At 72.3% G+C, this 227,153-nt stretch carries 216 protein-coding genes, 2 tRNA genes, 2 pseudogenes and 1 riboswitch (2 of these 221 only partly in view); of the genes and pseudogenes, 96 read left to right on the top strand and 124 right to left on the bottom strand.

The annotated features are described in order from the left end of the window. Positions 1–35 carry the end of a hypothetical protein gene (locus L3X23_RS34065; protein ID WP_237197776.1) on the top strand. Its footprint begins 1,447 nt before the window's first position, so 35 of the gene's 1,482 nt are visible here — the last part of the coding sequence; its start codon lies beyond the left edge, outside the window; the stop codon is at positions 33–35. 9 nt (positions 36–44) lie between these two features. Here L3X23_RS34065 and L3X23_RS34060 read toward each other — a convergent pair whose 3' ends face one another. Continuing rightward, positions 45–824, bottom strand: coding sequence for an HAD family hydrolase (locus tag L3X23_RS34060; protein ID WP_237197774.1), 780 nt, complete (start codon positions 822–824; stop codon positions 45–47). A 35-nt stretch (positions 825–859) separates the two neighbouring features. On the opposite strand from L3X23_RS34060, the gene L3X23_RS34055 reads away from it, so the two are divergent. Together L3X23_RS34055 and L3X23_RS34050 are read left to right on the top strand one after the other, a co-directional pair. Next, a complete protein-coding gene (locus L3X23_RS34055; RefSeq protein WP_237197772.1) occupies positions 860–1,351 on the top strand; it encodes a PH domain-containing protein in 492 nt (163 codons plus the stop codon). A 7-nt stretch (positions 1,352–1,358) separates the two neighbouring features. After that, positions 1,359–2,798 (top strand): PH domain-containing protein, encoded by a 1,440-nt coding sequence (locus L3X23_RS34050; protein WP_237197769.1) that lies wholly within the window; start codon positions 1,359–1,361, stop codon positions 2,796–2,798. On the opposite strand, the gene L3X23_RS34045 is transcribed toward L3X23_RS34050, so the two are convergent. Then, positions 2,761–4,329 carry a helicase HerA-like domain-containing protein gene (locus L3X23_RS34045; protein ID WP_237197767.1) on the bottom strand — a complete coding sequence of 523 codons (1,569 nt, stop codon included), beginning with the start codon at positions 4,327–4,329 and terminating at the stop codon, positions 2,761–2,763. The two genes, L3X23_RS34050 and L3X23_RS34045, sit on opposite strands and share 38 nt — an antisense overlap. A gap of 38 nt (positions 4,330–4,367) precedes the next feature. On the opposite strand from L3X23_RS34045, the gene orn reads away from it, so the two are divergent. From orn to L3X23_RS34025, 4 genes are all read left to right on the top strand, one after another. Next, the gene (gene orn / locus L3X23_RS34040; RefSeq protein WP_237197765.1) at positions 4,368–4,970 is read left to right on the top strand and encodes an oligoribonuclease; all 603 of its coding nucleotides are present in this window, start codon (positions 4,368–4,370) and stop codon (positions 4,968–4,970) included. A 61-nt stretch (positions 4,971–5,031) separates the two neighbouring features. Beyond that, positions 5,032–5,104: transfer RNA gene (locus L3X23_RS34035), tRNA-His, on the top strand. A gap of 96 nt (positions 5,105–5,200) precedes the next feature. Next, positions 5,201–5,273, top strand: a tRNA-Lys gene (locus tag L3X23_RS34030). A 104-nt stretch (positions 5,274–5,377) separates the two neighbouring features. Then, positions 5,378–6,610 (top strand): tyrosine-type recombinase/integrase, encoded by a 1,233-nt coding sequence (locus tag L3X23_RS34025; RefSeq protein WP_237197763.1) that lies wholly within the window; start codon positions 5,378–5,380, stop codon positions 6,608–6,610. A gap of 48 nt (positions 6,611–6,658) precedes the next feature. On the opposite strand, the gene L3X23_RS34020 is transcribed toward L3X23_RS34025, so the two are convergent. Together L3X23_RS34020 and L3X23_RS34015 are read right to left on the bottom strand one after the other, a co-directional pair. After that, positions 6,659–7,798 (bottom strand): hypothetical protein, encoded by a 1,140-nt coding sequence (locus tag L3X23_RS34020; protein ID WP_237197761.1) that lies wholly within the window; start codon positions 7,796–7,798, stop codon positions 6,659–6,661. An 886-nt stretch (positions 7,799–8,684) separates the two neighbouring features. Continuing rightward, the gene (locus tag L3X23_RS34015; RefSeq protein WP_237198195.1) at positions 8,685–9,791 is read right to left on the bottom strand and encodes a Swt1 family HEPN domain-containing protein; all 1,107 of its coding nucleotides are present in this window, start codon (positions 9,789–9,791) and stop codon (positions 8,685–8,687) included. Positions 9,792–9,873: 82 nt separating this feature from the next. Here L3X23_RS34015 and L3X23_RS34010 point away from each other — a divergent pair, with 82 nt between their 5' ends. After that, positions 9,874–10,437: a hypothetical protein gene (locus L3X23_RS34010; RefSeq protein WP_237197759.1), complete on the top strand. Its 564-nt coding sequence runs from the start codon at positions 9,874–9,876 to the stop codon at positions 10,435–10,437. Between the two features lie 82 nt (positions 10,438–10,519). On the opposite strand, the gene L3X23_RS34005 is transcribed toward L3X23_RS34010, so the two are convergent. Both L3X23_RS34005 and L3X23_RS34000 read right to left on the bottom strand, forming a co-directional pair. After that, a complete protein-coding gene (locus L3X23_RS34005) occupies positions 10,520–12,112 on the bottom strand; it encodes a YfjI family protein (protein ID WP_237197757.1) in 1,593 nt (530 codons plus the stop codon). Next, positions 12,109–12,993, bottom strand: coding sequence for a bifunctional DNA primase/polymerase (locus tag L3X23_RS34000; protein WP_237197755.1), 885 nt, complete (start codon positions 12,991–12,993; stop codon positions 12,109–12,111). The genes L3X23_RS34005 and L3X23_RS34000 overlap by 4 nt, the downstream gene beginning before the upstream one ends. Before the next feature lie 58 nt (positions 12,994–13,051). On the opposite strand from L3X23_RS34000, the gene L3X23_RS33995 reads away from it, so the two are divergent. Beyond that, positions 13,052–13,465 carry a hypothetical protein gene (locus L3X23_RS33995; protein ID WP_237197753.1) on the top strand — a complete coding sequence of 138 codons (414 nt, stop codon included), beginning with the start codon at positions 13,052–13,054 and terminating at the stop codon, positions 13,463–13,465. 2 nt (positions 13,466–13,467) lie between these two features. On the opposite strand, the gene mobF is transcribed toward L3X23_RS33995, so the two are convergent. The 9 genes from mobF to L3X23_RS33945 form a co-directional block, all read right to left on the bottom strand. Continuing rightward, positions 13,468–17,700 carry a MobF family relaxase gene (mobF, locus tag L3X23_RS33990; protein ID WP_237197750.1) on the bottom strand — a complete coding sequence of 1,411 codons (4,233 nt, stop codon included), beginning with the start codon at positions 17,698–17,700 and terminating at the stop codon, positions 13,468–13,470. A gap of 76 nt (positions 17,701–17,776) precedes the next feature. Next, a complete protein-coding gene (locus L3X23_RS33985) occupies positions 17,777–18,487 on the bottom strand; it encodes a hypothetical protein (RefSeq protein ID WP_237197749.1) in 711 nt (236 codons plus the stop codon). Next, positions 18,484–19,128 carry a hypothetical protein gene (locus L3X23_RS33980; RefSeq protein ID WP_237197747.1) on the bottom strand — a complete coding sequence of 215 codons (645 nt, stop codon included), beginning with the start codon at positions 19,126–19,128 and terminating at the stop codon, positions 18,484–18,486. The genes L3X23_RS33985 and L3X23_RS33980 overlap by 4 nt, the downstream gene beginning before the upstream one ends. Continuing rightward, the gene (locus tag L3X23_RS33975; protein WP_237197745.1) at positions 19,125–19,532 is read right to left on the bottom strand and encodes a hypothetical protein; all 408 of its coding nucleotides are present in this window, start codon (positions 19,530–19,532) and stop codon (positions 19,125–19,127) included. The genes L3X23_RS33980 and L3X23_RS33975 overlap by 4 nt, the downstream gene beginning before the upstream one ends. Positions 19,533–19,534: 2 nt before the next feature. Further along, positions 19,535–21,379 (bottom strand): type IV secretory system conjugative DNA transfer family protein, encoded by a 1,845-nt coding sequence (locus tag L3X23_RS33970; RefSeq protein WP_237197742.1) that lies wholly within the window; start codon positions 21,377–21,379, stop codon positions 19,535–19,537. Continuing rightward, entirely contained in the window at positions 21,379–21,885 is a 507-nt protein-coding gene (locus tag L3X23_RS33965; protein WP_237197741.1) for a hypothetical protein, read from the bottom strand. The genes L3X23_RS33970 and L3X23_RS33965 overlap by 1 nt, the downstream gene beginning before the upstream one ends. Further along, positions 21,882–22,331, bottom strand: a complete 450-nt coding sequence (locus L3X23_RS36465; RefSeq protein WP_308116977.1) for a WhiB family transcriptional regulator — start codon at positions 22,329–22,331, stop codon at positions 21,882–21,884. The genes L3X23_RS33965 and L3X23_RS36465 overlap by 4 nt, the downstream gene beginning before the upstream one ends. Positions 22,332–22,447: 116 nt before the next feature. Beyond that, positions 22,448–22,675 carry a hypothetical protein gene (locus L3X23_RS33950; protein ID WP_237197739.1) on the bottom strand — a complete coding sequence of 76 codons (228 nt, stop codon included), beginning with the start codon at positions 22,673–22,675 and terminating at the stop codon, positions 22,448–22,450. Beyond that, a complete protein-coding gene (locus L3X23_RS33945; protein ID WP_237197737.1) occupies positions 22,675–22,953 on the bottom strand; it encodes a hypothetical protein in 279 nt (92 codons plus the stop codon). Before L3X23_RS33945 ends, L3X23_RS33950 begins: the two co-directional genes overlap by 1 nt. 128 nt (positions 22,954–23,081) lie before the next feature. Here L3X23_RS33945 and L3X23_RS33940 point away from each other — a divergent pair, with 128 nt between their 5' ends. After that, positions 23,082–23,450 carry an XRE family transcriptional regulator gene (locus L3X23_RS33940; RefSeq protein ID WP_237197735.1) on the top strand — a complete coding sequence of 123 codons (369 nt, stop codon included), beginning with the start codon at positions 23,082–23,084 and terminating at the stop codon, positions 23,448–23,450. Between the two features lie 162 nt (positions 23,451–23,612). On the opposite strand, the gene L3X23_RS33935 is transcribed toward L3X23_RS33940, so the two are convergent. Next, positions 23,613–24,554 carry an NAD-dependent epimerase/dehydratase family protein gene (locus L3X23_RS33935; RefSeq protein ID WP_237197733.1) on the bottom strand — a complete coding sequence of 314 codons (942 nt, stop codon included), beginning with the start codon at positions 24,552–24,554 and terminating at the stop codon, positions 23,613–23,615. Positions 24,555–24,663: 109 nt separating this feature from the next. Here L3X23_RS33935 and L3X23_RS33930 point away from each other — a divergent pair, with 109 nt between their 5' ends. After that, positions 24,664–25,269 carry a dihydrofolate reductase family protein gene (locus L3X23_RS33930; RefSeq protein WP_237197731.1) on the top strand — a complete coding sequence of 202 codons (606 nt, stop codon included), beginning with the start codon at positions 24,664–24,666 and terminating at the stop codon, positions 25,267–25,269. Positions 25,270–25,318: 49 nt separating this feature from the next. Here L3X23_RS33930 and L3X23_RS33925 read toward each other — a convergent pair whose 3' ends face one another. Next, positions 25,319–26,755 carry a helix-turn-helix transcriptional regulator gene (locus tag L3X23_RS33925; RefSeq protein ID WP_237197729.1) on the bottom strand — a complete coding sequence of 479 codons (1,437 nt, stop codon included), beginning with the start codon at positions 26,753–26,755 and terminating at the stop codon, positions 25,319–25,321. Positions 26,756–26,896: 141 nt separating this feature from the next. Between L3X23_RS33925 and L3X23_RS33920 the strand changes: the two genes are divergently transcribed. Then, entirely contained in the window at positions 26,897–27,268 is a 372-nt protein-coding gene (locus tag L3X23_RS33920) for an NUDIX hydrolase (protein ID WP_237197727.1), read from the top strand. A 53-nt stretch (positions 27,269–27,321) separates the two neighbouring features. Here the strand turns inward: L3X23_RS33920 and L3X23_RS33915 are convergent, their stop codons facing one another. After that, positions 27,322–27,810, bottom strand: coding sequence for an Rv3235 family protein (locus tag L3X23_RS33915; protein WP_237197725.1), 489 nt, complete (start codon positions 27,808–27,810; stop codon positions 27,322–27,324). 476 nt (positions 27,811–28,286) lie between these two features. On the opposite strand from L3X23_RS33915, the gene L3X23_RS33910 reads away from it, so the two are divergent. The 4 genes from L3X23_RS33910 (at position 28,287) to L3X23_RS33895 (ending at position 31,757) form a co-directional block, all read left to right on the top strand. Further along, positions 28,287–28,577: a hypothetical protein gene (locus tag L3X23_RS33910; protein ID WP_237197723.1), complete on the top strand. Its 291-nt coding sequence runs from the start codon at positions 28,287–28,289 to the stop codon at positions 28,575–28,577. Between the two features lie 240 nt (positions 28,578–28,817). Then, positions 28,818–29,630 (top strand): hypothetical protein, encoded by an 813-nt coding sequence (locus L3X23_RS33905; RefSeq protein WP_237197720.1) that lies wholly within the window; start codon positions 28,818–28,820, stop codon positions 29,628–29,630. 154 nt (positions 29,631–29,784) lie between these two features. Continuing rightward, a complete protein-coding gene (locus L3X23_RS33900; protein ID WP_374204968.1) occupies positions 29,785–30,738 on the top strand; it encodes a cation diffusion facilitator family transporter in 954 nt (317 codons plus the stop codon). After that, the gene (locus L3X23_RS33895; protein ID WP_237197717.1) at positions 30,735–31,757 is read left to right on the top strand and encodes an NAD(P)-binding domain-containing protein; all 1,023 of its coding nucleotides are present in this window, start codon (positions 30,735–30,737) and stop codon (positions 31,755–31,757) included. The genes L3X23_RS33900 and L3X23_RS33895 overlap by 4 nt, the downstream gene beginning before the upstream one ends. 80 nt (positions 31,758–31,837) lie before the next feature. Here the strand turns inward: L3X23_RS33895 and L3X23_RS33890 are convergent, their stop codons facing one another. The 11 genes from L3X23_RS33890 to L3X23_RS33840 all read right to left on the bottom strand — a co-directional run bounded on the left by L3X23_RS33890 (position 31,838) and on the right by L3X23_RS33840 (position 42,438). Further along, positions 31,838–33,925 (bottom strand): cation-translocating P-type ATPase, encoded by a 2,088-nt coding sequence (locus tag L3X23_RS33890; RefSeq protein ID WP_237197714.1) that lies wholly within the window; start codon positions 33,923–33,925, stop codon positions 31,838–31,840. Continuing rightward, positions 33,918–34,274, bottom strand: coding sequence for a metalloregulator ArsR/SmtB family transcription factor (locus L3X23_RS33885; RefSeq protein WP_237197712.1), 357 nt, complete (start codon positions 34,272–34,274; stop codon positions 33,918–33,920). Before L3X23_RS33885 ends, L3X23_RS33890 begins: the two co-directional genes overlap by 8 nt. A 32-nt stretch (positions 34,275–34,306) precedes the next feature. Next, positions 34,307–35,017, bottom strand: a complete 711-nt coding sequence (locus tag L3X23_RS33880) for a M23 family metallopeptidase (RefSeq protein ID WP_237197710.1) — start codon at positions 35,015–35,017, stop codon at positions 34,307–34,309. Between the two features lie 143 nt (positions 35,018–35,160). Beyond that, positions 35,161–35,700: a heme-copper oxidase subunit III gene (locus L3X23_RS33875; RefSeq protein ID WP_237195897.1), complete on the bottom strand. Its 540-nt coding sequence runs from the start codon at positions 35,698–35,700 to the stop codon at positions 35,161–35,163. A gap of 62 nt (positions 35,701–35,762) precedes the next feature. Further along, positions 35,763–37,511 carry a cytochrome c oxidase assembly protein gene (locus L3X23_RS36460; RefSeq protein ID WP_237195895.1) on the bottom strand — a complete coding sequence of 583 codons (1,749 nt, stop codon included), beginning with the start codon at positions 37,509–37,511 and terminating at the stop codon, positions 35,763–35,765. Then, positions 37,508–39,655: a cation-translocating P-type ATPase gene (locus tag L3X23_RS33865; RefSeq protein ID WP_237197708.1), complete on the bottom strand. Its 2,148-nt coding sequence runs from the start codon at positions 39,653–39,655 to the stop codon at positions 37,508–37,510. The genes L3X23_RS36460 and L3X23_RS33865 overlap by 4 nt, the downstream gene beginning before the upstream one ends. Beyond that, entirely contained in the window at positions 39,652–40,227 is a 576-nt protein-coding gene (locus tag L3X23_RS33860; protein ID WP_237197706.1) for a TlpA disulfide reductase family protein, read from the bottom strand. The genes L3X23_RS33865 and L3X23_RS33860 overlap by 4 nt, the downstream gene beginning before the upstream one ends. Further along, positions 40,224–40,829, bottom strand: coding sequence for a vitamin K epoxide reductase family protein (locus L3X23_RS33855; protein WP_237195889.1), 606 nt, complete (start codon positions 40,827–40,829; stop codon positions 40,224–40,226). The genes L3X23_RS33860 and L3X23_RS33855 overlap by 4 nt, the downstream gene beginning before the upstream one ends. Next, a complete protein-coding gene (locus L3X23_RS33850) occupies positions 40,826–41,482 on the bottom strand; it encodes a DsbA family protein (RefSeq protein ID WP_237195887.1) in 657 nt (218 codons plus the stop codon). Before L3X23_RS33850 ends, L3X23_RS33855 begins: the two co-directional genes overlap by 4 nt. Beyond that, entirely contained in the window at positions 41,479–41,967 is a 489-nt protein-coding gene (locus L3X23_RS36455) for a L,D-transpeptidase (protein WP_237195885.1), read from the bottom strand. Before L3X23_RS36455 ends, L3X23_RS33850 begins: the two co-directional genes overlap by 4 nt. 87 nt (positions 41,968–42,054) lie before the next feature. Continuing rightward, positions 42,055–42,438 carry a hypothetical protein gene (locus L3X23_RS33840; RefSeq protein ID WP_237195884.1) on the bottom strand — a complete coding sequence of 128 codons (384 nt, stop codon included), beginning with the start codon at positions 42,436–42,438 and terminating at the stop codon, positions 42,055–42,057. Between the two features lie 146 nt (positions 42,439–42,584). Between L3X23_RS33840 and L3X23_RS33835 the strand changes: the two genes are divergently transcribed. The 10 genes from L3X23_RS33835 (at position 42,585) to L3X23_RS33790 (ending at position 49,784) form a co-directional block, all read left to right on the top strand. Next, a complete protein-coding gene (locus L3X23_RS33835; RefSeq protein WP_237195882.1) occupies positions 42,585–42,923 on the top strand; it encodes a hypothetical protein in 339 nt (112 codons plus the stop codon). Positions 42,924–43,023: 100 nt separating this feature from the next. Then, positions 43,024–43,317, top strand: coding sequence for a hypothetical protein (locus tag L3X23_RS33830; protein WP_237197704.1), 294 nt, complete (start codon positions 43,024–43,026; stop codon positions 43,315–43,317). Then, entirely contained in the window at positions 43,314–44,273 is a 960-nt protein-coding gene (locus L3X23_RS33825) for a cytochrome c oxidase assembly protein (protein WP_237195878.1), read from the top strand. The genes L3X23_RS33830 and L3X23_RS33825 overlap by 4 nt, the downstream gene beginning before the upstream one ends. Beyond that, positions 44,270–44,746, top strand: coding sequence for a hypothetical protein (locus L3X23_RS33820; protein WP_237195877.1), 477 nt, complete (start codon positions 44,270–44,272; stop codon positions 44,744–44,746). The genes L3X23_RS33825 and L3X23_RS33820 overlap by 4 nt, the downstream gene beginning before the upstream one ends. Positions 44,747–44,789: 43 nt before the next feature. Next, a complete protein-coding gene (locus L3X23_RS33815) occupies positions 44,790–46,028 on the top strand; it encodes an Nramp family divalent metal transporter (protein ID WP_237195875.1) in 1,239 nt (412 codons plus the stop codon). 101 nt (positions 46,029–46,129) lie between these two features. Continuing rightward, positions 46,130–46,510, top strand: coding sequence for a hypothetical protein (locus tag L3X23_RS33810; protein ID WP_237195874.1), 381 nt, complete (start codon positions 46,130–46,132; stop codon positions 46,508–46,510). A gap of 97 nt (positions 46,511–46,607) precedes the next feature. After that, entirely contained in the window at positions 46,608–47,048 is a 441-nt protein-coding gene (locus L3X23_RS33805) for a hypothetical protein (protein ID WP_237197703.1), read from the top strand. Positions 47,049–47,050: 2 nt separating this feature from the next. Next, positions 47,051–47,707: a carbonic anhydrase gene (locus tag L3X23_RS33800; RefSeq protein ID WP_237195869.1), complete on the top strand. Its 657-nt coding sequence runs from the start codon at positions 47,051–47,053 to the stop codon at positions 47,705–47,707. Then, complete coding sequence (gene lnt / locus L3X23_RS33795; RefSeq protein WP_237197700.1) at positions 47,704–49,239, top strand: apolipoprotein N-acyltransferase; 1,536 nt, start codon at positions 47,704–47,706, stop codon at positions 49,237–49,239. Before L3X23_RS33800 ends, lnt begins: the two co-directional genes overlap by 4 nt. Next, positions 49,236–49,784 (top strand): copper resistance CopC family protein, encoded by a 549-nt coding sequence (locus L3X23_RS33790; RefSeq protein WP_237197698.1) that lies wholly within the window; start codon positions 49,236–49,238, stop codon positions 49,782–49,784. Before lnt ends, L3X23_RS33790 begins: the two co-directional genes overlap by 4 nt. Positions 49,785–49,788: 4 nt before the next feature. Here the strand turns inward: L3X23_RS33790 and L3X23_RS33785 are convergent, their stop codons facing one another. The 4 genes from L3X23_RS33785 to L3X23_RS33770 form a co-directional block, all read right to left on the bottom strand. Then, positions 49,789–50,913 (bottom strand): bifunctional 2-polyprenyl-6-hydroxyphenol methylase/3-demethylubiquinol 3-O-methyltransferase UbiG, encoded by a 1,125-nt coding sequence (locus L3X23_RS33785; RefSeq protein WP_237197697.1) that lies wholly within the window; start codon positions 50,911–50,913, stop codon positions 49,789–49,791. A 511-nt stretch (positions 50,914–51,424) separates the two neighbouring features. After that, entirely contained in the window at positions 51,425–53,173 is a 1,749-nt protein-coding gene (locus tag L3X23_RS33780) for an ABC transporter ATP-binding protein (RefSeq protein ID WP_237197695.1), read from the bottom strand. Continuing rightward, positions 53,170–54,840, bottom strand: coding sequence for an ABC transporter ATP-binding protein (locus L3X23_RS33775; protein WP_237197693.1), 1,671 nt, complete (start codon positions 54,838–54,840; stop codon positions 53,170–53,172). The genes L3X23_RS33780 and L3X23_RS33775 overlap by 4 nt, the downstream gene beginning before the upstream one ends. A gap of 53 nt (positions 54,841–54,893) precedes the next feature. Then, positions 54,894–55,880 carry an ABC transporter substrate-binding protein gene (locus tag L3X23_RS33770; protein WP_237197691.1) on the bottom strand — a complete coding sequence of 329 codons (987 nt, stop codon included), beginning with the start codon at positions 55,878–55,880 and terminating at the stop codon, positions 54,894–54,896. A 114-nt stretch (positions 55,881–55,994) separates the two neighbouring features. Here L3X23_RS33770 and L3X23_RS33765 point away from each other — a divergent pair, with 114 nt between their 5' ends. After that, entirely contained in the window at positions 55,995–56,723 is a 729-nt protein-coding gene (locus tag L3X23_RS33765; RefSeq protein WP_237197689.1) for a TetR/AcrR family transcriptional regulator, read from the top strand. Positions 56,724–57,426: 703 nt separating this feature from the next. Here L3X23_RS33765 and L3X23_RS33760 read toward each other — a convergent pair. Further along, a complete protein-coding gene (locus tag L3X23_RS33760; RefSeq protein ID WP_237197687.1) occupies positions 57,427–58,734 on the bottom strand; it encodes an MFS transporter in 1,308 nt (435 codons plus the stop codon). Between the two features lie 117 nt (positions 58,735–58,851). Here L3X23_RS33760 and L3X23_RS33755 point away from each other — a divergent pair, with 117 nt between their 5' ends. Further along, the gene (locus tag L3X23_RS33755; protein ID WP_237197685.1) at positions 58,852–59,283 is read left to right on the top strand and encodes a MarR family winged helix-turn-helix transcriptional regulator; all 432 of its coding nucleotides are present in this window, start codon (positions 58,852–58,854) and stop codon (positions 59,281–59,283) included. A gap of 76 nt (positions 59,284–59,359) precedes the next feature. On the opposite strand, the gene L3X23_RS33750 is transcribed toward L3X23_RS33755, so the two are convergent. From L3X23_RS33750 to L3X23_RS33730, 5 genes are all read right to left on the bottom strand, one after another. Continuing rightward, positions 59,360–59,854, bottom strand: a complete 495-nt coding sequence (locus tag L3X23_RS33750) for a hypothetical protein (RefSeq protein WP_237197683.1) — start codon at positions 59,852–59,854, stop codon at positions 59,360–59,362. A gap of 517 nt (positions 59,855–60,371) precedes the next feature. Further along, a complete protein-coding gene (locus tag L3X23_RS33745) occupies positions 60,372–60,680 on the bottom strand; it encodes a thiamine pyrophosphate-binding protein (RefSeq protein ID WP_305080945.1) in 309 nt (102 codons plus the stop codon). Between the two features lie 96 nt (positions 60,681–60,776). After that, on the bottom strand, positions 60,777–61,157 hold the full coding sequence (locus L3X23_RS33740) for a nuclear transport factor 2 family protein (protein ID WP_237197682.1): 381 nt from the start codon (positions 61,155–61,157) through the stop codon (positions 60,777–60,779). A 74-nt stretch (positions 61,158–61,231) separates the two neighbouring features. Continuing rightward, positions 61,232–61,804, bottom strand: coding sequence for an IS110 family transposase (locus L3X23_RS33735; RefSeq protein WP_255735908.1), 573 nt, complete (start codon positions 61,802–61,804; stop codon positions 61,232–61,234). Between the two features lie 54 nt (positions 61,805–61,858). Further along, positions 61,859–62,530: a transposase gene (locus L3X23_RS33730; RefSeq protein WP_237197677.1), complete on the bottom strand. Its 672-nt coding sequence runs from the start codon at positions 62,528–62,530 to the stop codon at positions 61,859–61,861. A 109-nt stretch (positions 62,531–62,639) separates the two neighbouring features. Here L3X23_RS33730 and L3X23_RS33725 point away from each other — a divergent pair, with 109 nt between their 5' ends. Then, entirely contained in the window at positions 62,640–65,354 is a 2,715-nt protein-coding gene (locus L3X23_RS33725; RefSeq protein ID WP_237197675.1) for a BTAD domain-containing putative transcriptional regulator, read from the top strand. Here the strand turns inward: L3X23_RS33725 and L3X23_RS33720 are convergent. Next, complete coding sequence (locus L3X23_RS33720) at positions 65,341–66,627, bottom strand: FAD-binding oxidoreductase (protein ID WP_237197673.1); 1,287 nt, start codon at positions 66,625–66,627, stop codon at positions 65,341–65,343. The two genes, L3X23_RS33725 and L3X23_RS33720, sit on opposite strands and share 14 nt — an antisense overlap. A 104-nt stretch (positions 66,628–66,731) precedes the next feature. Between L3X23_RS33720 and L3X23_RS33715 the strand changes: the two genes are divergently transcribed. Both L3X23_RS33715 and L3X23_RS33710 read left to right on the top strand, forming a co-directional pair. Continuing rightward, positions 66,732–66,920 carry a hypothetical protein gene (locus L3X23_RS33715; RefSeq protein ID WP_237197671.1) on the top strand — a complete coding sequence of 63 codons (189 nt, stop codon included), beginning with the start codon at positions 66,732–66,734 and terminating at the stop codon, positions 66,918–66,920. Continuing rightward, positions 66,917–67,774 (top strand): alpha/beta fold hydrolase, encoded by an 858-nt coding sequence (locus L3X23_RS33710; protein WP_237197669.1) that lies wholly within the window; start codon positions 66,917–66,919, stop codon positions 67,772–67,774. The genes L3X23_RS33715 and L3X23_RS33710 overlap by 4 nt, the downstream gene beginning before the upstream one ends. Before the next feature lie 140 nt (positions 67,775–67,914). Here L3X23_RS33710 and L3X23_RS33705 read toward each other — a convergent pair whose 3' ends face one another. The 3 genes from L3X23_RS33705 to L3X23_RS35755 all read right to left on the bottom strand — a co-directional run bounded on the left by L3X23_RS33705 (position 67,915) and on the right by L3X23_RS35755 (position 70,775). Next, positions 67,915–68,280 (bottom strand): DsrE family protein, encoded by a 366-nt coding sequence (locus tag L3X23_RS33705; RefSeq protein ID WP_237197667.1) that lies wholly within the window; start codon positions 68,278–68,280, stop codon positions 67,915–67,917. A 96-nt stretch (positions 68,281–68,376) separates the two neighbouring features. Next, positions 68,377–70,662 (bottom strand): LuxR C-terminal-related transcriptional regulator, encoded by a 2,286-nt coding sequence (locus L3X23_RS33700; protein ID WP_237197665.1) that lies wholly within the window; start codon positions 70,660–70,662, stop codon positions 68,377–68,379. After that, positions 70,644–70,775, bottom strand: a complete 132-nt coding sequence (locus L3X23_RS35755) for a hypothetical protein (RefSeq protein WP_255734045.1) — start codon at positions 70,773–70,775, stop codon at positions 70,644–70,646. The genes L3X23_RS33700 and L3X23_RS35755 overlap by 19 nt, the downstream gene beginning before the upstream one ends. Positions 70,776–71,073: 298 nt before the next feature. On the opposite strand from L3X23_RS35755, the gene L3X23_RS33695 reads away from it, so the two are divergent. After that, positions 71,074–71,676 carry a carboxymuconolactone decarboxylase family protein gene (locus L3X23_RS33695; protein ID WP_237197664.1) on the top strand — a complete coding sequence of 201 codons (603 nt, stop codon included), beginning with the start codon at positions 71,074–71,076 and terminating at the stop codon, positions 71,674–71,676. A gap of 174 nt (positions 71,677–71,850) precedes the next feature. On the opposite strand, the gene L3X23_RS33690 is transcribed toward L3X23_RS33695, so the two are convergent. From L3X23_RS33690 to L3X23_RS33645, 10 genes are all read right to left on the bottom strand, one after another. Then, positions 71,851–72,450: a hypothetical protein gene (locus tag L3X23_RS33690; RefSeq protein WP_237197662.1), complete on the bottom strand. Its 600-nt coding sequence runs from the start codon at positions 72,448–72,450 to the stop codon at positions 71,851–71,853. Between the two features lie 132 nt (positions 72,451–72,582). Further along, complete coding sequence (locus tag L3X23_RS33685) at positions 72,583–73,599, bottom strand: NAD(P)-dependent alcohol dehydrogenase (RefSeq protein ID WP_237195117.1); 1,017 nt, start codon at positions 73,597–73,599, stop codon at positions 72,583–72,585. Next, positions 73,596–74,288 carry an iron-sulfur cluster assembly protein gene (locus L3X23_RS33680; RefSeq protein ID WP_237197660.1) on the bottom strand — a complete coding sequence of 231 codons (693 nt, stop codon included), beginning with the start codon at positions 74,286–74,288 and terminating at the stop codon, positions 73,596–73,598. Before L3X23_RS33680 ends, L3X23_RS33685 begins: the two co-directional genes overlap by 4 nt. After that, positions 74,288–75,301: an amidohydrolase family protein gene (locus L3X23_RS33675; protein WP_237197657.1), complete on the bottom strand. Its 1,014-nt coding sequence runs from the start codon at positions 75,299–75,301 to the stop codon at positions 74,288–74,290. Before L3X23_RS33675 ends, L3X23_RS33680 begins: the two co-directional genes overlap by 1 nt. Before the next feature lie 192 nt (positions 75,302–75,493). Further along, complete coding sequence (gene groL, locus L3X23_RS33670) at positions 75,494–77,140, bottom strand: chaperonin GroEL (protein ID WP_237197655.1); 1,647 nt, start codon at positions 77,138–77,140, stop codon at positions 75,494–75,496. A gap of 57 nt (positions 77,141–77,197) precedes the next feature. Continuing rightward, positions 77,198–77,974, bottom strand: a complete 777-nt coding sequence (locus tag L3X23_RS33665) for an iron-sulfur cluster assembly protein (RefSeq protein ID WP_237197653.1) — start codon at positions 77,972–77,974, stop codon at positions 77,198–77,200. Between the two features lie 105 nt (positions 77,975–78,079). Then, positions 78,080–78,436 carry a propane 2-monooxygenase effector subunit MimD gene (mimD, locus tag L3X23_RS33660; protein WP_237197651.1) on the bottom strand — a complete coding sequence of 119 codons (357 nt, stop codon included), beginning with the start codon at positions 78,434–78,436 and terminating at the stop codon, positions 78,080–78,082. After that, positions 78,433–79,533, bottom strand: a complete 1,101-nt coding sequence (locus L3X23_RS33655) for an aromatic/alkene monooxygenase hydroxylase subunit beta (RefSeq protein ID WP_237197649.1) — start codon at positions 79,531–79,533, stop codon at positions 78,433–78,435. The genes mimD and L3X23_RS33655 overlap by 4 nt, the downstream gene beginning before the upstream one ends. 51 nt (positions 79,534–79,584) lie before the next feature. Next, complete coding sequence (locus L3X23_RS33650) at positions 79,585–80,634, bottom strand: FAD-binding oxidoreductase (protein WP_237197646.1); 1,050 nt, start codon at positions 80,632–80,634, stop codon at positions 79,585–79,587. Positions 80,635–80,745: 111 nt separating this feature from the next. Next, a complete protein-coding gene (locus L3X23_RS33645) occupies positions 80,746–82,374 on the bottom strand; it encodes a methane monooxygenase (RefSeq protein WP_218129962.1) in 1,629 nt (542 codons plus the stop codon). Positions 82,375–82,658: 284 nt separating this feature from the next. On the opposite strand from L3X23_RS33645, the gene L3X23_RS33640 reads away from it, so the two are divergent. Then, positions 82,659–84,440 carry a sigma-54-dependent Fis family transcriptional regulator gene (locus tag L3X23_RS33640; protein ID WP_237197645.1) on the top strand — a complete coding sequence of 594 codons (1,782 nt, stop codon included), beginning with the start codon at positions 82,659–82,661 and terminating at the stop codon, positions 84,438–84,440. 39 nt (positions 84,441–84,479) lie between these two features. Here L3X23_RS33640 and L3X23_RS33635 read toward each other — a convergent pair whose 3' ends face one another. Genes L3X23_RS33635 through L3X23_RS33620 form a run of 4 tightly spaced genes read right to left on the bottom strand, consistent with a single transcriptional unit; the run spans position 84,480 to position 87,271 of the window. Continuing rightward, positions 84,480–84,758 carry a non-oxidative hydroxyarylic acid decarboxylases subunit D gene (locus L3X23_RS33635; protein ID WP_237197644.1) on the bottom strand — a complete coding sequence of 93 codons (279 nt, stop codon included), beginning with the start codon at positions 84,756–84,758 and terminating at the stop codon, positions 84,480–84,482. Next, a complete protein-coding gene (locus L3X23_RS33630; protein ID WP_237197642.1) occupies positions 84,755–86,182 on the bottom strand; it encodes a non-oxidative hydroxyarylic acid decarboxylases subunit C in 1,428 nt (475 codons plus the stop codon). Before L3X23_RS33630 ends, L3X23_RS33635 begins: the two co-directional genes overlap by 4 nt. A gap of 4 nt (positions 86,183–86,186) precedes the next feature. Next, entirely contained in the window at positions 86,187–86,681 is a 495-nt protein-coding gene (locus L3X23_RS33625; RefSeq protein ID WP_237197639.1) for a pyridoxamine 5'-phosphate oxidase family protein, read from the bottom strand. Further along, complete coding sequence (locus tag L3X23_RS33620; RefSeq protein WP_237197637.1) at positions 86,678–87,271, bottom strand: UbiX family flavin prenyltransferase; 594 nt, start codon at positions 87,269–87,271, stop codon at positions 86,678–86,680. The genes L3X23_RS33625 and L3X23_RS33620 overlap by 4 nt, the downstream gene beginning before the upstream one ends. 261 nt (positions 87,272–87,532) lie before the next feature. On the opposite strand from L3X23_RS33620, the gene L3X23_RS33615 reads away from it, so the two are divergent. Next, on the top strand, positions 87,533–89,362 hold the full coding sequence (locus L3X23_RS33615; protein WP_237197635.1) for a SpoIIE family protein phosphatase: 1,830 nt from the start codon (positions 87,533–87,535) through the stop codon (positions 89,360–89,362). Positions 89,363–89,431: 69 nt separating this feature from the next. Here L3X23_RS33615 and L3X23_RS36450 read toward each other — a convergent pair. Both L3X23_RS36450 and L3X23_RS33605 read right to left on the bottom strand, forming a co-directional pair. Beyond that, positions 89,432–89,845: pseudogene (locus L3X23_RS36450) on the bottom strand (M1 family aminopeptidase); the annotation flags it as partial. Then, on the bottom strand, positions 89,842–90,768 hold the full coding sequence (locus L3X23_RS33605; RefSeq protein WP_237197633.1) for a LysR family transcriptional regulator: 927 nt from the start codon (positions 90,766–90,768) through the stop codon (positions 89,842–89,844). The gene L3X23_RS33605 and the pseudogene L3X23_RS36450, both read right to left, overlap by 4 nt. Positions 90,769–90,897: 129 nt before the next feature. Here L3X23_RS33605 and L3X23_RS33600 point away from each other — a divergent pair, with 129 nt between their 5' ends. From L3X23_RS33600 to L3X23_RS33590, 3 genes are read left to right on the top strand one after another with little or no spacing between them, the layout of a single operon-like run. Beyond that, positions 90,898–91,782 carry a hypothetical protein gene (locus L3X23_RS33600; protein ID WP_237197631.1) on the top strand — a complete coding sequence of 295 codons (885 nt, stop codon included), beginning with the start codon at positions 90,898–90,900 and terminating at the stop codon, positions 91,780–91,782. Positions 91,783–91,790: 8 nt separating this feature from the next. Further along, a complete protein-coding gene (locus L3X23_RS33595; RefSeq protein ID WP_237197617.1) occupies positions 91,791–92,807 on the top strand; it encodes an LLM class flavin-dependent oxidoreductase in 1,017 nt (338 codons plus the stop codon). A gap of 57 nt (positions 92,808–92,864) precedes the next feature. Then, the gene (locus tag L3X23_RS33590) at positions 92,865–93,515 is read left to right on the top strand and encodes a VOC family protein (RefSeq protein WP_237197615.1); all 651 of its coding nucleotides are present in this window, start codon (positions 92,865–92,867) and stop codon (positions 93,513–93,515) included. Positions 93,516–93,666: 151 nt separating this feature from the next. Here L3X23_RS33590 and L3X23_RS33585 read toward each other — a convergent pair whose 3' ends face one another. From L3X23_RS33585 to L3X23_RS33545, 9 genes are read right to left on the bottom strand one after another with little or no spacing between them, the layout of a single operon-like run. Then, positions 93,667–95,025: an L-serine ammonia-lyase gene (locus L3X23_RS33585; RefSeq protein WP_237197613.1), complete on the bottom strand. Its 1,359-nt coding sequence runs from the start codon at positions 95,023–95,025 to the stop codon at positions 93,667–93,669. After that, complete coding sequence (locus tag L3X23_RS33580; protein WP_237197611.1) at positions 95,022–96,062, bottom strand: aldo/keto reductase; 1,041 nt, start codon at positions 96,060–96,062, stop codon at positions 95,022–95,024. The genes L3X23_RS33585 and L3X23_RS33580 overlap by 4 nt, the downstream gene beginning before the upstream one ends. Beyond that, positions 96,059–98,008, bottom strand: coding sequence for an ABC transporter permease (locus L3X23_RS33575; protein ID WP_237197609.1), 1,950 nt, complete (start codon positions 98,006–98,008; stop codon positions 96,059–96,061). The genes L3X23_RS33580 and L3X23_RS33575 overlap by 4 nt, the downstream gene beginning before the upstream one ends. A 28-nt stretch (positions 98,009–98,036) precedes the next feature. Beyond that, the gene (locus tag L3X23_RS33570; RefSeq protein ID WP_237197607.1) at positions 98,037–99,221 is read right to left on the bottom strand and encodes an ABC transporter substrate-binding protein; all 1,185 of its coding nucleotides are present in this window, start codon (positions 99,219–99,221) and stop codon (positions 98,037–98,039) included. Positions 99,222–99,231: 10 nt separating this feature from the next. Beyond that, entirely contained in the window at positions 99,232–99,987 is a 756-nt protein-coding gene (locus tag L3X23_RS33565) for an ABC transporter ATP-binding protein (RefSeq protein WP_237197605.1), read from the bottom strand. Next, positions 99,984–100,685, bottom strand: a complete 702-nt coding sequence (locus tag L3X23_RS33560) for an ABC transporter ATP-binding protein (RefSeq protein ID WP_237197603.1) — start codon at positions 100,683–100,685, stop codon at positions 99,984–99,986. Before L3X23_RS33560 ends, L3X23_RS33565 begins: the two co-directional genes overlap by 4 nt. Positions 100,686–100,697: 12 nt before the next feature. Next, on the bottom strand, positions 100,698–101,879 hold the full coding sequence (locus L3X23_RS33555; protein WP_237197601.1) for a M20 family metallopeptidase: 1,182 nt from the start codon (positions 101,877–101,879) through the stop codon (positions 100,698–100,700). Beyond that, on the bottom strand, positions 101,876–103,084 hold the full coding sequence (locus tag L3X23_RS33550) for a dipeptidase (protein ID WP_237197600.1): 1,209 nt from the start codon (positions 103,082–103,084) through the stop codon (positions 101,876–101,878). Before L3X23_RS33550 ends, L3X23_RS33555 begins: the two co-directional genes overlap by 4 nt. 58 nt (positions 103,085–103,142) lie before the next feature. Further along, a complete protein-coding gene (locus L3X23_RS33545; protein WP_237197597.1) occupies positions 103,143–104,303 on the bottom strand; it encodes a CapA family protein in 1,161 nt (386 codons plus the stop codon). A 71-nt stretch (positions 104,304–104,374) separates the two neighbouring features. Here L3X23_RS33545 and L3X23_RS33540 point away from each other — a divergent pair, with 71 nt between their 5' ends. Further along, a complete protein-coding gene (locus tag L3X23_RS33540) occupies positions 104,375–105,181 on the top strand; it encodes an IclR family transcriptional regulator (protein WP_237197595.1) in 807 nt (268 codons plus the stop codon). A gap of 8 nt (positions 105,182–105,189) precedes the next feature. Here L3X23_RS33540 and L3X23_RS33535 read toward each other — a convergent pair whose 3' ends face one another. After that, positions 105,190–105,993, bottom strand: a complete 804-nt coding sequence (locus tag L3X23_RS33535; protein WP_237197593.1) for an alpha/beta fold hydrolase — start codon at positions 105,991–105,993, stop codon at positions 105,190–105,192. 154 nt (positions 105,994–106,147) lie between these two features. Between L3X23_RS33535 and L3X23_RS33530 the strand changes: the two genes are divergently transcribed. Further along, positions 106,148–107,302, top strand: a complete 1,155-nt coding sequence (locus tag L3X23_RS33530) for an NADH:flavin oxidoreductase/NADH oxidase (protein WP_237197592.1) — start codon at positions 106,148–106,150, stop codon at positions 107,300–107,302. Then, complete coding sequence (locus tag L3X23_RS33525) at positions 107,302–108,297, top strand: NADPH:quinone reductase (RefSeq protein WP_237197591.1); 996 nt, start codon at positions 107,302–107,304, stop codon at positions 108,295–108,297. Before L3X23_RS33530 ends, L3X23_RS33525 begins: the two co-directional genes overlap by 1 nt. Before the next feature lie 24 nt (positions 108,298–108,321). On the opposite strand, the gene L3X23_RS33520 is transcribed toward L3X23_RS33525, so the two are convergent. The 8 genes from L3X23_RS33520 to L3X23_RS33485 all read right to left on the bottom strand — a co-directional run bounded on the left by L3X23_RS33520 (position 108,322) and on the right by L3X23_RS33485 (position 119,012). After that, entirely contained in the window at positions 108,322–110,067 is a 1,746-nt protein-coding gene (locus tag L3X23_RS33520; protein WP_237197590.1) for a CocE/NonD family hydrolase, read from the bottom strand. Between the two features lie 219 nt (positions 110,068–110,286). Further along, positions 110,287–110,931 carry a TetR family transcriptional regulator gene (locus tag L3X23_RS33515; protein ID WP_237197589.1) on the bottom strand — a complete coding sequence of 215 codons (645 nt, stop codon included), beginning with the start codon at positions 110,929–110,931 and terminating at the stop codon, positions 110,287–110,289. A gap of 134 nt (positions 110,932–111,065) precedes the next feature. Then, on the bottom strand, positions 111,066–111,383 hold the full coding sequence (locus L3X23_RS33510; protein ID WP_237197588.1) for a Rieske (2Fe-2S) protein: 318 nt from the start codon (positions 111,381–111,383) through the stop codon (positions 111,066–111,068). After that, entirely contained in the window at positions 111,380–113,908 is a 2,529-nt protein-coding gene (gene nirB, locus L3X23_RS33505) for a nitrite reductase large subunit NirB (protein ID WP_237197587.1), read from the bottom strand. Before nirB ends, L3X23_RS33510 begins: the two co-directional genes overlap by 4 nt. A gap of 1 nt (position 113,909) precedes the next feature. Further along, on the bottom strand, positions 113,910–114,257 hold the full coding sequence (locus L3X23_RS33500) for a molybdopterin oxidoreductase (RefSeq protein WP_237197586.1): 348 nt from the start codon (positions 114,255–114,257) through the stop codon (positions 113,910–113,912). 26 nt (positions 114,258–114,283) lie between these two features. Continuing rightward, a complete protein-coding gene (locus tag L3X23_RS33495) occupies positions 114,284–116,404 on the bottom strand; it encodes a molybdopterin oxidoreductase family protein (RefSeq protein ID WP_237197585.1) in 2,121 nt (706 codons plus the stop codon). Then, positions 116,401–117,576, bottom strand: a complete 1,176-nt coding sequence (locus L3X23_RS33490; RefSeq protein WP_237197584.1) for a uroporphyrinogen-III synthase — start codon at positions 117,574–117,576, stop codon at positions 116,401–116,403. The genes L3X23_RS33495 and L3X23_RS33490 overlap by 4 nt, the downstream gene beginning before the upstream one ends. Positions 117,577–117,665: 89 nt before the next feature. Beyond that, the gene (locus L3X23_RS33485) at positions 117,666–119,012 is read right to left on the bottom strand and encodes an MFS transporter (RefSeq protein WP_237198193.1); all 1,347 of its coding nucleotides are present in this window, start codon (positions 119,010–119,012) and stop codon (positions 117,666–117,668) included. Positions 119,013–119,678: 666 nt separating this feature from the next. Here L3X23_RS33485 and L3X23_RS33480 point away from each other — a divergent pair. From L3X23_RS33480 to L3X23_RS33425, 12 genes and pseudogenes are all read left to right on the top strand, one after another. Beyond that, positions 119,679–121,034: an MFS transporter gene (locus tag L3X23_RS33480; RefSeq protein WP_237197583.1), complete on the top strand. Its 1,356-nt coding sequence runs from the start codon at positions 119,679–119,681 to the stop codon at positions 121,032–121,034. Between the two features lie 29 nt (positions 121,035–121,063). Beyond that, positions 121,064–122,143 (top strand): Rieske 2Fe-2S domain-containing protein, encoded by a 1,080-nt coding sequence (locus L3X23_RS33475; protein WP_237197582.1) that lies wholly within the window; start codon positions 121,064–121,066, stop codon positions 122,141–122,143. 26 nt (positions 122,144–122,169) lie between these two features. Continuing rightward, a pseudogene (locus L3X23_RS33470) lies at positions 122,170–123,135 on the top strand (Rieske 2Fe-2S domain-containing protein); the annotation flags it as partial. A gap of 280 nt (positions 123,136–123,415) precedes the next feature. After that, positions 123,416–124,357 (top strand): PDR/VanB family oxidoreductase, encoded by a 942-nt coding sequence (locus L3X23_RS33465; RefSeq protein WP_237197581.1) that lies wholly within the window; start codon positions 123,416–123,418, stop codon positions 124,355–124,357. 15 nt (positions 124,358–124,372) lie between these two features. Next, entirely contained in the window at positions 124,373–125,584 is a 1,212-nt protein-coding gene (locus L3X23_RS33460) for a cytochrome P450 (RefSeq protein WP_237197580.1), read from the top strand. Positions 125,585–125,672: 88 nt separating this feature from the next. Beyond that, the gene (locus L3X23_RS33455; protein ID WP_237197578.1) at positions 125,673–127,550 is read left to right on the top strand and encodes an FAD-dependent monooxygenase; all 1,878 of its coding nucleotides are present in this window, start codon (positions 125,673–125,675) and stop codon (positions 127,548–127,550) included. A 42-nt stretch (positions 127,551–127,592) separates the two neighbouring features. Further along, positions 127,593–128,573 carry a hypothetical protein gene (locus tag L3X23_RS33450; protein WP_237197577.1) on the top strand — a complete coding sequence of 327 codons (981 nt, stop codon included), beginning with the start codon at positions 127,593–127,595 and terminating at the stop codon, positions 128,571–128,573. A gap of 14 nt (positions 128,574–128,587) precedes the next feature. Next, complete coding sequence (locus tag L3X23_RS33445; protein WP_237197575.1) at positions 128,588–128,977, top strand: RidA family protein; 390 nt, start codon at positions 128,588–128,590, stop codon at positions 128,975–128,977. A 4-nt stretch (positions 128,978–128,981) separates the two neighbouring features. Then, the gene (locus tag L3X23_RS33440; protein ID WP_237197572.1) at positions 128,982–129,983 is read left to right on the top strand and encodes an amidohydrolase family protein; all 1,002 of its coding nucleotides are present in this window, start codon (positions 128,982–128,984) and stop codon (positions 129,981–129,983) included. Further along, complete coding sequence (locus tag L3X23_RS33435; RefSeq protein ID WP_237197570.1) at positions 129,980–130,639, top strand: RraA family protein; 660 nt, start codon at positions 129,980–129,982, stop codon at positions 130,637–130,639. The genes L3X23_RS33440 and L3X23_RS33435 overlap by 4 nt, the downstream gene beginning before the upstream one ends. Beyond that, positions 130,626–131,291 (top strand): RraA family protein, encoded by a 666-nt coding sequence (locus tag L3X23_RS33430; protein WP_237197568.1) that lies wholly within the window; start codon positions 130,626–130,628, stop codon positions 131,289–131,291. Before L3X23_RS33435 ends, L3X23_RS33430 begins: the two co-directional genes overlap by 14 nt. Next, entirely contained in the window at positions 131,288–131,890 is a 603-nt protein-coding gene (locus tag L3X23_RS33425; protein ID WP_237197566.1) for an RraA family protein, read from the top strand. The genes L3X23_RS33430 and L3X23_RS33425 overlap by 4 nt, the downstream gene beginning before the upstream one ends. A gap of 46 nt (positions 131,891–131,936) precedes the next feature. Here L3X23_RS33425 and L3X23_RS33420 read toward each other — a convergent pair whose 3' ends face one another. Beyond that, entirely contained in the window at positions 131,937–132,203 is a 267-nt protein-coding gene (locus tag L3X23_RS33420) for a hypothetical protein (protein WP_237197564.1), read from the bottom strand. 43 nt (positions 132,204–132,246) lie between these two features. Continuing rightward, positions 132,247–132,452: riboswitch (cobalamin riboswitch) on the top strand. A gap of 114 nt (positions 132,453–132,566) precedes the next feature. Between L3X23_RS33420 and L3X23_RS33415 the strand changes: the two genes are divergently transcribed. Together L3X23_RS33415 and L3X23_RS33410 are read left to right on the top strand one after the other, a co-directional pair. Continuing rightward, on the top strand, positions 132,567–135,389 hold the full coding sequence (locus L3X23_RS33415) for a ribonucleoside-diphosphate reductase subunit alpha (RefSeq protein ID WP_237197562.1): 2,823 nt from the start codon (positions 132,567–132,569) through the stop codon (positions 135,387–135,389). Beyond that, positions 135,386–136,471: a ribonucleotide-diphosphate reductase subunit beta gene (locus L3X23_RS33410; RefSeq protein WP_237197559.1), complete on the top strand. Its 1,086-nt coding sequence runs from the start codon at positions 135,386–135,388 to the stop codon at positions 136,469–136,471. Before L3X23_RS33415 ends, L3X23_RS33410 begins: the two co-directional genes overlap by 4 nt. Here L3X23_RS33410 and L3X23_RS33405 read toward each other — a convergent pair. From L3X23_RS33405 to L3X23_RS33390, 4 genes are read right to left on the bottom strand one after another with little or no spacing between them, the layout of a single operon-like run. Beyond that, complete coding sequence (locus tag L3X23_RS33405) at positions 136,431–137,837, bottom strand: ATP-binding cassette domain-containing protein (protein WP_237197557.1); 1,407 nt, start codon at positions 137,835–137,837, stop codon at positions 136,431–136,433. The genes L3X23_RS33410 and L3X23_RS33405 overlap by 41 nt on opposite strands. Beyond that, positions 137,834–138,652 (bottom strand): ABC transporter permease subunit, encoded by an 819-nt coding sequence (locus L3X23_RS33400; protein WP_237197555.1) that lies wholly within the window; start codon positions 138,650–138,652, stop codon positions 137,834–137,836. Before L3X23_RS33400 ends, L3X23_RS33405 begins: the two co-directional genes overlap by 4 nt. Then, the gene (locus L3X23_RS33395; RefSeq protein ID WP_237197552.1) at positions 138,649–139,578 is read right to left on the bottom strand and encodes an ABC transporter permease; all 930 of its coding nucleotides are present in this window, start codon (positions 139,576–139,578) and stop codon (positions 138,649–138,651) included. The genes L3X23_RS33400 and L3X23_RS33395 overlap by 4 nt, the downstream gene beginning before the upstream one ends. Before the next feature lie 13 nt (positions 139,579–139,591). Beyond that, positions 139,592–141,118 (bottom strand): ABC transporter substrate-binding protein, encoded by a 1,527-nt coding sequence (locus L3X23_RS33390; RefSeq protein ID WP_308116976.1) that lies wholly within the window; start codon positions 141,116–141,118, stop codon positions 139,592–139,594. Between the two features lie 57 nt (positions 141,119–141,175). On the opposite strand from L3X23_RS33390, the gene L3X23_RS33385 reads away from it, so the two are divergent. Then, on the top strand, positions 141,176–141,925 hold the full coding sequence (locus L3X23_RS33385) for a trans-aconitate 2-methyltransferase (RefSeq protein WP_237197549.1): 750 nt from the start codon (positions 141,176–141,178) through the stop codon (positions 141,923–141,925). 106 nt (positions 141,926–142,031) lie between these two features. On the opposite strand, the gene L3X23_RS33380 is transcribed toward L3X23_RS33385, so the two are convergent. Beyond that, positions 142,032–143,255 carry a S9 family peptidase gene (locus tag L3X23_RS33380; protein WP_237197547.1) on the bottom strand — a complete coding sequence of 408 codons (1,224 nt, stop codon included), beginning with the start codon at positions 143,253–143,255 and terminating at the stop codon, positions 142,032–142,034. An 11-nt stretch (positions 143,256–143,266) separates the two neighbouring features. Next, positions 143,267–143,902: a hypothetical protein gene (locus tag L3X23_RS33375; protein ID WP_237197545.1), complete on the bottom strand. Its 636-nt coding sequence runs from the start codon at positions 143,900–143,902 to the stop codon at positions 143,267–143,269. Between the two features lie 127 nt (positions 143,903–144,029). Between L3X23_RS33375 and L3X23_RS36445 the strand changes: the two genes are divergently transcribed. From L3X23_RS36445 to L3X23_RS33355, 4 genes are all read left to right on the top strand, one after another. Next, positions 144,030–146,735: a LuxR family transcriptional regulator gene (locus tag L3X23_RS36445; protein WP_237197544.1), complete on the top strand. Its 2,706-nt coding sequence runs from the start codon at positions 144,030–144,032 to the stop codon at positions 146,733–146,735. Beyond that, positions 146,732–148,102, top strand: a complete 1,371-nt coding sequence (locus L3X23_RS33365) for an MFS transporter (protein WP_237197542.1) — start codon at positions 146,732–146,734, stop codon at positions 148,100–148,102. Before L3X23_RS36445 ends, L3X23_RS33365 begins: the two co-directional genes overlap by 4 nt. After that, complete coding sequence (locus L3X23_RS33360; protein WP_237197540.1) at positions 148,099–148,680, top strand: DUF6790 family protein; 582 nt, start codon at positions 148,099–148,101, stop codon at positions 148,678–148,680. The genes L3X23_RS33365 and L3X23_RS33360 overlap by 4 nt, the downstream gene beginning before the upstream one ends. Positions 148,681–148,820: 140 nt before the next feature. After that, positions 148,821–149,414 carry a TetR/AcrR family transcriptional regulator gene (locus L3X23_RS33355; RefSeq protein WP_237197538.1) on the top strand — a complete coding sequence of 198 codons (594 nt, stop codon included), beginning with the start codon at positions 148,821–148,823 and terminating at the stop codon, positions 149,412–149,414. Here the strand turns inward: L3X23_RS33355 and L3X23_RS33350 are convergent. Beyond that, entirely contained in the window at positions 149,404–150,144 is a 741-nt protein-coding gene (locus tag L3X23_RS33350) for an SDR family NAD(P)-dependent oxidoreductase (RefSeq protein ID WP_237197536.1), read from the bottom strand. The genes L3X23_RS33355 and L3X23_RS33350 overlap by 11 nt on opposite strands. A gap of 150 nt (positions 150,145–150,294) precedes the next feature. Here L3X23_RS33350 and L3X23_RS33345 point away from each other — a divergent pair, with 150 nt between their 5' ends. The 11 genes from L3X23_RS33345 (at position 150,295) to L3X23_RS33295 (ending at position 162,649) form a co-directional block, all read left to right on the top strand. Beyond that, positions 150,295–150,750 carry a DUF1269 domain-containing protein gene (locus L3X23_RS33345; protein ID WP_237197534.1) on the top strand — a complete coding sequence of 152 codons (456 nt, stop codon included), beginning with the start codon at positions 150,295–150,297 and terminating at the stop codon, positions 150,748–150,750. A gap of 15 nt (positions 150,751–150,765) precedes the next feature. Further along, the gene (locus L3X23_RS33340; protein ID WP_237197532.1) at positions 150,766–152,271 is read left to right on the top strand and encodes an FAD-dependent monooxygenase; all 1,506 of its coding nucleotides are present in this window, start codon (positions 150,766–150,768) and stop codon (positions 152,269–152,271) included. Between the two features lie 50 nt (positions 152,272–152,321). Beyond that, the gene (locus L3X23_RS33335; protein WP_237197530.1) at positions 152,322–155,120 is read left to right on the top strand and encodes a BTAD domain-containing putative transcriptional regulator; all 2,799 of its coding nucleotides are present in this window, start codon (positions 152,322–152,324) and stop codon (positions 155,118–155,120) included. After that, the gene (locus L3X23_RS33330) at positions 155,117–156,748 is read left to right on the top strand and encodes an FUSC family protein (RefSeq protein WP_237197528.1); all 1,632 of its coding nucleotides are present in this window, start codon (positions 155,117–155,119) and stop codon (positions 156,746–156,748) included. The genes L3X23_RS33335 and L3X23_RS33330 overlap by 4 nt, the downstream gene beginning before the upstream one ends. A gap of 80 nt (positions 156,749–156,828) precedes the next feature. Continuing rightward, the gene (locus L3X23_RS33325) at positions 156,829–157,191 is read left to right on the top strand and encodes a helix-turn-helix transcriptional regulator (protein WP_237197526.1); all 363 of its coding nucleotides are present in this window, start codon (positions 156,829–156,831) and stop codon (positions 157,189–157,191) included. Continuing rightward, positions 157,188–157,892: a cation transporter gene (locus L3X23_RS33320; protein WP_237197524.1), complete on the top strand. Its 705-nt coding sequence runs from the start codon at positions 157,188–157,190 to the stop codon at positions 157,890–157,892. The genes L3X23_RS33325 and L3X23_RS33320 overlap by 4 nt, the downstream gene beginning before the upstream one ends. A 104-nt stretch (positions 157,893–157,996) precedes the next feature. Continuing rightward, a complete protein-coding gene (locus L3X23_RS33315) occupies positions 157,997–159,208 on the top strand; it encodes an acyl-CoA dehydrogenase family protein (RefSeq protein WP_237197521.1) in 1,212 nt (403 codons plus the stop codon). Positions 159,209–159,399: 191 nt separating this feature from the next. Then, complete coding sequence (locus L3X23_RS33310) at positions 159,400–159,699, top strand: antibiotic biosynthesis monooxygenase (RefSeq protein ID WP_237197519.1); 300 nt, start codon at positions 159,400–159,402, stop codon at positions 159,697–159,699. 9 nt (positions 159,700–159,708) lie between these two features. After that, positions 159,709–160,572, top strand: coding sequence for a dioxygenase (locus L3X23_RS33305; RefSeq protein ID WP_237197517.1), 864 nt, complete (start codon positions 159,709–159,711; stop codon positions 160,570–160,572). Beyond that, complete coding sequence (locus tag L3X23_RS33300; protein WP_237197515.1) at positions 160,569–161,711, top strand: maleylacetate reductase; 1,143 nt, start codon at positions 160,569–160,571, stop codon at positions 161,709–161,711. The genes L3X23_RS33305 and L3X23_RS33300 overlap by 4 nt, the downstream gene beginning before the upstream one ends. Next, positions 161,711–162,649: an amidohydrolase family protein gene (locus L3X23_RS33295; protein WP_237197513.1), complete on the top strand. Its 939-nt coding sequence runs from the start codon at positions 161,711–161,713 to the stop codon at positions 162,647–162,649. Before L3X23_RS33300 ends, L3X23_RS33295 begins: the two co-directional genes overlap by 1 nt. 14 nt (positions 162,650–162,663) lie before the next feature. Here the strand turns inward: L3X23_RS33295 and L3X23_RS33290 are convergent, their stop codons facing one another. Beyond that, the gene (locus L3X23_RS33290; RefSeq protein WP_237197511.1) at positions 162,664–163,689 is read right to left on the bottom strand and encodes an AraC family transcriptional regulator; all 1,026 of its coding nucleotides are present in this window, start codon (positions 163,687–163,689) and stop codon (positions 162,664–162,666) included. 141 nt (positions 163,690–163,830) lie between these two features. After that, complete coding sequence (locus L3X23_RS33285) at positions 163,831–165,015, bottom strand: thiolase family protein (protein ID WP_237197508.1); 1,185 nt, start codon at positions 165,013–165,015, stop codon at positions 163,831–163,833. A gap of 69 nt (positions 165,016–165,084) precedes the next feature. On the opposite strand from L3X23_RS33285, the gene L3X23_RS33280 reads away from it, so the two are divergent. Beyond that, on the top strand, positions 165,085–165,966 hold the full coding sequence (locus L3X23_RS33280) for a LysR family transcriptional regulator (RefSeq protein WP_237197507.1): 882 nt from the start codon (positions 165,085–165,087) through the stop codon (positions 165,964–165,966). Positions 165,967–166,021: 55 nt separating this feature from the next. Here L3X23_RS33280 and catC read toward each other — a convergent pair whose 3' ends face one another. From catC to L3X23_RS33260, 4 genes are all read right to left on the bottom strand, one after another. After that, positions 166,022–166,312, bottom strand: a complete 291-nt coding sequence (gene catC / locus L3X23_RS33275; RefSeq protein WP_308116975.1) for a muconolactone Delta-isomerase — start codon at positions 166,310–166,312, stop codon at positions 166,022–166,024. Next, positions 166,309–167,160 (bottom strand): catechol 1,2-dioxygenase, encoded by an 852-nt coding sequence (gene catA / locus L3X23_RS33270; RefSeq protein ID WP_237197505.1) that lies wholly within the window; start codon positions 167,158–167,160, stop codon positions 166,309–166,311. Before catA ends, catC begins: the two co-directional genes overlap by 4 nt. A 66-nt stretch (positions 167,161–167,226) precedes the next feature. Beyond that, positions 167,227–168,327 carry a mandelate racemase/muconate lactonizing enzyme family protein gene (locus L3X23_RS33265; RefSeq protein ID WP_237197503.1) on the bottom strand — a complete coding sequence of 367 codons (1,101 nt, stop codon included), beginning with the start codon at positions 168,325–168,327 and terminating at the stop codon, positions 167,227–167,229. After that, positions 168,324–169,268: a LysR substrate-binding domain-containing protein gene (locus L3X23_RS33260; protein WP_237197502.1), complete on the bottom strand. Its 945-nt coding sequence runs from the start codon at positions 169,266–169,268 to the stop codon at positions 168,324–168,326. The genes L3X23_RS33265 and L3X23_RS33260 overlap by 4 nt, the downstream gene beginning before the upstream one ends. 415 nt (positions 169,269–169,683) lie before the next feature. On the opposite strand from L3X23_RS33260, the gene L3X23_RS33255 reads away from it, so the two are divergent. From L3X23_RS33255 to L3X23_RS33230, 6 genes are read left to right on the top strand one after another with little or no spacing between them, the layout of a single operon-like run. Continuing rightward, positions 169,684–171,210, top strand: a complete 1,527-nt coding sequence (locus tag L3X23_RS33255; RefSeq protein ID WP_237197501.1) for a bifunctional 3-(3-hydroxy-phenyl)propionate/3-hydroxycinnamic acid hydroxylase — start codon at positions 169,684–169,686, stop codon at positions 171,208–171,210. Between the two features lie 57 nt (positions 171,211–171,267). After that, a complete protein-coding gene (tsdA, locus tag L3X23_RS33250; protein WP_237197499.1) occupies positions 171,268–172,257 on the top strand; it encodes a gamma-resorcylate decarboxylase in 990 nt (329 codons plus the stop codon). Continuing rightward, positions 172,254–173,345: a maleylacetate reductase gene (locus tag L3X23_RS33245; RefSeq protein ID WP_237197496.1), complete on the top strand. Its 1,092-nt coding sequence runs from the start codon at positions 172,254–172,256 to the stop codon at positions 173,343–173,345. The genes tsdA and L3X23_RS33245 overlap by 4 nt, the downstream gene beginning before the upstream one ends. Continuing rightward, positions 173,342–174,220, top strand: coding sequence for an intradiol ring-cleavage dioxygenase (locus L3X23_RS33240; protein ID WP_237197494.1), 879 nt, complete (start codon positions 173,342–173,344; stop codon positions 174,218–174,220). Before L3X23_RS33245 ends, L3X23_RS33240 begins: the two co-directional genes overlap by 4 nt. 46 nt (positions 174,221–174,266) lie before the next feature. Next, positions 174,267–175,571, top strand: coding sequence for an MFS transporter (locus L3X23_RS33235; RefSeq protein WP_237197492.1), 1,305 nt, complete (start codon positions 174,267–174,269; stop codon positions 175,569–175,571). Continuing rightward, positions 175,555–176,421: an IclR family transcriptional regulator gene (locus L3X23_RS33230; RefSeq protein WP_237197490.1), complete on the top strand. Its 867-nt coding sequence runs from the start codon at positions 175,555–175,557 to the stop codon at positions 176,419–176,421. The genes L3X23_RS33235 and L3X23_RS33230 overlap by 17 nt, the downstream gene beginning before the upstream one ends. A gap of 18 nt (positions 176,422–176,439) precedes the next feature. Here the strand turns inward: L3X23_RS33230 and L3X23_RS33225 are convergent, their stop codons facing one another. Further along, positions 176,440–177,153 (bottom strand): helix-turn-helix transcriptional regulator, encoded by a 714-nt coding sequence (locus tag L3X23_RS33225; protein WP_237197487.1) that lies wholly within the window; start codon positions 177,151–177,153, stop codon positions 176,440–176,442. A gap of 214 nt (positions 177,154–177,367) precedes the next feature. Then, the gene (locus L3X23_RS33220) at positions 177,368–179,104 is read right to left on the bottom strand and encodes a CdaR family transcriptional regulator (protein ID WP_237197485.1); all 1,737 of its coding nucleotides are present in this window, start codon (positions 179,102–179,104) and stop codon (positions 177,368–177,370) included. A 341-nt stretch (positions 179,105–179,445) separates the two neighbouring features. Between L3X23_RS33220 and L3X23_RS33215 the strand changes: the two genes are divergently transcribed. Both L3X23_RS33215 and L3X23_RS33210 read left to right on the top strand, forming a co-directional pair. Continuing rightward, on the top strand, positions 179,446–179,859 hold the full coding sequence (locus L3X23_RS33215) for a hypothetical protein (RefSeq protein ID WP_237197483.1): 414 nt from the start codon (positions 179,446–179,448) through the stop codon (positions 179,857–179,859). A 383-nt stretch (positions 179,860–180,242) separates the two neighbouring features. Further along, complete coding sequence (locus tag L3X23_RS33210) at positions 180,243–180,629, top strand: STAS domain-containing protein (protein ID WP_237197481.1); 387 nt, start codon at positions 180,243–180,245, stop codon at positions 180,627–180,629. A 151-nt stretch (positions 180,630–180,780) separates the two neighbouring features. Here L3X23_RS33210 and L3X23_RS33205 read toward each other — a convergent pair whose 3' ends face one another. From L3X23_RS33205 to L3X23_RS33120, 18 genes are all read right to left on the bottom strand, one after another. Further along, a complete protein-coding gene (locus L3X23_RS33205) occupies positions 180,781–182,271 on the bottom strand; it encodes a class I adenylate-forming enzyme family protein (RefSeq protein ID WP_237197479.1) in 1,491 nt (496 codons plus the stop codon). Between the two features lie 10 nt (positions 182,272–182,281). Then, positions 182,282–182,602 (bottom strand): EthD family reductase, encoded by a 321-nt coding sequence (locus L3X23_RS33200; RefSeq protein WP_237197477.1) that lies wholly within the window; start codon positions 182,600–182,602, stop codon positions 182,282–182,284. A gap of 24 nt (positions 182,603–182,626) precedes the next feature. Continuing rightward, positions 182,627–182,992: a nuclear transport factor 2 family protein gene (locus L3X23_RS33195; protein ID WP_237197475.1), complete on the bottom strand. Its 366-nt coding sequence runs from the start codon at positions 182,990–182,992 to the stop codon at positions 182,627–182,629. Next, complete coding sequence (locus tag L3X23_RS33190; RefSeq protein ID WP_237197473.1) at positions 182,989–183,354, bottom strand: nuclear transport factor 2 family protein; 366 nt, start codon at positions 183,352–183,354, stop codon at positions 182,989–182,991. Before L3X23_RS33190 ends, L3X23_RS33195 begins: the two co-directional genes overlap by 4 nt. 96 nt (positions 183,355–183,450) lie before the next feature. Beyond that, positions 183,451–184,113 carry a TetR family transcriptional regulator gene (locus tag L3X23_RS33185; protein ID WP_237197471.1) on the bottom strand — a complete coding sequence of 221 codons (663 nt, stop codon included), beginning with the start codon at positions 184,111–184,113 and terminating at the stop codon, positions 183,451–183,453. 91 nt (positions 184,114–184,204) lie between these two features. Next, the gene (locus L3X23_RS33180; protein WP_237197469.1) at positions 184,205–185,314 is read right to left on the bottom strand and encodes an acyl-CoA dehydrogenase family protein; all 1,110 of its coding nucleotides are present in this window, start codon (positions 185,312–185,314) and stop codon (positions 184,205–184,207) included. Continuing rightward, entirely contained in the window at positions 185,311–186,633 is a 1,323-nt protein-coding gene (locus L3X23_RS33175) for an acyl-CoA dehydrogenase family protein (protein WP_237197466.1), read from the bottom strand. The genes L3X23_RS33180 and L3X23_RS33175 overlap by 4 nt, the downstream gene beginning before the upstream one ends. Before the next feature lie 10 nt (positions 186,634–186,643). Continuing rightward, positions 186,644–187,789 (bottom strand): thiolase family protein, encoded by a 1,146-nt coding sequence (locus tag L3X23_RS33170; RefSeq protein WP_237197464.1) that lies wholly within the window; start codon positions 187,787–187,789, stop codon positions 186,644–186,646. After that, a complete protein-coding gene (locus L3X23_RS33165) occupies positions 187,786–188,208 on the bottom strand; it encodes a Zn-ribbon domain-containing OB-fold protein (RefSeq protein WP_237197462.1) in 423 nt (140 codons plus the stop codon). Before L3X23_RS33165 ends, L3X23_RS33170 begins: the two co-directional genes overlap by 4 nt. Then, complete coding sequence (locus tag L3X23_RS33160; protein WP_255734041.1) at positions 188,205–188,996, bottom strand: SDR family NAD(P)-dependent oxidoreductase; 792 nt, start codon at positions 188,994–188,996, stop codon at positions 188,205–188,207. The genes L3X23_RS33165 and L3X23_RS33160 overlap by 4 nt, the downstream gene beginning before the upstream one ends. After that, positions 188,993–190,252 (bottom strand): acyl-CoA dehydrogenase family protein, encoded by a 1,260-nt coding sequence (locus L3X23_RS33155; RefSeq protein ID WP_237197460.1) that lies wholly within the window; start codon positions 190,250–190,252, stop codon positions 188,993–188,995. The genes L3X23_RS33160 and L3X23_RS33155 overlap by 4 nt, the downstream gene beginning before the upstream one ends. Then, the gene (locus tag L3X23_RS33150; protein WP_237197457.1) at positions 190,249–191,106 is read right to left on the bottom strand and encodes an SDR family NAD(P)-dependent oxidoreductase; all 858 of its coding nucleotides are present in this window, start codon (positions 191,104–191,106) and stop codon (positions 190,249–190,251) included. The genes L3X23_RS33155 and L3X23_RS33150 overlap by 4 nt, the downstream gene beginning before the upstream one ends. Continuing rightward, on the bottom strand, positions 191,103–192,149 hold the full coding sequence (locus L3X23_RS33145; protein WP_237197454.1) for a phosphotransferase family protein: 1,047 nt from the start codon (positions 192,147–192,149) through the stop codon (positions 191,103–191,105). The genes L3X23_RS33150 and L3X23_RS33145 overlap by 4 nt, the downstream gene beginning before the upstream one ends. An 86-nt stretch (positions 192,150–192,235) precedes the next feature. Then, entirely contained in the window at positions 192,236–193,024 is a 789-nt protein-coding gene (locus tag L3X23_RS33140) for an enoyl-CoA hydratase/isomerase family protein (protein WP_237197452.1), read from the bottom strand. A 58-nt stretch (positions 193,025–193,082) separates the two neighbouring features. Further along, on the bottom strand, positions 193,083–195,575 hold the full coding sequence (locus tag L3X23_RS33135) for an ATP-binding cassette domain-containing protein (protein WP_237197450.1): 2,493 nt from the start codon (positions 195,573–195,575) through the stop codon (positions 193,083–193,085). Beyond that, positions 195,572–196,441 (bottom strand): branched-chain amino acid ABC transporter permease, encoded by an 870-nt coding sequence (locus tag L3X23_RS33130; protein WP_237197447.1) that lies wholly within the window; start codon positions 196,439–196,441, stop codon positions 195,572–195,574. Before L3X23_RS33130 ends, L3X23_RS33135 begins: the two co-directional genes overlap by 4 nt. A gap of 30 nt (positions 196,442–196,471) precedes the next feature. Next, positions 196,472–197,140, bottom strand: coding sequence for a nitroreductase family protein (locus L3X23_RS33125; protein WP_237197445.1), 669 nt, complete (start codon positions 197,138–197,140; stop codon positions 196,472–196,474). Positions 197,141–197,145: 5 nt separating this feature from the next. Continuing rightward, complete coding sequence (locus L3X23_RS33120; RefSeq protein WP_237197443.1) at positions 197,146–198,342, bottom strand: ABC transporter substrate-binding protein; 1,197 nt, start codon at positions 198,340–198,342, stop codon at positions 197,146–197,148. 235 nt (positions 198,343–198,577) lie between these two features. On the opposite strand from L3X23_RS33120, the gene L3X23_RS33115 reads away from it, so the two are divergent. From L3X23_RS33115 to L3X23_RS33090, 6 genes are all read left to right on the top strand, one after another. Beyond that, the gene (locus L3X23_RS33115) at positions 198,578–199,327 is read left to right on the top strand and encodes an SDR family NAD(P)-dependent oxidoreductase (RefSeq protein ID WP_237197439.1); all 750 of its coding nucleotides are present in this window, start codon (positions 198,578–198,580) and stop codon (positions 199,325–199,327) included. 20 nt (positions 199,328–199,347) lie between these two features. After that, positions 199,348–200,373 (top strand): alcohol dehydrogenase catalytic domain-containing protein, encoded by a 1,026-nt coding sequence (locus tag L3X23_RS33110; protein WP_237197437.1) that lies wholly within the window; start codon positions 199,348–199,350, stop codon positions 200,371–200,373. An 82-nt stretch (positions 200,374–200,455) separates the two neighbouring features. Further along, positions 200,456–201,775 (top strand): MFS transporter, encoded by a 1,320-nt coding sequence (locus tag L3X23_RS33105; protein ID WP_237197435.1) that lies wholly within the window; start codon positions 200,456–200,458, stop codon positions 201,773–201,775. Positions 201,776–201,933: 158 nt separating this feature from the next. Next, entirely contained in the window at positions 201,934–203,385 is a 1,452-nt protein-coding gene (locus tag L3X23_RS33100; RefSeq protein ID WP_237197432.1) for an MFS transporter, read from the top strand. 29 nt (positions 203,386–203,414) lie between these two features. Continuing rightward, positions 203,415–204,251: an oxidoreductase gene (locus L3X23_RS33095; RefSeq protein ID WP_237197430.1), complete on the top strand. Its 837-nt coding sequence runs from the start codon at positions 203,415–203,417 to the stop codon at positions 204,249–204,251. 71 nt (positions 204,252–204,322) lie between these two features. Next, the gene (locus tag L3X23_RS33090) at positions 204,323–205,204 is read left to right on the top strand and encodes a helix-turn-helix domain-containing protein (protein WP_237197429.1); all 882 of its coding nucleotides are present in this window, start codon (positions 204,323–204,325) and stop codon (positions 205,202–205,204) included. Here the strand turns inward: L3X23_RS33090 and L3X23_RS33085 are convergent. Further along, a complete protein-coding gene (locus tag L3X23_RS33085; RefSeq protein WP_237197427.1) occupies positions 205,170–206,387 on the bottom strand; it encodes an MFS transporter in 1,218 nt (405 codons plus the stop codon). The two genes, L3X23_RS33090 and L3X23_RS33085, sit on opposite strands and share 35 nt — an antisense overlap. 92 nt (positions 206,388–206,479) lie before the next feature. On the opposite strand from L3X23_RS33085, the gene L3X23_RS33080 reads away from it, so the two are divergent. Together L3X23_RS33080 and L3X23_RS33075 are read left to right on the top strand one after the other, a co-directional pair. Further along, the gene (locus L3X23_RS33080) at positions 206,480–206,932 is read left to right on the top strand and encodes a DUF1931 family protein (RefSeq protein ID WP_093088619.1); all 453 of its coding nucleotides are present in this window, start codon (positions 206,480–206,482) and stop codon (positions 206,930–206,932) included. Then, positions 206,932–207,891 carry an AraC family transcriptional regulator gene (locus tag L3X23_RS33075; protein WP_237197425.1) on the top strand — a complete coding sequence of 320 codons (960 nt, stop codon included), beginning with the start codon at positions 206,932–206,934 and terminating at the stop codon, positions 207,889–207,891. Before L3X23_RS33080 ends, L3X23_RS33075 begins: the two co-directional genes overlap by 1 nt. Positions 207,892–207,898: 7 nt before the next feature. Here L3X23_RS33075 and L3X23_RS33070 read toward each other — a convergent pair whose 3' ends face one another. Continuing rightward, entirely contained in the window at positions 207,899–208,039 is a 141-nt protein-coding gene (locus L3X23_RS33070) for a hypothetical protein (protein ID WP_237197423.1), read from the bottom strand. A gap of 175 nt (positions 208,040–208,214) precedes the next feature. Here L3X23_RS33070 and L3X23_RS33065 point away from each other — a divergent pair, with 175 nt between their 5' ends. Then, a complete protein-coding gene (locus L3X23_RS33065; protein ID WP_237198205.1) occupies positions 208,215–208,718 on the top strand; it encodes a hypothetical protein in 504 nt (167 codons plus the stop codon). A gap of 19 nt (positions 208,719–208,737) precedes the next feature. Here L3X23_RS33065 and L3X23_RS33060 read toward each other — a convergent pair whose 3' ends face one another. From L3X23_RS33060 to L3X23_RS33015, 10 genes are all read right to left on the bottom strand, one after another. Further along, the gene (locus L3X23_RS33060) at positions 208,738–209,151 is read right to left on the bottom strand and encodes a heme-binding protein (protein WP_093088617.1); all 414 of its coding nucleotides are present in this window, start codon (positions 209,149–209,151) and stop codon (positions 208,738–208,740) included. 194 nt (positions 209,152–209,345) lie between these two features. After that, positions 209,346–210,107, bottom strand: coding sequence for a response regulator (locus tag L3X23_RS33055; RefSeq protein ID WP_308116974.1), 762 nt, complete (start codon positions 210,105–210,107; stop codon positions 209,346–209,348). Then, positions 210,104–212,683 carry a DUF4118 domain-containing protein gene (locus L3X23_RS33050; RefSeq protein WP_237197421.1) on the bottom strand — a complete coding sequence of 860 codons (2,580 nt, stop codon included), beginning with the start codon at positions 212,681–212,683 and terminating at the stop codon, positions 210,104–210,106. The genes L3X23_RS33055 and L3X23_RS33050 overlap by 4 nt, the downstream gene beginning before the upstream one ends. A gap of 3 nt (positions 212,684–212,686) precedes the next feature. Further along, positions 212,687–213,304 (bottom strand): potassium-transporting ATPase subunit C, encoded by a 618-nt coding sequence (locus L3X23_RS33045; protein WP_237197419.1) that lies wholly within the window; start codon positions 213,302–213,304, stop codon positions 212,687–212,689. A gap of 1 nt (position 213,305) precedes the next feature. Continuing rightward, complete coding sequence (kdpB, locus tag L3X23_RS33040) at positions 213,306–215,339, bottom strand: potassium-transporting ATPase subunit KdpB (protein WP_237197417.1); 2,034 nt, start codon at positions 215,337–215,339, stop codon at positions 213,306–213,308. Continuing rightward, the gene (kdpA, locus tag L3X23_RS33035) at positions 215,336–216,994 is read right to left on the bottom strand and encodes a potassium-transporting ATPase subunit KdpA (RefSeq protein ID WP_237197415.1); all 1,659 of its coding nucleotides are present in this window, start codon (positions 216,992–216,994) and stop codon (positions 215,336–215,338) included. Before kdpA ends, kdpB begins: the two co-directional genes overlap by 4 nt. A gap of 2 nt (positions 216,995–216,996) precedes the next feature. Continuing rightward, positions 216,997–217,098, bottom strand: coding sequence for a K(+)-transporting ATPase subunit F (kdpF, locus tag L3X23_RS33030; protein WP_143030175.1), 102 nt, complete (start codon positions 217,096–217,098; stop codon positions 216,997–216,999). A 188-nt stretch (positions 217,099–217,286) separates the two neighbouring features. Further along, positions 217,287–218,033, bottom strand: coding sequence for a DUF4118 domain-containing protein (locus tag L3X23_RS33025; protein ID WP_237197413.1), 747 nt, complete (start codon positions 218,031–218,033; stop codon positions 217,287–217,289). 99 nt (positions 218,034–218,132) lie between these two features. Next, positions 218,133–219,416 carry a diaminopimelate decarboxylase gene (gene lysA / locus L3X23_RS33020; protein ID WP_237197411.1) on the bottom strand — a complete coding sequence of 428 codons (1,284 nt, stop codon included), beginning with the start codon at positions 219,414–219,416 and terminating at the stop codon, positions 218,133–218,135. A gap of 157 nt (positions 219,417–219,573) precedes the next feature. After that, complete coding sequence (locus tag L3X23_RS33015) at positions 219,574–220,590, bottom strand: ABC transporter substrate-binding protein (protein ID WP_237197409.1); 1,017 nt, start codon at positions 220,588–220,590, stop codon at positions 219,574–219,576. A 144-nt stretch (positions 220,591–220,734) separates the two neighbouring features. On the opposite strand from L3X23_RS33015, the gene L3X23_RS33010 reads away from it, so the two are divergent. After that, positions 220,735–221,478, top strand: coding sequence for an ABC transporter permease (locus L3X23_RS33010; protein ID WP_237197407.1), 744 nt, complete (start codon positions 220,735–220,737; stop codon positions 221,476–221,478). 302 nt (positions 221,479–221,780) lie between these two features. Beyond that, positions 221,781–222,395: a superoxide dismutase gene (locus L3X23_RS33005; protein WP_237197405.1), complete on the top strand. Its 615-nt coding sequence runs from the start codon at positions 221,781–221,783 to the stop codon at positions 222,393–222,395. Here the strand turns inward: L3X23_RS33005 and L3X23_RS33000 are convergent. Then, entirely contained in the window at positions 222,392–223,072 is a 681-nt protein-coding gene (locus L3X23_RS33000; RefSeq protein ID WP_237197402.1) for a hypothetical protein, read from the bottom strand. The genes L3X23_RS33005 and L3X23_RS33000 overlap by 4 nt on opposite strands. A 94-nt stretch (positions 223,073–223,166) precedes the next feature. Between L3X23_RS33000 and L3X23_RS35735 the strand changes: the two genes are divergently transcribed. The 6 genes in view from L3X23_RS35735 to L3X23_RS32975 are tightly spaced (at most 1 nt apart) and all read left to right on the top strand, a layout consistent with a single transcriptional unit that may run on beyond the window. Further along, a complete protein-coding gene (locus L3X23_RS35735; protein WP_308116973.1) occupies positions 223,167–223,943 on the top strand; it encodes an ABC transporter substrate-binding protein in 777 nt (258 codons plus the stop codon). Further along, complete coding sequence (locus L3X23_RS35730) at positions 223,940–224,731, top strand: ABC transporter substrate-binding protein (protein ID WP_255735879.1); 792 nt, start codon at positions 223,940–223,942, stop codon at positions 224,729–224,731. Before L3X23_RS35735 ends, L3X23_RS35730 begins: the two co-directional genes overlap by 4 nt. Position 224,732: 1 nt before the next feature. Next, on the top strand, positions 224,733–225,041 hold the full coding sequence (locus tag L3X23_RS32990; protein WP_237197400.1) for a hypothetical protein: 309 nt from the start codon (positions 224,733–224,735) through the stop codon (positions 225,039–225,041). Next, on the top strand, positions 224,996–225,655 hold the full coding sequence (locus tag L3X23_RS32985) for an ABC transporter permease (protein ID WP_237197397.1): 660 nt from the start codon (positions 224,996–224,998) through the stop codon (positions 225,653–225,655). Before L3X23_RS32990 ends, L3X23_RS32985 begins: the two co-directional genes overlap by 46 nt. Next, positions 225,652–226,512, top strand: a complete 861-nt coding sequence (locus L3X23_RS32980) for an ABC transporter permease (protein WP_237197394.1) — start codon at positions 225,652–225,654, stop codon at positions 226,510–226,512. The genes L3X23_RS32985 and L3X23_RS32980 overlap by 4 nt, the downstream gene beginning before the upstream one ends. Then, positions 226,509–227,153: the 5' end (the start) of an ABC transporter ATP-binding protein gene (locus L3X23_RS32975; protein WP_237197392.1), read on the top strand. 771 nt of this gene lie beyond the right edge of the window; 645 of the gene's 1,416 nt are visible here — the first part of the coding sequence; the start codon lies at positions 226,509–226,511; its stop codon lies off the right edge, out of view. The genes L3X23_RS32980 and L3X23_RS32975 overlap by 4 nt, the downstream gene beginning before the upstream one ends.

The raw sequence follows: 227,153 nt of genomic DNA, 5'->3' as shown, positions 1-227,153 counted from the left end.
GCGGCGGCACGGGCACCGGCCCCGTCGTCCCCTGATCCAGCCCCCTACAGGAACCGCTCCAACACCTGCGCCAGCCCGTCTTCCCACACCGGCGCGGTGACCTCGTCCGCGTCGGCCTTGACGGCGCCCGGGGCCTGTCCCATGGCGACGCCCGTGCCCGCCCAGCGGAGCATGGCGCGGTCGTTGTCGCCGTCCCCGACGGCGAGGACGTCCTCCTGCGCCACGCCGTGTTCCGCCGCGACCGCGGCCAGCGCCGACGCCTTGCTCACCCCGGTCGGCACCATCGTCACCCAGGGCATCTCGTGGTCCAGGGTGTACTCCGCCCCGGGCACCACGACTCCCCGCATGCCCGCCGCGACGTCGTCGGGCGTGTGGCCGGGCCAGTAGGCGATCACCTTCGGCGTGGGGGTGCCCAGGAGCTCCGCCTCGGGCACGACGCGCACCCGGCCCGCGAGGATCCCGTCCGGGAAGGGGGCGCTGATCCGTTGTCCCACACCGGTCTCCTCGCAGCCGAAGACGGCGCCGGGCAGCGCCGACCCGACCGCGGCGACCATCGGCGCCGGATCCATCGCGGCGCTGCGCAGCACCGCCCGCGAGGCCGTGTCCAGCACGACCGCCCCGTTCGAGCAGACCGTGAACCCGCTCGTCAGGCCGAGACTCTCCAGGACGTGGTCCACACCGAGCACCGTCCGCCCGGTGCACAACATGACCCGCGCCCGCGCGGAGACCCCACGGACGGCGGCCAGGACGCGGGCGCTCGGGGGCCGGTGGGCGTGGACGGTGGTGCCGTCGATGTCGAGGGCGATCAGACGCGGGGGGCGCACGTCCACCGACCCTACTGCTCGGGCAGCATGAGCCCATGCAGAGCACGCTCCCCCTCCGCCCGCCCGCGCACCGCGTGGACCCGCGGGCCCGGCAGTGGTGGCGGCTGCGCGGACTGGGTGTGGCGGCCGTCGTCGCCCTGCCCCAGCTGGTGGTGGCGCTCGTGCTGGGCGGGCCGGTGTGGTTGTGGGCCACGCTGATCGCGACGGTCGTGGTCGGGCTGGGGTACGCGGCCGTCGTGCCGGAGATCCTGTTCCGGATCCACCGCTGGGAGGTCACCGACGAGGCCGTCTACACGCTGTCGGGCTGGCTGGTGCGGGAGTGGCGGATCGCGCCGATCTCCCGCGTGCAGACCGTCGACACCGAGCACGGCCCGCTGCAGCAGCTGCTGGGGTTGGCCAGCGTGACCGTGACGACGGCGTCGGCGCGGGGCCCCGTCGCCATCCGCGGCCTGGCCACGGCGGAGGCCCGCGAGCTCGCACGCCAGCTCACCGAGACGACGCAGGCCACCCCCGGCGATGCGACGTGAAGGCCCGGTGACCGACTGGCGTCGGCTCGACCCGCGCATGATCGTGGTCGCGCCGGTGCACGCGTTGATCCGGCTCGTCCCGCTCCTGCTGATCGTGCTGGTCACCGGCCGCTCGGGTGATCCGACGCGAGTGTGGATCTCGCTCGGCATCGCGGGGCTCGTCGTGGTCGGCGGCCTGATCCGCTGGCGCACCACGAGGTACCGCATCACCCCGGAGCGGGTGGAGCTGCACAGCGGCTGGATCCGACGGCAGCGCCGTTCCGTGCCGCGCGACCGCATCCGCACCGTCGACCTGACGGCGACGTTGCTGCACCGGGCCTTCCGGCTCAACGTCGTCGTGGTCCGGGCCGCCGAGCACGGCGGCGAGCACTCCGGCCTCAACCTGGACGCGGTCAGCGGTGCGGAGGCCGAGCTGCTGCGTCGCGAGCTCCTGCGCCACGGCGCCGCGCCGTCGGAGGACCCGGCCGAGCCGCATCCCGAACCCGGACCCACCGAGCTCGCCCGGCTCGACTGGCGTTGGCTGCGCTTCGCCCCGCTCACCTTCTCCTCGCTGGCCGGGTTCGGGGCCATCGCCGCGGCGGCCTTCAACCTGCTCCTCGAGCTGGGCGTGACGCCCCGCGAGCTCGGCGGCGCGGCGTTCCGGCTGCTCAACGGCACCGGCTGGACCCTGCTGGTGGTGTCCGCGCTCCTGCTCGCGGTCATCGGCTCGAGCGCGCTGTTCGTGGCGCGCTGGTGGGGCTACCGACTGACCCGCGAGCCGGACGGCACGCTGCGGGTCCGGCGCGGGCTGTTCACGTCCCGGTCGCTGTCGGTCGCCGAGGACCGGATCCGCGGGGTAGGGGTGCACGAGCCGCTGCTGCTGCGTGCGGGTCGCGGGGCGCAGACCAGGGCGTTGGCCGCGGGTCTGGGCCGCGAGCGGCAGGGCGGGGTGCTGCAGCCGCCCGTGCCGCGGGCCGAGGCGCACCGGGTCGCGGGCGTCGCGCTGCAGGCTCCCGATCCCACCCGCACCGCACTGACGGCGCATCCGCACGCGGCACTGCGCCGCCGGTTCACCCGCGCGCTCGGGCCCGCGGCGGCTGTCGTGGCGGCCGCGATCCTGCTCGGCGTCCAGGATCCGGCCCGGGCCTGGATCTGGCCGTGGACCCTGGTCCTGCTCCCGCTCGCCGCCCTGCTGGCCCTGGACCGCTACCGCGCACTCGGCCACACGCTCACCGAGCACCATCTGGTGAGCAGGCTCGGCGGATTCTCCCGCCGCACCACGGCGTTGCAGCGCAACGGGATCGTCGGCTGGCGGGTCCGGCAGAGCCTGTTCCAGCGGCGCGCGGGCGTGGTGACCCTGGAGGCGGTGACGGCGGCGGGCGAGGGAGGCTACGAGATCCTCGACATCGCGCCCGCCACCGCCGCCGGGCTCATCGACGCCGTCGGGTCCCGAAGAGGCTCCGGCTGATCTCCCGGCCCAGTCCGGCCGCCATCGACCGCATGAACTGCTTGGCCGCGGGCGAGCCGAGGATGTTCTCGATCAGCCCGGGCTCCTCCTTCTCCCGACGCGGGGGCGGCGGCGTGTCCTGCGGGACAGGCGGCGGCGGGGCCTGCTCGGCCTCCTGCTGCGCCTGCTGCTGGGCCATGCGCGCGGTCAGCATCTCGTAGGCCGACTCCCCGTCGACCGTGGTCCCGTACTTGGCGTACAGGGGCGAGGCCTTGGCCGCCTCCGTGATCGCCGGACCACCGATCGCGGCCATCAACGACCGCGGCGCCCGCATCCGGGCCCACGCGACGGGTGTGGGCGCGCCCCGCTCCGACAGGACGGTGACGATCGCCTCGCCGGTCCCCAGCGACGTGAGGGCCTCCTCGAGGTCGTACACCGTGGACGTCGGGTAGGTCTTGACCGTCTTGGTGAGCGCCTTCTGGTCCTCGGGGGTGAAGGCGCGCAACGCGTGCTGCACCCGCGCGCCCAGCTGCGACAGCACCGCGTTCGGGACGTCCGTCGGCAGCTGCGTGCAGAAGAACACCCCGATCCCCTTGGAGCGGATGAGCTTCACGGTCTGCTCGATGCGCTCCAGGAAGGCCTTCGAGGCGTCGTTGAACAGCAGGTGGGCCTCGTCGAAGAAGAAGACGAGCTTCGGCTTGTCGAGGTCGCCCGCCTCGGGCATCTCCTCGTAGAGCTCCGCGAGCAGCCACATCAGGAAGGTGGAGAACAGCTTCGGGTTGGCCGCCTGCTCGGCCAGCTCGACGAGCGTGACCACACCCTTGCCGTCGACCTGGCGGATCAGGTCGGCGGGCTCGAACTCCGGCTCGCCGAAGAACTCCGTGCCGCCCTGGGCCTCCAGGTTGACCAGGGCCCGCAGGATGACGCCCGCGGTGGCCGCCGAGACCCCGCCGATGCCCTTCAGGTCCGCCTTGCCCTCGTCGGACGTCAGGTGCTGGATGACCGCCCGCAGGTCCTTCGTGTCCAGCAGCGGGAGCCCGCGCTGGTCCGCGAAGTGGAAGATCAGCCCGAGCGTGGACTCCTGGGTGTCGTTGAGGTCCAGCACCTTCGACAGCAGGATGGGCCCGAACTGGGTGATCGTGGCGCGGATCGGGATCGCGCTCGAGCCGCCGCCCAGGCTCAGGAACTCGACGGGGAAGCCCGTCGCCACCCAGTCGTCGCCGGTGTCCGCGGCCCGGGACTGGATCTTCGGGCCGTCCTCGCCGGGCTTCGAGAGCCCGGAGAGGTCCCCCTTGACGTCCGCGAGCAGCACGGGGACGCCGGCGTTCGACAGCTGCTCGGCCAACCCCTGCAACGTCTTGGTCTTGCCGGTACCCGTGGCCCCGGCCACGAGGCCGTGCCGGTTCAACGTCGCGAACGGGATCCGGACCTTGGCGGTGGGATCGACCTTGCCGTCGACGAGGACGGTGCCGAGCTCCAGCGCCTCGCCCTCGGTCGCGTAGCCGGCGGCGATCTGCTGGGCGGCGCTGTTCACGGTGGTGTCTTCAGCCACACGGCGGAGCCTAGACCAGGAGGCTTACGCTGCGAGCCATGAACGACCGGTTGGTGTGGATCGACTGCGAGATGACAGGTCTCGATCTCCAGCGGGACGCGCTCGTCGAGATCGCGGTCCTGGTCACGGACGGCGACCTCAACGTGCTGGGTGACGGCGTCGACGTCGTCATCCACGCCGACGAGGCCGCGCTCGCCGCGATGCCCCCCGTCGTGGAGGAGATGCACCGCAAGTCCGGGCTCACCGAGGAGATCCGGGCGTCGCGGGTGACGGTGCGGGAGGCCGAGGCCCTCGTGCTGGAGTACGTGCGCGCGCACGTGCCGGAGGCGGGGACCGCGCCGCTCGCGGGGAACTCCATCGCGACCGACCGCGGGTTCATCGCCCGGGACATGCCCGAGCTCGACGCCCACCTGCACTACCGCATGATCGACGTCAGCTCCGTCAAGGAGCTCGCCCGCCGCTGGTTCCCCCGGGTCTTCTACGCCAAGCCCGAGAAGGGCCTCGCGCACCGCGCCCTCGCGGACATCGTCGAGTCCATCCGGGAGCTCGAGTACTACCGCCGCACCCTGTTCGTCCACCCCCCCGGCCCCACGTCCGAGGAGGCCAGGGCGGCCGCCGCCGCGGTGGCACCCCCGGCGTAGAGCCGGCCCGGGGCATCACGTACTCTCTACGAGGCCGCCGGGGAAACCCGGCGAACCGATGGTGGGTGTAGCTCAGCTGGTAGAGCACCTGGTTGTGGTCCAGGGGGCCGCGGGTTCAAGTCCCGTCACTCACCCGGGGTCCGCGGACCCCCCTCGCACGACCCCGCGGGAGCGCTGGTACAGTGAATCCCGGTGTCGCGCAAGGGACACCGCACAACAACTCAACACATGCACCGCTAGCTCAATTGGCAGAGCAGCTGACTCTTAATCAGCGGGTTCACGGTTCAAGTCCGTGGCGGTGTACGCAAACTAGCAGGTCAGACCGGTTGTCGGTCTGGCCTGTTAGCTTTTCCCGGAGATCCACTCAACGGAAACTCAACGAAAACCCCGTCCGGGAGGGGTACGCGATGGCTCGTCCTCCGCTTGAGCTCGGCTCGCATGGAGAGATCCAGGTCACCCGCGATGGCAGCCGCTGGCTCGCCCGCTGCCGATACCGCGACCTCGACGGCCGCACCCGCCAGCTCTCCCGCTGGGCGCCCACGAAAGCCACCGCGCAAAAGGCGATCCAGGACGCTCTCCGTGAGCGCAGCGGCGCGCCGCAGGCGATGGCGCTTGGCTCGCACTCCCGCTTCCGCGAAGCCTCCGAGGTCTGGTTCGCGAAGATCCAGGAGCGCCGAGCCGACTCCACCGCCGACACGTACGCCAACTGCCTCAAGAAGCAGGTCCTCCCCAAGCTGGGCGAGCTCCGCCTCATCGAGTGCACCGTCGCCCGCCTCGACACCTACTTCGCCGACCTCGAGTCGGCCCGCAAGATGGTGAAGCTCCGGGACGGTTCGTACGAGGAGCGGCCTGCCCACGCTGCGAACACCCGCCGCATGATTCGCGCGATCGTCTCCGGCGTGATGCAGCAGGCCGTCCTCAACCAGGTCATCCCGACCAACCCGGTCCGCGAGCTCGAACGCATCGAGACATCCCGTGGCCACAAGGCCACTCCTCCACACGGGCTCACGGTGGAGGAACGCCGCCAGCTCTTGGAGTTCACCGATACCGACCAGGTCGCCGTCCGCGCAGACATGCCCGACCTCATTCGCTTCGCCCTCGGCTCCGGCCTGCGCGTAGGCGAGATCTGCGCCGTCCGCTGGATGGACCTCGACCTCGACGGCCTCCGCATCGTCGGCCCCGGCGAGGCCCAGCGAGTCCCGGTAGTGGCAGTCCGCCAAAACGTCTACCCGATCAAGGGCAAAGGCCTCGTCGTCCACGACGGCAAGAGCGCCATGGCCCTCCGCGTCGTCCCACTCACCCAGTTCATCGTCACCCGCCTCCGCGCCCGCCACGACCCACTCTTCGACCCCACCTGGCCCCTCTTCGCCTCAGCAGGCCGCGACGGCATCCCGACCTACCGGTGGCCCGCCAACGTCCGCCGCAGCGTCCGCAGGATCCGCGACAAGGTCGACCTCGAGTGGATGACCCCCCACACCTGGCGCCGCACCTACGCCACCATCCTCGACGACGAGATCACCCTGACCGACCGCGCCAAGGCCGACCTCATGGGCCAAGCGAAGTTCCTCAAGGACACCTACGTAAGCCGCGGCGAACTCCACCCCGACGCCGCAGTCTTCCTCGACGCCGCACTGCGATAAATAGACATGCAGGCAGAGGCCAGCTGGTGGGTTGGCGGGTGACGCACTTCAGTCTGACTCACCGGCGCCTGCCGACGGCACAAATACATCGTCCTGAGCAGCTGGACCTCTCGCGAGTGTCGGTCCGCCATAGTCAAACTGCCTGTGGTCCCACGCGCGGTCAAGCCAGTCTTCGACCGCTGCTTCTCTCTGCTTGTCGAAGAGACCCACCTTCTCCGCCAACTCACGCATCACCACTCCCAGGCCTGGGGATAGCCCGTCGACTGCCTCGATGGCGGTGTGGCCAGCCAAGCTGACGATCGCCTCGAGAGTGGCTCCTCGACCACGGTACGGGGCAAGCTTCGGATCGGTACCGGGAGGCATCAAAGCGACCAGGAGATCGCGAGAGCCGCCCCAATGCGACGAAGGCTGTAGGTGCGAGAGGTCGCCGAGCGCGTAGTTCAGCGGCTGAAGCCGCTTCCAGCCTGCCAATTTCAACCAGTCGCGCGGACTTGTCGACGCACCGCGCGCCTCCAGCCGTACTGCAGCCTCCGGCTTACGCAAGTGGGCCCGGATCCGCGCTAGGGATTCGAGGACATCCCGCAGGACGCCCATCGCACGGTCATCATCTTCGAGCCAGAGCCACTGGGCTGAGCGGAGCCCGGAGCCAGCAACCACCGCAGCCGATCGGACTTCGGACGACGGATGCCACAGCCCAAGCAGGCCAAGAATCTCGGCTGAGAAGATCTGCCTCGTGGATCGTGCCTCAAGCATGCTGTAATCGAGCGGTCCGGTCATCTCTGCTTCAATTTCGAAGGCACGCTGCGCTAACATAGCTGACGCGTATCGTCTGTGCTGGAAGAACAACACGGCTATTTCGTCGTCATAGAAGAGGCGGCCCGCGGGCCGTCGACCTTGCCAGACTTGCTCAATCGCCTCAAAAGCATGACGAAGCATCTCGACCTTATCTGCCCGCAAGGCCGTCTCGGGCATGAACGGCCAGAGGGCATGTTGCGGGTATCCGTCGGTTCCGGCATTGGGCACGAAGCCGATCGACGTGCTGACACGTTGCGCGCTCTCGATGTCATCACGCTCGGCGAAGTAGGAGGCCACACAGACCGACAGGCGCTCACTACAAATCTCCGCCAGGTCGAGCACCTTCTGGCCACCGTAGATTCCGTACTCGCTGTACGCCGGATCGAGCAGCATGCTGGCTTCATAGAAGACCGAATCGACCCCGGCGCCGCGACCATGGAGCATTTCGGATGCCTCAGCGTATGCGTCGCCAGTACTAACTCGCCGACCACCAGCCGGAAGTAGTCTCTGTCGCAGTCCTCGGTCCCCAGACTTAAGTTTTTCTGGAGTGGCGAACCGCTTATCGTGCGCAGTCCAGATTCGGTCGAAATACGTCGCTGTTGTTTCTCCCTGCTCGCGCCGGGCCTGTACATTGTACTCGATGTTGAGCGCCCAGCGCTCCAACTGAGTACGGGCAACAAGAGCTCCACCGATGAACTGGCCACATAGCGTAAGACGTATCGCTGCGATAACGCTGTCCACACCCCAAGCAAGATGGTCTAGCCAGCTGCCACCTAGCGAGATCGGTGGCCTCTCGGGGTCGACTCCCGCTCTGTGCAGACCGTGGCCTACAAGGTACAGCTGGTTTACGATCTTGTACGCCCGCGTGCGCAGTTCCTCATCGACTTGACCGATTCGCATCATCCGTCGGTTGTGTCGCGAGATCAGCGCAGCAGCGAGGAAATCAACTCCGCGCTCCGCAGCAGCCTCGAAGGATTCGAGGTCCCCAGCGACGCCTTGTCCGTATCTCTCCGCACGATCGGCGTTGCGGCTCTGTCGGTAGTTGACTCCTCTTGCCTCATAGGCCTGCCTGCGCTCCTGCTTGCGACGGCTCGCTCGACCCAACTCCGCTACCTCTCTGAGACCGGACATCGAACGTTGGTCACGCGCCGGGCGATTCACCAACCGGCTGACGCCCACGTGTGTGCTTGAGACATCAGCTTCCGGCGATCCCGCCTGTCCAGCAACCGCGTTTCTCGTGACGAGCCGAAGCGCCCAAGTTCAGCACCCAGATTCGAGCTCATCTCCAACGAGGCATCGACTCCACGCCTCCACCAGATCCAAAATTGCTGATCGGCAGCGTCTGATCGTTGACGACGTTCCACGGACTCGATGCTTTCAAACGATAGTCAACGGACCGAGCACGGCGATCGAGCTCCTGGTACCTCTCGTCCGACAACTGGGTCCACCTCGAAGCCGAGAGCACCGCATCGAAGGTTTCGCCTATTGCGTCCGATATAAGTTCAGGATCGTCGGCGGCTGAAAAACTGAAGCCGACTTGGTGCGGCCCATCGGCAAGCATATGAATTAGATAGTACTTGGTAAGCAGCAGCTCATCGCTATTCCAAAATGCGCGGGCATCGATCCATCTCCTGCGCAGAAAGAAGTCGCAATGCCATATTATCCCTGGAGCATTTGAAAGGTCGTCGGGCCAGGTCGCCCAAGGCCTTTGACTGACCGTCAGTCTAATACTAACCTCATACTGGTCTTCGGCATGACGGATCAACCTCTTAGCTGTTGGATGCGCCTCACCTAGCCAGCCGAGCGTGACCGGATCACCATTCTTCGCCAAGTCTGGCTGCCGCCTCATGTTGTAGGTGGCCAGCGCGATATACGTTCCCCGCTCTAAGTCGCGCAGAGTCTGGTCCAAGCGACTCAAATCATCTGTGTGCGGTGTCCGAATGTGTCCGATCCTGTGGCGTATCCTAGCCAACTCCTCCTGTCGCCCTTTCCATACTGTCTGATTCATAAGAGAAGGCTCGAAGAGGTTCCACTCAGATTCGATAACCTGAATAAGCTGACTGTAGTCGAGGTAGGCTAAAGGGTTCTCGGTGTCCGCTGCCTCCATATGAGTGTAGGCAGCGTCCTGAGCCTGCCTCCCCACTCCTGCCCGGACGTGGCCGCCCCACTCCAAGCCGTACTTAGCGCGCAGTTCGACGTAGACGAGCTCTCTGAGCCAGTACTCGAGCTGCCACCATCGGGCATACGATGCCAATGCCGCGTGAGGCATGCTCATCGAGGTTGCCATGCGCACGGCGCGCTCTACCAGCAGATTATCGCCAAAGATGGGAGCCTCAGGCTCATATTCCTCATCAACGGACACGCTGAACTGTAGCATCAGGACCACGCTCAACTGAATATCACTGGCACAGAATTCCACAGCCTAGATAGCTAGATGCCTGCAACAATTTACCGGGGAGCCTGCCTAAATGGCCAACGATTGGACCGACGAGGTCGACCGTGATGACTCACTAAGTGATGAGTCATATCATCACCGCGAACTTTATGCCCAGTTCGGGTTGGCAATCTACATGGCTCAGGTTCTCGAGATGGGAGTGATCAATCTGCTCTCTGTCATGGACGCCCTGCCACAGGCAAAAAGTCAGGAAGAGTACGACACACTCGTATCCGAACTAATGACTCGAACGCTCGGAAAGACAATTAGGCGACTCCGCGTCTTACTGCCTGACGAGCCTGAGCTGTGCGCAAAACTTGAAGTTGCTCTGAACAAGAGGAACTACATGGCTCATCGCTTTTGGCGCGAGAAAGTTCAGCTTGTTGCCACAGCGAAAGGAAGAAATCGCCTAATATCCGAGCTGATAGAGGCCAGAGAACTCTTCGAAGGCGTGGATCGGCAGCTGGATGAAATACTGTTCGCGCATGCATCCAAGGGTGGACCAACACGAGAATCCGTCAGGGATGCGGTCGTGAGAGAACGAGAGTTGATGGTGGCACTTGATGGGCACCTCCCTGACGAACTGCCAACTCTCTAGGATCTGACCCAAGCCAAATACTGCGAGGCGCTGAGTCCGAGCCGCGTCATGCCGCGAAAGCCGCACAAGCCGCAGAAGGTGCTCAGCTCCCATCTTCTGCGGCTTTCGCGGCTTTCGCGGCACGGAGGTGGACCTCCCATCGCGGTGAGCTCGGGCGGCCGCCCGTCGGTGCTGACGGGGCGGCGAGGCGGATGAAGCCGTGGGCCTCCAGGAGCGCCAGGGCCGGGCTCAGGTCGGTGACCTTGCGGAAGCGGGCGCGGGAGAGGCCGGTGAAGGCGTCGCGGCGGCTGAAGTGCTCGGCGCCGGTGCGGGCAATCCAGTCCAGGACGGCGCGGGCGTCGTCGATGGTCGGGTCGGCGCCCATGCGATCGAAGACGGCCAGGGCGTGGGCGAGGAAGTACTGACCGAGCCTGGCCGCGGCCTCAATGTGGCGGGCTTCGACGGGCTGGGACCAGGCAGTCGGGAGGAGTTCGGCGAGGTGAAGCAGGCCCGCGATTCGGGCGGTCGCGCCGGTCAGTTTGGACGCCCAGTCGGTGACGTGGGCGAGATCGGCGTGCGCGTCGAGTCGGGGCTCGAGGCCGCGCTCCAGGTCGAGGACACGATGGTTGGCCTCGTCGTTCAGGCGTAGGTGGAGCTGCTCGTGCTCCGCGGCCAGGGTGACGACCAGACGGGCGAGGCGGGAGCTGTAGGCGCGGTCGACCGGGGCCGGGACCGCGGGCGCGCCGATGCGGCGGCGGCCGACGGTGTTCTCCGGCAGGGAGTACAGGATCCGGGCCAACAGGCCGCGGCCGCGGAAGCCGGGCATGCGGGCGATGTCGGTGAGCACCTCGGGCTGCAGGGCCAAGCCGAGCGTGAGGGCCGGGGCCGCGATGTGCTCAGCTGGGCGGCCCTTGCGATCGACCCGGAGGAGGTCGCCCGCGTGGCCCTTGAGGAAGACCTCGAGGTTCGCGACTCCGCCGGAGTACCTGCCCGCGAGCGTCGCGAAGATCCCGCCCTCCGCCGAGAGCACGGCGAGCCTTCCACATTGCTCGGCGAGCAGCGATGCCGCGGCCTCCGTGGTGACGTCGTCGGCGATCAAGCGCGGCACCGGCGGGACCACGAGCTGGTCGGCCTCGACGGATGCCTCGGCCGCTGACGCCAGGGCCTCCTCGCGGTCCAGTCGATCCCGAGCGCTCGTCGCTTGTTTCGCGCGCCGTTCTGCCTCGGCCTCCGCGATCTTGCGTGCGAGCTCCGCCTCGGCGATCCGCGGCCGGGCCTGCTCGATGAGCTGCCGCTCCGCCTCCAGCAGCGGCGCCGTTATCGCCGCGAACACTGCGCTCTTGCGCGAGCCTGGCGGCATCGCGACCACCGTGTACAGGTTCAGCGGCTCTCGCCAGCCCGGGCGGATCTCCACGTCCGCCCGGCCACCCGCCGCGGTCGAGAGCGCCGCGAGTGCCAGGCAGCCGGGGAGGTCGAGTGGGGTCTGGGTGAACTCCGCGACCGCCAGCACCATGTCGGCAACCCACGTCGGCAGCGCGTCGACTGGGAACGGCGGGACCAGGCGGCGCGGGGTGAGCGGAGTCGGGTCCGCGTCCCAGCCTTGCGGCTGCGCCGCGTCCTCGCCGTGCAGGACGGCGAGACGGCGGTCGGCGTCGAGGCCGGTCAGGATGTCGCGAGCGCTTCGGCGCTGCGTCACGGTCGATCACTCCCGATCGGTGCGGTGCGGGGTTGCTGGCTGCCAGCGGTCAGGCCGGAGCGGATGGTGCGGTCCGCCTCGCTCGCCGGGAGGCCGACGGCTGCGGAGGCTTCGGCCAGCGCAGATCGGGCCAGACCGTCCGGGAGCAGTCCAGCGGCGACCAGCTGACCGAGGGCGAAGGCGGCCTTGTTGAGCGAGGCGTTGCGGCTCCCCCTGCCTGCGGCAAGAACGTGCTCGATCTCCCCGCGCAGTGCCGCGGCGGCGTACTGCGAGCGGCGGCCGACGATGTCCAGCACCGGGCCCAGATCAGGACGCGGAACCGCAGGATCGTCCAGCAGCTCGGCGATCCAGGAAGGCAGCGGAGCGACCTCGTCGACGTCGTTGCTGCGGTACCTCCGCCCGCGCACCACGGATCCGGCCGCCACGACATAGCCGCCGGATGCGCGAACATCAATGAGCCAGCCAAGCCAACCGGCGCTGTTCCTGATCCGACGGCCCTCCGGCGCATTGAAGTACCAATGCTCGCCGCCTGACGGAGTCTGCGTGGACAGCGTCTCCCATGGCAGCGGCTCATCGTGGTCGGCCGCGAGCGCCGCCAGGACGTCCACGCCGTCGCGGATGCCGGGTCGATCCCATTCCGCGGGCCGAACGGACCCGTGGTCCGAGGTGTCCAGGTCGATCACGACGAGATTCGAAGGGCCACAAGCAATCCCGACATTTAGGCGAGGCTCCCGCAGCCACGCCCGGCGGATCCGCACCGGATCCGTCGTCGCCCGCGCTTCCCAGTCCTTGATAGCAGGCCGCTTGTCCCCGGCCCGCAGCGGAAAGACCCGCCAGCCGCGCGAGGCGTGTACCAACGCGGCCCGGAGCAGCTCAGACATCGTGCTCACCTCGAGCCGTGACGTCGTCGGCCGCGGATGGGATCCTCGGTGTGTGCGCGTGACCGAGCGCCATCTCGACCGCATCCCGCCGGGCAACCTGAGCGTGCCCCTCGGGGAGTTCGCCGCGCTCTGGAACGCTGCCGAGGAGCAGTCGCGGGCCCAGGGCGAGCGCGGGATCACCGACTGGACCGCGGGCGGCGTCGCACTCACCTGCCGCTGGATGGCCCGCGCGGTCACCGAGACCTCGAACGGCCACCGCATGCCGACGCCCGCGCCGGTCACGAAGGCGACGGCCCTGGCGTCCGAGGAGCTCATCGAGTCGGAGTTCCTGGCCGCGGAGATCATGGCCGCCCGCACCCCTCCCCCGCCGCTCGTCGCGACCCGGCCGGGTTTCGTGGAGGCGGTCGCCGCGACGCTGCGCTGGGCGTGGCGGTCGAGTGGTCCGGTACCGGACCTGACGCCGGTCAGCTGACCTCATGCTCGTTCCCACGCGTCCTCCTCGATGAACTCGGCCTCGTCGGTCTGGACGTACTGCTGCTGCTCCGCCTCGTGCGCGGCGTCGTAGACCTCGCGGGCCTGGATCTCCGCGAGCGCCCGGTGGGCGCGGTCGATCGCTGCGGAGGTCTCGTCCGCGTCCGGCACCCGCACGGCGTCCTCGCCCCGCACGGGCTCCTCGGCGGCGGCGATCTCGCGGATGTCCTGTGGCGCTTCGCGTTCGTCGACTCGGCCAGCGTCGAGCTCGTACTCCTCGGTGATCTCGCGGTGCCGGTCGTCGTCGACATCGGCGGCCCGGTGCGCGGCCAGCCACTCGTCGGCGGTGACCCGTGGTTCGGGCTCGACGTCGTCGACGTGCCGGAGGGCGAGCTCGGCCTGAGCGCGGTCCCCGGCCGCCCGAGTGGCGGCGGTGTGGACGAGCCAGCGCGAGCGCGCGTCGTCGAGCTCCTGGAGCTGGCCCTGGCGCTCGTCGAGCGTCGCAGCGAGGGCCTCGGCGTCCCGGCTCTCGCCGAGCAGCCGGTCCGGGTCGTCGCTCTGGCCTGCCTCGGTCGCCAGCAGGACCGACTTCTGCCGCTGCGCCTCGGCGGCCTGACGGGTGCCGGCCAGCTCGTTGGCGACGTACCGCGGTCCCCACGCCTCCTCCCGTTCGGCCGCGCGGACCCGCAGCCGGAGTTGGCCGTCGGACATCTCGATCTCCTCGCGGTCGATCTCCGGCCGCCCGAGGGCACGCCACGCCGCGCGGTACGCCGCGAATGCCTCGACCTGGCCGGGGCTTGGCGCGGGCCCGAGCGCGTCCTCGCCGGTGTGCTCGCGCAGCTCCCGGTAGGCGGCCACCGGTCCGGCTCGCGACACCCACGCCTCCCGCTCGATCGCCTCCGCTGGTGGCTCGCCGAACGCGTCGACCGCCCAACGCGGCGCCTCGCGCGCAGCCTCCTCCCCCAGCTCGACGGCCCGGCCGTCCGCCGCGGCCGCCAGCTGGTCGAGGTAGCGCTGCCACTCCGGGTCGTCGACGCGCGGGGTCCAATCCGCCCACGTCGTCCCTGCGGGGTCAAAGCGATGCCGGTCGGTGATGCGCGAGTAGAGGACGTTGGTGGCGTTGCGGGCGTCGTCGAGCGAGCGGCCCTCGACGGCCTCGGTCAGGACCTGGCGCGCGTCGTGGCCGGCCAACTCGGCGCTGCGCAGGACGCGAGTCAGCGACGCGGCGCCGTCCTCGGCCGCGATCCGCGCCCGGTCCCGGATGCTGAGGACGCCCTCGGCGGCGAGATCGTCGAGCCAGGTCGCGGTGCGTTGGGTGGCGGCGAGGTGGGCGGCGTCGGCGAGGAGCTCGGCCGCGGAGCGGACCGACCCACGCTCCTCCCCGGACTCCGTCGCTGTCGCCAGCGCCGAGCGAGGCGTGGTCAGCCCGTCCGGATCGAGGACGACGGCCAGCGCGGAGACGGGATCGCGCCGCAGGGTCTGGTCCGGCCGCCCGTCCGCCGGATCCGAGACGGCGAACTCCGTGGTCACGTGCGCCGTGTTCGACGCCCGCCCCCGCGACATCCCGACGTACAGCGCCGCCGGCCCGGTCCGCTGTGTAACGACGACGTGGCTGGTGTCGACCGTCGACCCCTGCGCAGAGTGCACCGTGGACGCGTAGGCCAGGGCCAGCCGATCACCCACGTACGACGCGGGGAGCGCGATCGGCTCGCCGTCGAGCGTCTCGACGTCCAGGCCGCCGTCCTCCCGCAGCGCGGTGACTCGGTAGGTCTCCCGGTTGATCGGACCTCGCCGGTTCCCGTGCTGCCCGGCCAGATCCCAGCCGTTCGCCCGCGCCTCGACGAGATCCCCGACGCCCGCGTACGTGCCCTGCAGCCCAAGCGGCACCCCTGCTTCCTGGACCCGGCCGAGGCGGACGAGCTCGGCGCGTAGGGAGGCGGAAAGCTGTGCGGCCTGCTCGTTGGTGTCGACCAGCAGGATCGAGCGACGCCCGGCGAGGGTGTCGGCCAACCACGCACGCGACGCCGACGCCTCGGCCTGCTCGGCGGAGCCGGAGTCGAGCAACCGACCCTGCCGGTGGTACTCGCGCAGCACGGACTCGTCCCCGGCGCGGAGCCGCAGCGATGCCGCGCGTTCCCAGTCCTCGGTGAACCGGCGGGCGTCGCTGAGCTCGTAGCGGGCGCCGGACCCGGCGAGCAGGTCCATCCCGCCGCCGGCGCCGACCGCGGCGAGCTGCTTGTGGTCGCCGACCAGCAGGAGCTTCGCGCCGGCCGCGTCGACCCGCTGATGGATGGCGGCGAGCGCCGGGGTGTCCGTCATCGCGGACTCGTCGACGACGACCAGGTCACCCGCACGCAGCCGCCACTCCGGCTCGTCGCGCTCCTGGGTGCCCAGCCACTGCGCGACGTTCCGCGCCCGCAGTCCCTCCCCCGCCAGGACCTCCGTCGCGACCTGCGAGGTGGCGAGGCCGAAGACCCGACGCTCGCTCTCGCCGTCGTGCAGCACCGGGTCCGTCCAGCCGCGGGCGATCGCACCGACCACGAACGACTTCCCCGTCCCCGCCGGCCCGACCAACGTCACGACCCGCGCCCCAGACGTCAGCACGCCCCGCACGGCCGCGGCCTGGTCTGCCCCGAGCTCGATCCCTGTGGTGCGCAGACCGTCGAGGAACCGCTGAGCCGCAGCGTCGGAGAGCGCGGTCGCGCCTCGCTCGGCGGTGGCCGCAAGCAGGATCCGCTCGGTGCGGACCTGGTCCGGAGTCGCGTAGAGCTGCCCGCCCGGTGCTTGGTAGACGGACTGGCCGTTCGCCACCCGGAGCGCAGCAGGCAGATCCGGCTCGCCGGGCCGGGCGGCGTCGAGAGGGACGGCGTACTTCACCGCCTCGTCGGCGAGATCGTCGAGCAGCTGGGCCACGTCGGTCCCGGCCGGAAGGGCGAGGTAGTCCGGCAGCGCGGCGTTGATCGCCCGGGTGAGATCGGAGCGCGTCCACCCGGCCCTTTTCGCCTGGACGTCGGCGAGCGCGGTCTCGATCACGGCCTGCGGTGACCAGGTCTGCGCGGCAGGTGCCGACGGCCGGGCCTCCAGCGCGGAGCGGGCGAGACCGGAGAGCCCGTCGGCGACCTCGGTGCGCAGTCGGCTGTCGATGCGGTCGAGCAGCTGCTCGCGGGTCTCGCCGCTGTTCGACTTGGCGCGGCGGGTCGCGAAGGTCGCCTGCCGGGAGAGCCGGTCTCGCTCGAGGCCGTTCGGCGTGCGGCCGAAGCGCTCCTCGAACGCGTCGATCAGCTCGGCCGCCTTGGCGCTGACGTCGCGGCGCCGGGAGGAGATCAGGCCCATGGCCTCCGGCGAGACGCCGAGGATCTCGCGGGCCTTGCCGTCGGGTCGGGTGGCGAACGTGGTGCCGAGCGTGTGGGTCAGCCGCTCCTCCGAGGTGCGTTCGGCGACGGCCGCCGCGGCGGCCCGCCAGCGGTGCATCGCGCGGGAGTCAAGGGTGCGCCAGTCCCCCTCGGGCGTCTCGACCCGGTTGAGGACGGCGTTGTGGATATGGAGCTGCGGATCGTGCTCGCGGGAGTCGTGCTGGAAGAACGAGGCGACGACCCAGTCGTGTGCGTCGACGTAGCGGCCCGCGGCTCCGCCGTGGTGCCCGAGCCGGGTGTAGCCGGCCTTGTCCGAGAGGTACGCCAGACCGGCGTTGTTGCCCTCCCAGATCGCGTCCTCGACCGCCCCGCGGAAGCGACTCCATGCTTCGGCCGCGACCTCGTCCCCCGCTGTACGAGCCTTGACCTCCTCGGCGTTGAACGCGGTGTGCAGCAGTGTCACGGACTTCTGAACGCTGAACGTGACGTCCAGAAAGGCCACGTTCCGGCGCGCGAGCTTGCCCGCCTCGACCCGGAGTTCAGCGCGCCGTTCAGGGCTCGCCTTCGGCTCCCGTTCAAGCGCGGCGGCGTACACCTCGTCCTCGGACCGGTAGTTCCGGCCGGTGTGGCCGAGCGTGAACACCTCGTCCCACCGGTCCTTGTCGCGGAAACCATCCTCGCGCGGGTCGAGGAAGCGCTCGTAGACACCGGTCATGTCCTGGGCGTCGACCAGGCCACGGAGGCCGAGCTTCTCGGCCCCGACGCCCCACCAGCGGCCCGGAGGTTCGCCCTCGGTGACGGCGCCGGTGTAGTAGCTCTCGCGGCCCGTCGCGACCTCCTTCAGGAGGTACTCGGGGCTGTAGCCGACCGCGATGCTCAGCATCCGGCCCACCGCCGGGAACCGGCCCTGTTGATCACGATGCCTAGGTGTGAAGCATCTTTTCTGGTCTGGCTCTTGATCATGAGGTGGTCCTGGAGTCGGTGTCGTCGTGGTTCTGGGGAGTCGGGACAAGCTGGAGTGGATGTGGAGTCGTCGGCTGGTCTCGGAGGGCTTTGAGGGCCTTGGCTGCGGTGCCGCGGGAGACGTCGGCGCGGTCCTGGAGTTCGGAGACGGTCGGCAGCCGACCGTGCTCGGCGCGGTGGGCGCGGGCCTCGCTCGCGGCACGGTCGCGCTGCGGTGACTCGGCCGGTCTGGCGGGGTCGATCTCGACCGCCGCAGGCCGTTCGGGCTCGGCCTGTACAGCGGGCTGTTCATCCCGCTGTACAGCTGGGCGTTCACTTCCGCCGCGGGCGGGCTGGTGTTCAGCGAGCAGGTACAACAGGTGTGCCACCACGGCCGCCGCCACCGCAGGCCACGCGCCGATCCCGAACCGCACCGCCGCCGACGCTTCGAGGGTCACGTCGGACGCGAGGAAGATCGCCTGCGCGAGCCCGGACAGCCCGGCCGCGATCACCACGACCGCCCACGCGTACCGCGCCGCCGAACCGGTGAGCCGCGCCGTCGCGGCGTAGGCGACCAGCGCCAGGCCGTCCGTGATGAGCGGGTAGAGCCAGGCGATCCCAGCCGGAACCCGCGACGCGACGGCGACCTCGTAGAGCCCATGCGCGGTGGCGGCCGCCGCGCCGATTGCGACGGCGAGACCGGGCAACCACACGACCATGCGGGTCATCGGCCGCCTCGCAGCGCATCCCCGATGACGCTGCCGCGCCCCGGCGGCTCGGGCGCCCGCTCATCACGACGCTCAGCCCACCACTCGGCAAGCTCAGCGAGCTGATCCTCGGCCGGCACCTCCGGCGCACCGGTGGAGACCTCGGGCCAGCCCGCACGGCTCTGGTGGTTCTCCGGCGAGCACACCCCGGCCGTCGCCTTGATCCGGCGCACGACCCCGGGCCGCCACCGGTCGTGCCACTCCCCCGCCAGCGCGACCGACGCCGACGGCCCCTGGTACGCCGCCGCCCACGCGTACATGAGCCAGAGCAGCTCCTCGACGACGTGCGGGTGCCAGCACCAGCAGTCCGGGAACGACTCGACGGCGTCCGGGTAGCGGAGGTAGATCGCGCGCAGCCAGGCGGCGAGCTCGTCGAGCAGGGTTCCGGTCGTCGTCGCGTCGGTGGGTGCCATGAGCCACGACGGCGCCGGGGTCGACGCCCGCGTGCGGAGCGCCGTGACGGTCTCGGCCAGGTCGGCCAGGATCCGCGACAGCTCGTCGACCCGGCTCGGAAGCAGGCGCAGCGGGGCGAGCTCGCGGCGCAGACCGTCGACCTCGCGTGCCAGCCCCGCGACGTCTGCGGGCGGCTCGGGCGGGATCATCGCGACCACCCCTCCGCGTCGGCCTCCTGCTCGACGACCGGGACCTCGGCCGGAGCCTCGAACCCGCGGGCCCGTTCGGTCCACAGCGCGGCCTGCCGATCGACGTGCCCGGAGTAGCCGGGGCTGTCGTCGGTCGCGGCGATCTCGGTCCAGCCCTGCGCGTATTCGGCCGCCCGCGTCCGGGCCTGCGCGGCGGTCTCGCCGCGCTCGTAGTCCACCCACTCGTAGCCGCGGCGGATCTCCTCGACGTCACCGGCGTCCAGGCCCCAGCGGTGGACGGAGAAGCCGAGCTGCTCGCTAGTGTCGTCGAGGTAGTCGCGGATCATCGCCGACGCGATCTCGGGCTCGCGCCCGGTCGCGGCGGCGAGCTGCTCGGCGGCCTCACCGCGGGTCAGCGGTCCCATGATCATGCCTCCTCTCGGACGTCGACGACCTGGCCCTCGACGACGAGTGCGTCCCCGGCCAGCCGCACGGCGGCGGGGCGGGTGAACGCCGGCCCGGGCCAGCCCGGAACCACGCGAGCCAGCGCCTTCGCCGCGCCGGGCAACCACCCCGCCAGCCCGACGAGCCGAGTGGCCGTGCGGGGGCGGCGCTCGCAGAACCGGGCCCACCGCAGGTCTCGTCGTCGCCACGCCATCTGGGCCCGCCCGACGACCGGGGGAATCCCGCGCCGGATCACCAGCACTTTCCCGGTCGGCAGGTTCGCGATCTGCGCAGGCGCGAGGACAGGCGTCTTGCGGGTCGTGCGCGCCGCGGTCCGGCCGCGCGGGTCGAGCGTGTCCGCAGGCTCGTCACGCTCACCGGTCAGCGTCGACCAGAACTGCAGGTCCTCACGGTCCCGGGTCCCGCCGAACACCATCACCGCACCGGCGTTGTTCAAGATCGTCGCCGCGCCGTGCTCGCCATAGCGGGCCAGCAACTGCGCCCGGGACTGGACGACGATCAGGATCGTCACCCCGCGCCCACCCATGTCCGCGGTCCACGCCTCCAACGGGACAGGGCAGATCAAGGCGGCCTCGTCGAGCGCCAGGCGCAGCCCCGGGTCCAGGCGACCACCCGGCTTCGTCGCCGCGATCCGACGGGCCTCGCGGGCGATGTAACCCGTCAGCGCTGTCACCAGCGGGGCGGCGTGCGACTCCTCCCCGCCAAGCAGGAACACCGTGCCGCGCGTCGCCAGGAGCTCCGCGACGTCGAATGGGCGCGCACCCTCGGGCCCCAACCCCGCCGCCTCGCGCGCAGCCGCAGAGGTCAACCAGCCGAGCGCGGGCATGATCGTCGAGGTGATCGACGTCCGGGTGCGGTCATTGGTGCCGACGAACTGCTCGAACGACACCCGGAACGCCGGCTCCGGTGAGCGCCGCAGGAGCCCCGTGACCTCCTTGTGCGCCGACTCCGGGCTGGCGGTCCAGTCCAGGACCTCGCGCATCGAGCGGTGCCCGAGCGCCGCTGCGTGCAGCAGGGCTTCCAGCACTCGTCGTCCCTGCAGGTCCCAGTACTCGCGGTCTCCCCCGGTGCCGCGCGAGGTCACCGCGGACAGCAGGTCCGCCGCCCGCTCGGCGGCCGCCACCGGGTCCTCGCAGCCGGTCAGCGGATCGAACGTGATCGAGGACGCCACCCCACCCAGCCCGGACGGGTTGAACGTGACGACCGGTCCCTTCCGCTCCCGGTACGGGGTGCACAGCTCGCGCAGATCCAACCGGGTGCTGGTGGCCAGGACGGCACCCGGTGCGTCGATGATCTGCCCGGCGAGCCACCCCGACTTCCCCGACCTCGGCCCGCCGACGGACACCACGACGTCCTCAACCGACGACCACACCCACTGCGACCCCGACCGGCACAGCCGCACCGCCACCTCGCTCACCGGCAGCGCCAGCAGCTCGCGCCGCGTCGCACCCTCCAGCGAGGGACGCACCGTCCCCGCCTTCCGGAGCATCGCGCCCGATCCCGCGAACCGGAACACGTCGGCAGTCGAGGCGACGCCGGACTTGCGCCGCGACCGCGCACCCCACCGCGACACGATCGACGACGACCGCGTCCACCGGTGCCGGACGACCAGCAGACCCAGCACGGCGACCGCGGCCAGGAACGGCCACGACAGTGCCTGCACGATCGTCATCAGCGGAAACGCGGCCATGACCAGGAGCCCGAGCGCGATCCCACGAGCCCGGCGGGTCCACGCGACCACCGCGGCGGTCACCAGTCCCAGCAGAATCAGCGGGGTCGGACTGAGCAGGACATCCATGGCAGCCATCAGTCGTCCCACCCTGTGTCGATGCGCCACTGCGCGAGCACCGCGCGATGCCGCGCGCAGGTGTCGGCGTGCCCGGACTCCTGGTCGTCCGGGTGCGAGCTGTCGGTGGGCCCGTAGTCGGTGACCAGCTGGCCGCAGGACCCACAGCGCCATGACGTCGACGGGCTGCGGAACGAACGCCGATGGGCGTTCGCGCGACGGCCCTCCACAATGTCGGCGAAGGCCGCCTCGGCGCGCGGCTCGTCGCTGTCCGTGAGGCCGAGCGCCTCCCCGATCTCGTCCCACGTCCGTCCGGCGGCGCGGGCGTCCCTCGCCTGCTCGACGAGCAGTCCTCGCGCAGCATTGGCGAGCGCCCGTCCCGCGCGTACCCCCGGCAGCGGATCCACCAGACGTCGACGGGTCAGGACCTGGTAGCCGGGAATCGGCTCGACGACGACCTCGCCGCCGAACTCCTCCACGGCAAGCCGCTCGGCGAGCTGACGGACCCGCTCTCGTGCCGCGGTCATCGCGCGCTCCCGACGCTCTGCGCCGCCGCCCAGCGATCCACCGTCCGGCGTGAGACGCCGAACTGCCGCGCCACCCGCTCCCGCGAGGTGCCTGCTGCCAGGGCCCGTCGACCTGCGGCGATCACCTCGCCTCGCTGTCGCGTCCATTCCTGCAGCGCCGTCCGGGGCAGCTCGTCGGGCCGTTGGAAGGCTGCCGCCCGCTCGGAAGCCTCGCGGCCGCGCCGGAGCTCGCTGCGCTCCTCCGCGTCCATCCCGCCCGCCACCCCGTACGGCAGCGCGTCGAGCGCCCAGTCCAAGCACCGTGCCCGCACCGGGCAACCGCCACAGATCTCCTTGGCGCGCTCCACCTGCTGCTCGCGACGCTGCCCCGACTCCGCGACCGGGAAGAACACCTCCGGGTCGACGTCGCGGCACACCGCGTCCGCCATCCAGTGCGGCCCTACCATCGTGATCTCACCTGCCGTCTGCTGATGTGCGGTGAGAGCGGCCCGGCGGCTGTGTCCCGCCAAGAACCCGTCGCCGGGCCGCCCCACCTGGTCTCGCCATCGCGTCCACTCGTCGGTCATCGACCCGCCTCCAGCGGCTCGCTGGTCAGCGCCGGCGTCGCGGCGCCGTCGACGGCGTTCATGAACGTGCTGATGGCCTCGGGCAAGCCCTGCCCGGCGGGCGTCGCAATGAACAGCACGAGCGCCAGGAGCGAGAACGCGACCGCGCCTCCCGAGGCCCGCACCTTGGCGCAGATGACCGCTCCGAGGATGGCCACGAAGATCAACACCCCGACCGCGGACATCAGGCGACCTCCCCGCTCCGCGCCGCCCGGGTGTCCGGGTGCGCCATGACCAGCGCGTCGTCGCCGCCTTCGGCCCACGCCTCGGCCGCAGCACGGCTGACGTACCAGCGGTTCCCGATCCGCCGGGCCGGAAGGTGCTCCGGGATGAGGCGGCGGATCCTCTGGCAGTTCGAGCTGGCCGAGCCGTGCTCCCCCACCTCCCCGAACCACAGGAGGGCAACCTCCTCGACGGTCATCAGCAAGCCGGATCGGTCCGGCACCTCAACGTGTTCACTCATGATCAGCTCCCCTCGACTACTCGATACTAGCATCAATTGTAGTCAATATTGACGCTGGCTGGACCGACCTGTGGGCAACACCGGCACCGATCGGTGCCAGCGAGATGGACGTGCCCTAGCCTTCGCGTGTGGTGAGCAACGAACGCGAGGACTGGTCCGCGGTGGCAACCGCGATCGGCTCACGCCTCGCCGAGACTCGCATGACGCAAATGGAGGTCGCGTCGGCCGCGAAGGTCTCGCTCACCACGCTGCGGGAGCTCCAACACAACCTGAACCCCCGCCGTCGCCGTCCCCAGACACTCACGGCGATCTCCGAGGCCCTCGGCTGGCCCCCGGCCTACCTGGAGCAGGTCCTTCGCGGCGAGACGGCCTCCGTCCACGCGGACGAAGCGTCGGACCCGGTCCTCAAGGCCCTCAAGGGGCTCGAGGAGGAGGTTGCCTCCCTCCGGGCCCGCCTCGACCGGCTCGAGCAGCAGCAAGCCGACGAAGGCGCATAGCCCGCAGCTCCGCGACCCCCTCGGCGACCTCGTCGAGCTGGCTCCGCAGCGCCGCCACCCGCTGCTGAAACTCCGCGATCTCTGTCATGCATCACAGAGAACCGCAGATCAGGGCTGCGCAAGAGGGAGTCGCGAGTCGGAACCCGGGTATTCCACAGCCGACTATTCGCCAGCGGAATCCCTGCTGGTCACAGCGTTGTAGGCGTCGCGGACGATCTGCCTCAGATCGGACCGCTGGGGCCGCCAGCCAAGCTCCTTCTCCGCGAGCGAGGGATCGGCGAGCAGCACCTTCGGCTCGTCCGCGGGCGGGTTGTGCTTCACCGGCAACGGCCGCCCGATGACCTCCTCGGCAGCAGCTATGACGTCCGCGATGGTCGAACGATTCCCACTCCCGACGTTGTAGGCCTTCCACGTCCCCGGCTCGCAAGCGTCGAGCGCCCGGACGAACGCGTCAGCCATGTCGAGGACGTGCAGGTAGTCCCGCACGACGGAGCCGTCACCGTTCACAGTCAGCTCGGGCGCCTCGCCCCGCGCAACGGCGACGATCTTCGGGATCAGACGACTGGTGTCCGGGTCGGCGTGGGTCCCAACGCCGCCCGCGATGTTGAAGGCGCGCAGGCTAATCGCCCCGATCGCACCGGAAGCGGCAACGTCCGCGATCGCCCGGTCCGCAGCGAGCTTCGTGCTGCCGTATGGGTTTGTAGGCATCGGGACCTGCGCCTCAGTGATCGGCTGGGGCACGTCCTCGCCGTACACAGCACACGTGGACGCGGCGACGAACCGTCCGGGCTCTGGTTGTGCCGCAATCGCTTCGAGCAGGGCCAGAGTCCCGCTCACGTTCGTCCGCCAGTAGCCAAGCGGGTCAGCCCGGGAGTCTCGAACGCGAGCGAGCGCGGCGAGATGGCAGACCGCCTCCGGTTGCTCTGCCCCGACGATCTCAGCCAACGCCCGCGCATCCCGCAGGTCACCGTCGGCCCGGCGCACCTCCGCTGGCAGCTCACGCTCCGACCTCGTCAGGGCCACCACATCATGGCCGGACGCCCCAAGCGCCTGAGCGACGGCGTATCCGACGAACCCGCTTGCACCGGTGACCATGACCTTCATCGATGGAGAAGGCTAGGCCATCCAGTCACCCGGCTGACCACTGCGGACCGATGAGTTCAGGTCCCCCTCCAGGTCCACTCTCGCGACGACCGAGGAAAGGACACCGCTCATGTCGGAGCTGCTCGTAGACTTCATCACCTCCCTCGACGGCTACGCGTCCGGCGAGGGATGGCCCGGGTTCTGGGGACTCGAAGGCCCGGAATACCTCGCCTGGCTGGGCGAGCAGCCCGAGGTCACCTACCTCATGGGAGCGAACACCTACCGCCTCATGTCGGGCTTCAGCGCCGGCGAGATCCCCGACGGCCAGGACGAGTTCCGGCCGGAAGAGGAGGCGTCCGTCGACGAGCTAACCCGAGCGCCCAAAGTGGTGTTCTCCTCCTCGCTCCGCGGTCCGCTGACCTGGGCCAACTCCACCCTCGTCAGCGACGATGCCGCCGAGACCGTGCGCGCGATGAAAGCGAGCGGATCAGTACTCCTCAGTACGATCGGCAGCCTCAGCCTCTGCCGGTCCTTGCTCCGCGCCGGACTCGTCGACCGGCTCCGAGTCGTCATGTTCCCGGTCATCACCGGAGCCACCGGCGCAGAACGCATCTACGACGGCTACCCGGACGTCGCGCTCGAGATGACCGAGCACCGCACCTTCGACGGCCGAATCCAGATGGTCGAGTACGCACCTCGGGTGCTTGAGCACCCGCCGCTCGGCGCCTCGAACTGACGCTCACACGCCTGCCGAGGGGTTGACTGAGTCGTCGCGAACTGCGGGTTCAGCGGCCGAGTAGCTCGCGCCGGTGCTGCCAGGCCAACTCGATGCAGGCCCTGGCGATCGGGGAGAGCGGCTCGTCGCGAAGCCGCTCCCGTGCGTCCGAGGTGAAGGGGATCCCGACAGCGGGCTTGTCCGCGTCCGTGCTGACCGCGGCGCCCTCCTCGTTCACCGCGACCATGTCCCGGAACAGCTCGTCGAAGACCGGCGCCTCGATCACGGCGACGGTCAGCAGCTCGACCCACAGCGTCAGGGGCTCCAGGACGAGCGCCAGAGCCGACACCCGGAAGTCGCCCGCAACCCGCGCCCGCTCGAAAGACGCGAACGGCTCCTCGGCGAGGTAGTCGATTGGGTCGACGCTGTTGCCGTCGTGCTCGGCGTTGCCGAGGAATTCCTCCGAATACTCGCGCTGGATGTTGCGCCAGAACGAGAAATCGTTGGCCTGGTGCGCGGGCGCGAGCGCGGCAGGCTGGAACGCACCCGCGGGAACGACATGGAACATCCCGCCCGCCGCAGCGACGGCGCCGGCGTTGCGGCGGTGCAGGTACATCCGGTGGCCGTCGATGGGATCGCGGCGGATCGTCAGCGTGTTGACGCTCGGCAGCATCGGCCGGGCCGTGAGGTCGAAGGGGTCCTCGATCAGGCGGCGGAGCGACAGGTCCGCAGGGCTCGGGCGCTTCCGACCTCGCCGCTGCCAGGCGTCGGCGAACTCGTGCCCGACCGCCTCGCACACGTCGAGCACGTCGAAGTAGCTGGTGTAGTTGAAGCCGAACCGGCCACGGCCTCCAGACCAGTCCGCAGACAGCAGCCGATAGCTCGCCCGGTTGTCCAGCAGCTTCGGCCGCGCGAGATCGCGCAGGGTCCGCGAGTATCGGTCATACGGCTCACCGGATGCACGGAGCGCCCGCGCAGCCGCGGCCTCGTCGACCTTGCCTGTGATCGTGGGCGTCGGGGACTCGGCCAGCCACGTCATCTCAACGTCGGCGAGATCGACCGGCGCGTCTGGCACCCAGCCGGGGCCGGCCAGCACGGTGGTCCCCGCGACGCGCTCTTCTTGCGGGTAAAGCTCGGCGGCAAGGTCTCCGAGCAGCGCGCGGTTGCCGTTGAGCTCCTTGCGGATCTCGCGCCAGCGCTCCTGGCTCTGCCGCACAGGCCCCGGCTCCAGGCTCACTGCGCCGGGCCGCGCGATCGCGTCGCGGGAGTTGTCCGGCAGGATTCCGAGCCGCTCAGGCGGGATGCCGAGCTTGGCCGCGATGTGCCGGAGCTCGACAACGTCGCGCAGCGCCTGAGACCCCTTCTCCAGCTTCGACAGCCTCGACTGCGTGGTGTTCAGCAACTCGGCCGCGTCCTGCTGGGTCAGTCCCTCGCGCTGGCGGTACCAGCGGATGATCTCGCCGACGTCGGACCCGTCGGGAGGCGCAGCTGCCACGGTCTCGGCCACGTGGAGCCATGCTTCTCCACGATCCGCACCTGCCTGCATCCGGCCCCCGCACGCTCGTCGTCTTAGCGTCCTGGCCGACCGATGATCGCACCCGACCCGCCGAGTTCGTGGCGCTTTGACCAAAGAGGGCACGCTGGTGGCATGCCCGACGTCGTCGTCGCCGTGATCACCGGGCCGGAGGGTGTCCTGCTCATCCGGCGGCGGGACGACGTCCCGCCCTGGGTCTTCCCGGGCGGCAAGGTCGAGGCGGGGGAGTCTCCCGCCGCTGCCGCCCGGCGGGAGGTCCTGGAGGAGACCGGCGTCGACGTCGCCATCGCCGAGGAGTTGGGCAGCCGCATCCACCCGACGACCGGCGCCTCGATCACCTACGTCGCTGGCGTGGCGCTGACGTCGACCACGACGACGGCCGACCCGGCCGTCGTCGAGATCCGGTGGGCGCCGCCGTCCGCGCTCTCCGCTCTCATCCCGCTCGCGACGATCTTTCCGCCGGTCCGGCGGCACCTGTCGATCTGAGCCAACCGTGGGAAAGGCCCGGCGAGGTGTCGTGTCCTCGCCGGGCCCGCCTTTCACAGGATCCGGACCATCGTGCAGATCCACTCCCCCTCGCCGGTGACCTGGAACGTCGCGGCCAACGCTCGCCGCCGACCCCGGATCTGCAGCGAGCTCGCGGTCTCGATCCGGCACCGGTGCGGCTGCGACGGGTGGAAGCTGACCACCTTCGCCGCACCCGCGACCAGCCGCGGATCCACCGGGGCCGCCCGCAGATAGCGGCCGACCTCCGGCACCGCGAGATGCGCGACCTGCCGCCACGGACGACGACCGTCGAGCACCTCCATCAAGAGGGCCAGCGTGCGAAACGCCGTCCGGATGGCGTCGGCGCTCGGGACCAGGTCACGGACCAGCGGTCCGACAGGGACCGGCGTCCGCTCGGCGATCTGCCCACAGGTCGGGCAGATCTGGACGACGGGCGGCTCGGTAGCGACGCCTCCGAACACCGGCCGGCTGCTGTCAGTGGCGTTGTGGTTCTCCTCGTGGTTGCGGGTCGGGGACGGCATGGCGACGGCTCCTCTGCTCCGGAAGGAACCGGCCCGAGAAGCTGGCAGTAGCCGGTGGGCCGGTAGCGGGGCGCGGTGCGAAGCGCCCGCCCCTGCCGTCCGCGCCCGACTCCGCCCGGCGAGGCTCGCGGGCAAGGGCGGCCGCAGGCCGTCGGCGAAGCCGATGCGCAGCACCCTTTCTCGTGAGACCGGGCGGAGTAAGCGGCCCACCTGGAAGGACAGCCCGGCCGAAGGCCGGTCCGCGGCACGCCAGTGCCCGCATGTGGGTTGTCCACAGGTCGAGAATCCGTACGCGCACCGACCTGATGCCGACTTACGTTGAGTGCATGACGTGTACGCCACTGCCCAAGCCAGTACCGTTGACAAACAGTCCTCTCGCGGCGGCAGAGCTGGATCTTGCACTGGCTGCGAGAGCCGCCTCGGACTACGCACGGGGAATGGTGCCCCAGGTAGGTTCCGCATCGGTCGAACCAGGCATGCTGACAATCGACGCAGTCGTGCTCGTCCGACATGCCCAGGCAGTTCTCGCCGCTGCCGTCCACCACGACCTGATCCGCGGCGCGAGCGAGTTTGCTGTCAGAGCTTCGCTCGGTCTCCACCCCGACCAGGCTTTGCCGTGCGCAGAGACGCGACTCAAGAGCTGTTCCGCTGAGGTCATCGACGACCTTCTGTTCGAACTGGACTCCTGGGTCCGCCGTCACCACGAGCCCGATGAACCCGTACCTCCTCGGCAGGCTGTCACCGATGCAGTCATCACCCATCTCTGAGGTTGCCCGGTTGAGACAGAGCACCAGATCGGACCGTCTACCAGCGGTCCCGCCACGCATCGAGGCTCCTCGGATAGGCGGGCAATCATGTTCGCGGGCACGGCCGGGTGCTCCGGTTCGCCCTGCCGCTCCCACTGCTCGCCGCGGTGTGCGCCACCTCGTCGACAAGCGTCTGCCGTTCGGCGCGGCGAGGCGGGTGGGAGAACCCGTCGCGAGGAACAAAACCGGACACTTGTTCGCGTGACCGATCCTGGCCGTGAGCTCCTCTCCAAGATTGAAGAGGCCATCCTCGACGAGGGCACCAGCACAACGTCGATCCTCAACATGTGCATCGTCCTCGGAGGACGATCGGATTCGACGCGCCTTCGCGACTGGGCCAGCCGGGAGCTCAAGGGATACACCTCGCGTGACGGATTACCCGACTACCGGACCGTGCATGCCGCGATCCTGCTGGACGCCTTCGTCGGCAACGGAAAGATCACCGGACAGCAGGTCGGGGCGGAGCAGCTTCCCGAATTCGTGCGAGCCGAAGGCATCGGCAACGAGCTTCCCCTCCTCCAGCCGCTCGCCCAGCTCGAGGCGATGGCGACTCGGGACAAGCCCACCCAGCTCGTCCTCCCTGGCGCAACCATCATCATGGAGGCAATCGACAAGGCGAGCGGAAGCCCATTCCAGCACTGCACCGCGCTGTACTGGTCCCTCGCCCCGGAGGTCATTCGTGGTGTCGTCGGCCAGGTACGCACAGCTGTCGCTGAGCTCGTAGGTGAGCTGCTGGCCGCATTGCCTGCTGGCGAGGCTCCCACCCGCGATGCGACCGATCAAGCAGTGTCCTACGCGCTCGGAAACATCGGCAATCGCGCCCATGTGACGATCAACACCGGACAGGCCAGGGACGGAGCTACGGCGCAGGTCGCCACTCTTCCAGACTCGGCAGCCCAACCGGAGTCGTGGTGGACCCGGTGGCGCAAGCGCGGCCTGGTCATCGGAGCCGCCACCGTTGTCGCCGCGGTGGCGGGGGTAGCCACGTGGCTGGGCTGGAATCCGTTCGTCTGATTACCCCCATCGGCCCTCCCGTTCGCCCGTTGACGGCTGGCGTGACGAGCCAGCTCGTGGGCTCCGCATCGTCGTGACGGCCCGGGGATGGGCACCGAGCTGCCACACCGCTACTATTTATGCATAGATTCGCATGTGTTGATGGGAGTTGGTCGTGGGGCACGGGCATGGTCACGGAGCCGCGGTGGGCACATCGGCGGGTGCTGGCTACCGGCGTCGGCTGGCGTTCGCATTAGGACTCACGGTCACCTACATGGCGGTTCAGGTGGTCGTCGGCCTGACCAGCGGGTCACTCGCGCTGCTGTCGGACGCGGCGCATATGGGGACCGACGCCCTCGGGCTCGGTCTGGCATTGGCGGCAGTCACCCTGGCCAACCGGCCGGCGGCAAGCCAGCGGACCTTCGGCAACTACCGGCTCGAGGTGCTCGCCGCCGTCGGGAACGCCCTGCTGCTGTTCGGCGCTGCGGCGTACGTCTTCGTCGAGGCGATCGACCGTCTCGGGGACCCCACCGAGATCGCTGCGATCCCCGTCCTCATCACCGCCGCCGTCGGGCTCCTCGTCAACGTCATCAGCATGCGCCTGCTCGCAGGCGGCGCGAAGGAGAGCGTCAACGTCAAGGGCGCCTACCTCGAGGTGATGGCCGACATGCTGGGGTCGGTCGGTGTCATCGCCGCCGCAATCATCGTCTGGACGACGGGTTGGGCGTACGCCGACACCATCATCGCCGCGGGAATCGGGCTGTTCATCCTGCCTCGGACTTACGTGCTGCTCCGCCACGCCGTGCGGATCCTCATGGAGGTCGCGCCGCCGGAGGTGGACGTGGAGGCCGTCGAGCAGCGACTGCAGGGAATCGATGGCGTCGCCGACGTCCACGATCTCCACATCTGGACCATCACCTCAGGCATGGAGGCCGCCAGCGTGCACGTCCTGGTGCAGTCCGACGACCAACTCCACTCCGTGCTCGACGAGGCGAGGGCCGTCCTGGTCGGAGTCGGGGTCACCCGGTCCACGGTCCAGGTCGAACCCGTCGCACATGGTGTCGAGTCCGCCTCGGACGACCCGGCCCACCGGCAGGAACCCGCCGCTGACCGCGAGTCCGCACCGTGACCGGGCTCCCCGAGCGTGTCGGAGTCCTCGTCGTGGGTGCCGGTCAAGCAGGGCTCGCCGCCGCCTGGCACCTCGACCGGGCCGGTGTCGACTACATCGTCGTCGATGCGGGCGCGCGGATAGGCGACAGCTGGCGGCAGCGCTGGGACTCCCTGACGCTGTTCACCTCGGCCGGTGCGAACGCGCTGCCCGGCTTTCCGATGCGCGGGACCGGCCGCCGCCCGACGAAGGACGACGCCGCGGATCACCTGGAGCGGTTCGCCCGGGACAGCGGGCTGCGCGTGGCGCTCAACAGCCCGGTGACCCGCTTGCAGGCGCACGCCGCGGGCTTCAGAGCCGCCGTCGGGGACCGAACCCTCGCCGCCGACCGGGTGGTCGATGCCGGCGGGTCGCATCGGGTGGCCCGGGTCCCCGACTTCGCCTCCACGCTGCCCGCTGAGGTCGCTCAGCTCACCTCGGCCGAGTACCGCAACCCGCCGGCGGTGCCCGCCGGTCGGGTCCTGGTCGTCGGCGCTGGGAACTCGGGAGCGGAGATCGCGATCGACCTGGCACGTGGCGGCCGCGAGGTGCTGCTGGCCGGGCGGGACGTCGGCCGCATCCCACCCGTGGGCACCGCGGCGTTCACCCTCATGCGCCACGTCCGCGCCGAGAGCATCATGGGGCGACGTTTCATCTCCCGGACCGGCGGCGGGGGCGATCCGCTCGGCCGGGTGCGGCCGCGCGACTTCGAGCGGGCCGCCATCACCCGGATCGGCCGGGTCACCGGGCTCGACCGAACGGGGCGACCGCTCACAGCCGAAGGCCCGGTAGAGGGGGTCTCGGCCGTGGTCTGGTGCACCGGACTGGGACCCGACCGCGGCTGGCTGGATCCGGAGCTGCGCGCGCCCGGGACTCCCGGAGTGTTCCGACTGGGAGTCCCCTATCAGCGGACGCTCGCGTCGCATCTGATGGGCGGGGTCGGCCACGACGCCGCCGCGCTGCTCTGGTCCGGCGCCCTCGATCTCGCTCCACGTGCATGATCCACGGCTCGACCTGAGCCGGGCCGACGCTCGTCGACGTCGTCGCGGCCGGTCCGAGGCTCACGAGAGTCCGATCCCGCTCAGGCTCGCCGGTCTGCGCGGGCATCCTCGACCGCCGCCTCCGGCGCGCAGCAGGCACATCCTTCGTCACGGCTCTCCGCCATCGCAAGTGGCGGCGTGGGTGCCGCGACAGGTGACGGTGCACAGCACGCGTCCTCGACGGCCGGGGCAGGCGCCACACTCACGTGGTGTCGCTCCGCCCGCGTGACCGGCGCGGCGGCGAGTCCGGGCAGGCGCTTCGTCCGGGCCGCGCGGACGGCGTTGAGGATGACCAGCACCTCGGCGGCCTCGTGCACCACCACGACCGTCGCCAGGCCGAGCACACCGAAAGCGGCCAGCGGGATCAACGCACCGATGATCAGCAGCGAGAACCCGACGTTCTGCACCATGATCCGCCGCGCCCGCCGGGCATCGGCGAGCGTCTGCGGCAAGTGCCGCAGGTCCTCCCCCATCAACGCGACGTCCGCGGTCTCGATCGCCACGTCCGTCCCCATGGCGCCCATCGCGATCCCGACGTCGGCGGTGGCGAGCGCGGGCGCGTCGTTCACCCCGTCGCCGACCATCGCCACGCGACGCCCGCCCGCGATGCGGGGCAGCAGCGCGGCCTTGTCCTCAGGGCGCAGCTCGGCGTGCACGACGTCGATCCCGGCCTGCTCGGCCAGGGTCGCCGCCGTCCGAGCGTTGTCCCCAGTCAGCATGGCCACCTCGATGCCCAGCTCCCGGATCCGCCGCACGGCCTCCGCCGCCTCGGGGCGTAGCTCGTCCCGTACCGCGACGGCGCCGAGCAGTGACCCGTCCCGTTCGAGGAGGACGACCGTGGCGCCCCGGTCCTGCAGCCGCGCGACGTCCGCACCCCACCCGCCGGCATCGACCCAGCCGGGCTTGCCCAACCGCAGCTCGGCACCGTCCACACGCCCGGTCAGACCGTGCCCGGCGACGGCCACGACGTCCTCGGCGGCGACGCCGGGACCGGCTGCGGCCAGGATCGCCGCGGCCAGCGGATGCTCACTGCGCGCCTCCAGCGCGGCGGCCAGCGTCAGGACCTCGTCAGCACCGAGCACCTCGACGACCTCGGGGCGGTTCCGGGTCAGCGTCCCGGTCTTGTCCAGCGCCACCGCCCGGACCCGGCCGAGCTCCTCCAGCGCGGCCCCGCCCTTGATCAGCGCACCGTGGCGGCTCGCCGCACCGACCGCGGCCACGACCGTCAGCGGCACGGAGATCGCCAACGCACACGGGGACGCGGCCACCAGCACGACCAACGCGCGCTCCACCCACAGCATCGGGTCGCCGAGCAGCGCCCCCACCCCCGCGACCACGGCGGCGAGGATCATGATCGCGGGAACCAGCGGGCGGGCGATCCGGTCGGCGAGGCGTTGACCGGCGCCCTTGCGCTCCTGTGCCTGCTCCACGAGGTGCACGATCCGCGCCAACGAGCTGTCCGCGGCCGGAGCGGTCACCTCGACCTCGATCGCGCCGCCGCCGTTGATCGTCCCGGCGAACACCGCATCCCCCGGCCCCGCCTCGACCGGCACCGACTCCCCGGTGATCGCCGAGGTGTCCAGGCTGGTCCGCCCGGCTCGCAGGATCCCGTCGGTCGCCGCCCGCTCCCCCGGCCGCAGCACCAGCAGGTCCCCGACCACCAACTCGTCCGGGGACACCGTGAGCTCACGCCCGCCACGCAGCACCGACGCGGTCGGCGGGACCAGCCCGAGCAGCGCCCGCAGGCTGCGCCGAGTGCGGGTGACCGCGTAGTGCTCCAGCCCCTCGGCGATCGAGAACAGGATCCCGAGAAGCGCAGCCTCGGTGTACTGGCCGAGCGCGACCGCGCCGATCGCGGCGATCGTCATCAGGGTGCCGACGCCGATCCGACCGTGCCGCAGGCTGCGGAGCGCGCCGGGTACGAAGGTCGACGCCGCCAGCACCGCCGCGGCGATCTCCAGCACCGTCGACATCGGGCCGTCCGCGCCGATGAGCCAGGCGATCCCGAGCAGGACCGCGGCGCCGGCCGCGAACTGCAGCTCCCGCACCTGCCACAGACGAGTGGAACCGTGGTCGGGCTCGTGATCCTCCGTCGCGGGCGCCTCGGGCCCGCAGCACGCGTCAGCCATGGACCTGCTCCCCCACGACCGCCTCGACCAGCAACCCACCCCGCGCGGTCAGCCGGTACATGACCAGCCGACCGTCTCGCCGGGACTCCACCAGCCCGGCCGCCTTCAACAGGCGCAGATGGTGCGAGACCAGACCCTGCGCCTGCCCGACGACCCACCCGACGTCACACACGCACAGCTCCTCGCCCGCCCGCAGCGCCGTCGCGATCCGCAACCGCGTCGGATCCCCCAATGCACGCGCCGCAGCGGCCAGCGGCTCCACGGCGCGCACGTCCGGGAGCTCCGTGCGGATCCGCTCGGCGTGCGGGAGATCAAGACACAACAGGTCGCAGGCGTCGGGTTCGGTCACATCGACATACTCATACTCGTCGATACATCGAGTCAAGTAGGTGGCGCGGCTCCGCCTGCTCGTGGAGCCGCCTCGACGCTCAGACCACGTCGTGCCAGCCACTTGCCTGGATCTGCCCTCGCACCGTCCGCGGCCCAGATCTCGAGGTGCAGGTGAGGACCCGTGGACTGTCCTCGGTTACCCATCAGCGCGATTCGGTCACCGGCTCGCACGGACTGCCCCTGCCGCACCAGGCTTCGGTCGATATGTCCGTAGACGCTGAGGGACCCGTCCGAATGTCTGATCCGAACCCACAGCCCGAATCCCGAGGCAGGCCCGGAGTCGACGACCACGCCATCGGCAACGGCGAAGATGGGCGTTCCCACGCGGTTGGCGATGTCCATTCCGTAGTGGGTCCCTCCCCAGCGCGGCCCCGCCGCCGAGGTCAGCCTGCCGACAGTCGGGAATGCGTACGCCACCCCTGCGTCGCTGACCGCCACCTGGGGAGCGCCCTGCGCAGCAGCCGCTGTACGCAGATCGGCCAGTGCTGCGATCCGCTCGGCCAGACGCGCCGCCTTGTCCAGCGATGCCAGCGAAGTCTCGTGTGTTTCGACGGCGGCCACCGGCGTCGCGAGCCGGCCGAAGTCGGCGGCGGGATCGTGGCGCTCTGCCACACCGATCATGGCGACGGGGGCGACGGCCGCCACCGGCTCGGTGCCGGGGGCGGGAACCAGCGGGATCGCGGCCGGCACGGCCGCGGCCACGGCGCCGCCCGCGAGGGCCAGGAGGTGCTGGGCCGCCGGGTGGCTGCGCCTCTGCAGAGCCCTCGACCCGTGACGGCGAGCGTGTGAGGACCGCGAGTTCGCCATGGCGCTCGTCCTCGGTGCTCCCTGATCTCGGTCGTCTGTCAGCGGATGAAGTAGATGACGGCGAACAGCCCGATCCACACCACGTCGACGAAGTGCCAGTAGTAGGACACGACGATGGCGGCGGTGGCCTGGGCCGGGGTGAACTTGCTCAGCGTGGTGCGGATGAGCAGCAGGGTGAAGGCGATCAGCCCGCCGATGACGTGCAGGCCGTGGAACCCGGTCGTCATGTAGAAGACGGTCCCGTAGACCCCGGAGGAGATGGTCGTGCCGCTCTCGACGAGCTCGTAGTACTCGTATCCCTGACCGATCACGAAGATCAGCCCGAGGGCCAGGGTCAGGAGGTACCAGCGTCGGAGGCCGAAGACGTCTCCGCGCTCGGCGGCGAAGACGCCGAACTGGCAGGTGAAGGAGGAGGCGACCAGGATTGCGGTGATCGTGAGCGCGTAGGGCACGTTGAGGTGCGTCGGGGGCGGGGGCCATCCGGTCTCGGGGGCGTTCTGCGCGCGGGCGGTGAAGTAGATCGCGAACAGGCCCGCGAAGAACATCAGCTCGCTGGCCAGCCAGACGACCGTGCCCATGCTGACGATGTTGGGTCGGTTCAGCGAGTGGACGCGTGTGCTGATCTGAGGGGAACCGGCGGTCACAGTCTCTCCATGTCAGGTGTGGGGGCGAGCGGGGTGGGGTCGTGGCGGGCCCAGCGGGTGACGAGCACGGCGACGGCGGCGACCATCCCGGCTTCCCCGATCGCCCAGCTCAGGGCGGCGCCCAGGCGCTGGTCGGCGAGCAGGTCCGGGACGAAGGGAAGGGCGACGGCGCCGTAGAAGTCCTGGGCGAGCGGGGTCGCGCGGCTCAGGAGCCAGATGGCGAACCCGGCGTGCAGGGCCATGACGGCGAACGCGGTGGCCAGCCTGCCGATCTCCGGCAGACCACCGTGGCCGAGCAGGACCCGGAACAGCAGCAGTCCTGTCCCGAGGCCGACGGCGTCCATGGCCGGGTGGGACCAGTGGTCCAGCACGACGGCGTCGAACAGGCCGGTGGCGTAGGTGCCGAACAGCGCTACCGCGACCATGGCCCAGGCCACGGCCGGGTGGGTGAGAGCGGGTCGGTCGAGGAGCGCGTCGACGCGGCGTCCGAGGCGGGGAGCAGCTGCCCGGAGCAGGGTGAGCGGGTGCCCGAGGACCAGGAGCAGGGGCGCGATCGTGGCCGTGAGGGCGTGGGCGACGAGGTGCACGCTGAGCACTCCGGTCGCGTAGGTGCCGATGCCGGACGACGTGGCGACGAGCAGGACCGCGCAGCCCGCGAGCCAGCACACGGTGCGGTGCACCGGCCACGACCCGGTCCGGCGCACCCCGATTACGTAGATCACGGCCGCAGCGACGGCGAGCGGCGCGTAGATCAGGTCGGGGCGCCACCGGGTGACCAGGTCGAGTGCCGTGAGGTGGTCGGGGAGCTCGTAGCCGAGCAGGAACACCAGGCGGGTGACCTCCGCGCCGTCGTCGGTGGGCGGCACGAGCCTGCTCATCGCCGCCCCGGCCGCCGCGGCGACCCCGAGCAGCCCGAGCTCGACGGCGAGGGACCGGGTGCGACGCAGGAGCAGGACCAAGGCGGCGGTCGAGACCAGGACCAGCGCCCCGTAACCGGTCGTGACCAGGTGCCCGGGGCGGACCGCGAGCGCCGTCGGCACCACCGCCGAGCCGACGATCGCCACGAGCGCCGCGGTCGCCGTGCGCCGGTGGCGGCGCTGCGCGACGGGCCCCAGCCCACGCACGGCGATCGCGCTGCCCACCCAGAGCAGCGCGGCCAGCGCGTGCAGCGTGGCGGAGTCGCCGGACCAGTCGTGGTCGCGCGAGCCGTTCCCGATCGAGGTCATCGGAGCCACGGCGAGCCCGAGCAGCAGGAGGGTGAGGAGTCCGACGGCGCCGCGCCAGCTCAGCACCGCGCCCGCCAGTCCCGCGACCACTGCGGCGACCGCGCCGGTGATCACCCAGCCCGTCGCGGGTTCGACGGCGCCGAGACCGGTGAGCAGCAGGTCCGGGCGGGTCAGGTAGGTCGCAGGTGGGGTGCCGACGGTCTCCGCCGCGGTCAGCGCGCCGACCAGGAACGCCGCCACCGCGAGTACCGCGGCCGCGGGGCGCACGCTCAGCAGCCCGCGATACCCCTGCGGAGTGACGGTCCCGTGCGGCTCACCCGGCACCAGCACCGCGGCACGCCAGAGCCCGCCCACTGCCACTGCGGCGGCCCCGAGCGCGGTGACGTGGGCCAGCGGCAGGCCCGCATCGACGACCGGGCCCAGGCCCGGGTAGCCGTAGACCTCCGCGATGCTCGGCGCCCACAGCGCCAGCGCAGTGGCGGTGACCAACGCGAACGCCGCGATCCCGAGCCAGATCACCGGAGCTCCTGGAACTTGCGCAGCCGCAGGCTGTTCGACACCACGAACACCGAGGACAGGGCCATCGCGGCGCCGGCGACCAGCGGGCTGAGCAGCCCGGCGACCGCGAGCGGGAGCGCGGCGACGTTGTAGCCGAACGCCCAGACCAGGTTCGCGCGGATGGTGCGGTGGGTGCGGCGGGCCAGGGCGATGGCGTCCGCGACGACAAGCAGGTCGTCGCGGCCCAGCACCACGTCGGCCGCCTCGATCGCCGCGTCGGTCCCTCGCCCGACGGCGATCCCCAGGTCCGCGGCGGCGAGCGCCGCGGCGTCGTTGATCCCGTCCCCGACGACGGCCACCGACCGGCCGGCGGCCTGCAGCAGCCGGACCTCGGCGACCTTGTCCTCCGGCAGCGCCTCGGCCACGACCTCGTCGATCCCCACCTGGGCGGCGACAGCGTGCGCCGTGCGCGGGTTGTCGCCGGTCACCATCACCGGGGTGAGGCCGAGCCGACGTAGCGCGGCCACCGCGGCGGCGGCACTGTCCCGGACCCGGTCGGTCACCTCGATCGCCCCGCGGGCCTCGCCGTCCCAGGCCACGACGACGGTCGCGCCCACGTACTCGGACGGCACCGGGATCCCGCGGTCGGACAGTAAGGACGGTCGGCCGAGCAGCACCTCGCGCCCGTCGACAGTGCCGCGGGCGCCGAGACCCGGCAATGCCGTGAACCCGGAGACGGTGGGCAGACCCTGGGGCGCGGCGCGGACGATCGCCGCGGCGATCGGGTGCTCCGACGCCGTCTCCACCGCGGCGGCGAGGCGCAGCAGGTCGGGGTCGGTGCCTCGCACCGCGACGACCTCCATCCGCCCCTCGGTGAGGGTGCCGGTCTTGTCGAACACCACCGTGTCCACGGCGTGGGTGGACTCCAGTGCACGCGCGCCCTTGAGGAAGATCCCCAGCTGGGCGCCCCGGCCGGTGCCGACCAGGATCGCCGTCGGCGTGGCGAGGCCGAGCGCGCACGGACACGCCACGATCAGCACCGCGATCGCAGCCGTGACCGCGGCGGACACCGACGGCCCCCAGACCAGCCAGCCCACCAGCGTCAGGGCGGCGAGCGCGACGACCGCGGGCACGAAGACCGCCGAGACCCGGTCGGCGAGCCGCTGGACCGCCGCCTTGCCCTCCTGCGCCTGCTCGACGAGCCGCGCCATCCGCGCCAACTGGGTGTCGACCCCGACCCGCACCGCGCGGACCAGCAAGGATCCCGCGGCGTTGACCGTGCCACCGACGACCGTGTCCCCGACGGTCACGTCTCGCGGCACGGACTCTCCGGTGACGACCCCGGTGTCGACAGCCGAGAAGCCCTCGACGACCACCCCGTCGGTGGCGATCTTCTCGCCGGGCCGGACCCGGAACTCGTCGCCGACACCGAGCGCTCCGATCGGGACCCGCCGACCGTCCGTGAGCTCGACGTCCTTCGCGCCCCACGCCAGCAGGGTGCGCATCGCCGACCCGGCCCGGGTCTTGGCGCGGGCCTCGAAGAACCGACCGGCCAGCAGGAACGTGATCACCACGGCCGCGACGTCGAAGTAGAGCGCGTCCTCGGTGCGGGTCAGCGCCGCCCATCCCGCGCCGAGTCCCGGCTCGACCGGCCCGCCGCGGAGCATGACCCACACCGACCAGCCCGTCGAGGCGATCACGCCGAGCGAGACCAGTGTGTCCATCGAGGAGGTCCCGTGCCGCAGCCCGTTCCACGCCGCGCGGTGGAAGGGCCAGGCGCACCAGACGACCATCGGCACGGCGAGCCCCAGGCAGACCCAGGTCCAGCCCGGGAACCGGAACTCCGGGAACAGCGACAACGCCAGCGACAGGTCCGCCAGCGGCACGGCCAGGATCGCCGCGACGGCCAGCCTGCGTCGCAGGTCGACGACCTGTTCATCCCCGCCGTCCGGCGCGTCGGCCACCCGCTGCGCGGTGTAGCCGGCCCGCTCGACCTGCGCGATCAGCACCTGCGGGTCCGTTTCCGGTGGACAGTCGACCCGCGCGCGCTCGGTGGCCAGGTTGACCGTGGCGACCACGCCGTCGAGCTTGTTGAGCTTGCGCTCGACCCGACCCGCGCACGCCGCGCAGGTCATGCCGCCGATCTGGAGGTCGTAGCTGCTCATTCGGCAGCCACCCGGTCCACGACGGGCCGCAGCTCGCTCATCCGGACGGCCCCGAGGAACACCGCGGCGACCCGGTGGCTGCGGTCGAGCACGATCGTCGACGGCACGACGTTCGGCGGGAACCCACGCAGCGCCAGCAGCGAGCGCCCCGCCGGGTCGAACAGCGACGGGTACTCCACCCGACGCGAACGCAGGAAGTCCTGGGCGGCCTGGCGGTCGTCGCGGACGTCGATCCCGAGCAGGATCACGCCGCGGTCGCGGGTCTGGGCATAGGTCTCCTGCAGGTCCGGGATCTCCTCCCGACACGGGCCGCACCACGAGCCCCAGATGTTGAGCACCACGACCTGGCCCGGGAAGTCCGCGAGACCGAGCCGCCGGTTCGGATCGGCCAGGTCCTCGGCCTCCAGCCCGGTGACCGCGCCCCGCTCCTCCGGGTCGTAGGTCAGCCGGGTCTGACCGCCCGGGGCGACGAAGGTGAATTCCTTGGCCTGGCTCGGCGCCGTGCCGTCCGAAGGCCGGTAGGAGCACCCGGCGAGCACCAGGATCGCCAGGGCTGCGACGACCCACCTCACAGCGTCGACCAGAACGACCAGAACCGGATCGCGACAAGTGCGAGCAGCACGGCGAACCACACCGCGAGAGGGACCGAGTGCAGCCGCGCGAGCGGGTTGCCGGGCCAGCGCCGGTGGAGGTTGCGCAGCGTGACGTACCAGAAGATCGGCACGATCACCGCCCACACCGCCATGCAGTACGGGCACAGCGCCCCGATTCGGTACAGGCTCTGGAAGATCAGCCAATGCACGAACACCGCTCCGGCGGTGACTCCGACCTGCAGACCCGCCCAGTACCAGCCCGCGAACCGGGCGCCGGCCAGCAGCCCCGCACCCGCAGCGACGACGATCGCGAACCCGGCGATGCCCAGCAGTGGGTTGGGGAACCCGAAGACCGCGGCCTGGTCGGTGCTCATCACCGAGCCACAGCTCAGGACCGGGTTGATGCTGCAGGTGGGGATGTAGTCCGAGTCCGCCGCCAGCGCGAACCGCTCCACGGTGAGAACGAAGGCGGCGACGAACCCGACGAGACCGCCGAGCAGCAGCAGCCACGGCAGGCCGCGCGCGAAGGGCTCCCGGCCCATCGCCCTCGGCGCCGCGGCCCGGTCGACGACCGCGCTCATCGCGCGAGCGCGGCGTCGAAGGCCGAGGTCAGATCCCCGACGCTCTGCGGCTGCAGGCGCTGCCCGTCGAGGAAGAACGTGGGCGTGCCCTGCACACCCAACGCCTGCCCGTCGGCCTGGTCGGCGCGGATCCGATCGAGGGTCTCGGGGGCGTTGTAGACGCGGTCGTACTCGTCCATGACCAGACCGAGATCGCGGGCGTAGCCGCGGAACCTGTCATCCATCGGGACCTGCTGCTCACCCCACTCGAGCTGGGTCTCGTACATCCGCTTGTACATGCCCTCGAGCTGCCCCTGCTGCGCGGCGGCCTCGACAGCGCGGGCGGCGCGTTCGGCGTTGAAGTGGCTCGCGATCGGGAAGTAGCGGATCACGAAGTTCACGCGGTCGCCGTACTCCGCGCGGAGCTGCTCGATCACCGGATAGACCGCGCCGCAGGCCTCGCACTCGAAGTCGAGGAACTCCACGAAGGTCGGGCCGTCGGGCGCGGTGCTGAGCCGGTGGCTGTCCGGGCGGGCGGCGATGCCCGCCGTCCCGCTCCCCCCGGCGCTGGAGTCGGCCGGGTCCGCACCGCCCCACGGCACCAGCAGCGCCACCAGCACCCCGACGACGGCGACCAGCACGACGCCGATCGAGATCTTCGCGTTGCGGGTCACTTGACCTGCACCTCGTCCCCGACGAGGAGGTCGGCGAAGAACGCCTGGGCGTCCTCACGCACCAGCTTCACGCACCCCGCCGACGGCGTGGTCTGCCCGCCCTCGTGGAAGGCGATCCCCCCGGGGGCGAAGAACACCGAGTACGGCATCGGAGTGTTGAACTCCCGGCTCGTGTACGACTCGGCCTTCCACTCCACCCGGTAGGTGCCGGGCGGGGTCGGGGTCTCCTCGTCACCGTCGACGAACCGGACCGCGCGGGTGACCTGCCCGCCGCGGATCAGCCACGCGTTGTGAGAGTCGAGGTCCACGCAGGCGCGCGCGGAGGTCGTGCACGGCGTGCCGGGGACGATGTTCGCCGGTGTCGGGCCGGGCGGCGCGACATAGGGCCGGGTCGAGGTGGGCACACCCGCGACGGCGACGCCGGCGGCCGCGACGAGGGCGACGGCGCTGGCGCCGAGCACGGCGAGGACTCGGGATCGGGACACGTCGGTCTTCCGTTCTCGCTGAAGGACCCGCTCAGGGCGGGTGGGTCGGCCAGGACCGGCCCGTCACGGACGGGGCCGGTGGGCCGATCAGCGCCTACTGACGCAGAGCTCCAGGCACAGCGCGGAACCGCCGGGCACATCCAGCGGGCTTGCAGCGAGGGCACAGTGCGCACCCGGCGACGACCAGACCGGGCCCAGGTCCAGGACCGCTGGGGCCGGCGCGAGATCCGACGACGCGGCCGTGCGCAACACGGTCGCGCCCGCCCCGTCGTGCAGCGGGTGCGTGTCGGGGCAGACCGGCGGGGGCTCGGGGACGGGGTCGCCCGCGTAGGCGATGGCCGCGACCGGGGTGAACGAACCACTACTCGGACCGTCAGCCGCGCAGTGAGCGAGCAGCGCCACCGCCATCAGCACCAACACCAGGAGGGTGCGCACGCCGCGATCGGCCGCCGACCACCTCACCCCTGTCACGGTTCGTGAGATTACCCAGGCCCCGGATCGTCACCGCCGTGCGCCCATCGGAGTGACGACGCGGGCGGCACCCCGCCGGCGGCGGGGCCGCTCGACACCGTACGGTCGAAAGGCAACCGGCGGACGCATGAGGCGGGAGGTGCCCGATGTCCGGCACCCTCCACCGTGGCCTGGCGTTCCTGCTCGCCACCCTGCTCGCGCTCGTCGCCGGATTCTGCGCGACGACCACCGCGACGGCGGGCCCGGCGATCACCTCCACCGGGCACCACATCGTCCACGACATGCACTGCGACCCGGCACCACCCAGCGATCCGACCACTGTGCGTAGTCAGGCTCCGAGCCTCGTGGTATCCCTTCCGGCCCCGGAGACCGCACCGTCGACCGGACCCCGGGTCCGCACCGGCGCCTGCACACCCGAGCACGACCCCGGCGCGGCGTCACCGGGACGCTCCACCCTGCTCGCGATCGGCGTCGACCGGAACTGAGGCACCCGGGCCTCACCGTCGAGGTGTGGCCTCCGTGCCCTCGCCCTCGGCCCGCCCACTCGGCGGCCGATGGTCCCGCCGCCCGTGAATCGAGCACCCCATGGCCGCAGCGCCGCCACCTGCCGTCTCCCCCGTCCCGATCTTGTTGATCATCGCGGGTCTCGTCCTGCTCTGCCTGCTCATCGCCCTCGCCCAACGCACCGACCCCAGGCGGCGGCGTCGCCTCGTCGACCACGAGAACCCGAGGCCCGAGGGCCCGGAGCCCGGCACCGAACCCGAGCCCGGCGACTCCGGCTCGGATGCGGCGAGCCCCGAACCCGACGGCTCGCCGTCCCCATCCGGGTCGACCGATCAGGCGCCCTCCGCCACCGGTCGCGACGGAGCCTCGTCGTGAACGGCCCGATCCCCCCGCCACCCGACCTGCACGCCCTGTTGACCAGTTGGACCATTGAGCCCGCAGTGCTGGTCGCCCTGATCCTGGCGGGCGCCGCCTACCTCGCCGGAGTGCGCCGCGTCCGACGCCGCGGCATCACCTGGCAGCGCGGACGGACCGTGCTGTGGTTCGTCGGTCTGGGCACGATCGCCCTGTCCACGTTCTCGGCGATCGGGGTCTACGACGACGTGCTGTTCAGCATGACGGCCGTTCAGCACATGTTCCTGCAGATGATCGCGCCTGCGCCGCTGGGCATGGCGGCCCCGGTCACCCTCGCCCTGCGCGCTCTCACCGGCCGTCCCCGCAAGACGCTCCTGGCTGTGGTGCACAGCCGCTACGTCCGTGTCCTCAGCCATCCCCTGGTCGCCTACGTGCTGTTCGTCATCAGCCCGTTCGTGATCCTCTACAGCCGCCTGTTCGAGCTGGGCCTCACGAACTCCTGGGTGCACAATCTGACCCACCTGCACCTGGTCCTGGTCGGTGCCCTGCTCTACTGGCCGCTGCTGGGCATCGACCCGCTCCCCAACCCCATGCCGTACGTGATGCGGCTCCTGCTGGTCATCGGGCTCGGCCCGGCCCACATCGTCCTCGGCATTCCCATCATGCTGCGGGACAGCCTCATCGCCGCCGAGCATTTCATGATCATCGGAATGCAGTGGGGCAGCGACCCGCTGGCGGACCAGAAGGTCGGCGGTGGCCTCCTGTGGATCTTCGGCGACGTCGTGGTGCTGTTCCTGCTCGCCGGGATGTTCGTGCAGTGGAACCGCAGCGAGAAGCGCGAGCAGCGTCGCGTGGATCGGCACCTGGACCGCGTCCACGGCACCGCCGCGACGACGGTGCCGTGGTGGCTCGCCGAGGATCCACGTGCTGCCCGCTCGCTACCCGGGTTCGCAGCCGACGAGAGGCCGGCCCGATGACCACGGATCCCGACGACACCGAGCTGGTCCCCGTGCTCGTCCCGCGGCGCTTGCTCGAGGCTGTCAATGCCTACGTCGCGTCCGCCGGCGAACCCATGCCGAGGATCCCGCTCTGGCTGTGGGAGGTTGCCGACTTCCGAGCGTTGCGCCATGACCTCCGACCCAGCACCGCACGGATGATCACGATCTTCGACGCACTCGCAGCCGAGCCGGACGTCCGCATCTCCGGAACCCGGCTCAGCAATGCGACGGGCCTGCGGCGCGGTGAGATCCGGGGCGCGTTCTCGGGCTTCACCCGCGTCTGTCGCACCTTGCGAGCCGCCGGCGAGCTCGAATGGCCGGTGCTCTGGGAGCTAGGACCGTCTGCACAGGACGGTCAGCGCACCGAGGTCCACTACACGATGCCCGCCGCGCTGGCGCAGCGCTGGCACGAATCCGGAGATGACGACACAGTGGGGCCGGTCTCACAGTGAGACATGTCTTCCCCTCACTGATAGACACGTCTACCTTCCCGACATGGACACGACGACGGCCCTTCCGGGGCGGGGCCTGCGGGCTCGGCTCCTTGTCGCGGGACCGGCCTTCGTCGCCGCGATCGCCTACATCGACCCCGGCAACTTCGCGACCAACTTCGCCGCCGGGTCGCAGTACGGCTATCTGCTGCTTTGGGTCATCGTCGCCGCCAACCTGCTCGCCATGCTGGTCCAGACCCTCTCGGCCAAGCTCGGGCTCGCGACCGGGCTGAACCTCGCCGAGCTGTGCCGCGAGCGGTTCTCCACGCCGGTGCGATGGGGCATGTGGGCCCAGGCCGAGATCGTCGCGATCGCCACCGACCTCGCCGAGGTCATCGGCGGCGCCGTCGCGCTGTACCTGCTCTTCGGCATCCCGCTGTTCACCGGAGGCCTGATCACCGGCCTGGTCGCGTTCGCGCTGCTCGCCCTGCAGGTCCGCGGGCACCGGCCGTTCGAACGTGCCATCACCCTGCTGTTCGTCGTCATCCTCGTCGCCCTGCTCAGCACCGTCTGGCAGGTCGACGTCTCCGCATCCGGCGCCGTCGCCGGGCTCGTTCCGCGATTCGCGGGCACCGAGACCGTGCTGCTCGCGACCGGCATCCTCGGCGCCACCGTGATGCCCCACGTGATCTACCTGCACTCCGCGCTCACCCAACGCCGCATCGTCGGCGCCACGACCGACGAGCGTCGCTTCATCCTGCGCACCACCCGGTTCGACGTCCTCGCGGGCATGGGCACCGCAGGAATCGTCAACGCGTCCATGCTGCTCATCGCCGCCGCCGTCTTCGCAGGCTCGGCCATCCCGAACACCGACACCCTCGAAGGCGTCCACGCCGGACTCGGGATCGCCGTCGGCTCCGGGGCCGCCCTGGCCTTCGGCATCGCCCTGCTCGCCTCCGGCCTGGCCTCGTCCGGGGTCGGCACCTACGCGGGCCAGGTCGTGATGCAGGGCTTCATCCACCGCAGCATCCCGATCCTGCTCCGCCGCGCACTCACCCTCGCCCCCGCGCTCGTCGTCCTCGGCCTCGGTGTCGATCCCACCGCCGCGCTCGTGCTCTCCCAGGTGGTCCTGTCCTTCGGCATCCCCTTCGCCCTGATCCCCCTGGTCCTCTTCACCCGCGACCGGGCGATCATGGGCCCGCTGGTCAATCACCGCCTGACCACCGCGGCGGCGATCGTCGTCGCCGCGCTGATCATCGGACTCAACGCCTTCCTCATCGGCGACGTGCTGTTCGGAGCCTGAGGTCAGGGACGAGCCGCACCCGGCGCCCGGCTAGCCTGGTCGTCGGCTGGTCGGCGCTCGCCGATCCCGGTGGTCCGTTCCGACGCGAGGCGGTGGTCGCGGTGCCCGGCACCTTCGTCCGCCGCGCTGTGCTGCTGTTCGTCCTGGTCGCAGGGGTACTCCTGCACGCGGCCGTCCTGCACCCCTCGACAGCCACCGCGTCCACCGGAGTGGTCGCCGCCCAGTCCGAGGGCATCGTGACTGACGCTGACGGTGCCGAGCGGTTCGCGGACTGCCCGTCGCCGCATGCCCCCTCGCACTCCCCGTCGGCCGCCGACGCACCGCTGACGATGTCCGTGTCGCCCGGTCTGCTGCCGATGGTCGAAGCGCTTCCGGAGCACGCCCCCGGCCCTCTGCCGGTGTGTGCGATTCCCGACCTGCCGACCCCCTCGGGCTCGGCGGGTGCCGACCTCTGCAAGGAGCTGTGCGTCAGTAGGCGCTGATCGTCCGGGATTTCTCGGATCAGCCCTGCCCTCCTCGGGACGGACGCCGGCGCACATCGCCGCGTCGCGCCACGTCTCCAGTGCTCATGGAGTGTCGATGCACCCTTCACTGTTCACCTCGTTCGACGCCGTGCGCCGCGGCGATCCCACCTCACCCCGGTGGGCGCGCGGCGTGCGGTTCCTTCTCCTCGTCTCCTTCGCCGTCCATCTGGCCCTCCTCGCATCGCTGCCCGGCGCCGGGCCGGAGGCGGTCGCGGTCGTCGTCGCGGTCGCGGTCGCCTCCGCGTGTGGTGGTCTGCTCACAGCCTTGGTCACCGACGGCCGCCTGTACGGGTTCCCTCGGATCGTCGTGGTCCGCGCAGCCGTGGCGCTGGTCCTCTACCTCATCGTCTGGGCCTTCGGCGCGAGCCGAGGCGGGCCCGTCGTCGAACTCGGTGCCTGGGGTGTGGCAGCTGCGGTGATCGACGTACTCACCGGCCGATACCTGGTGCTCGGCATCCTGCGCGAATCCGCTCTCGGCCGCCGAGCAGGAGCCTGACGATGCGGTTCGACGACCTCGCCATCACCCTTCGTCGCCGCGCCCGGCTCACCGCCACGAGTGCCGCGCGCACGCCGGTGATGCTGTTTATCAGCTGCTCGGATCCCCGCATCGTGCCGACCGCTCTCACCGGCGCAGGACCCGGCGAGATCTGCGAGCTGCGCACCCTCGGCCATCGCGTCCCCGCCTACACCGGGATAGCCGGTGCCGAGGCGGCGACCATCGAGCAAGCTGTGCGTGGGCTCGGCGTCGGCCACATCGTGGTGTGCGGGCACTCGCTCTGCGACATCCTGGACCTCGCGACCGAGCCCGATGACCGAGCATTGGCCGCCCGCGGATGGATGGCCGCCCAACACGAGGAGTCGGTCCCCGAGGACGACCTCCGGGATCGCGTGGGGAGGGCTCCTCTTCCGCTGCGTCCCGACTACGGCCCGGACGGTATGCGCTTCGTCGGGCCGCGTTCGGTGCGCCGCTCCGCCACCCGCCACCAGCCCGCCTACGCACACGTTCTGCACCAGCTGGGCACCCTGCGCACGCACCCGGCCGTGGCCGAGGCGCTCGAGCAGGAACGTCTCGCCTTGCACGGCTGGTTCTACGACCTCGTCGAGGGGTCCGTGTCCGCGTACGAGCCGGGCTCCGCGACCTTCGTGCCGCTGTGAGGCGACTCGTCGGGCCCGTCTGCGCAGCATCCGGAGGACTGTTCCTCTATCTGAGCTTTCCGCCCCGGACGTCGTGGTGGCTCGCGCTGCCTGCACTCGCCCTCTTGATCGGACCGCTCTACGGCGCGCGGGTCCGCAGCGGGCTCCTCCTCGGCGGGATCTTCGGCGCCACCTTCCTGCTCCCACTGCTGGAATGGACCGGGAGCTTCGTCGGGGCAGGGCCGTGGCTCGCGCTCGTCGGCCTGCAGACCGTGTTCTTCGCTGCGGCCGGGGCCGCCCTCACCCTGGTCTCCCGGCTGCCCGGCGCCTGGTTGTGGACCGCCACGGTCTGGGTGGCCGTCGAGGCGGTCCGAGCCCGCATACCGTTCGGCGGGTTCGGCTGGGGCAGGCTCGCGTTCGGCCAGGCGGACGGGCCGTTGCTCCCCCTCGCCGCCCTCGGAGGGGCCCCGCTGATGTCCGCCTCCGTCGTCATCGGTGCAACCGCGCTCGCCGCGGCCGCCCGATGCACCATGGCCGCGGTCCGAGACCGCCGCCTCCCCGACCTCGGATTGCGCTGGCCCGCCTTCCTCGTCGTCCTGATCCCGATCGCCGCGGTGCTCGGATTCGCCCACCCTCCCGCTCCGGCCTCCGACACCGTCACCGTCGCCGTCGTCCAGGGCAACGTGCCGCGGCTCGGGCTCGACTTCGCCGCCCAGCGGCGTGCAGTACTCGACAACCACCTCGCCCAGACCCGCCTCCTCGCCGACAAGGCCGACCGAGGCGAGACACCACGCCCCGACCTGATGATCTGGCCCGAGAACGCCTCCGACCTCGACCCCGTCCACGATCCCGCCGTGGCGGCGGAGATCCAGTCCGTCGTCGACGCGGTCGGCAGCCCCACCGTCGTCGGTACCGTCGTCCGCGATCCGGGCGCAAGCGGACCGCGCAACGTCGCGCTGCTGATCGAACCGGGAGTCGGCATCGTCGACGACTACGACAAACGTCGGCTGCAACCCTTCGGCGAGACCATGCCGCTGCGCGAGCTCCTGCGCGCGCTCACCCCACTCGTCGACCGCGCGCCCGCGGACTTCCTCCCGGGCACCGATCCCGCGCCGCTGGAGACCAGCGTCGGCCCCGTGGGCGTCGTTACCTGCTACGAGGTCCTGTTCGACGACGCCGTCCGCGACACCGTGCGGGCAGGCGCCGAGATCCTCGCCGTCCCCTCCAACAACGCCACCTTCGGGATCAGCGACATGACCCACCAGGCGCTGGCAATGTCCCGCGTCCGTGCCGTCGAGCACGACCGCGCCACCGCCGTCGCCGCCACCAGCGGCATCAGCGCCCTCATCGCTCCCGACGGCACCGTCATCGCCCGCACCGGCTCGTTCGAGCCCGGCCTGCTCGTCGCCGAGCTACCGCTCAAGACCGGGACCACCGCCGCCACCGCCCTCGGCGGACCCATCGAGCTCACCCTCACCGGCCTCGGCGCGACGGCAGTCCTCGGCTCGCTCGTCCTCCGTTCACGCCCCGCCCGACAGGAGAAGTCATCATGATCACCAAGACCCTGCTCAGGACCGTGTCGCTCGGCCTGCTCCTCGCCCTGGGGCTGCTCGGACTCGTCTCGCCCGCCCTCGCCCACGAAGACCTGCTCAGCTCCACCCCAGCGGAAGGCAGCGCTCTCGACGAGCCGCCCTCCATGGTGACCCTCGAGTTCAGCGCGGCCCCGAGCCCCTCGTTCGTCGCGACGACCGTCACCGCCGCCGACGGGACCAGGGTCGACGCGGGCGCGCCCCTCGTGACCGGCCCCGTCGTAACGATCCCCGTCCGCACCGACATCCCCGCAGGCACCTACACCATCGGCTACCGCGTCACCTCGAACGACGGTCACCCCATCACCGGCCAGGTCGGCTACACCGTCTCGAACTCCGGCGTCATCGCCACCACGAGCGCACCCACACCCGTCTCGACCACCTCCACCCCCGCTCCCGCACCGGCTGTCGCCGAGGAGGGCGGCAGCCCCGTATGGCCGTGGTTCATCGGCGTCGTCGTGGTGATCGTCGCCGTCTCCGCGGTCGTCCTGCGCCGACTCGGCCGATGACACCTCAGCGCCGTGCCGCGACGAGGAAGAACACCGTCAGACCCGCCCGGGCCACGACGCGGCGGCACCGTCGAAGCAGCCGTGCCGGTGGGCTCGCGAGCCTGACCCACGCCCAGGCGATATGGGCTCGACCCCGTACCCCCCTCGTCGATCCGGCGCGGTAGATCCACACGCCCGCGTCGATCAGATCGGCTCGGCGGAAGCCGGCCCGGGCGATCTCCCAGCGCAACGGCAGGTCGTCGTCGTAGAGGTGCCAGGCGTTGCGCCGCGACTTGCGCCGCACGTCGAACCCCGTCACGAACAACCCACCGGACCGCAACGCGGCGTGGATCGCCTCGACGGTCCCCCGCAGCTCCTCCGGCGGCACGTGCGCCATCACATCCAACGCCGTGACCACGTCGAACGACGCCACGGGCAAGGCCGCCGCAAGATGCACGTACCTCGCCGGGGTTCCGCGCTCGTCGAGCCGCCACCGGGCGAAGTCCAGCAACGGCTTGGCGACGTCGGCGAGGGTCACCTCGCAGCCGAGGGCAGCGAACAACTGCGCGGTGGCCCCGACACCGGACCCGTAGTCCAGAACCCGCATGCCACTCGCGATCCGCAAGCGGTCCGCCACGATGACCGACTTCGGATAACCCGTACCGCTGACCTGCAGGTAGTTGTACCAGGACAGGTCAAAGGCCCATGAGGTCGCCGAGGCGTAGAAGCCCGCGATCCCGTCCACGCTGTCCCTCGGCGCTGCCTCCCACTCCTGCAGACTCGCGCTCTCCCAGTCCAGACAGCGGGCCAACGCCTCCTCCGAACTGATCGAGAAGTACCGGGCGAGATCGTCGAGGACACCCTCCCGTTCGGTCCCGCCGCCGACCGGCCGCAATGCCGAACGGAAATGCTCCATCGTCGGGCTCGCGACGGCCGCGGCGTGCGCCGTCGTCCAGCGCGCCGTCGCCGGAGGTGGAGCGCCCGGGGCATCGGGGTCGACGTGGCGGCCCTGGCCACCGACGTCCTCTCGCAGCATCACCAGCGCAACCCGGTTGAGCAGCCGCGACACCGGGGCGAGCGCCCGCAGAACCCTCTCGGATCTCTCACGGTCGTTGACGGGCAGGACGTCGTGGGTCGGTTCGGTGGACATGAGACTCCTCGGGGTGCGGTAGATGACGGGACAGCCGGATCGGCTGTCCCGTCACGTCCGCAGCACGGAGAGGGAGGCGAGGCGTCGAGCGTGCGAGGGCGGGGACCGAAGGAGGTGCCCTGCGGCGCGCCGGGTCCCTGCGGGCGCTCGACCCAGGACTGCGGTGTCTCCGTCGACCGTCGGCGCCCCACCGACCGGGAGTGGGTCCAGCACCGCGTGGCACGCCTTGAAGATCGCACTGACGCAGCCAGAGGCAGCCGCCGCAGGATGAGCACCGTCGTGCACGGCAACGGCGATCGAGGACGGCGGGATCACGATCTCAGCGCGCGTATGGCATGCGCCGACCATCTGCGTGAGGACTACGGCGGCAACGAGGCCGAGGATCCACCTGTGCCGCATCGCCGGAGCGGCCCTGAAGGGAGTGGTCAAGGGACCCGTCGAACGCATCACAGCCCCTCCCCGACGTGTGGCCTGCCGTCCTTGCGCACAGTCGACCCTCGGAGCACCGGTGTTACTGGCCGCGGCACATCCTCCCGTCAGCGGCGTTGCGCTCATCTCTCGTCAGTGACCAGTCCACAGCGGCGGTCCGACTCTCGACGAACCGTCGATAGCGCCCGGGGCGCTCGCGCAGCTCAGAGTGGGCGCCGACGTCGGCGATCCGGCCATCGTCCAGGACGACGATCCGGTCGGCGGCGAGGACGGTCTGGAGCCGGTGGGCGACCACGACGACGACACGGTCGCGGGCCAGGGCCGCCACCGCCTCTCCCACGAGGCGTTCATTGGTGGCGTCGAGGGCCGAGGTGACCTCGTCGAGTAGGACGACGGGGGTGTCGCGCAGCAGTGCCCTGGCGATCGCGACGCGTTGTCGCTCTCCGCGGGACAGCGCGCCGCCGGCCTCGCCGACCGGTGTCGCCCACCCGTGCGGGAGCCGCTCGACGATCTCGTCCACCCGGGCTGCCGCCGCGACGCGGTCGAGGTCGCCGTGCCGCCCCATCCTCACGTTCTCCTCGAGGGTGCCCGCAAGCAGGAAGGGCTCCTGGTCCACCACCGACACTAGGTCCAGCACGGCGGCGGTGCCGAGGGCGCGCAGGTCGGCACCGCCCAGGAGCACCGCGCCCGCCCACGGGTCGTCCGCGCGGGCGATCAGCTTCAGGAGCGTGGACTTGCCCGCCCCGGACGACCCGACCACCGCGGTCAGGCTCCCGGGCTCGGCGACCAGCGACACACCGTGCAACACGGGGCGGTCCGGGGCGTAGCCGTAGTCGACGTTGCGGAGTTCCAGGCTGATCCGTGGGCCCGGCACCGCGGCCGACACCGGTTCGGGCAGGGTCGGTGTGGCGAGGAACCGCTGTACCCGCCCCACCCCGACACCGGCCATGCGCAGCCCAGCGGCTACGTCCGCGACCGCGGTCAGCGGCTCGGCGAAGCGCACCGCGAGCACCAGGATCCCGACGAGCAGCCCGGCGTCGACGGCCTGGCCCGCAGCCAGGAACGCGCCGACCGCCAGTGCGGCGGCGAGTACCGCCTGGATCGCCACGATCAGCGGCACCGAGGCGCCCGCGGCGCCGAACACGATGCCGCGCATGGCGTCCCGTTGGGCGGTGAGGGCATCGGCCAGTGGCCGGTGCGGGCCGCCCGCGAAGGCACGCAGGACCGGCTGTTGGTCGGCGAACTCCAGGACCCGCTCGGTCGTGCGCGTCGTGGACTCGGCCCACACGCGCTCGTCGCGTTCGACGATGCGCTGATGGAGCCGGTAGCCCAGGGCGAACAGTGGTGCGCCTGCGACGAGGACCACGCCCAGTCGCCAGTCCAGCGTCAGGGCGATCACCGCGACCGTGGCGGGGGTGACGAACCCGGTGACGACCGGGCCGAGGAGGTGGACGGGGGCGTTGGCGACGTCGAGGGCGGTCTTGGTGGTGAGCGCGGCGACCTCGGCGGGGCGGGCGGGGGCGAACCACCCGCCCGGCAGCGTCGTCAGCTTCTCCCCGATCGCGGCCTGCACCCGAACGAGCAGAACTGCGGACACCCCCCGAGCGCGAGAGTGCGCCACGACCAGCACGGCGTGGTGCGCGAGCGCCGCGACGGCCACTCCGAGCAGCCACCAGCTCGCCCCGGCGAGCTCACCCGCGAGCAGTGCCGTGAGCAGCCCGATCAGCAACCCGCCCACTACGCCGTGCAGGACCGCGGCCACGACCAGGAGCCCCACCAGCAGGTCGAAGGGCCGCGGATCGGGCAGCAACCCACGCAGGTCCCGGATCATCGAACCGCCTCCTCGCGCGCGTCGGCCGCCCACAGCTCCGGGTAGAGCCGCCCGCCTGCGAGCAACTCGCCATGGGTGCCCGACTCGACGATCCGCCCCGCGTCGAGCACCACGATCGCGTTCGCCCCGGCGATGGTGTGCAGCCGGTGCGCGATGACCAGCACGGTCCGCTGGGCCACGAGCGTGCGCAGGGCGGCGCCGACCTCGGCCTCGGTCTCGAGGTCCATCGCCGAGGTGGCCTCGTCGAGCACCACGACTGGTCGGTCGGCGAGGAGCGCGCGGGCGATGGTGAGACGTTGTCTCTCACCACCGGACAGCACGGCGTCCTCGCCGACCACCGATCCCCACCCCCGCGGAAGCGCGTCGACGACGTCGAGCACCCGGGCCGCCCCCAACGCGGCCCGAACCTCGTCGTCGGTCGCCTCGGGTCGAGCCATGGACACGTTGTCCCGCACCGACATCGCGAGCAGGCCGGTCTCTTGGAAGACGAACGCGACCTGCTCGTAGAGCGTGGCCCGGTCCAGCTCGCGCAGGTCGACCCCGCCGATCGACACCGTGCCGCGGGTCGGGTCGTCGAACCGGGCGAGCAGCCGGGCCAGGGTCGACTTGCCCGCCCCCGACGGTCCGACCAGCGCAGTGACCGTACCCGGCTCCAGGGTGAGCGACACCGAGTCCAGGGCCCGGTGGTCTCCGTAGTCCACACCCACCCCGTCGAACCGGACGCAGCCCCCGCCGGGGCGGGGTCCCGTCGCCGGCGTCGGGAGCTCGGTCTCGGCGAGCACCGCGGTGATCCGCTCGGCCGCCCCGCGTGCGGCCAGCAGGCTCTGCCACCCATACCCGACGGCGAGCACCGGGGTCGGGATGGCCAGGCCGAGCACTACGAAGGGCAGGACGTCGATCCCGGCGGGCAGCCATCCGAGCCCCACCAGCGCGGTCCCCGCCCCCGCCGTCACGACGATCATCGTGACCGGCGAGGTCGCCAGCTCCAGCCCCGACGACGCCCGCGAGGTCGCGTCCCCCCAGCCGCGGTGCGCCGCGGCGAACCGGCTCGACGCCTCGCTGTAGGCCGGGTAGCCGCCTTCCCGGTACGCGGCCCGAACCTCCCGGATGCCGCGCACGAACTCGAGTACGCGGGCGTCGAGCGCCACCATCGCGCCGCCGAACTCCAGCAGCCGCTCCCCCGTGCCCCGATTGGTCGCCCGCAGCGCGAGGGCCCCCGCCACGACGGGCAGCAAGGTCACCAGCGTCATCAGCCAGTCCTCGGACAGCAGCCACGCCACGACCGTGACCGGCACGACGACCGCCGTGGTGACCTCGTGCACCGAGTGCCCGACGAGGTGGTGCAACGACCCGACATCATCCTGCACCGCGGCCTTGACCCGCGCCGAGTTCACCGACCCGAACCACGACAGCGGGACCCGACCGAGCCGGTCCACCACCCGCTCGCGCAGATCCGCCGACAGCCGGACGTCCGCGAGGTGCGCGATCAGGGACGACACCGGAACCAGCAGGGCCCGCAGCACGAGTGCCGCTACGGCGACGACCACGGCCGCCCAGACCGCCGTGCCGTCGATCGGACCCGGAGCCACGACCGCCCGGGCGACCTCGACGAGCGCGACCAGCGGCACGACGCCGAGGACCGCGGCGATCCCCGAGAGGACCACCACCGCCGCGATCCGACTCCGAACCGGACGCAGCAACTCGCCGAGACCGCCCCCCGTCATGCGGCCGAGGCCTGCTCGAACTGCTGCCAGAGCGCCGGCACGGCCGACTCGGTGCTCAGCTCACCCTGCCCCGACGCCAGCGTCCGCAGGTCGCCCGCAGAGACGAAGAACGCGAACGGCGACGTGCCGAACCACGCCTCCGCAAGCGGCTTCGACACCGGGCCTGCCAGAGTCGCGGCGGTCGGCAGCGCCAGCAGCGCGTCCGCGTCGTACCAGGTGCCCGCAGGGACCACGATCAGCTCGCCGTCGTGCTCGGAGATCTGCTCCGCCGACAGCACGGTGGAATAGCCGTCCACCGACTCCTGCTGCGGGCCCGCGGGCCGGGTGAACCCCGCCTCGCGGATCAGCGCCGAGATCGGCGCGTTCTGCGGCATCGTGAAGTTGTTGGTGCCGAACGAGTTCCCCAGCAGCGACAACACTCGGCCGTTCGAGGAAGCCGCGGCCTCCTTCAGCCGGGCCTCGGTCCCGGCGATCTGGCGGGCCGCGCCGTCCGGGTCGCCGAGCAGCTCGCCGACCTTCGTGGTCATCTCGCGCCAGTCCCCACTCACCGGCAGAACGATCGTCGGCGCCAGCTTCGAGACCTCCGCATAGGCCGTGCCGACCGCGCCCTGCGGCCCGGTCCCGACGATCAGGTCCGGACCGCGCGCCGCCAGCTCCTCGGTCGAGGGCAGCCCCGCGACCGCGACCTCGGCCAGCTCGACCCCGGCACCCGTGAGCACCGCCTGGGCACCCTTGTCCCCCGCCGCCGTGTAGACCACCGCCGGCGTGATGCCATGCGACAGCGCCGCCAGCCCCGCCAGCTCGTCCACGGCCACGACCGTCCGCGGCTGCGCCGGGACCTCGACCGTGCCCAGCTCGTGGGTCACCGAGCGCGTCTGCGCTGCGACCGTCTCCTGCGACGAAGGCTCTGCTCCACCCCCACACCCCACCAGCACCAACGCGCCGACGAGCGCGCCGCCCATCAGCCGGAGTCCGCTCAGCACGGTCCACCCTCCACATCCCTGCGATGCCGGGACGAGTCGCCCGACCTCCCGGAAATTAGGGTCACCTATCTTCAATGTCAAGGGGTATGACTTCATTCTGGATAGACTCGCCGCGTGAGCGCGGAGCCGGACCCACCACCACACCCGACCGCCCGGACCGTCGGCGGCCGTGGCCTGCGCCGACGCCCTGAGAAGCGCGCCGGGCGCCCCGTCCTCGACCCCGACGTGATCTCCGACCACGCTCTGCGCCTGCTCACCGAGTCCGGGATCGACGCGGTCACCATGTCGCGGGTGTCCCGCGACCTCGGCGTCACCGTTCGCGCGATCTACCACTGGGTGCCGTCGCGCGCAGCGCTGCTCGAAGCCGCCGCCCTCCGCGCCCAGGAGACGCTCCCGGTGCCCGAGCGGAGCGGGGACTGGCGCGCCGATCTACGGCGCCACCGGGACGCGATGTTCGCCTGGCTCGACACCCACCCCGGCGTGCTCGACGTCCAACTCATCGAAGGCATCACCGCGGTCGGCCCACGCGTCCTCGACGCCCACGAGGCCGGGCTCGCGCTGTTCACCGACATCGGCTTCGGACCCCGGCGAGCCCGCCTGCTCTACGCCGAGTACGCAGGCTGGGTCGGCGGCATCCACCACTTCTACCTCCGACCGCTCCGCCGCTCCAACCTGTTCGAGCAGGTCGTCGCCGAGACGCACGCCGCCGCAGAGCCGAGGACCGAGCCGCTCACCACCGCAGCCGGAACTCTTGCGCTGGACGAACGGATCGAGGAAGGCTTCGCCTGGATGCTCGACAACATCGAATCCACCCTCGGTCGCCCCGAGCCGAAAGAAATCTGACCACGAGCGTCGCGGGCATGCGCGCTGTCGAAGTCACCGTTTTGGTCACCGCTTACCACAGATCACCGTGACGAACAGACATCTCCACTGATGATCGACTCGTCCCCGATAGGGCCTCTGAGCAGCATGAACAAGGATCACGGCAGGTGGTGGAACACCCGACTCCCCTCCAGCGGGTTCACGGTTCAAGTCCGTGGCGGTGTACGCAAACTAGCAGGTCAGACCGGTTGTCGGTCTGGCCTGTTAGCGTTTTCGGAGATCAAGTGACCGCTTGGTACACGGAGACTCCTCCGGAGAGGCTCCCGCGATGGCCCGCCCTCCGCTCACCCTCGGCAGTCACGGCGAGATCCAGGCCACCCGCAGCCGAGGGCAGTGGCTCGGCCGTTGCCTCTACCGAGACTGGGACGGGGGTGACCCGTCCCGTTCGCCGGTGGGCGGCCACGAAGAGCGCCGCGAACAAGGCGCTCCAGGACGCGCTTCGCGAGCGAACCGGCGCACCGCAGGAGATGGCCCTCGGCCCGCACTCCCGCTTCCGCGAGGCCGCCGACATCTGGTTCACCAAGATCGAGGAGCGCCGCGCCGACTCGATCACCTACTACCCGGTTTGGCCGCCGGTACGGGCCTGGATCCCAGAGCTGTATCGAGGACCGCCTCCAGGCAGCCCTCGCACAGGCCCTGTCCGCTTCTCCGGTGAGGAGGAGCCTCAGGTCGATGCGACGTCCGGTCTCGGTGCATGGAGAGCGCGGGACGTGGACTGACGGCAGGCGAGGACCGATCCGACCAGCAGCACGAGCGCCGTAGCGCCTGCCGCGATGCTGGTCGCGTACGTCGTGGCTGCGGCGAGTGCGACCGGGACCGCAAGTCCGACGCTGCCACCGAGTTGCTGAAGAGTCGTGCCGACGGCTCCGGCGACTCCCGCATGAGGCCCGGCGTCTCGGTTCATGGCGCTGTTCGCGTTCGGCATCACCTGCGAAGTGCCCAGTCCCATGAGTACCAACGCGGCGAGCACGGCGCCCAGGCCCTCCGGCGACACCGCGAAGACGACCTGTCCGGCGCCGATCAACGCGAGCCCGATCCCGATCGATCGAGTCCCCGGCGCGGCTGCTGCTCGGCGGGCGAGGAGCAGGCCGACCTGGATCGCCACCGGATAGACGAGGAACATCGCGCCGACCGCCAGCGGAGGGAGCCGATACTCGTCCTGAAGGGAACGACTCGCCGCAACGAACGTGGTGATCGTCGCGACGCCCCACAGGAACAGCCCGAGGTAAGCGACCCTCCGAGCCGGGTCCCGGAACAGCTCGCCGGGGATCAGCGGACTACGCGAACGCCGATCGACTGCGATGAACACTCCGGTGACGACGACGCCGACCAGAGCGCTGCCCACCGCCGACCCTGGAGAGTCAACGCTGGTGAGGGCATAGATGATCGAGGCGGCCCCAGCAGCGAGAAGCACGCTGCGCCACCACCCACGCCCGTGCCCGGACGAGCGTTCCGCTCGGTCACGGGCGAACACAGACAAGATCAGCGACACTGCGACGAAGACGACGTTGACGTCCATGCAGGCGCGCCAGCCCGACACCTGCGTCAACAGGCCACCGAGCAACAAGCCGATGGCCGTACCGCTACCCATGATCATCCCGAAGACGCCGTACGCCCTCCCGCGGCCCTCGTCGGGGAACGCCGCTGACAGTCGCGCCATCCCGGCAGGGGTCATCGCTGCGGCGCCGACCCCTTGACCGACTCGGGCCGCGATCACCATCCAGTCGGCATGAGCAGCGCCACCGACCGCGGAGGCGACGCCGAAGAGGAGGAGCCCGATCGTCATCGTGCGCGTGTACCCGACCGCCTGGGCGACCCGACCCCCGGCGATCATCAACGACCCGGCGGCGAGCACGTAGCCGGCCATCACCCAGGCCGTCGCACCCGTGGACATCTCCAGCTCAGCAGCCATGTCCGGAACCGCCAGCGCCAGAATCGTCGCGTCGACGCCGATCATCAGCTGAGCGGTCACTACTGCACCGAGAACAAGCCACGGGTTCGATGGACGAGTCACTGATCCCCCTATAGTTGGTGACGCCAACACAAGGTAGAGCGTTGGTGAGACCAACGCAAGGAGCAGTGACGCGAGATGAGCGAACGCCCCCCACAGCGACTCCTGCAGACCCCCACCTGGCTGATCACGCAGATTTCCGCGACCGTCGCCCGTCAGACCCGCGAGGTCTTCGACGCCCTCGGAGCCGGGCGCTACCACTACGCCGTCCTCTGCGCCGTCGAGGAGTTCGGGCCGTGCAGTCAGGCCGACATCGGCAGGCGCCTCCGCATCGACCGGAAGGACGTGGCCGAGCGGGTACTCGAGCTCGAAACGGCGGGCTACCTGCAACGCCGCTCGGATCCTGCCGACCCTCGACGCAACGTGGTGACGCTGACCGACGAAGGCGGCGAACGCCTCAGACAGATCCACGACCGCCTGACGGCCGTCCAAGAGGACCTCGTCGAACCACTCGACACCCAGGAGCGCGCCATCCTCACCCAAGCACTCCAGAAGATCCTCGGACGCTGACCCCCTCGACAGGGGCTTGCCGGCAGCAGCCCGAAGCGGGGAGAGAGTTCTCAAACCGCCGCGGAGACCCGCGTCCTTACCGGCCGAGCAGGCTGTGCCTGTGCTGCCAGGACAGTTCGATACACGCGCGGGCAATCGGCGAGAGTGGCTCGTCGCGAAGTCGCTCCCGCGCCTCGGACGTGAACGGAATCCCGATCGCCGGTTTGTCTGCGTCGGTGCTGACTGCGGCACCTTCCTCGTTCACTGCGACCATGTCTCGGAAGAGCCTGTCGAACACCGGTGCTTCGATCACCGCCACCGTCAGCAGCTCGATCCACAACGTCAGCGGCTCCAGCACGAGCGCCAGCGCCGACACTCGAGAATCGCCCGCTAGCCGCGCCCACTCGAACGACGCGAACGGCTCCTCGGCGAGGTAGTCGATGGGGTCGACGCTGTTGCCGTCGTGCTCGGCGTTGCCGAGGAACTCCATCAGCCGTCGCAGCGGGAGGTCGGCAGGGCTCGGGCGCTTCCGGCCGCGCCGCTGCCAGGCATCGGCGAACTCGTGCCCAACGGCCTCGCACACGTCGAGCACGTCGAAGTAGCTGGTGCAGTTGAAGCCGAACCGGGACGCGGCCGCCGGACCAGTCCGCGGACAGCAACCGGTAGCTCGCCCGGTTGTCCAAAAGCTTCGGCCGCGCAAGATCACGGAGGGTGCGCGAGTAGCGGTCGTGGAGCCATGCTTGTCCACCGTCCACCCCTGCCTGCATCCGGGCCCCGGCTGGGCCCATGGCCGACGCCGTCGTAGCCGTGATCACCGGTCCGGACGGCGTCCTGCTCATCCGGCGGCAAGACGGCGTCCCCCTGGGCCTTCCCCGGCGGCAAGGTCGAGACCGGCGTGGACGCCGCCATCACCCAGGAGCTGGGAAGCCGCGTCCACCCGACGACGGGTGCCTCGATCACCTACTTCGCAGGCACGGCTCCAGCGTCGACCACGACGTCGGCCGCCCCCGCCATCGACGATCTTTCCGCCGGTACGTCGGCACCTGTCGATCTGAGCCGACCACGGGAGAGGCCCGACGAGGTGCCGTGTCCTCGCCGGGCCTCTCCACTCACAGGATCCGGATCATGGTCACCACCGGGACGTGCTCGGCGTAGCTGCCCGCGACGGCGTTGATCGCGCTCAGCTCGCCGACACCGAACGTGGTGCACAGGGCGGCCATTCCGCGCAGCCGGGCGTACCCGTCCGCGGCGTAGCCGGCGTTGAGCTCGTTGGTGGTCCCGACGCAGCCGAGGGCCCGGTGATGGGTGACGTGGTCGAGAAGGCCGAGGCTGTAGTCCCCCGGCACCCCGAACACCCGGTCCACTCCGAGCTCGACGAGCCGGTCCATCGGATGGTCGGCGGCGGTGTGCCCGGTCATGACGGGCGCACCCGCCCGCCGCACTCGAACAGGGGCAGGTCGGCCGGTTGCCGTGAGCGGGGCGCCGAGACGATCACCCCTCTGCCGTAAGGCGGGTCAGTAGGTTTCGAAAGCGGCGAGCGTGGACCAGTCGGGCCAGGTCAGCTCGTTGAGCCGGAGCAACCTCCCGTCGCGATACTCGGCCACGAACACCACCTCGATGCGGTGCGGCTCCTCGCCCGGTCGTTCTGTGGTGATCCACAGACGCGCGGCGAGCCGTGCGCCCGCCTCGACCCAGGAGTTCTCGTCGTACTCGACGCGGTAGGTGATCGCTGTGGGATAGACGCGCTCGTGTCCCGCGCGGAACTCGTCGATGTTCTGGGTCTGCCCGTTGGTGGTGAGGACGAACTCGGGGTCGTAGTAGGTGTCGACCAGGGAGGCGTCCTTGGCTTCGACCATCCGCGTGAACATCTCGCGCGCGAGCTCCTGCAGGGACATCGAAGTTCCTTCCCGGTACGGGGTGAAGCGCACCGTGTCGTGAAGTCCCCGAGGCTGGGATCGACTCTCCCAGTTCAGCACGACCTGACCGTTCCCGTAGGAGGGGTCGCCCACCGAAAAGGTGGCGTCGGCGATGTCGCTGGCGAAGGCGAAGGCGAAGCCTGCCCCTCCACCCCACCGCTGCCGCCCCCGAACCCACCCGCGGTTCCCGCCTTGCCACCGCCCCAGCCGCCACCTCCGCCGCTGGAGCCGCCGCCATGGCTGCTCACTCCGTCGCCGTGACGCTCCTCTGGTTCGTCAACCCTTCGAGACGATGGGCGTTCGAGCTGTCGGTAGAGCTGGCGGCTGATGTAGCGCTTGAGGCAGCGGCGGATCTCGGGGTCGGTCTTGCCTTCGGCGCGGCGGCGTTGGGCGTAGGCGCGGGTGTCGGGGTCGTAGCGCAGCCGTGAGACGACGATGGTGTGCAGGGCCCGGTTGAGTTGCCGGTCTCCGGAGCGGTTGAGCCGGTAGCGGACGGTCTTCCCGCTGCTGGCGGGGATGGGTGCGGCGCCGGCGAGCATCGCGAACGCGCCGTCGTCTCGGCAGCGGCCCGGGTGTGACCAGGCGGCGAACACGGTCGCGGCGGTGATGGGGCCGACCCCGGGCAGGGGAGCAGGTCCGGGCGCCAGGACCGCACGATGGTGCGGATCGCCTTCTCGTGTTCACCGGCCTCGGTCTCCATGTCGCGGATGCGGCGGGCGAGGCTGCGTAGGGCGGTCATCGCGGTGAACACGTGGACGTCTCCGGCGGCGGTGTGTGGGCGCAGTCTGGCCGCGGTCGAGATCATGACGACGATGCTCTGCCCGCGGAAGCGGTCCCGGACCTGCTCGGGGGCGGTGATGATCAGGGCACGCAGCGGCCGTTGGGCGTCCGCGCTCGCGGCGACCGCGCCGCAGCGCACGGCCAACAGCATCTGCAACGCCACCCGGTCGGCGCCGGTCTTTGGGCTGGGCCAACCGGGTGCGCGAGAGCGCCTCGCGGGCGGCGCGGGCCGCGTCGAGCGGGTCGAACTTGCGCCCACCGCGCCGCGCCGGGCGTCCGGGCCGGTCGAGTTCGACCACCATCTCGGCGACGGCGGCGAGATGGCGCACCAGGCCGGCGCCGTAGCCGCCGGTGCCCTCGATCGCCGACGCCCGCAGCCCGGCGTGGGCATCGGCGAACTCGAGCAGCTCGGCATACCCCTCGGCGTCCGCGGACACCGTCACCGTGGCCGGCACCGCCCCGGTCGCCGCGACGACGACCGCAGCGGTGTGGGTGTCGGTGTGGGTATCCACGCCGATCACCACATCGACCGAGTCCACGAGCCTGGACTTCTGTATGGGCTCTGTCAGCATGGCATCTGCGTTCTCCTTGCCGGGAGGGACGTGGACAGAGGCCGGAAACGGCTCGATCGTCCTGACCTGGCAGTACTAGAGTTCCTCCGGGCGGTGTCCCGGGGAGTGGGTGAGCACGCTGCGGGTGCACGATCTCGGGCCGCTCGAGGTCTCGGTCGGCGGGCACCGCGTGCCCATCCGCGGGAGGGTGCCTGCCGCGATCCTGGCGTTGCTCGCCGCCCATGCCAACGAGTTCGTCCCCGTCGACACCGTGGTGGACACGGTGTGGGGCGAGTCGGCGCCCGACGCCGCATGGCGCACGTTGGACTCGCACGTCTTTCGGCTGCGCAAGCAGCTCGAACCGGAGCGCGCGACCGGCACCCCGCCTGCCGTCCTGCTCAAGCAGTCGGACGGGCTGCTCCTCCGGGTCACGGCCGAGCAGCTCGACTCGCTGCGATTCACGGCGCTGGTCGAGGCGGCCGATCCCGCCCGCCCCGCGGACTGTCTCGACCGCTGCGACGAGGCACTCGCCCTGTGGCGGGGCACGCCCACAGGCACCGAGGCGTGGGTCGCGGGGATGACCGAGCTCCGCGCCCAGGCGACCGAGCGCAGGCTGGACGCGCTGATCCGCACCGGGCACCCCGACCGCACGCTCCCCGAGTTCGACCGGCTCGTGGGCGAGTGGCCCTTCCGCGAGCATCTGCACGCGCTCCGGATGACCGCCCTGCACCGCTGCGGACGCACCGAGCAGGCCCTCACGGTCTACGAGGAGGTCCGCCGCACGCTGCGGGACGAGCTGGGCACCGCCCCGGGGGCGGAGCTGCGGGAGGTCCAGCGGTTGATCCTGGAGGGCGAGCCCACAGCCCCCCGGGAGCCGGAGATCCACCTGCCCGCGACCATGACCGCCCTGCTCGGCCGCGAGTCCGAGCTTGCCGCCGTCCGCGGGCTCCTGGGCGAGCACCGGCTCGTCACGCTGACCGGGACGGCGGGCACCGGGAAGACCCGGCTCGCCGTGGAGATCGCGCGCCGTGCTGCGGCCGCCTATCCGGACGGTGTGTGGTTCGTCGACCTCGCCCCCGTCCTCGCGGGCGAGCCGGTGGCCGAGGTGGTCGGCGCGACGATCGGGGGTACCGCCGCTACCGCGAGCTCGCCCGGCGAGGCCCTGCGGACCGCGGTGCGCGGACGCCGGATGCTGCTGGTCGTCGACAACTGCGAGCACCTCCTGGCCGAAGCCGCCGAGACGGTCACCACCGTGCTCGCCGCCGGGACCGCGGTCACGGTGCTCGCCACCAGCCGCGAACCCCTCGACCTCGTAGGCGAGGTGCTCTACCCGGTCCGACAGCTTGCCGCGGCCGGCGTCGAGCTGTTCGTCGAGCGGCTGCGCGCCGCCGCACCGGAGCTCGTGATCACCGGCGAAGTGCGTGAGCGCGCAGCCGAGATCTGCACCGACCTCGACGGCCTCCCGCTGGCCATCGAGCTCGCCGCCGCCCGCGCCCGCGTGTACAGCCTCGACGAGATCCGTGACCAGGTGCGCACCGATCCCGTCCGGCTGGCGCGGATCGGGCGGCCGGGGACCGAGCGGCGCCAGTCCCTGCAGTCCGCTCTCGACTGGGGCCACCGGCTGCTCACCCCCGCCGAGCAGCTCGTCCACCGCAGGCTGGCCGCGCTGCCCGGCACGTTCGGGCTGCAGGCTGCCGCGGCCACCGTGGGGCTTCCGGTCGCCGAGACCGCCGACCTGCTCGCGATGCTGGTCAACCGCTCGCTGCTGACCGCCACGCCCGGCGCGAGTGGGACGCGGTTCCGGCAGCTCGTCGTCGTGCGTGCGCATGCGGCGCACGAGCTGGGAGACGAGACGGAGTCGACTCTCGACCGGCGCGACGCCTGGGTCGCCGCGCTGGCCACCGTCGAGTCCCGCACCGACCGGCTCGACCTGCGCCGCCGCTACCGGACCGTCGACGCGCACTACCCCGCCGTGCGCGCCATGCTCGCCCGCGGCCTGGTCGAGCGACCGACCGCGGCGGCGGCACGGACCGCGGGCTGGCTGCACGGGTACTGGTACTACCGTGGGCAGCTGGTCGAGGCGGTGCGGTGGTTGGAGCTGGCGTGCGGCACCGTCGATCCCGACGACGGAATCGCCGTGTCCTGGGCCCACATCGGACTCGCCAAGATGCTCGCCCACCAGGGCCGCGTCGACCGCAGCCGCGAGCACAGCGCCCTCGGCCTCGCCGTCGCGGACCGGATCGGGCCCGCCGAACGTGGCGCCTTCGGACTCGACGTCGCCATCCAGGCCGGGAACCTCTGGTCCGCCGGGGACCCCGAGGCCGGACGGCAGATGCTCCACCGGATCCCGGCCGGGGACGCCGTGCTGGAGGTGCTGGCGGACGCGACCCGCAGCCTCGTCGAGAGCGATCGCGTCGACCCGACCACGACGCTGACCCGGGCCGAGGCCGTCTACCCGCGGGCCCGCGAGCTCGACCTGGACGTCGCGGCGTGGATGGCCGCCCGCGCCGGCAGCTACGCGGCGCTCGCCGCCGGGGCAGCGGAGGTCGGGATGACCTGGTCGGAGCGGGTGATCGAGCTGCACCTGGCCGAGGGCGGCGCGCTGGGCGGGGCGTTCGTGGAGATGCGCGCGAACTTCCTCGCCCTCGCCGGGGACCACCTGGCCGCGGTGCGGCTGTACTCGGCCGCCCGAGCCCAACGCCACCGCGAAGGCCTCGAATGGCGCGCGGCCCCCGAGACCGACGGACTGCGCGCCACCGCCCGCGCGGCCCTCTCGGCCGCGGACTACGAGAAGGCCTGGCGGGCGGGCGCGGACCTGACGCTCGCCCAGATCATCGCGGGGTGAACGGAAGGGCGAAGCGGAACCGGTCCTGCGGGTCCCACTCCTTCTTCGCCAGGCGGAGCCGGTCGAGGACTGCCGGCTCGAAGGCACGCAACGCGTCCGCGGGGGTGTTGTCCGGGTGAGCGGTGAAGTTGTAGAGCGAGCGACCGCCGGTGAACGGCTCCAGACGCTGGTAGAAAGCGGTCTGCACCTCGGCAGGGCCGCCCGGGTAGGCCGACGTGAAGACCGAGTAGGTGGCGTCCCGGTGGCCGACGGCGTTCCGCACCGGCCGAGCGAGCGCCCCGCCGAGGTGCCGCAGCTCCGTCATGTGCGGCGTGGTAGGCCCGATCTCGGCGAGCAGCACGGCCATCGCGGCGTCGTCCCACGCCGACAGGATCGCACCCCCACAGGCCACCGGCATCGGCGTGACAGGGTCGGCGTGGATGCTGCCGATCTCGTCGATCCCCAACGGCCGCACGGTGTCCAGCACCGGCTCGGCCACCGCCCGCAGCGGCGCCAACAGCGCCTCCGCCTCACGCGGATCACCCAGGTGGGCCACCCGCAGATGGGCCAGAAACCTCCCGGCCAGCGGCGCGGGCGCCATCGGCGGGAAGGTCACGAAGGCCACCGACAGGCTCAGCGCGTCAGGAGCGTCGGCCGTCGCCCGTCCGAACGCCGCGAGCAGGTCCGCGGCACACTCGCCCGGCAGGAACAGCCCGCCGCCGTAGAGCTGCTCGACGCGTACCAGCTCGGTCTCCAGCTCGGTGACCACGCCGAAGTTCCCACCGCCGCCCCGCAGCGCCCAGAACAGCTCCCCGTCACGGACCTCGTGGACGGAGGCGTCCGCGGTGACGACCCGAAGCCGTCGGACGTGGTCGGCGGCCCAGCCGTGCGCGCGGCCGAACGGGCCCAGCCCGCCGCCGAGGCTGTAGGAGACCGCGCCGACGTCCGGTGCCGACCCGCACAGCGGAGCCAGGCCGAGCGGGGCGCAGTGCGGCAGCACGTCCGACCAGGTCACCCCGGCCCCCAGCACCGCCGAGCGGCCGGTCAGGCGCACCGACCGCAGCGCCCGAGTATCGATCAGGACCCCGCCGGTCACACCGGGGATCGGGCTGTGCCCGGTCGCCCGGACGGAGACCGGCAGGTCGTGCTCGGCGGCGTAGCCGACGGCGGCGACGACGTCCGCCTCGGACGTCGCGGAGACCGCGAGCGCAGGCGTGGGGATCGCGGCGAGGTCGAACCCGGCGCAGGCGGCCGCGTAGGCCGGGGTGCCCGGGCGGGCGAACGGGATGGTCATGAGGGGCTCCTCTCGAGGCTGAGCGGACCCTCGCGCAGCCGCCTTCAACTCGCCTTCACCCCGCTTGGAGTGAAGGTGAAGTGGGCTCGGTGAGAGTTCCGGGCATGAAGCGCTGGATCGCCGTGCTGCTCACCGGGGTGGCCCTGACAGTGGGCGTGGAGCGCGCTCGTGTTCACCCGCAATCCGCCTGGGACGCCACCGACCTCATGCCCGTCATCGCGGCCACCGCCGTGATCAGCCTCGCGCTCCTCTCCTGGACCGCGCACCTCACCGCACGAAAGGTCCCGTCATGATCGCCCAGACCACCCTCGGCCCCGTCGACTACGACATCCAGGGCACCGGCGCCCCCGTCGTCGTCCTGCACGGCAGCCCGGGCGGCGTCGACGCCGCCCGCCTGATGGCCCGCATCCTGCCCCCCGACCGGTTCCGCGCGATCCTCCTGTCCCGCCCCGGCTACCTCGACACCCCACTCGCCGGGCGCGAGACCATCGACGCCCAGGCCGACCTGGTCGCCGCCCTGCTCGACGAGCTCGGCATCGACCGAGCAGGCGTGTACAGCTGGTCCGGCGGCGGGCCTGCCGGCTACCGGCACGCCGTGCGGCACCCCGAGCGAGTCACCGCGATCGTCGCCAACGCCGCCGTCAGCCAGGCCTACACCGTGCCGGAACAGGACCTGCCCACCCGGCTCATGACGACCACCGCCCCCGGCCAGTGGCTGATGCGGCTCATCGCCGCCCACCAGCCCGAGGAGTACGTCAAGGGCGAGCTGTCCGGCGAGGGCGACCTGACCCCCGAGGAACTCGCCGCGCGCGTCGCGCAGGTGATGGCCGACCCCGACGCCCGCCGCTTCGCGCTCGACCTCGGCCCCACCTCCATGCCGGACCGGCACCGCAAGGTCGGCTACGACAACGACCTCGCACAGTTCGCCGCCATCGACTCGCTGGAGCTGGAGCGGATCACCGCGCCCACCCTCGTCGTCCAGGGCACCGCGGACGCCGACCTCCCGCCCGCGCAGAGTACGTTCGCCGCGACGACGATCCCGGGCGCGGAGCTGCTGGCCCTCGACCGGGGCACGCACCTCGCGCTCTACGTCCACCCCGACCGCGCCGCCGTGCAGGACCGCGTGCGGGAGATTCTGCTGGGATGAGAGCGACGCGGTGTGCTCCGAGGCCGGGGGCGTCACTCGGCCTCGGCCGTCTGCTCCGCTCGCAGGTACAGCGGCCGATGGTGCCCGAGATTCCGGTGGCCTGCCGTCAGTTCCCTGCTTCAGATCCCGCTGATCGGTCGTCAGTAGCTGAAGGTCGTCGCGCCCTCGTCACCGATCCAGTCCCACATCGGGATCGTCCCGTTGAGCTCAGCCCCGGCGATCAGCTCGCTCGCGTCGATGGAACGTGCGTCGACGCAGATCGGGCACACGAACATCCGTCCACCCGCAGCCTGGTACCGCTCGACGAGTGACTCCAGGCTCGGGCAACCCGAGCAGCCGACTCCGTGCGCGATGCCCGGCAGAGCGAGGCGGACGGCCTCCTGGGTGAGGAATATCAGAGTGTCACGCCCGGTCTCTGCGGCGCCGACCGCGACGAGAAGTGCGACCGTGACCTTTTCGACGTCCTCACGACCTGTCGTGAGGCTGATGACTGCTTTCCGGGACATGGTGGACTCGCTTTCTGCGGACGATGGTGGGTCGGTGATCTGACTCCAGTCAATCCGCGCGGCGGTGCGCCGCCATCCGTGCTCGGCACGGAACTCTCAGCGAGGCTGCCCCAGATCGCCGGCCAGGTCCCGAGGGACCAGTGCGAGCAGGTCGACGTCGGGCAACGCCGCCACCGCCGCACCGAGGACGGCGGCCGCCTCGGCACGACGGTCGGCCGCCCACAACGTGGTCGCGAGGGCACCGGCTGCGGGAGCGTGCACGGTCGGGTCACCGCTTGCCGCGCCCACCTCGAGCGCTTCACGCAGCAGCGACTCGTCTCGGCCGGGGTCGTCCGAGGCGGCCAGCAGCAGCGAGCGGCTCAGACAACGCAGATCGCCGACCCGACGGAACAGCCGCACCGCCTCGGTGAGATCGTCCGACCGCCTGTTGCCGCCGGCGAGGGCGCGCGCGAGCCGGGCGTGGCCGATCTCGGTCTCGTTGCCATGCCGGGAGGCGTAGGCCAAGCACTCCTTCGCCCATTCGAGCGCCCGTGGACGCAGCGTCGGGTCGGAGGCGGCGACGAGCGCCATCATGTAGCGGGTGTTGTTCACGTGCATCGAGTCGCCGGCGGCGGCGTACGCCGTGCGGGCGGCCTCGTACGACGCGAGCAGGTCGGTGGCGCTGGTGCGGCCGAGGCGCTGCAGCGCCTTGCTCCGTGCCTGCAAGGCCTCCCCCAGCTCCCAGCGATCGCCGAGGACCGTCGCGAGCTCGACGGCGGCGTCGAGGTGGCGGAGCGCCTCGGCTGCCCGACCCCGGTAGACGAGCGCCGAGCCGGTCAGCGCTGCTGCCGCCAGTCGGTCCTCCTGCGCCTGCGTCGCGGTGGCGATCTCGTGGGCGCGCGTCGCCAGCTCCGTGACCAGATCGGTGCGGAGATAGGAGAGCGCACGGCCGATGGTCGCCAGTTCGGGAGCGGTCCAGGTGACCCGCAGGCGTGGCTCCTCCGACGCGCCGACGAGCGCCGCGGTCATCCCGGGCCCCGGCCCGTACTGCTCGATCCCCACGGCCACCGAGACAGCCAGCTCGGCAGCCATCGGGGCGTCGTGGACCACGGCCCACCGGAGGGCGTCGGTGATCTCGGCATACGCCACTCGCGCGAGCTGGCGTGTGGTCAGCGTGTCGTCGGTCCGGACACCGGCCGCGAGCATGCCGGCCAGCTCGCGATGATGCTGCGCGTGCCTGCGGGCGACCTCGTCGCGAAGCTGTGAGTCCGTACGGTCGCCGACGAACTCCCGCAGCGCCGCAAGGACCCGGTAGCGGGCCTTCCCGTCCGCTCCGGGAACTCGTGCCAGGAAGGATCGGTCCACCAGCTCGATCACCTCCGCGCTGACGTCGTGGCCCGCGGCCGCCGACGCAAGATCGAGGTCGAAGGACCGTGGCAGCGCGGCCACCTGGCACAGGACGAGACGAAGCGGATCGTCGAGCAGGTCCCAACTCCAGGCGAAGGCGGCGGACAGGGTGGCATGCCTGGGACCGGCGTTCGAGCCGGCTCCCAGCGTCGAGAAGCCGTCGCTCAGCCGCCGGTCGAGCTCGTCCAGCGAGAGGTGCCGGGTGCGAGCGGCAGCCAGCTCGATCGCGAGCGGGATGCCGTCGAGCCTGCGGCAGATCGCCACCACACGTGAGGTCTCACTGAGGTCGGTGGCCCGCTCCGCGGCCCGGGCACGATCGAGGAAGAGTCGCACCGCGGGGTCGTCGGGCGCCAGGGTCGGGAGTGGCTCGACCTGTACGACGACCTCCCCCGAGCCGCGCAACGGCATCCGGGACGTCACGATCACCCGCAGGGTGTCGACCTGGGAGAGGAGGCTGCGCACGGTCGCCGCCACGTCATCGGCGACTCGATCGGCGTCGTCGAGCACCAGCTGCAAGGAGCCCCCGGACAGTGCGCCGGCACAGGCCGTGGCGAGACCCGATGTGGTCGTGTCCAGCGCGAGCGCCGCTGCGATGGCGCCGAGCACGCCGCCCGGCTCCGTGCGCTCCAGCTCCACCACGACGCTCGGCGCCCGGTGGGCGAGCTCGAGCGCGAGCCGCGTCTTGCCCACGCCTGCCGGTCCCGTGAGCGTCACCCAGCGCGATCCCGCCACCAGTGACTGCACGTCGGCGAGCAGCTCGCTGCGGCCGACGAACGAGTCGACCGGAACCGGCACCGGCCGGCCGAGGTAGCTCGCCGCCGCGGCGATCAGCTCACGGCGGCTATCGGCCAGCAGCTTGCGGCGCAACGACGCGATGTGGGACTCGACCGTTCGCACGGACACGTGCAGCTCGGCGGCGATCTCGACATTGGCGAGCCGACGCGCGACCGCCTGCAGCGTCTCCTGTTCCCGAGGCGTCAGATCAGGCGTGCGCATCCCGGGTCCTCGGCGAGCGAGCGGTGGACCGGCAGCCCGCGGACCTCGGCGATGGCGACGTTCTGGTCGGCGCCCCACGACTCGCTGGAAAGCCGGTCTGGAGGATCGGCCACGCGGCCTCCTCGAGCCGGGGGAGGTTCTGCGCCATCAGCCCGGGGTCGCCGCCGGTCCCCGAGGCGCAGGGGCCGCGACCAGAATCGTCAGGGGACCGGCCACAGGCCGAACCGTACCGCACAGTCATGCAAGAACGTGAAGGAAACGGAACGCTCGCTGCGGCACGCAGGGACCTCGTGGAGCGTCTCCTGCGCGACGGACGGATCCTCGCCGAGGAAGGCGGCGGTATCCCCGCGGTGACCGATTCCGTGCGCAGCACGGAGGAGCATCGTGCCGCGACAGGCTGAGATGGCAGGCATGAGCGCCACACCCTTTTCCGGCTTCCTCGCCGTGCCGGAGCCCGACCGCGCGGCCGAGGAGCTGTATGCCGAGGACCGGGCCGAGCTCGGCTTCGTCATGAACCTCTCCAGGACCTGGGCCCACGACGCCGAGGCGCTCGAGGGAATCTTCTCCGTCGCCCGGCGCGTCGCCCACGGTGCCGACCTGAGCATCCGGCACCGCCTGCTGATCGTCCTGGCCACCTCGTCAGCCCGCCGCAGCAGCTACTGCATCTACGCCTGGGGATCCAAGTTCGCCGCCGAGCTCGATCCGCGCTCTGCCGCGGCCGTGGTCGCCGGCGAGCGCGAGCCGAGAGGACTGGATCCGGCCGAGGTCGCGCTCGTGCGGTGGGCACGGGCTGTCGCGCTCCGCCCGCACACCACCACGGCCGCGGACGCCGAGCTGCTGCGCGAGCACGGATGGGCCGATGCCCAGATCTTCGCGATCACCGTCTTCGCCGCACTCCGCATGGCCTTCGCGACCGTCAACGACGCGCTGGGCGTGCCGCCGGACCTGCAGCTGGCCGACGCCACGCCTCCCGCACTCCGCGAGGCCATCGACTTCGGCCGCCCGCTCAGGTAGAGGGCCCCGGCGCCGGCCCCTCAGCCCTCAGCCGGCCTCGTGGCAACGAGCGGCACGAGGTCGCCGCCCGTGACCCGCACGGCGGTGTCCTCGCTGTTCCGAATGGTCTGCACCTCACAGAGCCTCGATCGCGGTGTCGAGCCGCTCCGGAGGGCTTTCGCCCCGTGGGGCGGTCTACTCCGCTGCCAGCTCCGCGATCCGCTCGTTGTGGAATCGGATCGCTCGTGAGTGGTACTGGATGAGCTCCTCCCGGGTCAGGCAGTCCGGCCCCTCCACGGCCCCGTTCTCGCGGGGCGAGAGGCCGTAGAGGACGAGGTCGGCGTAGCGGTCGGCGATCTCGTCCGGGCTCAGCGGACCGGACTGGCGGTACCACTTCCAGAGCCAGTTGCACATCCCGTCGATGGCGAAGACGGAGATGCTCTCGTCGGCGCCCACGAACTCACCGTTGCGGATCCCGTCCCGGAGGATGTCCTGGACGACGATGTCGCTCTCCCGCTTGAACTTCCGGAACTCGGCGCGCACCTCGTCGGGAAGCTCGGCCTCGGCGCTGAAGGTCAGCCCGTAGAGCTCGATGTTCTCCGTGATGCACGAGATGTGGTGGTGAACGGAGAGCCGGAGCCGTTCGCGGGTGGACCACTGGACGACGTCGGGCGCACGGGCGTAGCGCAGGACATGTGACGTCCGAAGGTCGGCCGTGGGCAGCGGTCTTCGAGAAGACCGCCGGTTCGGACCACTGAGACGACCCGCCCGCCCGTGGGGCGCGGTCGAAGTCATGGACGAGGCCGCGGCGGGCAGTGTGGCGACCGGGACCGACCGGCTCCTTGCGGTTCCGGCGACGGTCCGCCCGACCCACGGCGAGGGCGGCTTGCGCGGGGGTGCGCGCAAGCCGCCCTCGGAGCGTCGGTCTCAGGGGACGAGGATGGCGCGTCCTCGCACGCGGCCCTCGTCGAGGTCGGTGATGGCCTGTTGGAAGTCGTCGAGGGCGTAGCGCTGGGTGTGGAGGGTGACCAGGCCGCGCGCGGCGAGCTCCATGAGGTCGCAGAGGTCGTTGTAGCTGCCGACCAGGTTGCCGACGATGTTCTTCTCCGCGGAGATCAGGTCGATCGTCGGCACGTTGAGGTTCTCCCCGTACCCGACGACGTGGTAGTCGCCGGCGGGCTTGGTCATGGCCAGTCCCTCGGCGGTGCTGCCGCCCTCGCCGACGAAGTCGACCACCACCTCGGCCCCGCCGAGCGCGAGCACCTGGTCGACGTGCCCGCCGTCGGCCACGATGCCGAGGTCCGCGCCGATGGACTCGGCCAGCTTCACCGCGTCGGGGTTGCGGTCCAGCACGACCAGCCGGGCCGGGCTCAGCGCCTTGAGCACCTGGATCCCGATGTGCCCCAGGCCCCCGGCGCCGATCACCACGCAGGTGTCTCGCGGGCCGAGCCTGCGGGCGGCCTTGGCGGCCGCGTGGTAGGCGGTGAGGCCGGCGTCGGCGAGGGCGGCGACGTCGGCGGGTTCGAGGCCGTCGTCGAGTTTCACGACGGAGCGGGCGGAGGTTCGCAGGTACTCCGCGTAGCCGCCGTTCGTGTCGATGCCCGGGAACTGCGACCGGGTGCAGTGCACGTCGTCCCCGGAGCGGCAGGCCCGGCACAGCCCGCAGGTGATCAGCGGGTGCACGATGACCTTGTCGCCCTCACCGACGTTGGTGACCGCGGACCCGACCGCCGCGACCCAGCCCGCGTTCTCGTGCCCGATCGTGTACGGCAGGGTGACCTGGGACTTCTGCGCCCACTGGCCTTCGAGGATGTGCAGGTCGGTGCGGCACACCCCGGCGCCGCCGATCTTCACGACGACGTCGAACGGGCCCTGCACGGTCGGTTGCGGGACGTCGGTCAGCTCGAGGCCGCGGTGGTAGCCCACCACCTGGACTGCTCTCATGAGGCGCTCTCCGTGAGGTCGTAGCGGGTGGCCAGCAGGCCACGACAGAAATGGGCGTTGCCCTCGATCGAGATCCGGGTCGAGCGGGCCAGCCGCAGCTGCAGCGGCAGCTCCACCTCCGGGTACGGCGTGCCTGCGTGGTCGACGAACACCAGGTCCCCCTCCCCCTCGGAGAGCCCGATCGCCTTCCTTCGCTGGAGCAGGGCGTGTGTCGCGCCGTCGGCGGGCAAGTCCCCGATCGTGACCGTGCCGAGGCTCTCGATGGGCCGACCCTGCTGGACGAGCCGGGTCAGCACGCGCTCCATCGCGGCGGTGTGGGCCTTGCGCCGGAACGTGGTTCGCAGCTCCTCGAGGTCCTGGTCGGCCTCGTGCCGGAAGGTTCCCTTGTAGCCCGCGTCCGCCGCCAGGCCGCGGTTGATGAGGTCGGAGTCGTGGTGGTCGTCGAGCTCCACGGTGACCCGGCGGGTCCACGCCAGCGCGGTCAGCGCGTCCTTGGCGTCCGACGCCATCAGGTAGGAGAAGTTCGGCGCGCAGAAGCTCGTCGGCAGCCGCAGGTGCACCACGACGTCGGTCCCGACCACGTCGAGCGACCGGACGAACTTCAGTTCGGTGATCGGCTGGTCCAGCTCCGGGTCGATCACGGCGTCGAGTGCTCGCCACGCCTCGTCGGCCCGCGCCACACCGCCCATCAGGCCACCGCCACGGCCTGCGGCTCCTCGCGGGGGAGCTGCAGGTGCTCCGGTACCGGGATGTCGTACATCGCGGCGGCGTTCAGGCCCAGGATCTTCTTCTTCTGCGCGGTCGTCAGCGGCGCGTACTCCGTCAGGTCCTCCGGGATCTGGAAGTCCACGAACCTCTCCACGAGCCAGCGCGGGGTCCAGAGCGCGTAGTCGCTGGAGAACTGGATCCGGTCTTCCCCGAGCCAGTACAGCAGCTCACCGATGATCTGGCCGAAGTACTTCGGGCGGGTGTGGATGAACGGGAGCGCGACGGCGAGCCCGGCATGCACGTTGGGCTCCTGGGTGGCGATCCAGCAGAAGTCCTCGAGCCGCGGCAGACCGCAGTGCTCGACCACGAAGTTCATGTCCGGGAAGTCGGTCGCGACCTTGTCGACGTCCGCCACGTCGAACGCGTCGCGGTCCAGCGGGCGGATCGTCGGGCCCTTGTGGATGTGGATGTTGCGGATGCCCAGCTCCTGGGCGGCCTCGAGGTAGCGGTAGGACCACGGGTCGTCGAGCTTCCAGCCGCGGGACTCGCCGTGCCACTCCGCGGTGTAGAGCTTCACACCCTTGAGGTTGAAGCGCTTCGCGTCCTCGCGAAGCTGCTTGAGGCCCTGCTCGCCGAAGCGCGGGTCCCAGAAGTGGTTGTAGGTGAGCTTGTCCGGGTTGGCCTCGGTGAGCTTGAAGGCTTCCTCGGTCTGCCCGAACCCGTTGTTGTAGAACTCGCCGAGGTAGGCGGGCTGGAAGATCGCGTGGTCCACGTGGCCGACCTCGAACAGGTCGTGCATCAGCCGGTCACCGCCCTGGTAGAGGTAGTCCTCGTAGGGCCAGACCTCGGACTCCGGGCTGAGGTTGCGGTGGTAGTCGTAGAAGCAGTCGATGAACTGCTTGCCGTGGATGTTGCGCTGGTTCTCCGCTCGCGCGTCCCACAGCGCGACGTGGGCGTCGACGATGAAGTAGTCCTGCCCGTCCTTCGAGTACATCGTGTCCTCCGTCAGTCGGTACCGGCGACCAGGGGCAGCAGGGCTGCCCGGCGGGGCCTCGCCGGATCTCACTTGTGATGGGTGTGCGGTGCGCGGGTGCGGGACCGGCCCTCGCGGAGCACGATCCGCGAGAGCCGGTCCCGCCGCTCCCCCGGGACCCGGCGAGCGAGGGGTCCCGGGGCGGTCCGGGTGTCAGTAGATGTTGGAGGGGCGCACCATGCCCTCGGCCAGGTCACCGAACTCCGGGTCGACGATCGCGCCGGGGTTGTGCAGCACCTCCTCGACGAGCAGGGTCTCGGTGGTGAGGAGCAGCGCCGCGATCGACGCCGCGCTCTGCAGGGCGGAGCGGGTGACCTTCAGCGGGTCGATGATCCCCGCCTCGAACAGGTCGACGTAGCGGCCCGTGGCCGCGTCGAAGCCCTGCTCGTCGGGCAGGTCGGCCAGGGCGGTGAGGACGTCCTGCGGCTCGTAGCCTGCGTTCGTCACGATCCACCGGGCCGGTTCCACGAGGGCGCGCGAGACGATTGCGGCGCCCTCCGCGGCGTCACCGTCGAGGTCCAACGTCCGGAGCACGCGCCGCGCCCGAAGCAGTGCGGCACCCCCTCCCACGACCACGCCCTCGTCGATGGCGGCCCGGGTCGCGGCCAGGGAGTCCTCGACGCGGTGCTGCTTCTCCTTGAGCTCCACCCCCGTCGCGGCGCCGACCTCGATGACCGCCACGCTGCCGGAGAGGCGGGCGATGCGCTCTTGCAGGAAGTCCTGGTCCTGCTCGTTCTGAGCCCGCTCGAACTCCTTCTTCAGCTGCTCGATCCGCCGTGAGACGCCTTCGGCTGTTCCGGCTCCGCCGACGATGGTGGTCTCGTTCTCGGTGACGGTGATCCGGCTGCAGCGGCCGAGGTGCTCGAGTGTGACGCCGCTGAGGTTCAGCCCGGCCTCTCCCGTGATCACCTTGCCGCCGACGACGGCCGCCACGTCGTTGAGCTGCGCGAGACGACGGTGCCCGAAGCCCGGGGCGCGCACCACGACCGAGCGGAACGTGTCGTGGACGTTGTTCGCCACCAGCATCCCCAGGGCGGGCCCGTCCATGTTCTCGGCGACCACCACCAGCGGCGACCCGGTGGGCCGTACCTTCTCCAGGACCGGCATCAGGTCCTGGACCTGCGAGATCTTCTCGTTGGTGAGCAGGATGTACGGATCCTGGAAGACGGTCTCCATCCGGTCGGTGTCGGTGGCCATGTAGGCCGACACGTAGCCGTGGTCCCAGACCAGCCCGTCGACGAAATGGACGTCCATCCCGAGACGGGCGGACTCCTCGACCGTGACGATCCCTTCCTGCCCGACGCGTGCCATCGCCGCCGCGATGACCTTGCCGATGCGAGGGTCGTTGGCGGCAAGCGTGGCCACGCGCTGCAGCTCCGCTTCGCCCTCCACGGTGCGGGCGCCCGCCCTCAGCTCCTCGACGACCGCCTCCACGGCGTCCTCGATGCCGCGCCGCAGCACCATCGGGTTGGCACCCTGCTCGACGGCGAGCAGGCCCTGGTGCACGAGCGCCTGAGCCAGGACGGTCGCCGTCGTGGTGCCGTCGCCCGCGACGCCGTTCGTCTTCATGGCGACTTCCTTGACCAGCTGGGCGCCCATGTTGGCAAACGGGTCCCGCAGCTGGATCTCCCGCGCGATGGTCACCCCGTCGTTGGTGATCGTCGGAGCGCCGGTGAGCTTCTCGATCACCGCGTTGCGGCCCTTGGGGCCGAGGGTGACTCGTACCGCGTTGGCCAGGGCGTCGACCCCGGTCTTGAGCAGTTGCCGGGCTTCGACGTTGAAGCGCAGGTCCTTGGCCATCGTGCTGGTCCTCTCGTGAACGGTGTCTGCTTCATGCCATGTGTCGCGTGGCGCGCGTCAGGTCCGCCGGACCGCGTCTCGTCGCGTCTGAAGGGTTCGGCACAGTGCCGCGTTGTGCTCGTGGCCCGTCCGAACGGCCCGGGCGCGCTGCAGAGTCCGAATGTGGTGGTGCTCGGACGAGGCGTCTCCCGCATCGACGAGCAACAGCGCGCCGGGATCCGGGGACAGCCCCAGGACGTCACGTCGGCGCAGGAGCCGGGCGCCCGCGTCCTCCGGCAGATCACCCACCCGAGCCTCGGCCAGGCGGTCGACCGTCCATCCCTCCGCGAGCAGCCGCTCGCATGCGCGGGCGAGACAGGCCAGGTGGGCTCGCTCCTCCACCGCCCGACGCAACTCCGCGAGCTCGTCGTCCCGGGCCGCGGAGGCGCTGCCGGGTCGGCTCGGCGAGCCGACCCGGCGATTGATCTCGTCCGCCGCGACGTGATCCTCCAGGCGGATCTCGGCCTCGAGGATCTCGGGTACGGCCCGAACCGCGTCCGCGACATCAGCGACCATGACCGTCGCCGACGCCGATGCGCAGAACCGCGTCGGCAGCCGGAGACGGACGAGCACCACGCCGTAGGGCCCGGGCATGAGCTCGCGGACCACGATCTCGGTGACGAAGCCGAGCTCGGCGACCGGCTCGTCGAGCTCGGGGTCGTGCACCGTCTCCAAGGCGCTCCACACCAGGGCACGGATCAGCGCTCGCCCGCTGTCCTCGGTGCTCGTGGAGGTGTGGACCCCCTCCCCCACGCAGGACCTGCTGTATCGGCTGGGTGCGCCGTCGATGGGCATCTCGCTGGACCTCGGTTCCGCAGGGACAGGGATGGGCCGGAGGCCCTGGGGCCCGCACCGCCCCGCTCGGACACGGGGCGGCGCCGGCTCGTCAGGACGGGCTCGTCACTCGACGGGTCGCAGATCGAAGTCGATGTACTCGGCCGCGTCCTCGGGGTTCGCGAACAACATCGTCCGGTCGTCGAAGTGGACCATGCGCCCGTAGTGGGTGGACATGATCTCCTCGAAGTCCGTCTGGTCGAACTCCTCGCCGATGATCCCGGTGATCTCGTCGAAGTCGAAGACCAGGACGTTCTGCGCGTCGACCCGGATCATCGAGGGGAACTCCTCGACCGTGACCCCGTCCTTGCCGCGCAGGATGTCGGCGACGATGTAGCCGATCTGGTTGTTCATCAGGGTGACGCCGCACATGTTCGACGAGCCGGTGTCGGCGCCGAACCGGGGCTTCTGGGTGCTGGTCACGCGGACAGCTCCTTGGGCTCGGGGAGGTCGAGGTCGGTCAGGAACTCACGGAAGGCGTCGACCGCCGCGCTCCAGGAGTCGGCGAAGGTCAGGACCTTCTCGTGGGGCTGCGACCAGATCGGCTGCAGCTCTTGGGCCGCACGGACGCTGACGGGGACCCAGCGCTCGAGCCACTCGCCCAGGACACGCTTGTTGTGCTCGCCGTGCTCCGGGTCCTTCGTGAGCAGGCTGAACAGGGCACGGGTGTAGCGGTGGTCCCGGTCGTAGTCGTTCTCACCGGCACCGACCAGCGTCGGGGTGACATAGTCCCCGTTGCGGGCGGCGATCTGCATGACCAGCCCGCTGCGGAACAGCACGCCGACCAGCGGCTCGAAGACCACGTTGGTGGCGAACAGCGACTCCGCCCAGTCGCCGATTGCGGTGAGCCGCTCCACGTTCTCCCGCACGCCCTGCCACACCGCGTCGGAGTGCCAGGCCGAACGGTGCACCGTTCCGTCGAAGCCGTCGATGGACTCCGTCAGGTCCAGGTTGTACAGCGCCAGGTCCTGCGCGAAGCGCAGCTTGTGGGTGCTGTTGACCGCGATCGCGTTGTTGATCATGTTGGTGGGAGCCGACCGCTGCTCGGACATGAACACGTGCATGCCCAGACCGTGCTCGGCGTGCATCCACGCGCCGATGTGCTTCTCCACGAACCGGACCCAGCCCGCACTCCAGCCGGCGTAGGCGTTCGCCTTCTTCGCGTTCGCGAGGTTCAGCTGGATCTGCCGGACGATGTTCGAGTTGTTCCGGAAGATCGTCTGTTCCCACTCCTCATTGGGGTCGAGGAAGGCGTGCCAGTTCGCCGAGCGCAACTCGGTCCACTCCTTGGGGTAGCCCCCGGGGCCGTCCCCGAAGCCGTAGATCCAGCCCTGGGTCAGGTGGCGGTCCGGATCGGGCTGGACGTCCACGGTGACGTCCTCGTACATGGTGGCCCGCAGCTTGGCGGGAGTGAAGTAGTTGTAGGTGCGGCTCTTGGAGCTGGGGAAGTCGAGCAGCCCGGCTTCGGCACCCGTGAATTCGGGCTTCGGGAAGCTGCGCTCCGTGGTGGGGCTCGCCATCGAGCACTCCTCTTCGGCGTCGTTGTGACTCGGGACAGGGACCCGCGGCGGCTAGTCCGCCGCGGCCGTGATCGTGAACTTGTCGTAGAACACCTGGTCCGTGGGCACACCCAGACCCTCGAGCACCGGCAGGGCGGCGTCGATCATCGGAGGCGGTCCGCAGAGGTAGACGTCGCACGCGCGCAGGTTCGGCTCACGCTCGCGCAGCACCTCGGTGACCAGGCCCGTCGCGCCGCCGGGAAAGGTCGCGGGCCAGTCTTCCGGCCAGCTCTCCGACAGACACGGCACGTAGGTGAAGTTCGGGAGCGCCTCCGCCAAGGCGGCGATCTCCGTCGTCATGATCAGGTCGGCCTCGTTGCGGGCGCCGTAGTAGTACACGACCTCACGGTCGCTCCCGCTGTCCGCCATTTGGCGCAGGAGCGCCAGCAGCGCGGACATCCCGGCCCCGCCCGCGACGAACACCAACCGCCGGTCCGAGGAGACGCGCAGGGTGAACGCGCCGTACGGCCCGGTCACCGTGAGCGCGTCGCCGACCTTCAGCTCGGTGGCCAGCTTCTCGGAGAACAGGCCCCCGGGGTACTTCTTGATGATGAGATCGAGGATCCCGTCGGCCTGGTTCGCACAGGCCATCGAGAAGGACCTGGACACGTCGGTGCCCGGCACCGCGATGTCGATGTACTGGCCCGGGTGGAACCGGAACGCTGACGGCTCGTCGAGCGCCAGCCTGACGTGCACGATGTCGTGGGTCAGCTCGGTGACCGAGGCGATCGTGGTCTGCGCCGTGACGACCGGCAGGCCCGACCTGATCATGTCCTCGTCGTAGTTCTCGAGCTCGATCTCCAGATCGCCGTACGCGTGGGCACGGCACATCAGGATGTAGCCCTCGTCGCTCTCGTAGTCGGCGAGGGCGAAGGTCGAATAGCGTCCCATCTGCACGTCACCGTCCAGCACGAACGCCTTGCAGGCGGAGCACTGACCCTCACGGCACCCGTGCATCAGGGAGATCCCCTGCCGGAACGCCGCGTCGAGGACGGTCTCGTCCTCAGCCGCCTTGATCTCGATCCCGACCGGCTCGAACCGGACGACGTGTTCGTCGGCCATGGTGCTTGCTCCTCACCGTGAGTGGAGCGGGTGCGGCGTGACCGGTGGGCCTCGCGGTGTACACCGCGACATGCACACCGAGGGGCTCCGGTCACGCCGCGCCCACAGGGATCAGGCGACCGAGGTGGTCACGTTCGGATTGGCCTTGTACTCGGCGATGTGGGCCTCGCGCTCGGCGTCGGTCATCTCGTTCAGCAGCACGTTCGGGCTCTGGAACTCGATGCCCCGGAGCTTGTCGATCGTCCACAGCTTCTTCGGGTCCGAAAGGTCCAGGTGCGGCTGCGGGATGAGGGTCTTGCCGTCGTCACGGATGTAGCCGAGGTCGGTGACGATGTCGGCGAGGTCCCGACCGTGGTGCAGCGACTCCCACTCGCGCTTGCCGGTCAGCCGACCCATGTTCGGGGTGGCCCGACCCTCGTACTCCGGCCGGAACGCGACGGCGTCGGTCCAGTGGCAGGTCTCCGAGCAGTAGGTGCGCCACTGGTCGTCCACCTTGTCGGTGACCATGTCCTCACGGATGAGGCAGGGCACCATGCAGGTCCAGCACCGGTGCGGGTACTGGTACTGCACGTCCTCGAACGCGATGGGCTTGTGGCCGTTCGGCTTGCTCAACCGGGCGTAGGCCTCCCACCACTTGCCGAACTGGTTGTACCAACCCGGGTACTTGTGCTCGAACCACTCGAAGTCGGTGTCGGTCATCGGGTCGATGCGCCAGTAGTTCACCGGCCAGCCGGTCGCGAAGAACTGCGCGACGCGGTGCACGTAGAAGCCGTTGTTGATCCGCTCCCACGACTTCTCGACGAGGTCGTGCGGGATCGTCAGACCGTACTTCTCGAGCGGGATCAGGTAGCTGCGGTAGTAGTCGTCGTAGATCCACCGCTGCCACATCTCCGCGTACGAGTCGCGGTCCTTGCGGCGGTCCTTGCTGCCGTACTCGATGAACGTGCCGATCGCCGCGTCGACGACGCAGTGGTTGTTCCACCACGCGTAGCGGAGGTCCCGCTCGAGCAGCACCCGGTTGTCCTCGTCGGCCAGCGCCATCAGCAGGATGGAGTAGCCGTTGGAGATGTGCCGCGACTCGTCGGACTGGACCGAGTGGAAGACCGTCGGCAGCAGGTAGTCGCCGTTGGCGGCCGCCTCACTGGGCATCGCGACGAACAGGGTGTTGGTGAACGCGGTCTCGGCCACCACCGTGAGGTAGATGTTGGCCGCGGTGATCGCGTCGCCGGTGATGAAGCCCTCGCCGAACTGGCGACCGATCGTGCCCGCGTAGTTGTTCGCGAAGGCCTTCTCGGTCATGTCGAAGCCGGCCGGGTCGATGTAGTGGTTCATGTACAGCCGCTTCAGGTTCATCTGGATCGTCGAGTGTCGCACCTCGTCGATCATCTGAACCGCGAGCCCGTTGTGGATCTCCGGGTTCGGGACGGCGTCGATGGCCATCGGCATCGCCCTGGCCGCCGAGATCTCCGGGAAGGGGATGATGGACAGGAAGAGCTTCTGCCACTCCATCCACCGCTCCTGCACCTGGCGGAACATGTTGCCCCGGATGGCGCCGTCCATGGCTCCGAAGACCCGGCTGTCCTTCTCCTCCTCCATCGGGAAGTAGGAGCGCAGGATCTGCTTGAGCGGGTCCTTCTTGGGAGCGTTGTCGAACGTGTAGTCCGTTCCGAAGCGCTTCGCGGGGGTGGCGAAGGTCGGCTCCCACGAAAGCTCAGTGATCTTCTTGTGCGCCTTGCTCATACTCTGCCGGCTCACGTCTTGACCTCCTGGGTCGTACGGTCGGTCGCGATGGGTCCGCGTCGTCGTCTCCGGGGCCCGGTCCTCGGGCCCGGTGTTCGGGCCGCGGGTCGTCGTCGTGTCGCTACCGGGCCAGTTCTCCGGTGCGCTGAATCACACATGACGCGAGCGGCGAGCGGTGTCTCAATCCTGGGACGCGTGAGACGCGGTTGTGGCACCGCCCCCGGCGAAGCGCGCACAATTGCCTCGCTGCCGGCTCTCAGCCGTGATGGATGGAGAAGGAGACGATGACGTCACCGTTGCAGACCGTGGACGAGCACGCGGTCGCTCATGCGCGCGCGGAGTTCCTCTCGGAGGCGTCCGTGGCGACGACGGCTGTGCGCGACCAGATCCTCACGTCCTGGCGGCGCTCGCAGCTCGCCGAGCTCAGCGTCGATCGCGTCGACGTGCGGTATGCCGGTGACCCCGATCTCGGTACTCCCCTCATGCAGTGCGCGAGCCCCGCGCTGCAACAGTTGAGCAGCCAGCTCGCGGCGTCTCCGGTGAGCATCGTGTTGACCGACGCGGCCGGGACGGTCGTGTCGCGGACGTCGAGCGACCGCGGACTGCTCCGCAAGCTCGACGAGATCCGTCTCGCGCCCGGCTTCACCTACGCCGAGGACGAGGTCGGGACCAATGGCATCGGCACGGCGCTGGTCCTCGGACACCCCCTCTACGTTCTCGGGAGCGAGCACTACTCGGAGGGTCTGAACGACCTGGCCTGCTTCGGCGCCCCCATCGTGCATCCCCTGACGGAGGAGCCGGTGGGACTGCTCGACCTGACCTGCCGAAACGTGCACTCCGACCGCTGGCTGCCCGCACTCGTCGCGCAGACCGCCCGCTCCATCTCCCAGGAGCTCCTCACCGCCTCCTGCGAACGCGAGCTCGCCCTGCTCGCCCACTACCAGGTCGCCTGCCGATCGACGAACCTCCCGGTCCTCGCCGTGAGTACCGACGTCACGATGATCAACGAAACCGCACGGCTGAGCCTGACGCCGTCGGACCACGAGGCCATCGTGGCCCTCGTGGGCGACCGGTTGCGCTCCGGGCGTGCGAGATCAGCGACCGTGGCCTTGTCGGGCGGCACACCCGCCCATGTGTCGATCACCCCGGTCAAGGACAAGAGGGATCAGGTCGGCGGCTACATCCTCGTCGTCCACATCAACCCGCCCACGGTGGTGCGACGCACGGAACCCCACGTCCCCTCCACGCCGCTTCCCGGCGTCGTCGGGTCCAGCCCCGTCTGGCGCAACCGCGTCGCCGAGGCCCTCTCGGCGTTCGGCTCGGACGGGGGGCTGCTCCTGACGGGCGAGCACGGGATCGGCAAGACCCACCTCGCGAAGGCTCTTCACCGACGTCTCGCCCCCGGCCGTTTCAGCACGCTGCTGGACATGCGAGACCCGGCCACCGTTCTGCCCTCCCACCTCGGCGAACCGAGCGACGACGGGCTCGAGCCCTCCACCCTGATCCTCGCGCACCTCGACGAGGTCCCGTGGAACCGACGACGCGAGGTGAGCCGCTGGCTCGACGGGGTCCGCGCCGAACGAGGGTTGGTCCGTGTCGCAGCGACATGTAGTTCGGCGCAGCTTCCGGAGGACATGTCTCACCACTTCGGCGCCGAGGTTCGGCTCCCCGTGCTCCGGGAACGCGTGAGTGACATCGAGGAGCTGGCCGTCCATCTCACCGAGCGGATTCCCGCAGCCAGGCGCCTTCGTTGCGCGGACGAGACGCTGAGGATCCTGGCTCGGGGCCGGTGGCCCGGCAACGTGGCGGAGCTCCGAGACTGTCTCCGCCGGGCAGCACTCTCCTGCGACGGTGAGGTCATCCGACCGGAGCATCTACCCTCGCAGTACCGCAAGGTCGGACGCCGCCTGCTGTCTCCACTGGAGTCGTTGGAGCGAGACGCCATCATCGACGCGCTCGAGGCCAACGACGGTGACAAGGTCCATGCGGCTGCAGCACTGGGCATGTCCCGCTCGACGATATATCGCAGGATCCAGCGATACGGCATCGACCTCTTCACCGGGTGACGGGCACCGCCCTGCCTTCCGAGTCGTCGACGGTCGTCATCACGAGCCCCCGGGGGCGTCCCCGGCGCGGAGCGGCGGGATGGCGGGTGCGACGGGCAGGGCGGCCAGCTGCTCGGGCGTGAGGCGGAACGCCGCCGGGTAGTGGTCGGGGTCGGTGTTCTCGACCGGCTCCGTCGACCGCCAGGTGTAGAGGCACGTGCTGCACGAGAAGAGGGTCCAGACCCCCGACACCGGAGAGGTGGCCTGCACCCCGACCGTCGTCGAGCGGCAGCGCGGGCAGGCCGTCGGCCGGTCGGCCGCGCCGTCGTCGACCGTCATCCCCGGAGCTCCTTGATCATCGTCGCGAGCCTGGCGCGCCAGGCGTCGGTCGTCTGCGGGGTGTCGAGCTCCTCGCCGTAGTCGCCCCGGACGTCCGGGGCGACCGGCGTCGTCGCATCGATGATCATCTTGTGGATGACACCCGTCGGCTGACCGGCCGGGTTGAGCAGGTTCGTGGAGAGGTTCGGCAGGATCATGACGTCGCTCGCGGGGTTGACCTTGACCGACATCGCCCACATCACCTGCGCGAGGTTGAAGGGGTCGACGTCCTCGTCGACGACGATGACCATCGTGGCGTAGCCGAGACCGTGGGACGTCGTGAGCAGCCGCATGCCGATCGCCTTCGCGAACCCGCCGTACCGGGTCCCCGTGGAGACGATCACCACCAGCCCGTGCGTGTAGAGGGCGTTGACCGCCGTCACCTCGGGGAACGCCTCGTGGAGCTGCACGAAGATCGGAGCGCTCGTCGTCATCGCCTGGAGGTAGTCGATCTCGGTCCAGGGCCGGCCCACGTACACGGCGTCGAAGATCGGGTCCGTGCGGTGGAACACGCGGTCGATCTCGATGACCGGGTACTCGTGGCAGCCGGAGTAGTAGCCGGGGAACTCGCCGAACGGGCCCTCCATCTCGCGGTGCCGCGCGAGGATGCGTCCTTCCAGGACGAACTCCGACCCCCGCGGGACGTCGAGGCCCGTGCTGGTGCGGACGACCTGGTAGGGGTGGCCCTGCACGGCCGCGGCCATCCGGTACTCGAGCTGGTCGTAGAGCATCGGGGTCGCGGCCATGAGCGTGATCAGCGGGTCGTTCCCGAGCGCGATCGCGACCGGCAGGTCCTCGCCGCGCTCCTCGGCGTGCGCGAGGTGGATGGCGATGTCGTGCTGGGGCACCGTCTGGATGCCGAGCCGGTTGCGGCCCTTGACCTGGAGGCGGTAGACGCCGACGTTCTCGACGTCGTCGTTGTCCGGGTCGTCCGGGTCCCGGCTCACCACGCAGGGCTTGTCGATGAACATGGCGCCGTCACCGCGGTTGAGCCGGAACAGCGGCATGAGCTCGTAGAGGTTGATGTCGTGGTCGACGACGTTCTCCTGCCACGGCGCGTCCGACACGCGCTCCAGCTCGCCGGGGTAGCGCTGGTAGCCCTCCACGAAGCGCTCGAACTGCTCGCGGGGCGACGCGTCCGGCTCGAGCCCCAGGGCCAGCGCGTGGTTGGGCCAGGAACCGTGGACGTTCATCACCAGGCGGGCGTTCGCGTAGCCCCCGATGTCGGTGAACTCGATCGCCGGGCTGCTCTCGCCGAGCTTGATGAGGGCGCAGGCCGCCGCCGCCACGTCCGGCTCCAGGGCGACCCGATCGGTGATGTGCAGGAGCTGTTTGTGCTTGTCCAGTGCGTCGAGGAAGGCCCGGAGGTCCGCGTACGGCCCCATCCCGTCAGCCCGCCGCACGCATCGCGGTGATCTGGCGCTCCCAGCGCCCGAGCACCGTCTGCGGGTCGTGGAGCGTGAACGTCACGCCGGTGACGACGTCGGCGTAGGGCGCCCGGTGCTCGCGGATCTGCTCCACCTCGGCCTCGAACATCGCCAGGGGGACGCCCTGGGCGTCCGGCAGGCGGCGGGCCCGGGCCCGCAGCTCGCAGACCCCGCCGTCGAGCGAGAGCGTCAGCGCGAGCCGGCCGTCGCGGACGAGGTTCGCCGCGACCGTGGACTCGGGGTACACGACGAACCGCACCCGTCCGGACGGGAGGGCGAGCACGTCCCCCGCGCTGAGCAGCGACGCGTGCGGCCAGCCTGCGGAATCCACCGTGGACAGTCGCACCGCCTGTGTCCTGGCCAGCAGGTCCGCTCCGTCGAGGTAGGCGGCCACGGCGTCCGGGACCGCCGCGGCGTCGGAGGTCCGGGCCGGGGTGTAGTGGTGTTCGCTGGTCATGCGTCAACCTCTCCGAGGGGGCTGGGGCCGGGATGGGTGCCCGACCACCGCTTCATCCCCGCCATGTCGAGGCCGAAGACGTCCAGCACCCGCCCGACGGTGTGGTCGACCAGGTCGTCGATCGTCTCGGGGCCCTGGTAGAAGGCGGGCACCGGCGGCGCGATGACCGCCCCCATCCGGCTGAGGGCCAGCATGTTCTCCAGGTGCACGCTGGTGAGCGGGGTCTCGCGCGCCAGCAGGACGAGGGGGCGCCGCTCCTTGAGCGTCACGTCGGCGGCGCGCGCGAGGAGGTCGTCGGCGAAGCCGAAGCGGATCGCCGCGAGCGTCTTCATGCTGCACGGCGCCACGATCATCCCGTCGTGCCGGAAGGAACCGCTGGAGATCGGTGCGGCCTGGTTGTTGCGGGCGTGGAAGGACGAGGCGAGCGCAGCGACCTCACGGACCGTGAGACCGGTCTCCTTGGTGATGGTGACCTCGGCCCAGCGGCTCAGGACCAGGTGCGTCTCGACGCCCATGCGCGCCAACGTCCTCAGTAGACGGACGCCGAAGACGGCGCCGGTCGCGCCGGTCATCGCGACGACCACCCGCATGCGGCCCTCCGCGTCGCGTTGCTGGAACTGGCGAGCAGCTGCGCCGCAGCTCGCGGGCAGATCACACCCTTCCGAGCCCTGCAAATCTCGTCAATCGACCGAACAGCCCCCGTGATCTTCGCCTACCCGGGTGTGCAGCTGACGACGAACGGCAGGGCGGAGACACATTCGTCCGCGACGTCTCTTCGTTACCCGCCGTCGCGCGACTTCACGCGGCCGACGGGGCAGAATGGCTCGGCGGCACACCCCGGTAGGAGCTCGATGACCCACGCGCAGCACGGTGCCACGGACCCCGCGTCCGTGTTGTGCGATCCCGGCCGCGCTCGCGTCCTGGGCCGGATCGGGCTCGGCGCCGAGACCGACTCGCGCTGCGACGATCTCGCCGCCTGGGTCACCGAAGCCCTCGACGTCCCCGTCGCCCTCGTGTCCCTCGTCCGGGAGGACGAGCAGGTCTTCCCCGGCATGACCGGCCTGCCCGAGCCGTGGGCGGCGAAGCGTGCCACCCCGTTGAGCCACTCGTTCTGCCAGCACGTCGTGATCACCGCCGCGCCGCTCGTGGTGACCGACGCCCGGGACGATCCGCTGGTCCGGGACAACCTCGCCATCCCCGACCTCGGTGTCGTCGCGTACGCCGGGATGCCCCTGACCGACACCGACGGGACCGTCCTCGGCTCGCTGTGCGCCATCGACACCCGCCCCCGGCACTGGACCGACGCCGAGCTCGGCATCCTCGAACGAATCGCCGCGGCCGCCTCGGCGGAGCTGCGGCTGAGACTGGCCCGCTACGACACCGACCGCGAGCTCGACCGCCGCGATGCCGTCGAGGCCGCCCACCTGCGCGCCCTGGACCGCAGCCACATCCTGCTCACCGCCGCGCGCGCCTTCGGCGACGCCACCACCGTCGCCGATGCCCTGACCAGGCTCGCCGAGCTGCTCGACGCCGAGTTCACACCCACCCTGCTCCTCCCCGTCCTCGTCGAGGGCGACCGTCTGCACCGGCTCGGAGACGCGGGTGACCCCCACCCCGCGCGCTTCGCCCGCCACGACGCGACCCCCGCCGCCACCGCGATCCGCGAGGGCCGCCTGGTCCATCACCCCGACCGGGCCTCGTTCGAGACCCGCTACTCCGCCGCGGTGATCGAGACCTTCCGCAGGCTCGACCTGCAGACCTGCGTGGCCGTACCGCTCCTCGACGCGGGCGGCCCCTGCGGCGCGGTGGTCCTCGCCTGGGACCGTCCCGATGCGGTCGAGCCCGGCGACCTGCTCACCCTCGCCTCCGTCGCAGGCTACGCGGGTCAGGCCATCGGCCGGGCCGGGCTGCTCGAGCACCGGATCGCCGTCGCCCACGCCCTGCAGAACGCCATGCTCAGCCCACTCCCGCAGGTCGACGACCTGCAGATGGCCCGCCGCTACTCCCCCGCCGACGCCCGCGAGAACGTCGGCGGCGACTGGTACGACGCCGCCCCGCTCATCGATCACCCCGACGGCCCCGGACGCCGACGCCTCATGGTCTCGGTCGGCGACATCGTGGGCCACACCCTCGACGCCGCCACCCACATGGGCCAGATCCGCTCCATGCTCCGCCAGGCCGCGTGGGACCATCTCGGCGAACCCCCCTCCGTCGCCCTGCGGGCCGTCGACGACCTGAACCGAGGGCTGGGCCTGGGTGCCGCGGGGAGCGCGGTCGTCGGCTACCTCGAGGAGCCGAGTCCCGGGCGGTGGTCGCTGACCTGGACCAACGCCGGCCACCCACCGCCGGTTCTGCTCGCCCCCGATGGCACGGTCGAGCTCCTCGACGAACACGACACCCTCTTCGGGTTCGCCGCCCTCGCCGAGCTGCCCCGCACCGACCACACCCGTGCCGTCCCGCCTGGGGCGACCCTGTTCCTCTACACCGACGGGCTCGTCGAACACGGCGGCGGCAGCATCGACGAGGGCATCGCCGATCTCCTGGCGCTGCTCCGGCGCCACCACGGTCTCCCCGTCCGCGACCTCGTCGACACCGTCGTGGACGTGCTCGCCCCCGAGGTGCCCGACGACGTCGTCGCCTTCGCCGTCCGCTTCCCCGTCCGGACGGACTCCGGGGCCTGACCTGCCGGCGCCGCCGAGCCCCGTGCCGGGGTCGCGGTAGTAGTCCAGGTCGCCGCCGGCGAGGGCTTCGCCGTAGGTCGCCAGGGACTCGTCGAGCCACGGGTCGCGGGCCTGGTTGTTGCCGACGAGGGCGTAGAACCACTGGTGGGCGAGCTCGTGCGGGACCAGCCCGGCCAGCTCGCGCTGCCGGACGTCCCCGAACTGCAGCGCGGTGGGGAACTCCGTGCCGTCGCTCTGGCCCGGGGTGACGGTGACCCAGAGGTCCTCGTAGGGGTACGGGCCGAAGAGGGCGGTCAGCCTGCCCAGCGCCGACGCGGCCTCCTCGGCCCAGCGCTCCGGGTCGGTCCGGGTTCCGGCGCTGGGGAGGGGGAATCCGGAGCGCCCCCGCGCCCGCCAGGAAGTCGATGTACTCCCGGCCCCCGAGTCCCGCGGGCTCCACGACCCGCCGCCGGTGACGGGAAGGGCTGCGGCCGATGGCCTCACCCGCTGTTCGCGAGTTGCTTCTCCACCATCTGCTCGAAGCGACGCGCGCCGGGTGACGCCGAGGCTCCCCGCGGTAGGCAGAGATCGAGTTGCTCGACGAGGGTGTCCTGTTCGGTGAGGTCCAGGACCTCGTAGCGCAGGCCTGCCGACTGTCTCCCCGCCAGTGCCAGTCCGCGGGGCACCAGGGCGACTCCGAGGCCGGCGCGTACCAGCTCCAGGACCATGGACCGCTCGCGCACCTCACACGAAAGCGTCCGGTGCAGACCGAGCTCGGTCAGGGCCGCGTCGACCTGATCGCGCGACCCCCATCCGGCCTGCGTCTCCACGAACGGCAGCCCGACGAGATCCGCGAGCGGGACTCGGCCGGCCCCGGCCCGTCCGAGGTCACCCATCCGATCGGTGGGCACTATCGCCACCAGCGGCTCCGCACTGATCGGCAACCGACGCAGCGTCCGACCGCCGGAGACGGCGTCGGGGACGACCGCGCAGTCGAGGATTCCGGCCTCGACCTGCGCAAGCATGGACGCGGGGCCGAGCTGGGACACCGAGACGGAAAGGCCGGGATGACGGGAGGTGAAGTCCGCCAGCCACGAGACCAGGGGGCAGGAGGAGTCGGTGGGGCCGATCTCTCCCATGCCGATGCGGAAGGGCCCCGCGAGCAGGTCGGTCGCCTCGGCCACTCGACGACGCACCCGCTCAGCCTCCTGGAGCGTCCCTCGTGCCGCGGACAGCATCGCCTCACCCGCCGGGGTCAGGCGGACCGGACGCGATCCCCGGACGTAGAGCTCGGCGCCCAGGTCGCGTTCAAGCGCCTGGATGGACGCGGACAGACCCGACTGCACGATGTGCTCCCGACGGGCGGCGGCGGTGAAGCTGCCCTCCTGGACGAGAGCCACGAAGTGGCGGAGGTGGCGTAGCTCCACATCCATCTCCCCTACAGATGCAAACTTTCTCCGACTGCTTCCTATCAGATGGGATCGGAGCGGTGGAAGAACGGTTGTATGGGGACATCGCCGCGGAACTCCCGCGCGGCCCGGACCGAGGACGATCTGATGAACCCCGACAACACTCGGCGCCCCGACGAGATCGCCGACACGACGCACGCCGATCCGGCGGTCGTGGCGCTGCTCCATTCGTACTTCGACGCGAAGAGCGCCAAGGACGTCGACCGCACCCAGGCCCACTTCCTGCAGGCCGCCACCTACTACGCCGACGCAGTGCTCGGCTGGGTCTGGGACACCTGGGACGCGCTGCTGCAGGTGTGGAAGGAGTACATGCCCGTGTGGCCGGAGCAGGCCCGCGCCTATCCCACGCGAATCGTGGGCGGTCCGGACGGCGTCGTCGTCGCCTTCACGGACACGCCGGAGCTGTTCGGCGGGGAGATCCGCGGAGTAGCGGCGATCGACCTGGTCGGGGACAAGATCACCCGCTGGGTCGACTACTGGGACGGCCGCGCCTTCGGCGCCGACTCCGCGGCGGTGATGCGGCTCGACCCCGGGTCCTTCCCGGCAACGTTCGGCCACGACCGCGTGACCGGCCGGGTCGACTCCCGGCTCGCCGGGGCGGCCGGAACCGTCGCTGCGGGCCTCGCTTCGAACAGGCCCGACGACGTCCTCGAGGCCCTCACCGAGGACGCCGTGCTGGAGGATCTCGCCCTGCGCACCACCGTGCACGGACGCCGAGCGATCGGAGGCTACCTGCGCCGCGCACTCGCGGACCTTCCCTACGGCGCCGGCTCCGAGGCCGTCCACACCCTCGGCGGGCCGCTCGGCGGCGGCTACGAATGGCGGTCGGCCTCCGGTTCCGTACCCGTGGGGATCACCATCGTGGAGCTGGACGCGGACGGCAGAGTCGAGGCACTTCGCTTCATGTGGGACTCCGCGAGGCTGCCCGCGCAGGTCCACTCCAGGCTCCTCCTCGCCGCGGCCGAGCGGTAGGTCCCGGCATGGAGCTCGGGGTGTACAGCCTCGGTGATCTCGCGGAGGGGACGACGGTCCACGACCGACTGGCCGCGATCCAGCGCCATGCCCGGATCGCCGACGAGACCGGCCTGGACGTCATCGCGCTCGGCGAGCACCACCGGTCGGACTTCGCGGTCTCTGCTCCGGAGGTCGTACTCGGCGCAATCGCGGCCGCGACCAGCCGGATCCGGCTCGCCACGGCGGTGACCGTGCTCTCGAGCCAGGACCCGGTCCGGGTGTTCGAGCAGTTCTCCACCCTCGACCAGCTCTCGGGGGGCAGGGCGGAGCTCGTCGTGGGCCGGGGCGCCTTCACCGAGTCGTTCGCACTCTTCGGCCAGGACCTCGCCGACTACGATGCGCTCTTCACCGAGAAGCTGGACCTGCTGCTCGAGCTGCGGCGCACGGCGGAGCCGTACTGGGCCGGACGCTTCCGTCCGCCGCTGCGCGGCAACCCCGTCGCCCCACGCCCGTTCCAGCACGATCTCCCGGTGTGGGTCGGCGTCGGGGGGACCCCGGCCTCCGCCGAGCGCGCGGGCCGGCTGGGCCTGCCCCTGTTCCTCGCGCTCTTCGCCCAGCCGGAGGCCGCCGCTCCAGCGGTACTGGCCTACCGACGGGCTTTCGCGCAGGCGGGGCATCCGCCCGAACTGCAGAGGACGGCCACGGGCGGGCACATGTTCGTGGGCCGGACGTCCCAGTCGGCGCGGGAGGACTTCTTCCCGTACTACGCGCGGTACATGCGCGTCCTCCCCCGCTTCGCCGGGGGCATGTCCCGCACCACCTACGACCGGATGATCGCGAGCGGCCTGGTGGTCGGCAGCCCTCAGCAAGTCGTCGAGGCGATCCTCCGGCAGCGGGAGCTCCTCGGCACGGACCGCTACGTGGGCCAGTTCGACGTCGGCGGCATGCCCGAGGCGATGACCACCTCCAGCCTCGAGCTCTTCGCCACGGAGGTCGCTCCGGCCCTCCGCCGCGAGACGACCCGGGAGCCCTACGCGAGCTGACCGCTCGAATGCGCGACCGATCAGCGACCACCGCCGCCCTCCGCGACGGTTCTGAGCATGACCAGTCCCCGTGTCGAGCCACGCAACGGGCTCGACCGTCGGAAGGAGAAGACCATGGGAGCGACCCCTCAGCTCGTTCATGTCGTCCTGCAGACGGCCCGACCCGCCGCGGTTCGGGACTGGTACTGCACCGTGCTCGACGCGCATGTGGTCCACGCCGGGCACGGCTTGACCTTCCTGACCTTCGACGAGGAGCACCATCGAATCGCCCTCCTCGAGATTCCGGCGGAGGCGGCCAGGCCGAAGGAGCCGGGGACGGTGGGAATGCATCACATGGCCTTCACCTTCGGGTCCCTGGACGGACTCCTGGAGCGCTACCGACAGCTGCGGGAAGCGGGGATCGAGCCCGCCGTACCGATCCAGCACGGCGTCACCACCTCGCTGTACTACCGCGACCCCGACGGAAACTTCGTGGAGATGCAGATCGACAACTTCGCCGGCCCGGACGAGGCGACGGCCTACATGAACGGGCCGGAGTACGACAGCGACCCGGTCGGCCCGGCGTTCGACGTCACACGGATGATCGCCGCCCGCCGTGCCGGTACCCCCGTCGAGGTCCTCACGACGCGTTCGTGGGCGCTGTCGGGACCGGCGCTGCCGGACCCGATGCGGATCCTGACCGGTTCGGCCACCCCGCCGTCGTCATGAGGGGTCGCCGAGGAGCGTCCCGGCTCCGTCCGGGGCCGACGGCCGGATCAGAAGCGGGGTGAGGTCTCCCGGGGCCGTGTGCTGCGCAGGATCCGGTCCAGCCCGAACACCGGAGACACGCTCCTCGCCGCGGGTCCGGCCCTCACAACCCTCAGCAGGCGACGACGGTCACCGCGAGGCCGCCGCGGGAGGTCTCCTTGTACTCGCTGCGCATGTCGTGCCCGGTCTGGCGGAGGGTGGCGATGGCCTGATCGAGGCTGACCCGGTGCGTGCCGGTCCCGTGCAAGGCGAGGCGGGCGGCGCTGATCGCCTGCACCGCGGCGACGGCGTTGCGTTCGATGCACGGGATCTGGACCAGGCCGCCGACCGGGTCGCAGGTGAGCCCGAGGTGGTGCTCGAGGCCGATCTCGGCCGCGTTCTCGACCTGCTCCGGGGTTCCGCCGAGTACCTCACACAACCCGGCGGCGGCCATCGCGCAGGCTGAGCCGACCTCACCCTGGCAGCCCATCTCGGCCCCCGAGATCGAGGCGTGTCGTGTGACGAGCGACCCGACGGCCGCGCCCGCGAGCAGGAAGCGCACCGCGTCCTCGTCCGAGGCATCCGGGGTGAACCTGAAGTGGGTGTGCAGTACCGCCGGGACGATTCCGGCGGCTCCGTTGGTCGGTGCGGTCACGACGCGTCCGCCCGCCGCGTTCTCCTCGTTGACCGCGAGGGCGAACACCGACGCCCAGTCGATCCGATCCGGTGCGTCGCCCGCCTCCTCGCGGGTGACGAGTTCGCGGTACAGCGCCGCGGCGCGCCGCCGTACCCCCAAGCCTCCCGGCAGGACACCCTCGGTATCCAGCCCGCGCCGCACGCAGTCCTGCATGGCCGCCCACACCGCGCGCAGGCCCTGCTCGACCCCGGGCTCGAGCGCGGACTCGTTGCGCAACATGAGCTCCCCGACGCTGACGCGCAGGTCCCGACACTGCGCCAGCAACTCTGCGCCGGAGTCGAACGGGTGGGGCACGTGGGCGGGGGCGGGTTCCGTCCGCAGCGCCCCCGCCTCGTCGGCCTCGACGACGAAGCCACCGCCCACCGAGTAGAAGGTCCGGTCCCGCAGGACCGCCCCCTCCCGGTCGAGGGCGGTGAACCGCATGCCGTTCGCGTGCGCGGGAAGGGCGTGTCGGTGCAGCACGATGTCCGCCGCGAGGTCGAACGGGACCTCGGTGGTGCCGCCCAGCGCGAGCCGTCCCTCGTCCCGGACCCGGTCCACCAGGCGACGCCCCGCCTCGACGTCGACCGTGGCCGGGTCGTGGCCCGCCAGCCCGAGGACGACCGCGGCGGGCGTGCCGTGGCCGACCCCGGTGGCGCCGAGGGATCCGAACAACTCGACGCGCACGCGACCGACCCCGCGTCGGCGGGCCACGACGTCCCCGGCGAACTCCGCTGCCGCCCGCATGGGGCCGACGGTGTGCGAGCTGGACGGACCGATGCCGATCGAGTAGAGGTCCAGGACGTTCGCGCTCACGGCGCGGGCACCGGGCGACGTCGGCGGGCCGGGTCGGTGAGCGACGGTGGCACGTAGCCGGAATCCGCCGGGTTGAGCGTGGTGCCCGGCGAGACGATCTCGTCCACGGCGTCGAGCAGTGCGTCGTCCAGGGTGAGGTCGGGCGCCGCGAGCTGGCTCGTGAGCTGTTCCACCGTGCGCGGCCCGACGATGACCGACGACACCGCCGGGTGTCGCAGCACCCAGGCGAGCGCGAGGTCCACGAGGCTCAGGCCTGCCGCCTCGGCCAGGTCGAGCACCTGCTCGGCGGCCGCCCGCTTCGCCAGGTTGGCCGGGATGTCCTGGTCGTGGCGGGAGCCCATGATCGCTGCCCTGCTCGACGTGGCGACCCGCGCGCCGCGTCGCCACCGACCGGACAGCCAGCCACCGGCGAGCGGGCTCCAGGTCAGGATCCCGAGCCGGAACCGCTCGGCGACCGGCAGGAGCGCCCGCTCCACGCCGCGCGCGAGGATCGAGTAGGGCGCCTGTTCCGTCGACGGGGCGACGAGCCCGCCTGCCCGCGCCAGGTACTGGGCCTCCACGACCTCGTGCGGCTCGAACGTCGAGGTGCCGTAGTAGCGGATCTTGCCGGCACGGACGAGGTCCGAGAGCGCGCCGAGCGTCTCCTCGAGCTCGGTGTGGGGGTCCGGCCGGTGCACCTGGTAGAGGTCCAGATGGTCGGTGCCGAGCCTGCGCAGACTCTCCTCGACGGCACGCGCGGCCCAGCGCCGCGAGTTCCCCCCGCGAGTGACGCCCTCGCCGAGTCTGCCGTGGAACTTCGAGGCCAGGACGACCTCGTCCCGCCTGCCCTTGATCGCGTGCCCGACGATCTCCTCGGACTCGCCCTGAGAGTAGACGTCCGCGGTGTCGATCACGTTGATACCGGCGTCCAGCGCGACGCCCACGATGCGCGCCGCCTCGTCCCGGCCCGTGCCGAACTGGGAGCCGAAGTTCATCGCGCCCAGCGTCAAGGGGCTGACCAGCACCCCGGTGCGCCCCAGCGGCCGGTAGTCGGTCATCGTGCTCCTCCCACGAGTTCCACGGTGGGGGCCGCAGGGGCGGCCCCGTCGGCGGCGGAGTGGACCGACCGCCGCTGTGCCTGGGCGACGAGCCTGCGCACGATCAGGAACGCGAGTGCGCCGAACCCGAAGAGGATCGAGCTCCACCCGCCCGACCCGCTGAGTCCGTACGGCAGCAGGACGACGAAGGCCGCGCCGACGAGCGGGCCGACGACCACCGAGTTCTGGCCCGCGATCGCGGCCGCCAGCAGGATCGTGACGCTGGTCCACATACCGAAGGACTCCGGCGTGATGATCCCGGACTGGAAGGAGCCCAGCGACCCGGCCAGGGCCCCGCCCGCCCCGCTCACGGTCATCGCGGCGACGCGCAGCCACCGGACGTCGAGCCCGATCGACTCGGCCCCCCGGTCCGAGTCGCGGACGGCCCGAATCCGCAGGCCGAGCCTGCCGCGGCTGAGCCACGCGAGCGCGCCGAGGGCCGGCGCGGTGACCACCACGGAGGCGATCCAGACGTCGTACGGCGAGACGGCGGCGACCCACAGGGCCTCGAGGGGCGGGAGCACGATGCCCAGCTCGCCCTGGGTGAGCCCGGTCCAGGCCTTCGCCAGCTCCGGCACGGCGAGGGTCAGCTGGAGGGTGATGATGCCCAGGTAGATGCCGGAGAGGCGGATGATGCTGGTCCCGATCACGGCGCCGAGCACCAGCCCGACGGCCGCACCCGCGACCATCGCCACCAGCGGCGGGGCGCCTGCGTTGCTCGCCAGCAGCCCCGAGCAGTAGCCGCCGACCATCATGAAGCCGCCTTGGGCCACCGCGAGGCGCCCCGACAGGCCGGACGCCACGTTCTGCCCGGCCACCGCGACGGCCATCGCCAACGCCGTGGCCAGGACGAAGACGAGCGAGCCGTCGAGGTTGCGGGGCACCAGGACGACAGCCGCCAGCGCGAGGACCGCGCCGACCGCCGGCGCGATGAGCCGGATCCGCGGCGTGAGCGGCCGGAGCCGACCGACGGAGTCCGCGGCGGACGCCAGCAGCGCGAGCACGCGTCCGCCCCCGGTGTCGGACTGGGTGGGCAGGCCGTTGCTCGCGACGAGGGCTTGGCGCCCGAGCAGGCCGCTGGGGCGGACGAGGTACAGGACCGTGAGGACCACCAGCGCGGTGAGCGCCTCGTACTGGCTGCCCACGTAGTACGCGACCAGCGCGTTGAGCACCCCGTAGGCCAGGCACCCCACGACGAGGCCGCTGAAGGAGCCGATCCCGCCGAGGACGACCGCGGTGAACGCGGAGACCATGAACGTCGTGAGGTGGTTCGGGTCGAGCTGGGCCGAGGTGCTGATCGCCACTCCGGCCAGCCCCGCCATGGCGCCGCCGACCAGCCAGGCGAGTCGCTCGAGGGCCACGACGTTGATGCCGTTGACGGCGGCGGTGGCCGGGTCGTCGGCCAGCGCGCGCAGCGCCAGGCCCACCCGACTGCGCTTGAGCAGCAGAGCCATCACCCCGACGAGTGCCAGGATCCCCGCGAGGAAGACCAGCTCGAACAGACCGACCGAGGCCCCGAACACCGAGACCGTGCCGTCGAGCGGCCCGGGGACCGGGACCGCCTTGGGGTTCTGCCCCCACTGCTCACCGACGATCCCGATCAGCGCGAGGGCCGGGCCGAAGGTCGCCATCGCGGTCAGCAGCTCCGGCGCGTCCGCGAAGTACCGGCCGAGCACCCAGCCCAACGCGAGGGACACCACCGCCCCGAGCGCGACGGCCGCCAGCCAGCCGACCCCGGTCGGCAACCCGGCGGCGATGCTCTGCCAGGCCGCGTACCCGGCCAGGGTGGCGATCGCCCCCTGGGCGAAGTTGAGCACGTGCGCGAACCGGAACGTGAGCACGACCCCGAGCGAGATCGCGATGTAGAGGCCGCCGCTGACGAGCCCGCTCACCATCACCACCCACACGGCGCACCTCCCTCGCCGCGGTGGCCGCTCATGCCCCGACCTTGACGAACTGGCCGTCGCGCACCTGGTAGAGGCTGAACACGTCCGTCCGGCCCGCGTCGATCGAGCTGACGACGTCCTCGGTCCACCCGACCTTCTCCAGCACCCCGACCGACTTCCCGCCGAGTCCGCGCAGCGCGGTCATGAAGGAGGCCTGGGTCAGCTCACCGGTCGCGTCGGCGTCCTTCACGGCCTGCTCGATCATGGCTCCGGTGTTCCAGCCGAGGATCCCGAGCACGGTGGCGGCGTCCGGGGCGAGCCTGGCGATCTCGCGGTCGAACTCCTGCACGGCGGGCGACGGGTCCGTCACCAGCGGGAACAGCGCCGAGAAGTACATGCCCTCGATCGCGGACCCGCCCAGCTCCAAGGTCGTGGCGTTGAGCTGACCGGAGTAGGAGACGGCCGGCAGCGCGAGCCCGGAGTTCTGGACCGCCTTCATCGTCCCCGCGATGCTCTGGGCCACGACCTGGAACACGATCCCGTCTGCGCCCGCAGCGGCGATGCTCTGTGCCACCGGAGCGAAGTTGGTGGTGGTCGCCGGCACCGGAACGTCGACGATCTCGACGCCGTACTTGGCCGCCTCGGCGGGCGCGTTCTTCGCCGCGTCCTCGCCGATCGTGGGGTCGTACACCAGGGCGAGCTTCTTCCTGCCCTGGTCGGCGAGGGTCTTGATGCCGACGAAGCTCTCGGTGGTGTAGTCGGTGAACATCCCGAAGGTGTTGGGCAACCCGGCCGCCTTGACCAGCGATCCGTTCGCCAGGACGAACACCGGGGTCTCCGGGTCGTTCTTCAGGACCGACTGCGCTCCGGTGAAGGGCGCCGTGGACAGCACGAACACGCCGAAGGGGTCAGACGCGAGCAGCTGGCGGACCGAGGTCGCCCCGCCCGCGACGGTGCCCCCGCTGTCGACGACGTCGAGCTCGACCTGGCGGCCGTCGATCCCGCCGTTCGCGTTGCGGTAGGCGAAGTAGGCGTTCAGGCCCTTCGTGACCTGGTCGTTGATCGCGAGCGGTCCGGTGGCGACGGTCGAGACCCCGATGGTGATCGGCGCCCCTTCGGGCACGACCCCCGCGGCCCCGGTGGCGGCGGTGCTGTCGCCGCACGCGCCGGTGACCAACAGTGCGGCCAGCACGCCTGCGACGAGGCCCGACCTCGCCGTGACGAGTCTCCTCATGTCCTCTCCTTCAGTTCTCGGCGCCGGTCGGCGCGGTGGGGGCGGTGGGGGCTGAGCCCAGGTAGGCCTCGAGCACGGCCGGATCGCTGCTGATGTCCGCCCAGGTGCCCTGGGCGATGACCGCCCCCGCGTTCATGACGTAGATGCGGTCGCAGACGCTGCTGACGAACTCCATGTCGTGTTCGATCAACACGACCGAGCCCCTGCTGTCGGCGAGGTGGCGCCGGATCAGGTCCAGGACCCGGACCCGGTCGTGCATCGGCACCCCGGCGACCGGCTCGTCGAGCAGCAGGACCTCCGGCCGCGCCGCCAGCGCCCGCACGAACTCGACGAGCTTGCGTTGGCCGCCGCTGAGCCGGTCCGCGGCCAGATCCAGCACCGGGTCGAGACGCAACAGCTCGGTGGCCGCGTCGACCAGGTCCGCCCGGGCCGACCCGCGCCGCGCCAGGTCGATGTTCGACCGGACGGTCAGCGAACCGAACAGCTGGGCGGTCTGGAACGTGCGGACGAGCCCGAGCCGCGCCCGGCGGACCGGTCGGGCGCGACCCAGCGCCCGGCCCCGCAGCAGCACCGATCCCGCACTCGGCGCCACGACCCCGGACAACGCGTTGACCAGGGTGGACTTGCCGGCGCCGTTGGGGCCGATCACCCCGACGACCTCGCCGGGCCCCACCGTCAGGGACACGTCGGTCAGGGCCCGGAAGGCACCGAAGTCGACACTGACCTTCTCGACCCGCAGCATCTCCCGCTCCTCCGGTGCCGTCACGACAGGTACGCCTGTTCGATGCGCTCGTCCGCGCGGAGTGCCTCGGCGCTGTCCGCCAGCACCACCCGGCCCCGCTGGAGGACGTAGCCGCGGGTCGCGACCTCCAGGCACCGGTGCACGTGCTGCTCGACGATCAGCACCGCCCGGTCCCCGGTCGCCAGCCGCCCGATGACCTCGAACAGCTCGTCGATGACCAGCGGGGCGAGGCCGAGGGACGGCTCGTCGAGCAGCAGCACCCTGGGGTTCCCGACGAGCGCGCGGGCGATGGCGAGCATCTGCTGCTGGCCGCCCGAGAGCCGCCCGCCGAGCTCGGAGAGGCGGGGCTTCATCCACGGGAACTGCTCGAGTGCCGCGTCGAGCCGGCCCTGCTCGCCCTCGCGGGAGCCGTGCAGGAAGGACCCGAGCAGCAGGTTCTCGCGGATCGTCAGGTTGGGCAGGATGCCGCGACCCTCGACGACGTGGGCCACACCGTGCCGCGCGATCCGGTGCGGCGCGAGCCCGTCGAGGCGGGTCGACCCGACGGAGACCGAGCCGGACCGCAGCGTCAGAAGACCGGAGACCGTGCGCAGCAGCGTCGACTTCCCGGCCCCGTTCGGGCCGAGCACCGCGACGATCTCGCCGGGAGCCACCTCCAGGGACACCCCGTGGAGCACCGGGAGGAGACCGTAGCCGGACTCGACCTCGTGGACGGACAGCATGGCGTGGGCTCCTCACACACTCGGGGACGCGGACCGACGGGCCCGCAGGTCTGCCTGCAGGCGATCCCGAACGGGCTCGGACCGGGCGACGTCGACCAGGGTCAGGGCCATGGCCAGCGCCCCGTCGCGGACGAAGCGGTCCCCCTCGGGGCCTGCCGCCGCCGCGGCGAAGGCGGCAGTGTGGTTGCCCTGCTCGGCGGGCAGCGCGAAGGACAGCATCGGGTGCAGGGCCGGGACGACCTGCGACACGTTGCCCATGTCGGTGGAGCCGAACAGTGTGTCGGGGTAGTCGGGGAAGGTCCGGCCCGCCTGCTCGGCGCGAGCGTGGAACAACGCGGCGAGATCGGGGTCGTGGTCGAACTCCCGGTAGATCGACGGCAGGGTCTCCGCGTCCACGCGCGTCCCGGTGGCCACGGCCCCCGCCTCGAAGCAGGCCCGCACCCGCTCCCACACCTCGTCGACCTCGGCGATCGTGTCGGCACGGATCATGCAGTCCATCACCGTCCGGTCGGCGATGACGTTGACCGCACCGCCCGCCTCGGTGACGACGTGGTGCACCCGGATCCCGTCGCGCAGCTGCTGGCGCAGCAGGCCGATCGCCGTCTGGGCGACGACGGTGGCGTCCGCGGCGTTGAGCGCACTCCACGGCCGGGAGGCGTGTCCGCCGCGACCGGTGTAGGTGACGCGCCAGGAACGAGCGGCGCGGAACTGCGGCTGGACCACGTCCTTGAGCGAGGGGTGCACCATGATCGCGGCGTGCACGTCGTCGAAGAGCCCGCGGTTCACCATGATCTCCTTGCCCGTGCCGCTCTCCTCCGCGGGCGTGCCGTACACGCGCAGTGTCACCCCGAGCTCGTCCACCAGCGGGGCGAGGGCGAGTGCCGCACCCACCGCCGCGCCGGCGATGACGTTGTGCCCGCAGCCGTGGCCGATCTCGGGCAGCGCATCCATCTCGGCGCAGATCCCGAGCACCAGCTCGCCCGCGCCGAGCGTCGCGACGAACGCGGTGGGCAGCCCCGCCACGCCACGCTCGACGCTGAAGCCGTGGTCCGCCAGCAGACCGGCGATCTCGGCGGAGGTGCGGTGCTCCTCGAACGCGAGCTCGGGATGGGCGTTGATCCAGTGCGAGAGGCCCAGCGCGCGGTCGAGGTGTCGACCGAGGGTCTCGCGGACGGTGGCCGTCACGTCTCTCATCGCCAGACCTCGCCGAGGAGTCGAAGGATGTTGCCGCCGAGGACGGCCTGGATGTCGGTGTCGGAGTAGCCGTGCTGGACGAGCCAGCCGGTGATGTGCCGGAAGTTCTCCGTCGGGTTCTCCAGCCCGTCGACATGGGTGACTTGCTCGACGTCCAGCCCGCCGGGGTCGAAGACCGTCGAGGAGCCGAGCACGTCGCTGATCGCGTGCTGGAACGAGGCGTGGTCGCCGTAGAGGGTGTCCGGGCCGAAGGCGACGTGCTCGATGCCCATCAGGTCGACGGCGTGGACGAAGTGCTGCATCACCGACTCGATGGACTGGGCGCGGTGGTCGTGGGACAGCGTGGTGTGCGGCGCGGCCTCGATGCCCAGCACGCCCCCGCGTTCGGCCAGCGCGAGGAGGACGTCGTCGGGCTTCATCCGGGCGATCGGCCACACTGCGCGCGCTCCCGCGTGGGTGATCGCGATCGGGGTGGACGACGTGTCGATCGCGTCGCGCGAGGTGCGGTCGCCCGCGTGCGACACGTCCACGAGCATCCCGACGGCGTTCATTCGCGCGACCGCGCGGCGACCGAACGCGGTGAGGCCCGCGTCCGCGGCCTCCTTCTGCCCGCCCCCGAGGGTGTTGGCCTCCGCGTAGACCAGCCCCATCTGCCGGATGCCCAACCCGTAGAGCACGTCGATCCGGTCGAGATCGTTCTCGATCATCGCGGCGGACTCGGTCCCCATCACGAAGGCGAGCTGTCCTTCCCGCTTCGCGGCGAGGATGTCGGCGACCCTGCGGGCGACGACGACTCCGTCCTGGTGGGCGATGTCCGCCAGCCGCAGGCCGAGCGTGGTGACCAGGTCTTCCCACTTCCAGCCCGACCGCCGCGTCCCGCCGATCACCCCGAACCAGTTGTCGAAGACCGCGGTCAACCCCGAGCGGCGGAGCTCACTGAACGCGGTCTGCTCCTGCTTCGTCCGCAGGAACGAGTCGATGTCCCCCATGTCGGCGGGCAGGAGCTGCGGGTGGTCGTGAAAGCTCACCACGAGGCTCTCCGCGAGCAGCCGCTCCGTCCGCTCGCGGTCCGCGACGTCCAGCCCGGGGGCGAACGTACTGCGCCGGTGGGACGGGTCGGCCAGTTCGACGGCGGAATAGTCGAGCCCGCGTGTGACGTAGGGAAACGACTCGTAGTCGGGAGGCTTGGCCGCCGGGCTGTTCATTCCTCACCTCGGTCTCTGTGCCGAATTACGGCATGTCGTGCTGTATTGCGATACATGACTATGGATGGGCCACGGGGCCGACGTCAACGGGGTGCGATGACGATGGCGTTACCGTTTCGGCGGTCCGCCGCCACACCACGCCGTCGGCGTCCACCACGACGGTCGGGTCGAGCTCGCGCGAGTCCCGCTCGACTCCGGCCAGGATCGCGGCCGCGACCGCGGGACGCGGAGGGATCGGTTGGCTGTCGGCGTCGAGCTCGATGGGGTCGAGCCGCAACCGCGGGCCGTGGGCACCCCCGATGCCCACCCGGAAGACCGCGCTCTCGTACCAGGGACCCCGCATCAGCACCGGCCGGAAGGGTGCCGCCGGGTGCGCGTCGGGATCGGGCACCATCGCCTCCGGCGTCCAGCCCTCGCACCAGTCGAAGACGAAGTTGCCCGTCGAGTACAGGATGAGGCCCCGCCCGTAGAACTCCACGGGGTGCAGGCAGTGCGGATGGTGCCCGACGATGAGGTCGGCCCCCGCGTCGACCAGCCGCCGCGCCAGGGGCTGTTGATATTGCGCGAGCGGCCCCTGGGCGGCGGGCAGGTAGGGGAACGGAACCCCCCAGTGCAGCGCGACGACCACGACGTCCGCCCGGCTGCGCGCCTCGCGGATCGCCTCCTCGGCCACTCGGACATCCGGCTCGTGGGCGACGGTGTGGACGAACGGCGGCGTCCCCGGCGTCTCCTCCAGGAACGGCCCGTCGAACTCGGCCGTCTGTCGGACCCGCAGCGGCGCGATCCCGGCCCGGGTGGCGGTCGCGTTCGCCCCCAGGGGGAGCGCCGAGCACAGACTGAGGAAGGCCAACCGCTCCTCCCCCACCTGCACGATCCGCGCCGCGGTCGCCTCGGCGCGGTTCTCCCCGAACCCTGCGTGGGCGATGCCGACCGCGTCGAGGGCTCGGACGGTGTCCCGCATGCCCTCGGCGCCGTAGTCCATCGCGTGGTTCATCGCGAGCGAGACGAGGCCGACCCCCCAGGAGGCGAGCTCGGCGGCGCCTGCGGCGGGGGCCCGCATCGCGACGAGCTTCTCGGCACGCTCACCGCCGTCGGTGAGGGGGACCTCGAGGTTGCCGATCACCAGGTCGCCGCCCTGCAACAACCCCAGCGCCGATTCCTCCGGGGCACGACGGGGCCATCCGCCGACGACCACGTCTCCGACTATCGTCAGTTCCATCGGTTCTCCGTTCCGCCGGCGCTCATGGAACGCCGTGCCGCGATGCGATATGCATGTGTAGGGTTCGGGTCATGAGCTCTGCTCCCGACGACGCGTCGTCGCCCGATCGCCCGGCCGCCGGGATCCGCACGATGAACAGCGTGCTGAGCACCCTGCGGGTCTTCGAGGAGGTCGCGGTGCGCCAGCCCATCGGGGTCTCGGACCTCGCCCGGGCCACCCGGATCCCGAAGAGCTCGGTCCAGCGCTGCCTCGTCACGCTGCAGCAGGCGGGCTGGCTGCGGGTCGTCGACGCGGAGCCCGTCCGCTGGGGGGTGACCATGAAGGTGCTCGCCCTCGGCCTGCGCAGCGCCGCCGAGCAGGACCTGCGGGTCGTGGCGGCCCCGGTCGTCGCCCAGCTCGCCGCCGACACCGGTGAGACCGTGTTCCTCGGCCTCCGCGACGGGGACGAGTACGTGATCGTCGGACGTGAGGACAGCAGGCACATGGTCCGGGTCCATCTCGACCTGGGCGCCCGACTCCCACTGCGGGCGACGTCCGGCGGCGTGGCGGTGATGTCCCGCCTCGGTCCCGACGAGGTCGACACGATCCTCGCGGAGGAGCTCACCGAGTTCGCGGACGCCCCCGTCCAGACCGGCGAGGAGCTGCGCCGGGAGCTGGCGGCCACCGCCGACCGCGGCTACGCCCTGAACATGTCGGCCTGGTACCGCCCGCACGTGACCTCCTTCGGCGCGGCGATCCTGGATCGCGACGGGCGTCCGGTCGGCGCCGTGGTGCTGTCGATTCCGGAGATGCGCTACGACGGCGCGCGCGAGCAGGAGCTGGGGCGCCGCACGGTCGCCGCCGCGGACGAGATCAGCACGCTGATCTCGTCTGCGTGAGGGGCCGGTCAGCGAGCGGCGACGGCGGCGAGCAGCGCGGCGGTCCCGGTCGGGTTCTCCACGCCGAAGTGGTGGCTGCCGAGATCGATCGGGACGACGGCCTCCACCCGCCCCTCCAGGTGCGCGACCGACTCCGGGTTCAGCATCTCGCGAACCGCGTAGACCGTCACGGGGCGCGTCACCGCGGCCAGGGCCTTCTCCATGTCCCAGCGGACCAGGCCCTCGTACGCAGCCGAGCCTGCGGGCTGGCGGACCGCCACCATCTTCGCGAAGTACGCGTCCTTCAGCGCCTCATCGGTCCCCTCCGGCGAGCCCGCCTCGACCATGCTGCGGACGAGACCGGGGAAGTCGTCGCGCAAGAGGGTGAGGAAGGCGTCCGCCTGCGCGTCGTCGAGGGCGCCGAACAGGAAGGTGTAGTGCAGGGCGTCCAGCGCGATGACGCGTGCGACCCGCACCGGCGCCGCCAGGGCCACCTCGACGGCGACGGCGCCGCCCAGCGAGTGGCCGACGACGATGGCGTCGGAGACGTCCTCCGCCTCCAGGACGGCGACGACATCCCCGGCGAACGCCGCCATCGAGTAGGAGGTCCGAGTGGAACGGGACTCTCCGTGCTCGGCGAGGTCGACCGCGACGACCCGGAGGTCGCGGGGCAGGTGCGCACTGATCTCGTCGTAGTCCCGACGGTCGCAGGCCCAGCCGTGGATGAGGACCATCACCGGTCCGTCCGCGGGCCCGCTGACCGTGTAGTGGATGGTCGTCTCGTCCCCGTACCGGACCTGGCGACTCTCGAGAACCCTGCTGGCGGTGGTCATGCCGACTCCCCTGTGCTGCAATGTGGAACGATGTGCTGCTTGGTAGCATGACCGTAGCCACGTCGAGCCCCCGTGTCCACGGCGGATCCGGGAGGCGCGAAAACGGTTCGACGGCTGTAACTCGATCGTCATGACCGACCCGCCGGGAGGATCCGTGCCCCCACATCTGTTCCGCCCCTTCTCGATCCGCGACGTGGTGCTCCGCAACCGCGTGGTGGCGTCCCCCATGTGGCAGTACGCGGCGACGGACGGGACACCGAGCGCGACGCACACGGTCCACCTGGGTCGGCTCGCAGAGGGCGGGGTCGGGCTGACGATCGTGGAGGGGACCACCGTGGACCGGCGCGGCCGCGGCACGGTCGGAGACCTGGGCATCTGGCGAGACGATCTGGTTCCTGCGCACGGCCGGCTCGTCGAGGTCATCCGCGCCGGCGGGTCCGTCCCCGGCATCCAGCTCATCCACGCCGGCCGCAAGGGCAGGCGCAACCCGCCCTGGTTCCCTGCGGACCACCCCGACCCCGACCCGACCGACTGGCCCGTGCTGGCCCCCAGCGCGATCCCCATCCCGCTGCCGGGAGCGCCCACCCCGACCCCGATGTCCCTGCGGGACATCGACGAGACCGTGCGGAGCTGGGGTCAGGCGGCCCGCCGCGCCCGGGAGGCGGGCTACGAGGTCATCGACGTCCAGGCGGGCCACGGCTACCTCCTCCACACCTTCCTGTCCCCGCTGACCAACCGACGCACGGACGCCTACGGTGGCTCGTTCCGCAACCGCTCCCGACTCCTGGTGGAGGTCGTGGACGCGATCCGAGCCGAGTGGCCTGCCGAGAAGGCCCTGTTCGTCCGGCTGTCCTGTGTGGATGTGGAGTGGCCGCTGGACCGAACCGTCGAGCTGGTTCGGGAGCTGCGCCGCCACGGCGTGGACCTCATCGACTGCACCACCGGCGGACTCACCGGGCGGCCCGCGACGGACGCCCCCGCGGTCGGCTACGGCTACCAGGTGCCCTACGCCCGACAGGTGCGCGCCCGCACCGGCTCGCCCACGATGGCGGTCGGGATGATCGTGCACGCCCGTCAGGCCGAGGCGGTGATCGCCCAGGGCCGAGCGGACCTCGTCGCCCTGGGTCGGGAGCTGCTGCACAACCCCAACTGGCCGCTCGATGCGGCTCGCAAGCTCGGCCTCGCCGATCCCTACGCGATCGCACCACCACGGATCGCGCACTGGCTGCGCAAGCGCGACGAGGCCACGCCGGGGTTCACACCGTCCACGGCGGGCGACATCGACACGGACGTCACGGCGGCCTGCTGATGCGCGCGGCGTGGTACGAGCGCCCCGGCCCGGCGCGGGAGGTCCTGACGGTCGGCGAGCTGCCGGACCCGGTGGCGGGGCCGGGCGAGGCGGTGGTCCGGATCGCGGCGTCCGGGATCAACCCGTCGGACTGGAAGCGCCGCGGCTCGACCGCCCCGGCGAGACGGTGCGTACCGCACAGCGACGGCGCCGGCACCGTGGTGGCGGTCGGTGCAGGCGTCGACCGCGGATGGGTCGGCAGGCGCGTCTGGGTCTGGAACGCGGTCAACCGCTTCGGCTACGGAGCGCCCGCCCCCGACGAGAGCGGCACCGCCGCCGAGCTCACGGTGCTGCCCCTCGAGTTCCTCGCCCCGCTCCCCGACACCGTCGACTTCACCACCGGGGCATGCCTGGGCGTGCCCGCCTTCACCGCCTACGCCGCCGTCCTCGGCGACGGCGCCGTCGACGGCGCCACGGTCCTGGTCCAAGGCGGCGCAGGGGCGGTCGGCGAGCTGGCGATCCAGTTGGCGGTACAGGCCGGGGCCACGGTGCTGACCACGGTCAGCTCGCCCGCGAAGGCGCGGCGAGCCCGGGCAGCGGGCGCCCACCACGTCGTCGACTACCGCTCCACGGACGTGCGCGAGGCGATTCGCGGCATCGCCCCCGACGGAGTGGACCGCGTCGTCGAGGTCGACTTCGCCGCCAACGTCCACGTCGACACCGACGTCCTCGCGCCCTACGGCACGATCGCGAGCTACTCCTCGACCTCCGACCCGGACCCCGTCGTCCCCTACTTCCGCCTGCAGCTCAAGGGCGCCACGGTCCGCACCGTTCAGGTCTTCACCATGCCCCGCGAGCTGCGCGCGCGTGCGGTGGACCACCTCGGCGCCGCCCTCGCCGCCGGCACCCTCGTGCCGACCATCGCGGCCGTGTACTCCCTCGACCGGATCGCGACCGCCCACGAGGCGGCGGAGAACAGGCCTGCCGGGAACATCGTCGTCGATCCTCGACGGTGACGTGGCCACGGACGAGGCAGCGGCTCACGCGTTCTTGCAAGGCAACTGGAGGTACGACGCATGGTCTCCCCCGGTGTGCACGATGTGGGTGCCGACGTTCGGCGACGTGTACTCCGGCATTCCGGGCATCATCGTGCCGAGGAGGCTTCGACCGCTGATGATGAAGCGGAGCTGTTCGCCGGGGTGGAAGACGAGCCCGACAGGGAGCAGGTCGATCTCGACGGCGACGACATCGCCCGCCGAGAGGGGCTCGATCCGGTCGAAGGTGTGAGCAGGGACCTCATCGGTCGAGAGGTCGTCGTCCAGGTGCCTCAGTGAGACGCGGAGTCTGCCGTCCGAACCCCGGTAGCGCAGGATGGACCCTCCGTACTCCGTGGCGTCGTGGATCGCCGCCGCCTGGTTGGGGACGGTGAACTGCGCGAGTGGCGTTCCGTGCGCGTCGAGTTTCTGCAGCAGGACGAAGAGATCCATGTCGTCGGCGCCCGCGACCTCGACCCAGAGGCGGGCCTTCGGGTACCCGACCAGGACGGTCTCGGAGTCGAACCGCGCGAGGAACGAGACCAGGCCGGGGTTCGACCCGACGACGTAGCGCGCAGTCGCGTCGTCGGCCGGGATCGCCGTGCCGAGGGTGCCGCTGCCCGCATCGAGGTAGTACTCGACCGACGCGACCCCGCTCGGCGGGAACCGGTCCGCCCCGATGGCGACCCGGTCGCCGCCTTCGAGATCGAGCAGGGAGTAGCGGACGCGCGGGGTGCGCTCCCAGCCGTTGTCCTCGCCCTTCAGGAAGTGGTCGAAGAAGCGGCGGAGATCCTCGACGTTGGCCTCGTCGTAGTAGTCCGGCCACTCCTGGGTGTTGTGGATGCGCAGCCACTTGTCCTCCGAGGACATCCGGCGCCAGGCACGGAAGGTACCCGCGGTGTGGAGCGTGTTCGAGTAGCTGGCGACCACGTAGGCAGGAACCGTGATCCGCTCGAACCGTGGGATCTTGTCGTTCCAGAGCTCGTCGACGAGCGGGTGTCGGTCGGCCTCGGCGATGATGTCCTCCTTCAGGCCGTGGCCCCAGAAGGAGAAGTCGCGCAGCTGCCGGGCGAACCCGCTGTCGGGAATCCCCCCGCGCAGCACGAGATCACGGTAGGTGTCGCTCATCCCCTCCCAGGGATTGATCGCAGCGAGGTGCGGCGGCTGCTCGGCCGCGGTGAACCACTGCGATGCGGCGAGGTAGGACGTGCCGCTCATGGCGACCCGGCCGCTGCACCAGTCCTGGTCGGCGAGCCATTCGACCAGGTCGTAGGCATCACGTCCCTCCTGTCGGTCCCAGAGGACGCTGTCGCCGCCCGATTCGGCGACGCCGCGGATGTCCGGGTTGCAGATCGCGTACCCCGCGGCGCACCAGTACGCGGGATCGGGACCCTCGAACTTCTGCAGCCCCGAGACGACCGAGTCGTCGATGCCGACGAGCCCGAACACGCCCATCGCGCTCGGTGAGGTGCCCTGGCCCTTGCCGTAGGGGCTGAATGCGACGATCACCGGGACCTGCTCCTCGCCGACCGGCCGGAACACGTCCACGTACGTCACCGTGCCGTCGCGCAGTGTCACTGCGACGTCCCTCTCGAACAGGATGTCCACGGGCAGCGCACGGAAGGGCGGGGCGAGGCGGGTCCCGGCCTCGAGAATCCGCGTGCCGGGGGCGAACCCGCTCAGCAGCCCGTACCGCTCGCCACCCGACACCAACGGGCGGGACGGCATGAAGATCTTCTGGTGGTCACTCACGGGGAGTCCTCCTCTCGCCGACGCACGGCCGGCGCCGGGACGGCGGGTCGCTCGCCGTCTCCCCCGAGCGTAGAACGAGTTCGCGATAAATCAACACCTGTATATATCTGGTCGCACCGATACTCCGCTCGGGTGATCGAGCCGCTCGACGTCCGGTCGCAGGCGCCGACCCCCGGAGCGGGGTCCGCACGGGGCGGGGCGGCGTCCTGGACGGCTCGACTACGCGGTCGCCCCGCCTGCGCCGTGCCGCCCCGGGGTCAGGATCGCCTGCAGGCCGGGTGCGACGACCTCGACGATCTGCTCCTTGTCGGCCTCGACGAGAATCGGAACGTTCACGATGCGCCGGGCCACCACGACGCCGATGAGCATCGCCGCGACCGCTGCCACCCGGAGCCCCGTCTCGGCGTCGTCTCGATCGGCGGACTCCGCTCCCCGGCGGACCCTCGTCTCGAGGAAGTCTCGCAGCTGAGCCGCCGCCTGCTCGCTGGAGACGGCGCTGCGCAACATGGCCAGCAGCGGCTCCGCCTCCAGCGGCGCGCTGTCCCAGACATCGAGGAAGGTCCGTACCACCCGCTCGCCGAGGCCCTCGTCCGGTCCGCCGAACGCCCCGGCGATGCGATCGAGCGTCGCCGGGGTGATGGACATGACAGCGGCGAAGAGCTCGTCCTTGGAGCTGAAGAACTGCATCACGAGCGCGGGATTGACACCGGCATCAGCGGCGATGCCGCGGATCGTGGCACCCTGGTAACCCTCGCGAGCGAACCGTGCGCGGGCCGCCTCGAGGATCGCTTCCCGGGTTCCGCTCGTACCGGGCCGACGCCCGCGGCGCACGGGAGTCCGGGCGCCGATCGGGTCTCGCGTCACCGGGCGAGCTTAACGACGATCGCGTGCGTGTGCCGGTACTCGGTGCGATCGCCTCGTCGTCACGTCTCGCACAGGGCCCGACCCCGGAGTGTGTGGCGGCGGACGCGCAGGACGAACCATCGCCGTCTCCTCCGTCAGAGCTCGACGACCACGTCGCCGTCCTCCTCGGAGACGGCGAAGACCGTCACGGAGAAGTCCCCGTTGAGGCAACGGCCGTCCTCGAAGGCGAACGCGAAGTTGTGCAGCGGGCAGACGACCTTCTCCGCGTCCACGGTCCCGTCCGCCAGCGGGCCGCCCGAATGCGGGCAGACCGCCGAGACCGCCCGCAGAGCTCCGTCCCGCAGCCGGAACACCGCGACCTGCTCGGTCCCGACGGCGAAGGCGCGGCCCTCGCCCACGGGCAGCGCCGACACCGGCCCCAGCCGGTGGCGCACGAGCTCCCCGGAGCTCACGACTCCTCCTGCCGACCGGCCCCGGACGGGACACCGCCGCGCACCGGGACCTGGGGCAGCGGCAACAGCGGCAGCGCGTCCCCGAACTGGCCCGGCGTGGTGGGCTCACGGCCCTCCTGCCACGGGTCCCGGTAGGCGTCCACGGCCTGCTGGACCCGCTCGTCGAGTCCCGCCGCGAGCCCGTCCCGGTCCTCGACCAGGATCGCCCGGAGCTCCTCGATGCCGACCCGCGGCACGAAGTCGTAGGTCCGCTCGAGCCAGCGCCCGTGCTCGCGGTAGTACTGGATGAACCGGCCGGTCAGCCGGGTCGCCTCGGCGTGGCCGTCCACCGTGGCGAGCACGTCCCCCTTGCGGACCGACGCACCGGCGGCACCGCCGACCAGCACGTCCCACCGGTCCTCGCCGACGGCGACCAGCCCGACGTCCTTGACCAGCGCCTCCGAGCAGTTCCGCGGGCACCCGGCGACGGCGAGCTTGAGCTTCGCCGGGCTCTCCAGTCCCTGGTAGCGCTGCTCGATCGCGACGCCGAGGCCCGTCGAGTCGCCGAGGCCGAAGCGGCAGTAGTCGGTGCCGACGCAGGTCTTCACCGTGCGGAAGGACTTGCCGTAGGCGTAGCCCGAGGGCATGTCCAGGTCCGCCCAGACGGCGGGCAGGTCCTGCTTGCGCACGCCGAGCAGGTCGATCCGCTGCCCACCGGTGATCTTGACCATCGGCACCCGGTACTTGTCGGCGACGTCCGCGATCCGGCGCAGCTGATCCGGCGTGGTCACCCCGCCCTTGATCTGCGGCACCACCGAGAAGGTGCCGTCCCGCTGGATGTTGGCGTGGACCCGGTCGTTGATGAAGCGGGCGTCCCGCTCGTCGACGAACTCCCCCGGCCAGACGGTGCGCAGCAGCGAGGTCAGGGCCATCTTGCTGCCCGCGTCCTCCCCGTCCGGCGCGAGTGCGGCGAACACCGCGGACACCGAGCGCAGCCCCTGCGCGCGGATCGCCTCGACCAGCTCGGGCTTCCGCAGCGGGATGGCGGGCACGTACCACTCGGCGCTCTCGTCCACCTCGACGGCGCCGCCCTCCTCGCCCACGGCCCACTCGACGACATCGCAGACCAGGTCCTTGCAGGACCCGCAGCCCTTGCCCGCCCGGGTGGCCGCCATGACGCCCGTGACGCTGTGGGTGCCGCCGCGCACGCACGCCACCAGCGCCCCCTTGGACACGCCGTTGCAGTTGCAGACCTGCACCGAGTCGTCCATCTCCGCCGCGCCCTGCTCCCCCGAGGGACCGGCGAGCTCGAACAGCAGCTCGACGCGCTCCTCGGGCAGCGGCAGACCGCGGTCGAAGCTCTGCGTCAGGAACGCGACCTTGCCGACGTCCCCGAGCAGGGTCGCGCCGACCAGCCGTCCGTCCCGGATCACCACGGACTTGTAGACGCCGCGGCCGGGCTCGGAGAAGCGGACGAACTCGTCGTCCTCCCGCTCGGGGCCCTTGAGCCCCATCGCCGCCACGTCCACGCCGGCGACCTTGAGCTTCGTCGCGGTCTTCGAGCCGTGGTAGGCGGCCTTCGGGTTCGCGCCGGTGAGGTGGTCGGCGAGCACGACCGCCTGCTCCCACAGCGGCGCGACCAGGCCGTAGACCTCGCCGCGGTGCTGGGCGCACTCGCCGACGGCGTAGATGTCCGGGTCGTCCACCGAACGCATCTGGTCGTCGGTGACGATGGCCCGCTCCACGGTGATCCCGGAGATCACGGCCAGGCCGACGTTGGGCCGGATGCCCGCGGTCACCACGATCATGTCCGCGTCCAGGGACGTGCCGTCCGCGAACACGACACCGGTGACGGAACCCGCGCTCCGCACGGCCGTCGTGCGGCCGCCGAGGTGCACGTGGATGCCGAGTCTCTCGACGATCCTGCGCAGGATCGCCCCGGCCTCGGCGTCGAGCTGTTGGTTCATCAGCACCGGGCCGGACTGCACCACGTGCACGTCCAGGCCCTGCTGCTGCAGCCCGTGGGCGGCCTCCAGGCCGAGCAGCCCACCGCCGATGACGACGGCGGTGCGGTGGTCCGCGGCGTAGTCCAGCATCGAGGTCGTGTCGTCCAGCGTGCGGAACCCGAACACGCCCGGGGTCAGGGTGCGATCGTCCACCCACATGCCGTCCATGGGCGGGAAGAAGGTCCGGCTGCCGGTCGCCAGGATCAGCGTGTCGTAGGAGCAGATGGTGCCGTCGTCCGCGAACACCTTGCGGGCGAACCGGTCGATGCGGACCACGCGGACGCCGGAGTGCAGGGTGATGTCGTTGTCGGCGTACCAGTCCAACGGGTTGAGGTAGATCTCCTCGACCCCGGCGGGGTCGCCGCCGTCCGCCAGCACGTGGCTGAGCATGATGCGGTTGTAGTTGCCGTAGGGCTCGTCCCCGAACATGGTGATGTCGAACCGGCCCGGGGCCCGGACGAGGATCTCCTCCACCGCTCGGGCGCCCGCCATTCCGTTGCCGACGACCACCAGCCGGGGTCGCTCGCTCGCCTGGGTCATCTCAGACCTCCACCAGCCCGAGGTCGACGACCACGGTGCCGGTCAACCCGGCGGGCGCGGCCACGTGCAGCTCCAGCACGGTCCCCATCTCCAGGTCCTCGACGACGGCGAGGCTGACGTGGGTGTCCGCCTTGGCCCCCACCGGGAACAGCCGCATGGGTGCTCCGTCGCGGACCAGCACGATGGTGACGAGCTCCTCCGTCGCGTTGCCGGCCCGGAAGTAGATCGGCTGGGTGGTGACGCCCGCGGGCACGGTGTAGGCCAGCGCGGGATCGAGGAGCGCGGGCTTGTCCAGCCCGGCGCCGGTGAACTCGTAGACGCCCTGCAGGAAACGTGGCGTGCTGTGCATGGGGGGTGTCCTCCGTCGTGGTGGGATCAGGCGGGGCGGCGTGCGGTGTCGGGTGCGACGTCGTCCGCGGTGGCGGCGAGGGCCTCCACCGCGACCGGGCAGGTCTTGAACTCGGGCATCCGGGACGTGGGGTCGAGGGCGTCGCTGGTCAGCGCGTTGACGCAGGCCTCGCCGCCCCAGTGGAAGGGGACGAACACGGTGTCCCGGCGGATCGCCGCGGTGACCCAGGCGCGCACGGTCGTGGATCCGCGGGGCGAGCGGAGCCGGACGAGGTCCCCGTCCGCGACACCGATCCGGCGGGCCAGCTCCGGGTGCAGCTCCGCGTAGGCCTCCGGGGCCGCGGCGTTCAGCGTGGGCGAGCGCCGGGTCTGGGTCCCGGACTGGTACTGGGCCCGGGACCGGCCGGTGGTCAGCAGGTAGGGGTAGGTCTCGTCGGGTCGTTCCTGCGCGATCCGGGAGCGCACGGGGATGAAGCGCGCGAGACCGTCCGGGGTGGCGAAGCGCTCCAGGAACATCCGAGGGGTGCCCGGGTGCTCCTCGTCCGGACAGGGCCAGAACAGCTCCTCCCCCGCCTCCAGCCGGGCCCGGGTGATCCCGCCGTAGTCCGCGAGACCACCCGCGCTGGCCCGGCGCAGCTCGTCCGCCACCGCCCAGGGATCGGTCGCGAAGTGATCGCCGCGCCCGAGCCGGGCGGCCAGCTCGTGCCAGATCTCCAGGTCGCTCCGGACCCCGGTGGGCGGGGCCACCGCCCGCCTCCGGACGAGCACCCTGCCCTCGACGTTCGTCATGGTGCCCTCCTCCTCGGCCCACTGGGTCGTCGGGAGCACCACGTCGGCGAGCCGGGCGGACTCGGACAGGAAGAAGTCCGTGACGCACAGGAAGTCCAGGGACTGCAGCCGTCGGGTCACGTGCCGGGCGTTCGGTGCCGACACCACCGGGTTCGACGCCGCCAGCAGCAGGCAGCGCACCCCACCGGGCTCGCCCAGCCCGTCGAGCAGCTCGTAGGCGGAGACCCCGGGGCCCGGCAGCTCGTCCGGGTCGACACCCCACACCGCCGCGACGTGCGCCCGGGCCTCGGGGTCGGCGAGCTTGCGGTAGCCCGGCAGCTGGTCGGCCTTCTGCCCGTGCTCGCGACCGCCCTGTCCGTTGCCCTGCCCGGTGACGGTGCCCCACCCGGAGCCGGGTCCGCGGCCGGGCAGCCCCAGGGCCAGAGCCAGGTTGATCCAGGCCTGGGCCGTGTCCGTGCCGTCCGCGTGCTGCTCGACCCCGCGGGCGGTCAAGATCATGGCCGTCCTGGAGCGGGCCAGGTCGTGGACGGTCGCGCGCATGTCCTCGACCGACACGCCGGTGGTGCGCTCGACCCGGTCCGGCCAGTACGCGCGCACCGCGCGGCGGACCGCGTCGAACCCGCTCGTGCGGGTGGCCACGTAGTGCTCGTCGATCAGTCCCTCGGTCACGGCGATGTGCAGCAGGCCGCTGGCCAGGGAGAGATCCGTACCCGGGACCGGCTGCAGGTGTCGGTGGGCGTGCTCCGCGGTGACCGTCCTGCGGGGGTCCACCACGATGTGGCGGGCCCCGTTGGTGCGGCCCTCCTCGAAGAACCGCATCGCAGGCGGCATCGTGTCCGCCGGGTTGCTGCCGACCAGCAGCACGGTCTCGGCCAGCGGGATGTCCGCGAGCGGGAACGGCAGGCCGCGGTCCAGCCCGAACGCGCGGGTGCCCGCCGCGGCCGCCGAGGACATGCAGAAGCGGCCGTTGTAGTCGATGGACGCGCTGCGCAGCGCCACCCGGGCGAACTTGCCCAGCTGGTAGGCCTTCTCGTTGGTCAGCCCGCCGCCGCCGAAGCACCCGACGGCGTCCCGGCCGTACCGGGTACGGGTCTCCAGGATCGCGGCGGCCACCCGGTCGAGAGCCTCCTCCCACGTCGCGTCCCGGAAGGGCTCCTCCCGGGAGTCCCGCACCAGCGGGGCGGTCAGCCGCTCCGGGTGGTCGAGCAGCTCGGCGGCGTGCGCGCCCTTCATGCACAGCCCACCCCGGTTGACCGGGAAGTCCTCGCGGCCCGCGAGCTCGACCCCCGCGTCGGTGGGGGTCAGGGTGATCCCGCACTGCAGGGAGCAGTAGGGGCAGTGGGTCGCCACCGCGCTCACCAGCGTCCCTCCTCCGCACACCGGGCACCGACCTGACCGAACTCGGGTTCGAACGCGAGCCGGTAGCCCCGCTTGACCACGGTCTGCACCAGTTCCGGGGCGCCCAGCGCCTGGCGGAGCCGGTTGATCGCCATGTCCACGGCGTGCTCGCCGCCACCGCGTCGGGGCAGCGCCCCGAGCAGCTGCGACCGCGACACCACCCGGCCCGGGCGCTCCGCGAGCACCCGCAGCAGTGCCATGGGCGCCGCGGGGACGGCCTGCAGCACGCCGTCGACGAGGGCGGCGTGCCCGCGGACCTCCAGCTGGTGACCGGCCACGGGCAGGGCCACCGCCCGGCCCGGCGCCCCGTCCTCGAGGACCCGGACCATCGCGCCGAGCCGGGACCGGGCAGGCTGCACGGTCTCGATGCCCAGGCCCTCCAGCCGGGCCGAGGTCACCGGTCCCACGCAGAGCGCGGTCACCGGCCCCCGCAGGGCCTCGACCAGCTTGTCGTGCACCCCGCGCCCGTCCGCCCGGGACAGCGTGCTCGCCACGGCGGGCGCGCTGGTGAAGCTGAGCACGTCCACCCCGCCTCCGACCACGGCGTCGAGCAGCCGGTCCAGCGGGGCGAGGTCCTGCGGCGGCATCCACCGGTACACCGGCAGCTCGACGACCTCGGCCCCGGCCAACCGCAGGGTGTCGACGACGTCCGGGAGCGGCTCGCCGTGCAGCTGGATCGCGATCCGCAGTCCTTCCACGCCCCGGGAGAGCAGGTGGCTGAGCACCCCCGCCGAGGACTCCGACTTCGGGAACCAGGGATCCGGCAGCTCCGCCGCCCGGATCGCGCCCCGCGCCTTCGGGCCCCGCGCCGCGAGCTCGCACCGCCCGAGGACCTCGAGCAGGGTGTCCCCGAGACCCCAGCCGTCCGCGGCCTCGAGCCACCCGCGGAACCCGATGGCGGTCGTCGCCACGACGATGTCCGGCGGCGCGTCGAGCACCGCGCGGGTCGCCTCGTGCAGCCGGACGTCGTCGGGCGCGGACACGATCCGGATCGCGGGTCCGTGCTGCACCCGGGCTCCCCGCCGCTCCAGCATCGCCCCGAGCTCGTCCGCGCGGCGCGCCGCCGTCACCCCCACGGTGAACCCCGCCAGCGGGAGCGGCGCCGTACCGGAGGACGGGAGGGGTGCAGCCATCCGGTCATTCTCCGGCAGCGGAGAGTTCCGCCAGTCGTCCGAACCATCAACGTAACCCACCCTGTACGCAGCGCTTACGTGCGGTCTCGTCACACCCGGACGGGAGCAGCCTGCGTCGACTCGCTCGGCACGGAGGCGGACCGTCGGGCGTACACGAGGTAGGTCACCACGGAACACACCACGTAGAAGCCGAGGAAGGCCCAGAAGGCGGGGACCCCGCTCTGCGTCGTCGCGAACGACTGCCGGAAGGCCAGGTTGATGAGCAGCCCGCCGAGGGCACCGACCGCGGAGATCAGCCCGATCGCCGCGCCGGAGGCCCGGCGCGCCCAGGCCAGCGGGTCCGGGTGTCCCTCGGTGATGACGGTCCGACGGAAGATCGCCGGGATCATCTTGTAGGTCGAGCCGTTGCCGAGGCCCGCGAAGAGGAACAGCCCGATGAAGCCCGCGACGAACAGCGGGAACGAGCCGGTGCCGGATGCGACGATGCAGACCACCGCGCAGACCGCCATCACCAGGAAGTTCCACTGCGTGACGACGGCACCGCCCACCTTGTCGGCCAGGCTCCCGCCCAGCGGCCGGATCAGCGACCCGAGGAGCGGACCGAGGAAGGTGATCGCCGCAGCCTGCAGAGGGGTGCGGCCGAACTGGGTCTGCAGGACCAGGCCGAAGGCGAAGCTGTAGCCGATGAACGAGCCGAAGGTGCCGATGTAGAGCAACGACATGATCCAGGTGTTCCGGTCGCGCAGGGCGAGCCGTGCCGCGCCGGTGTCGTTGCGCACGCTGGAGATGTTGTCCATCGACAACGCCGCCCACAGCGACACGAGGACGACGAGCGGGATGTAGACCCCGAGCAGGATCCGCGGGTGACCGGTCCCGGACACCGCGATCACCAGCAGTCCGAGCAGCTGGATCACCGCGACGCCGATGTTGCCCCCGCCCGCGTTCAGCCCGAGGGCCAGACCCTTGCGCCCCTCCGGGAAGAAGGCGTTGATGTTCGTCATCGACGACGCGAAGTTGCCACCGCCGAACCCGCCCAGGGCCGCCATCAGCAGGAAGACGCCGAACGACGTGCCCGGCTGGAGCACCAGCGCGGAGGCGATCGTCGGGATCAGCAGCAACAGGCCGCTGATCACCGTCCAGTTCCGGCCGCCGAACCGGGCGACCGCGAAGGTGTAGGGGATCCGCAGCAGCGCGCCGACGAGCGAGCCCGTGGACACGAGCAGGAACTTGTCCGCGGGCGAGAACCCGTACTCCGGGCCCATGAACAGGACGAACACCGAGTAGAGGGTCCACACGGAGAACCCCACGTGCTCCACCGCGATCGACGCCCACAGGTTGCGGTTCGCCCTGGCGCGCCCGACCCGGGCCCAGAAGCCGGGGTCCTCCGGCTCCCAGTGCCCGATCCACCGGCCCCGTAGTGTGCCCCGGTCCTCGATCCGAAGTTCGTCCGTGCCCTTCGTGGTGTCGTTCGTGATCGCCACGACCGGTCCTCCGTCTCATGAGGGAACCTCCCTCGAGACGAGAACGATGGGCGAGGGACGTTACACAACCGACACATGCAGTAACGGCTGCGGGAAGAACCTGTCACCGACCCGGGCGACGAGGCGAGGACACTTTCACATTCGGTCGACTCCGTTGTGAGACCGCGGCCGGCACGGGGACGCCGCGACGGCCGGTCCGCCGGCGGGTGCGCGAGCCGGAAGGCGACCACCCGCGCCGCGGCGCAGGGTGGCTGTCGCCGCGGGAACGCCGACGCCAACCGTCAGGGTCTCTCGAGCTCCTCGACCATGACGCAGAGCCTGCCAACTACTCAACGCAACATCTAGTAACCGAGAGTACTGCCTGCAATCCTGTCTTCCGCTTCGCCTGCATGGTGGTTATGGTCACTGCCACCGGGCTCGCAGTACCGCTGCCCCGGCCACTCAGACCACGGGACGAGGAGGTCCACTGTGTTCTGGACTCGCAGCACCTCGCGGAGGGGTGCGTCGGGGCGCCCGTCCCCCCGGTAGTCGGCAGCACTTCCGCACCACCTGTGCACGACGCCGTCCTCGGGCGTCGCCGCACCGATCTGCGCACCTGACCTCATCGGCTCCGGAGGCACCATGGCAACGACGCCTACCTCGAAGGCGCAGCAGCGCCGGGTATGGATCTCGAGCTACCTCGGCACGACGATCGAGTACTACGACTTCCTGCTCTACGGCTCGGCCGCCGCACTCGTCTTCGGCCCGGTCTTCTTCTCCCAGCTCAGCCCCCTGCTCGGAACGATCGTGGCGCTCGCGACCCTCGCGGCGGGCTACGTCGCCCGGTTCGCGGGTGCGGTGATCTTCGGCCACTACGGCGACCGGCTCGGCCGCAAGAAGGTCATGCTGGTCACGATGGTCACGATGGGCCTGTGCAGCGGGTTCATCGGACTGATCCCCTCCTACGCCGCCATCGGGGTCGCCGCGCCGCTGCTGCTGGTCATCCTGCGTCTGATCCAAGGCCTCGCCGTCGGCGGCGAGTACGGTGGCGCGGTCCTGATGGCCAGCGAGCACGCAGGCGCCCGGCGACGCGGGCTGGCCGCGAGCGCGGCGACGATGGGCGCCCCGTCCGGTGCCGTGATCGCCACCGGCGCGATGACCTTGGTCGCGACGATGGACCGCGAGGCCCTGCTGAGCTGGGGCTGGCGCATCCCGTTCCTCGCCAGCTTCCTGCTGCTGGCGCTCGGCCTCTGGTTCCGCGCCCGGATCGAGGAGAGCCCGGTGTTCCTGGCCGACGTGGCCCGCGAGACAGCGCCGGTGCGGCGCCGGAGCCCCATCGTGGAGATCCTGCGCAACCACGGCGGGACCGTGACGAAGGCGGTCGTCGTCCAGCTCGCCTCCTACACCGGGCAGGGCGTGTTCGGCGTCTTCCTGGTGTCCTACGCACCCGCGCTCGGGTACGCGCCACCGCTGGTCCTGCTGACGATCATGATCGGAACCCTGGGATCGGTCTTCACCACGCCGATCTACGCCGCGCTGTCCGACCGGATCGGTCGCAAGGCGGTCCTGATCTTCGGCACCGTGGCCAACGGCCTGGTGGCCTACCCGTTGTTCCTGCTGATCGACAGCGGTGTCACCGCGGTCTTCATGGTCTCGGTGATCGTCTACCTCTGCTTCTTCATGACGCCGGTGACCTCGGTCTCCGCGGTCATGCTCAGCGAGCTGTTCCCGACCGAGGTCCGCTACACCGGCGTGTCCGCCAGCTACCAGCTCGCCCAGACCGTCGGCTCCGGCCTCGGCCCCCTGATCGCCGCCTCGCTGCTCGCCGCGGCCGGTGGCGCCGACCCGACGCTCATCGCCGTCTACATCGGAGTCCTCGCGATCATCAGCCTGACCGTGCTGCTGCGCATGAAGGAGACGGCGGGCACGTCCCTGCGCGGCTCCACCGCCGAGTCGACCCCGGGCGTCGACTCCGCCCAACCGCCGGTCGACGCCTGAGCGACGCCGTCCAACCCGAAGGAATGCGCATGACCACCATCGAGAACGTCCCCACGACCGCCCGGCCGCTCCGCCGCTCACCGGGCGCCGTCGCCCCGCTCGTGCGTGAGGCCTGGTACGTCCTGGCCGCCCGGTCGGAGTTCGGGCGGGAACTCAGGCAGCGGTGGGTGCTCGGCGAGCCGGTCTGCTTCTTCGAGGCCGAGGACGGGGCTCTGGTCGCCCTCGACGACCGCTGCGCCCATCGCCGGTTTCCGCTCTCGCGCAGCGTGCGCGAGGGCGACACGATCCGCTGTCGCTACCACGGCTTCACCTACGGCACGGACGGTCGGTGCCTCGCCGTGCCGGGCGGGACTCCCGGGGACATCAAGGTCCGCAGCTACCCCACGGTGGAGCGCGGACCGTGGGTGTGGATCTGGACGGGGGCGGACGCCGACGCGGCCGATCCCGACCTGATCCCCTGGCCGAAGGAGATCGAGGGCGGAGACGGCGTCACCGGCTACACGGAGAACCCGTGCAACTACTCGATGGTGCACGAGAACCTCTTGGACCTGACCCACCTCGAGTTCCTGCACGGCATCGGTGGTCACGACTTCACGGTCACCGAGCCCAGGCTGCTCTCGGCGGACGAGCTGCCCGCAGGCTTCGCGCACCTCTCCGTCGGTTACGGCAAAGACCTCGACACGGTGCTGGACCACTTCGCCGTCTCCGCCGGTGACGACCCCACCACGCCGGTCTTCCGCACCGGCCGCATGATGTCGGTGACCCCGGCCATCAACTACGCCGTCGAGCGCTTCGAGCCCACCGACCCCGGTGCCACGGCGAGGCTGCGCACCGTGGTGATCGCCCACTGCGTCACCCCCGCGGACGACTCGTCCACCCATCAGTTCTGGATGTACTGGCAGGACGTGCCGTTCGTGGTGGACCGGGACGAACGCGCCGCCATGGTCGAGCGGGTGTTCAGCGAGGACGTCGAGGCGCTGACGTGGATCCAGGAGTACGTGGACCACGACGAGCGCGCCGGAGTGGTCGAGCACAGCGTGCCCGCCGACGTACCCGGGCTGCGGCTGCGACGGCTGCTCCACCGGCTCGCCGCCGCCGAGCGCGCCTGACCACAGCGACCACGAGAGGAGCAGAGATGGCAGTCCCCGCACGGTTCCCCCGCGATCAGTGGTACGTCGCGGCCCTCTCCGACGAGGTCGGCGCGACCCTGCTGCCCCGCACCGTCCTCGACGAACCCCTCGTCCTGCACCGCACGGCGGACGGCATGGTCTCCGCCCTGGCCGACCGCTGCGTGCACCGCCGCTACCCGCTCAGCAAGGGCACGCTGACCGAGCGCGGCATCGTCTGCGGCTATCACGGCTTCACCTACGACGCCGCGGGCGTGTGCACGGCCGTGCCCGGCCAGAGCCGGATCCCCCGCACCGCACGGGTCGCGGCCCACCCCGTCGTCGAACAGGACACGATGGTCTGGGTGTTCGTCGGCGACCCCGACCTGGCCGACCCGGCCGCGATCCCTCGGGTCGAGTGGCTCGGCGACCCCGCATGGACCTCCGTCCGCGGCATGGCCCCCCTCGCCGCACGCGCGGGCCTGCTGCTGGACAACCTGATGGATCTCTCGCACGAGACCTTCCTGCACGCCGGCTACATCGGCAGCCCCGAAGTCGCCGACACGCCCATCGTGACCACCGTGGACGACACCACGGGCGTCGTCCGAGTCGAGCGACGGATGCCCGATGCCGAGTGCCCGCCCGCCTACCAGGCGCTGACGGGGCTCGACCGCATCAGCCGGTGGCAGGACATCGAGTTCCATCCGCCCGGCCTCTACCTCCTGCACATCAGGATCGCCGCGCCGCACACCCTTCCCGCCGCGGACGGCAGCGACCCGGGCGGGTTCCGCACGGAGGTGCTCTACGCCATCACCCCCGAGACCGACCACTCCACGCACGACTTCTGGATCGTCGGACGCTCCTTCGCGCCGGGCGACCCCGAGCTCGACCGCCGCTCGGTCGCGGCACAGACGGCCGTCGTGCAGCAGGACGTCGACGCGTTGAACCTGCTGGAGGAGATCCTGGCCGCGGACGGACCGGACTATCAGCAGCTCAGCGTCAACCTCGACACCGGTGGGCTGGCCGCCCGCCGCCAGATCGAGCGACTCTCCGCCCGCCGGAGCGTGCCGCGAGGAGTGCCGCCGGGGTCTGCCGGGTCGCCTGGGTCCCGGGCACGGACACGCTGCACGGGACCTGCCACTGCTCCGCCGAGTCCCTCGCCGAGGACCCCGTGGACCTGTGGGCCTGGATGTACGAGCACCGCCACGACGACCCGAGACCGCCGCTCGACTGCCCCGACGCCCCCGCCGCCCTCCTCGGCTCCGGAGCCCGCCGATGACGCCCGCCCCGACGGCCGAGCTGCGCCTGCGCGTCGCCGCGAAACGCACGATCGCCGAGGGCGTGGTCGCTCTCGACCTCGTCGCCGCGGACGGTGCGGACCTCCCGCCGTGGGCCCCCGGCGCGCACATCGACCTGCGGTGCGGCGAGCACGTGCGGCAGTACTCGCTGTGCGGGGATCCGGCGGACCGGCACTACCGGGTCGCGGTACGCCGCGAGGAGCCCGGGCGGGGCGGGTCACGCTTCGTGCACGACACCCTGGCCGAAGGCGACGAGATCCTCGGGGCCGGTCCACGCAACAACTTCCCGCTGGTCGAGGCGAAGCGGTACCTGTTCCTCGCCGGTGGCATCGGGATCACCCCGCTGCTGCCGATGATGGCCGCGGCCCTGCGGGACGGCGTGGAGTGCCGGCTGGCCTACGGCGGACGCGACCGCGCGTCGATGCCCTTCCTCGACGAGCTGTCCGGGCAGGTCTCGCTGCACCCGCAGGACGAGGTGGGCCTGTTGGACCTCGACACCCTCGTCGGGGAGCCGGAGGCGGGCACCGCCGTCTACTGCTGTGGCCCCGAGCCGCTCCTGCGGGCGATCGAGGAGCGGGCCGCGGGGTGGGGGGAGGCGACCCTGCACGTGGAGCGGTTCAGCCCACGCGAGGGGGCCCTCCAGGGCGCGGACGGGCGCTTCGAGGTCGAGCTCGCGAGTACGGGCGAGGTCCTGACGGTGCCCGCCGACCGTTCCCTGCTCGCGGTGCTCGGCGACGCGGGGGTGCCGGTCCTGTCCTCCTGCGAGGAGGGAACCTGCGGGACCTGCGAGACCGGGGTGCTCGCGGGCGAGATCGACCACCGCGACTCGCTGCTCACCCCGGACGAGCAGGCGGCCAACGACGTCATGTTCCCGTGCGTCTCCCGCGCCCGCTCGCCCCGTCTCGTCCTCGACCTCTGAGTCCACGGAGTCACCATGACCACGAGCCTGCCCGCCGTCGACGTCCCCGTCGTCGACCTCGACCCCTACGACGAAGCGGTCCTCGCCGACCCCCGCGGGTTCCAGGAGACCCTGCGCGAGACGGGACCGCTGGTCTGGCTCTCGCGCTACGAGGTCTACGCGGCGGGCCGCTACGAGGAGGTTCGCGCGGGGCTGGCGAACCACCGGGACCTGGTCTCGGGCTACGGCGTCGGCGTCACCGACCGCCGCAAGGAGAAGGTCTTCCGCACGCCCAGTCTGCTCATCGAGGCCGACCCGCCGGACCACACTCCGCGACGGGCGCTGATGGACGCGCTGCTGTCGTCCCGCGCCCTGCGCCACCTCAAGGACGAGTTCGCCCGCATCGCCGACGGGCTCGTGGACGAGCTGTTGGACCGCGGCGAGGTCGACGCCGTCGCAGACGTGGCGGAGGCCTATCCGTTGCGGGTCTTCCCCGAGGTGATCGGCCTGTCCCAGGAGGTCCGGCCCCACCTGTTGACCTACGGCGACGTCGTGTTCAACGCCGGTGGGCCTGCCAACGCCGTGTTCGCCAGGGCGGTGTCCGCGCCCGGCGCCGAGGCCGCGCTGGCCGCGATCGCCGACCAGACCCGGCGCGAACACAGCGCCCCGGGAGGCATCGGGGCGGCGATCTGGGAGGCGGTCGACCGCGGTGAGCTCCCCGAGGACGAGGCCCCGCTGCTCGTGCGCTCGCTGCTCACCGCAGGAGTCGACACCACGGTGGCGGCCATCGCGGCCACGCTGCAGTGCCTCGCGGCGGCCCCGGACCAGTGGGCCCTCGTGCGAGCGGATCCCCGGCGCGCGCGCTTCGCGTTCGAGGAGGCGATCCGCCACGAGTCCCCCGTCCAGACCTTCTACCGGACCGCGGTGCGGGACGTGCCGTTCGGCGACGCCGTCCTCCCCTCCGACGGCCGGGTGTACCTGAGCCTGGGTGCCGCCAACCACGATCCGCGCCGCTTCCCGGACCCGGACCGTTTCGACCTGGAGCGGTCGATGTCCGGGCACGTCGGGTTCGGGATGGGCGTGCACCAGTGCGTCGGACAGCATTTCGGCAGGCTGGAGGGCGAGGCGGTGCTCGGCGCCCTCGCCCGCCGCGTCGAGCGCCTCGAGCTCGCGGGCCCACCCGTCCGCCGGCTGAACAACACCCTGAGGGCCTGGGGCTCGATCCCGCTGCGGCTCACCGCCGCCTGAGCACGAACACCTCGCCGACCGGCTCTTCCCTCCGCACAGATTGAATGCAATCATGACTACGGCTAGACACGACGGCGAGGAGGCCGCAGTGACCGAACTCGAGGAGACCCCCGTCCTCATCGTCGGGGGCGGCCCGGCGGGTCTGACCACGGCCCTGGAGCTCGCCCGCCGCGGGATCGAGGGCATCGTGATCGACCGCCGCGACTTCACCACCCACTTCCCCCGCGCCCACCTGCTCAACGTGCGGACCATGGAGACCTTCAGCGACGTCGGGATCGCCGACCGGATCTACGCCGAGGGTCCGCCGGAGGACCAGTGGCACCGGGTGGCCTGGTACACCTCACTGGCCGGCCCGACCCCGCTGCACGGTCGCCGCATCGGTCACCTGCCGGCGTGGGGCGGTGGTGCGGTCGACCGCGAGCGGTACGCCCGGGCCAGCCCTCGACGCTTCGGCAATCTCCCCCAGCTCCGGGTGGACACCCTGCTCTGGGAACAGGCGGACAAGGCGTGGCCGGGTCGGGTACGCCCCCGGACCGAGCTGGTGGACCTGACCCTGGACGACGACGCCGTGACGGCGACCGTGCGAGACCTCGCGGCGGACCGCAGCTACCGCGTCCGGGCCCGCTACCTCGTCGGCGCCGACGGCGGGCGCACCTGCCCCGAGCTGCTCGGCGTGCAGGTCTCCGGGCCGCGGGCACTGGTGGACATCGTGAGCGTGTTCTTCTCCGCGGACCTCAGCGCGCACGCCGATCCCGAGGCGCTGCTGACCTACCTGATCCAGCCCCAGGGCGAGGGCGGGCCGGTCGGCGGGCTGCTCGCGCTCGGACCCGGCCGCTGGGGGGCGCAGTCGCCGCAGTGGTCGATGGGCATGCACCTGCACCCCGAGGACCCGATCGGGCGTGATCCCGAGGCTCTGACCCAGCGCGTGCGAGACCTGCTCGGACTGCCCGAGCTGGAGATGACCGTCCACGCGATCAGCCACTGGCAGTACGAGGGCGTGGTCGCCGACCGCTTCCGGGTCGGCCCGGTCCTCCTCGCGGGCGATGCGGCGCACCGCCACCCGCCGACCGGGGGCCTCGGGCTCAACACCGCCGTCGGGGACGCCGCGAACCTCGGCTGGAAGCTCGCCGCCGTCCTCAAGGGGCAGGCCGGGGACGAGTTGCTGGACAGCTACGAGCCCGAGCGGCGCCAGATCGCGATCCGCAACGTCGAACACTCGCTGCGCAACGCGGGTCGGCACGCGCCGATCGGGCACGCGATGGGCCTGCGCAAGGGCCTCTCGGTCGAGGACGGCTGGGCCGAGATCGGGGTCTGGGCGAGCGACACCGAGGAGGGTGCGCGTCGACGCACCGCCGTGGAGGCCGCCGTGGCCCACAACGCCGAGGACTACAGCCAGCTCGGGATCGAGGCCGGGTTCTGCTACGAGGTCGGCGCCCTGATCGGGGACGGCACCGCGCCACCGGCCGACCACGACACCGCCACCGGCTTCACCCCCTCCGCCCGGCCGGGCCACCACGTCCCGCACGTGTGGCTGCGCACCGCGACCGGCGAGCAGGTGTCCAGCTCGGACCTCGTGGTGGCCGAGGGGCTGACCCTGTTCACCGACGCGGGGGCCGCCGAGGACTGGCGTGCCGCCGCGGCGGGGTCCACCGGCTGCCCGGTCACCGTCGTCGCCGTCGGTGGGCCCGAGCTCGCCGACCCGGCGAACGAGTGGGCCGAGGCCGCGGGCCTCGCCGCAGGCGGGGCTCTCCTGGTCCGGCCGGACCGACACGTCGCCTGGCGGGCCCGGCAGGCTCCGGCCGACCGAAAGGCCGAGCTGGGCGGCGTCCTGTGGACGCTGCTGCACGAGTCCCCGACCCTTCCCGACGGCGACCCCCTCGCCGGCCTGAAGGGCATCGCCGAGGCCGGCGAGGCCCTGCGCGTCGGGCGGGCCCGCGAGGCTCGGTTGTTCACCGTCGCCGACTGACACCCGCCCCACCACGACACCCCGTCCGAGAGAGGAACAACCATGGCAGAGATCGTTTTCGGGGCCGGGACCTCCCACAGCCCGCTGCTCGCCGCGCCGCCCCACCTGTGGGCCGAGCGTGCCGACCAGGACCGCGCCAATCCCGAGCTCTACGACAACGCAGGCGTCGTCCGCAGCTTCGACGACCTCGCCGCCGAAGCGGGCGACCGTTTCGACGGCCACCGCACGATGCAGTCGTGGCAGGACAGCTGGGATCGCTCCCAGGCCGCCCTGGACCGCCTGCGCGAGGACTTCCGCCGGGTGGCGCCGGACGTCGTGCTCGTGATCGGCGACGACCAGCGCGAGCTGTTCGACTCCACGAACCAGCCCGCGATGTCGATCTCCGCGGCGGCGCAGATGAAGACCGGGGTGATCGACGACCACGACTCGGAGTTCCTCAAGGAGGCCGCGATCGCCTACCTGATGAACGAGGAGTTCACCTTCTCCGGACACGCACAGCTCGCCGAGGACCTCGTCCGCGGGCTGATGGAGGAGGGCATCGACATCGGCTGGATGACCGACGCCCCCGCGGGCAAGGGTTTCGGCCACGCCTACGGCTTCCCCATCCACCGGTTCCTGCAGCCGGACCCGGTGCCGGTGATCCCGTTCATGCTCAACACCTACTACCCGCCCAACCAGCCCAGCCCCAAGCGCTGCTACGAGCTCGGCCGGGCGCTGCGGGCCGCGGCCGCCGCCTCCCCCATCAACGCGCGGATCGCGATCCTCGCCTCGGGCGGGCTGTCGCACTTCGTGGTCGACGAGGGTCTGGACCGCAAGGTCCTCGACGCGATCCACGCCAAGGACGCCGACGCCCTGTGCGCCCTGCCTCCCGAGCTGCTCAACAGCGGCTCGTCGGAGATCCGCAACTGGATCACCGCGGCCGGCGCGATGGACGGGCACGCGGTGGCCTGGTCCGAGTACGTGCCGATCGTCCGCTCCGCCGCCGGGACCGGCTGCGGCATGGGCTTCCTGGCCTGGCAGTAGAGAGGACACCCGACATGCCCCGACGCTCCATCGAGGTCCCCGGCCTCCACCACGGCGGCCTGCCCATCCCGCAGGCCAGCGTGGTCGGGAACCTGCTGGTCTCCAGCGGGATCTCGCCGATCGACCCGGGCACCGGCACCGTGCCCGCCGACGTGGAAGAGCAGGTCGAGACGGTGTTCGCCAACGTCCGCCGCGTCCTCGACGCCGCGGGCGGAGACACCGCCGACATCGTCAAGTGCACCGTCTTCGTCCGCGACAAGTCCATCCGGCCGGTCATCGACAAGTCCTGGCTGGAGATGTTCCCCGACGAGCACAGCCGCCCCGCGCGACACACCCTGCGCATCGACCTCGCCGACCCGCTGCACATCCAGCTGGAGATCACCGCCGTGCTGGGAGAGGGCTGAACCCATGATCATCGACGCACACGCCCACCTCGTCGCCCCCGACTCGCTCTACGCCTTCCGCGCCCTCCTGCTCGCCGACGGCGGCTACCACGGCGGCAAGCCCAGGATCTCCGACGACGCCCTGGCCGAGAGCGCCGCAGGCAACGCGGCGATCATGGACTCGGTCGGCACCGACCTGCAGCTGCTGTCCCCGCGACCGTTCCACCTCGGCAACTCCATGCAGCCCAGCCGGATGCTGGAACACTGGATCCGCGCCAACAACGCCACCATCGCCCGCACCGTGGCCCTGCACCCGACCCGGTTCGCCGGGGTCGGCGCGCTCCCCCTCGCACCCGACGAGCCCGTCTCCGCCGGGTTCGCCGAGCTCGACCGGCTCGTCGACGAGGGCTTCGTCGGTGTGCTGATCAACCCGGACCTGCACGAGGGCCGCGGCGCCACCCCCACCCTCGGCGACCGCTACTGGTACCCGCTCTACGAGCGCCTGGTCGAGCGGGACCTGCCGATCCACATCCACTCCGCGGGCTGCTACTCCGACCGCGAGACCTACTCCGAGCACTTCGTCACCGAGGAGTCCATCGCCATCCTCGCCATGCTGCGCAGCGAGGTCTTCACCGACTTCCCCACGCTTCGGGTGATGATCTCCCACGGCGGCGGTTCCGTGCCCTACCAGGTCGGCCGCTGGCAGGCCGAGGTACTGCACCCGGGTCTGGGGGGCGGACCGGACACCGAGCGGTTCGAGCAGTCGCTGCGGCACTTCTGGTTCGACTCGGTGCTGCACTACCCGCCCGCCCTCCGGCTGCTGATCACGCTGGTGGGCTCGGACCGGGTGCTGTTCGGCACCGAGAAGCCCGGGTCCGGCAGCGCCCCCAACCCGGAGACGGGCCGGGACTTCGACGACCTCAAACCGGTCATCGAGGGCTTCGACTTCCTCACCGACGCCGACCGGCAGGCGATCTTCGAGGACAACGCCCGCACCGTGTTCCCCGCCCTGAAGAACCACACATGAGCCTGCTGCACCGACTCCGCGCACTCGACACCTGCGCGGTGTCCGACGCCCTGGACCGCCACGGCCTGAGGGGGGTCGTGCCCGGCCTGCGCCCCCTGGCCGCGGACCGCCCGTTCGCCGGGCACTGCGTCACCGTCCGGCTCGGCCCACCCGTCGAGGGCGACGCGCTACCCAAGCGCCACCTCGGCACCGCCGCGGTCGACGCCTCCGGGCCCGACCAGGTCATCGTCGTGGCCCACCAGGGCCGCACCGACTGCGCGGGCTGGGGCGGGCTGCTCTCCCGCGCCGCCGCCGCGCGCGGGGTCGAGGGTGTCGTCGTGCACGGCGCCGCCCGCGACCTCGCCGAGGCCGCCACGGCAGGGCTGCCCGTCCACGCCGTGGCGCCGACCCCGGTCACCGCCCGCGGCCGGGCCGTCGAGCACGCCTGGGGCGAGCCCGTCGAGCTGGGCGAGGTCACGGTGCACCCCGGCGACCTCGTGCTGGCCGACGGCGGCGGGGTCGTCGTCGTGCCCGCCGCGCACGCCGAGGACGTGCTCACCACCGCCGAACGCATCGCCGCCACCGAAGCCGCGATGGCCGAGGCGATCGCGGCGGGCACCCCGGTCTCCGACGTCATGGGGAAGTCCTACGAGGAGCTCACCGATGGTCACGACTGAACCCGACACCCTCACCCGGCTGCGCGCGCTGTCCACCTCCGGGGTCTCCGACGCCCTGGACAAGCTGGGCATCCCCGGCCAGGCCCTCGGCATCGCCCCGCTCGACCGCAGCTTCCGGCTGGTCGGGCGTGCCTGGACCCTGCGCTACGGGCCGGTCGGGCAGGACCGCGGCACCGTCGGGGACTACATCGACGACCTCGGCCCCGACGACGTCGTGGTGCTGGACAACCAGGGCAGGGTCGACGCCACCGTGTGGGGCGACATCCTGACCACCGTCGCCCACCGCCGCGGCGTGGCCGGCACCGTCATCGACGGGGTGTGCCGCGACGTCGACCGGTCCCTCGAGCTGAGCTATCCCGTCTTCTCCCGCGGCAACTGGATGCGCACCGGCAAGGACCGCGTCCGCGTCGAGGCGACCCAGGTCCCCGTCTCGATCGGCGGGATCAGAGTCGAGCCCGGGGACCTGCTGCTCGGCGACGGCGACGGACTCGTCGTCGTCCCCGCGGCGCGGGTTCCGGAGGTGCTCGCCGCCGCGGAGGAGATCGAGCGGGCGGAGCAGGCCATCCGGGACGCTGTCGAGGCCGGGTCCTCGCTGCGGGAGGCCCGCGTCCGACACCGCTACCACGACCTGCAGCACGGAGCCGGATCATGAGCGCCCCGACCACCGTGCTGAGCTCGGCCACCGTGCACGAGGCCGCAGGCCGCACCGGTGCGCTGCCCTCGGCGATCAAGCCCCTGCACCCGTCCATGCACCTGGAGGCCGCCGCCTTCCCGGTGAAGGCCCCACCCGGGGACAACCTCTGGCTGCACCGGGCGGTCTACGCCGCCTCCCCCGGCGAGGCCCTCGTCGTCGACACCGGCGAAGGCTTCGAGTACGGCTACTGGGGCGAGATCCTCGCCGAGGCCGCGATCGCCCGCGGGCTGGCCGGGCTCGTCATCCACGGCGGGGTCCGGGACTCGGCCAGGCTGGTGGAGATGGGCTGGCCGGTCTTCGCCGAACGCGTGTGCATCCGCGGGACCGGCAAGGACCCCCACGGCAGCGGCGAACTCGGCGAACCCGTCGTCATCGGCGAGCAGACCGTGCGCCTCGGCGACCTCGTCGTCGCCGACGCCGACGGCGTGGTCGTCGTCCCCGCGGAACGCATCGCCGAGGTCCAGCGGCTCTCGGCCGACCGTGACGCGGCCGAGGCGGACTACCTGCGCCGCATCCGGGCCGGCGAGTCCACGATCGACATCTACCACCTGCCCTGACGAGCGCTGACCGACGAGCACGACGACCCGGCGGCCGGGCTGCGGGTCACGACAGCGAGACCGTGATCCTGCCGCCCTGCTGGTCGCGGGCCGCCTCGAAGGCCCGCTGGGCGTCCTCGATCCGGTGGACCGGTTCGAGGAACGGGGTCACGTCGACCGCCCCGGAGTGGATGCGGTCCACGGCCTCGCGGAACGCGGTGAGGCCCGGCTCGAGCTGGGTGCTGTGGTCGTGCTCGATGGACGGCTGCTTGGCCCGGGCCTCCGCGAGGTCCCAGGGCGTCGCCCGCTGGGCCCGAACGGTCGGCGTCGACACGCCACGACACGTAGGCGTTGTGTTCTCGGCGACCCCAACATGTAGTGTCGGTCGCGCTGGTGGTTCACCCCGCATCCAACGGGGTGAGGCAAGAGGGAACCCGGTGGGAATCCGGGACTGCCCCGCAGCGGTAAGTGGGAACGACAGCCGTCAACGGCACTGGGCGCGAGCCTGGGAAGCGACGGTCGGTAGGTCCGGGAGACCGGGTGCCCACGAGTCCGAAGACCTGCCACCGGTGCGCACGCCAGCCCGGCGTGCGCGTGCTCGGGGCCTCGAGGGAAGGCGCCACGGGCGGGCGCTCCCCAGGTCCTGCTCGCGTTCCCCCCGGCCTCGGCATCGGCCGAGCTCGCGAGGAGAGAGCGCATGGCAGCACCGGTACTGACACCCCCCGAGCAGCTCCGGGTGGTGCGCCGGGACGGCTCGACGTCGGAATTCGACGAGTCGAAGATCTCCGCGGCGATGACCAAGGCGTTCGTCGCCGAGGAGGGTCCGTCGGCGCGGGTCCGCCCGATCGTGGCGGAGCTGACCGCGGAGGTCGTCTCCGCGCTGCACCGCTTCCCCACCCCCGCGGTGGGGGTGGAGCAGATCCAGGACCAGGTGGAGCTCGTCCTGATGCGGGGCGGGCACCACAAGATCGCCCGCTCCTACGTGCTCTACCGCGAGGAGCACGCCCGGCTGCGCCGGGCGAGCGCGCCGGCGGCGCCGCCCACGCCGCACGTCGTCGGCAGGGACGGCACCCGCGCGCCCCTGGACTGGGAGCGGGTCGAGACGGTCGTCGGCGAGGCCGTGGCGGGGATCTCCGACGTCACCGCCGAGCCCGTGCTCGCCGAGGTCCGCCGCACCGTCTACGACGGCATGTCGATCACCGAGCTCGCGCAGGCCCAGGAGATGGCCGCGCGCACGCTGGTGGAGTCCGAGCCGAACTACTCGTTCGTCGCCGCGCGGCTGCTGTCGGACCGGCTGCGTGGGGAAGCGCTGCCGTTCCTCGGCCTGGAGACCCCGGCGGACCAGGCGGGCCTGGACTACCCCGGCTACTTCCGGGCGTACCTGGGCAAGGCCGTCGACCTCGGACTCGCGGACCCGGAGCTGGAGCTGTTCGACCTCGACCGGCTGACCGCGGCCCTCAAGCCGGAGCGGGACCTGGACTTCGGGTTCCTCGGCCTGCAGACCCTCTACGACCGGTACTTCCTGCACTCCGACGGCATCCGCTTCGAGCTCCCCCAGGCCTTCTTCCTGCGCGTGGCGATGGGCCTGGCCCTCCGCGAGATCGACCGCGAGGCCCGCGCGATCGAGTTCTACGAGCTGCTGTCGTCCTTCGACTTCATGGCCTCCACCCCGACGCTGTTCAACTCGGGCACCACCCGCGCGCAGCTGTCGTCGTGCTTCCTGACGACGGTGGAGGACGACCTGGACTCGATCTTCCGGTCCTACCGGAACAACGCCCTGCTCGCGAAGTACTCGGGGGGTCTGGGCAACGACTGGACCCCGGTTCGCGGGCTCGGTGCCCACATCCGCGGGACGAACGGGCGGTCGCAGGGGGTGATCCCGTTCCTCAAGATCGCGGGCGACACCACCGTGGCGGTGAACCAGGGCGGCAAGCGCAAGGGCGCCGCCTGCGCCTACCTCGAGACCTGGCACGTCGACATCGAGGAGTTCCTCGACCTGCGCAAGAACACCGGTGACGACCGCCGCCGCACCCATGACATGAACACCGCGAACTGGGTGCCGGACGAGTTCCTCCGCCGCGTCGAGGCGGACGCCGAGTGGACCCTGTTCTCGCCGAACGAGACCCCGGACCTGCACGAGCTCTACGGCGTGGAGTTCGCGCACGCCTACCGCGCCTACGAGGCGAAGGCCGAGCGCGGCGAGATCCGGGTGTTCCGGAAGGTCCGCGCCGTGGAGCTGTGGCGGCGGATGCTGACCGTGCTCTTCGAGACCGGACACCCGTGGATCACGTTCAAGGACCCGTGCAACCTGCGCTCGCCGCAGCAGCACGTGGGCACCGTGCACTCCTCGAACCTGTGCACCGAGATCACCCTCAACACGTCCGGGGACGAGGTCGCGGTCTGCAACCTCGGCTCGGTCAACCTGCTCGCCCACGTCACGCCGGACGGGCTGGACACCGCGAAGCTCGAGCGCACCGTCACCACCGCGGTCCGCATGTTGGACAACGTGATCGACATCAACTTCTACACGATCCCGGAGGCCCGCCGGTCCAACCTGCGACACCGCCCGATCGGCCTGGGGCTCATGGGGTTCCAGGACGCGCTGTTCGAGCAGGGCATCCCGTTCGCCTCGGACGCCGCCGTCGAGTTCGCCGACCGGAGCATGGAGCACCTCTCCTACTACGCGATCGCCGCCTCGAGCACGCTCGCCGGGGAGCGCGGCCGCTACGCGAGCTTCGACGGCTCCCTGTGGAGTCGGGGGATCCTGCCGATCGACTCGCTCCGCCTCCTGGACGCCGCCCGCGAAGGCGACGCCCTCGACGTCGACCGCTCCACGACGGTGGACTGGGAGGCCCTGCGAGAGCGGGTCACCACCCTCGGCATGCGCAACTCGAACGTGATGGCGATCGCCCCCACCGCGACGATCTCCAACATCTGCGGCGTGGGTCAGTCCATCGAGCCCCAGTTCCAGAACCTCTTCGTGAAGTCCAACATGTCCGGCGACTTCACCGTGATCAACCCGCACCTGGTCCGCGCGCTGAAGGACCGCGGTCTCTGGGACGAGGTCATGGTCTCCGACCTCAAGTACTTCGACGGGGCGCTCGGCGAGATCGACCGCGTGCCGGCGGACCTGAAGGCGCTGTACGCCACCGCCTTCGAGATCGAGCCGCGCTGGCTGGTCGAGGCGGCGTCCCGGCGGCAGAAGTGGCTCGACCAGGCGCAGTCGCTGAACCTCTACCTGGCGACGCCGAGCGGGCGCGCGCTCGACGAGTTGTACCGGCTGGCCTGGCACAAGGGCCTCAAGACCACGTACTACCTGCGTGCCCGGTCCGCCACCCACGTCGAGAAGAGCACGCTGCGCGGGACGGACGGCAAGCTGCGCGGCGTCCCGACCGTGCGCCCCGAACCCGGTGAGCGGCCCGCTCGCTCAGGAGGTGTGAGCGAGAGTGCCGTTCGCTACTCGGGAGCGGAACCCGCCGCCTGCCGGATCGACGACCCCGAGTGCGAGGCCTGCCAGTGACCACCCCATCGACCCTCGGCACCGCGAACCGGACGACCGGGCTGGAGTCCATCGACGCGGGCGCGGCCCGCATCGAGGCCGACGAGAAGCGGATGATCAACGCCCGCACCGACGTCAACCAGCTCCTCCCGCTCAAGTACCGGTGGGCCTGGGACAAGTACCTCGCGGGCTGCGCCAACCAGTGGATGCCCACCGAGGTCGCCATGCAGGCCGACATCGCCCTGTGGCGCTCCCCCACCGGCCTCACCGACGACGAGCGCACCATGCTCAAACGCAACCTCGGCTTCTTCGCCACCGCGGAGTCCCTGGTGGCCAACAACATCGTGCTCGCCGTCTACCGGCACCTCACCAACCCCGAGTGCCGCCAGTACCTGCTGCGGCAGTCCTTCGAGGAGGCCGTGCACACCCACACCTTCCAGTACGTCTGCGAGAGCCTCGGGCTGGACGAGGGCGAGCTGTTCAACATGTATCGCGAGATCCCGTCGATCACCGAGAAGGACGCCTGGGCACTGCGCCACACCCACGCCCTGTCCGACCCGGACTTCCGCACCGGCACCCCCGAGGCCGACCGCGCGTTCCTGCGCGACCTCGTCGCCTTCTACGTGGTGTTCGAGGGCATGTGGTTCTACACCGGCTTCGCCCAGATCCTCTCGCTCGGGCGCCGCAACAAGATGGTGGGCATCGCCGAGCAGTACCAGTACATCCTGCGCGACGAGTCGATCCACCTGAACTTCGGCATCGACGTCATCAACATGATCAAGATCGAGAACCCGCACCTCTGGACGGCGGAGTTCGCCGACGAGATCCGCGAGATGCTGCGCGAGGCCTGTGCGCTGGAGATCGCCTACGCCCGCGACACGATGCCCCGCGGGATGCTCGGGCTGTCGGTGGAGCTGTGCGAGCAGTACCTGCACTTCATCACCGACCGCCGCGCCGAGCAGATCGGCCTCGCGCCCCTGTTCGGCCGGACCGACAACCCGTTCCCGTGGATGAGCGAGGCCATGGACCTGAGGAAGGAGAAGAACTTCTTCGAGACCCGGGTCACCGAGTACCGGACGGGCGGCGGCCTGGACTGGGACTGAGCAGGCCGTCGGCCACCACGACCACCCGGTCGGCGACCGCGTCGACGGCCGGGAGGTCGTGGCTGATGACCACGACGGCGGTGTCCCCGGCGGCGCGCAGGGCGGCGAGCACCAGGCCGCGGTGCCGGGCGTCGAGCGCGCTGGTCACCTCGTCGGCGACCAGCACGGCGGGCCGGGCGAGCAGGGCGCGGGCCACCGCAGCACGCTGCAGCTGACCACCGGACAGGGTTCCGGGCCTCCGCGCGACCAGGTCCGGGGCCAGGCCGAGGCCGCCCAGCACCGCCTCGGCCTCCGCGCGGGCCGCGGCCGGGGCGAGGCCGCGCAGCAGGACGGCGGGCCGGGCCACCTGCTCGACGACCGGGCGGTGTGCGCGGAAGGTCGCCCGGGTGTCCTGGTGGACGTACTGCACCGCCCTGCGGTGCGCGCGTCGCCGCCGAGCGGGCAGCACCGTCCCGTCGACGGTGACCGTCCCGGTGGCCGAGACCAGGCCGGCCAGCGCGCGCCCCAGCGTCGTCTTGCCCGCCCCGGACCGCCCGACGACGGCGACGACCTCCCCCACGGAGACGTCCAGGTCGATCCCGCGCAGCACCGTCCGGCCCGCCCGGTCGGCGACCCGCAGCCCGCGCGCGCTCAGCCGCGGGGGCCCCGCCGGGGGGCGGGCCCGGTCCGGACCGGCCGCGGGTTCCGCAGCCAGCTCGGCGACGGGACCGCGCCGCACCACGCGTCCGCGGGACAGCTCGATCGCGGCCCCGCCCAGCCTGCGGGCGGCCGCGTGGTCGTGGGTGAGCAGGACGAGCGCCGTGCCCCGCGCACAGAGGTCCGTCAGCCGGTCCACCAGCTCGGCCGCGGTGGTGGGATCGAGACCGGAGGTGGGCTCGTCGAGCACGAGCACCGCCGGCTCGACGACCAGGAGCTGGGCCAGCGCCGCCCGCTGCTGCTGCCCGCCGGACAGCTGGTGCGGGAAGCGCCGCAGCAGCGAGGGGTTCAGCCGCGCGGCCGCGCACGCCTGCTCGACCCCCGACCGGCGCCCGGCCAGCTCGCGGAGCACCGCCCCGATCCGCCGTACGGGATCCAGCGCGTCGGCCGGGTCCTGGGGCAGGTAGACCACCGCGGGCCCCGGTGTCGGACGCGTGCGTCCGGACCGGGGGACTCGCGCGTCCGGGGTGGGGGACTCGCGAAGGGTGATCACGCCGGAGAGCTGCACGCCGAGGTTCGCCGCACCGGCCAGGGCCGCCCCGAGCGTGCTCTTGCCCGCACCCGAGTCCCCGAGCACCACGAGCGTCTCGCCGGCGGCGAGTGTGAGGTCGAGGGGCTCCAGCAGCACCGTCTCGCCCGCCCGCGCGGACAGGCCGGTCACCTCGATCATCGGGGGGACCGCCCGTCGGCCAGCAGGGTGAGGCCCGCGCAGAGCGCCACGAGGAACCCGACGGGCACCAGCACGGTCGCCGGCCGCAGGAACAACGCGGTGGTGTTCTGCTCGATGCCGACCGCCCAGTCGACGACCGACGGGTCGAGTCCCACCCCGAGGAAGTTCGCCGTGGAGAGCAGCCCGACGATGCCGGTCACCCGGGTGCTCGCGTCCACCAGGGTGGGGGGCAGGACCCGGCGGCCGGTCTCCACGAGCCGCACCCGCCACCACGGTTCGCCGACCATCGTCATGGTCTCGACCGTCGCCAGGGTCGCGGGGGCGGCCGCGGCGCCGCGGACCAACCGCACGATGTAGGGCAGCTGGACCAGCGCGACCGCCACCACGAGCCACACCACACCGCGCCGCCCGGTCGCGGCGAGGACCATCAGGACCAGCAGGGAGGGCAGCGCGAGCACGACGTCGAGCAGGCCGATCGCGAGGCCCTCCACCAGTCGTCCGCGGGCGGCCACCACCAGCCCGATCGGCACGGCGACGGCGTAGGCGAGCAGGAGCGCCGCGAGGGTCAGCGCCACGACGGTCGTCCCGCCCGCGAGCGTGGTGGCGAGCAGGTCCCGGCCCAGGATGTCCGTGCCGAGCGGGAGCCCGGGCGCGGCGGGCTGCAGCGGGACCCCGCCCGGCGTGGTCGAGCGGCCCGAGATCCGGTTCAGCAGCGGCCCGAGTGCCGCGACGGACAGCGGCCCGGCCAGCAGCACCCACCCCGCCCCGGTCCCGGCGCGGCCGAGCCGCCCGCGGTCGACCGCACGGGTGCTCACAGTCGCACCGCCTGTGGGACGAGCCGGGCGGAGGCGAGGTCGGCGACCAGGTTGACCAGCACCGTCGTCACGGCGAAGAGCAGGGCGTAGGCCTGCACCACCGGCAGGTCCCGGTTCTGCACGGCCGAGACGAACCCGGACCCGATCCCGGGCATCGCGAACAGCGCCTCCACCACGAGCACGCCGCCGAGCAGCCCGTCGACGGTGCGGGCGACCTGCTGCAGCGACGGCACGACGGCGCCGGGGAGGACGTGGCGCAGCAGCAGGGTCCGCTCCCCCAGCCCGAGCCTGCGCAGGTGCGTGACGTGCGTGGCCCCGGCCGCCTCGACGACCCCGATCCGGACCTGTCTGGCCAGCCGCCCGAGCTGGTTGGACACGAGGATCGTGACGGGCAGGACGAGCATCGACACCGTGAGCCCGGACAGCCCGACCGTGCCCGCCCCGGTGGCGGGCAGCCAGCCCAGCTGCAGCGCGAAGACCGCGACGAGCAGCAGCCCGAGGGCGAAGTCCGGCACGGCCTGGGCGACCGTCGTGGTGGCCGTGATCAGGCGGTCCGCGACGGAGCCCGGGCGCCGCCCGGCGGCGCAGCCGAGCGCCACCGCGAGTGGCACCAGGATCACGACGGCGAGGACCGCGAGCAGCAGCGTGAGCGCAAAACGTGCGCCCAGGTCCTCCACGACCGGGCGACCGGTGGCCAGCGACGTCCCGAGATCCCCCCGGAACAGCCCCCCGACCCAGGCGCCGAAGCGCTCCCACACGGGCCGGTCCAGCCCGAGCTGCACCCGCAGCACCTCGATCTGCTCCGGCAGCGCGAGCGGGCCGAGGACGACCTCGGCGGTGTCCCCGGGCAGGAACGTGGTGAGCGCGAACACCGCGACCGTGACGGCCGCGAGCTGCCCGAGCGCGATCGTGACCCGCAGTCTCACCCCCACATCCCGATCACCCCAGGGACACCTTCGAGAAGTTCGCCCAGTCCGTGGTGTTGGGGCGGTGGCCGTCGAGGCCGTGCACGTCCGCGTTCGCCCCCACGATCCAGTCACTGACACCCCAGACGGGCGTGGCGATCTCGTCGTGCACGAGGGTCATGGCCTGTCCGATCGCGCTCGCGCGGGCGGCCTCGTCCGGCTCGGCCGTCGCCCGGGCGTAGAGCCGGTCGATCTCCGGGTTCGCATACCGGGCGAAGCCGTTCTCGAAGCGGCTGCTCAGGATCCCGGTGGCGATCCATTGTGGGATCGGCAGCGTCCCCGTCCGTCCGAAATGGAAGGTCGCGGTCTTGCGCACGTCCGCGAAGTAGGTCTCCGGCGGGACCGTCCGGACCTGCACGGTCAGCCCGATCTCCGCGAGCTGCGCGACGACGAGCTGGGTCGCGCTCTGCCAGGACGGGTCCGTGACGCCGGTGGCCAGCTCCACCGTGGACACCCCCGTCTCGGCGACCAGCGCCTTGGCGCGGTCGAGGTCCCGGGTCCGCTGCGGCACCGCCGTCGGGTAGTACTGCAGACCCGTGCCGAACATGTCGTTGCCGGGGGTGCCGCGGCCCAGGAGCGCGACTCGGGCCAGGGCGTCCCGGTCCAGACCGAGCACCAACGCCTCCCGCAGCCGCGGGTCGCCGAACGGGGCGCGGTCGTGCTTGACCCACAGGAACTGCGAGGCGGCGGCGGGCGCGGCGAACACCTGGGCACGGGAGTCCGCGCCGAGCTGCTGGGCGCTGGTGGCGCGGATGTCGTGGGCGTACTCGATCTGCCCGGACAGCAGCGCGCCGATCCGCGCGCTCTCGTCGTTGATCGGGAGGAACTCCAGCTCGTCGAGCGGCGGGGCGCCGTCCCAGTAGGCGTCGTTGCGGGCGTAGAGCGCGGGGCCGCCGGGGGTGAACGAGACGAACCGGAAGGGGCCGGACCCGACGGGGGCGCTGAAGTCCGTGGTGCCCTCGGGGACGATCTCGGCGCCGTAGGACCCGAACGCGACGGGGAACAGGAAGTTCGGCGCGCCGAGGACGATCTCCAGCTCGGTGTCGCCGACCGCCCGGCTGGCGGCGAAGTCGATGCCGGAGAACAGCGGGGCCGCGGTGGCGGTCGTCGCGGGGTCCGCGATGCGACGGTAGGTGTAGAGCACGTCCGCGGACCGGACCGGGCGGCCGTCGTGGAAGGAGGCCGGTCTGAGCCGGACGTTCCAGCGGGTGCCGGTCGCGTCGGACTCCCAGGACTCGGCCAGCCGCGGCGTGCAGGACATGTCCTGGTTCCACCGGCCGAGGGTGTCGAAGCAGGCCTTGGCGCGCGCCTGGTCCGCGAACTGCGGCAGGACGTGCGGATCCAGCTTCTCCTGCGAGCCGCCCGCCACGAACGCCGCCCGAAGCCTGCCGCCCCGCTGCGCGGTCTCCGCCCCTCCCGCGCAGGCGGGGAGGACGCCCACGGCGCCGAGGGCGCCCAGACCGGCGAGCAGGGTCCGGCGCGAGATCATCGTCGACGACACCGGGGCAGCGTAAACTGTGATAGTTGAACAGACCGTCATATGTCAGGGGAGTCACCTTTGTCCCTCACCCGCGAACGCGCGCTCTACTGGCTCGAGCGCTGGGACCACCAGCAGGAGCACTACATGCCTGATCGCGAGGAGCGGTTCGCCGTGATCGCGGACGTCGTGATGGAGCGGGTCGCCCGGCCGGATCCGCTGGTCGTGGACCTGGGGATCGGGCCCGGCTCGCTCGCCGTCCGGCTGCTGGAGCGGATCCCGGGGGCGCGGGTCGTCGGAATCGACGCCGATCCGCTGCTGCGCGGCCTCGCCGACCGCGCGTACGGCTCGGACCGCCTGCGGACCGTGGCCGGTGACCTGCGCGAGCCGGGCTGGTTCGCCGCGCTGGGCCTGGAGCGGGCCCCGGACGCGTTCGTGTCGACCACCGCGCTGCACTGGATGAACCGTGAGCCGCTGCGCGCCCTGCTCGCCCGCTGCAGGGCGGAGATCGCCCCCGGCGGCGTGTTCGTCAACGGCGATCACCTCTACGAGTCCCCGCAGCTCGACGCCCTGACCCGGGCACTGACCGCCCGGCGCCGGCAGCGCGTCGGGAGCGACCGCCCCGAGGACTGGGAGGCCTGGTGGCGCGCGGTCGACGCGGCCCCCGAGCTGGCCGAGCTCGTCGAGCGGCGGGCCGGCGGGTTCGCGCACACCGTGGAGGACAGGGCGACCGTGCACGATCACCTCGCGTTCCTGCGCGAGGCGGGGTTCGCCGAGGCGGGCACGGTGTGGCAGGTCGGGGACGACCGGGTGGTCGTCGGGCTCAGCTGAGAACGGCCCGATCGGACCCGGCTCACGCGCCGGTGTTCGGTCGGGCCGCCTCGACGCCGGTGACGCCGGCGGCGAGGCCCGCGAGTCGATGCGGGCACGTTGCCGTTCAGCGGCCCGTCGCCGCACCGGTCAGGTGCGCCGTCAGCCACGAGAACATCCGGGCCTGGGTGAGCCCGGGGGCGAGCGGCTGGCAGTGCTCGTCGGCCCCGTCGGCCGCGGTGAACCGGACGAGCTCGTGCTCGGCGGGCAGCAGGTCCGCGAGCTGCGCGGACTGACCCGGCCAGAACTGCTCGCCCTCCGGGTCGGTGAGCAGCAGCGGGGTGGCGATCCGGTCGGCCACGTCCCTGAGCTGGTAGCCGCGCACGGCGGTGAACAGGTCGTAGGGATCGTCGATCCCGTAGGGCCTGGCCCGGAACGCGAACGTCCGCGCCGTCGCCGGGTCCCCGCCGACCTGGGACATGTAGTGGTCGAACAGGTCCCGCTGCCCCGAGTCGAGCAGCCCCACCAGCTCCGGCGGGAGCTGCGCGGTCCACGAGGTGGACACGTCGACCACCCCGGGATCGGCGACCGCGGCCACGAAGCGGTGCTCGAAGGCCAGCGCGCGGGGCAGCCAGTAGCCGGCCTGGCTGATGCCGTAGGCGGTGAGGGCGGCCGCGTCGACGTCGGGCCGGGCGACGAGCGCGTCGACGACCGGGGTCAGCACGGCCTCCCAGTCCGGCCGGAAGGGGATCTCCCGCTCGAACAGCATCGACTGCTGGCCGGGACCGTCGTAGACGACCGCGTTCCAGCCACGGGCGAGGGCCCCGGCGACCCCCGCGGCCCACATGGTGCTCAGCGAACCGTCGGAGCCGTTGGTCAGGACGAGGGTCGGCCGGGCGGCTCCGGAGGAGTCCGGACGCAGCAGGTACGTGGGCAGGGTGCTGCCCTCGTAGGGCACGTCGAGACGCAGGTGCCTGCCGGCCGAGGCGTCGATCATGGCGTCCCAGCAGCTGCGGGAGCGACGGAACGTCGGGAGCAGGACGGCGTCCGGGTCCGCCAGGCCGTCGACCGCGCCCAGGGCCCGGGAGTAGGCGCCGGAGGCGGACAGCCACGCCCACCCGACGGCCTGCGCGTCGGTCAGGGTGGGGGCGAGCGCCGCGAGCTGGTCGCCGCGCGCGGTCCAGGCGTCGAACCAGCTCTGCCGGTCGCCGTCGGTGATCCGGGCGGCCGTGGCCAGCCACATGCCGGGGTCGCCGACGCCGTGGGCGGTCTCGCCCAGGGCGCAGCGGAACTCGAAGTCGAAGTCCGTGTCGGAGAAGAACGGGGTGACGGTGGGGACGGTGGCGGTCATGGCGGGGCTCCTCAGCGGGCGGTGGTGGACGAGGCGGTGACGCGGTCGGGGTAGGCCTGGGTGAACTTCACGGTCCACACGAGGACGGCGATGGGGACGACCCAGTTCAGGGCCAGGTCGAGCAGGTGCGGGGACTCGCCCGTGGGGAGCGCGTCGAGCGCGGCCACGGCGAGGGCGCACAGCCCGACCACGGTGATCGCCACGCCCCAGGTCGCCGACAGGACCCGGTTGATCCGCACGAAGACCGGCGAGGTCCAGGCCTGCGGCGGCAGGTCCTTCTTGGCGTACCCGGCGGTGAACGGCCACGCGGTGGACGTCGCCAGGATCAGCAGCCCGAGCACGACCCCGACCAGCGGGCGGCCCCACTGGTAGAGCCAGAGGTCCACCTCCGGCCCGCCGGTGAACCCGACGACGGCCATGACGGCGAACAGCCCGCCCGAGTAGAGGTTGAGCTGCGTCGGGATGCTGCGGGCGCGGTCCCAGACCAGCGAGGTCGCGGTCATGGCCAGGGCGATCAGGGCGCTCCACGCCACGCCGTCCGCGGCCAGGCGCTGAGCGACGAACGTGAAGGCGATCCAGGGCAGGAAGCCCGCCACGACGGCCAGCGGGTTCATGCCTTTCGACGACGACGTCTCCTGTGACGACATGGGGTGCTCCTCGGGTCTCGGTGACTCCGACGGTGCCGCCAGGCGGCATCCGGAACATCCGCCATCCGACAGAGATACCCCAAACCGATCACGCGGGCGGCGGCCTGCGCTCCTTACGCTTCGCAGCGTGCAGAGCGCCGACACCGTGCGTCCGGACGCGCTCGGTGCCCTGCGGGACACGGTCGCGGCGATGGCGGACGGCCGCGGCCCGCAGCGGGTCCTGCTGCTCACCGGTGCTCCCGGCGCGGGGAAGTCCACCGCGCTCGACGGGCTGGGCCGCATGCTGGGCGAGCGCGGCGTGCGGGTGTACCGGGTGGTGGCGGACGAGATCGGCAGGCGGCGCCCGTTCGGCCTGGTGTCGAGCCTGCTCGGCTTGGCCGAGCACTACCCGCCGCGCGCCGACACGGTGTCGGAGGTGCTGGAGGTCGTGGAGGCGCTGTGCGCCGACGGGCCCGTCGCGCTCTGCGCCGACGACGTCCACCACGCCGACGCCGACTCGCTCGACCTGCTCGGGCGGCTGGCGGGCGCGGTCCGCGACCTTCCGCTGTCGCTCCTCCTGGCCCGTCGTGCGCTGCCCGTACGCGAGGCCCTCGAAGCGCTCGCGGCCCGGCCGGACGTGCGCAGCGTCGAGGTCACCGGCCTCGACCCGGGGGGCCTGGACCGGCTCGCCCACCAGCGCCTCGGCGCCCCACCCGGCCCGGAGCTGCGGGCGCTGCTCGCGGTCACCGGGGGCAACCCGTTCCACGCCGGCGTCCTGCTCGACGACCTCGACCGCCAGGGTCGGCTCGCCCGGGCCGACGGGACGGTCTCGGTGCGCGGGGGCGGTGAGGCCGTTCCCACCTCGGTGCAGGCGAGCGTGCGCGCCCACCTCGCGCTGCTCGACCCCACCGCCCGCGACCTCGTTCAGCTGCTGGCCGTCTGGGGCCGCCCGGCCGCCGTCGACCAGCTGGCCGCGGTGAGCGGCGGATCGGCCGTCGCCGTCGTCGGCGGGGTGCAGTCGGCACTGGCCGCCGGGGTCGTGCGCTGGACCGACGACGAGGAGCTCGCCTTCCGTCACGACCTGTTCCGAGACGTCCTGTACGCCGACCTGGCCCCGCCGCTGCGGACGCTCCTGCACCAGGCGTGCGCCGCGGAGCTGCAGGCGACCGGCGGGATCTCCACCCAGATCCTGCAGCACACGAGCGGCGCGGCCGATCCCGCTTCGGGGCCCACCCCCGCCGCCGACGCCCTGCGGATCGCGGCCACCGATCTCGCGCACGCCCCGGCGCAGGCCGCGGACCTGCTCGCCGACGCCGCCGAGCGGCACGGGGACGGCCCGGAGGCGGACGCCATCGCGCTGGCCAGGGCCGGGGCGCTCGCCGCCGCCGGACAGATCGGGGAGGCCGAGCGGATCGCGCGCGAACGCCTCGGCCGGGAACGGGATCCCGCAGTCGGCTACGACCTGCTCCGCGTCGGCCTGCACGCCACCGTCAGCGGCGCTCACGTCGACGCCGCCCTGGACACCATCGACCGGTACCTGGCCACCGGCAGACCGGAACCCGAACGCACCGCATTGGGCCATCTCCGCCGCTGGGTCGAGGTGCTCGAGGGGCGCGGCGCCGTGCAGCCGGCCGTGCCGCCCGGCGTACGCAGCGGGGCGGCGCTCGTTCCCGCCGCCATGGACCACTTCCTGGCCGCGCGCTGCGAGACCGCTCGTGAGCTCGCCGTCGACGCCGTCGCGGCGCGCGAGACCGCGGGCTCGCCACCCTGGGCGGACGGCGCGACGGCCCCGCTCTGGCCCGCCTGGTTCACCCTCTACGCCCGGGGCCCGGACGCCGCCCGGGCCGTGTCGATCGAGGCCCGCAGGCACGCCCAGGAACGAGGGCGGGGCTGGCTCAACCCGCTGCACCTGTTCGTCGCCGCGGAGATCGACCGCGTCGCGGGGCGCTGGGACGACGCCCTCGCCGAACTCGACACCGGCCTCGAGGCGGCCGCACTCACCGGCGTCGGCTGGCTCTCCCGCGCAACGGGTGCCGCACTGCAGATCCGGATCCGACGCGGCGAGCTGGACACCGCCGAGACCGTGCAGCAGCGGTGGCGACTGCGCGGTCTGCCGGAGGAGTTCGGGCTCCCGCTCACCACCCTGACCACGGTCCTGCTGGCCGAGGCCCGGGGCAGGCACGCGGACGTCGTCGGGCTCGCGCGGGACTCCTGGACCGCGACGCTCGACGACGGCCGGCTGCTCTGGGCGCTGCTCGCCGGCCCCGACCTCGCGCGGCTGGCCCTCGACGCCCACGACCGCCCGCTGCTGCGTCGCCTGGTCGCCGACACCGCCGCGGTCCCCACCGAGGAGGCACTGGCGCTGGCCCCCGCGGCCGACCTGGTGCGCGCGATGGCGGACGCCGATCCGGACCTGGCCGCTGCCGCCGCGGCGGCGTACGCCCTGCGCGGCCACACCGCCGGCGAGCTGGGCGCCTGGGAGGAGGCCGCGGTGGCGGCCGCGACCTGTGGCGACGGCGAGCGCGCACGCGAACACGCCCGCCGCTGCACCGACCTCGCCCACGCGCTCGGGGCGGCGGGGACGGTGCGCAGGCTCACCGCGCGGCTGCGCCGCCACGACGTCCGGCTCGGGGTGTCCGGCGCCCGGCGCCGCCCGTCGTCGGGCTGGCAGAGCCTGACGCCGACCGAGCTGCAGGTCGCGGAGCTCGTGGGGAAAGGCATGACCAGCCCGCAGATCGCCGCCCAGCTCTACATCTCGCCGCGGACCGTGCAGACCCACATCTCCCACAGCCTGCGCAAGCTCAACCTGCGCTCCCGGGTGGAGCTCGCGACGACCGTGACGGCGCAGCGATGAACCGGACGGCGGGCCGGGCGGGTGTCTTCACCTTCTTCGTCGACCAGTTCGACATCTATCTGCCGGTGCTGGTCCTCGCCCCGGTCGCGGCCTACTTCCAACCGGCCGGGCTGTCCCCCGCCACGACCTCGGTGCTGGCCACAGCCGTCTTCGCGGCGACGCTGGTCACCCGCCCCGTGGGCGCCGCGCTGTTCGGCGTGCTCGCCGACACCGCCGGGCGCAAGCGGGCGACGCTCCTGGCCGTCGCGGGCTCCGGGACGGTCACCCTGCTGATCGCCGCGCTGCCCGGGGCGGCCACGATCGGTGTCGGCTCGATCGTCGCGCTGATCGTCCTGCGGGCGGTCAACGGTGTGTTCCTCGGCGGCGCCTACACCGCGGCGATCCCCCTCGCGCTGGAGTGGAGCCCGCCGCGGCGCCGCGGGCTGCTCGCGGGGTCCCTGCTGGCGGGCTCCCCCGCCGCCTACGCGGTCCTCGCCGCGCTGACCCTGCTGCTCGTCGAGGTCATGCCCGTCGCCGGGCCCGACTCGGCCTACGCCCAGTGGGGGTGGCGGATCCCGTTCCTGATCGGGGGGCTGCTCACCGTCCCGGTGTTCCTGCACGTCCACCGCTCGGTGGAGGAACCGGCGACCGCCCGCAGCCGCGGCCGCTCGCCGCTCGTCGAGCTGCTCGTCGGACCGCACCGGACCCTGCTGGCCCGGGCGTTCGTGCTGATGACGGGCGTGTGGCTGGCCAACAACATGACCAGCGCCGTGCTGCCCGGACTGCTGCGCAGCCACGTCGGGCTGAGCCCGGCGCAGACCTCGGTCGCGATGATGGTCGAGTCCCTGGCGCTCGTCGTCGCGTTCCCGCTGTTCGGTGCGCTCTCCCAGCGCCTCGGCAGGCGCCGCTTCTACCTGCTCTACGGCCCGGGCATCGCGGTCCTGGGCGGCGGCGCCTACGCGGCCGTCCTGACGTTCTCCGGCAGCCTCGGCGGGACCGTCCTGCTGACCGCGCTGGTCGGGCTCACCACGATCGGCACGTTCGGACCGGTCGCGGCCTACCTGACCGAGCTGTTCCCCGCCCCGATCCGGGCCACCGGGTTCGGCGTCGGGTACAGCCTCGCCCTGGTGGTCCCCGCGTTCTACGCCTTCTACCTCGCCGGGCTCGGGGCCTTCCTGCCCGCGCCGTACGCACCGATCGCGCTGCTCGCGGTCGCCGGGGCGCTCGTCACCGCCGGCGCCGCGCTGGGACCGGAGACCCGAGACGCCGTGCTGAACGTCCGCCATCACGCCGATGCCGAACCGAGTGAGGTGGCGGATGTCTCCGAGCCCCGCGGCGGCGACGCTTCAGGGGTCGAGAACGAGACCCCACCGAGGAGCACCCCGTGAACACCGGCCCCGTCGCCCAGACCATCGCCTTCCTGATCGGCAACTACATGACCACGCTGTTCGTGGTCGGGCTGCTCGTCGCGGCCGTGAAGATCCTGCGCGGACGCCGGGGGCACTCGCCCGTCGCGATGTCCGGGCTGTTCCTGAACTCGTTCGTCTTCTGGGCGATCGGCGTCGCCCAGGTCGTCAACTTCGTGATGCACTCCGTCTTCGGTGACTACGCCGCGAAGACCATCGGGTGGGCGCAGAGCCCCTTCCAGCTGGAGCTGGCCCTGAGCAGCCTGGGCATCGGCGTCGCAGCCTTCATCCTGGCCTCGCCGCGCAGCACGTTCCGCGGCAAGGTGGCGCTGGTCGTCGCGACCGTGATCTTCGGCTGGGGTGCCGCGGCCGGACACGTCTACCAGATCCTGGTCGACCACGACTACGCTGTGAACAACACCGGCCTGCTGCTCTTCTCCGACATCGCGATCAACGCGATCGGCCTGGCGTTCGTGCTCTGGCACGCGGTGACGTTGCGCCGGGGCCAGGCCGAGCACACCCCCCTCGCCCGCACCGACGCCCTCGTGACGAGCAGGTAGCGACCGATCGGGGCGCTCCCGGCCGACACCGTCGGTGCGGGAGCGGCCTGCTGAGCCGGTGCCGTGCCTCGCCGATCTCAGAGGCCCGGGGACCCGCCGAGCGCGCCCGTCTCCGGGTCCCCGTCGTTAGGATCGTTCCCGTGGCCGGACGGACGCTGACCAGGAAGGGCACCGAGACCCGGCGGCGGATCGTCGAGGGTGCCGCCGCGGAGATCCGGGATCGGGGCGTGCTGCACACCACCCTGGACGGGGTCCTGGCCCGCACCCGCGCCAGCAAGAGCCAGCTCTTCCACTACTTCCCCGACGGGAAGGACGAGCTGCTCCTCGCCGTCGCCGCCCACGAGGCGGACCAGGTCCTCGACGACCAGCAGCCCCATCTCGACGACCTCTCGACGTGGGAGGCGTGGCAGGCCTGGCGAGACGGGCTCGTCGCCCGCTACGTCGCGCTCGGCCCGGACTGCCCGCTCTCCGCGGTCAACTCCGAGCTCGGGCGGAGCAGCCCCGGTGCGCAGGCGGTCTCGCGCAACCTGATGCACCGGTGGCAGAGCCGTCTCGCCGCCGGGATCCGGCGGATGCAGGCGTCCGGGGACATCGGCTCCGCCGTCGATCCCGACCGGGCCGCCGCGGCCCTGCTCGCCGGCGTCCAGGGCGGGGTGCTCCTGCTGCTGACCACGGGCAGCGCGGAGCACCTCGAAGCCGCCCTGGACGAAGGCCTCGACGGGCTCAGGCGCTGAGGTACACCCCGGTCCGGCCGCCGTCGACGTCGAGCACCGTGCCGTGCACGAACTCCGCGTCGTCCGAGGCCAGGTAGACGGCGGCCGCCGCGATCGCGTCCGGGTGCCCACCACGCCCGGCCGGGGTGCCGCGCATCAGCTCCTCCCCGGCGAACACCTCCAGCTCGACCGGCTTGATCACCCCTGGGGAGATCGCGTTCACCCGCACTCCACGGGCACCGAACTCGGCCGACCACGCCCGGGTCAGCGTCTCCAGCGCCCCCTTGGTCGCGCTGTAGAGCGCACCGCGCGGCACGCCGAGACGCGCGATCCACGACCCGAGGTTGATCACCACTCCCCCGCCTCGGGCGATCATGCCCGGCACCAGGGCGGCGGTCAGGAAGTACGGAGCCCGCAGATTGACCCCCACGATGCGGTCGAAGGTCTCCTCGTCGGTGGTGAGTGTGCCGTCCGGGGGATAGATGCCGGCGTTGTTCACCAGGATGTCCACCGGGCCGGCCGCCTCGGCCAGCGCCTGGGCACCGCCGTGCGCACCGTCGAGCTCCGCGCGGACGAAGTCGGCGTCGCCGCCCCGCTCGCGCAGCGCTCGCACGATCGCCGCGCCGCGATCGCGGTCGCGACCGGTGACGACGACGTGGGCTCCCTCCGCCGCGAACGCGGTCGCGATCGCCCGTCCGATGTTGCTGGTCGAGCCCGTGATGAGTGCGGTCCTGCCGCGCAGTCTGTCCACGCCCCGCGACGGTAGGCACCCATTTCTGGACCAGCAAGTCCACTTTGGCGGAGTGCCTTGCACGTCGGGTTGAAGACCGACTGAAGTGTCCGCGGGGATCCTCGGTTCCGGCAGGCGGACGAGCCGCAGGCCGGGAGCGAGACGACGGACATGACGACCCTGACCATCTGGTGCTACCGCGACGCCGACCGCGCCGAGACCGCGCTGCGCCGCCTGGAGCGGCTCCAGCACCGGTCGCGGATCACGATCGCCGACGCCGCGGTCGTCGCCTGGGAGCCCGGCTCCCGGCGGCCGCGGGCCTACCAGACCGGGACGGTCGGCGGCACGGCCGCGCTGTCCGGCGCGTTCTGGGGGTTGCTCTTCGCGCTCGCGTTCCTGCTGCCCGAGCCCGGCGCCAGCGCCGCGGGCGTCGGGTTGTCGGACGGGTTCCTCCGCCTGCTGCGGGCGCGGATCGGACCGGGCGGCTCCGCGCTGTTCGTCCTGACCGACCACGACGCTCCCGACGAGCTGCGCGCAGCCCTCGCCGGAACGGACGTCGAGCTGTTCGTCCACCGGCTCGACGACACCCAGGAGGCGGCCCTGCGGCACGCCTTCGCCGACCGCTGAACGAAGGAGATCGTCATGAACACGCAGGTCCTGGTCGTCGGGGCGGGCCCCGTGGGCCTCACCGCCGCCTGTCGGCTCGCCCGCCTCGGCGTCGGCGTGCACGTCGTGGAGAAGCTGGCCGAGCCCACCACCGAGTCCCGCGCCGTCGGGGTGCACGCCCGCAGCCTGGAGCTGCTCGCCTCGCTCGGGGTGCTCCCGCAGCTCGAGGCCCGCGGACGCCGGATCGGAGCCCTCCAGATGGTGGACGGCACCACCGGGCACGTCCGGGCTCGGATGGAACTGGCCGACGCCCCCACCCGGCACCCCTACGTCCTCGACGTCGCCCAGCCGGACACCGAGGCCGTGCTCGCCGCGCGGGCAGGCGAGCTCGGGGTGACCGTGGAGCGCGGGGTCGCCCTCACCGGACTGACCCAGGACGCCGACGGCGTCGAGGCGACCCTGTCCGACGGCCGCACCCTGCGCGTCGGCTGGGTCGTGGGTGCCGACGGCGGCCACAGCACCGTCCGCACGCTGGTCGGCGAGCAGCTGCACGGCGGCTTCCACGGGCAGCACTTCGCGATGGCGGACGTCGACATCGACACCGTGCTGGACCGCGACACCATCCACATGTTCACCCACCCCGACGGCATGGGGATGCTGTTCCCGCTGGCCGGGGACCGCGCGCGGCTCATGTTCCTGGTCGACCGCCCGGACCCCGCGGGCCTCACCCTCGCGCAGGTCCAGGCGCTCGCCGACACCCGCATGGGCGGGCGCGTCGAGGCCCGCGACCCCCGGTGGCTGACCTACTTCGAGGTGCACCACGCCCAGGTCGCGCAGTACCGGCACGGGCGGGTGTTCCTGGCGGGGGACGCCGCCCACATCCACAGCCCGGCCGGCGCCCAGGGGATGAACACGGGCATCCAGGACGCGGACAACCTCGCCTGGAAGCTCGCGCTCGTCGCCCGCGGCGAGGCCGACCAGGCCCTGCTCGACACCTACCACCGGGAACGGCACCCGATCGGCGCCGCCGTGCTGAAGCAGACGACCCGACTGACGAACGTCGGCACCGCGACCGGCCCGGAGGCACTCGTCCGGGATGCGCTGTCCTTCGTCCTCGGGCACTCGCACCGCCTCGGCTCGGCGGCGGCGACGACCATGGCCGAGCTCCGGATCGCCTACCCGCACAGCTCGCTGTCGGCCCAGCGTGGCGGGCTGTTGCGAGCCGGCGACCACGCTCCCGATCCCGCCGGTCTACACCGCACGGACGGCACACCCGTCGCCGTCGAGGACCTGCTCGCCGGCCCCGGCTTCCTGCTCCTGGTCCCGAGGACGGCCGACCGCGACGCGCTGCGGGCGGCGCTCGGCGACCTGGGCACCGTGGCGGACGACCTCGCCGGTGACCCGTTCGGGCTGGGCGAGGGCATGGCGCTGGTCCGACCCGACGGCTACCTCGGGCTCGTCGCCGGGACCGCCGATCCCGAGGTCCTGACCCGCTACCTGACCGACCAGGTCCATGCTGTGACTCCCGTCACAACACGCTGACGTGGCCCGCGGCCCCACCGAGCACCTCCGTGACCACGGGAGGGTGCTCGGTGACCGCGCGCGACGCCATCCGGTTCCGCGACCTGGGCCCGCTCGAGGTCGAGCGGGCCGGTTCGGTGCAGCCGATCTCCGGTGTCCGCCTCGAGGCGGCGCTCGCGCTCCTCCTCATCCACCTCGGCCACGCCGTCTCGCACGACGCGTTGGCCGAGGCGATCTGGGGCGCGGAGGGCGCGCACCGCTCCCGGACGACGCTGGACTCCCACATCCACCGCCTCCGCAGGCTGCTCGAGCCCGACCGGGACGCCCGCGGGGCCCCGACCGTCCTGGTCCGCGAGCCCGGCGGCTACCGGCTGTCGGTCCTGCCCGAGCACGTCGACTCCGCCCGGTTCGTCAGCCTCGCCGCCGACGCGGACGCGCTCCTGACCGGCGGGGACCCCGGCCGCGCCCTGGAGGTCGCCGACGCCGCCGGAGCCCTCTGGCGCGGCAGGCCCTACGGCGCGGCGGCCGACCTGCCGTGGGCGGGCGCCGCGGTCGCCCGGCTGGAGGAGATCCGGGGCCGCCTGCGCGAGACCGGGATCGGCGCGATGGTCGCGGTCGGCGCGCACGACCGGGCGCTCGCCGAGCTGGAGGTCGCGGTGGCGGAGGAGCCCCTGCGGGAGCCGCTGTGGGCTCACCGGGTCACCGCCTACCGGGCCGCCGGGCGGCGGGCGCAGGCACTCTCGACCTACACCCGGGCGCGCGAGGTCCTGCTCGACGAGCTGGGGCTGGAACCCGGGCCGCTGCTGCGCGCCGCCCACGCCGCGGTGCTCGCCGACGAGCCCGCCGACGTCCCCGTCGAGATCCCGGCTCCGCGGCGGGCCGAGCCCGCCCCGGATCTCCCCGCGGCCCGCGGCCGGTTCGTCGGGCGGGAGGACGACCTCGCCGCCCTGACCGAGATCCTGACGGCCCGCGCGCTGGTCACCCTCACCGGCGCGGCCGGATGCGGCAAGACGCGCCTGGCCGTGGAGGTCGCCCGGCGGATCGCCCCGACGCTCCCGGACGGCGCCCGCTTCGTCGACCTGACCTCCGCGACCGCCGACCGGGTCCCGGACACCGTCGCGTCCGCCCTCGAGCTCCCGCCGGGCGCCGACGACCCCGCCGGGGCCGTGCGCGGCTCCCTGTCCGCGCACCGGATGCTGCTCGTGCTCGACAACTGTGAGCACGTGCTCGACGCCGCGGCCGACCTCGTGGAACGGCTGGCCGGCACGGCGTCGACCGTGCTCTGCACCAGCCGCGAGCCGCTGGAGGTCGACGGCGAACACGTCGTCGGGCTGGAGCCGCTCAGCGGGCCCGCCGGTGCCGAGCTGCTCCGGGACCGGCTCGGGTCCGCCCGCGGCGAGAACGACCACCACAACCACGACGAGGACGCGGACGTCATCGCCGAGATCGTCGCCGCCGTCGACGGTCTCCCCCTCGCCCTCGAGCTCGCCGCGGGCCGAGCCCGCTCGTACACGCTCTCCGAGATCGCCGCGCAGGTCCGCGCCGACGCCAGCTCGCTGGGCCGGGTCGGACGCGGACGCGGCACGCCCCACCACCGCACCGTCCGGGACGCCGTCGACACCGGTTACCGCGACCTGCCGCCCGCCCTCGCGGCCCTGCACCGCGCGGCGAGCGCGATCCCGGGCCCCTTCACCGCCGCGCTCGCCGCGAGCATCACGGCCGACCCGGACGTGCCGGACGTGGTCGCAGGCCTCGTGCACCGCTCGCTGCTCACCGCCCTGGGCCCGGCCCGCTCCGGGGGCGCGTCACGCTTCGCGCAGCTCGCCACGGTCCGCGGCCACGCCGCCCACCAGGCCGCGCAGGCAGGCGAGGAGCCCGCGTCCGCCCGGGACGCCTGGGTCGAACGGCTCGTCCGGGCGCGGCCGCGCTTCGGCTCGGCCCGCAACGTCGGCTGGTACCGCGCCCTCGACGACGACCGCGCGGCGGTCCGGGCGACCCTGCACCACACCCTCGTCGACGCTCCCTCCGCGATCGGACCCGCTCTCGCCGCCCGGCTGGGCGTCCACTGGACCTTCGGCGGGATGGCCGTCGAGGGCGAGCGGTGGCTGCGCGGCACCGCCTCCGCCGCACCCGGGCTCGGGCGGCGGGCCGACCGAGCCGCCGTCCGGATCGACCTCGGCGGCCTGCTGCTGGTGCAGGGCCGGGCCGACGAGGGCGCCGCGCACCTGCGCGCGGGCCTCCGGGACGCGGCGGGGGCGACCGGTGCCGACGCCGACCTGCTGTGCGCGGCCTGCACGGTCGCCGCGGGCGCCGTCGCCCGGGCCGGCGACCTCGCCCTCCTCGCCGACCTCGCCGAGGCGACCCGGGAGATCGCGGCCGGCTCGGCGGCACTCGCGGTCTGCGTCCGGACCGTCGAACTCGTCCACGAGACCGCCGCCGCTCCGGCCCCGCAGCTCGTCCCGGCCTACCTCGCCCTGCACCGCGCGGCCCGCGCCGAGGACAACCTCTACACCGCCTGGCTCACCGCGGCCAACGCCGCCCGCATCCTGCTCTACGCGGGCCGGGCCACCGACTCCCTCCCGCTCGCCCGGGAGGCCCTCCGCGCGTCCGCCGAGGCGGGCCTGCGGCACAACGCCTACGCGCTCGAGGTCTACGCCACCGCCCTCGGCCGCGCCGGTGAACACCCCGCCGCCCTCCGGGTCTTCGGGGCCGTCGAGGAACAACACCGCGGCGCGAGCGCGGTGTGGCCCTGGGACCCGAACGTGGCCGCACTCATCACCGACATGCGGTCCGCCGTCGGCGCGGACCGGGCCGACCAGCTGCGCGCGGCCGGGGCCAAGGCCTCCCTCGCCCAGCTCGCCGACGCATGACCGGCGACCTCCGCTCCACCGAGGGCCGGACCGTCCCCTGGAGAGTGGTCGACCTCCTGCGGCCGCTGCCCGGTCGCTGGGGTGTCCTGCCCGGCCTGCGGGCCGCCGCGGCGGCGGCCATCGTGCTCGGTGGCGCGGTCGCGGTCGCCGACCTCGCGGTCGGCGGGATCGCCTACCTCGGGGTCGCGTGCGCCGTCGCCTTCGTCGGGACCGGCGGCCCGCGGTCGCGGGTCGCGCGGGTGGCGGGTCAGGCCGCCGGCGCCGCCGTCGGCATGACCGTGGGTGCCCTGATCCCGGCGGCCCCGTGGTGGGTGGTGGCGACGGCCGCCGCCGTGGGGGTCGTCGCCGGTGCCCTCGGCCGGATCGGCCCCGCCTCGACCGGGGCGGCGGTCATGGCCGTCATCGGCGTGGCCTACACCCAGTTCGGCAGGCTCGCGATGCCCTGGTGGGAGCCCGTGCTCGCCTACCTCGTCGGCAGCGCGGTCGTCCTCCTGCTCGCCCTCGCCGAGTCGGCGACCGTCGGCCGCCACGACACCGACCGGGCCGTCGCCGCCGTGTGGGCGGCCGCCGCGGACCTCGTCCTCGCGCCGGAGGACGACTCCGCCCGCCACCGCCTCGCCGCGAGATGGACGACCGCGCACGAGGCGGTCATGGGCTACCGCAGACGCCCGGTCGCCACCGTCGGCTGGGCGGGCGCGCGGGAGGCGGCCGCCGAGGCGGCCCGGATCGCCGCCGGGCCCTCGATCGACCTCGCGACGCGCGCCGCGCTCGCCCGGCGGTGGCGGGCGGCGGATCCCGGGGTTCCGGTGGAGACGGGTCCCGGCAGGCCGCGGTCGGTGCTGCGGCCCGCGCTCGAACCCGCGGCGCTGTGGACGGGGGCTCGCCTCGGCCTCTGTGTGGGCGTCGCGACGGCCGTCGCGATCCTGCTCCGCACCCCCGCCCACGCCTTCTGGATCCCGCTGACCGTCGCCGTCGTCGTGCGCCCGGAGTACGGGTCGGTGCTGGTGCGGTCGGCCCACCGGCTCCTCGGGACGGTACTCGGCGTCGCCGTCGTCGCCGGTCTGCTCGCGGTCACGACCTCGACCGTCTGGATCACCGTCGTGGCCGCGGCGTCCCTCGGGCTGGCCGCGTTCGGCGCCACCCGCCTCTACGCCCTGGCGGTCGTCGGCATCACGGGCTCGGCGCTGTTCAGCGTCGCCGTGAGCACACCGGCCGGGTTCGACCCGTGGGCCCGGCTGACCGACACCGTCCTCGGCTGCGGAATCGCCCTCCTCGTGGGCGTGCTGCTCTGGCCCCGCCGCGGACTCCACGACCAGTCCGAGGAGTTCGCGCGGGCGGCCGCCACGTTGGCCGACTACGCCGAACGTCCCGGTCCGACCACCGCGGACGAGGCCTACCGGCGCGCCCACCGCTGGCGCGACCAGCTCGAACGAGACGCCACCGAACCGGACCCGGCCCACGCCGCCGCCGACTGGCTGCCCGTCGCACACCGGCTCGAACACGTCCTCGACCTGGTCGCCACCACCCCCCGACCGGACGCGGCGGACGGGCTCCGCGCCCGACCCCGCACCGCGGCCGAGGCGGGCGCGCTGCTCGACGCGGCCGCGGAGCTACTGCGCCCGCCGTGAGGCGGCGTCGGCCCTGGTCGGGGTGAACGGCTGTCGGCCACCTCGTCGACGACGTCAGGACTGGCTTTATAGTTCAGCGAATGCTGACCAGTGCGACCCGTGACGCCGCGCTCGCCCGCGTCGGCAAGGCCCTCGCCGACCCCACCCGCTGCCGCATCCTCGTCGCGCTCCTCGACGGGGCCGAGTTCCCGGGGCAGCTCGCCGAACAGCTCGGACTGACCCGCCCGAACGTGTCCAACCACCTGGCCTGCCTGCGCGGCTGCGGGCTGGTCACCGCCACCTACCACGGCCGACAGGTCCGCTACGCGATCGCCGACCCCCACCTCGGCCGCGCGCTCACCGAGCTGCTCGCCGTCGTCCTGGCCGTCGACGCCGGTCCCGCCTGCCTCGACGAGGGCGATTGCGGCGCGACCGCCCCGCGCACCTCCCGGAGCACCGCATGAGCGACGACACACGCCCCGACCGCGCCACGGCGACCTGCGCCGAGCCCTGCTGCCCCACGTCCGACGCCACACCGGCCGCAGACGGGGCCCCGACCACCCGGCCGACCCCCGAACGGCGCACCACCCTCCACCGGCGGATCCGCCTGCTGGTCGCCGCGACGATCACCTACAACGTCGTCGAAGCCGTCGTCGCGATCAGCGCCGGCCACATCGCCTCGTCCGCCGCTCTGATTGGATTCGGCCTCGACTCGGTCATCGAGGTCGCCTCGGCGACCGCCGTCGCGTGGCAGTTCTCCGGCGCCGATCCGCAGCGGCGCGAACGCACCGCGCTGCGCGTCATCGCGGTGTCCTTCTTCGCACTCGCCGCCTACGTCGCCGTCGAGTCGATCCGCAGCCTGTTCGGCGCCGTCGAGGCCGACCACTCCACCGTCGGCATCGTCCTCGCCGCGCTCTCCCTGCTGATCATGCCGTTCCTCTCCGCCGCGCAACGTCGAACGGGGCGCGAGCTCGGATCGACCAGCGCCGTCGCCGACTCGAAGCAGACCCTGCTCTGCACCTACCTCTCCGCCGTCCTGCTCGCCGGGCTCCTCGTCCACAGCCTGTTCGGCTGGTCCTGGGCCGACCCCGTCGCCGCACTCGTCATCGCCGCCGTCGCCCTCCGCGAAGGACGCGAGGCCTGGAGAGGCCGCCACTGCTGCTGAGCCCGTTTCGCCAACCGGACCGGGGCGGTCGTGAAGCGGATGGTCCGTTCCCGGAATCGGCCTAGCGTCCTGCCTCACAGTCAGCGTCGAGCGGAGGTACTTCAATGACCGAGATCCTGGACAGGACCCGGGCGGACCGGACCGGCGCCGGCATCGGACCGGACGCCGAGATCATCGCCCGCGCCACCGCGCTGGTGCCCGTGATCCGTGAGCACGCGGCGCGGTCGTCCGAGGAGCGGCGGGTCGTCCCGGAGGTCGTCGACGCCTTGGAGCAGGCCGGGCTGTTCAGGCTCCTGGTCCCGGCTCGGCTGGGCGGCCTCGAGGCGAACCTGCGCACCACGATGGAGTGCATCGCCGAGGTCGGGCGCGGTGACGGTTCGACCGCGTGGGCGGTCGCGCTGCTCAACGTCTGCACCTGGTTCTCCACCACCTTCAGCGACGAGGCGCAGGAGGACGTGTTCGGCACGCCGGACGCGAAGGCGTGCGGCATCTTCTCCCCGCCGTTGACGTCCGAGCGTGTCGAGGGTGGCTACCTGGTCAGCGGCCGTTGGGCCTACTCCTCGGGCTCGTTCGCGGCCACGTGGGCGACGCTGGGCATCGGTCTGGAGGGCGAGGGTGACCCCCGGGCGCTCGCCCTGATCCCGGCCGAGGCCTGGACGATCGAGCCCACCTGGTTCGTCGCCGGGATGAAGGGGTCGGGCAGCGACACGATCGTGGTGAACGACCACTTCGTGCCCGACCACCGCATCCAGCGCTTCACCGACATGGTCGAGGGTCGCTTCCGCACGTCGCACAAGGGCGACGAGCAGAACGCGAACATGGCCTTCATCCCGGTCGCCGCGCTGATCCTCGTCGGCGCCCAGGTGGGGCTGGCTCGCCATGCCCGGGAGCGGACGCTCGCCGGCGTGCCGTCGAAGAACGTCGCCTACACCTGCTACACCAACGCCAAGAACAGCCCCACGCACCAGATCCAGACCGCCGAGGCGGTCTCCCGCTTCGACCAGGCCGAGCTGCTGATGCAGCGCGCCTGCGCGGACGTCGACGGCGCCGCTGCCGCCGGTGTCCAGCTCGACAAGCTCACCCGGGCCCGCGTCCGCAACGACACCGGCATGATCGGCGAGCTGGTCAAGGACGGCATCGACAAGCTGATGAGCGTGAACGGTGCCTCGTCGTTCGCCGACGCGAACGTGCTGAGCCGCGTCTGGCGCGACTCGGAGATCGCGGGCCGCCACGCGCTGGTGATGCCGGAGCTCGGCAAGGAGGCCTACGGGCGCATGCTCCTGGGCACCGACGAGCCGCTCACCCTGGACGTCTGACCCCGGGTCGGTCCCGGTCGCCGTGGCTGCCGGGGACGGATTCATCCGCCGGCGGCCCCGCGGATCGAGTCGGACGTCACCGGGCCGACAGATCGTCGCGGCGGCCGACTCGTACACCCCCCACGTGATCCGGCTCACGCCCTCGAGGGGCGGTTCCTAGCGTGGCACCCACCCTGACGGAAGGAAACGACATGGTCGTCGAGCATGCCTACATCACCGTCGCCACAGGCCGCGAGGCCGACTTCGAGGCGGCGTTCGTCAAGGCGCAGCCGATCCTGACCGGCGCGCAGGGCTGTCGGGACGCGGCGCTGTTCCCGGACGTCGAACACTCGGGGGCCTACCTGCTCCGGGTCACGTGGGAGCGTCTCGAGGACCACCTGGAGGTGTTCCCGGGCAGCGACGCGGGCCGGGAGTTCGGCGCGCACGTCGCGCACTTCTTCGACGGAGCGCCCGAGGTCCGGCATTTCGCCGCCGACGCGGTCGGCGCCTAGGAGGGCGACGTGGACTTCACTGTCGACACCGCGACCGCGGCGGTCGAGGCGAGCTTCGACGCCACGCCCGATCCGAGACTGCGCGAGATCCTGCAGAGCCTGACCCGGCACCTGCACGGCTTCGTCCGCGAGACCTCGCCCTCGATCGCGGAATGGAACAGCGCGATCGAGTTCCTCACCGAGGTCGGCAAGGCCTGCACCGACACCCGGCAGGAGTTCATCCTCCTCTCCGACGTGCTGGGGGTGTCCATGCTGGTGGAGACGATCAACGGCCAGGACGTGGGCACCGAGAGCACCGTCCTCGGCCCCTTCCACATGACCGAGTCCCCCGCCCGCGAGCTCGGCGAGTCCATCGACCTGCTGGGCGGACGTCGAGTGTGCGTGGTGTCCGGCACGGTGCGCGGCACGGACGGCACGCCGTTGGCGGACGCGTCGGTCGACGTCTGGCAGTGCACCGAGGACGGCTTCTACGACGTCCAACAGCCGCAGGTACAGCCTGCGGGCAACGGCCGGGGACTGTTCCGCACCGATGAGCAGGGCGGGTTCTGGTTCCGCACCGTCGTGCCCTCGCACTACCCGATCCCGACCGACGGCCCGGTCGGGCGGCTGCTGCAGGCGACCTCCCGCCACCCCTACCGCCCGGCGCACGTGCACTTCATCGCGGCCGCCGACGGGTACGAGGAGGTCACGACGCACGCCTTCGTCGCGGGCAGTGCCTACATCGACTCCGATGCCGTGTTCGCGGTGAAGAAGGGGCTGCTCGTCGACTTCGTCGAGAGCGACGACGCGGCCCTCGCCGCCGAGTTCGGCGTGGAGCCCCCGTTCGTCCACGCCCGGTTCGGCATCGAGCTGCAGGAGAAGGAGAGCCGGTGACCGACCGGGAGGCCGCGGCGGCGCAGACCGAGTTCGTCTACGACGCCCTCCCCATGCGGGTGTCGTTCGGGTCGGGCCGGCTCGCTCACCTGGGCGACGAGGTGGCACGGCTCGGGTTGCGCCGGGTGCTGGTGCTGTGTACCCCCGGTCGCCGCGAGCTGGGCGAACGCGTCGCCGAGCTACTCGGCGACGCGGCGGTGGGTGTGTTCGCCGGGGCGAGGATGCACGTCCCCGTCCCCGTCGCCGTCGCCGAGGCGGGTGCGGCCGAGGCCCGACGACTCGACGCGGACGGGTGCGTCGCCATCGGCGGCGGTTCGACGATCGGGCTGGCCAAGGCCATCGCCCGCGACAGTGGCCTGCCCAGCGTGTGCGTGCCGACCACCTACTCCGGCTCGGAGATGACCCCGGTGTGGGGCCTGACCGAGGACGGCGACAAACGCACCGGTCGCGATCCGGTGGTCCTGCCCCGCAGCGTCGTCTACGACCCCGAGCTGACCATCGGTCTCGCGGCGCACACCTCCGCCGCGAGCGGGGTCAACGCCCTCGCTCACGCCGTCGAGGCCCTCTACGCCCCGGACGTGTCGCCGGTTGTCGCGCTCATGGCCGAGGAGGCGGCGCGCAGCCTCGCCACCGCGCTCCCCGCGGTCGTCCGTGCTCCCGCCGACGTGCCGGAGCGGGCGCTGGCCCTGCGCGGAGCCTGGCTGGCCGGTGCGTGTCTCGGCGCGACCACCATGTCCCTGCACCACAAGCTCTGCCACGTGCTCGGGGGCCTGCTCGACCTCCCGCACGCCGAGACCCACACCGTGGTGCTGCCCCACGTCGCCGCCTTCAACCTCGCCGCCGCACCGCGAGCCGCGGCCGCGCTGAGCCGCGCGCTCGGCGGCGCCGACCCGGCCCGGGCCCTCCACGACCTCAACCGGACGCTCGAGCTGCCCCGCTCACTCGCCGAGCTCGGCGTCGACCGCGCCGACCTGTCGGCGGTCGCCGACGCCGTGCTCGCACGGCCCTCCATCAACCCGCGCCAGGCCGACCACGACACCGTCCTGCGCATCCTGAACGACGCCTGGGCGGGCACCGTCCCGAAGGCCGCGACGGGACCCACCCCCGTCGAGGTGGCGATCTCGACGAGGAGCATCTGATGAGCGGTCGTGTCGACGTCCACAACCACCTCATCCCGCCGCGCTACCAGGCCCGGCTGGACGAGCGAGGCCTCACCGCCGGGGGTCTGCAGGCGCCGGCCTGGTCGGAGGACCTGGCCCTGGCCGCGATGGACGCCCACGGCGTGGAGACCGCCGTCGTGTCGGTGTCCACCCCCGGCGTGCACCTCGGCGACGACGCGGAAGCCCGGGAAACGGCCCGCCAGGTCAACGAGTACGCCGCGGAGCTCGTCGGGCGGCACCCCGGCCGGTTCGGCTTCTTCGCCTCGGTGACACTGCCGGACGTCGAGGGGGCTCTCGCGGAGACCGCGTACGCCTTCGACGAACTGCACGCCGACGGGCTGATCCTGCTGGCCAACGTCGGCGGCCGGCACCTCGGCGACCCCGAGTTCGAGCCGCTGCTGGCCGAGCTCGACCGCCGCCGAGCCGTCGTGTTCGTGCACCCCTCGACGCTGCCCGGCCCGGCAGTCGGCGGCATTCCCCCCTACATCGCCGACTTCCTGCTCGACACCACACGCACGGCGGTCAGCCTGGTCCGCGCGGACGCGCTCCGCCGCCACCCCGGCATCACCTTCATCCTGTCCCACGGCGGCGGCTTCCTCCCCTTCGCCGCCCACCGCCTCGCGATGACGTCGACCTTCGACTCGGACCGCACCGTCGAGGACTTCCTCGCCGATCTCGCGTCGTTCCGCGTGGACACCGCGCAGACGTCCAGCCCGACGAGCCTCCCGGCGGTGCTGGAGTTCTTCGGGGCGGACCAGGTCTTCTTCGGCACCGACTGGCCGCACGCCTCGGACTCCGGCGTCGCCTACTTCACCCGGCGGTTCGCGGAGTTCGATCTCGACGACGCGACGCGGCGATCCATCGAGTGCGACAACGCTCGCGCGCTCCTGCCGCGCTTCACGACACCGCGTGCCTGAACGAACGACAGGATTCAGCCGCGGGCGCGGCGCAGCGTCTCCGACGGTGCGTGTCCGAAACGCTCGCGGTAGGCGTCGGCGAACCGACCGGGGTGGGTGAACCCCCAGCGGAAGGCCACGTCGGTCACCGAGCCGACGCCCGCCGCCAGGTCGCGATGGACGCGCTCGAGCCGCACGACGCGCAGGTACACCATCGGTGACATGCCCATCTGCTCGCGGAACCCCTGCTGCAACCGGCGCCCGCCGACCCCGGCGGTCTCGGCCAGACTCGTCAGCGTCCACGGCCGCTCGGGCGCCGCATCGACGGCGTCCACGACGCGCTTGACCGTCCGCGACCGCACAGGTCGACGATCGTCGCGCAGCTCCTCGAGGAAGTCGTGCGGCTGCGCCCGCAGCAGGGAGCTGATCACCAGACGCTCGAGCTGCTCGCGATGCCCCGTGAACCGCCTGCCCAGGCTCCGCTCGGTCTCCAGGTCCGCCAGCAGCAGCCGCACCACGGCGAGCCAACTCCGACCCGCGGGACCGGTCAGGTCGAAACCCAGCGCGAAGCGGACCGAGGACGACACGGGCCGCCCGATCATCGCCTCCAGCTCGCTCTCCAGCGCGCGACGGTCGATCTTGATGCACAGCTGCCCCGCGTCCGCTCCCCACCGGGGCAGATACGTGTGCTCCCGCGGGGTGAACACCGCCGCCACACCGGGCCGCGCCACGACGCGCTGCGTGCCACAGAGCGACTCGACGGCCCCCGACAACGCCACGTTGACGTGGTACGCCCCGAGGGCGCCCGGATCCAGTGCGGTCTCGGTGCCGAAGCGGACGAAACCCAACGTCAGGTGACTGAGCTCGGTCGCGCTGAGCCGCGAGTGCCGCAGCGTGCCGTCACCGCCGGTGGGCTCGACCTTCGCGGGATAGAACACCCCGTTCAGGCTGTCCCGGAAGACGTCGAACTCCGCCGCGCGGCACAGCTCGAAGCCGTCGAGGACGCTGGACTCACCGGCCCCACCCGCCGAGAGTCGCTCGATCATCATCGATCGCTCCATCGAGTGACTCCTTCGGGGAGCGCGGCCCGGGCCCCACCGCCGCCACGAAATGTAGGTACGGGTGAGCCCGCTGTCAAAGGTCGCCGCCGACGCCGTGAGAGCGAGCCCGGCCGGGCCCGGACCCGACCACGCCGCTCCTGCTCAGCCCACGTTCTCCAGCACGACGGCGAGTGCCTGCCCGACCCCGATGCAGATCGCGGCGACACCCCACCGGTCGCCCGACTCGCGGAGCCGGGCCGCCAGCGTCCCGAGGATCCGGGCGCCCGACGCACCGAGGGGATGCCCCAGGGCGATCGCGCCGCCCTTGACGTTCACGATCTCCGGGTCGATCTTCCAGGCGTCCACGCAGGCCAGCGACTGCACGGCGAAGGCCTCGTTCAGCTCGACGGCCGCCACCTCGCCCCAGCCGATGCCGGCCCGGGCCAGCGCCCGTTCGGCGGCCTCGACGGGCGCGAACCCGAACTCGCGCGGGTCCAGTGCGTGGGTGCCCCGCCCCGCGATCCGCGCGAGCGGGTCGCTCCCGATCCGCTCGGCGGCCGCCTCCGAGCCCAGGAGGACGGCGGCGGCGCCGTCGTTGAGCGGGCTCGCGTTGCCCGCCGTGATGGTCCCGGCCTCGCGGAACGAGGGCGTGAGCCCGGCCAGCTTCTCCGGCGTCGAGCCGTCCCGGATGCTCTCGTCGCGCGCGAGGTCCGCGTCACCGACGGGGACGACGAGATCGTCGTAGAAGCCGTCCGCCCACGCCTGCGCGGCGAGCCGGTGCGAGCGGGCGGCGAACTCGTCCTGCCGCAGGCGGCTGATCGAGAACCGGTCCGCCAGCTGCTCGTTGCACTCCCCCAGGGACACGGTCCATTCCGCGGGCATCCGCTCGTTGACCAGCCGCCAGCCCAGCGTGGTGGACACGGCGGTGACGTTCCCCGCCGGGAACGCCCGGCTCGGTTTGGGCAGGACCCAGGGTGCCCGCGTCATCGACTCCACGCCCCCGGCGACCACCACGTCCGCGTCGCCGACCTCGATCGCGCGGGAGGCCTGGATCGCCGCGTCCAGGGACGATCCGCAGAGCCGGTTGATCGTCGTGGCGGGCACCGAGGTGGGCAGTCCGGCGAGCAGGACCGCCATGCGCCCGACGTTCCGGTTGTCCTCGCCCGCCTGGTTCGCACACCCCCACACCACGTCGTCGATCCGCGCGGGGTCCAGCGTCGGCGCCCGGGACACCAGCCCGGACAGGGCGGTCGCCGCGAGGTCGTCCGGCCGCACGCCCGCGAGCGCGCCGCCGAACCGGCCGAAAGCGGTCCGAGCGCTCGCGTAGAGGAAGGAGGGCGAAGTCATCTGTTCACGGTAGAGAGCGGAATCCATCGACTCCAATACTCATTGCACGATTATTGATAAGTTTCACGCATGGATACGCGGCTCCTCCGATCGTTCGTCGTCCTCGCCGAGGAACGCCACTTCGCCCGGGCCGCCGCCCGCCTGCACATCGCCCAGCCCGCCTTGTCCCAGCAGCTCGCCCGGCTCGAGCAGCAGGCCGGGGCACGGCTCCTCGACCGCTCCACCCGCCGGGTGGACCTCACCGAGGCCGGCAGGCTGCTCCGGGACCGCGCGCTGGGGATCCTCGCCACCCTCGACCGCACCACGGCCGATCTCGGGCTGCTCGCCGCCGGGCAGGCCGGCCGGGTGCGCGTCGGGTTCGTCGGCACCGCGACCTACGACGTCCTCCCCCGCGCCGCCCAGCGGATCCGCTCCGAGCTCCCCGACATCGAGCTGGACCTGCGCGGGGAGCTGCTCGGCCCCACCCTGCTCGACGCGGTCCGAGACGGGGACCTCGACCTCGCCGTGGCACGCCCGGGCCCGTCCGTCCCCGACGACCTCCTCGTCCGCCCGCTGCGGGACGAGTCGCTCGTGGCGGTGCTCCCCGTCGCGCACCCGCGGGCCGCGGACGCCCGGGTGTCCCTGCGCGACCTGGCCGGGATGCCCCTGATCACCCACCCGGCGGGTCGTCGTTCGGTCATGCAGCCGCTCGCGCTCGACGCCTGTCGCGGCGCCGGGTTCGAACCCGAGATCGTCGAGGTCGGCGAGACGGGGACGCTGGTCGTCTTCGTCGCCGCAGGCCTCGGGTTCGGCCTCGTGCCGGCGTCGGTCCGGGCACTACGCCTCGACGGCGTCTCCTACGTGCCGCTCACCGGCACTCCCGTGACGGTTCCGCTGGTCCTCGCCCATCGGACCGAAGCACCCCCCGCGGTCGGCCGCGTCGCGGCCGTGATCAGCGAGATCGTCGCCTGAGTCGCCGCCAAAGTCGTCGCCGACCGGCCGGGGCCGGACGGCGTCGACGTCGGGCTCAGCCCGCCGCGATGTCCGACGGGTGCTGCGCCAGCGGGGTGATCGTCATCCGCATGTAGGGGAACAGCGGCAGCCCCCAGAGGATGTCGTGGAGCTGGGCGTTGCCCTCCACCTCGAAGATCGAGAGGTTGGCGTACTCCCCGACGCAGCGCCAGATGCTGCGCCAGTGCCCGGAGCGCTGCCACTGCTGCGAGTAGGCCTTCTCGCGGGCGAGGAGCTCCGCCTTCGCCACCGGGTCCATGTCCGGCGGGAGGGCGACGTCCATGCGTACGGCGTAGAGCTCGCTCACGCGGCCGGGTCCAGCGGGAAGTCGTAGGTCACGTGGTTGCCCTCGCCCGAGTCCGACTTCGTCGGGTGGAGGATCAGCTCGGGCTTCACGGCCTGCGCGACGTCGTCCGCCACGTACTCCCCGCCCGCGAAGTACAGCTGGGTCGTGACCGGGGCGCGGCCGGGCGCGGTGACCTTCAGGTGCAGGTGGGCGGGCCGCCACGGGTGCCATCCGGCGGTCGCGATCATCGCACCCACGGCCCCGTCGGTCGGGATCTGGTAGGGCGCGGGCTGGATGGTGCGGAACGCGTAGTGCCCGTCCGCGCCGGTGCGGATCTGCGCGCGCAGGTTCCACTCGGGGATGCCGGGGGCGAACTGGGAGTAGTAGCCGGCGTCGTCGGCGTGCCAGAGCTCGACCAGCGCGCCGTCGAGCGGGTTGCCGTCCAGGTCGGTGACGGTGCCCTCGAACAGCAGCGGCGTGCCGGGCTCGTCGGCGCGCCGGGGCACGTCCGCCTCGGAGGCGAACTCCGGGGCGCCGGGGATGTAGTAGGGGCCCTCGATGGTCCCGACCGCGCCCTTGCGGTCCGCGTTGGCGACCTGCTCGACGACGTGCTCGAGGAACACGTCCAGGAACAGCGGCCACTCGCCGGTCCGGCCGACGTCGATCAGCCAGCCCTTCAGGGCGTCGTACTCGGCGTAGGTCACCTGGTGCCGCCGGACGACCTCGTGCAGGGCGGCGAGCGCGTCGCCGATGATCGCCCCGGCCCGCTCGTGGTCGACGGGACCCGCCTGCCGCTCCTTGCGGGCGAACGAGGCCGTGGCGTTCTGCCCGGAGCCGACTGCGGTGGGGTTGTGCTCGGTGGTGGTCATTCTGTGCTCCTCACGCGTCGATGCGAGAAAATCGGTGTCGATGGTCAGTCGATGGTCAGTCGGTGGTCAGTCGGTGCGGTAGCGGGCGAGCTTGTCGGGGTCGATCGCGATCCCGAGGCCCGGTCCGGGTCGCACGGCGAGCTCGCCGCCGTGGATCTCCAGCGGCTCGGTGAGCAGGTCGTCGGTCATGTCGAGGAAGTTCGACAGCTCCCCCGCCCGCCGCGAGCTGTGCCGGTGCGCAGCACCGAAGGCCACGGTGCACGCCGTCCCGATCTGACCGTCGATCTGGTTGCCCATCACGATCTCCGCCCCCAGTCCCTCGCACTGGTGCAGGATCCGCTGCGAGGTCGTGAACCCGGTGCGGGCGGTCTTGATGCTGATCATCGTGGCGGCCCCGTCGAGCAGCTCGCGGGTGACCTGCCCGGGCGTCGCCGCGCTCTCGTCCGCCACGGTGGGCACCGACGTCCGACTGGTCAGCCAGCGCCGGCCGAGCACGTCGTCTGCGGGGCAGAGCTCCTCGGACAGGGTCAGGTCGAGGTCCTCCATCAGCGTCAGCGCCCGGGCCGCCTCCGTGGGCGTCCAGCCGCGGTTGCCGTCGACGTAGAGCTCGACCTCCGGCCCCAGCGCGGTGCGCAGGGCACGGCAGGCACCGACGTCGAGCGAGACCGGGCGGCGCCCGACCTTGACCTTGAACGTGGTGATCCCGTAGGTGTCCCGAACCCGCTCGGCCTCGGCGACCATCACCTCGTCCGGGGCGAAACCGACCATGTGCGACACCCGCATCCGGTCGGTGAACCCACCCAGCAGCTGGGTCACCGGCAGGTCCAGGGTCTTCCCCAGCGCGTCCCAGCAGGCCATGTCGATCGCGGCCTTGGCCGTGGGGTTGCCGACGGTGCGGTCGAGGCGGGCGTGCAGCACCTCGCGTTCGAGCAGCGAGAGTCCGACGGCCTCGCCCGCGAAGATCCCGCCGATCACCGCGACGATCGACTCCTGGGTCTCGCCGTAGGTGTAGGGCCGCGGCGGGGCCTCGGCGATCCCGACGATCCCGTCGTCGGTGTGCACCCGGACCAGCACGTGGTCGGCGGTGTGCGCCTCGCCGGAGGCGAACTTCAACGGTGTCCGGTAGGGGATCGCGAACGGGATCGCCTCGACGGCGACGATCTTCACTGCAGACCTCCGAGGGAGAGGGGGAGCACGGGAGCCGGGTCGAGCGGATCGTTCAGGGGGGCGACGAACCCGTTCTCCTCCAGCGCGGACAGGAGCACGCGGATGGCGGGATCGTCGTTGTCCGCGCGCCAGGCGAGTGCCAGCTCGACGTGCGCGTCGTCGGCGACCGACACGAACCGGACACCCTCGACACGCAGGGCCAGCGCGGACTCCGGCAGCAGTGCGACCCCCAGACCGGCGGCGACCAGCGTGAGCATCACCGAGGTCTCCGCGACCTCGTGCGCCCGGCGCGGCAGGAAGCCCGCGGCGAGACACGCCTGGGTCACCGCGGCGTCGACCACGGACTCCTTGGTGCCGTACACCACGAAGTCCTCGTCCCGCAGCTCGTGCAGCCCCACGGGGCCGTCCGCGGCCAGGCGGTGCTGCTCGGGGACGGCCGCGACGAGCCGCTCCCGGGCGATCCGCCGGGTGACGATGTCCGTCCGCCGCGTGGGCGGACGCAGCAGCGCGACGTCGATCCGGTCCTCGGCCAGCGCCGCCTCGCTGGCCGGGGTGAGCAGGTCCGGCACGTAGCGCAGCACCAGGTCGGGGACCTCGCGGGCGACGATCCGGGCGAGCTGGGGCAGCTGGCGGTAGGCGGCGAGTCCGGTGCTCCCGATCCGCAGCAGGCCGCTGCGCCCGTCCCCGACCTCCTGCACCCGCTCGCGGGCCGCGTCCAGGGAGTCCAGGATCCGCAGCGCGTCCCGCAGGAACGCCTCACCGGCCGGGGTCAGGTCCACGCGGCGGGTGGTGCGGGTGAACAGCGTGACGCCGAGCTGCGACTCGAGCTGGCGGATGGCCTGGGAGAGCGGTGACTGGTTCATGTGCAGGCGTTCGGCGGCCTGCCCGAAGTGCCGGGTCTGCGCGACGGTGACGAAGTACCGCAGCTGGCGGATCTCCATGCGTCCTCCCGTCGACGACTCTGTGTCAGGCCGCCAACGGTACGACCGCACGTCCGCCTACACAAAGACCTTGTCGGTCTCGATTAAGACGTCCGGCGTCTGAAAAGAGCCGAGCCGTTTTCAGGCGGAGCGCGGACGCGACCGTTCGACACCCGGGTCCACCAGCGCCGGCTCCGCAGATTTCACGATGATGCATTGACTTCACCAGTGCGGAACTCTACGGTCGAGTGGCAGTCGTCACGGTGCTCGTGCGGAAGAAGGCGGTGATCCCGCCGGGCCCCACGACCGTGTGCGACCGGCGCGACCGGTTCGTTCGGCGTCGACCTCGTGGCCCACGTGGACCCGGGGCGGGCTCCCGCGAGCGACCGGCGCGCGGATCCCCCTCTTCACCACGGGCAGTCCGGAAAGGCATCCCATGGACTTCGATGTCGCCATCGTCGGCCTCGGCCCGACAGGCATGACGCTCGCAGCGCTCCTGGCCCAGCAGGGACGGAGTGTGGTCGCCCTGGAGCGCTACCCCGGCCTCTACAACCTCCCGCGGGCCGCCGCCTTCGACGACGAGACGATGCGGACGTTCCAGAAGCTCGGCGTGGCCGAGAAGATGCTGCCCGGGACCAACGTCCAGAGCGGCTACGTGTGGGTGAACGGACAGGACGACGTCCTGCTCGACATCCAGTACGACAATCCCGGCCGCTGCGGCTGGCCTGCGCAGTACATGATGTACCAACCGCACGTGGAACAGGTCCTCGACGAGCTGCTCCGATCCTCACCCGCGGTGGACGTGCGGCGCGGGCTCACGGTCACCGCCGTGACCGACCTCCCCGACGGGGTGCAGGTCGAAGCCCGCCACCCGGACGGCTCGACGCACCGGGTCGGCGCCCGCTACCTGGTGGGCTGCGACGGGGGCAACGGCTTCGTCCGAGAGCACCTCAACGGCGTCCTCGACGACTACGGGTTCTTCGAGAACTGGCTGGTCTGCGACTTCCGCCTCCGCCGGGACGTCCCGGGCCTGCCCACCTTCAGGCAGGTCTGCGACCCCGCCGAGCCGATCGCCATCGTCAACATCGGCCCGGAACACCACCGCTTCTCGTTCCGGCTCGACGCCGATGTGAGCCGCGAGGACGCCGTGCAGCCGGAGAACGTCTGGCCGCGGGTCGCCTCGTTCCTCACGCCGGAGGACGCCGACCTGGTCCGGGTGGCCAACTACACCTTCCGCTCGAGCATCGTCGACACGTGGCGCAGGGGACGGGTCCTGCTCGCCGGGGACGCCGCCCACCAGATGCCCCCCTTCCTCGCCCAGGGCATGGTCTCGGGGATCCGGGACGCCCGGAACCTGGCGTGGAAGGTGGACATGGTCCTCTCGGGCCACGCCGAGGAGCTGCTCGACACCTATCAGGTGGAGCGGGAGCCGCACGTCCGCTTCATCACGGAGAAGGCGATCGAGCTCGGCCGCGTCCAGACGATGCGGGACGTCGAGCAGGCGAAGGAGCGAGACGCCCGCATGATCGCCGCGCGCAAGGCCAACCGGGCCCCGGACAAGTTGCGGTACCCCCCGCTCCAGGGCGGGCTCATCGCCAACCACGGTGACCTCTTCCCGCAGGGCCTGGTCTCGACGGCCGAGCGCACGGCGCTCTTCGACGAGATCGCCGGCACGGGGTGGCTGATCGTCGCGAACGGGCGCGGCGCGTTCTCCGCCGTCTCCCCCGACGACCAGGAGGCGTTCGCCGGTCTCGGGGGACGGCAGCTGGCGTTCGGCTTCGCCGGCATGTTCGGCGGCGCGGAGATCTCCGACACCGGCGGCGTCTACGCCCGGTGGTTCGCCGACACCGGGTGCGTCGCCGCCATCGTGCGACCCGACAGCCACGTCTACGGCCTGGCCCGCGATCCGGACGAGCTGGCCACCTTGACCAAGGACCTGCTGGGCGCACTCGGGCGCCCCTGAGCGGACCGGATCACGCCCCGGCCCCTCCCTGACCGACGCGACGAAGGAGTCACCCTCATGCATGGCAAGATCGCGCTCGAGGAGCATTTCGCCATCCCGGACACGCTGCAGGATTCGGCGGGCTTCGTCCCGGGCCACTACTGGGACGAGTTGCAGTCCCGCCTCCTCGACATCCAGGACACGCGCCTGAAGCTGATGGACCGGCACGGCATCGAGACGATGATCCTGTCGCTCAACGCCCCGGCCGTGCAGGCGATCACCGACCGGGACCGCGCCGTCGAGGTGGCGCGTCGGGCCAACGACACACTGGCGGAGGAGTGCGCCCGCCGGCCCGGCCGGTTCCGCGCGTTCGCCGCGCTGCCGCTGCAGGACCCCGAGGCCGCGGCGCGCGAACTCGACCGCTGCGTCACCGAGCTGGGTTTCGTCGGCGCCCTGGTCAACGGCTTCAGCCAGGACACCGGCCACGGCGACGGCACGGAGCCGCTCTACTACGACCTGCCGGGGTACCGGCCCTTCTGGGCCGAGGTCGAACGGCTGGACGTGCCCTTCTACCTGCACCCGCGCAATCCGCTGCCGCAGGACGCCCGCATCTACGACGGCCACCCGTGGCTGTTGGGTCCGACCTGGGGTTTCGCCCAGGAGACCGCCGTCCACGCGCTGCGCCTGATGGGCTCCGGGCTCTTCGACGAGCACCCTGCGCTGCAGATCGTCCTCGGCCACATGGGCGAGGGCATCCCGGCCATGCTCTGGCGCATCGACCACCGCAACGCCTGGGTCGAGGCGCCCCCCACGTATCCGGCGAAGCGGCGCTTCGTCGACTACTTCACCGAGAACTTCCACATCACGACGTCCGGGAACTTCCGCACCCAGACGCTCATCGACGCCGTCCTCGAGCTCGGGTCGGACCGCATCATGTTCTCGACCGACTGGCCCTTCGAGAACATCGACCACGCGGCGAACTGGTTCGACAGCGCCACCATCGCCGAGGTCGACCGGGTCAAGATCGGGCGGACCAACGCCCGCCGGCTGTTCAAGCTCGACGGGTGATCAGGGTGCGCCCCTTCACCCACACGAGCGGCCCCGCCCGGGTCGTCTTCGGGCGCGGAAGCCGCCACCGGGCGGGCGACGAGGTCCGCGCACTCGGTGCCACGCGCGCGCTCGTCCTGTGCACACCCCAGCAGCGCACCGTCGCGGAACGTGTCGCCGAGCGGCTGGGCGGCCTCGGCGCGGGCCTCTTCGACGGGGCGGCCATGCACACCCCCGTCGAGGTGACCGGCCGCGCCCTGGACGCGCTCGCGGACAGCCGCGCGGACTGCGTCGTGGCCGTGGGCGGCGGCTCCACCACCGGCCTGGGCAAGGCGATCGCCGCGCGCACCGGGGTCCCGCAGGTGGTCGTCCCCACCACCTACGCGGGGTCGGAGGTGACCTCCATCCTCGGCGAGACCGAGAAAGGCTTGAAGACGACCCGCCGCGGACCCGAGATCCTTCCCGAGGTCGTCCTCTACGACCCGGAGCTGACCGACACCCTGCCGGTGGCGCTGACGGTGACCAGCGGCCTGAACGCGATGGCGCACGCGGCCGAAGGCGTCTACGCGCGTGACGGCAGTCCGATCTTCACGCTGATGGCGGTCGAGGGCCTCCGCGCGCTGCGCGAGGCGCTGCCGGCCCTCGTCCGCGACCCCGCCGACCCGTCCGGCCGAGACCGGGCGCTCTACGGCGCCTGGCTCTGCGGGACCGTCCTGGGGGGCGTGGGGATGTCGATCCACCACAAGCTCTGCCACACCCTCGGCGGCGCGCTCGACCTCCCGCACGCCGAGACGCACGCGATCCTCCTGCCGCACACCGTGGCCTTCGTCGAGGAGACGGTCCCGGAGGCCCTCACGCCCGTCGCCGAGCTGTTCGGCGGCAACGCGGGCCAGGGGCTCCACGACTTCGCGACGCTCCTCCGAGCGCCGCTGAGCCTGGCCCAGCTCGGCGTGACGGAGGACGAGCTGGACCGTGTGGCCGACCTCGCCACCGCCGATCCCTACTGGTCGCCCCGCCCGGTGGAACGACCCGCCCTGCGTGAGCTGCTGCAGCGCGCCTGGAAGGGCGACCCGCCTGCCCGCACCGACGACGAGGGGAGGCTCGCATGAGCTCCTACTTCACCGAGGACGCCTCGGCCGAGGTGGTGAACGCCCGGATCGGTCCTCGCGCCGACCGTCGGCTCGCCGAGATCACCACGAGCCTCGTCGAGCATCTGCACGCCTTCGTCAAGGACGTGCAGCTGACCCAGGCCGAATGGGAGGTCGCGATCGACTTCCTGACCAGGGCGGGTCAGATCTGTTCCGCGGAGCGCCAGGAGTTCATCCTGTTGTCGGACGTCCTGGGCGTCTCCATGCTCGTCGACGCGATCAGCCACCGTCGTCCGCCGAGCGCCACCCCGAGCACGGTCTTCGGCCCGTTCCACGTCGAGGGGGCACCGGTGCGCCCCCTGGGCGCCGACATCTGCCTGGACGGGAAGGGAGAGCCGTGCCTCTTCGAGGGCACGGTGCGCGACCTGGACGGCCGCCCGGTCGAGGGCGCCTGCATCGACGTCTGGTCGGACAACGCGGACGGCTTCTACGACGTCCAGCAGCCGGACGTCCAACCCCGGTGGAACAACCGCGGCCGCTTCCTGACCGGCGCCGACGGCCGCTACCGCTTCCGCGGGATCAAGCCGACGCCGTACCCGATCCCCGACGACGGGCCGGTGGGCCGGATGCTGGGTCACCTGGGCCGCCACCCCTACCGCCCCGCCCACATGCACTTCCTCGTGACCGCGCCGGGGTACGAGAAGCTCGTCACGCACACGTTCGTCGGCGAGGACGCCTACCTCGGGTCGGACGCGGTCTTCGGGGTGAAGGAGTCCCTGATCGCTCCGTTCGAGCGGCTGGAGGACGCCGACACGCTGTGGCGCTCGCCGTACGACTTCGTGCTCGCGCCCGCGGACACCCGAGACGGCGCGCTCCCGCGCCCGACCACTCCCTGACGTCCAGGTCCCTTCCCGCACCACCGATACGGAAAGCAGGAGTTCCATGACCACGCGCAGCGCTGCGCCACCCGTCCTGGCCGGTCGGACCGTCCTGGTCCTCGCCGCCCTGTTCGCCGCCCTGGAGGGCTTCGACCTCGCCGTCTACGGCGTGACCGTCCCCTCCCTCCTCCACGACCCGGGCATGAACGCCGACAAGGGCTCGGCGGGAACCGTGGGCTCTCTCGTCGCCGTGGGCATGCTCGTCGGCGCCGCGCTGTCGGCGGCGTTCATCCGCCGACTCGGCAGCCGGCGGATGCTGTTCGCCGGGGCGGCGCTGTTCTCCCTGGGGATGTTGGCGTGCGCCCTGGTCGGTTCCTTCACCGTGTTCGGCGTCGCCCGGCTCGTCGTCGGCGTCGGGCTGGGCGTCGTGCTGCCCACGGTGACCGCCTACGTGGCCGATCTGTCCGCACCCGAGCGGCGCAGCCGCAACGTCGGCATCATGATGGCCGGCTACGCCACCGGCGCGCTCCTCGCCCCGCTGCTGGGGGCCGCTCTCCTGCCGGAGACGTCCTGGCGCTGGCTCTACGTGATCGGCGTGGTGCCTGCCGTGGTGCTGCTGCCCCTCGCGTGGCGACGGCTCCCCGAGAGCCCGGTGACCCCCTCCGCGGCCGGAGCGGCACAGCCCGCAGGCGGTGACCTGTTCGGGCTGCGCTCGCTGTTCGCACCGGGCGTCCGGGTGGCCACGCTGCTGTTCTGGGTGGTCTCCTTCTGCGGCCTGCTCCTGGTCTTCGGCATCAGCACCTGGCTGCCGACGATCATGCAGACGGCCGGCTACACCCTCGGCTCGTCGCTGCTGCAGACCGCCGCGATGTGGGTGGGCGCCGGGGTCGGCATGGTGGTCGGCGGGCACGTCGCCGACAGGGTGGGGATCAAGCCCGTCGTCGTGGCCGCCTTCCTCGTCGGCTCGGTCGGCCTGCTGGTCATGAGCGTGCGACCGGCCCTGGGCGTGCTCTTCCTGGCCATGTTCGTCAGCGGGCTGGGGTTCATCGGCTCCCAGGTCCTGACCAACGCCTTCATCGTGACCCGCTACCCCGACCACCTCCGGGGCCCGGCGATCGGCTGGGCGCTGTCGGTCGGCAGGCTCGGCGCGATCGTGGGGCCCGCGATGGGCGCGGCGATCCTGTCCTCGTCGCTGACCGTGCAGTGGAGCTTCTACCTCTTCGCGATCCCCGGCGTGGTGGGGGCCGCACTCGCCGCGGTCGTCCCCGCGATCCGGGCGGCGCAGCCACGCGAAGGCGTCGATCCGGCCTCGGTGGCGGCTGCGGCCGATCCCGCCGAGGAGGATCCGAGCAGTGCCCGCTCGCTATGATCTCGCCGTGGGCGTGCCGGAGGAACTCGAGCCCGAGCCGGGCGGCGAGGTCGCGGCCGCTCGGCAGGGCATCCAATCCGTCGAGCTGGCCATGCTGGTGCTGCAGGCCCTCGAGGAGGGCCTCGGTCCCCTGAGCCTGACGCAGGTCGCCGCCGCGGCAGGCATGACGCCCAGCAAGGCCCACCGGTATCTCGTCAGCCTGGGGCGGGTGGGGCTGGTCGCCCAGTCCCACCGCTCGGGGCTCTACGACCTCGGGCCGGCCATGCGCAGGCTCGGCATCGAGTCCCTGCGTCGGATGGACGAGGTGGGGCTGGCCTCCGAGCACACCCCCGGACTGCGAGACCGCACCACCCACGCCGTGAACCTGGCGGTCTGGGGCGACCACGGCCCGGTGCTCGTCCGTTGGGACTACGGCGCCCACCCGCTGCCCATCACCGTGCGGCTCGGCGCGACCATGCCCCTGCTCTCGTCGTCGGTGGGGCGGGTCTACCTGGCCCACCTGCCCGACACGGTCACCGGTCCGGCGCTGGAGGCGCAGCTCGCCCCCGAACCGGTGACCGGTCGGATCAGGGAGGAGATCGCTCGGGTGCGGGCCGAGGTGCGCGACCGTGGCGTCGCCCTCACCTCCGGCGGCCTCATCCCCGGTCTCGCGTCGATCGCCGCACCCGTCTTCGGGGCGGACGACTCCCTCCCACTGGTCGTCGCCATCGCGCTCCCGGCGAGGTTGGCCGACCCGGCCGTCCTCGAGCGGTTGCAGGACGAGCTGCTCCGCACGACCGCCGACATGGCCGTCGACCTGGGCGCGGCCGACCGACCGGGGAAGGCCCGCACCGCAGCACGCGGTCGCTGAGCTCCGCGCGTGGCGCGCTCACGCGTTCCGGCGGCTGGGGGACGGGACGTAGAGTCCGTCTCGTTCCGCGCGGACCGCCGCGAGCGTCCTCGTGGGTACTCGGAGCTTCTCCAGGACGTGCTCCAGATGAGCCGCCACGGTCCGCGGGGCGACCACCAGCGTCCTGGCGATCTCCCGGTTGGAGCATCCCTCGACCAGGAGGCCCAGCACCTCCAGCTCCCGCGGCGTCAAGCCGTGGAGCTCGGTCACCGGTGACAGCAGGGCGAGAGCGGTCAGCCCCGACGGCGCCTCCTCGGGGGCCACCAGGACGGTGACCCGCACGTGCCCGGCGGGGGCGTGGAAGGCGCCCACCGGCCAGAGGAACGACGAGCAGACCTTCCCGTCGCCGGTGCGGTCGTGGGCGGCGGCCAGGACGGGTGAGCGGGCGCCCAGCAGCACGTGGGCCGGATAGCCCGGGAGGGCGCGGTGGCCGCCGTCCGCCCGCAGTGCCACGCCGGCGACGACTCCGCGCACCATGCGTGCGACGGTGAGCAACGAACGCATCGGATCGATGTCCTGCGTGAGCCCCGCACACCGGTCGCGCGTGATCGGGGCGGGGCGCTGCGGGCCGGCGGAGGCGGGGGCGTCCTCCGTCGAGATCTCGATGCTCGCGACCCACGCGTCGTCGATCCGGATGTGCACGACCAGCCCCGGCTCGGCGTGGACGACCCGCCGAGTGTCCGGAGAGGACATCGATTCAGGGGACACCGATTCGAACGCGATGGTCATGGCGTCGTCCGTTCTGTCGTGGGTTCTCGGGGATGCGATGACCATGGTGGTGGCCACCCGACCCCGACACGTCCACCTGCCCGGCCGAAACACGCGTCGCGGGGTGCGCACGTCAGGCCCATCGATCGAGTCGCCCGAAGCCCCGGAACCGACCTCCCTCGGCCCGACCGACGGCAGGTCAGCGGCCCGGAGCGGCCCCCGGTGGCCCGGCACGGGCCCGGACCGCACCCGATCCGCCGCCCAGGACCCGCCAGGCCCGGGACGCCACGTGCAGGTTCAACCGGCTCTCGACGGCGCCCAGGTCGTGCCCGGACAGGTCGCGGATCCGGCGCAGCCGGTACCGGAGCGTGCTGCGATGGATGGTCAGTGCGCGTGCGGTGGCGTCGTAGTTGCCGCCGCACTCGTAGTACTGCCACAGCGTGGCGACGAGATCGGATCGGTTCGCCGTGTCGTAGTCGATGAGCGGACCGATCCACTCCCGGACGAACTCGCGCACCTCGCCGTCGTCCGAACCGGCCGCGAGGAGCCGGTAGATCCCCAGCTCGTCGAAGGTGGTGGCGCCACCGGCCCCCACCGCCGCCCTCCGGACCTCGAGTGCCCGCACGGCCTCCGAGTAGGACCGCGGGAGTCCGGACGGTTCCGGGCTCGGCCTGCCCACGCCGATCGACCCGTTCGCCGACCGCAGCAACGACACCACCGCATGGTGCAGCTCGCCCCAGGGCGGGCCTCCGTCCACGGGGTCCGGCTGCGGCACCACCAGCACGGCGGCGTCCCGGCGGCGGGTGCTCAGCAGGGGCTCGCCCAGGACCCGGGTCCCGGCCCGGCGCAGGACGTCGACCAGTTCCTCGTCGCCGACCGGGCTCCACCGCGCGACCACCACCTGGTGTGGCCGGTGCAGGTCGTGCCCGATGGCCGCCGCCCGCGACCAGGCGCTGTCGTCGTCCACGCCGTCGAGCAGGTCGTCGACGAGATCGCGGCGCAGCCGCAGGTCGGCCTCGGCCAGCGCCCGCTGGTGAGACAGCTCCATGGCCAGCACCACGGCCCCGTGCTCCAGCGCGAACACGTCCCGCTCCCCCGCCAGTTGCCGGGGATCGACCACGCTGAGCACACCGAGCACCTCGTCGCGGGGCTGGGCGACCGCGACGATCCGATCGCGGTGGCGCAGGGCCCGTCCGCTGCGGCGGACCGTGGCCAGCAGATCGGCGCGGGCCCGCGGCTGCGTGCGCGGGTAGGTTCGCGGCCGGCCCGGGCCCGCCCAGGCGAGCAGGTTGCCGAAGCGGTCCTCGACCACGACGGCCAGTCCGGTGAGGTCGTGCATGGCATCGGCGATCCCGGACACGCCGCCCCCGTAGGCCGCCGCCCGGGTGAGGATCTCGTGGATCCGCTGGCGCTGCTGCAGGTCCGCCACGGCGCCCTGGAGCTGCTCGTTGGTCGAGGCCAGGCGGGCGTTGAGCTCGCCGAGCGCCATGCCGGCGGCCTGCTCCCGGCGGTGGAGGTCCGCCCTGACCAGGGCTGCGCCGGTCAGCTGGGCCAACGTCGTCAGCAGGAACCGTTGGTCGGTCGAGGGCTCCTCGGCGGCCGACACGACCAGGTAGCCGGTGTGTCCGCTGACCACCCGCATCGGGAACGCCCAGCCCCACACGGCTCCGGGCACGTCGACGCCACCGTCCGCCCCGCCCAGCTCGAGCAGGGGGGCGATCAGGGCGGCGTCACCGTCGGCGCTGTGCATCCCCGTCTCGTCCACCAGGTACGAGCCCCGCGCCTGGTAGGGCCCCAGCGCGGAGACCGAGCTGACCGCCAACCGGAGGATGTCCGGCTCCTCGACCCGGTCGAACATGACCATCGCCAGCGCGAACATGCTCGAGACGTTCGACATCCGGGCTCGGAACGCGACCGCCTGCCGTCGATCCTCCATGGTGGCTCCTCGACCCGCCGCGGGGCGTGGATTCGGCCGTTCGGGCCCCCTGCCGGGGACCCTACTCTGCTCCGGTCGGCCGGACGCGTCTCCGCAGTCGGCCACCGCCACCGTGGCCCCGATCAGCCCCTGCGGCCTGGTCCCCTCGGGGCGAACCCACGGACTCGGTTCACCCCGCCGGGCCGGTCCCGGCACCGCACCGTCCTGCGGACGTGACCTACCCGGTCGACCCGTCGGGACGAGCCCCCCTCGCGGGGTTGGGTCCGCGAGACCGAATCGCCGCAGGCGCGGCTTTGCCACCGTCATCACCCACCACCCGAGCGCGACCCGAAGGAGTCCTCATGAACAGGCGCGACCTCGCCTGGCAGCTGCCGTTGCGGCTGACCGCGGGTACCTACATCCTGGACTCGGGCCGTCACAAATGGGACCCCGACGAGGACACGGCGAAGCAGTTGCACGGGTTCGCCACCAGCACCTACCCGTTTCTGGGCAGCGTCCGGCCGGGCACCTTCACCCGGGCGCTGGCGGTGGGCGAGATGCTGGTCGGGGCCGCGTTGCTCATCCCGGTGGTGCCGGCCCGGGTGGCCGGCGCCGGGCTCGTCGGGTTCGGAGCCGGCCTGCTCGGCCTGTACGCGCGGACCCCCGGGATGCGCAGGCCCGGGACGCCCTTCCCCACCCAGGACGGCATCGCGTTGGCCAAGGACTCCTGGCTGGTCGCCATCGGTGCCGCCCTGGTGGCGGGCGACCGCGGCTGACCGCCGGTCAGCCGAAGGGAACGGGCATGGTCAGCGTGACTCGCAGCCGGGACCGTCGACGAGTGGCTTGGCCCAGCTCATGTCCGCGATGATCCGGGCATGGCCGATCCCGTCGCGGCCGAAGGTCGAGGCCCCCAGTCCTCCCAGAACCGCAGCATGCGGTCGGACACGAACTCGCCGCCGTCGAGATGACTCTCGCCCGGCCCGATGAAGTCGATCCGTCCCGGGCCGCCGGACGCCGCGCCGACCTCGCCGTCCTCGCCATCCGCGCCCTGCTCGCCCCGGTCGTGCCGTGCGGATGCCCTGGCAGAGCAGGCGTCGCCGCCCGGGTTGGCGCGGCGGAGCCGAAGCCCCGGACGCACCGGTCGCGCGACGCTGGGCCGATGACGACATCCAGCCGGCTCCGCGCACGGCTCGCCGCCGACGTCGGCACCACGACGCCCGCCCGACTGGTCCGCCTCCGGGGTGAGCTCGACGCGTTCAGCGCTCCGTCCCTGCGCAGCGACCTCCGCCGGGTGATCGACGCGTGCCCGGCCCTGGTCGCCGTCGACCTGACCCACCTGACGGCCCTGGGGGTGACGGGGCTGAGCGTGCTCCTCGAGGTGCGGCGGCTCGCCGACGAGCGCGGCACGGCGCTGCTGCTGGTCGGATCACCCGCGCCGCCAGTGGTCCGCCTGCTGGGTCTGGTCGGGTGGACGGCGTCCACCGAGCCCTTCGGCGACGCCGACGGGGGGACCGTCGGACGCCGTCGCCACCGCGACGGAGGCTGAGCGCACCGTCAGGACACCCCGAGGAACGGGTCGAACGGGCGCGGCGCACCGGCGAGGGTGGCCTCCGCGCGCGGCGGTGAGCCCCGCCATCCCGCCTCCGACGACGAGCAGGTCGATGTCGTTGTCGGACAAGGAGTCCCCTCGGCGAGAGTCAGGCGGTGGACGCGGGAACCGCGTCCCGGAGCTCGCGGGCGATCCGGGCGGCGTCGACGCGCGAGAGCTTCCCGACCCTGTTCTGGGGCAGCGCGTCGACGCGGAAGACGAACTCGGGCCACTTGGCCTTCATCAGTCCCACGGCGGTCAGGTGCTCCTGGATCTCCGGCAGCCCGAGGTCGGACCGGTCGGTCACCAGCAGGACCGCCACCCGCTCACCGAGCAGCTCGTCCGGCACCGGCACGACACACACCTGGTCGACGTGCGGGTGTCGGGCGACGGCCGTCTCGATCTCGGTGACGTCGAGGTTGCGGCCGCCGCGGATGATGATGTCCTTCTCCCGGCCGCGGATCGACACGGTGCCGTCCGGGTGCGTGACCAGCAGGTCACCGGTGGGGAAGAAGCCGTCCGCGGTCAGCTCGGGGGCCACCACCCGGCCCGCTCGGGCGTAGCCTGCGAACAGCGACGGGCCCCGGACCTGGGCCCGCCCCACCTCGCCGACGGGCAGCGCCGAGCCGTGCTCGTCGACCGCCCGCAGGTCGGTGCCCGGGAAGGGGATCCCGTCGGTGGCGAGTCGGACCTCGTCCGCGTCCGCGGGGCGGGAGGTGGTGTGCCCCAAGCACTCCGACATCCCGAACACGCGCAGCACCTTCGTGCCGAGGCGCCGCTCGGCGCGGCCGAGCGCCCCGGAGTCCATCGGGCCGCCGCCGACCGTCATCGCCGCCATCCCGCGCAGGAGGCCCTCGTCGGGAGCCGCGGACCCCATCTGGAGGGCCATGGTGGGCACGCACATGGTCCAGCGGACGTCGTGTTCGGCGAGCAGCGCCACCGCGGCGGCCGGGTCCCACTTGTCCGCCAGCACCACCGTGCCGCCGAGCATGAGCGGCAGGTACAGGCCGAAACAGACGGCGGCCGCCGAGGAGACCGGCACCAGGGCGCCGACCGCGTCCCCGGGGGCGAGGCCGACCGCCTCGATGGTCTGCCGCCCGGCGTAGCGCAGCGACTCCTCGCTCTGGACGACGCCCTTCGCGCGGCCGGTCGACCCGGAGGTCAGGCCGATGACGACGCCGCCCGCCCACCGGTCGGGATCCACGGCCCGGCGCCCGGTCCACCGCCAGCCGTCGAGCACGTCGCCGAGGGGCTCGCCCACCGCCCAGGCGTCGAACCGCTCGGGCGCGCAGACGACCGCGTCCGGGGCGATGTCCTCGACGGCCGCGGCGAACTCGTCGCGCGTGGAGTGCCTGCTGATCAGGCCCAGCGTGCCGGCGAGCCGACCGACGGCGAGCGCGGCGACGACCGTGCGCCAGGTGTTGTCGGCCTGGACGAGCAGGGTGGGCCGCGGCCCGGTGACCTCCTCGAGGGAGGCGGCGAGGGCGTCCGCCCGGGCGAGCAGGGACTGCACGGTGTGGGGGCCGGAGGCGTCGACGACCGCGACGGCGTCCGGCGTGGTGGCGGACCACGTGTCCAGGTCCGCGACGAGCTCTCTCATGGTCGCCCCCTCACGCCCGGAACATCTCGCGCTCGTCCCCGAGCAGGGCGATGCGCTTGCCCCGCATGGAGCCGACGTGCGTGATCGCGGCCTGCCACTCCTCGCTGGCGAGGGCGGCGCGGGCGGCGGCCTCGTCGTCGAAGCTGAGCACGGACAGGCCGTCCCAGCCCTCCGAGCGCGGCTCCAGCGCGCTGGACACCGCGGTGTGGCGCCAGGCGCGCAGGCCCGGAAGGGGGTAGGTGACCTCGGCGTGCTCACCACGCCACCAGGTGATGAACTGCTCGTGCGTCCAGTCCGAGGGCCGGGCGGCGAGCAGGGCGAGGTTGAACATGGCTGGCTCCTTCTGCGGGATGGCTCAGGCCTCGATGTCGAGCAACGGGGAACGGCCGATCATCAACGCGGCCACCTTCCCGTCCGCGTCGATCCGGGCGACGGCGACGAAGGTCGACTCGAAGTCCGCACCGCGACGGGCCTGGCCGAGGACGTGCTCGTCGCCGCCGACCGTGGCCGAGGACAGGACGTGGTGGGTGAGGACGCTCTTCTCGCGCTGGGCGAGGTAGCCCTCCATCGCCGCGCGGCCGCCCGCGAAGTCGCGGGCCTCGCCGCCGCCGGTCCCGAAGACGATCGAGAACCGGAACTCCGGGGCGATCATGTCGAGGATGTCCTCGGGGGTGTCCGAGTCCATCACGGCGAACCACCGGGTCAGGACCGCGGCGCTCACGCCGCGCCCCCGGGCAGGGGGAACATGCCGAAGCCCGGGTGGAAGAAGGCCTGGTAGCGCGCGACCCGCTTGTCGGGGGAGATCAGGGCGACCGACGAGAACGATCCGGTGCCCTGCCCGTCCCCCTCGGTGATGACGCCGTAGACCATCTCCAGGTCGCCGTCGACGCTGCGCCGCAGCACGGTGTGTCGCCGCCCCACGGCGGGACGACCCTCGATGTAGTCCCGGAGGTCCGCGTGTCCGTCGCCCGTCACCTCCGCGCCGGGAAGCGCGATCAGGAACGCGATGTCCGGCTCGGCGAGATCGAGCGCCGAGAGCGGCTCGGGGCCGTCCAGCCGGGTGTAGTAGTCCTCGATGATCATGAAGCCGTCCTCCCTGACGACGACCGACCTGAACTGAGTTGAGTTCAATTCGGCATCTCGACTGTAATCCGCCGAGCGACCGCCGACAAGGGCCGGTCAGCTCGCGGCGGCAGTGGCCTCCGTCGCGGGCAGCTCCCCCGCGACCATCCGGACGGTGCAGTCCACGATGAACTCCGAGACCGCGGGCAGGGACTGCGATCCACCCGGCCGGTACCAGCGCCACACGCTGACCAGCAGGCCGAGCACGGTGCGCGACATGATGACCGGGTCGTGCGCCGGGAACTCCCCGGACCGGGCGCCCCGCTCGATCAGGTCCACCCAGTTGCGCTCCACCCGGGCGACCAGCTCACGGCAGGCCAGCCGCTCGGTCTCCTCGCGCTCGGAGGACCGGGCGTTCGCCAGCAGGGCGATGTTGGCCTGCAGGATCCGGTTCTGCTGAACCTCCTGCGGTGACAGCGCATAGGCCGCCGCCGCGCCGGCCCGCAGCGCCGCCACCGCGGTGGGCGAGTCCTCGGTGGCCCGGCGGAACGCCGCATCGGAGTTGCGCAGACCGAGCCGCATGATCGTGAGCAGGCAGTGCGCCTTGGACTCGAAGTAGTGGTAGAGCGCCGTCTGCCCGATCCCCACCCGGTCCGCGACCTCGGACCACTTGGTGGCCTCGTACCCCAGCTCGCCGAAGCACTCCACGGCCGCGGCCAGGATGGCGGGCCGCTTCGACCGCGGCCCGTCCGACGCGTCGGTCAATGCCTCGATGCTCACACGATCACTCCCTCGGGCCGCTACGAGGGCCAGCGTAGCCGGAGGACCCGAACCGGGTTCACCTCGACTTCGTGGAGTACGCGCCATGCGCTCACACTCCCAGCTGGTGGAGCAGGGTGTCGCGGCTCGCGGCGGCGGTACCGAACAGCGCGGCGCCCGTGGCGGCCCGCCGTACGTGCAGGTGGGCCGGATGCTCCCAGGTGAAGCCGATCCCACCGTGCACCTGCACCGTCTCCCCCGCCACCCAGGTGTAGGCCTCCCCGCAGACCAGCGCGGCCGTCGCGGCGGCGACCGGGAGCTCGTCGGGGGCGTCGGCGGCCGCCGCGGCGGCCCACAGCGCGGCGGACCGCGCCGCCTCCACCCGCACCGCCATGTCGGCGCAGCGGTGCTTGATCGCCTGGAAGGTCGCGATCGGTCGGCCGAACTGCAGGCGTTGGGCGGCGTAGGAGACCGCCATGTCCAGCGCGGCCGCGGCCCCGCCGACCTGCTCCGCGGCCAGTGCGACGCGGGCGCGGTCGAGGACCTTCGGCACGATCGCCCGGGCACCTCCCACGACCAGCGTGGCGGGGGCGCCGTCGAACAGCAGCTCCGCGAGGGGGCGGGTGGGGTCGAGGGTCGGCAACGGCCGCCGCACGAGGCCCGCGGCACCCTCGTCGACCAGGAAGATCGCGGGCTCCCCGGCCACCGTCGCCACGACGAGCAGCACGTTCGCGGTGTCGCCCTCCAGCACGAGCGTCTTCGCGCCGGACAGCCGCCAGCCGTCGGAGCCGTCGGGGCCGTCGGGCTCCGCGACCGTGCGCACGGCGTCGGGATCCCAGCCGTCGAACCCCTCCAGGTAGGCGAGGGTGGCGGTGACCTCGCCGGACGCCAGCTCCGCGAGCAGGTCGGGCGCATCGGCGTGCCGCAGCACCCCCACCCCGAGGACCGCGGTGGAGAACCACGGCAGCCGCACGAGTGAGCGCCCCAGCTCCTCGGCGACGACCGCGACCTCGCGGAACGTCGCTCCCGCGCCGCCGTGCTCCTCCGGGACGTCGAGCCCGACGACCCCGAGCTCGGTGGCGAAACGGCGCCAGACCTCGCGGTCCCAGCCGTGCTCGACCCCGCGGAACACCGCCTCCGTGTCCCCGTGCCGCGCCAGGAAGTCCCGGACGACCTGGCGGAGGTCCTCGGCGTCGGCGTCCGGGGTGAGTCGCAGGCTCATGCCGGATCGTCCCCGTCGTCGGCCGCGGCGGCGAGGACCTCGCTGATCCGGGGCCCGAAGCGTTCCTGGGCCTCGGCTCGGCGGGTGGGCAGGATGTAGGGCGGGAACAGCCCGTCGTCGGGCTCGGTGCCCCGGAGCAGGAACTGGGCCAGGTTCACCTTGTGCACCTCGGTGGCGCCGTCCGCGAGCCCCATGTGGAAGGACTCCATGACCCACTTGCCGAAGGGCAGCTCCTTGGAGATGCCCAGCGAGCCGTGGATCTGGATCGCCCGCCCGGCGACGTCGAGCAGCACCTTGGGCATGGCCGCCTTGACCGCCGAGATGTCCGCGCGCACGCGCCGGTAGTCGTTGTAGCGGTCGATCCGCCAGGCCGTGCGCAGCACCAGCAGCCGGAACTGCTCGATCTGGATCCAGGAGTCCGCGATCATCTCCTGCACCAGCTGCTTGTCCGCCAGCCGCGAGCCCTTGGTCGTCCGCGACACCGCGCGGCGGGTCATCATCTCGAACGCCGACTGCACCAGCCCGACCGTGCGCATGGCGTGGTGGATCCGCCCGCCGCCGAGGCGGGTCTGCGCGACCGCGAAGGCCTGGCCGCGCTCGCCGAGGAGGTTCTCGGCGGGGATCCGGACGTCCGTGTAGCGCAGGTAGTTGTGGCTGCCGACCGGCTCGTCGTGGCCCCAGACCGACACGTCCCGAACCCGCTCGATGCCGGGGGTGTCCGCGGGGACGACGAACATGGACATCGACTTGTGGGCGGGCGCGTCCGGCTCCGTGACCGCCATGACGATGAGGAACTCGGCCCACAGCGCGTGGCTGGAGAACCACTTCTCCCCGTTGATGACCCACTCGTCACCGTCGAGCACCGCCGCGGTGCGGAACCCGGTCGGGTCCGAGCCGCCGTGCGGCTCCGTCATCGAGAAGCACGAGACGATCTCGCCCTCGATCAGCGGTTCGAGGTAGGTCTTCTTGAGGTGGTCGGTGCCGTAGTGGGCCAGGATCTCCGCGTTGCCGGAGTCCGGGGCCTGGCAGCCGAACACCACCGGCCCCGAGTGCGTGCGGCCCAGCTTCTCGTTCAGCAGCGCCAGGCGCAGCTGCCCGTAGCCCGGCCCGCCCAGCTCCGGTCCGAGGTGCGCCGCCCACAGCTTGCGCTCCCGGACCCGCTGCTGCAGCGGCTTGATCAGCGCGTTGCGCACCGGGTCGCGCGGGTTCCACGCGTGCTCGATGACCTGGTCCACGGGCTCGATCTCGTCCCGGACGAACCGCTCGACCCAGTCGAGCTCCTCCTGGAGCTCGGGGTCGTTCTCGAATCCCCAACTCATGTCCGTGCTCCTAGCGGGTCAGGACCGTGCAGGCGGAGATGCCCGGCGCCCCGTAGACGTGGGTGAACCCGACCCGCGGGTCCCCCGGTACCTGGTGCTCGCCGGCGCCCCCGCGCAGCTGCAGCACGTTCTCGTAGACCTGCCGCAGCCCGGACGCCCCGATGGGCTCGCCGTTGGCGATGCAGCCGCCGTCGGTGTTGACCGGCAGGCGGCCCTCGATCGCGGTGGCGCCCGAGGCGATCAGGTCCTCCTGTTCGCCGTGGGCGCACAGGCCGGTCTCGGCCATGTGCATCAGCTCCGCGCCGGACTCGGTGTCCTGGATCTGCGCCACGTCCACCTCGGACGGCGCGATCCCCGCCGCGGCGAACGCCGCCGCGGACGCCTCGACGGTCGGCGAGTCCGCCCGGTCCGTCGCCAACCACGGCGAGAAGACCTCGAACGAGCCGTACCGCCTGCTGCGGAAGGCCGCGCCCTGCAGGAACACCGGCCGCTCGGTGTACTCGCGGGCCTTGTCCGCGCGGCACAGCACCAACGCGACGGCGCCCTCGGCGGGCGAGCAGTACATGTACTGGGTCAGCGGGTGGCTGATCATGGGCGCGGCCTCGATCTCCGCGGCCGGGATCGCCGTGCGCCGCCACGCCATCGGGTTGCGGGCGCCGTTGCGGAAGGCCTTCTCCGCGATCGTGGTGAGCACCCCGGGCTTGAGGTCGTGCTCGTGGAGGTAGCGCTGGATCTTCATGCCGAAGAACTGCGTCGTGATCATCATGCCGGTCTCGCCGTACCAAGGCCCGATGCCATGGACTGCGGGATCGGTGTTGAACGCGCCGCGCGGGTGCTTGTCGAACCCGATCACGATCCCGACGTCGTGCTGCCCGGACCGGATCGCCGCGTCCGCCGCGATCAGCGCCGATCCGCCGGTGGCGCAGCCGTTCGCCACGTTGATGAACGGCAGGCCGGTCAGCCCCAGCTCGGAGACCAGCGTGTCCGCGTCCCCCGCGGAGTGCGACCCGCCGAAGCCGAACCGCATGTCCGAGAACCGCAGGCCCGCGTCGGCCAGCGCGGCGCGGGCGGCGTGGACCGCCTGTGCCCGGCCGGACACCCCCTCGGTGCGGCCGAACCGGTGCATGCCGATCCCGACGATCGCGACCTCGCTCATGACGACACCCCCACGAAGGCGAACGTGTGCACGGGTTCCCCGGACCCGTCGTCCCGGAAGGGGGTCAACACCAGCTCCATGGGCATTCCGATCTCGAGCTTCTCCGGGTCCGTCTCGACGAGCCGGGTCTCCACGATCAGCTGGCCGGGCAGCTCCACGTAGGCCACGGCGTAGGGCTCGTAGGCGGCGGTGCCCGTGTAGGGCACCTTGGGGGTGAAGCCCTGCGAGGTCCAGGACCAGAGGGTCCCGGTCCGCGCGAGCGTCACGTCCACCATGGACGATCCGGTACACCGCGGGCAGCCGTCCTGCACGGGGAAGGTGTGGGCGCCGCAGTCCGTGCAGCGGCTGCCCCGCAGCGCGGGGCCCTCGGGGGTCTCGACGAACAGCGCGTCGTCGACCGTCGTCCTCCCGGCGATCACGGCGCGGCCAGCCGTCCGCCGTCGACGGCGAGCAGGGCGCCGGTCGTGTAGCCGGCGTGCGGGCCGCACAGGTAGAGCGCGGCGCCGACGATCTCCGACGGCTCTCCCACCCGCTTCGACGGCCAGTCCCGCGCCATCCGCTCGACCGCGGCCGGGTCCCAGGACTTGCTGATGTCCGTGGCGAACGGCCCGGCGAGGATCGTGTTCACCCGCACCGACGGCCCGTACTCCTGGGCGAACCCGGCGGTCAGGGTGTTCAACGCCGACTTCGCCGCCGTGTAGGGCAGGTCGCCCGCGGTGGGGCGCTGCGAACCCATCGAGGAGATGTTCAGCATCGCCCCTCCCCCGCGGGCCGCCATGCGCTTCCCCGCCGCGGCGAGCAGCCGGAACGGGCCCTTCACGTTCACCGCGAAGACCTTGTCGAACAGCTCCTCCGACACCTCGTCGAGGCTCGGGTACGTGGGCGCGATCCCCGCGTTGTTGACCAGCACGTCCACCGGGCCGAGGGCCTCCTCGACCTCGTCGAGGAGGGTGCCCAGCCGGTCCCAGTCCCCGACGTGCGCGGCGTGCGCGGTGACCCGGCGCCCCGTCGCGGCGGTCAGCTCCTCGGCCAGCGCCTCGCAGGCGTCCTTCTTGCGCGACACCACGGCCACGTCCGCGCCCGCGGCGGCGAAGCCGATCGCGATCTCCCGGCCCAGCCCGCGCGAGCCGCCGGTGACCAGGGCGGTCCGGCCCGCGAGGGGCTGCTCCGTGGCACGCGCGGCGGCCACGGCCTGCTCGATACTCATCTCGGGATGTCCTTCCACGCCACACCGCGGTCCGCGCGGGGCTCGGGCGGCAGCCCCAACAGGCGCTCCGCGATGATCGTGCGCTGCACCTCGTCCGACCCGCCCGCGATCCGGTAGCCCGGCGCGCCCAGGTAGTGCTCGGTCCAGCGGTAGGTGCCGTCGGCAGCGTCGGCGACCAGGCGGGGGCCCAGCACGGTCGCCGCCGCGTCGGACACCAGCTTCAGCCTCGTGGCCCAGGCCAGCTTGCGCAGCGAGCCGATCGGGCCGGAGACGGAGCCTGCGGAGTCGACCGTCGACGCTCGCTCGCCGCCCGCCAGGCGGGTCTCGCGGTCCCGTTGCGTCGACAGGGCGGCGATCTTCTCCGCGACCCACACGTCCGCCAGGGCGCGACGCACCTCGGCGTCCCCCGTCCGGCCGAGTGCGCGTGCGTCCGCCACGAGCTGGGTGAAGCCACCGCCCAGATCGACGTTCGCCCCGGAGCTGCCGCGCTCGAACCCGAGCGTGGCCAGCGTGACCCCCCACCCGCCGCCGACCTCGCCGAGGCGCAGCGAGTCCGGGATCCGGACCTCGTCGAGGAACACCTCGCAGAACGACGAGCCACCCGACATCTGCCGCAGCGGCCGCACGTCCACCCCGGGGGTGTCCATCGGCAACAGGAACGCCGTGAGTCCCTTGTGCTTCGGCACGTCCGGGTCGGTGCGGGCGATGAGCTCGCCCCACCCGGCGAACTGCGCACCCGAGCTCCAGACCTTCTGCCCGGTGACCACCCAGGAGTCGCCGTCTCGCACCGCCCGGGTCGACAACCCGGCCAGGTCCGAGCCCGCCGACGGCTCGGAGAACAGCTGACACGCCAGCGCCTCCCCGCGCAGCAGCGGCCGCACCAGCCGTTCCTTCTGGGCGTCGGTGCCGAACAGCTGCACCGTCGGCGCGATCAGCTCGGTCGACACCGACGTGAGCTCGTGCTGGCCGGGATGGGCGAACTCGCGCTCCACCTCGGCGAACGCCTCCTCGTGGAGGGTGGACAGCCCCGCGCCGCCCAGCTCGACGGGCCACGAGATCGCTCCGTACCCGGCGTCGAACTTCACCCGCAACCACTCCTGGATCCGCTCCAGCAGCGCCCGTTCCTCGTCGAAGGGCAGGTCGTGGAACACCGCCACGGAGCGGCCCGCGGCATCGCCCCGTGGCGGCAGGTTCTCGGCCAGCCACGTGCGCGCGGTGTCCGCGTAGTCGGCCAGCTCCTTCTCGTCCACCGTCATCGCGCCGTCCACCCGCCGTCGATCGCCAGGACCTGGCCGGTGCAGTACGTCGAGGCGGAGGACGCGAGGAACAGCAGGGCCCCGTCCAGCTCCGCGGGCGTGCCCGCGCGACGGACCATGGTGTTGCGCTCGATCCACTTCACGGAGGCGGGGTCGTCGAACATCGCGTCGTTCATCTCGGTGCGGAACCAGCCCGGGGCCAGTGCGTTCGCCCGCACCCCGCGGGTGCCCCAGTGCCCGGCGAGCTGGCGGGTCAGGCCGATGAGGCCGGCCTTGCCCGCCGCATAGCTCGCACCGCCCCGCGGTGCCGTGGCGACGACGCCGACGATGGAGCTGACGTTGACGATCGACAGCTCCCGACCGTCCGCGGCCCGCGCGGCCAGCTGCGCCAGGTGGAAGGGACCGGTCAGGTTGGTCTCGAGCACCTGGGCGAACGCGGCCGACTCCTCGTGCAGCGGCTTGGCGCCGCTGCCGACGCCCGCGTTGTTCACCAGGACGTCCAGCGGGCCGGTCTCCCCGACGATGCGCTCCATGAGCGCCACGCGGTCGGCCTCGGACGAGACGTCCCCGGCCACCGGGCGGATGCGCGGCTCGCCCGCGGCCAGGGCCTCGAGCCGCTCCTTGCGCCGCGCGGCGGCCCACACGATGGCGCCCGCCGCGGCGAGGGTCCGCGCGAACCGCGCCCCCAGACCGGACGACGCCCCCGTGACGAGAGCGGTCCGGCCGGTCAGGTCGAAGATCTCGGCGGGCGTCCAGACGCGCTGTGTCGTCGGTTCGCTCGCAGGCTCGCGCTGTGTCGTCGGTTCGCTCGCAGGCTCGCGCTGTGCTGTCGGTTCGCTCGCACGCTCGCTCATTGGCCCTCCCCCAGCAGCCTGCGGGCGTCCCGGATCATCGCCGCGATCGCCGGGGGCAGGGTCTCCTGCACCGGGTCGTGGTGCTTCCCGGTGCGGTGGCGCACCAGGTTGTGTCCCATGATCGCGGCCATCTTCATCCGGCCGAACGCCCGGAACCACACCTCGTCCTGCCGCGTGCCCCCGTCCGTGCCGCGGGCGGCGCGGTACTCGGCGCCGAGCTCGTCCTCGGTCGGCAGGCCGGGGACGACCCGCCCGGAACCGGGGAACAGCGCACCGTCGGTGAACACCCCGAACCAGGCCAGGTCCACGCGCGGGTCGCCGAGTCCCCAGATCTCCCAGTCGACCAGTGCGGACGGGGCCTCGCCCACGAACAGCAGGTTGCCCAACCGGAAGTCGCCGTGGACCACGGTGGGGGCCACGGCGGCCGGGACCTCCGCGGCGAGCCGGGCGAGCAGCTCCGCCGACCCGGGCCGGAGGTCGTCCGGGACCGCCTGCATCGTGCGGGACCAGCGCTCCAGCTCCTCGGCCGGTGCCGCCACCGCGGGCAGCTCGGCCCCGGTCCCGGAGACCGCACGGGCCAGGTCGTCGAGCGACACCGCGTGCAGGGCACCGAGCACCCGCGCCGCGGCCAGCATCCGGGTCCGGGCCAGCTCGGCGGTGATCGGCCCAGCGGTGTTCGGCCCAGCGACGTCGAGCACCGGCTCCACGGCCTCTCCGGCCACCAGGTCCATCGCGAACCACGCGGGCTCGGCCTCGTCGCGGGCCCGCACCCCCGGCAGCGGGACACCGCGACCGGCGAGCGCCGCCAGCGCGGTGGCCTGGTGCAGGACGTCGTTGCGCCCGACGGCGCGGCGGCCCGGCGGCACCGCCTTCACCACGACCCCGTCCGCGGCCGACCGCAGCGCGTACGTGAGCCCCGACCGACCGCCCTCGAGGACGGTCAGCGGTCCCGCGTCCGGCACCGCGAGCGCGGTGCGGACGCGCGCGGCGAGCTCGGGATCGGCGTCCTGCACGGCCTCGGTGGTCGACGTCGACCTGGTCATGTCACTCCTTCAGCGACTCGAGCCGGATGCGCCCTCGGCGGGTCGGGGGTCCGGGTCCGGATCCCCGACCCCGGTGGTGGGCGGGGTCAGCGACCCGTCCACTTCGGGTCGCGCTTCTCCAGGAAGGCCGCGACCCCCTCGGCGGCGTCGTCCGAGTTGAGGGTGACCCCGACCGCCAGGTGCTCCAGGACCATCAGCGAGGCGATGTCCGCGTCGAGCCCGCGGTCGACCGCCATCTTGGTCAGCTTCATCTGGAACGGGCTCTTGTCGGTCAGGTGGCTGATGAACTCCTCCACCGTCGCGTCGAGCTCGGCGGCGGGTGCGCTGAGGTTGATCAGGTCGAAGTCGGCCGCCTGCGCACCGGAGAGCAGCTTGCCGGTCAGCATCAGCTCCTTGGTCTTGCGGATGCCGATCATGCGCGGCAGGCGGTAGATCGGGCCCGCGCCGCCGAACAGCGCGCGCCGGATGTGGAAGTCCCCGATCTGGGCGCTGTCGTCCGCGATCGCGAAGTCGCACGAGATCATGACCTCGAAGCCGCCCGCGGTGACGTACCCCTCGAGCACCGCCACCGACGGCTTGCTCATGTTGTAGAAGCGGTCGCAGACCTTCGCCGAGACGACGGCGACGTCCATCGCGGTGCTGGACCCGATGAAGTCCGCCTGCAGGCTGTCCAGGTCGAAGCCCGAGGAGAAGGTGTTCCCGCGCCCCCGCACCACCACGACCCGCAGCTCCGGGTCGGCCTCGATCTCGGTGATGTACTCGTCGAGCTTGTGCAGCATCGGCACCGTGATGCAGTTGCGCTTGTGCGGCCGGTTGAACCAGATCCGGGCGACGTGACCGTCGGGCTCGAGCTGGATGTCGTCTTCGACTGCCATTTGGTCCTCCAACTTGAACTGAATTCATCTCAGATACTCGGTCCCGGTGGCACCGATGTCAAGGCCGAACCGGGTGCTCCGTGGAACTCGCGCCGAAGTAGGCCCGTTCGGCCCGCACGGCGAAGCTCGGGTCCTCGGGCGAGCCGGTCGCGCCGATCACACCCTCGTGCAGGACGACGACCTCGTGGGCGACCGTGAGCGCGCGGGTGAGCAGCTGCTCCAGCACGACGACCGTCACGCCGTCCTCGGCCAGCCCGGCGATGCGGCCGTAGACCTCGTCCACCAGCGCGGGAGCCAGGCCGAGCGCGGGTTCGTCCACCACCACCAGCCGCGGGTCGGCGATCAACGCCCGCGCCACGGCCAGCAGCTGCTGCTCCCCTCCGGACAGCGCGGCGGCGGGCAGCCCCAACCGCGTTCGCACGCGTTCGGGCAGCCACTCGGCCGCGTCGTCGATCCGGCTGCGGAGCTCGCGGCCCTTCACCCCGGCCGCGTAGCCCGCGACCTCCAGGTTCTCGCGGACCGACAGGCTCCGGAACAGCGCCCGGCCCTCCGGGACCAGGCTGCTCCGCACCGGTTCCGGCACGGTGCGTTCCCCCGCGGTCGGGGTGAGCGCCCCGTGCAGGATCTGGCCCAGGGTGCTCTTCCCCGCCCCGTTCGCCCCGACGACGGCGAGGACCGCCCCGCCGCGCACCACCAGGTCGATGCCGTCGAGGGCCGTGACCCCGCCGTACCGGTGGGTGACGCCCGTCAGGCTCAGGACCGGTTCGGCTCCCGCACGGACGAGCGGACGCGGACGCTCCGCCGTCGTCACCCCCAGGTAGGACCGGCGCACCTGCTCGTCGGCCATGACCTGGTCGGGGGTGCCCTCGCCGATCGGGCGGCCGAAGTCGAAGGCGACGACCCGGTCGGCGACCGCGAACAGGTCCTCGAGGACGTGGTCGATGATCACCACCGAGGTGCCCGCCGCGCGCACCCGTCCGATCTGGGCGGCCAGCAGCCCCCGCTCGGCGGAGTCGAGCCCGCCGAAGGGCTCGTCCATGATCAGCAGCCGGGCGTTCTCGGCCCGCGCGCGGGCGAGGTCGAGCCGCTTCTGCGGCCCGAACGGCAGTTGGTCGGGATGGCGGTCACCGAGACCCGCGAGCCCCACCTGCGCCAGGAGCGCCTCGACCGCGCGACGCCGGTCGGCGGTGACCCACCGGCTGGTACACAGCAGGTTCTCGGCCACGGTCAGCTCGCCGAAGACCTCCGCATGCTGGAAGGTGCGGCCGATCCCGAGCCTGCGCCGTCGGGTCGCGCGGACCCGGAACAGGTCGGCGCCCGCGAACGTGGCCGAGCCGGTCGTCCGACCGCCCGAGAGCAGGCCGCACAGCGCGTTGACCAGGGTGGTCTTGCCCGCGCCGTTGGGTCCGATGATCGCCACGACCTCACCGGGTTGCACCGTCAGCGACACCCCGTCCAGGGCCTGCAGGCCGCCGAAGGCGACCCCGAGGTCGCGGACCTCGAGCTCGGCGGTGTGACTGCCGACCGCAGGCGGGTCCGCCGTGGCCGGGGGCGGCTCCGGGACCGTCTCGGACGGGGGCCGGATGCGGCGGACGAGCGTCCGCAGCAGGGCGCCGAGCGACGGGACGACCCCGGTGGGGAGCAGCAGCAGGGTGAGGATCAGCAGCGCACCCTGGAGGATGAGCTGGTCGATGCCGAGCAGGCCCGCGAGGGTGGGCGCGAAGGCGAGGAACACCCCGCCGAACACCCCGCCCGCGACGGCCCCGACCCCGCCGAGCACCGCGGCCGCGACGCTGTTGATGCCCAGCGTGAGGGAGAACGTCTCGGGGCTGACGAACCCGGTGATCAGCCCGAGCAGCACGCCCGCCAGCCCGGTCGCGGCCCCGCTGACCCCGAACGCCAAGGCGCTCTGGGCCTCCGGGGCCACGCCCACCGAGCGGGCCACGACCGGGTGCGACTTCGCCGCGACCATGCGCATCCGCAGGCTGGTCGACCGGGCGAGCACCGCGATCCCGACGACGACGCCGGCGGTCAGGATCGCCGCGACGACGGCGTCGGCGCCGCCACCGGCCAGCGTGCCCCCGAAGAGGCTGGACAGCTCGCCGACGGGTGCGCCCTGGTCGCCACCGGTGACGTCGACCCAGCGGTTGATCACCTCGAGCGCGACGAGACTGAACGCCAGCGTGAGCAGGGCGATGTAGAGCACGGAGAACCGGGCGCCCGCGAAGCCGAGGAACGCACCACAACCGCCCGCGAGCACCATCGCGACCAGGACGGTCGGCTCCAGCGCCCAGCCGTGCGACGACCCGAAGGCCACGGTGTAGGCCCCGATGGCGAACAGGGCCGGGTGCCCGACCGACCAGATCCCCGCCCAGCCCGCGAGCAGGCCGACGCTGAGCACCAGGACGGTGTAGGTCGCGGCCAACGCGACCGAGTAGGCCTGGTAGGCGGGCAGCGCACCCCCCTCGATGGCCACCACGAGCAGGACCGCGGCCAGCGGGGCGAGCAGCGCCCGCACCGCGAGCCGCCACGACCACAGCACGGCGTTCACACCCTTTCGAAGCTGCGGGTGCCGAAGAGTCCCTGCGGCCGCAACAGCAGGATCAGCACGGTGAGCACGAACACGAACGTGTCGCGGAAGTTGGCCGACACGTAGGACGCGGCCAGGTTCTCGAGGACGCCGATCGTGACGCCCCCGATCACGGCGCCGTGCATGCTCGTGAGGCCGCCGAGGAAGATCCCGGCGAAGGCGCGGAACAGCGGCGCCGAGAGCACCATCGGCGCCAGGCCGACCTTGGGGACGTAGAGCACCGAGGCGAGCGCGGCCAGCCCGAGCCCGAGCGCCCAGGCGATCCGCGCCACCTTCTGCGCGGGCACGCCGATGATCTGCGCGGTCGTGGCGGACTCCGCGGCGGCGCGCATGGCCGAGCCGAGGGTGGTGCGGGTGAACAACCAGCCCACCGCCAGCATCGCGACGGCGGACACCCCGATCACCACGAGGTCCTGGGTGGCGAGCGCCGCGGAGCCGATCGTGACGCTCCCGTCCACCAGCGGGGGGAAGGCCCGGGGCTCGGTACCCCAGACGTCGGCGACCGTCGCCTCGACGACCAGCGAGACGCCCATGGTCATCACCAGCGCCGCGAACAGCCGGCCCGTGCCCAGCGGGCGGAGCAGCACCTCCCGCACGATCAGCCCGACGACGACGGCGACGAGCACCGCCGCCAGCAGACCGGCCCACACCCCCAGCCCGCGGTTCACCACCGTCAGCGCCACGTACACGGCCAGCGTGGCCATGCTCGCCAGCGCGAAGTTCACGACGTCGGTCGCCCGGTAGATGATCACCAGGCCGAGACCGAGCAGCCCGTACACGGCACCACTGGCGATACCACTCACCACGACGAGGAACAGATGGTCCATCGGAGTGCTCCTCTCAGGCCGGCTCGGCGATCAGGCCGGCGACGGCCGGGGGACGCGCGAGGTCGGGGTCCCACCGGTCCCAGTGCACGACCTCGTCGACCGCGGGACGCAGGGCGGGCCGCTCGTGAAGGCCAGCGGTGTCAGACAGACCTGTTGCACCGTCTCGAACGGGATGCCGAGCAGCTCCGCCACCTCACGCTCACGGGCGAGGTGCATCGTCGTCCAGCAGGTCCCGAGTCCGCGGGCACGAGCCGCGAGCATGAAGCTCCACGTCGCGGGCAGCACCCCACCGAGCAGTGACGCGCTCGCGAAGGCGGGCACCCCGTCGAGCCGCGCCCCGTCCAGACAGGCGAGGACGAGGGTGCCGACCTCGTGCAGGGCCCGCTCCAGGGCGTCCGCGGAGCGCCCCGTCCGCCGCTGGACCTCGGCGGACGCGGCGTCCGCCGTCGCGACCCGGCCGATGTATCCCGCCGACTCCACGTACGAGTTCGTGTAGATGTCGGAGTAGATCTCCGCGACGGCGGTGCGCACGGCGGGGTCGCGGATCACCACGAACCGGGTCCGGGGGACGTTGGACCCCGCCGGGGCCTGCACCGCCAGCTCGACACACTCGCGCACCAGCTCGATCGGAACCTCGCGGGACGGGTCGAGCCTGCGCCGCACCGCCCTCGTCGTGGCCAGGAGCTCGTCGGCGTCCACCGACGTCAGCCCCGGTCCGGGGCGCTGACGAAGTCGCCGACGGCCGTCCACTGCCCGCCCTGGACGGTCACGCGCTGCACGTCACGGGTGCCCACGTGCCGGTCCGCGGAGAACGACATCGTCGGGGCGACGCCCGTCTCCACGGCCGTCGCGTTGCGGTAGGCCTCCGCGATCGACTCCGCGGTCACCGGGCCCTGGATCGTCTTCGCGACCTCGGCGAAGACCGCCGCGTTCGCATAGCCCAGCAGCGTGGAGTAGTCCGCGGGCTGGCCGGGTGCGTACTTCGCCATGACCTCGCGGAACTGCGCCATCGCAGGGCCGGGGTCGCTGGGCGCCCGCACGAGCGACACCGCGCGGAAGTTCTCGGCCGCCGATCCGGCCAGCGTCACGACCGTGTTCGACGCCAGGGGCGCGTAGCCGTACGCGGGCAGGGTGACACCCTGGAGCTGTGCCGCCTTGAGGTAGGCCGCCGCCTCCGGCGCCGGGAGGATCAGCATCACGGCGTCCCCGCCCAGCGCCTTGACCTGGCTGACGGCCGGCGCGAAGTCGGTGGTCCCGAGCTTGACGGGCACCGCGGTGGTCGTGGCCGCGGCGTCGGTACGGGCCGCCGCCGGGCCGATCTGCGCCGCGACGTCCGCGAATGCCTTCGGGTCGTCGTGCACCACGACGAGCTTGCGCGCCCCGGACTCGACGGCCCACTGCGCCATGGCCGCGGCCTGGTCCTCGTAGAGGGTCTGGGTCCCGAAGAGCAGGGGCCGGGCCGGGTCGTACCAGGTGGCCACGCCGCCGTAGTGGTCGACGATCGGGATCTTCGACTGGTCGAGGACGAAGGGGAACGCCGCCTCGGAGGGCGCGACGCCGTTGGCGTTGACGATCGCCACGACCCCGTCCTGCCCGACGAGTGCGCGGGCGGCCTGCACCGTCTGCTGCGGGTCGTAGGCGTTGTCCTTGACGATCCAGTTCACCTGGCGGCCGTTGATCCCGCCGTTGTCGTTGAGCCAGCTGAAGTAGGCCTTCGCCCCCTCCATCTGGGGCACCCCGGAGGCGGCCTGCGCGCCGGACAGCGGGATCCACGCACCGATCGTGATCGGGCCGGACCCGTCGCCGCCCGCGGCGGACTGTCCCCCGCCACCGCACGCGGCGATCGCGAGGGTCAGCGCCGCGGCGAGGATCGCGAGCGCGCCCTTCCGTCGTATGGTCATCCCTACTCCTTTGCAGAGACGGCAAACTGAGATGACTTCAGTTTGATTCGGCGGGAACGATAGAGTGCGGTGGCACACACCACAAGCGTCCATTCGGCGTCTGAACAGAACAGATGCACCTCCTCGCCGCGTCCTCGACTCGGCCGTGATCGACTCCGGTGTCCGTGGACAGGCTCGATGCACTGGCAATATCATGAATCGATCTCAGTTCGAGGTCACGGTCGAAGGAGACAGCGTGGTGGCACGGTTCGCGGGACGACGAGCACTCCTCACCGGGGCGACCGGCGGGCTCGGCACCGCGATCGCTGGCCGGCTCGTGGCCGAGGGCGCCTCCGTCGCCCTCACCGACACCGATGCCGACGCGTGCGCCCGGCTGGCGAAGGAGCTGGACGGCGAGACCCTCGCCCTCCCGCTCGACGTGGCGGACGAGGCGGACTGGGCCACCGCCGTCGCGACCGTCGAACGGGAGTGGGACGGCCTGCACGTGCTGGTCAACAACGCGGGGATCGGCAGCCTCGGGACCGTCGAGGACGAGCCCCGTGAACGCTGGGACCAGGTGGTGGCGGTCGACCAGCTGGGCACCTGGCTCGGCATGAAGCACGCCGGGCCGCTGATCGAGCGCAGCGGCGGCGGCGCCGTGGTCAACGTCGGATCGATCCTCGGCGCCACGGGCGGGCTCGCGAACAGCTTCTCCTACGCCGCGGCCAAGGGCGCCGTCCACTCCATGACCCTCAACGCCGCGCTCCACTGGGCCACCCGCGGCGTGCGGGTGAACGCCGTGGTCCCCGCCTTCATCGGGACCGCCCCGCTCCTCGAGCGCTTCGGGGGCACCGAGCGGCACGCGGAGATGGTGGGGAACACCCCGATGGGCCGACTGGGACGACCGGAGGAGGTCGCGGCCGCGGTCGCGTTCCTGGCCTGCGACGACTCGGGGTACACCACCGGCTCCGAGGTCTTCGTCGACGGCGGCTGGTCGGCCCGGTGACCGGGCCGACGATGCGCGCGATGCGGAGGACGACCACCGGGGCCGAGCTCGTCGAGATCCCGGTCCGGACGCCCGGGACCGGCCAGGTCCGACTCGCCGTGCTGGCGGCGGGGGTGTGCCACTCGGACCTGCACGTCGTCGACGCCCCGGTGGCCTGGGAGCTGCCCTTCACCCTCGGCCACGAGGTCTGTGGGCGGGTCGTCGAGACCGGGCCCGGCGTGGATCAGACCCTGCTCGGACGGCAGGTCGTCGTCTACGCGCCGTACGGCTGCGGCGACTGCGCGCGCTGCCGGGCGGGCGCGGCGAACTACTGCGACCACCGCCGCACCCTGCCCGCCGCGGGGGTCGGCCTCGGGATCGACGGCGGCATGGCCGACGAGCTGGTCGTCGACGCCTGGCGCCTCGTCCCCGCCGACGGCCTCGATCCCGCGTTCGCCGCCGCACTGACCGACGCGGGGCTGACCTCGTTCCACGCCGTGTCGGGCGGCCTCGACCGGCTCGACCGCCCCGACGCCCTCGCGGTGGTGATCGGCGTCGGCGGGCTCGGGCACCTCGCCGTCGGCATCCTCCGCCGACTCACCGAGGCCCAGGTGATCGGCGTGGACAGCCGCCCCGAGGCCGTCGAACTGGCCCGCGAGTGCGGCGCGACGGCGGCGGTCGCACCGGGCGACGCCGCCGACGCCGTCGCCACGATGTCGACGGGGCGCGGCGCCGACCTGGTGATCGACTGCGTGGGCGCCCAGGCCACCGAGGAGCTCGCCGCCTCGGTGCTGCGCCCGGCGGGCGACCTGGTGATCGTGGGCAGCGGCGGCGGCGCCCTGCCCCTGTCCAAGCCCGGCCCCCTCCCGTCGGGGGCGCGGGTCCGGCTCCCGTTCTGGGGCACCCGCCCCGAGCTGGTCGCGCTCGTGGACCTCGCCCGCACCGGCGGTCTCCACACCCGGGTCACCGAGTTCGGCCTCGACGACGCGCCGGCGGTGTTCGACGACCTCCGCCGGGGGCGGATCACCGGGCGGGCCGTGCTCGTCCCAGCCCCCCGCCACTCTTGAACTGAGATCAGTTCATCTCTAGATTGGGTCCGTCCCGCACCGTCGGTGCCGGGACCGCACGTGCCAGCGCGAAGGAGCGCCCATGACGCAGACACCGGAAGACGCGACCCGCATCGGCCGTCGAGCCAGTCTCGCCGCGGCCGTCGGAACCGCCATCGAGTACTACGACTTCGCCGTCTACGGCTACCTCGCCGTCGTCCTGGCCCCGCTGTTCTTCCCCAGCCAGGACGGCCTGATCGGGGTGCTGAGCACCCTCGCCGTGGTCGCCAGCGGATTCCTGGCCCGGCCGCTGGGCGGCCTGTTCTTCGGTCGGCTCGGCGACCGGAAGGGCCGCCGGGCGGTCCTGATGGCCACGGTCACGGTCATGGGCATCGCGACCGTCCTCACCGGCCTGCTCCCCACGTACGCCACGATCGGCGTGTTCGCCCCGATCCTGCTGACGCTCCTGCGCATCCTGCAGGGCTTCTCCGCGGGCGGGGAGATCGGTGGGGCCGCGTCCCTGTCCACGGAGTCCGCCCCGTCGAAGCGTCGCGGGCTGTTCGGGTCCGCCACCTCGGTCGGGATCTCGCTGGGCCTCGCGGGCGCGGCGGCCGTCGTCGGGACCCTGACGAGCCTCACCTCCCCCGAGCAGATGGCGAGCTGGGGTTGGCGCATCCCGTTCCTCATCGCCGGCCCGCTCCTCGTCGGCGCCGTGCTGTACCGCATGCGGGTCGAGGACTCGCCCCTGTTCCAGGAGCTGGTCGAGCACTCCGAGCCCACCAAGGCACCGATCTCCGAGGTCGTCCGCGAGCACAAGGCGGCCACCGCGCGGGTGGTGGGCATCGCCTACGCGACCATGACCACCGGGGGCCTGTCGTCGGTGTACCTGCTCGTGCACCTCTCCGCGGTGCTCGGGTACTCGCTGTCCGGTGCGCTGTGGCTGATCGTGCTCATCGTGCTGATGCCGCTGGGGCTGATCCCCTGGGCGGGTTCGCTCAGCGACCGCTTCGGGCGGCGACGGGTCCTGGCCGCGGGCCTGGTCGGCTTCCTCATCCTGGGCGTGCCGTGCTTCTGGGTGATGCAGCAGGGCTCGCTGCCGCTGGCCATCCTCGCGGCGCTCGTGCTGAACATCCCCTTCGGCATCCAGCAGGGCGTGGTCTACACCCAGTACTCCGAGCTGTTCCCGACCCGGGTGCGCTACACCGGTGTCTCCCTGGGCTTCAACATCGGCGGCGTGATCGGCTCCGGCCTGGTCTCGGTCATCGCGACCTCGCTCGTCGCCGCGACCGGCAACAGCCTCTCGCCCTCCTGGTACCTGGTGTTCGCCGCGGTCGTCGGGCTCCTCGTGGTGGCCACGATGCGGGAGACGTCCAGGTCCGACCTGTCCTCCGCCGTGCCCACCCCCGCCGACCAGAAGGCGTGACGCTCCCGTCCGTCACCGCCGGGGCAGGCGACTGAGCCCCGGTCGGCGGTAGGTGGGTGCAGCGCACCCTCCCGGTCCGGCGGTCCGTCCTGCGAGGGTCGAGGTCGAGTCGCGGGCCGCACCGGCCTGCGAACGCACCCCAGGACGGAAGCATCACGATGACGAACGGGAACGAGTCCGGCTCGGCGGGACGGACCTGGCTCGGCGTCGCCACCCTGCTGGTGGGCACGCTGTTGCCTCCGTTGGACTTCTTCATCGTCAACCTCGCCATCCCGTCCATCCGGGACGAGCTCGGCGGCGGGGACCTGCTGGGCAGGCAGGTGGTGGCCGCCTACGCCGCGACCTATGCCGTCACCCTGGTCCTGGGCGGTCGGGTCGGCGACCTCTACGGTCGCCAGCGCGTGTTCCTCGTCGGGCTGATCGGGTTCGCGCTGGCCTCGCTGCTGTGCGGCATCGCGCCCGCACCCGCCGTGCTCGTCGCGGGGCGCATCCTGCAGGGTGTCACCGCGGCGTTGATGGCGCCGCAGTCGCTGGCGCTGATCCGGGCCGGCCTCACCGGACGGCAGCAGAGCATCGCCCTCGGGTTCCACGGCGCCGTGTTCGGCCTCGCCGCCGTGCTGGGTCAGTCCCTGGGCGGGCTGCTGGTCGCCGCCGACGTGTTCGGTCTCGGCTGGCGCACCATCTTCCTGATCAACCTGCCCTTCGCGGCGATCGCGGTCGCGGGGAGCCTGCTGCTCCGCGCGCCGCGGCCGGACCCCACCGAGCTCCTCGACCTCACCGGCGCGGTCCTGCTGTTCGGCGGCCTCGCCGGGATCGTGGTTCCGCTGGTGGAGGCGGAGTCCCTGGGGTGGCCGTGGTGGTGCTGGGTCGTCCTCGTCGCCGGGGCGATCACGCTGGCCGGGTTCTGGCGCCGTCAGCACCGCCTCGCCCACGACGCCCCCGACGCCCCCGACGGCCCCGCCCTGCGGGTGCGGCCACTGGTCCCCCCGGCCGCGGTCACCGCCGCCGGGGTGCGCGGCGGGCTCGTGGCGCTGCTGCTGTTCTACTCGATCGCGGCGTTCTTCCTCGCCTTCTCGACCTACCAGCAGGCGGCGGGCCGCAGCCCCTTCCAGGCCGGTCTGGACATCCTCCCGCTGGGCGTCGGCTTCCTCGTCGGCCCCCTGACCGTCCACCGCCTGAGCGGCCTGCTCCCCCGCGGCCTCGCCCCGCTCGGCCTGGGCCTGGAGGCCGCGGGGTTTGTGGCCTTCGCCGCCCTGGCCGCAACCCTCGGGCAGACGGCGTGGACCGCGGTGCCGCTGGCGGTCATCGGCTTCGGGCAGGGGCTGGCCTTCCCGTCGCTGATCCGGCTGACGGTCGCGCGCGTTCCCGGCCGCTACGCCGGGCTCGCGAGCGGCCTCGTCAGCGCCACCCTCCAGATCAGCGCGGCCCTTTCGGTGGCGGTCATCGGGACCGTCTACTCCGCCGTCGCGGAGGCGGGTGGCCAGACCGCCGCGATCACCACCACCGCGCTGGTCATCGCGGCGCTGCTGCTCTCCGCGGCGGTGCTCGCGCGCTCGGTCGCGGCCGTCCCGGCCACCGACACCCCCGCACCCCGGCTCTCGACGCACTGACTCTCGACGCACTGAAAGGCGGTCGCACCATGTCTCGCAGATGGCTCATCACCGGATGTTCGGGCGGGCTCGGCAGGGTCCTCGCCGAAGCGGTCCTGGAACGCGGGGACCGGGTCCTGGCCACGGCCCGCGATCCACGGACGCTGGAGACCCTCGTCGCCCACCACCCGCAGACCTGCCGCGCGACGACCCTCGACGTCACGAGGGCGGGCGACGCGGCCGCGGCGGTCGCACTCGCCGAGCGGGAGTTCGGCGGCCTCGACGTCCTGGTCAACAACGCGGGCCACGGCCTGGTCGGGGCGATCGAGGAGGGGACGCCCGCGGAGTACCGCCCCCTGTTCGAGACCAACGTGTTCGGCGTGATCGAGACGACCCGGGCCGCCCTGCCCGCGCTGCGCGCGAGCGGCGGGGGCCGGATCGTCATGATGTCGTCCGGTGCCGGGATCGCCGGCTCCGCGGGGAGCGGCTACTACAACGCCACCAAGTTCGCGGTGGAGGGTCTGTCGGAGGCGCTGGCCCAGGAGGTGGCGCCCTTCGGGATCGCGACGACGATCGTGGAGCCCGGCCCGTTCCGGACCGAGTTCCTCGGCCGGTCGATGCGGATGGCCGCGGCCGAGATGCCGGAGTACGCCGAGACCGCCGGGGGCCGCCGCCGGTACCGCGCCGACCACGACGGGCGGCAGGCGGGCGACCCGCAGAAGGCGATCGACGTCCTGCTCCGGGCGGTCGACGCCGAGCGCCCGCCGCTGCACCTCCCCCTCGGCGACCGGACCTACTCGCTCGCCCGGACCAAGTTCGCGGCCTTCCTCGAGTCGATGCAGGAGTGGGAGCCGCTGGCCTCCACCACCTCCTTCGACCCGGCCTGAGCAGGCTCCGGCCGCCCGACTGGGAGTGCCACACCCTCCCTCTCGGCAGGTCCGCGGGCTACCGTCGAGGCATGAACCGGGGTGTGGAGCGCGGCGCTGGGCGGGGTCCCGTACTGGGTGAGTTCCTGGCCGCCCGCCGGGCCCTGGTGTCCCCGGCGACCGTCGGGCTCCCGGACGACGGCGCCCGGCGGGTGCCGGGGCTGCGCCGCGAGGAGGTCGCCCTGCTCGCCGGCGTCAGCACCGACTACTACATCCGCCTGGAGCAGGGCCGTGAACGGCATCCGTCGCGTCAGGTGCTCGAAGCCCTGGCGGGCGCGCTGCGCCTGGACGAGGACGCGGCCCGCCACCTCTACCGGATCGGTCTGCCCGCCGTGCAGGCCCTCGCCACGGAGCCGACCACCACGGTCGCCGCCCCGTTACAGCAACTGCTCGACCGGATGCCCACGGTGCCCGCCTTCGTCGTCGGCCCCGGCCAGGACGTCCTGGCCGCCAACGCCCTCGCCGAGGTCCTCTACCGCGGGTTCGCCCGCTTCGACAACCTCCTGCGGATGATCTTCCTCGACCCGTACGCGCGCGAGTTCTACGCGGACTGGGACAGCTGCGCGAGCGTCGCGGTGCGCAACCTGCGCGCCACCACCCTGGTGCCCGACGGGCGCACCGAGCAGATCATCGGCGCCCTCACCGTGCGCAGCCCGGCCTTCGCCGCCCTCTGGGCCCGCTACGAGGTCGGCCCCCGCATCCAGGAGGACAAGCACTTCCACCACCCGGACGTCGGCGAGATCCGGCTGCACTTCGAGAAGCTCACCATCGACAGCGCGCCCGGGCAGCACCTGGCGGTCTACACCGCCGAACCGGGCACCGCCGCCGCCGACGGCCTGGCCCTGCTCACCAGCCTGGCCGCCGAACGGGAGCTCCCGGTCACTCGAGGACGCGGCCCTTCGTCTCCGGGCTGAGCAGGGTCGTGACCACCCCGATCAGCACGAGCACGACCGAGTAGACGGAGAAGACCCACACGAGGTCGTGGCTGCTGAGCCAGGTCAGGACGTACGGCGCCGTGCCACCGAAGATCGCGACGATGAACGAGTACGGCACCCCGATCCCGGAGGCGCGCACCGAGGTCGGGAACAGCTCGGCGAAGTAGGCGGGCATGATCCCGACGAACGCGCCGAGGAAGAACAGCGCCACGACCATGATCCCGAACATGCGCCACGCCGAGTCGTTCAGCGCGGCCATCAGGGGGTAGGACAGCAGCACGAACGCGACACCGATCCGCGCCAGGCTGCGCTTGTTCTCCGCCAGCCCGCGCAGCAGGTCGCGCAGGGTCCCGCGGGACGCCGCGGCCGCCGCGGGGCTGCCGGCGTCCTCCCCGCCGTCCTGCCCGGTGAACGCCTCGGACTCGGGCAGGGTCCGCCGCAGGTACAGCGCGACCAGCCCGAGCAGGCCGCCGATCAGGAACGGGATGCGCCACGCCCAGCTCTGCAGCGCCTCGGTCCCGAACAGGCTGCTCGCGGCCGCCCCGATCAGCGACGCCAGCACGATGCCCGCAGTCACCGAGACGTAGAGGCTGGTCGACCAGAGGCCGCGGCGCTCCCGCGGGGCGATCTCGGCGATGTAGGTGTACGACGCGGCGATCTCGCCGCCGTGGGCCAGGCCCTGCGCGAGCCGGGCGAACACCAGGATCGCCGCCGCCCACGTCCCGATCTGCGCGTGGGTCGGGGCGACCCCGATGAGCAGGCTGCCCGCCGCCATCAGGACCATGGCCACTCCGCCGAGCACGACCCGACCCGGGACGGCCGCGGCCGTCACCACCGGCCACGACGACTCGGCGAACTTGTGCTTGACGTAGCCGGTCCCGTCGGGGCACGCCGGGATCCGCACGCCGACGACGAGCTCGTCGGGGGCGAGGTCCGGCGTCATCGGGCCGGCGAGGAACCGCTCGGCCGGGACCGTGCGTGTTCCCGTCGCGCTCCGGACGAGCACCTCGGCCCGGAGCGCGACGGCGGCGGTGGGTGCGTCGGACTGAGGCCGGGCGGCGCAGAGCGCCCCGACCAGCGTGCCCGCTCCTCTGACTCCGACCCGGTCACCGAGGCGGTCCGCGCCCGGGCCCGGTCGCCCTGCCGGGCCGAGGTCCCGCACCGAGGTTGCGTCTGGGGGACCGAATCGGAGCCGACGCGGCTTTGCCACGGTGGTGACCCGTCGGCGCACGTGGACGAACAGGGGGTACGGGCATGGCCGGTCCGTCGAGTGTTCCGGTGTTCGAGCGGTTCTTCCGCTCGGTCGCGCAGCTCAAGGTGGACAAGAACGACGTGCGGCGGTTCCGCGAGTTCGTCGACGAGATGGTCGACGACATCGCCGTCGCCGGCCGCAACTGCGCCCGAGCCAACGGCCGGGACGTCATCGCCCCGATGGACCTGCCCCTCACGAAGGGTCTCCAGGAGCGGATGCGGGAGTTCGACAAGCTGGAGGAGGCGCCCGACGTCCGCGCGGTCCTGGCCCAGGTCGTGCGGCGGCCCCCGGCGGACGTGACCTTCTCCGAGGACACCGAGGCGGTGCTGCCCGAGCTGTTCGGCGGCCTGGGGATCGCCTTCGCCCGGGCCTTGCGCATCGCCGACCCCGAGGTCGTCAACCCCGGCACGGAGCTCTGGGACCGCGTCACGGCGCTCTTCCGGCAGGTGTACTGATGACCGCTCCCCGGTTCGCCGACATCCACGTGACGGACATCGGCCGGGTGGACGACCAGCTCCCGCCGAGCGTGCACCTCGACCACGCCCCGACGGCGCCGTTCGCCTTCCACAGCCACCGGGTCGCCCGTGGCCCCCTCGCCGTCGAGGAGATCGCCGGCACCGAGGGGGTCCACCTGCGGCTGCCGGACGGGCCGACGTATCGGATCGGGGTCCCGGTGCGGGCGCCGCTGCAGGCGGGCCACCGCGGCGAGCAGCTGGACGTGGGTCCCGGCGTCGCGGCGGTCCTCTCCCCGTGGGAGGAGACGACGCTGCTGACCGGAGACCGCTTCGACCTGCTGTTGTTCGACGTCTCGTCGGCCGCCCTGGAGGGCATGCTGGAGGCGCTGCTCGGCCGGACCGTGCCCCACCCGTTCCGGCCGGCGACCACGATGCCCGTCGGCGCCGCGGCCGGCGGGTCGTGGGCGGGCACGGCGCGGCTGGTCGCCGACGGCACCGCCGACACCGCCGCGGCGCTGGCGAACCCGGTGAGCGCCGATCCGCTCCAGGACACCCTGCTGATCCGGCTGCTGCTGGCCGCCGACCACGCGCACCGTGACGCGCTGGACGAACGCGTCCCGACGTGGGGCCCCCGGACCGTGCGCCGCTGCGTCGACTACATCGAGGACAGGGCGGAGCTGCCACTGACCCTGGCGGGCCTCGCCGCGTACGCCGGGCTGAGCATCCGGGCCCTCGAAGGGTGCTGGCTGCGGCACCGGGAGAGCCGCCCCGGGCACGACGTCGGTCGGGTCCGGCTCGGGCGGGCCCATCGCGACCTGGAGTCCGCCCGGCCCGAGGAGACGACGGTGAGCGCGATCGCGAGGTCGTGGGGGTTCCGGCCGCAGGCCTTCCTGACGGCCTACGGCACGCGGTTCGGCCGGTCCCCCGGACAGACCCTGCGCGGCCCGGTCTTCGCCTGAGCGGGCCTCAGCCGCCCTCGCCGTCCTGCGGCGCGTCCCCCCGTTGCCCGCTCGGCGCCTGCTCCGCGGTGTCGGTGTCGGTGTCGTCGTGGTCGTCGTCGGGGAGGTCGGAGGGGCTCAGCTCCTGCTGCTCCCGGGGATCGCTCACGTTCGGCTCGCCGTGCTTCTCGGTACCCATCACCCGTGGTACCGCGACCACGGACGGTTAAACCCCGTGGTCCCACCGGTCCTGTAACGGGACGGTTCGGACCGCCGATCGTGAGAGGGCGGCGCGCAGTGATCGAGAAGGCCCGCCGACACCATCGTGAGAGGGAGGCCACCCGATGCGCCGAGCACTGCTCAGCATGGGCTTCCTGCTGGTCCTGGCCGGGTGTGGCACACCCGGCCAGGAGCCCGCCCGAATCCTGAGCCCCGTCACGGCGCCGACGGCGCCCGCCGCCGAGGCCACCGCGGCCACCGCCCCCTCAGCGGCGTCGGCACCCCCGAGAGCGGCGTCGGCACCCCCGAGCACCACGCCGCAGGCACCGGCCGGGCAGCGACCGATCGGCCCGGGCCCGACGCGACCGCCCGCCGCGACGAAGGCGCCCGACACCCCCGCTGCGCACCCGAACCCCGGGCCCGCCGAAGCGGCCGACACCCCGGCCGATCAGGTCAACGTCGAAGACACCTGCCCCCAGACCCCCTGCGGGCCGACACCCCGGGAACTGATCGACGCCTCGGACGGGCCCCGGCGCATCCCGGAGAGCGGATGGGTGTGGGACGACCACGAGGTCCCGGCCTTCGACGAGAACGGCTACCCCGTCGGTGGACGTCCCTGGATGACCTGACGACGCATCGGTTCGACCCTCAGAAGCCCGCCGCGGCGGCGTCGGCCACCTGCTGGTCCTGTGCGCCGCTGCCCCCGCTGACGCCGACGGCGCCGACGACCCGGCCGTCGACCCGCAGCGGGACGCCACCTGCGAAGATCATGACGCGGCCGCCGTTGGAGCCGCTGATCCCGAAGAACTGGGCACCGGGTGCGGCGGCCTCGGCCAGGTCGGCGGTGGTGATGTCGAAGGCCCGGGACGTGAAGGCCTTGTTGATGGAGATGTCGACGCTCCCGAGCCACGCACCGTCCATCCGGACGTGCGCGACGAGGTTCCCGCCCGCGTCGACGACGGCGATGTTGCTGGGCTGCCCGATCGAGGCGGCCTCGGCCTCGCCCGCGGCGATGATCCGCCGGGCGTCCTCCAGGGACACGGACTCGGACTTGATGGTCATGGCACCGTCCTGCTCTGTCGGGGATCCTCGATCACGGACGCCACCCAGATTGGCCGGCGGCGGCCCCGCCCGCCTCCGCCCACCGGGTCGAAAGGTGGGTGGTCCGGTGCGCCCGCCGGACCCAACCGCGTTCCTCGGTGTCGTGGTCACCCACCGCGGCGCCGGCAGCCGGATCTCACCGGTCTGCGGTGTGCTCAGGTCTCGCGCAGCGCGTCCCGTGTGGAGTCCGGTGTGGACTCGAAGCGGTATCCCATGCCCGGTTCGGTGATGAGGTGGCGCGGTCGGGAGGGGTCGGGTTCGAGCTTGCGGCGCAGCTGGGCCAGGTAGACACGCAGGTAGTTGGTGCGGTCCTCGCGGCGGGGTCCCCAGACGTGGCGCAGCAGGTCGCGCTGGGAGACCAGCCTGCCGCGGTGCTGCACCAACAGCTCGAGCATCTCCCACTCGGTCGGGGTGAGGTGCACGTCCGCCCCGGCCCGGCGGACCCGCTTGCGGGCGAGGTCGACCTCGACGTCCGCGAACTCCACGAGGCTGTCCCCGCCGCCGGTCGCGGTGGCGGAGCGGCGCACCGCGGCCCGCAGCCGGGCCAGCAGCTCGGCCATGCCGAAGGGCTTGGTGACGTAGTCGTCCGCGCCCGCGTCGAGCGCGGTGACCTTGTCGACGGAGTCGGCGCGGGCGGACAGCACGACGATCGGCACCCGGGTCCAGGCCCGCAGCCCGGTGATGACCTCGGTCCCGTCCAGGTCGGGCAGGCCGAGGTCGAGGACGACGAGGTCGGGGTGCACGTCACCCACCGACGTCAGCGCCGAGCGGCCGTCCCGGGCGGTGGTCACGTGGTAGCCGTGGGCGGACAGGTTGATCCGCAAGGCCCGCAGGATCTGCGGGTCGTCGTCGACGACGAGCACGCGCACCGCGCCCGTCTCGGCGGTCCGCGCACCGGCCCGCTCGGCCACGCTCACGACGCCGCCTCGGCGGTGGCCCGCGGGGCGGACGCGACGGCGGCGGGCAGCGAGACGACCGTGGTGAGCCCACCCCCGGGGGTGTCCTCGGCGGCCAGCGTGCCGCCCATGACCTCGGTCAACCCCCTTGCCACCGACAGCCCCAGCCCGATCCCCGAGGTGCGGCGGTCCCCCAGCCGTTGGAAGGGCGCGAAGAGCTTCTCCCGCTGCTTGGGGGGCACGCCCGGCCCGGAGTCGACGACGCGCAGCTCGACGCGGCCCTCGTGCGCGCTCGCCCGGAGCACGACGGGCGCGCCGCGGCCGTGGCGCAGGGCGTTGTCCACCAGGTTCGCCACGACCCGTTCGAGCAGCCCGATGTCCGCCAGCACGTCCGGGATGTCGTCCGGGATCTCCAGCTCCACCCGCTCGGCCTCGGGCAGCCCGATGAGCGCCCGGGCGGCGATCTCGTCGTACCCGACCCGCTCCGACAGCGGTTGCACCGCGCCCGCGGCCAGGCGGGAGGAGTCGAGCAGGTTGTCCACCAGCCCGCTCAGCCGGTCGGTGGACTCCTCGACCGTCTCCAGCAGCTCGGCCCGGTCTCTCCCGGACAGCCGCAGCAGCGGGTCGCGCAGGCTGCCGACGGACGCCTTGATGGACGTCAGCGGGGTGCGCAGGTCGTGCCCCACCGCGGACAGCAGCGCCCCGCGGGTCTCGTTCGCCTCCGCCCGGCGGCGCGCCTGCTCGGCCTCCTCGACCGCCCGCTGGCCGCGCAGTGCGAGCAGGGCCTGGCCGCCGACGGTCTCCAGCAGGCGCCGGTCGTGGGCGGGCAGGTTCCGGCCGGTGCCGACCAGGTGCAGCCCGTCCTCCACCTCGACGTCGACGTCCGCGTCCTCGGGGCGCCCGCAGTCCGGCGGCCCGGACACCGCGACCCTGCTCCAGCTGCCGTCCGACTGTTCCTCGAGCAGCGCGACGCAGCGGAGGGTGAAGGCCTCGCGGACCTTCTCCAGCAGCCGGGGCAGCGGGTCGGCCCCGGTCAGGACGGTGCGGGCGAACGAGGCCAGCAGGGCGGCCTCGGTCTGCGCCCGGGCGGCCTGCTCGCCGCGGCGCGCCGCGCGGTCCACCACCAGGGCGACGAGCACGGCGACCACCACCATCGCGGCCACGGTGACCACGTTCTCGGGCTGCCCGATGGTGAACGAGTACAGCGGCGGGGTGAGGAAGAAGTTGAGCAGCAGCCCGCCCAGCAGCGCCGCCACCACCGCCGGGCCCAGCCCCCCGACCAGCGCGGCGAGCACCGTGGCCAGGAAGAACAGCACGACGTCCGTGGAGAGGCCGACCACCTCGTAGAGCGAGGCGCCCACGGCGGTCGCGACGGCCGGCCCGAGCACGGCCAGCACCCAGCCCAGGAGGCGCCGGTTCATCGGGACGGCGCTGCGGACGCGCGGCGGCAGCCGCAGGCCCGCCGACCCGGCGGCGGCGTGGGTGACCATGTGGACGTCGATCGTCCCCGAGTCCTGCACCACGCGGGCACCGATGCCGGCGTCGAACAGCCGGGCCAGCCGGGAGCGGCGCGAGGTGCCGAGCACGAGCTGGGTGGCGTTGGCGCCGCGGGCGAACTCCAGCAGCGCCTCGGTCACCCCGCCCGCCCCGCCGTCTCCGACGACGGTGTGGAAGGTGGCGCCGACGTCGTCCGCCAGCTTTCGCAGGGCGGTGGTGGCGCCGACCGGGGCACCGGCGAGCCCGTCGCCGCGCAACACGTGCACGGCGAGCAGGTCCGCCTGGCCTGCGCGCTTGGCGATGCGGGTGGCGCGCCGGAGCACGGTCTCGGACTCGCGGCCGCCGGTGAGCGCGACGACGACCCGCTCACGGGTCTCCCAGGTCTCGGAGATGCGCTTCTCGGCGCGGTACCGGCGCATGGCGACGTCGACCTCGTCGGCGACCCAGAGCAGCGCCAGCTCGCGCAGCGCGATGAGGTTGCCGACCTGGAAGTAGTTGGCCAGGGCGGCGTCGATCTTCTCGGCGCCGTAGACGTTGCCGTGGGCGAGCCTGCGCCGCAGCGCCTCGGGAGTGATGTCCACGAGCTCGATCTGCTCGGCGCTGCGCACGAACTCGTCGGGGACGGTCTCGCGCTGGCGCACCCCGGTGATCCGCTCGACGACGTCGTTGAGCGACTCCAGGTGCTGCACGTTCACCGTGGCCAGGACGTCGATCCCGGCGGCGAGGATCTGCGCCACGTCCTCCCACCGCTTCGCGTGCCGCGAGCCCGGCGCGTTCGTGTGGGCGAGCTCGTCGATCAACACCACCTCGGGGTGCCGGTCGAGCACGGCCTGCACGTCGAGCTCCCCGCCGACGGGGGTCTCCCGGCGCGGGAGGATCTCGAGCCCCTCGAGCAGGGCTGCGGTCTTCTCCCGGCCGTGGGTCTCGACGACCCCGACGACGACGTCCGTGCCGCGGTCGAGGCGGCGCCGGGCCTCGCACAGCATGGCGTAGGTCTTGCCCACGCCGGGTGCGGCGCCGAGGTGGATGCGCAGCTCGCCCTCCGCGGAGCCGCCGCGCTCCGCCGCGGGGTCGCCCTCACTGTGCGAGGACCCGGTCATCCGTCACCGTCCCTGTGCGTCCGCGACGGCGAGGTTCAGCTCGGGCACGTTCACCGTCGGTTCCCCGAGGAACCCGAGCACCCGACCCCGCGTCGCGCCGCCGACCAGCTGCTCGACCTCGGCGACCGGCAGCCCCGTCACCCGGGCCACCCGGTCCACCTGCAGCGCAGCGTAGTCCGGGCTGATGTCCGGATCGAGGCCGGACGCGCTCGCGGCCACCGCGTCCGCGGGGACGGCCTCGGGTGCCACCCCTTCGCGCGCGGCGATCAGCGCCCGGCGCTGCGCCACGGTGTCGAGCAGGTCGGTGGAGTCGGCCGCCTTGTTCGACCCGCCGGAGGTGGAGGGGTCCGCCGGACCCAGCACGTCCTGCGCCGAGGCCGAGGGCCGGGTGTGGAAGTAGGGGTCCGCGGCCGGGTCGGCGGGGACGGGGTCGACCGCGACCACCGACGAGCCGACGACGGCCCCGTCGTGGGTGATCGTCGAGCCCTCGGCGGAGTGGGCCAGGCCGGGGATCCGCGAGACGCCCCAGACGACGAGCGGGAACACGATCCCGCAGACCACGGTGAACACGAGGAGCAGCCGCAGACCGACACCGGTCTGGCTGCGCAGGGTGGAGAACACGTCACATCCCCGGGATGAGTCGGACGAGCAGGTCGATCAGGAAGATGCCGAGGAACGGCATGACGACGCCGCCCAGGCCGTAGACGAGCAGGTTCCGGCGCAGCAGCGCCGACGCCGAGCTGGGCCGGTACCGCACGCCCCGCAGGGCCAGCGGGATCAGCACCACGATGATCAGGGCGTTGAACACCACCGCGGAGAGGATCGCGGACTGCGGCGAGTGCAGGCCCATCACGTTGAGCAGCCCCAGCGAGGGGTACAGCGCGGCGAACATGGCGGGCAGGATCGCGAAGTACTTGGCGAGGTCGTTGGCCACGGAGAACGTGGTCAGCGCCCCGCGGGTGATCAGCAGCTGCTTGCCGATCTCCACGATCTCGATCAGCTTCGTCGGGTCGGAGTCGAGGTCGACCATGTTGCCCGCCTCCTTGGCGGCGGCCGTCCCCGTGTTCATCGCGACGCCGACGTCCGCCTGGGCCAGCGCCGGGGCGTCGTTGGTGCCGTCGCCGGTCATGGCGACCAGCCGCCCGCCCTCCTGCTCGGCCACGATGTAGGCCAGCTTGTCCTCGGGGGTGGCCTCGGCGATGTGGTCGTCGACGCCCGCCTGGGCCGCGATCGCGCGGGCGGTCCGCGGGTTGTCGCCGGTCACCATCACCGTGCGGATGCCCATCGCCCGCAGCTCGGCGAAACGCTCCGCGATGCCGGGCTTCACGACGTCGGAGAGCCGGATCAGGCCCAGCACCCGCTCGCCGTCGGCCACCACCAGCGGCGTCCCGCCCTCGTCGGAGATCAGCTGGACCCAGCGCTCGACCTCGTCGCTCCGCACGCCGGTCGCCGTGAGGAGGGTCTGCGCGGCGCCCTTGCGGATGCGTCTGCCCCCGATGTCCAGACCCGAGACCCGGGTCTGGGCGGTGAAGGGCACGAACTCGGCGCGGGCCTCCTCGGCGCTCGCCTCGGGGGCGAGCCCGTACTCCGTCGCGCAGAGCTCGACGACGCTGCGGCCCTCGGGGGTCTGGTCGGCGAGGCTGGACAGCCGGGCCGCCTCGGCGAGCTCGACCACCGTCGCGTCGCCCACCGGGACGAGCTCGGTGGCGCGCCGGTTGCCGAAGGTGATCGTGCCGGTCTTGTCCAGCAGCAGGGTGTCGATGTCCCCCGCGGCCTCGACGGCCCGCCCGGACTTGGCGAGCACGTTGCGCTGCACGAGGCGGTCCATGCCCGCGATGCCGATGGCGCTCAGCAGCGCCCCGATGGTGGTCGGGATCAGGCAGACGAGCAGTGCCACCAGGACGACGACCGACTGCGGGCCGCCCGCGTAGGCGCTCATCGGCTGCAGCGCCACGACGGCCAGCAGGAAGATGACGGTCAGCGCGGCGAGCAGGATCGTCAGCGCGATCTCGTTGGGCGTCTTCTGCCGGGACGCCCCCTCCACCAGCGCGATCATCCGGTCCACGAAGGACTCACCGGGCTTCGTCGTGATCTCCACGACGATCCGGTCGGAGAGCACCGTGGTGCCGCCGGTGACCGACGACCGGTCCCCGCCCGCCTCCCGCACGACCGGGGCGGACTCCCCGGTGATGGCGGACTCGTCGACGGTGGCGATGCCCTCGACGACGTCCCCGTCGCCGGGGATGGTCTCCCCCGCCACGACGACCACGCGGTCCCCGACCGTGAGCTCGGTGCCGCCCTTGGTCGTCCCGTCCACCAGGCGGGCGACCGTGTCCCGCTTGGTCCTGCGCAGCGTCTCGGCCTGCGCCTTGCCGCGGCCCTCCGCGACGGCTTCGGCGAGGTTCGCGAAGAGCACCGTGAACCACAGCCAGATCGCGAGCAGCCAGCCGAACAGGCTCGGCGAGACGATCGCGTCGAGGGTGACCAGCACCGAGCCGACCCACACCACGAACATGACCGGGTTGCGCAGCTGCGCCTTCGGGTGGAGCTTGCGCAGCGCGTCGGGCAGCGAGGCCCAGAGCTGCGCGGGCCGGAAGGCGCCCGCCTTGACCGGCGCCCCCGCGGACTCGACGGGCCTGTCGAGGGTGGTGGTCATGCGAGTGCCTCCGCGAGCGGACCCAGCGCGAGCGCCGGGAAGAAGGTGAGGGCGGCGACCAGGATCAGGGTCCCGCCGACGAGGACGCCGAACAGCGGCTGGTCCGTGGCGAGCGTCCCGGCGGTGGCCTCCACCCGTTTCTGCTGGGCGAGCGACCCCGCCAGGGCGAGCACCGCCAGGATCAGCACGAACCGGCCGAACAGCATCGCCAGCCCGAGCGCCGACTGGAAGAAGTCGCTGGTCACGGTCAGGCCCCCGAAGGCCGAGCCGTTGTTGTTGGCGGCGCTGGCGAAGGCGTAGAGCACCTCGGAGAAGCCGTGCGCGCCGCCGTTGCTCAGCGCGTCGAGCGTGCTCGGCAGTGCGATCGCCAGACCCGCGCCGAGGAGCACGATCGCCGGCATCACCAGGATGTAGACCGCGGCGCACGTCACCTCGCGGCGGCCGAGCTTCTTGCCCAGGTACTCGGGGGTGCGCCCGACCATCAGGCCGGCGAGGAACATGGCGATGATCGCGACCACCAGGATCCCGACCAACCCCACGCCGACACCGCCGGGGGCGACCTCGCCGAGCAGCATGTTCAGCAGGGTCACCCCGCCCGCGCCGCCGGAGTAGCTGTCGTGCAGGGAGTTCACCGCGCCCGTCGAGGTCCCGGTCGTCGAGACGCCGAACAGGATGGAGGTCGGGATCCCGAAGCGGGTCTCCTTGCCCTCCATCGCCCCGGTCGCGATCCCGGCCGCCCCGGTGGGGTGGGTCTCGGCGAACCAGGCGACGGCCAGCAGCGCACCCCACAGGACACCCATCACGGACAGCAGGATCGTGCCCTGCCTGCGGTTGCCCACCATCGTGCCGAAGGTCCGGGTCATGGCGACCGGGACGACGAGCATCAGGAAGATCTGGAACAGGTTCGACAGCGCGTTCGGGTTCTCGAACGGGTGCGCGGAGTTCGCGTTGAACACGCCGCCACCGTTGGTGCCCACCATCTTCACCGCCTCCTGCGAGGCGGTCGGCGCCAGCGGGTGGGTGTAGGTGTTCCCGTCCAGGCCGGTGACGTCCATGCCGGAGCGCAGCGACATCGTCACGCCCATGATCAGCAGGCCGACGGCGGCGAGGAACGACAGGGGCAGCATGATCCGCACCGTGGCGCGGGTCAGGTCGACCCAGAAGTTGCCGATCCGGTCGGTGTTCGCGCGCACGAACCCGCGGATCAGCGCCGCGGCCACCGCGAGCCCGACGGCCGCGGACAGCACGTTCTGCACGGTCAGCCCGGCCATCTGCACGGTGTCGCCCAGGACCTGTTCGGGCACGTAGGACTGCCAGTTCGTGTTGGTCACGAACGAGACCGCGGTGTTGAAGGCCATCGCGGGCTCGACCGCCCCGCGGCCGAAGGACAGTGGCAGCAGCGGTTGCAGGCGCTGCAGCAGGTAGAGCAGCACGATCGAGACGAACGAGAAGCCCAGCAGGCCCATCGCGTAGGTCGGCCAGCGCTGCCCGGACGAGGCGTCGACCCGGACGAGCCGGTACAGCGCCGCCTCGACCCGCCAGTCCTTCTCGGACGTGAAGACCCTGGCCATGTAGTCACCCAGCGGCGCGTAGCAGGCCGCGAGCAGGACCAGCAGGAACAGCACCTGCAGGAGCCCGGCGAGAGTGTCGTCCACCGTCAGAACCTCTCCGGCCGCAACAGCGCCACCACGAGATAGACCAGCAACGCCAGCGCGACGACGCCACCCACGACGTTCGCCACGAGGTCAGCGGTACTCACAGGCGCTCCAGCCCACGCAGGCACAGCACCAGGACGGCGAACCCGCCGACCAGCAGCAGTGCGTAGAGCACATCGGCCACCGGAACACTCCTCATCCAGGCGCCCACCAGGACTTCCGGTGGGCCGGTGGCGAGTCTGCGGCGGGCCGGATCGCGGGAGGAAGTGGTGCTACGCGACCTTGACACCGATCACGGCGATTTTGACGCGTCCTTGACGGGGGCGAGACCCCGGTCACCCGTCGACGGCCCCACCTGGGCGGCGAGCGAGACCGCGATCCGCAGCAGCGCGGCCGAGGGCTTGCGCACGGCGGTGGCCGAGCTGAGCAGGAACCGCCCGCCCGCCCGGGGCGCCTCGAGTTCGACGAGGTCCATCGTCGGCAGACCGTGCCGGGCGACGTCGACCGGCCGCCCGCGCCAGGTCACCGCGCCGTCGGGGCCGAGCCGCGGCCGCTGCGGATCGGAGGGCTCGGCGGCGAAGCGGCAGTCGTCGAGGTCGAGGACGTCGGCGATCATGGCTGCGACGACGGCCGCGGCCTCGGCGGTGCCGACGCCGTCGGCCGCCATCCGCGCCGCCTGCACCAGGCCCTCGACGTGGCCCTCCTGCCGGACCGCGCGGGCGAGCTCCCGGCGGCCCCACTGCGCCACCTCGCTCACCGCCGCCCCGACCACCAGGAGCAGCACCGCGGTCTCGACGTCCCGGGCGCCGTGGATGGCGAAGTCGTAGTACGGCGCGGTGAGCACGAAGTCGAACGCCGCCGCCGCGGTGAGCGCGGCCAGCAGGCCCGCCCAGCGGTCCCCGCGCACGGCGACCGCGAGGACCACCAGCACGAGGACGAGCGCGGCGCTGGTGTTGGCCACCCGGTCGCGCAGCAGGCTCGTCGCCACGGCCACCACGAGCGGCGCGACGACTCCGATCACCCGATAATGCCTGGTCACGACATCGAGGGAACACCCGGCGGCCGGGCGGCGGCAACCGGTGTTGACGCGCCCTTGACGGCGACCACCCGACCGGGGCAACGCCGTGTCCCCGCCGCCTCAGATCGGCAGGGCCGCACCCCCACCGACCCCGAGCATCGGGGTCGGGGCGACAGCGTTGTAGGTGGAGGCCATGGAGCGGGTGTAGGCGCCCGTGCACGGCACCGCCAGGAGGTCGCCCACGGCGAGGTCGGCGGGCAGCGGCACCTCCTCGGCGATCCGGTCCGTGGCCTCGCAGTGCCGTCCGACGACCGTCATCGGCGACAGCGGCGCCCGCACCGGCTTCCCGATCCGCCGCACCGGGTGGCGCGCGCCGTACAGCGCGGGGCGGGGGTTGTCGCTCATCCCGCCGTCGACCGCGACGAACGTGGTGTCCCCGACGTGCTTGACCGCCCAGACCCGGTAGAGGGTGACCCCCGCCCGCGCCACGATCGCTCGGCCCGGCTCGACCAGCAGGTGCGGCACGGCGATCCCGTGGTGGGCGCAGGCACCGCGCAGCGCCCGCCCGAGATCCCGGGCGAGGTCCTTCGGGTCCAGGGTGGCGGGGCCGTCGTGCGCCGCACCGCGGACGTCCACGGCGTGCCCGCCGCCCATGTCCAGCACCTGCAGGTCGATCTCCTGCTCCGCGGCGAACCCGACGACCCGGTGGACGGCGTCCACGTACGGGGCGGGCGAGGTCACCTGCGACCCGAGATGGCAGTGCAGCCCGACCAGCCGGAGCCCGCGACGGGTGCCGATCTCCTTCGCCGCGATCGCGGCCTCGGGGAACGGCAGCCCGAACTGCTGGTTCAGCGTGCCGGTGGTCAGCCCGGGCAGGGTGTGCGCGTCGACGCCGGGGGTGACCCGGATCAGCACGTCCTGCACGCCGCGCGCGTGCGCGGCGACGCGCGCGATCTCGTCGAGCGAGTCGATGACGATCAGCCCGACGCGCGCCTCGGCGGCGGCCCGCAGGTCGGCGTCGGTCTTCACGTTCCCGTGCAGCAGGATGCGCTCGCCCGACACCCCCGCCGCCGCGATCGCCACCTCGCCGCCCGAGCACGCGTCGATCGACATCCCCTCCGCGCCGACTAGCCGGGCCAGCGCGGGGGTGAGCAGCGCCTTCGCCGCATACACGATCTCGGCGTCGGGCAGGGCGCGGCGGTAGGCGCGGCAGCGCTCCCGGACGTCGGCGACGTCGAGCACCTGCAGTGGGGTGCCGTGCCGCGCGGCCAGCTCGGCGAGGTCACAGCCGCCGACGGACACCCGGCCGTCGCAGGTCGCGGCGGTGGTGACGGGCCACAGGCCGGGCTCCAGCCGGGCGGCGAGGGTGGGACGCAGGGTCGGGATGAGGTCGGCGAGGGTCACCGGAACTCCGTTTCGTGCCTCGGGTGCGGCGCCGCTGCGGCGCCCCGACCCAGGTATGCGCCCTCCCGAGGCCGCCTCGCAGCCCTTCATGCGCGATCTTGACGCCGGCGCCCCGACTCCGAATGCGGTCCTGACGGCGTCCGGCCGCACGCGGCGGTCAGGGCGCGAGCTGTCGGGTCAACCCGTCGAGCACCAGCCGCGCGGCCGTGGGTCCGGCGTTCAGGTACCACGGGTCGTCGTCCACCCAGACCTGCTCACCGGTGAGGTTGCGCCAGAGCTCGCTGCCCAGCACCGGCGAGCTCGCGGCGTCGGCGGCGGACGTCGACCCCTGCACGGAGTAGAAGATCAGGTCCCCGTCCGCGTCCCGGAGCTGTTCGGGCGACAGGTCCTGGGAGGTCTTGTCGAACTGTTGGGTCGCGGGCCGGGCCAGCCCCGCGTCCCAGGCGATGAACCCGGGGAAGGACGGCACGCCGAACACCCGGGTGCGGTCGACGGTGACGCGCACGAACGACACCGTCCGGTCCCCCGCCCGCGCACCGAGCGCCTTCGCATCGGCCTCGAACGCGTCCAGGTACGCGCGGCCCACGCCCTCCCTGCCGAGCGAGTCGGCGAGCAGGAGGAAGTCCTGCTTCCAGTTCACCCCGGTGCCCTGGACCAGCACGGTCGGCGCGATCTGCGAGAGCGCCGGGTAGATGTCCTGGGACGCCGCCGCGTTCGCCATGATCAGGTCCGGCCGCAGCGCCGCCAGCGACTCGAGGTTCGGGTTCTGCCGCTGACCGACCGACGGCATCGCGTCCAGCTGGGCGGCGTACTGCGGGAACGCGTCGCGGACGTAGCGCGGGATCAGGTCCGCCCCGTCCCCGGCGGCCGCCCCGGCGGGCACCACACCGAGGGTGAGGATCGCGTCCGTCTGACCGGTCGCGATCACCACGACCCGGGTCGGCTCGGCATCGATGCGGGTCCGTCCGCCGAAGTGCGTCACCGTCCGGGGGAACACCCCGTCCGGTTCGGCGGCGCCCATGCCCTCGGGAATGCCCTGCGGGCCGGGCGCGCCGTCGGCGGCGGCCGGAGCCGGGGGCGCGGACGCCGGGGGCGCCTGCCCGTCGGACGTTCCACACCCCGCGAGGACCACCAGGGCGGCCACGATCCCGACCAGGACACGGCTGCGACGCATCGGCACTCCTCAAGTGAGCCTCACCTAATTCTGACGGAGACTAGCCGGCCCCCCGGTGGCCGGACGAGCTCTGTGATCGACGTCCCGGGACACTGACGCCGAGGCGCTCCGCCGGGTCGGAGTCGTGGCGCGAGGGAGGACGGCATGGGCGGGTCGACCGTCGTCGTCGGGTGGCCGCTCGGCGTGGCGCTCGCGGTGCTCGTCGCGCTGACCGTGGCCGCGAGCCTGCTCGCCCGCTTCGACACCGCACGCCAGTCCGCAGTCGCCGCGGTCCGCGCGATCGTCCAGCTCGGCGCCGTCGCCGCGGTCATCCTCGCCGTCGTCCGGTCCTGGTGGTCGACCGTGCTCTTCGTGTCGCTGATGGTCGGCGTCGCGACCTGGACCTCGGCCCGGCGCATGACCCGGGCGCGCAGCGGGCTCCTCGCCGGTGTCGCGCTGCTGGCCGGGACCGTGCCGGTGCTGGCCGTCGTCCTCGCCACCGGCACGGTCCCCCTGACCGGGATCGCCGTGGTGCCGGTCGCCGGCATCGTCGTCGGCGGTGCCATGACCGCTACGTCCGTCGCAGGCCGACGCGCGCTCGACCAGCTGCAGGCCCGACGCGGCGAGTACGAGGCCGCCCTCTCCCTCGGGTTCCTCCCCCGGGACGCCGCACTCCTCGTCGTCCGCACGTCCTCGACCGACGCCCTGGTCCCCCCGCTCGACCAGACGCGGACGGTCGGCCTGGTCACCCTCCCCGGCGCCTTCGTCGGCGTGCTGCTGGGCAGCGGGGACCCGGTACAGGCGGGCGCCGCCCAGATCCTGGTCCTGATCGGCCTGCTCGCCGCCGAGACCCTCGCGGTCTGGGTCGTCCTCGAGCTCGTCGCCCGCGGCCGGATCACCCGGACGTGACACTCACGGGTTCCCGACTCGAGGGACGGCCGAGGGCGCGACGATCGTCGACCCGGTTCGTGTCCGGACGAGGGGACGGACACGAAGAGGGTCGGCCCGCTGCCCGGGCCGACCCTCTCCTGCGTGGGCGCCGAGCTGCCAGAACGACCACCCCACCAGCCCCTGCGACCCGACCGATCGAGCTTGTTGCAAGGTGCTGGCAAGAGTGTAGGTGACCGGCGCGACGCCGTCCAGCGCGAGCGGGAGGCAGCAGCCGGCACTAGGTTGTTGCCAGAGGTTTGCATCTAACCGCTGGAGGACCGATGGCCGAGTACACGCTTCCCGACCTGCCTTACGACTACGGCGCACTCGCCCCGCACATCGCGCCCGAGATCATGGAGCTGCACCACTCGAAGCACCACAACACCTACGTCGGCGCGCTCAACCAGACGATCGAGAAGCTCGCCGCCGCCCGGGAGGCCGGGGACTTCGGCGCGATCGTCGGGCTCGAGAAGACCCTCGCCTTCAACCTCGGCGGGCACGTCAACCACTCGATCTTCTGGAAGAACCTCTCTCCCGAGGGCGGCGACAAGCCCTCCGGCGAGCTCGCCGCGGCCATCGACGACTCCTTCGGGTCGTTCGACGCCTTCCAGGCGCACTTCACCGCCGCCGCCACCACCATCCAGGGCTCCGGCTGGGCGATCCTCGGATGGGACGTCCTGGGCTCCCGCCTGCTGGTGCACCAGCTCTACGACCAGCAGGCGCAGCTGCCCGCGGGCCAGATCCCCGTGGTCATGCTCGACATGTGGGAGCACGCCTTCTACCTGCAGTACAAGAACGTGAAGCCGGACTACGTCAAGGCATGGTGGAACGTCGTCCACTGGGCGGACGCCGAGGCGCGCTTCACCGCGGCCCGCTCCGGGTCGCTGACGGTCTAGGGCCGAGGGCGCCCCACCGCCGGTGGGGCGCCCTCGAGCAGCGCACCGGCCCGGTCGGCGTCCACCGCCTCGTGCCAGTCGCCCGCCGGGTTGTCGATCACCAAGGGGCCGAGGTTGCACGGCCCGAGGCAGCCGACCGGGGTGACCAGGACGTCCTGCCCCTTGGCGGCCGCGGCGAGGGCCCGGTGCGTGGCGCCCGCGCCGTAGACGGTGCAGCGGGGCCCGCGGCAGACGAGCAGGTGGCGGGCCGGCTCCTCGCGCACCGACCACGCGGGGCTGCGGAACGCCCCCGGACTCACCGCCACCGGGGTCGCCTCCCCGCGCGCGAGCTCGGCGATCACCTCGGCCATGCCGGGCGCGGTGACCGGCGGCGGACCCAGCCGCACGAGCAGGTCCGACGCCCGCGACTCGCGCCAGTGCGCCGCGGCGCGCGCGATCCAGTTCCGCAGGTAGGGGTCCGCGGGCAGGGCGAGCGGGACCAGCACCACGTCGTCCTGCGGGCCGGCGAGCGCGGCGATCTCGTCGAGCACCGCGGCGACCGAGGGATCGGCCTGGTCCAGGTGCGCGATGCGGGCGGGCGCGCCGAGCGCCTCGGTGACCGCCGCGGCGAGCGCGGCCAGCGAGCGTTCGTCCACACCGGACGGTGTGGGGCGGGCGACGAGTACGACATGGCGCACGGGACCTCCTCAGATCACAGGAAGTATGTCTGGTTGTTCAGATGTGCTCCTGTTAGCGTCCTCGCGTCATCATCGGAGATCACTGGAGGCACCCGTGAGCAGGCGCTCCCTCGTGCACAGGCTGGCCGCCTGCGCCGTCGTCCTGGCGTTTGCCGCGGGGTGTGCGACGACCGGCGGGAGCGAGCCCGCACCGGCCGGGCCGCCGACGCTGACCCTCGCGACCGGGTTCGCCATCGAGGACCTCGACCCGCTGGAGAGCGGCTACTGGGGCCCGGAGTTCGGCTACGTCGAGCTGCTGATGCGCCCCGAACGCGGCGGCGACCCGACCCCGTGGGTGCTGCAGGAGCTGACCGCCCCGTCACCCACGACCTGGGTGCTGCGGCTGCGCGAGGGCGTCGCCTTCCAGAACGGGACCGCGCTGACCGGCGCCGCCCTGGCCGACCTGCTCACCTTCCAGCTCGCCGAGAACCCCGACCTCGCCGCCGCCCTCCCCGGCGCGACGGCCACGGCCACCGGCCCGCTCGAGGTCACCCTCACCACCGCGCGGCCCGCCCCGAACGTGCCGGCGATCCTGGCGGACGAGTCCATGGTCCCGGTCTACGACGTGGCCGCCTACCGGGCCCACCGGGACTCCGGCGCCCCCGCCGCCGACCTCCTCACCGCGGGCCTCTACACCGGCCCGTACGTCGTCGACAGCCTCGACGGGGCGACGATGCAGCTCTCGCCGCGCCCCGACCACTGGGGCGGCGAGCCCGCCCTCGACGACCTGACCCTGCGGTTCGTGCCCGAGGCGGGCGCCCGGATCCAGGCCGTGCAGGCGGGCGAGGCCGACATCGCGCTCTACCCCCGACGGCGACCGCCCGGACCCTGACCGGGCGGGACGACTCGTACTACGTGACGGGCGCCGCGACCGGCCCGACGTTCGCCTTCGAGCTCAACCAGCGCGAGGCCCCCTTCGACGACGAGCGCGTGCGCCGCGCGGTGTACGCGGGCATCGACTACCCCGAGCTCGCCGACGAGGTCATGAACGGGCTCTACTCCCCCGCCACCGGTCTCTACACCGAGTCCCGGCCCTGGGCCGAGCGGACCCAGGCCTTCGACGCCGCCCGGGCGGGTGCACTGCTGGACGAGGCGGGCTGGACCCGCACCGGCGACGGTCCCCGCACCCGGGACGGTCGCGAGCTGCGGTTCACGATGCTCACCTACCCCCAGCAGCCGGACGCGGACACCCTCGGCCTGGCCGTGCAGGCGCAGCTCGCGCGGCTCGGCGTCGGGGTGGACATCCGGCAGGTGCCCGACATCGAGGACGCGGTCGACGCCCCGACCGGCTGGCAGGCCGCCATCCGCGGCCAGGGCTTCATCTCCTTCGGCGGCGACTACCTGACGCCGCTGACGAACCTGCTGCGCACCGGCGGACCGGCCAACCACACGGGGACGAGCGACGCCGAGCTCGACGGCCTGATCGCCGAGCTCGCCGTCACCACCGACACCGCCGCCCGCGACGACCTCCTCCGCCGGATCCAGACCCTGGTCTCGGCCCGCGGCTACTACGGCTACCTCGGCATGCGCCTCCCGGCCGTGGTGACCGGCCCGGAGTGGCGGAACTACCCCGTACCGATCTCCAACCTCTGGGTGGACGCCCGGACCGCACCGGCCTGACGTGCTGGTCCTGCGCCGACTCGGACAGGCCCTGGTGACCCTCGCCGGGGCGGGCGTGCTCGTGTTCGCCATGCTCGCCGCCACCCCGGGCGACCCCGCCCGACGGGTCCTCGAGGCCCGCGGCGTCACCGAACCCAGGCCGCCCGCCGTCGCCGCCGTGCGCGCGGAGCTGGGCCTGGACGACCCCCTCCTCGTGCGCTTCGGCAGCTGGGCCGCCGACGCCGCCCGGGGGACCTCGGCACGTCCTGGCGGACCGGCCGCCCGGTGTCCGACGAGTTCGCCGACCGCCTGCCCGCCACCCTGCGGCTGACCACCGCGGCGCTGGCGCTGGCGGTCACGGCGGCCCTGCTCCTGGGCGCGACCGCGGCGCTCGGCGCGGGCCGGTGGCCGGACGTGCTCGCGCGCGGGATCGCCCTCGCCGTGCTCGTCGTCCCCGGCTTCGTGGTCGGCATCGTGGTGCTCGACCTCGTCGTGGTCCGGGCCGGGCTGGGCCGGGTGATCGCCGACGGCACGTGGGCGACGGTGTTCCTCCCCGCGCTCACCCTGGCCCTCGGGTCGATCGCCACCTGGTCCCGGGTCCTGCGCACGAGCCTGCTGGAAGCCGGGTCGGCGGCGCACCTGCGGGTCAGCGCCGCCCGCGGGGCGAGCCCGCGGCGGCGGCTGCTCGTGCACCAGCTGCCCCACGCCGCGGCCCCGTTCCTGACGATGGTCGGGCTCGGCACCGCAGCCCTGATCGGCGGAGCCCCCATCGTGGAGAGCGTCTTCACCTGGCCCGGGATCGGCCGCTACACGGTCGAGGCGATCAACGCCCGGGACATGCCCGTCGTCGTCGGGTTCACCCTCGTCGCCGTCCTGACCTACGTGCTGGCCGGCCTGCTCGTGGACCTCCTGTGCGCGGCCGTCGACCCCCGGCTGCGCACATGAGCGTCCTGACCCGCACCGCGCCGCGGCTGCGCGAGGTGCACCGGCCGCTCTGGCGGGCGCTGCTCGCCCGACCGGCCGCCCGGGTCGGGCTCGCGCTCGGGCTGGTCCTCGTGCTGGCCGCCGCCGTCGGGCCGCTGTTCCTCCCGGACCCGGACGTGCCGGACTACACCGACCAGCTCGCCCCACCCGGTGCCGGGCACTGGCTGGGCACCGACCCCGCCGGGCGCGACCTGCTGGCCCGCACCCTCGCCGGGGCCCGCACGTCCCTCGGCGCCGCCGCCCTGGTGACGGCCCTCGCCGCGGTGATCGGATTAGTCGTGGGCACCCTCGCCGGCGCGCTCGGCGGGGTCGTCGACACCGTGCTGACCCGGCTGACCGACATCCTGCTGGGGCTGCCGAGCCTCGTGCTCACCCTCGCCGTCGTCGGGGTGCTCGGGCCCGGGTACGGCAACCTCGTCCTCGCCATGGCGGTGACGAGCTGGGCGGGGATCGCCCGGCTCGCCCGCGCCGTCGCGCGCGGGGCGCTGTCCCGGCCGGACGTCCTCGCCGCCCGGATGGCCGGGGTGGGCCCGGTCCGCGCGGTGCTCCGCCACGTCCTGCCCGGCGTCGCGGTGCAGGTCGCCGTGGCCGCGACGCTCGGCCTCGGCGAGGCCGTGCTCACCCTGGGCGGGCTGTCGTTCCTCGGCCTGGGCGCCCAACCGCCGACCGCCGAATGGGGCACCATGCTGGCCGCGGGCCGCGACACCTTCGCCTACGCCCCCTGGCAGCTCGTCGGCCCCGGGCTCGGCCTGGTCCTCGCCGTCGCCGCGGCGACCCTGGTGAGCGACGCCCTCCGCGACGTCACCGAGCCGACATGACCGCGCTGCGCGTCCGGGACCTGACCGTCGTCTACCCGAACGGCCACCGCGCGCTGGAGTCGATCAGCCTGACGGTGCCCGCCGGGGAGCGGTGGGCCGTGGTGGGTCGCTCCGGCAGCGGCAAGACCACCCTGGTCCGGGCCGTCCTCGGGCTGCTGCCTGCGGGAACCCGGGTCACGGGCAGCATCGAGGTCGCGGGCCGGGAGATGGTCGGGCGCCCCGAGCGGGAGCTGCGGGCCCTGCGCGGGCGGGCCGTCGGGTACGTCCCCCAGGACCCCTTCGCCGCCTGCGACCCGCTGCGCAGCGTCGGGCACCACGTCGAGGAGGCCTGGCGGGCCCACCGGTTGCCGGTGCCCGCCGGGGCGGTGGCCGCCGGGCTCGCCGAGGTCGACATCGCCGACCCCGCGGACCGGGCCCGCCGGTTCCCGCACCAGTGGTCGGGCGGCATGCTCCAGCGCGCCACCGTCGTGGCCGCCACGGCCCACGACCCCGCGCTCACCCTCGCCGACGAGCCGACCAGCGCGTTGGACGCCGAGCTCGCCGACGACGTCCTCCACACGGTCCGCCGACGCAGCGCCGCCCTGCTGCTGATCAGCCACGATCTCGCCCTCGTCGCCCGCCACGCCGAGCACGTGGTCGTC

Origin of the sequence: Pseudonocardia sp. WMMC193, assembly GCF_021728735.1 — a bacterium.
GTDB lineage: Bacteria > Actinomycetota > Actinomycetes > Mycobacteriales > Pseudonocardiaceae > Pseudonocardia > Pseudonocardia oroxyli.
This window is presented reverse-complemented; position numbering and strand designations above follow the sequence as displayed.

What these genes read in the sequence shown, in the direction of transcription:
- L3X23_RS33875 (WP_237195897.1), bottom strand. Translation starts at nt 35,700, where the DNA reads ATGGGCACGGTCGTCTGGCTGGCCAGCGAGCTGATGTTCTTCGCGGGC.
- L3X23_RS33380 (WP_237197547.1), bottom strand. Translation starts at nt 143,255, where the DNA reads ATGACCGCCACCGTCCCCACCGTCACCCCGTTCTTCTCCGACACGGAC.
- L3X23_RS33855 (WP_237195889.1), bottom strand. Translation starts at nt 40,829, where the DNA reads ATGAGCGCGGTCGTCGACCGGGCCGCGGCGCCGAGGGCGATGGGCCGG.
- L3X23_RS33160 (WP_255734041.1), bottom strand. Translation starts at nt 188,996, where the DNA reads ATGAGTATCGAGCAGGCCGTGGCCGCCGCGCGTGCCACGGAGCAGCCC.
- L3X23_RS33205 (WP_237197479.1), bottom strand. Translation starts at nt 182,271, where the DNA reads ATGAGAGAGCTCGTCGCGGACCTGGACACGTGGTCCGCCACCACGCCG.
- L3X23_RS33430 (WP_237197568.1), top strand. Translation starts at nt 130,626, where the DNA reads ATGGTCACGACTGAACCCGACACCCTCACCCGGCTGCGCGCGCTGTCC.
- L3X23_RS33100 (WP_237197432.1), top strand. Translation starts at nt 201,934, where the DNA reads ATGACGAACGGGAACGAGTCCGGCTCGGCGGGACGGACCTGGCTCGGC.
- L3X23_RS33705 (WP_237197667.1), bottom strand. Translation starts at nt 68,280, where the DNA reads ATGTCCCGGAAAGCAGTCATCAGCCTCACGACAGGTCGTGAGGACGTC.
- L3X23_RS33910 (WP_237197723.1), top strand. Translation starts at nt 28,287, where the DNA reads ATGCTGACAATCGACGCAGTCGTGCTCGTCCGACATGCCCAGGCAGTT.
- L3X23_RS33480 (WP_237197583.1), top strand. Translation starts at nt 119,679, where the DNA reads ATGGCAACGACGCCTACCTCGAAGGCGCAGCAGCGCCGGGTATGGATC.
- L3X23_RS33700 (WP_237197665.1), bottom strand. Translation starts at nt 70,662, where the DNA reads ATGCGCACGCCTGATCTGACGCCTCGGGAACAGGAGACGCTGCAGGCG.
- L3X23_RS33050 (WP_237197421.1), bottom strand. Translation starts at nt 212,683, where the DNA reads ATGACCGGGTCCTCGCACAGTGAGGGCGACCCCGCGGCGGAGCGCGGC.
- L3X23_RS33635 (WP_237197644.1), bottom strand. Translation starts at nt 84,758, where the DNA reads ATGACGGTCGACGACGGCGCGGCCGACCGGCCGACGGCCTGCCCGCGC.
- L3X23_RS33710 (WP_237197669.1), top strand. Translation starts at nt 66,917, where the DNA reads ATGATCGCCCAGACCACCCTCGGCCCCGTCGACTACGACATCCAGGGC.
- L3X23_RS33555 (WP_237197601.1), bottom strand. Translation starts at nt 101,879, where the DNA reads ATGAGAGACGTGACGGCCACCGTCCGCGAGACCCTCGGTCGACACCTC.
- L3X23_RS33715 (WP_237197671.1), top strand. Translation starts at nt 66,732, where the DNA reads ATGAAGCGCTGGATCGCCGTGCTGCTCACCGGGGTGGCCCTGACAGTG.
- L3X23_RS33805 (WP_237197703.1), top strand. Translation starts at nt 46,608, where the DNA reads ATGCACCCTTCACTGTTCACCTCGTTCGACGCCGTGCGCCGCGGCGAT.
- L3X23_RS33080 (WP_093088619.1), top strand. Translation starts at nt 206,480, where the DNA reads ATGGCCGGTCCGTCGAGTGTTCCGGTGTTCGAGCGGTTCTTCCGCTCG.
- L3X23_RS33005 (WP_237197405.1), top strand. Translation starts at nt 221,781, where the DNA reads ATGGCCGAGTACACGCTTCCCGACCTGCCTTACGACTACGGCGCACTC.
- L3X23_RS33425 (WP_237197566.1), top strand. Translation starts at nt 131,288, where the DNA reads ATGAGCGCCCCGACCACCGTGCTGAGCTCGGCCACCGTGCACGAGGCC.
- orn (WP_237197765.1), top strand. Translation starts at nt 4,368, where the DNA reads ATGAACGACCGGTTGGTGTGGATCGACTGCGAGATGACAGGTCTCGAT.
- L3X23_RS33655 (WP_237197649.1), bottom strand. Translation starts at nt 79,533, where the DNA reads ATGGCGAGCCCCACCACGGAGCGCAGCTTCCCGAAGCCCGAATTCACG.
- catA (WP_237197505.1), bottom strand. Translation starts at nt 167,160, where the DNA reads ATGACCACCACCGAGCACAACCCCACCGCAGTCGGCTCCGGGCAGAAC.
- L3X23_RS33465 (WP_237197581.1), top strand. Translation starts at nt 123,416, where the DNA reads ATGACGCCCGCCCCGACGGCCGAGCTGCGCCTGCGCGTCGCCGCGAAA.
- L3X23_RS33155 (WP_237197460.1), bottom strand. Translation starts at nt 190,252, where the DNA reads ATGACGGTGGACGAGAAGGAGCTGGCCGACTACGCGGACACCGCGCGC.
- L3X23_RS33060 (WP_093088617.1), bottom strand. Translation starts at nt 209,151, where the DNA reads ATGACCATCAAGTCCGAGTCCGTGTCCCTGGAGGACGCCCGGCGGATC.
- L3X23_RS33010 (WP_237197407.1), top strand. Translation starts at nt 220,735, where the DNA reads ATGGGCGGGTCGACCGTCGTCGTCGGGTGGCCGCTCGGCGTGGCGCTC.
- L3X23_RS33475 (WP_237197582.1), top strand. Translation starts at nt 121,064, where the DNA reads ATGACCACCATCGAGAACGTCCCCACGACCGCCCGGCCGCTCCGCCGC.
- L3X23_RS33435 (WP_237197570.1), top strand. Translation starts at nt 129,980, where the DNA reads ATGAGCCTGCTGCACCGACTCCGCGCACTCGACACCTGCGCGGTGTCC.
- L3X23_RS33975 (WP_237197745.1), bottom strand. Translation starts at nt 19,532, where the DNA reads ATGGGACCGCTGACCCGCGGTGAGGCCGCCGAGCAGCTCGCCGCCGCG.
- L3X23_RS33065 (WP_237198205.1), top strand. Translation starts at nt 208,215, where the DNA reads ATGCGCCGAGCACTGCTCAGCATGGGCTTCCTGCTGGTCCTGGCCGGG.
- L3X23_RS33980 (WP_237197747.1), bottom strand. Translation starts at nt 19,128, where the DNA reads ATGATCCCGCCCGAGCCGCCCGCAGACGTCGCGGGGCTGGCACGCGAG.
- L3X23_RS33145 (WP_237197454.1), bottom strand. Translation starts at nt 192,149, where the DNA reads ATGACCAGGTCGACGTCGACCACCGAGGCCGTGCAGGACGCCGATCCC.
- L3X23_RS33680 (WP_237197660.1), bottom strand. Translation starts at nt 74,288, where the DNA reads ATGGGCGGTGTGGCGCGGGCCGACGAGGCGTGGCGAGCACTCGACGCC.
- L3X23_RS33280 (WP_237197507.1), top strand. Translation starts at nt 165,085, where the DNA reads ATGGATACGCGGCTCCTCCGATCGTTCGTCGTCCTCGCCGAGGAACGC.
- L3X23_RS33215 (WP_237197483.1), top strand. Translation starts at nt 179,446, where the DNA reads ATGAACAGGCGCGACCTCGCCTGGCAGCTGCCGTTGCGGCTGACCGCG.
- L3X23_RS33830 (WP_237197704.1), top strand. Translation starts at nt 43,024, where the DNA reads ATGGCCGCAGCGCCGCCACCTGCCGTCTCCCCCGTCCCGATCTTGTTG.
- L3X23_RS33090 (WP_237197429.1), top strand. Translation starts at nt 204,323, where the DNA reads ATGAACCGGGGTGTGGAGCGCGGCGCTGGGCGGGGTCCCGTACTGGGT.
- L3X23_RS33920 (WP_237197727.1), top strand. Translation starts at nt 26,897, where the DNA reads ATGCCCGACGTCGTCGTCGCCGTGATCACCGGGCCGGAGGGTGTCCTG.
- L3X23_RS33580 (WP_237197611.1), bottom strand. Translation starts at nt 96,062, where the DNA reads ATGACCGACTACCGGCCGCTGGGGCGCACCGGGGTGCTGGTCAGCCCC.
- L3X23_RS33780 (WP_237197695.1), bottom strand. Translation starts at nt 53,173, where the DNA reads ATGATCCGGGACCTGCGTGGGTTGCTGCCCGATCCGCGGCCCTTCGAC.
- L3X23_RS34010 (WP_237197759.1), top strand. Translation starts at nt 9,874, where the DNA reads ATGGCCAACGATTGGACCGACGAGGTCGACCGTGATGACTCACTAAGT.
- L3X23_RS33375 (WP_237197545.1), bottom strand. Translation starts at nt 143,902, where the DNA reads ATGTCGTCACAGGAGACGTCGTCGTCGAAAGGCATGAACCCGCTGGCC.
- L3X23_RS36465 (WP_308116977.1), bottom strand. Translation starts at nt 22,331, where the DNA reads ATGGTAGGGCCGCACTGGATGGCGGACGCGGTGTGCCGCGACGTCGAC.
- L3X23_RS33315 (WP_237197521.1), top strand. Translation starts at nt 157,997, where the DNA reads ATGACCGAGATCCTGGACAGGACCCGGGCGGACCGGACCGGCGCCGGC.
- L3X23_RS33755 (WP_237197685.1), top strand. Translation starts at nt 58,852, where the DNA reads ATGAGCGAACGCCCCCCACAGCGACTCCTGCAGACCCCCACCTGGCTG.
- L3X23_RS33450 (WP_237197577.1), top strand. Translation starts at nt 127,593, where the DNA reads ATGGCAGAGATCGTTTTCGGGGCCGGGACCTCCCACAGCCCGCTGCTC.
- L3X23_RS33865 (WP_237197708.1), bottom strand. Translation starts at nt 39,655, where the DNA reads ATGAGCAGCTACGACCTCCAGATCGGCGGCATGACCTGCGCGGCGTGC.
- L3X23_RS33290 (WP_237197511.1), bottom strand. Translation starts at nt 163,689, where the DNA reads ATGGAGCGATCGATGATGATCGAGCGACTCTCGGCGGGTGGGGCCGGT.
- L3X23_RS33785 (WP_237197697.1), bottom strand. Translation starts at nt 50,913, where the DNA reads ATGTCCACCGAACCGACCCACGACGTCCTGCCCGTCAACGACCGTGAG.
- L3X23_RS33285 (WP_237197508.1), bottom strand. Translation starts at nt 165,015, where the DNA reads ATGACTTCGCCCTCCTTCCTCTACGCGAGCGCTCGGACCGCTTTCGGC.
- L3X23_RS33595 (WP_237197617.1), top strand. Translation starts at nt 91,791, where the DNA reads ATGGAGCTCGGGGTGTACAGCCTCGGTGATCTCGCGGAGGGGACGACG.
- L3X23_RS32980 (WP_237197394.1), top strand. Translation starts at nt 225,652, where the DNA reads ATGAGCGTCCTGACCCGCACCGCGCCGCGGCTGCGCGAGGTGCACCGG.
- L3X23_RS33950 (WP_237197739.1), bottom strand. Translation starts at nt 22,675, where the DNA reads ATGTCCGCGGTCGGGGTGTTGATCTTCGTGGCCATCCTCGGAGCGGTC.
- L3X23_RS33525 (WP_237197591.1), top strand. Translation starts at nt 107,302, where the DNA reads ATGCGCGCGGCGTGGTACGAGCGCCCCGGCCCGGCGCGGGAGGTCCTG.
- L3X23_RS33075 (WP_237197425.1), top strand. Translation starts at nt 206,932, where the DNA reads ATGACCGCTCCCCGGTTCGCCGACATCCACGTGACGGACATCGGCCGG.
- L3X23_RS33930 (WP_237197731.1), top strand. Translation starts at nt 24,664, where the DNA reads ATGTCGGAGCTGCTCGTAGACTTCATCACCTCCCTCGACGGCTACGCG.
- nirB (WP_237197587.1), bottom strand. Translation starts at nt 113,908, where the DNA reads ATGACCCAGGCGAGCGAGCGACCCCGGCTGGTGGTCGTCGGCAACGGA.
- L3X23_RS33460 (WP_237197580.1), top strand. Translation starts at nt 124,373, where the DNA reads ATGACCACGAGCCTGCCCGCCGTCGACGTCCCCGTCGTCGACCTCGAC.
- L3X23_RS33310 (WP_237197519.1), top strand. Translation starts at nt 159,400, where the DNA reads ATGGTCGTCGAGCATGCCTACATCACCGTCGCCACAGGCCGCGAGGCC.
- L3X23_RS33440 (WP_237197572.1), top strand. Translation starts at nt 128,982, where the DNA reads ATGATCATCGACGCACACGCCCACCTCGTCGCCCCCGACTCGCTCTAC.
- L3X23_RS33620 (WP_237197637.1), bottom strand. Translation starts at nt 87,271, where the DNA reads ATGCGGGTGGTCGTCGCGATGACCGGCGCGACCGGCGCCGTCTTCGGC.
- groL (WP_237197655.1), bottom strand. Translation starts at nt 77,140, where the DNA reads ATGGCCAAGGACCTGCGCTTCAACGTCGAAGCCCGGCAACTGCTCAAG.
- L3X23_RS33675 (WP_237197657.1), bottom strand. Translation starts at nt 75,301, where the DNA reads ATGTACTCGAAGGACGGGCAGGACTACTTCATCGTCGACGCCCACGTC.
- L3X23_RS33320 (WP_237197524.1), top strand. Translation starts at nt 157,188, where the DNA reads ATGAGCGACGACACACGCCCCGACCGCGCCACGGCGACCTGCGCCGAG.
- mobF (WP_237197750.1), bottom strand. Translation starts at nt 17,700, where the DNA reads ATGCTGAGCATCGCGGTCGGCTACAGCCCCGAGTACCTCCTGAAGGAG.
- L3X23_RS33345 (WP_237197534.1), top strand. Translation starts at nt 150,295, where the DNA reads ATGACGACCCTGACCATCTGGTGCTACCGCGACGCCGACCGCGCCGAG.
- L3X23_RS33175 (WP_237197466.1), bottom strand. Translation starts at nt 186,633, where the DNA reads ATGAGTTGGGGATTCGAGAACGACCCCGAGCTCCAGGAGGAGCTCGAC.
- L3X23_RS33740 (WP_237197682.1), bottom strand. Translation starts at nt 61,157, where the DNA reads ATGTCCCTGCAGGAGCTCGCGCGCGAGATGTTCACGCGGATGGTCGAA.
- L3X23_RS33820 (WP_237195877.1), top strand. Translation starts at nt 44,270, where the DNA reads ATGACCACGGATCCCGACGACACCGAGCTGGTCCCCGTGCTCGTCCCG.
- L3X23_RS33545 (WP_237197597.1), bottom strand. Translation starts at nt 104,303, where the DNA reads ATGGAACTGACGATAGTCGGAGACGTGGTCGTCGGCGGATGGCCCCGT.
- L3X23_RS33570 (WP_237197607.1), bottom strand. Translation starts at nt 99,221, where the DNA reads ATGAGGAGACTCGTCACGGCGAGGTCGGGCCTCGTCGCAGGCGTGCTG.
- L3X23_RS33235 (WP_237197492.1), top strand. Translation starts at nt 174,267, where the DNA reads ATGACCACGCGCAGCGCTGCGCCACCCGTCCTGGCCGGTCGGACCGTC.
- L3X23_RS33210 (WP_237197481.1), top strand. Translation starts at nt 180,243, where the DNA reads ATGACGACATCCAGCCGGCTCCGCGCACGGCTCGCCGCCGACGTCGGC.
- L3X23_RS33200 (WP_237197477.1), bottom strand. Translation starts at nt 182,602, where the DNA reads ATGTTCAACCTCGCCCTGCTCGCCGCCCGGCCCTCGGACTGGACGCAC.
- L3X23_RS33640 (WP_237197645.1), top strand. Translation starts at nt 82,659, where the DNA reads ATGACGTCACCGTTGCAGACCGTGGACGAGCACGCGGTCGCTCATGCG.
- L3X23_RS33890 (WP_237197714.1), bottom strand. Translation starts at nt 33,925, where the DNA reads ATGGCTGACGCGTGCTGCGGGCCCGAGGCGCCCGCGACGGAGGATCAC.
- L3X23_RS33220 (WP_237197485.1), bottom strand. Translation starts at nt 179,104, where the DNA reads ATGGAGGATCGACGGCAGGCGGTCGCGTTCCGAGCCCGGATGTCGAAC.
- L3X23_RS33835 (WP_237195882.1), top strand. Translation starts at nt 42,585, where the DNA reads ATGTCCGGCACCCTCCACCGTGGCCTGGCGTTCCTGCTCGCCACCCTG.
- L3X23_RS33685 (WP_237195117.1), bottom strand. Translation starts at nt 73,599, where the DNA reads ATGAGAGCAGTCCAGGTGGTGGGCTACCACCGCGGCCTCGAGCTGACC.
- L3X23_RS33490 (WP_237197584.1), bottom strand. Translation starts at nt 117,576, where the DNA reads ATGGCTGCACCCCTCCCGTCCTCCGGTACGGCGCCGCTCCCGCTGGCG.
- L3X23_RS33645 (WP_218129962.1), bottom strand. Translation starts at nt 82,374, where the DNA reads ATGAGCAAGGCGCACAAGAAGATCACTGAGCTTTCGTGGGAGCCGACC.
- L3X23_RS33695 (WP_237197664.1), top strand. Translation starts at nt 71,074, where the DNA reads ATGAGCGCCACACCCTTTTCCGGCTTCCTCGCCGTGCCGGAGCCCGAC.
- L3X23_RS33935 (WP_237197733.1), bottom strand. Translation starts at nt 24,554, where the DNA reads ATGAAGGTCATGGTCACCGGTGCAAGCGGGTTCGTCGGATACGCCGTC.
- L3X23_RS33405 (WP_237197557.1), bottom strand. Translation starts at nt 137,837, where the DNA reads ATGATCGAGGTGACCGGCCTGTCCGCGCGGGCGGGCGAGACGGTGCTG.
- L3X23_RS33170 (WP_237197464.1), bottom strand. Translation starts at nt 187,789, where the DNA reads ATGAGCGAGGTCGCGATCGTCGGGATCGGCATGCACCGGTTCGGCCGC.
- L3X23_RS33340 (WP_237197532.1), top strand. Translation starts at nt 150,766, where the DNA reads ATGAACACGCAGGTCCTGGTCGTCGGGGCGGGCCCCGTGGGCCTCACC.
- L3X23_RS33445 (WP_237197575.1), top strand. Translation starts at nt 128,588, where the DNA reads ATGCCCCGACGCTCCATCGAGGTCCCCGGCCTCCACCACGGCGGCCTG.
- L3X23_RS33815 (WP_237195875.1), top strand. Translation starts at nt 44,790, where the DNA reads ATGGACACGACGACGGCCCTTCCGGGGCGGGGCCTGCGGGCTCGGCTC.
- L3X23_RS33190 (WP_237197473.1), bottom strand. Translation starts at nt 183,354, where the DNA reads ATGATCATCGAGGACTACTACACCCGGCTGGACGGCCCCGAGCCGCTC.
- L3X23_RS33720 (WP_237197673.1), bottom strand. Translation starts at nt 66,627, where the DNA reads ATGACCATCCCGTTCGCCCGCCCGGGCACCCCGGCCTACGCGGCCGCC.
- L3X23_RS33105 (WP_237197435.1), top strand. Translation starts at nt 200,456, where the DNA reads ATGACGCAGACACCGGAAGACGCGACCCGCATCGGCCGTCGAGCCAGT.
- L3X23_RS33985 (WP_237197749.1), bottom strand. Translation starts at nt 18,487, where the DNA reads ATGACCCGCATGGTCGTGTGGTTGCCCGGTCTCGCCGTCGCAATCGGC.
- L3X23_RS33015 (WP_237197409.1), bottom strand. Translation starts at nt 220,590, where the DNA reads ATGCGTCGCAGCCGTGTCCTGGTCGGGATCGTGGCCGCCCTGGTGGTC.
- L3X23_RS33790 (WP_237197698.1), top strand. Translation starts at nt 49,236, where the DNA reads ATGATCACCAAGACCCTGCTCAGGACCGTGTCGCTCGGCCTGCTCCTC.
- L3X23_RS33415 (WP_237197562.1), top strand. Translation starts at nt 132,567, where the DNA reads ATGGCAGCACCGGTACTGACACCCCCCGAGCAGCTCCGGGTGGTGCGC.
- L3X23_RS33730 (WP_237197677.1), bottom strand. Translation starts at nt 62,530, where the DNA reads ATGCTGACAGAGCCCATACAGAAGTCCAGGCTCGTGGACTCGGTCGAT.
- L3X23_RS34000 (WP_237197755.1), bottom strand. Translation starts at nt 12,993, where the DNA reads ATGTCTGAGCTGCTCCGGGCCGCGTTGGTACACGCCTCGCGCGGCTGG.
- L3X23_RS33540 (WP_237197595.1), top strand. Translation starts at nt 104,375, where the DNA reads ATGAGCTCTGCTCCCGACGACGCGTCGTCGCCCGATCGCCCGGCCGCC.
- L3X23_RS33625 (WP_237197639.1), bottom strand. Translation starts at nt 86,681, where the DNA reads ATGACCAGCGAACACCACTACACCCCGGCCCGGACCTCCGACGCCGCG.
- L3X23_RS33225 (WP_237197487.1), bottom strand. Translation starts at nt 177,153, where the DNA reads ATGTCCTCTCCGGACACTCGGCGGGTCGTCCACGCCGAGCCGGGGCTG.
- L3X23_RS33255 (WP_237197501.1), top strand. Translation starts at nt 169,684, where the DNA reads ATGGACTTCGATGTCGCCATCGTCGGCCTCGGCCCGACAGGCATGACG.
- L3X23_RS33330 (WP_237197528.1), top strand. Translation starts at nt 155,117, where the DNA reads ATGACCGGCGACCTCCGCTCCACCGAGGGCCGGACCGTCCCCTGGAGA.
- L3X23_RS33500 (WP_237197586.1), bottom strand. Translation starts at nt 114,257, where the DNA reads ATGCACAGCACGCCACGTTTCCTGCAGGGCGTCTACGAGTTCACCGGC.
- L3X23_RS33365 (WP_237197542.1), top strand. Translation starts at nt 146,732, where the DNA reads ATGAACCGGACGGCGGGCCGGGCGGGTGTCTTCACCTTCTTCGTCGAC.
- L3X23_RS34025 (WP_237197763.1), top strand. Translation starts at nt 5,378, where the DNA reads ATGGCTCGTCCTCCGCTTGAGCTCGGCTCGCATGGAGAGATCCAGGTC.
- L3X23_RS33630 (WP_237197642.1), bottom strand. Translation starts at nt 86,182, where the DNA reads ATGGGGCCGTACGCGGACCTCCGGGCCTTCCTCGACGCACTGGACAAG.
- L3X23_RS33800 (WP_237195869.1), top strand. Translation starts at nt 47,051, where the DNA reads ATGCGGTTCGACGACCTCGCCATCACCCTTCGTCGCCGCGCCCGGCTC.
- L3X23_RS33690 (WP_237197662.1), bottom strand. Translation starts at nt 72,450, where the DNA reads ATGACTTCGACCGCGCCCCACGGGCGGGCGGGTCGTCTCAGTGGTCCG.
- L3X23_RS33965 (WP_237197741.1), bottom strand. Translation starts at nt 21,885, where the DNA reads ATGACCGCGGCACGAGAGCGGGTCCGTCAGCTCGCCGAGCGGCTTGCC.
- L3X23_RS33600 (WP_237197631.1), top strand. Translation starts at nt 90,898, where the DNA reads ATGAACCCCGACAACACTCGGCGCCCCGACGAGATCGCCGACACGACG.
- L3X23_RS33915 (WP_237197725.1), bottom strand. Translation starts at nt 27,810, where the DNA reads ATGCCGTCCCCGACCCGCAACCACGAGGAGAACCACAACGCCACTGAC.
- L3X23_RS34020 (WP_237197761.1), bottom strand. Translation starts at nt 7,798, where the DNA reads ATGCTGCTCGATCCGGCGTACAGCGAGTACGGAATCTACGGTGGCCAG.
- L3X23_RS33295 (WP_237197513.1), top strand. Translation starts at nt 161,711, where the DNA reads ATGAGCGGTCGTGTCGACGTCCACAACCACCTCATCCCGCCGCGCTAC.
- kdpB (WP_237197417.1), bottom strand. Translation starts at nt 215,339, where the DNA reads ATGACCACCACCCTCGACAGGCCCGTCGAGTCCGCGGGGGCGCCGGTC.
- L3X23_RS33110 (WP_237197437.1), top strand. Translation starts at nt 199,348, where the DNA reads ATGCGGAGGACGACCACCGGGGCCGAGCTCGTCGAGATCCCGGTCCGG.
- L3X23_RS33240 (WP_237197494.1), top strand. Translation starts at nt 173,342, where the DNA reads ATGAGCTCCTACTTCACCGAGGACGCCTCGGCCGAGGTGGTGAACGCC.
- L3X23_RS33180 (WP_237197469.1), bottom strand. Translation starts at nt 185,314, where the DNA reads ATGAGCCTGCGACTCACCCCGGACGCCGACGCCGAGGACCTCCGCCAG.
- L3X23_RS33535 (WP_237197593.1), bottom strand. Translation starts at nt 105,993, where the DNA reads ATGACCACCGCCAGCAGGGTTCTCGAGAGTCGCCAGGTCCGGTACGGG.
- L3X23_RS33260 (WP_237197502.1), bottom strand. Translation starts at nt 169,268, where the DNA reads ATGGAGATCCGCCAGCTGCGGTACTTCGTCACCGTCGCGCAGACCCGG.
- L3X23_RS33590 (WP_237197615.1), top strand. Translation starts at nt 92,865, where the DNA reads ATGACCAGTCCCCGTGTCGAGCCACGCAACGGGCTCGACCGTCGGAAG.
- tsdA (WP_237197499.1), top strand. Translation starts at nt 171,268, where the DNA reads ATGCATGGCAAGATCGCGCTCGAGGAGCATTTCGCCATCCCGGACACG.
- L3X23_RS33095 (WP_237197430.1), top strand. Translation starts at nt 203,415, where the DNA reads ATGTCTCGCAGATGGCTCATCACCGGATGTTCGGGCGGGCTCGGCAGG.
- L3X23_RS33745 (WP_305080945.1), bottom strand. Translation starts at nt 60,680, where the DNA reads ATGACCGGGCACACCGCCGCCGACCATCCGATGGACCGGCTCGTCGAG.
- L3X23_RS33665 (WP_237197653.1), bottom strand. Translation starts at nt 77,974, where the DNA reads ATGCCCATCGACGGCGCACCCAGCCGATACAGCAGGTCCTGCGTGGGG.
- L3X23_RS33550 (WP_237197600.1), bottom strand. Translation starts at nt 103,084, where the DNA reads ATGAACAGCCCGGCGGCCAAGCCTCCCGACTACGAGTCGTTTCCCTAC.
- L3X23_RS33325 (WP_237197526.1), top strand. Translation starts at nt 156,829, where the DNA reads ATGCTGACCAGTGCGACCCGTGACGCCGCGCTCGCCCGCGTCGGCAAG.
- L3X23_RS33615 (WP_237197635.1), top strand. Translation starts at nt 87,533, where the DNA reads ATGACCCACGCGCAGCACGGTGCCACGGACCCCGCGTCCGTGTTGTGC.
- L3X23_RS33650 (WP_237197646.1), bottom strand. Translation starts at nt 80,634, where the DNA reads ATGGCCGACGAACACGTCGTCCGGTTCGAGCCGGTCGGGATCGAGATC.
- L3X23_RS33140 (WP_237197452.1), bottom strand. Translation starts at nt 193,024, where the DNA reads ATGGCAGTCGAAGACGACATCCAGCTCGAGCCCGACGGTCACGTCGCC.
- L3X23_RS33120 (WP_237197443.1), bottom strand. Translation starts at nt 198,342, where the DNA reads ATGACCATACGACGGAAGGGCGCGCTCGCGATCCTCGCCGCGGCGCTG.
- L3X23_RS33945 (WP_237197737.1), bottom strand. Translation starts at nt 22,953, where the DNA reads ATGAGTGAACACGTTGAGGTGCCGGACCGATCCGGCTTGCTGATGACC.
- L3X23_RS33130 (WP_237197447.1), bottom strand. Translation starts at nt 196,441, where the DNA reads ATGGACCATCTGTTCCTCGTCGTGGTGAGTGGTATCGCCAGTGGTGCC.
- L3X23_RS33560 (WP_237197603.1), bottom strand. Translation starts at nt 100,685, where the DNA reads ATGCTGTCCGTCCACGAGGTCGAGTCCGGCTACGGTCTCCTCCCGGTG.
- L3X23_RS33150 (WP_237197457.1), bottom strand. Translation starts at nt 191,106, where the DNA reads ATGAGCGAGCGTGCGAGCGAACCGACAGCACAGCGCGAGCCTGCGAGC.
- L3X23_RS33970 (WP_237197742.1), bottom strand. Translation starts at nt 21,379, where the DNA reads ATGGCTGCCATGGATGTCCTGCTCAGTCCGACCCCGCTGATTCTGCTG.
- L3X23_RS34055 (WP_237197772.1), top strand. Translation starts at nt 860, where the DNA reads ATGCAGAGCACGCTCCCCCTCCGCCCGCCCGCGCACCGCGTGGACCCG.